Source organism: Burkholderia oklahomensis C6786 (assembly GCF_000959365.1).
GTDB classification, from domain to species: domain Bacteria; phylum Pseudomonadota; class Gammaproteobacteria; order Burkholderiales; family Burkholderiaceae; genus Burkholderia; species Burkholderia oklahomensis.
The window spans coordinates 115,343-346,028 of record NZ_CP009556.1 but is presented as its reverse complement, the minus strand read 5'-3'; the positions used below and the strand labels follow the sequence as shown (position 1 = coordinate 346,028).

The following is a 230,686-nucleotide window of genomic DNA, read 5'->3' as shown; positions in this document are numbered from 1 at the left end:
CTCCGTCCATTTTCGGGCGGATTTCGATGCGATCGCAGATTCGGTGCTGATCGCGAAAGCCGGCGGCTGGATGGCCGCCGACCCGGCCGATTTGCGCTGGACGTCGCTGGCCGACGGGATGCGCGTGAGCCCTTGCGGCGCGCCGTTCTTCGGCTGCGGCGGGCGGCGCGCGCCGCACTCGGACGAAATCACGGGAGAGATGTGGATATAGGACGAATGCATTGATGCGAGCGGCCGCGCGAGGTGCGCCAACACCCGGCGCGGCCTGACCACGGAAGAATTTCAGCGGAAGACCCCACCATGGCTGTCGGCATTGTACGGCAACGTCCATGCCTCGTCGCGCGCGCGCCGCTGCGACGAAGCTGCGCGTTGCGTTCCCTGAAGCATGCGCCCGGACGCGGTTCGCGTCCGGATGCGGCGTGCGCGCTCGCGCGGCGCACCGGCTGCGCGCATGCGGCCGGCCAGCCGCCGCGCATGCCGTCCGCGCGCCGTCCGCCGCATGCGCCGGTTATTTCGTGGTCCTGCATCGATGCCGCCGCGCCGGCCCGGCGCGCGCGTCGCTCGCCCGCTCCCCGCTCTTCCGCGCCCGGCGCCCGCCCGGTCGTCGCATCGAATCGATTGTCACGATGCGCACCGCGCGCGTCGTGCCCCACCTGCCGCCCGGTGGCCCGGTTGTCTGCGGCAGTGGCCTTGCGATCGGAACACGCTCCGGTCGCGCTTTTTATTCCCGAGGCAGCGATTGCCGCAGCCGGCTCCGCCTTCGCATGCCGTCGTCGCGTTGCGGACGCGTTCTCGTCGTCGCGTCCTCCGTTTTCAGCGAAAGAACTCCGTTCCGCACAAGGATGAGTACGATGAACTCCTTAGATACCAACCATTTCCTTAGCCCGGCGCGCGCGCCGGCGAGACCGTTGAGCGATGCCGCCGAGCGCCGCTCGCTGAAGGCGTCCCCTCGCGTGCAGCGGGTGCTCGACGAGCTCGTCACGCGGATCGTCGACGGCGAATTCACGTCGGGCCTGCTGCCGCCGCAGGACGTGCTCGCGCGCCAGCTCGGCGTGCCGCGCTCGGTGATGCGCGAAGTCACGCGCATGCTGACCGCGCGGCGGATGCTGCACGCACGGACGAAAGCGGGCACGCGTCTCACGCCGCGCAGCGAATGGCGGCTCTTCGACGATCACGTGATGCAGTGGCGGATGCGGATCGCGTCGGACACGGACTTCCTGCTCGACGTCACCGCGATGTGCGACCTGATCGAGCCGGAGGCGGCCGCGCAGGTGGCGGCGCATTCGGACGACGTGCAGCGGCGCGCGATCCGCGCCGCGCATGCGGCGCTGCGCGAGGCGGTCGAGCCCGACGCGCTGCGCCGCGCGCTCGAACTGCTGCATGCGTCGATCGTCGAGGCGAGCCGCAATCAGTTCATCCGGCAGATGGGCGAGGTCGCGCGCGCGGGCGTGATGGCGATCGACCTCGACTCGGCGACGCTGCAGGAGCGCAACGACGCGATTCGCGACGCGGCGGCCAGTCTCGTCGCGGCGATCGACGGCCGCGACGCGGACGGCGCGCGCACGGCGATGGTCGCGCTGCGCGCGGCCGTCAGCGAGACGAGCCTCGATCCGGCCTGAGCCGGCCCGGCCGGGCGTCGTGACGCGCGCCGCCGCACGCGCGGCGCGCGTGCGCGCACGACGGCGGCGTGCTTACCGCGACGGCGTTTCCGCCGGCGCGAGCGCCGCCGGCTGACGGCGATATCGCACGAAGTACAGCACGCTCAGCGCGACGAGGAACGGCACGCCGAACACGAGCGTCATGTGGAACTCGGGCGTGAAGTACGTCGTCACCATGATCGCGAGCATCAGCGCCGCGCCGGCGAGCGTCGCGAACGGGAAGCCCGGCATCCGGAAACCGGACCGCGGCATCCCGAGCGCCGCGCGCTTGCGGCGGAAAAAGTAGTGCGTGACGAAGATCATCATCCACGTGAACATCGCGCCGAACATCGAGATCGCCATCATGATCGTGAACGACGCGTCCGGGTAGACGATGCTCACGAGCGCCGCGATCGCGATGCCGACCGTCGACAGCAGCAGCGCGTTGAGCGGCACGCCGCGGCCGTTCAGCCTGCCGAGACCGCGCGGCGCGTGGCCCGCGCACGCGAGGCTGAACATCATCCGCGTCGTGATGTAGAGCTGGCTGTTCATCGCGGACAGCGCGGCGATCAGCACGACGAAATTGATGACGCCCGCCGCGCCCGGCAGATGAATCGCGATCATCACCTTGACGAACGGGCTCTCGTCGCGGCCGGCCGCGGTCCACGGGACGATCGCGAGCATCAGCGCGAGCGTGACGAGATAGAACAGCACGAGGCGGATCACCGTCGAGCGGAACGCGCGCGTGACCGCGCGCTCCGGATCCTGCGCCTCGCCCGCGGCGACCGCGATCATCTCGATGCTCAGATAGCTGAAGATCGACACGATCACCGCGACCCACATCCCCCACATGCCTTTCGGGAAGAAGCCGCCGTGCCCGAAGTAGTGGTGAAGGCCCGGCGCGCCCACGCCGCCGCTCGCGCCCGCGCCCGCGCCCGTGACGAGCGACGGATCGACGAACACCACGTAGCCGCCGATCGCGATGAACGCGACGATCGCCGCGATCTTGACGACCGAAAACCCGTATTCGACCGAGCCGAACACGTCGACGCTCAGCGCGTTGACGAGCACGAGCACGGCCGAGAAGCCGGCGATCCAGATCCAGCCCGGCACCGTGGGAAACCAGTACTTCATGTACAGCGCGATCGCGGTGACTTCGGTGCCGACCGCGAGCACGATGCACGCCCAATACGCGTAGCGCACGAGAAAGCCCGCCCACGGGCTCAGGTAATGCTCGGCGTGCGCGCCGAACGAGCCCGACGTCGGGTGCGCGACCGTCATCTCCGCAAGGCAGCCCATCAGCAGCAGCGAAATCAGCGCGCCGATCGCATAGCTGATCAGCACGCTCGGCCCCGCGAAACCGATCGCGAAGCCGCTGCCGAGAAAGAGGCCCGTGCCGATCGCGCCGCCGATCGCGATCATCGACATCTGTCGCGCGCTCAGCGTGCGCCGCAGCCCGCCTTCGCGGGCCGCGATCGCGTGAAATTGCTCTTCCGAACTCATTGAATGCTCCTCCGACTCTCGTTATGGATCGCGGGCGCGTCGCGCGCCCGCCGGACCTGCGTGAACGACCGGGACCGTCCGTCAGAACATGTGCCGCAGGCCGACCGCGACGCCCGTCTGGTCGCCGCGGCCCGGCATCTCGGTGACGGCGCCGCCCGACACCTTGTTGTAGTCGACGGTCGCGTAAAGCTGCGTCGCCTTCGACAGCGCGTACTCCGCTTCGAGCACGCCCGCGTAGCGCTTGCCGCCGTTGCCGTCGACGCCGTTCACGTTGCGGATCGCATCGTAATAGAACGCGCCCGTGAGCGTGATCGCCGGATCGATCCGGTACGCGACGCCCGCGTAGCCGATCGTGTCGTAGCGCGGGTGATCGGCGAACGAGCCGTAGGCGACCGTGCGGCCCGGGTCGTTCAGATAGTCGCGATCGATCGCGCCGGTCGCGTCCTTGCCGCCGAGATAGCCGACGAACAGCGTCGCGGGCCCGGCGACGTAGCGGCCCGCCGCGCCCCACATCTGCTGCGCGCGGCCGTCGGCGTCGCGGGTCTGCTGATACACCGCGCCGACCGTCAGCGCGCCGTGCGTGTAGGCGGAGCGCACGCCCCAATATGCGTTGCGGCTCATGCTGCCCGCGACGCCGCCGAAGCCGTAGCTCGCGCCGACCGCGAGGCCGCCGAGCGTGTTCGCATAGCTGACGACGTTGCTCGCGTAGCCCTGCGTGAGGAAGTACGGCCACATGTTCGCCGTGTAGTTGCCGATCGTCAGCGGATCGAGATCGCCGAACAGATTGAAGCCCTCGGTCGTCTGGCGGCCGAGCTCGACCGTGCCGAAGCCGCCTGACAAGCCGACGTACGCGTAGCGGCCGAACAGGCGCCCGCCGTCCGCTTGTCCCGACTGCGGCTCGAAGCCGTTCTCGAGACGGAAGATCGCCTTCAGGCCGTTGCCGAGATCCTCGGCGCCCTTCAGGCCCCAGCGGCTGTTCGTGATCGCGCCGTTCGCCATCTGCACGGCGCCGTCGTTCGCGGCGTCAGCGTGCGTCGTGTAGCGGATGCTCTGGTCGACGATCCCGTACAGCGTGACCGAGCTCTGCGCGAACGCAGGGCCCGACAGCGCGATGCCGATCGCGATCGGCCATGTCGATGCTCCAAACCTGTTCATCTTCGTTTCCTTGTCGAGGTGTCGTTGTGCCGGACGGCGGGAAGCCCTCGCCGCGCGGAACCTTGCCGCGGCGAGGCGAGCGGGCCGCCGCCGTCCGTGTTGCGACGCGCTCCGCGTGCGCCGCCGCCGGCGTCGTCGGCCGGCTGCGGTGCGTCGATCGAGTGAGGGACTTGGGTCCGTTATCCGCGTGAACAGGCGCTAGCCCGCGGCGCGGCTCGCCGGCCGCCCGAGCGCGACGTGCGCGACGAGCTCGATGCGCATGTCCGGATGCGCGAAGCCCTGCACGGCGACGCAGGCGCGGTTCGGATACGGCGCGTCGAAGAATTCGCGGTAGACGGTGTCGATGACGGGGATGTCGCGTGCGTCGGCGACGTACAGCAGCACCTGAACGACGTCCTGCATCCGCGCCTCGGCGGCGTGCACGGCCGATGCGAGGTTCGAAAGCGTGAGACGCGCCTGCTGCGCGATATCGCCGCCGACGATCGCGCCCGCCGCATCGACGGGACCGTGCGCGGTGAACATCAGGCCGTGCGCGTGCGTGGCCCACGAGAATGGCTGCGCGGGTTCGGGCAGATCGACGGGGATCAGTTCGGGCATGGGGAAACTCTTTCGGATATCTGATTGTCGGGGAGGGGCCGGGAGCGTCGCGGCGCTTGCGCGCCGCGGTTCACGCCGCCGGCTTCAGCCGATTCCTGCTTCGGCTTCGGTTCTTGTTTCGGTCTCGGTGTCGCGCGACACGCGACGCGCGTGACATGTCACGCATCACATGTCACGCCGCGACGCGCATCCGGCGCGCCTTCAGCACCGCGGCGATCGCGTTCGCGACGTAGTCGACGTTCGCGTCGCTCAGGCCCGCGACGCACGCGCGGCCGGAGCGCAGCAGATACACGCCGTTGTCCTCGCGCAGCGCGTCGACTTCGGCGGGCGCGAGGCCCGTGTAGCTGAACATCCCGCGCTGCTCGACCAGGTAGTCGAACGGCGTGCCGGGCAGCCGCGCCGCGAGCCGCTCGGCGAGCGCCGTGCGCATCCGCTTGATGCGCGCGCGCATCGCGGCGACGTCGCGATCCCACTGCTGCGCGAGCGCCGCGTCGTTCAGCACGGTCGAGATCAGCCGCGCGCCGTGGAGCGGCGGGCTCGAATAGATGCGGCGCACGCCCGCCTGGATCTGGCTCAGCACCTGCGCCGCTTCGCTTTCGTTCGCGCAGGCGATCGACAGCCCGCCGCAGCGCTCGCCGTACAGCGAGAAATTCTTCGAGAACGAGTGGCTGACGAAGACGGGCAGCCCCGCATCGGTCATCGTGCGGATCGGCCATGCGTCGTCGTCGAGGCCGTCGCCGAAGCCTTGATACGCGATGTCGAGAAACGGGATCAGCCCGCGCCGGCCACAGAGCGCGACGATTTCGCGCCACTGCTCGCGCGACAGGTCGATGCCGGTCGGGTTGTGGCAGCACGGCTGCAGCAGCACGATCGCGCGCGCGGGCAGCGTGTCGAGCGTCGCCATCATCGCGTCGAAGCGGATGCCGTTCGTCGCCGCGTCGTAATACGGATACGTGTGCACGTCGAGGCCCGCCGCGGCGAACAGCACGCGGTGGTTGTCCCAGGTCGGATCGCTGATCCAGACCGCGCTGTCGGGGAAATAGCGCTTCAGGAGATCCGCGCCGAGACGCAGCGCGCCGGAGCCGCCGACCGTCTGCACCGTCGCGATCCGTCTGTCGCGCAGCGCGGCGCTGTCGGCGCCGAACACGAGCGATTGCAGCGCGCGCCGGTAGTCGGCCAAGCCTTCCATCGGCAGATAGGTGTGCGCGTCGTGCCGCTCGCTCAGGCGCGCCGCCGCCGCGCGCACGCTGTCCAGCACCGGCACGGCGCCGCTTTCGTCGTAATAAAGGCCGATGCTCAGGTTGACCTTGCGCGGCTCGGGATCGCGCTGGAACGCCTGGAACAGCGACAGGATCGGGTCGCCGGGATATGCGTGAATGTGTTCGAACATGATGGAGGCTGTCTACGGGATGACGGGACGAGCGGCGGGGCGGCCGCGCGCCGCGTCGCCCGAAGGCCGCGCCGGCGCGCCGCGGGCGGCCGGACGGGCCGCCTCCGCTGCACGATTCATGGGGCGCATGTTATCGGCGAAAAAATGAAATGTGCTTCTGAAATCGTGCTTGATATCGATTCGTCGTGATAGAGTCTGCGAATCGTCATCGACTTTTTGCGGGATTCTGCGAAATGAGCCTGGACCGTACCGATATGCGCATCCTCCGCGAGCTGGAGCGCGACGGCCGCATCAGCAATCAGGACCTCGCGACGTCGGTCGCGCTGTCGCCGTCCGCGTGCCTGCGGCGCGTGAAGCTGATGGAAGAGCAGGGGGTGATCGAAGGCTATCGGTGCGTGATCGCGCCGAAGCGCATCGGCGTCGAATTCGAGGCGCTCGTGCACGTGGCGATGCGTCCCGATATCGACGACTGGCACGACTCGTTCGTCACCGCGATCCAGTCATGGCCGGAGGTCGTCGCCGCGCAGGTGGTCACGGGCGAATCGAATTACGTGCTGACCGTGCGCGCCCGCAGCCTCGATCACTTCTCCGATTTCGTGATGAACCGGCTGCATCGCGCGCGCGGCGTGATGTCGACGAATTCGAGCATCGTGCTCGCGACGCTCAAGCGCGACGGCTCGGTGCTGGATCTCGCGAGCAAGCCGGCGTAGGCGCAAGCGCGGCGGGGCGTCGCGCGCGCGGCCGCGGTCTTCTTCTATATAGACGGTCAACGGCATGGGGCGAGCGGCGAACGCGCTGCCGCCCGATGCGGCGAGCGGCCCGCCGTCCACGCCCCACCCGCCGCGCTTCTTTGGACGTCTTGTTTTCGGCGCGGCGGGCTGGCCGCTCTGGCGGCGCGTGTGGCACGGCGATACCGTCGGCGCCGCCGCGAGCGCCGCTCAACCTCCCGCCATCGTCGGCAGCAGCGTCCGATAGATATGAATGAACGCGGGCCCGAGCAGCACCGTCAGCAGCGCCGGAAAGATGCAGAAGATCAGCGGAAACAGCAGCTTCAGCGCGATCTTCGCCGCGCGCTCCTCCGCGCGCATCCGCCGCTGCGTGCGCAGCGTGTCCGACAGCACGCGCAGCGACGCGCCGATGCTCGTCCCGAAGCGGTCCGCCTGGATCAGCATCGCGCTGAACGCGTCGATGTCCTCGGCGCCCGTGCGCAGCGCGAGGTTGCGCAGCGCGGTCTCCTTCGAGAAGCCGGAGCGCATCTCGAGCAGCATCAGCCCGAGCTCGTCCGCGACGACGGGGCTGCGCAGCCGCAGCTCGTCGGCGACCTTCATCAGCCCCGCGTCGAGCCCGAGCCCCGCTTCGATGCACACGGTCAGCAGGTCGAGCGCGTCCGGAAAATCCTCGACGATGACGCGCTGCCTCGACGCGATGCGGCGCGACAGCACGGCGTTCGGCAGATAGAAGCCGAACGCGCCGATCGTCACGAGCATCACCGACAGTATGTACGGGCTATCCGCGAGCTCGGTGCCGATCAGGAACGGCATCGCGGCGGCGGGCAGCGCGAGCGCGAGCACGGTCTTCGCGGCGAAGTACAGGGGCGCGGCGCTCGCCGAGCGCCATCCGGCGTTGATGAGGCGCAGCCGCAGCGGCGAATTCTCCCAGCCGGATTTCGGCAGAGACAGCTTCGAGATCGGCCGCGAGATCTCGGCGAGCTTCTCGATCCAGACGGTTTGCGGCGCCGGCCCGTCGCCCGCCGCGACTGCGCCGCCGCCGATCTGCTCGAGACGCCGCGCGAAACCGCGCGGCGCGAACGCGAACCATGCGGCCATCACGCCCGCGACGACGATCGCGAACAGGCCGAACAGCAGCAGGAGTTGCGTAACGTTGAGATTTTCCATGACAGTTCCCGAATGTCGTTCAACGATTGATTGCCGGATGCGTCGAGCGCGGCTTCACACGCGAATCCGGATGATGTACCGCATCCACACGATGCCGAACGCCATCGACGTGATCGTGACCCCGACGAGCAGGACGCCGGCCGGGTCCTGCCAGAGCACCGCGATGAAGTCGGGATTCATGATCGCGAGCAGCGCCGCGGTGCCGAACGGCAGCAGCGTCAGGATCCACGCGGACAGCTTGCCTTCCGCCGACAGCACCCGAACCTTGTCGAACAGCTTGAAGCGCTCGCGGATCAGGAGCGCGATGCCGTCGAGCAGCTCGGCGAGGTTGCCGCCCGTCTCGCGCTGGATCAGCACCGCGATCACGAAGTAGCGCAGGTCGGACACCGGCACGCGCGTCGCGAGATTCAGCAGCGCTTCCTGCAGCGGCACGCCGTAGTTGATCTCGTCGAACGTGATGCGGAATTCGCCGCCCATCGGCTCCGCGAATTCGCCGCCCACCATCGAGATCGCGCTCGAGAATGCGTGGCCCGCGCGCAGCGCGCGCGCGATCATGTCGCACGCGTCCGGCAACTGCCGTTCGAGCTTGCGCAGGCGGCGCATCCGGCAGCGCCGCACGAACAGCGTCGGCAGGCACGCGGTCGTGACGGCGACCGCGGCCGAGGTCCACAGCGGCAGCGGCGCGAAGCTGAGCGCGATGAACGCGGCGAACGGCGTCGCGAGCGAGATGCACGCGAGCTTCGCGACCGACCACGTGAGTCCCGACTGCTGAATCAGCAGATCGAGCATCCGCATGCGCGGCACGCGCATCAGCAGTCGGTCGAACGGTCTCGCATCGTTGAGCATCCGCTCCTTCAGGATCGACAGCCGCTCCTTCTGCACCTGGCCGCCCGCCGACATCGCGCGGATGCGCCCCTCGATACGCCGCGCGGCCGGCCCGTGGCGGGCGTTCCACCATTGATAGACGCCTTCGAACGCCAGCACCACGGCGACGAACAGCAGGACGATGAAACCGTAGAAGATCGGATCCATGACAGGCTCCTTTACGCTACTTCGAAGCGGCGTGCGGGGTCGTACATCGCGTCCGGCAACTGGATGCCGAACGCGCTCAGACGCTCGGCGAACTTCGGCCGCACGCCCGTCGACGTGAAGTAGCCGAGCACGTTGCCGTTCGCGTCGAGACCGGTGCGCTTGAACGTGAAGATCTCCTGCATGTTGATGATCTCGCCCTCCATGCCGGTCAGTTCCTGGATGCTGACGATCTTGCGCTTGCCGTCCGTGAGGCGCGCGGTCTGCACGACGACCGACAGCGCGGAGCAGATCTGCTGGCGCATCGTCTTCGGCGGCAGCGAAAGGCCCGCGACGCCGATCATGTTTTCGAGCCGCGTGAGCGCGTCGCGCGGCGTGTTCGCGTGGATCGTCGCGAGCGAGCCTTCGTGGCCGGTGTTCATCGCGTTCAGCATGTCGAGCGCTTCGGCGCCGCGCACTTCGCCGAGGATGATGCGGTCGGGCCGCATCCGCAGCGCGTTGCGCACGAGCGTGCGCTGTGTGATCTCGCCCTTGCCTTCGATGTTCGGCGGCCGCGTTTCGAGCCGCAGCACGTGATGCTGCTGCAATTGCAGTTCCGCCGCATCCTCGATCGTCACGATCCGTTCGTCGTCCGGAATGAAGCCGGACAGGACGTTGAGCAGCGTCGTCTTGCCGCTGCCGGTGCCGCCCGACAACAGTACGTTGACCTTCGCGCACGCGAGCGCTTCGAGCAGTTGCGCCATCGGCGGCGTCAGCGACTGGTAGTTGATGAGATCGTCCATCTTCAGCGGGTTCACCGCGAAGCGGCGGATCGACATCAGCGGGCCGTCGATCGCGGACGGCGGGATGATCGCGTTCACGCGCGAGCCGTCGGGCAGGCGCGCGTCGACCATCGGGCTCGATTCGTCGATGCGCCGGCCGACGCGCGACACGATCTTCTCGATCACCTTCATCAGGTGCGCGTCGTCGTAGAACGTGACGTCGGTCAGCTCGAGCCGGCCGAAGCGTTCGACGTAGACGGAGCGCGACGTGTTGACGAGGATGTCCGACACGGTCGGATCGCGCAGCAGCGATTCGAGCGGGCCGAAGCCGAACATTTCGTCGTAGACGTCGATCGTGAGCTGGCGCCGCTCGAGATCGTTCGCGAGCAGCTTCTCCTCGTCGAAAATGCGCGTGATCAGCGTGGCGATCTCGGTGCGCACCTGCTCGGCGGGCATCCGCGACAGGCGCTCGAGCTCGACGCGCTCGAGCACGGCGCCATGGATCTGGCGGCGCAGCTTCTGATACGCTTCGCGCGCCATCGCGGTCGCCGCGCCGACGGCGTCGCCGCGGGACATGATCGGTTGCGCGCGTCGTACGGACATCTGGTCTCGCAATGACATGATGATCACCTCGAACGTTGGTATTACATCGATTTGAGTTTGGGCGTCGCGCCACGGCTGAAGAGCCGTGCGATCAGCGGTACGTCGCGCTCGCCGTCGCGGTGCGGGCGCTGTTCGCCGTCGACGAGCTGCTTCGCGAACGCCTGCAGGCTGCGCGCGACGCCGCAATTGCGCGCGAGCCGGGAGAGCGGAACGCCCTGGTCGACGGCCTCGCCGACCGCGGCGGGATCGTCGGGAATCACATGCGCCGCGCGCATGCCGAGCACTTCTTCGAGCGCCGTGCGCGCGCGCTCGGATGTGCGCGTCTGCCGGTTCAGCACGAGCTGGATGCGGTCGAGCGGGCAGCCGAGCGACACGAGCAGCTCCTTCAGGCGCCGGGCCGCGCGCACGTGCGGCATGTTCGGCTGCAGCACGACTTCGATGTGGTCGCTGCGGTCGAGCGCGACCATCGACACCGCGTTCAGGCTCACGCCGAGATCGAAGATCACGAAGTCGTAGCGCGGCGCGGCGACGCCGAGAATCCATTCGAGCGCGTCTTCGCGGAGGTCGGCGGCCTTGAGCGGATCGCCCGCGCCCGCGAGCACGTGGAACGTGTCGGTCACGCGCACGACGCTCGCGTCGAGAAACGCGCCGTCCATCCGTTCGAGCTGCCCGCAGAGCTGCGCGATCGTCGACGGCGGCGTCTGGTCGCTGACGAGGAACGCGGCGTCGGCGAACTGCTGGTTCAGATCGATCAGCAGCGTGCGGCGCTTCGAGCCTTCGGCGATCTCGTACGCGACGTTGCCCGCGACGAAGCTCGTGCCCGCGCCGCCCTTGCACGACATGAACGACACGATCCGCGTGTCGGGCGTGTCGCGCTGCGCGCACTGCGCGGCCGCGCGCTTCAGCGCGTCGTCGAGCGCGTGCGGCTCGATCGGCCAGTGCAGCACGTCGCGCACGCCGGCGCGCATCGCGTCGAGCAGCGTCTGCGACGACGCGTCGGTCGTCACGAGCACGCACGTCAGGCCCGGATGCAGGCGGCTCAGCTGCTCGATCGCGGCGAGCTCGGCCGTGTCGAGCGCGAGGCCGTCGATCATCAGGATGTCGAACGCATCGAGGCCGTCGGTGCGTTGCACGATCTGCGCGGCGCGGCCGACCGTGCGCGTGACGCGATAGCGGCCGGCGTCGCCGACGAGCCGCGCGAGATGCGCGAGCCGCGAAGCGTCTTCGGATGCTACGAGGATGTTGATCATGTTCGTTGACCTCGTGTGTGGTTCATTGACAAGCCGAGCCGCCCGTCGACGTCGCGAGACTTTCGCGGGGCAGCGTGGTGACGAAGGATGGCATCGCGAGCGTGAGCGGCACGAACGGAATCAGCGTCTTGACCGTCACGTTCGTGACCGACACGGTGACGAACGTGCAGGTGCTGCGCGCGGTCGCCGCATCGGAATCGCAGCCGGCGGGCGCGTACGACAGGCTCACGTTCGCGTTGCCGATGAGCGGCATGAACTGGCTGATGCGGGTCTTCACGACGGACGCGTCGGCGTCGCAGACGGCTGCCGTGCGCGCGCCGAGCCGGACGGCCTCGCTCGCGGTGTTCCAGTAGAACAGCACGCGGCCGAATTCGCAGATGCCGATCAGGATCGTGCAGAGGATTGCGGCGACGAGCGCGAACTCGACGGCCGCCGCGCCGCGCTGCGCGCGGCGGCGGATCAGGGAGAAGGGGCGCGCGTTCATGACACTTGCCTCATCACGGTGACGATGTTGCCGAAGGTCAAGGACGGCAGCCCCGGGAACGCGGGGATCGGCGCGTACTGATAGCCCTTGATCTTGACCTCGACGAGATTCATGCTGCCCGCGAGGGCGGCCGGATCGGGCGAGCCGTTGTTCGTGTCGTAGATCGGCACGTTCGCGAACTGCGCCGGATCGGACGAATCGCTGCAGTTCGTCGTGTGCGAGGCGTCGCAGATGACGACCATCGACGTCGTGAGGCCCGGCGCGAGCTCGCTGCCGGTCGAGCCGCAGGTCGTGCTGCCGTAGACGGCTAGACATTGCGCCTGCGCGAGCGGGTAGGCGCTGTCGGTGGACAGATAGGTCGACAGATAGCGCGTGGCGTCGCGCGTCGCCTTCGTGAGCGCTTCGTACTGGTAGATCGCGCGGCCGAACTCCGCGACGCCGGTCACGAGCAGTACGAGCGGAATCATCACGATCGCGAATTCGACCGCGACGGACCCGCGCATCCGCGAAGGACGGGGACGGAATGAGAGTCTGTTCATGATCGCCTCCGGGTTATTGGAGCAGCACGGGCACTTGCGGGCCGACCGAGCTGCCGTTGCCGGGAGTGCCTTGCGTCGCGCATGGGCTGCCGGGCGCCGTCGACGAGCCGCGGTATTCGAGATGGATCGGGCTCGCGCTGCCGCCCGTGCCCATCGGATCGAGCATCAGCACGCAGTCCCACGACAGCACGGGCGCGCTGTGGCCGCTCAGCAGTACCGAGCAGTCGACTTCGGGCGCGAGCGCGAGACGCCGGTCGGCGCCCGCCTGGTAGTAGCTCGCGCTGTACGAGCCGCCCGTGTTGATGCCGGTGATCAGGTCGCCCTGGTAGCTCGTGAACGTCCTGCGCTTGCTGACGAAGTCCGAATATGCGTTGCTCTGCGCGGGCCACGTGGTCGCGTCGTATGCATAGCCGGTGAAGTCGGGCGTGCCGTACGACGGGTCCTTGTACGGGTTGTTGTAGATGCCGAAGCGGGTGTTGTACGCGTTTGTCGTCGCCGCCTTGCTGCCCGGCGTGCCGACCTGCGAGCCGGTCGCGGGCAGCGCGCAGTAGTTGCCCGTCAGCTCGTTCGCGATCGACGATGCGCTGTTCGATCCGTCGAGCGCCGACCAGCCGAAGTTGCCCGCGCCGAACGACGGCGGCGAGCCCGTCTTCGCGCTGAGCCAGTCGCCGACGTTGTACGTCGCGCCGGCGACGGGCGGGCTCGTCTGCGTGCCGGCCTTGCAGATGAACACCGGGATCGCGCAGGTGGTCTGCGCGGCGCCGATCGTCGCGACCGCGGTCGCGGACACCGACGCGTTCGCGACGCTCACGCCCGGCACCATGTTGAGCGCCTGGATGAACCAGTTGACGATGCCGGTCATCGACGTCTTGCACTTCACGTACTTGATCGACGACGGCGACGAGATCGCGCTCTTCGGCTGGAACGGACCGCTCACCGAATCGCTGAACGTGACGCTCAGGTCGGTCTGCATCTGCACCGGGAATCCCTGGAACAGCGCGTAATTGAGGTGGCCGGAGGTGATGCCGGCCGCCTCCGGCACGGACAGATTGATGGCACCCGTCAGGTCGCGCGCCGCGGCGAGCGCGCAGGCGTCCGCGCTGTTCTGCAGCTCGCTGCGCGTCACGTAGAGCTTGCCGAGATCCAGCGCGAGGCCGACGAAGCCGATCAGCACCGCGAGCATCAGTGCAACGAGAATCGATACGACGCCGCGCTGACGGCGCCGCCCGCCGTGAAGGGCGGCGCCTGACGAAGAAGTGACGCGAGACATGACGGTCTCCCTGAGCGAGTGGTGGTTATTGGCCGCCCGTCTTGCCGCCGCCGACGCCGATCACGAAAGCGTTCGGCGTGGGCTCGATCTGCTGGAACGACTTGTCGTAGTTCTCGAGCGCGGCGGCGGCCGACTTGCCGTCGATGCCGGTCGCCGACTTCGTGTGCTCGGCGGCGTGCGGATCGATGATCTGGGCCTGCATCACGGCGCGTACCGAATCGCCGAAGCGGCTGTCCCAGACGGGCGTGCTGTTCATGCAGCCGCCGAGCGAGGCGGCGAGCGACGCGGCGAGCACGAGGCGGCGCGTCAGCGTGAAGTAATTGAGGTTCATGTGCGTCTCCTTGCGGAAGTTCAGTGGTCGACGGGTTGCTGCGCGATCGCGCCTGCGTTGGCGAGCTGTTGCGGCGGCTGTGCGGCGCCTTGGCGCTTCGCGGTCGCGCCGGCGGGAGCCGGCGCCGCGAGCGCGGCGGGCGCGGGCGGTGCGGTGGCGGCCGCCGGTGCGGCGGGCGCGGCCGGTGCGGCGGGCGCGGCCGGTGCGGCGCTCGGCACGGCGGCGTGCGCACCTTGCCGCTGCGCGATCGCGACCGCGGACGGCAATGCGGGCGGCGGCGCCTGCACGGTCGTCGATGCACGCGCAGGCGCTGGCGCGGGGGCCGGCGCGGGCGCGGCAGGCTTCGCCGGCTGCGGCGCGGGCGCGGACGTCTGCGCGGCATCCGGCTCGACGTTCGCCGGTGCGGCGGCGGTCGGCGCGGCATTCGCGGGCGCAGCGGCAGCGGCGGGCGCGGTGCTCGTCGGCGCGGCATTGACCGGCGCAGCGCTCACCGGCGCGGCGTTCGCGGGTGCGGCGGCGCCGGCGGGTGCGGCATTCGCCGGCGCGGCTCCGTGCTTGCGCAGCCCGCCACGGCCCTCCATGTTGCCCGTCGCATAGACGTCGACTTCATTGGGCTTCGTGAAGCTGTCGGTCGGCAGCGGCACGTCGGCGGTCTCGAGCGGCTTCACCAGGTGCGGCGTGATGATGAACACGAGCTCGGTGCGATCCTGCTGGAACGACGTGCTGCGGAACAGCGCGCCCAACACCGGGATCTCGCCGATGCCGGGCAGCGCCCTCAGCGTGCCTTGCGCGTTGTCCTTGATGAGGCCGCCGATCGCGAACGTCTCGCCGTCGCCCATCTGCACCGTCGTCGATGCGCGCCGCGTCGTGATGAGCGGCAGGATCGACACGCCGCTCACGTTCGTCGCGGACAGCGTGACGCCCGTCGGCGACAGCTCGGACACTTCAGGCGCGACCTTCAGGCTGATCCGGCCGTTCGACAGCACGGTCGGCGTGAACTTCAGCCCGACGCCGAATTCCTCTTCCTGCAGCGTGATCGTCGTCGTGCCGGTGCCGCTGCTCTGCGGAACCGGGATGAAGATCTTGCCGCCCGCGAGGAACGTCGCTTCCTGGCCGCTGATCGTCACGAGCCGCGGCTCGGCGAGGATCTTCACCGGCTGGTCGGTGTTCTGCGCATCGAGCGCCGCCTTGAACGGCAGCTTGTTCGACTTGCTCGCCGCGATGCCGTTGCCGACGCCCGCGAGCAGGCTCGACACGAGCATGCCTGTCCATGAGCCGAAGCCGCCCTGGATGTTGATGGCCGAGCCCATCTGGTTGATCAGCGTCTTCGACACCTCGGCGACCTTCACCTCGAGCAGCACCTGCTGCGGCGACGTGACGGTCAGCATGTTGAGCACGCCGCCGCGCGGGCCGCCCGCGCCTGCGCCGGCACCCGGGCCGACGTTCGTGCGGTCGCTGTACGCCTTCGCGATCGCGACCGCCTGCTGCGCGGCCTGCGCGTCCGACACGTTGCCCGCGAGGACGATCGTGTCGGCGGCGGTGGACACGCGGATGTCGCGCTCGGCGGGCATCAGCTGGCGCAGCGACGTCTGCAGGCCGCCCGCGTCCGCGCCGACCGCGACGTCGATGATCTGGCACGCGCCGCTCCTGCCCTGGACGATCATGTTCGTCGTGCCGACCGACAGACCGACCAGATAGAGCGTGCGCGGCGACACCATCGTCGCCTGCGCGACGGCGGGATTGCCGATCGTGCGGTTGCGCACCGGCTCGTCGAGCGGCACGAGCAGCGACTTGCCGAGCGGCACGCTGACGCTCGTCGCCTCGCGCATCTCGCCGACGCAGTTCGGACCGCGCAGCGGCGCCGCGGCCGCGGCTGCGGCGGCGGCGGGAGCGGGCGCCATGCTGATGGTCATCTGCATCGGCCCGCGGCCGATCGTCATCGGCGCCGCTGCGGCGCCCTTCATGATTGCGGCGTTTTCGACGGCATCCTGCGCGGATGCGGCGAAGACGGTGAGGAGCCCGGCGCAGCACGCGGCGGTGAGCGCCGCGCTGCGCACGACGCGCGCGCGCGTCGGCCGGGAAAGTTTCGGATTGGTGTCCATTTCGTGTGGTCCCCCAGTGCCCGGCGCGGTGCGCCGGGGTTGACTATCGAAAGCTGCCGGAACGCAAACGGGCAGCGGAAACGCTAGGCATCGTCTGTGCTTTGCCGCTTATGTCAGAAACATTCGACGCTGCCCGTCACGCCGGACAACACGCCGACGCAGTCGCGGCCGGCCGCGCCATGTGCATGCGCGACGACGACGCGCGTGCGCACGGGGCGCGGTTGCGCGGCGGGCGCCGCGATGGGCGCTGGCACGGCCGCCGGCTGGCCGAGCAGCGTGTTCTTCGTCGCGCCGCCGGTATTCAGCGCGTCCTTGTCGACCTGGTTGCGCAGCACGAGCGACAGCGTGCCGACGCTGCGCGCGAGGTCGAGTTTTTCCGCCTGGTCGGGCGTGACTTCGAGCGTGACCGCGTTGACGACCTTCGGCGCCGTGTCGTCGCGGCTCACTTGCTGCGCGACGGCGAGCACGAGGATCTTCTCGAGCACGATCTTCGAGATGCTCTGCTGCGGATCGGCCTTCGACTGTTCCTGCGTGTTGACGATCACGTCGACGTAGTTGCCCGGCAGCGCGAAGCCCGCGACGCCGACGACGTCGTTCACGCGCACGGTGATCGCGCGGTGTCCCGGGGCGATCACGGCGGACAGGCCGCCCTTCGTGCCGACGGGCGCGAGCTTCGAGCCGAGCACGGGCTCGCCGCGCGCGAGGCTCGTGCGCACGACGCGGCCTTCGAGTGACTTGACGTCGGTGAACGCGCCGGGCGGCACGCTGGCCGTCGGCCAGTTGACGACGCGGAGCTGGTTCGGGACAAGCGGCTCGCCGAGGTTCACGTCGATCGCGGCGACCGCGACCGGCGTGACGGCGCTGCTCGATGTCTGCACGAGCCATCGCGATGCGAAGGCGACGGCGGCCAGCCCCGCCAGAATGGCGATGGCGAGCATGGTGAATGCGCGACTGTTTTTCATGGCGGTACTCCTCGTTGGTCGTATCAAGAGTCAGTGGGCCGGACGCTACCAATCGCGATCCGCATCCGGCGAGGTGAACGGCGGTTCGTCAGGCGCCGAACCGAAGAAACTGCGCCACGCTTCGTGCAGCGCCTGCGGCGTGACCGTGGGCGTGTCGCCGCGATAGCGGACGGACGCAGCGACGAGCCGCAGCAGATCGCCCGGATAGCACGCGAGAAACGGCATCCGCGCGGGCGCGTGCAGGCGTTGCAGCAGGTAGTCGAACGTCGACGCGTCCGACGTCAGCGCGAGCGCCGCGCAGCTCGCGTCGTACACGGTGCGGTAGCGGTCGACGGGCAGCGGTCCGACGTGCAGCTTCGAGCCGAGCCGCCGCAGGAACGCGTCGTCGCTGAACTGCGCGGGCGTGAGGTTGCTCGAGAACACCGGCCACACGTCGAACGGCATTTCGAGCCGCACGCCGCTGTGGAACGTCAGCTGATCGACGTTGCGGTCGAGCGGCAGCAGCCAGCGGTTCAGCAGATCGCGCGGCGCGATGCGCTGGCGGCCGAGGTCGTCGACGATGTAGAGGCCCATGTTCGCCTTCACGTGCGGCGGCGCCTGGTAATAGCCCGTCGTGTCGTCGCGGCGCAGGTCGAGCTCGGCGAGCGTCAGCTCGCCGCCCGACAGCACGATGGGCCGGCGGCACAGACGCCAGCGGCGGTCGCCGTTCGCGCCGTCGTTCGCGCGCGGCGCATCGACGTGCACGAGCGGGTCGTGGATCTTGATGATCTCGCCCGACGCGTAGATCGCATACGGAATCGGCACGTAGCCGCGCAGCAGCGAGCCGAGGCGCTCGGCGAGATAGGTCTTGCCGCTGCCGGCGGGGCCGTGGATCAGCAGCGGCCGGCCGGCGTTCAGCGACGCGGCGGCCGCGTCGAGCATCGACGGGTCGATCACGATGCCGTCGAACGCCGCGTGTGCGTCGGCGCGCGCGATCGACATGTGGCGGACCGAGTGCAGGGCGACGTTCGCGAGGTACGCTTCGTGCGTGACGGGCGCCGGGCCGCAGTAGCTGTTGCGGGCCTTCTCCTCGAGCGCGAGCGCGCGGCCGAGGTCGGTCAGGCGCAGCGTCAGGTCGATGTCCGACAGACCGCGGTGCGTGACTTCGATCAGGCGCTCGCACGCGAGGAACGTCAGCACTTCGTCGAGCGCGACGGGCGGCAGGCAATGACGCGCGACGATCTCGGTCAGGCTCGAGCGCCCGTGCGCGAGCATCGATTTCAGCAGCAGCGCCGCGATGAAGGCTTCGTCCAGGCCGGTTTCCGCGAGCGAACGCGGTGCGGCCGGCAGACGCGCGGCCTGCTTCGTGCGGTACGCGCGCAGCGCCGGCGGCTCCGGCAGATGGGCGATCTGCGCGTCGTGTCGCGGTTCTGCTTGATCCAGGTTCATAGTCGCTCCAATCGTTGGGTGAGGGGTCGGCATGCGTCGCGTCAGGTCGCCGCCGTAAGCAGCACGCCGAGCGTGCCGATGGCGATCGCGACGCCGTACGGCAGCATCCCGACCGAGTCGAACTCGGGTGTGGCGCGCACCGCGGACGGATTGCGCAGCAGCGCCGCGCTCGCGAACAGGTGACGCAGGTTCGCGAGCAGCTTGCGGAATTGGCCGCGCCTCAGCACGACCGCGAGCGCCCACGCGCCGCCGACGATGAACGTCGCGAGCACGATGCGCAGCGCGAGCGACGGTCCGACCCAGGCGCCGATCGCGAGCATCAGCTTCACGTCGCCTGCGGCCATGCCGCGCAACAGATAGAAAGGCAGCAGCAGGCCGGCGCCGGTGGCCGCTCCGGCCAGCCAGGCGGCGAAGCCGTTGTGCGGGCCGGGCAGTCCGCATTGCGCGACGAGCGCGCCCGCGAGGCCGAGCGCGATCAGTCGATTGGGAATGCGCCGGCTCGACAGATCGATGCTGGCTGCGACGACTGCAAGCAAAGTCACGCAGAGCGGGATCGGTTGCGGTGGCAGGGCGGAAAGCATGAAGGGCCTCGCGTCGTATTCAATCGTTCGATGAACCGCTTCGGTGACGCCAGCCGGCATACCGGACTGGCGCACCGTGGCGGGACTGGAATCACACATCCGAAGCGACGGTGCTGAACACCGACTGCAGATTGGTGCCGACGACCTGCACCGCGCCGATGATCACGATCGCAATGAGCGATGCAATCAGCGCGTATTCGATCGCCGACACCGCAGATTCGTCGCGCAGCCAGCTCATGACGGCATGGGCGGGTCGTGCGTCGAGCCAGTGCGGACGGGTCGACTTCCGGCAAAAGGACTGGGTTCTCATGAATCGCTCCTCAGCGGCATCGAACGGAACATCGAACGGGAACGAACGACGGAAAGTGACGGACGGCGAGTTACGCGAAGCCATCCGTCGTTCCGGCGACGCACCCTACAGATCGTTGCCGATCGTCGAGAAGACGGAATTGAGATTGGTACCGACCGTCTTCACCGAACCGATGATCACAATCGCGATCAAAGCAGCGATCAGGCCGTATTCGATGGCACTGACGCCGCCTTCGTCGCGAACGAACTGCTTCACGTATTGAACGAGGCTGGACATGACTCTCTCCTTTTGAATCATTAAGAAAAACCCTTGCCATCGATGGCGCGGGACATACAACGGGAACTGCTCCAACTACAAGGTGCTACGGGTGCTACGGGTGCTACGGGTACTACGGGTACTACGGGTACTACGGGTACTACAGGCACTACAGGCACTACAGGCACTACAGGCACTACAGGCACTACAGGCACTACAGGCACGACAAGGCACTACGGGTACTGCAAGGCACTGCTGAAAGCGGACCGCCGATCAGAACAGCCGCAGCGGGACCTGCACGCGAACGCATGCGCCGGCGCGGACGGAACGATCTGCGGGATGGGGCCTGCCGGCGCGTGCGCATGAGTCGATGCGCGCCGCGCGGCGCCGCCCTGGAAAACTGCGGAAGCCACGGCCGAGCCGGCCGGCGGCCGGCTCGTGAGCGGCGGCGCAGGTGTGCGCCGTTTCGCTGCTGGAGCGGCTGAGAAGCCGCTGGGTGGTATGTGTGGACATTGCCTTTCCCCGGTATTCACAACGAGCAATCTTTTCCCGGCGCCCGGTCGTAGCCGGTGCACCGCTGGTCGAACGGCGACTGCCCTGTACACATTCGGCGCGGCACTCGCGTGCATTGCGCCGGATGAGACCCCGTGGGTGACGTCGGCGAGATTCTTGTCTGTTGATCTGGCTGCTGCGAATCTTCCGATCGTCGCGTCGTCGTTTGCCGCGCAGGACATTTCGCAAGGAGCGGGCCAGCTTTCGGAAAGTCACGGCGCGACAAGGGCGAGCGGCTCACCGGCGCAACACCGCGGGCATGACGCGGTGCAGAAGGTTTCGGATTTGATACACGCGAGCGCGCGCCGCCGCGCCGCCGCCACCCGCAAACGCCCGCCGGGCAAGGCCAAAAAAATTCTGTCGGGACTTTCCCGGATTCGAATCGCGGCGAAGAGAACCGTGCCGGGCGACGCCGGCGCAGACGCCCTGCGACTCAAAGTGTTTCAACTCCGTAACGCGGCCACGTCTGTTCGTCATTTTTCATGCGGAATTCGCTCTTTTGCGCGCCCCGCGGCGATATCGCGCGCCGCCGCGATTTGCATCAACTCGCTTTTTTTTCTAACAATGGAAGCGCGGCGACGTCATGCAAATCGAAACGTCGTCGGATCGAACCCATAAAAAATCGACGTGTTTAAACAAAGCGCTTAATCACACATCGGGGCATCATGGATCTTGCAAATCGGGGAACATGCTTCGGCATGTTGCGTTCCAGCGGATGGCTGACCAGCGATCGCGTGCTCGCATACGGCGGCGCGACGCTGATTCTCAGCATCGCGCTGCTGGGCGCGTGGGGGTGGGCGACGAACGGGTTCATCGCGAACACGACCGTTCGGCCCGGCATCGACTTCACGGTGTTCTGGAGCGGGTCGCACGTGATGCTTCACGGCGCGCCCGCGACCGTCTACGACTATCCGGCGTTCTCGCGCGTCGAAGCGGCGCAGCTCGGCGCATACGTGAATCGCAGCTTCCTGCCGTGGGTGTATCCGCCGACGCTGCTCCTGCTCGTCGCGCCGCTCGCCCTCGTGCCTTATGTGCCGTCGCTCCTGCTTTTCGTCGCGTTCAGCGTCGTCGCATACGCAAAGAGCGTCGGCGCGGTGTCGGGCCTGCGCGACTGGCTGTCCCAGCCGCGTTTCGCACCGTTCGTGATCCTGTCTTTTCCCGGCGTGCTCGTTGCCGCCGTCGCCGGGCAGAATTCGCTGCTCACTGCCGCGTGCGCGGCATTCGCGGTCCGACTGCTCGCGAAGCGTCCGGTGATCGCCGGGCTCTGCATCAGCCTGCTCGCGATCAAGCCGCACATGGCGCTGCTGTTTCCGCTGCTGCTCGTCGCGACGCGCGCATGGCGCGCGTTCTTCGCCGCCGCCGTCGGCACGCTGGTCTTCGCGGCGGCGAGCGTCGCCGTCTGCGGAACGGCGTCCGTGCACGCGTTCCTGTCCGGCGCGACGATGCTGCGCGAGCTCGTGCTCGAGCAAGGTTCTCAATACTGGCTCGCGTCGCCCGCGCCGTTTTCGGCAATGCGGCTCGCCGGCGCGTCGCTGCACGTCGCGTACGCGGTGCAGATCGGCGTCGGCGCGCTCGCGGCCGTCGCGGCGCTGAACGTCTGGCTGCGCACGAGCGACCTGCGTCTTCGCGCTGCGTCGCTCGCGATCGCGACGCTGCTCGTGACGCCCTATCTGTGGCATTACGAGCTCGCGTGGCTCGGCGTCGCGCTGTTCTGCGTGCTCGCGTGCGCGCTCGATACCGGCTGGCTGCCCGGCGAGCAGCCGGTGTTCGTCGCCGGCTGGCTGCTGCCGTTCTTCGAGTTCTTCAATCGCGCGACCCACTTTCCGCAGATCGGGCCCGTCGTGCTGCTGGCGGTGCTGCTGATCGTCGTGCGCCGCGCGCGGACGATGCCGGGAGCCGCGCGATGAAAGCCCATCCGCACCACAGCCATGCGGCCGGCCATCGCGACGTCGAATGTCCGGAGCTGCCGGCGGCCGGTCCGCGCCGTCGCCCGCACTGGCTGGGCGCGAAACGGGTGCGGACCTACGCGATCGCCGCGCTCGTCTGCTATGCGGCGTTCGGGAGCATCTACCTGTTCCGCTGGTTGTCCGGCGGACTCGGCTCGCCGCTGCCGCCGACGCTGGATTTCGTGCCGACGTGGAGCGCCGCGCGGCTCGCGGTGCACGGTCACGCGGTCGACGCGTGGCGGTTCGCGACGCTGCACGCCGTCGAGCTGCAGGCGGCGCCTTCGATGCGCGACTTGCGCGGCGTGCTGCTGTGGCTCTATCCGCCGCAGACGCTGCTGCTCGTCTCGCCGCTCGGCTGGCTGCCGTATCCGGTCGCGGCGTTCGTGTGGATCGCCGGCACGGGCGCGCTGTTCGTCGCGACGGTGCGCGCGATCGTGCCGCGCCGTCTCGCGGCGCTTTGCGCGCTTGCGTTCCCCGGCACGTTCTTCGTCGCGCTCGTCGGGCAGAACAGCTTGTTGACGGCCGCGCTCGCCGGCTTCGGCCTCGTCGCGCTGCGCCGCCGCCCGGCGCTCGCCGGATGTTGCTTCGGGCTCCTCGTCATCAAGCCGCAGCTCGCGCTGCTGTTTCCGCTCGCGCTGCTGTGCGCTTCGCAGTGGCGCGCATTGCGCGCATGGGCGGCCATGGTCGCGCTCGTCGCCGCGTCGAGCACGCTCGCGTTCGGCTTCGATGCATGGATCGCGTTCGCGCACGACGCGGCGTCCGCGCTGCAGACGATCGGCGCAGGGCAGGCGACGCTCGCGCGGATTCCGACTTTCTTCGCGATGGCGACGTACGCGGGGCTGCCGCTCGTCGTCGCGCAACTGCTGCAAGCCGGCTCGATCGCGTTCGCGGTCGTCGCGGTGATCTACGCGTGGCGCGGCGCGAGCTCGCACGCACTGCGTTCGGCCGCGCTCGTCTGCGCGAGCCTGCTCGTAAGTCCGTACCTGTACGACTACGACCTCGCCTGGTACGGAATCGTGATCGCGTGGGCCGTGCGCCACGCGCATGCGGAAGGCTGGCGGCCGCTCGAACGCGAAGGGCTCGCGCTGCTCGGGGTGATGCCGCTTGCGGGACTCGCCGTCGTCGAGCCGCTGCATTTCCAGTTCATGCCGCTCGTGACGGCGGGCGCGCTCGCCGCCATCGTGAGCCGCATCGCACGCGAACGCCGCGGCGCGCCGAGCCTGCCCGGCGACGAAGATGCGGCGGATGCGATCGATTCAATTCGTTTCATTGCGGCGCGCGGCGCATCGGTCGCCACGCGGCACACGCGGGCGGCGCTGCCGCTTGCCGGCCGCCGCCGCTACGGGGCTCAGGGAGAATCACCATGCGGGACCAAATAAACACACCGCTCGTTTCGCTCGTCGTGCCGTTCTACAACGAGGGCGACGCGGTCACGCGGTTTTTCGCGGAAGTCGTGCCGTTGATGGAGCGCATCGAATCGATCCGCTTCGAGATCGTCTGCGTGAACGACGGCAGCCGCGACGACACGCTCGACAAGCTCGTCGCAGTCGGCGCACAGGACCCGCGCGTGCGCGTGATCGACCTGACGCGCAACTTCGGCAAGGAAGCCGCGCTGACGGCGGGCCTCGACGAAGCGAACGGCGACGCGGTGATACCGATCGACGCGGACCTGCAGGATCCGCCGAGCCTGATCCCGGTGATGATCGACCATTGGCGCGAAGGCGCCGAGGTCGTCGCGGCGAAGCGCAGCAACCGCGCGTGCGACACGTTCGCGAAGCGCACCGCGGCCTCGCTCTATTACCGCGTGCACAATGCGTTGTCCGAAGTGAAGCTGCCCGTCAACGTCGGCGATTTCCGGCTGATGGACCGGCAGGTCGTCAACGCGCTGCGCAGCTTGCCGGAGCGCCGCCGCTTCATGAAGGGGCTGTTCGCGTGGGTCGGCTACCGGACCGTGATCGTCGAATATCAGCGCGAGGCGCGCTGCGCCGGCCATTCGAAGTTCTCCGGCTGGAAGCTCTGGAACTTCGCGCTCGAAGGGATCACGAGCTTCAGCACGGTGCCGCTGCGCAGCTGGACCTACATCGGGCTTTGCATCGCCGCGCTCGCGTTCCTGTACGGCGGCTTCATCGTCGCGCGCACGCTGTGGATGGGCAATCCGGTGCCGGGCTACGCATCGCTGATCTCGGTGATGCTGTTCATCGGCGGGATCGAGCTCATCGGCATCGGCGTCGTCGGCGAGTATGTCGGGCGCATCTACTACGAATCGAAGGAGCGGCCGATCTATCTCGTGCGCCGCCGCTATCAGGCGCGCACGAAGGTGACCGCGCTGCCCGTGGCGGGCGCCGCGCAGCGTGCCGCCCACGGCGCGCGGATCGATTTCGCACGGCGGCGCGCGATGCCGCGCGCCCGCGCCGAAAGCCGCTGACCGACAGGAGGACGCCATGTCACCCGAAGCTTATTTGCAGATGGCCGATACCGAGGCCACGCACTGGTGGTTCCGCGCGCGGCGCGACATCCTGCATGCGTTGCTGGCGGGGCTCGCGTTGCCGGCCGGCGCACGCATTCTCGAGATCGGTTCCGGCACGGGCGGCAATCTCGGGATGCTCGAGGAATTCGGCGCGGTGAGCGCGCTCGAAATGGACGAGACCGCGCGTGCGCTCGCGAACCGGAAGACCGGCTGGCGATTCGACATCCGCGCGGGCCGCTGCCCGGACAGCGTGCCGTTCGGCGACCAGCGCTTCGATCTGATCTGCTTCTTCGATTGTCTCGAGCACATCGAAGACGACGCGGCCGCGCTGCACCGCGTGAGCGAGCATCTCGCGCCGGGCGGCGCGATCGTCGTCACCGTGCCCGCGTACCAGTGGCTGTGGAGCGCGCACGACACGTTCCTTCATCACTATCGGCGCTACGACCGCGCGGCGCTCGAACGCTGCGCGCAGGCGGCCGGCTGCATGATCGTACGGAGTTCGTACTTCAACACGCTGCTGTTTCCGCTTGCCGTCGCCGCGCGAATGGTCGACCGGCTGCTGCATCGCGCGCGCTCGAGCGGCGACGCGCTCGGACCGCGCGCGGTCAACTCGACGCTCTATCGCATCTTCCGCGCGGAGCGAGGCTGGCTGCCGAAGCATTCGCTGCCGTTCGGCGTGTCGCTGTTCGCGGTCCTGACGAAGCGGGACGCGCCGCGATGAGCGCCGTCGCCGACCTCGGCATCGGAGCGCGGATCGTGCGCTTCGGCGTGTCCGGCGCGCTGTCCACCGTGCTGCACGCGACGATCGCCGGCACGTTGATGGGCGCGTTCGCCGCGACCGCGGTGCGGGCGAACGCGATCGCGTTCGTCGGTGCGACGGGCGCGTCGTATCTGCTGAACACGTTGTGGAGCTTTTCGGCGCCGCCGCGCTGGCGCAACGTCGTGCGATTCCTGATCGTGTCGGTCGCCGGATTGATGCTGACGATGGCGATCTCGCGCGGCGTGCAGGCGCTCGGCGTCGCGGCCGCGTGGAGCATCGCGGCCGTGGTCGTGCTCGTGCCGCCGTTCACGTTCGCGATGCATCGGATCTGGACGTATCGCTGACGTCGGCGGCGCACGTCTGCGCGCGCGGCGCTCCATGCCGCTGCTCGCGGAGCAGCGCGTCGAGCGGGTGATGCGTCTTGACGCGCGGCGTCTTGCTGACGATGTAGCTGAAATGCTTGTCGATGCCGATGCCGCGATCGATCGAGCAGCGCTTCGACGAGGCTTGGGTCATGCGCGAATCCACGGGTGACGAGCTTCAGAAGATAGTCGTGGCCGCCGCTCGCGAGATGGCGCTCGACGATCGCGTCGATGTCGCGGTTCGCGGTGACGAAGCGGTCGAAGTCTTCGCGACGGTGGTCGGCATGCGTGATTTTCATGAACACGACTTGCGCGGTGCCGAGCGTCTCGAAGCGGATCCGCGCGCCGTAACCGGCGATGCAGCCCGCCTGCCCGATCCGCTTCACGCGGATCGGGCGCGGGCTCGGCGACAGGCCGACCGCGTCGGCGAGTTCGACGTTCGCGATTCGGCCGTTTTTGGGGAGTGCTGACAGGATGCGCAAATCTATCCGATCAAGCTTGCAGTCGCGGCTCATGGTCAAACACCGGCCGGTTGTCGGGAGATGGACCGCGAGCGCGGCGCGGCGTCGCGGCGCGCGCCCGCCGGACGCGTCGGCTCGCCGGCTCGCGGGCATGCCGTCGACCGTGCGCATGCTACCCACGTCGCGCCCGGGCTGCGTCGTCAAGGTGCGCCGAAATAATCGAGCGCGCCGCGTTTCGGTCCACCCGGGCGAAATTTTGTGCTGAGCGGCTCGTCGTGCGCGCGAGCGGATCGCGTCGACTAAGCGCTTGCTGAACAAATGCGTTCGGCGGCGCGCGGTCGCCCCGTCGACGCTCGCGTTCGGCGCGAAAAGGGCCGCGTCACGCTGCACGTCACCGCGCTGCGCTGCACCGCGCTGCGCCATGCCATGCCGCACCGCACCGCACCGCACCGCACCGTGCCGCTCGCGGAAGCCCGATCGCGCGCTCGTCGCGCTGTTGTCACGGACTCCATATCAGATACGCGCCACCCGGCGCCCGAACTGCTACCGATCATCCGTGACGCGTTGACTTTCTGGCGAGCGAAAGTGGAATCGTTCGCATAGACAAAATAGTCTGCAAATCGGTGACCTATTCGTTTGCGTCGATCACACTGCACGGGGCGGGGTTGGGCGACCGCTTTAGAGCACAGTCGCGACAGCCACCCAAATTAGGTCAAGGGCAGTAGCAGGTCGGCAAGCGCCGCCCATCTCCCCGTAAATCTACGAAGCACCTATCTTCACGAGCATTCACGCCCGATCGCTCGCGGCGCGTCTGCGGACGGAACGAAGTCGTTCGACCGCATCCGCCGAAGCGGCGACGAGTTTCACGTCTTTTCCTCTATCGCAGACGCCACGTCAAGGCGCTCACGAGAATTACCTGCTCGATGTTCGCGATGGTCGGCTGATGTCGATATGGATTGCGATTTCAACGATGCGGCGTTCCGGTGGAATGCTGCGGCACCGACCGTTCCGCGCCGCCCGACAGATCGTCCGAAGCACGCCTGGATCGCGAAACGATGCGACACGATTCGGATGCGGCAAGCGCTGCGCGAACGCAAAAGATGCCTGCGTCCATGCGCATCGGCAATGCACGTTCCCGATAAGCATTTCGCAAATCGATGTTTGTTCGGCCGCGAGCGATTCCCTAAGCTTGGCGTCTGCCGCGCGATCGTGCGCGGCCGCGTCATTCGAGAGGCCGCCGCCGATGAATCGTCACGCTTTCCCGCCGTCGTTCGCCATGCGCCGCCGCGCGTTGCGATGCGTTGCTGCCGTTGCCGCCGCCGCTTCGGGCGCGGCGCTTGCCGCACGCTTCGCGCCGGCGCTGGCGGCGCAGCGAGCCGCGGCTGCGCCGACAGGCGTCGACGTGTCCGGCGTCACGCTCGTGCTCGGCGACCAGGCGGGCGGCCTGCGCGCGCTCGCCGAAGCGGCGCGCGTGCTGAACGACACGCCGTATCGATTCCGCTGGGCGAATTTCCAGGGCGCGGCGCCGCTCTTCGAAGCGCAGCGCGCGGGCGCGATCGATCTCGCGCCCGCGGGCGACCTGCCTGTGCTCACGGCCGCGCTCGGCGATCCGGCGCTGCGGATCGTCGCGACGCGCGTCGGTTCGCCGGCGTCGCTCGGCATCGTCGTGCAACCCGATTCGCCGGTGCGCGGCGTCGCCGATCTGAAAGGGCGGACGGTCGTCGTATCGTCCGCGCGCGGCAGTATTTCGCAGTACCAGCTATACGGCGCGCTCGAGGAGCGCGGGCTGTCGCGGCAGGACGTCGATGTGCGCTTCGTGCTGCCCGTCGACGCGTTCGCCGCGTTCGAAGCGAAGCGGATCGACGTCTGGGCGACGTTCGATCCTTACTATGGGCACGTCGTCAGGCGCGGCGCGCGCGTCGTGCGCGACGGCGGCGGCATCAATTCGGGCCTCGCATTCCTGACCTCGCCCGTCGGCACGCTCGAAGACCGCGCGAAGCGCGCGGCGCTCGCCGACGCGCTCGCGCGGCTCGAACGGGCGGGGCGCTGGGCGCTCGCGCATCCGGACGATTACGCGAAGGTCTACGCGTCGCTTACGCGCCTTTCGCTCGATACGGCCGCCGACATCACGCGCCGCGCGGCGCTCGCGCAGCGGGCCGTCGGCGCGGCCGACATCGCGACGCTGCAGCAGGTCGCCGATCGCGCGTTGCGCGATGCGATTCTGCCGCGTCGCGTCGACGTCGCATCGATCGCGGTGCAACGTATCGGCGCGGCCTGATCCGCGCGCGACGAGCGACGCGCGCCCGCTTAACGGCCGCCCTTGCGATACGCGTCGGCCTTGATGATCGACACGCCGCGCCAGCCCCATGCACGCGATGTCGACGGATCTTGCCGTTCTCGATCTCCTTCCTCTCGACGAACGCCATCCGCCCGCCCGTCGGCGTCACGCGCGGGTGCTTTCAGATCCGCCGCTTGCGGTCGGTGAAGTAGCCGGCACGATGGAGCGTGCGCGTCCGGCTTGCGCGGCGCCGCCTTCTCGATCAGCGGGCGAATCCGGTCGCGCCGTTCGAGAATGCCCGATTTAGCCGTTTCCTCCGAAATTTCGCACGCGACCTATCCTGTATTCGGAGGCGATTCGCGCGGCCCGAGCGCGATTCCCATGGGGCCGCATCCGGCAAGGAGACGACATGAGCGCGCAACTGAACCATACGATCGTCTGGTGCCGCGACAAGCGGCGCTCGACGCAATTCCTGACGGACATCCTCGGCTTGCCGGCGCCCGTTCCGTTCGGCCCGATGCTGGTCGTGTCGCTCGCGAACGGCGTGTCGCTCGACTTCTACGAAAGCGACGGCCCGATCTCGACGCAGCATTACGCGTTCCTCGTCGGCGACGACGAATTCGATCGCGCGTTCGCGCACATTCGCGAGCGAGGGCTCACATATTGGGCCGATCCGGCGAAGCGCCACGCGGGCGAGATCAACACGCACAGCGGCGGGCGCGGCGTGTATTTCGACGATCCGGACGGCCACTTCCTCGAACTGCTGACGCGACCCTACGATTTGGGAACGGGGGGCTGACTTTTCCGACGCTTGTCTCGCCCGGCGGGACCGCGACCGGCCGCCGCGGAAAACACCGCCAACCGCGTCTCGATCCACTTGAGCAACTCGAGCGGCGCGGGGGCGAGCGGCCGCCCCAACTTGACGAGCAGCCGCGCATGCGTGCCCTCGAACAGCGGATGGGCGATCGGAACCGTCGTCAGCTCGCCGTGCGCGATCTCCCGGTATGCAGCGAATTCTCCGATCAGCGTGATGAAGTTCTCGGCGGTGACGACGCGCTTCAACGCGGTGAGCGAATTCGTCGTCATCGTCGGTCGAATCTCGATGTTCTCGGCCAGCTCCAGCATCCTGACCACGTGACCGATGCCGAACGTCGGCGGCATCAGCGCGAGCGGGTATGCGCGAAGATCGTCGATGGTCGCCGGACGCTTGCGCCGCGCCAGCGGATGATCGCGGCGCAGCAGCAGAACGACCGGCTGCCGCGAGCTCGTACGACAGGCGATGAGCGGATGGGGCGGCGGATTGTATGCGAGCCCGATGTGCGCGCGGCTTTCCGCGACGTCCTGCAGAATGGTGTCGACCGCCAGCATGTCCAGGCCGATGTCCAGCTTCGGATATTTCGCGCAGAACGGCGCCAGCACGTCGTCGACGAGTGTATCGACGAACCCTTCGCTGACGACGATCCGGATGTGCCCTTGCTGAAGGCCCTTGAGCGCATGGAGCTGATCTTCTAACTTTTCCTGCTGAGACCGGTAGCCCCGCCAGAACTCGAGCAGATGAGCGGCCGCTTCCGTCGGCCGCACGCCGCGCGCCTGCCGCTCGAACAGTGTGGCGCCCAGCTCTTCTTCGAGCAGCCTGATCTGCCGCGTGATGACGGACGGCGACGTGTTGATGTGCTCGGCGGCGCCGCGAATGGTGCCGTGCGTCAGGACTTCATGGAAATACCGAAGGCGCTGCTGATTGATTTCTCGCATCGCGTGGCTCACGGATCGACCTGCTGTTGTTCATAGGGCAACGATATGTGAACTTTGTTGCTCTTGCTAGTCAGGCATTGCCCTGCCAACATGAACTCGACGCAGTGACCATCCGGCGAACGCAAGCGAGACGCCGCACGTCATACAGGAAAACGAAATGAACATTCTGATTGCAGGCTTCCAGCACGAGACCAATACGTTTGCGCCGACGCGAGCGTCGTATCAGAGCTTCATTCGCGGCGAGGGCTTCCCGCCGTTGACGCGCGGCGCCGACGTGCTGACGCTGCGCGACGTCAACGTGCCGATCGGCGGATTCATCAAGGCCGCACTGGCTCATGGGCATGCGCTGCTGCCCGTGATCTGGGCGGGCGCGTGTCCGTCCGCGCACGTCACGACCGACGCATTCGAACGAATTTGCGGCGAGATCGTCGAGGCGGCCGAGGCGGGCGGGTTCGACGCGATCTATCTCGACTTGCACGGCGCGATGGTCACCGAACAGTTCGACGATGGCGAAGGCGAGATCCTCGCGCGCGTGAGGCGGATCGTCGGCGACCGGATGCCGATCGTGGCGTCGCTCGATCTGCACGCGAACATCACCGCGCGGATGGTTGCGCATGCGAGTGCGCTGGTCGCATACCGCACCTATCCTCACGTCGACATGGCGGAAACCGGCGAGCGCGCCGAGCAGGTGCTCGAGCGCCTCGTATCCGAAGGCCGGCCGTTGCATTGCGCGATGCGCCGGCTGCCGTTCCTGATCCCGATCAACGGCATGTGCACGCAGATGGAACCCGCCGGCGACACGTATCGGCTGCTCGCGCGGCTCGAACGCGACGGCGTCGTATCGATGTCGTTCGCGCCGGGCTTTCCGGCCGCGGACTTCCCGGAATGCGGGCCGACCGTGTGGGCGCACGCGTTCGACAGCGAGGCCGCCGAGCGCGCCGTCGACGCGCTGTTTTCGAGACTCGTCGACGAAGAGTCGCGCTGGGACGTGACGTTCCTGACGCCCGACGAAGCGGCGGCCGAAGCGATCCGCCTGAGCCGCGCGGCGGCGAAGCCCGTCGTCATCGCCGACACGCAGGACAATCCCGGCGCGGGCGGCGACGCCGATACGATGGGCATGGTGCGGGCGCTGCTTCGCAACGGAGCGAAGGATGCGGCGGTGGGCGTGATCTGGGATGCCGATGCCGCCGCCGCGGCGCACCGGGCGGGCGTGGGCGCGCGCATCGGCCTGAGTCTCGGCGGCCGCTCGGGCGTGCGAGGCGATGCGCCGCTCGCGGCCGAGTTCGAGGTCGAGCATCTGTCGGACGGGCGTTTTCGTTTCGACGGCCCGATGTTCAACGGCATGGACGGCGATCTCGGGCCGGTGGCGTGCCTGCGGATCGAAGGCGTCAGGATCGCGGTGAGCACGATCAAGATGCAGACGTTCGAGCGCAACCTGTTCCGTGTCGCGGGAATCGAGCCCGAGCGGATGAAGATCCTCGTGAACAAGAGCTCGGTTCATTTTCGTGCGGACTTCGAAGCGATCGCCGAGGCGATTCTCGTCGCAAAAGCGCCTGGGCCGATGGCCGCCGATCCCGCGGACCTCGCGTGGGCGCGTCTCGATCCGGATATCCGCATCCGGCCGAAGGGGCAGACCTTCCGGGCGGTTCGCGCGGCGACGCTTTAGTTGTCGTTTCCATTCGATTGCATGTCGCCGGCGGCGGCGTCCGCCGGTCGTCCGGGATCGTGCCTGTCGTTCCGGCATACGGGCTGCATTGCGAGTGGAGCGACGCAGATATGTCGCCGTCGATTCGATGCGCTCGTTTCGGGTATCGGTTCGATGTATCGGCATGAAAATCAATGCTTCATTTCAGCGATGCGTCGCGCGCCGCGCGTCTCGCTGCCGCATCGAACATCGTCGATCCGTGGTGCATGAACGCCCGATCGCTATTGCGCGCGTGCCGCATGCGTCGCGGCATTTTCTGACTATTTTCAAGGAGGGCTGATCATGTCGAATTCGGTAAACGTCCGACGCCGTCGGCTGATAGGAACCACGCTTGCGGGCATCGGCTTGATGGATGTCGGTTTGGGCAGCCTCGCTCGCGCACAGCCGGCGCAACGCGCGCCGAGCACGAAGCGCGCCACGAGTGGCACGAGCGCCACGAGTGCCGCGAACGCGGCGTCGTTCGACACGATCCGTCAGATCGACGCCGGCACGCTGAACGTCGGCTACGCGGAAGCGGGGCCCAAGGACGGTCCGGTCGTCATCCTGCTGCACGGATGGCCGTACGACATTCACAGCTTCGTCGAAGTGGCGCCGCTGCTCGCGTCGGCGGGATATCGGGTGGTCGTGCCGTACTTGCGCGGTTACGGCTCGACGCGCTTCCTGTCGGCGGACACGCCGCGCAACGGTCAGCAGGCGGTGATCGCCGCCGACGTCGTTGCGTTGATGGACGCGCTGAAGATCGACCAGGCCGTGTTCGGCGGCTTCGACTGGGGCGCGCGCACGGCGGCCGTCGTCGCGGCATTGTGGCCGGAACGATGTCGCGCGCTGGTGTGCGTGAGCGGCTATCTGATCGGCAGCCAGGAGGCGAACCGGAAGCCGCTTCCGCCGAAAGCCGAACTGGCGTGGTGGTATCAGTTCTATTTCGCCACCGAGCGCGGCGCGGCCGGGTACGCGGCGAACCGCGACGACTTCAACAAGCTGATCTGGCAACTCGCATCGCCGAAGTGGCGTTTCGACGACGCGACGTTCGCGCGCTCGGCGGCATCGTTTCGGAATCCGGATCACGTGGCCGTCGTCGTCCACAACTACCGCTGGCGTCTGGGGCTCGCGCAGGGCGAGTCGCAATTCGACGGACTCGAGCAGCGTCTTGCGGCCGCGCCGGCGATTGCGGCGCCGACCATCACGCTCGAAGGCGATGCCAACGGCGCGCCGCATCCCGAGCCGGCCGCTTACGCGAAGAAGTTCACCGGCAAGTATCTGCATCGCGACATCGCGGGCGGCATCGGGCACAACCTGCCGCAGGAAGCGCCGAAGGCGTTCGCCGATGCGATCCTGCAGGTCGTGCAACTCTGATGCGGGGAGGACGATCGATGAGAAGTCTCCGAAGGTATCGCGCCGTCTTCGAAGGCGCGCTTCTGCTCCTCGTGGCGCACGGCGGGGGCGTGCTCGCGGGCGCTCCGGCGCCTGCCGCGTCGCCGATCTACGGCGTGACGATTCCCGACGGCTACCGCAAGTGGGAGATGATCGCGCCGGCCGAGGAGGCCGCGCCGCTGGACGAGTTGCGCGTGGTTCTGGGCAATCCCGCCGCCGTGAAGGCGATCGAGCGTGCGACGCTGCCGTTTCCGGACGGCGCCGTTCTCGTGAAGCTCGCGTACAAAAGGAAGCCGTCCGTCGAATTCGCACCTGCGACAGTGCCGGGGCCGGCGACGACGGTGCAGGTGATGGTCAAGGATTCGCGCCGGTATGCGTCGACGGGCGGCTGGGGCTTCGGCCGCTTCGTCAACGGCGCGCCGGCGGACGAAGCGCAGCATCGGACCTGCTTCGCTTGCCATCAGGCTCGCGTGAAAGACCGCGATTTTGTCTTTACGCGGTTCGCGCCGTAGGGCGCGGGCGCATCCCGGTTTCCATTGCCGCCGGTCATCCTATATTCTGACGAATCGGACGGTGCTCGCCCCCTCGCAAACCCCTACGCATGACTACGTAGCCCCCGTACGTAGTCATGCGCTTGTTAGGTTTGTTCCAAAGGCGAACAATATGGCCCCATCGCTACGTCCCGACGGAGCGTGACGCTTGCCGTCGTTGCGCGCGGCCGCCCGCCGCGCATATTTCGAAAAATAGACAGGAGACGCCATGAATCGGGCTTCCAGTTATCTGCTCTGGATCGCAGTCGCGCTGCTCGGCGCGTTCGCATTCGGCACGATCGCGCTTGCGCACGGCGAGCGGGTCAGCGCGCTGTGGATCGTGATCGCCGCCGTTTGCGTGTATTTGATCGCGTACCGCTTCTACAGCCGCTTCATCGCGAGCAAGGTCGTCCAGCTCGACGGCCTGCGGATGACGCCCGCCGTCAAGTTCAACGACGGCCTCGACTACGTGCCGACCAACAAGTACGTGCTGTTCGGCCACCACTTCGCCGCGATCGCCGGCGCCGGGCCGCTCGTCGGCCCCGTGCTCGCCGCGCAGATGGGCTACACGCCGGGGATGCTGTGGATTCTCGCGGGCGTCGTGTTCGCGGGCGCGGTGCAGGATTTCATCGTGCTGTTCATCTCGACGCGCCGCGACGGCCGCTCGCTCGGCGATCTCGTCAAGATGGAGCTCGGCACGGTGCCCGGCGTGATCGCGCTGTTCGGCGCGTTCCTGATCATGGTGATCATCCTCGCGGTGCTCGCGCTGATCGTCGTGAAGGCGCTGACCAATTCGCCGTGGGGCACGTTCACCGTCGCCGCGACGATTCCGATCGCGCTGTTCATGGGCGTCTACACGCGCTACATCCGGCCCGGCCGGATCGGCGAAGTGTCGATCATCGGCTTCGTGCTGCTGATGGCGTCGATCGCGTACGGCCAGCACGTGCACGATTCGCCGGCGCTCGCCGCGTGGTTCACGTTCAGCGGCACCGAGCTCACGTGGATCCTGATCGGCTACGGCTTCGTCGCGTCGGTGCTGCCGGTGTGGCTGCTGCTCGCGCCGCGCGATTACCTGTCGACGTTCCTGAAGATCGGCACGATCGTCGGTCTCGCGATCGGCATCCTGATCGTCGCGCCCGAGCTGAAAATGCCGGCGCTGACGAGGTTCGTCGACGGCACGGGCCCGGTGTGGTCGGGCAACCTGTTCCCGTTCCTGTTCATCACGATCGCGTGCGGCGCGGTGTCGGGCTTCCATTCGCTGATCGCGTCGGGCACGACGCCGAAGCTGCTCGACAACGAAACCAACGCGCGCTTCATCGGCTACGGCGCGATGCTGATGGAATCGTTCGTCGCGATCATGGCGCTCGTCGCCGCGTGCGTGATCGAGCCGGGCGTCTACTTCGCGATGAACGCGCCCGCGGCCGTGCTCGGCACGACGCCGGAAGCGGTCGCGCAGACCGTCACGCAATGGGGCTTCATGCTGACGCCCGACATGCTGACCGAAACCGCGAAGGCGGTCGGCGAGACGACGATCATCGCGCGCGCCGGCGGCGCGCCGACGCTCGCGGTCGGCATGGCGCAGATTCTGCATCAGGTGATCGGCGGCCAGGCGATGATGGCGTTCTGGTATCACTTCGCGATCCTGTTCGAAGCGCTCTTCATCCTGACCGCGGTCGACGCGGGCACGCGCGCAGGCCGCTTCATGCTGCAGGATCTGCTCGGCACGTTCCATCCAGCGTTGAAGCGCACCGAATCGCTGCCCGCGAACCTGATCGCGACCGCGCTGTGCGTCGCCGCGTGGGGCTACTTCCTGTATCAGGGCGTGGTCGATCCGCTCGGCGGCATCAACACGCTGTGGCCGCTGTTCGGCATCTCGAACCAGATGCTCGCCGCGATCGCGCTCGTGCTCGGCACCGTCGTGCTGTTCAAGATGAAGCGCGAGCGCTATGCATGGGTGACGATCGTGCCGACCGCGTGGCTGCTGATCTGCACGCTGACGGCCGGCTGGCAGAAGGTGTTCGACGCGAATCCGAAGGTCAGCTTCCTCGCGCATGCGGCGAAGCTGCAGGCGGCCGCGGCCGAAGGCAAGGTGCTCGCGCCGGCGAAGTCGCTCGCGCAGATGCAGCGGATCATCTTCAACGACTACGTCGACGCGGCGCTCGCGGGGCTCTTCATTCTCGTCGTCGTGAGCATCGCGGTGTATGGCGTGATCGCGGTCGTGCGCGCGCGGCGCGTCGAGCAGCCGACGTCGCGCGAGACGCCGTACGAGCCGATGCCGGCCGCGCAGGCGCTCGGCAGCGGGCGATAAAAGGAGGCCGCGATGTTTTCCGATCTCGGCGGCGAATTGCGCACGGCAGGCCGTTATCTGGGGCAGGCGCTGCGGCTGATGGTCGGCCTGCCCGACTACGACGGCTACGTCGCGCACATGCGCGCGACGCATCCCGATCGCCCGGTGATGTCGTACGAGGAATTTTTCCGCGAACGGCAGAACGCGCGGTACGGTTCGGGGGCGGGGAAGTGCTGCTGACGGCGTAGTTCGCGGGCGGCGGTGCTTTCGCGATTTCCTCGATAACGGAAAAGCGTCATGGCGTGAGCCGTGGCGCTTTTTTTCTTTGGCGGTTTTGTTTTGCGGAGCCGAATCGGTCGAGCCGCACGGTCGCCGCCGCTCAGCGGCGTTTCGACGGATCGCCGTAAAAATGCTCGATCAGTTCCTGCATCAAATAGCGCTGATGCGGCGACAGCGCCTCGATTTTCGACGCGAGTTCGATCGTCTCGGGCGTCGGCGCATATTTCTCGTCGCGTCGCAGCGGCCCCGACGTCTTGCCGCCGGGCGCGCCGGGCGGCGGGCCGTAATGAAGCCAGTGCAGGTCGACGCGCAGCCAGCCGGCGAGCGTGCGCAGTTTGTCCGGCGTCGGGATCGTGCGGCCCGTCAGCCATTTGTGCGCGGTCTGCGGCGAAATCGGATGCTCGCCGCGATGCCGCAGATTGAAATGCAGCGCGAGGGCGGTCGCACCGGCGATTTTTTCCGGACTGCGCTGCAGGGCGAATTTCAGGCGTTCTGCGAACGCCGCTTTTTCTTCGAGCGTCGGCATGGCCGCATTGTGCGGCTGCACATCCTCGAAGCGGACAACCAATCAAGGTATTAATATCTTATATAGGATAAATTTGGCTTGATGCTGAAAGGTTGTCCGGGTGATTTTTGGCCGCCAGATTGTTTGTTTGAATTGGTGTTTATTTTCTGTTTAGGACGTGTCGTGTTTTCGATTGTCAGGTTTTAATTAACTCATATGAGATAATCGATGTGCCGTTCAGGCGTTCGTGCAAACCGGTATCTTGTTCCATGCCGCCCCATTTTTACGGCACTTCTCGATCGCGTCGCGCGTATCGATTGCCGGCGGCGCTGCTTTCGCACGTTTCGACGCAGATTCGAAGCCGGAATCGAATTATCGATCTTGCGATAATTGCCATCCGCGAAGAGGCCGCGAAACAGTGTGGCGAATGTTTGTGGCAGCGGGTGGTTTTCGTTGCTTCGTTGCCGCGCGGCGCGATCGACGCGCGGCGACGCCATGCCGATCGGGCGATGGCCGCGCCTTTGCCGTTGTCGCGCGGGATCGAGCGATGTCGATTCGGCCGGAGCGTCGACGATTCGCGGCGGCGCGCAACGCCTGTCCGGTGCGCGTTCCGGCAACACGCACGCCCACGCCGCTCGCGTAACATCGCTCACATCCTCACGCCATCTCGCCGACGCACGCGTCGAACGCCGCGATCAGCCGATCGACGTCGTCCTTCGTCGTTGCCGGGCACGCCAGCATCATGTTGTGGAACGGCGTGATCAGCACGCCGCGGTTCAGCAGATACAGATGCACGATGTGCTCGAGTTCGCCGTCGAGCTGCGCGCCGGCGATCGTGCCGTTGCGCGGCGGCGTCGGCGCGAACTGGAACTCGGTGCGCGCGCCGATCCGCGTCACGCACCACGGCAGCCCGCGTCGCGCGATCACGCGTTCGAGGCCGGCCGCGAGCCGCTCGGCGAGATCGAACATGTGCGCGTACGCGGCGTCCGTCATCACGTCGGCGAGCGTCGCGCGGATCGCGCGCATCGCGAGCATGTTCGCGGTCAGCGTCGTGCCGATCCCGGAGTGGCCGGGCGGCGCGCTCGCCTTCGCGTGCTGCGCGCGCTCGGCGAACGACGCGCTGAAGCCGTACACCGCGCACGGCACGCCGCCGCCGATCGGCTTGCCGACGACGAGCAGATCCGGCTCCAGCCCGTGCGCAACCGCATAGCCGCCGGGGCCGCTGCTGATCGTATGGGTCTCGTCGATCGCGAGCAGCGTGCCGTAGCGGCGCGTCAGCTCGCGCGCTTCGCGCCAGAAGTCGGGATCGGGCAGCACCATGCCGATGTTCGTCATCGCCGGCTCGGCGAGCACGCACGCGACGTCGCCGTCCTCCAGCGCGGCTTCGAGCGCGGCGAGATCGTTGAATTCGACGACGCGCGTGTAGGCGAGCAGATCGTGCGCCTGGCCGAGCAGGCTGTCGCGCTGCGCCGGCTTGCCGTCGACGAGATCGACGAACACGTCGTCGACGGTGCCGTGATAGCAGCCGTTGAACACGACGATGTGCTTGCGGCCCGTCGCCGCGCGCGCCCAGCGCAGCACGAAGCGGTTCGCGTCGCTCGCGCTCAGCGCGAATTGCCAGTATGGCAGCCGGAAGCGGCGCGCGAGCTCCGCGCCGACCCACGCGGCATCCTCGCTCGGCAGCATCGTCGTGTAGCCGCGCGTCGCCTGCTCGGCGAGCGCGCGCGCGACGGGCTCGGGCGCGTGGCCGAACATCGCGCCCGTGTCGCCGAGGCAGAAGTCGACGTAGCGATGGCCGTCGACGTCGGTGAAATGCGCGCCGCGCGCGTGATCGACGTACAGCGAGAACGGCGTCGACCAGTCGCGCATCCAGTGCAGCGGCACGCCGAACAGCAGGTGTTGCGCCGCTTCGGCGGAAAGTGCGCGCGACTTCGGCATCGCCCGTTCGAAGGCGTCGCGTTCGTGTGCGAGGAGCGCGCGGGCGCGCGCCAGGTTGACTCCGTGGCGGATCTCCAAGTTTGGCTCCTTGTGCGGGGTGAAACGGAATCGCGAAACGTCGACGAAAGCTTCGCATATTCATGCGGGTTGGTCGATCCGGGCGGGATGGGTGGGGGCGGGCGGTGGGCGGGCGCGAGGGTCGGCGTTCGGGCGGATGCGCGGGGGAAGGCAGGGCGCGGCGGGAAGTGCCGGGAAGTGGCGGGAATTGGCGGCGAGTGGAAGTGAGCGGTTGATTGCGGCTCGTCAGAAGTCCGCCGAGCGTCGACGACGCGCAGCCGGCGCGCGCTCGCGCCGCCGCCGACGGCCGGGCGTCGCGACCTCCGCCCGGATCGCCGCCGCGCGCATCACGTCTGCCGCGCGTGCTTCGCGACGCCGGCCGTATCGCTGAGACGCGTGAGCCGCGCCGCGAGCGCGGTCGCCTCGTCGAGCGACGCGACGGCCTCGTGCGGAATCCCGAACGCCTTGACGGCCGTCTTCCCTTGCTCGGCGACCGCCGCGCGCCGGGCAGGATCGGGCTCGACGCTGATGAGCGCCTGGCACACCGCGCCGAGCTCGGCCTTGTTCTGCTTGAGCCAGATCGCGCGGTGCTTGCGGTCATCGTGGCTCTCGTCGGCTTCGAGCGACACGTACACGATGACGAACGGCGCGCCTTGGCGCATCAGCGCGTCGATTTCCTTTTCCCATTGCGGCGCGTAGCCGGGCGTCGCGGCGCTCGCGCGGAACACGCACATCGGAAACCGGCTGACGTCGTGCACGACGAAATCCTGCGGATCGAGATTCATGGCAAATCTCCCGGGACGGATGAAAAAAAAGCAATGAAAATGGCGATGCGGGAGGCGGCGCGCATCAACGCGCGCGCCTCTGCGGCGGGCCGTCGGCTTGCGCGACCGGCGCGTCTTGCCGCCAGCCCGCGCCGAGCGCCTTGTACAGCGCGATCACGCCTTGCACCCGCGCGAGCCGGCTCAACGCGAGCGCGTCGCGAGCGCGGTACGTCGCGCGCTGCGCGATGAGCACCGACAGGTATTCGTTCAAGCCGTTGCGGTAGAGCCGCGTCGCGCGCGACTGCGCGTCCTGGCTGCTGCCGACCGCCGCGACGAGCGCCGCTTGCCGGTCGCGCTCGGCATAGATCGCGGTCAGCGCGTCTTCGACCTCGCGGAACGCGACGCGGACGCGCTGCGCATAAGCGATTCGCGCGGCTTCGGCCGCGGCTCGCGCGGCGCTGACGCCCGCCTTCGCGCGGCCGCCGTCGTAGAGCGTCTGCGTGCCTTCGAGCGCGACGGACCACGCGACGTTCGCGCTCGTGAACAGGTCCTGCACGAGGCTCGCGGTCGTGCCGAGGCTCAACGGAATCGCGAAATGCGGGAATTGCGCGGCGCGCGCGACGCCGATCTGCGCGGTCGCGGCCGCGAAGCGCCGTTCGGCGGCGCGGACGTCCGGCCGCTCGCCGATCATGTCCGACGGCAGCGTGACGGGCAACCGCGGTGCGGCGGGCAGCGTCGCGCCGGGCGCGCTCAGTGCGTCGCGCAGTTCGCCGGGAAAGCCGCCCGTCAGCACGCCGATCGCGTGCGTGAGCCGCGCGACGTTCGCCTGCAGCGGCGGCAGCGCGGCCTGCGCGAGCTTGAGCTCGGCGCGCGCCTGCGCGACCTCGAACGACGTGCCGAGTCCGCGCCGTTCCGAGCGCTCGGTCAGCCGCCGCGTTGCGTCGAGGCTCGCGACGTTGTCGGTCGCGATCTGCAGCCGCGCCTGGCTCGCGCGCAGCTCCGCGTAATCCGAAGCAAGCTCGGCGAGCAGGCTCACGAGAATCGCGTGGCGATCCTCGTCGATCGCGTCGACCTGCGCATCCGCCGATTCGATCGCGCGCCGCGCGCCGCCGAAGAGGTCGAGCTCCCACGACGCGTCGAAGCCGAGCCGGTACGTGCGCGATTGCCCGATGCCCGGCGGCCAGTCGAGCGCGCGCGACGAGCGCAGCGCTTCGGCGGTGCCGCTCGCGGAGACGGTCGGGCCGAGCCGGCTCGCGATCTGGTCGCGCTCGGCGCGCGCCTGCAGCAGCCGCTGGCGCGCGATCGCGAGATCCTGGTTGCCTTCGATCGCCTGCGCGATCAGCTTGTCGAGCAGCGGATCGCGGAACGCGCGCCACCAGTCCTGCAATTGCGCGGGACCGGCTCGCACGGCGCCGTCGCCGCGCTCGGTCCAGTCGGACGGATGCGACGGCCGCGGCGGCCGGTAGTCGGGGCCGACCGCCGTGCACGCGGTGAGCGCGATCGCGCAGGCGCCGGCCGCGAGCGCGGCGGCGAATCGTGCCGGACGAAAAGGAGTGAGCCGCATCGCAGCCGCCTACATCAACGTGCGCAGCCAGGACGCGAGCCGGCCGCGCGGCGTCGCGCGGCGGCCGGACTCGCCGATCTCGACGCTGCAGGTCATGCCGGCCGCGAGCAGCACGCCGGCCGGCACGTGATCGAGCTCGATGCGCACCGGAATCCGCTGCGCGAGCCGCACCCAGCTGAACGTCGGATTGACGGTCGGCAGCCCGAGCTCGTCGAGGTTGCCGTTCTCGTCGGCGATGCCGCGGCCGATGCTCGTCACGTGGCCGCTCAGCAGCGGATCGAAGCCCATCAGCTTGATCTGCGCGGGCGCACCCGCGGCGATGCGGCGCAGCTTCGTCTCCTCGAAGTAGCCGGTGATCCAGAAGCTGTGCGCATCGAGCACCGAGATGTCCGGCTTGCCCGCGACCGCGTAATCGCCGTGGCGCAGGCGCAGATGCGTGACGTAGCCGTCGACCGGCGAGCGCAGCGTCGCGCGTTCGAGATCGAGCTTCGCCACTTCGCGCGCGGCGAGCGCCTTCCGATGCTCGGCCTGCGCGATCGACACCGCGCGGTTCGAACGCTGAATGTCCTCTTTCGGCACGAGATCGTCGAGGCCGGTGCGGCGGCGCGCCTCGTCGTTCTTTTGCCGCATCGCCTCGGCGGTCGCGGCGACCTGCGCCTCGGCCTGCTCGACCGCGAGCGCGAAGCGCTGCGGATCGATCCGGTACAGCACGTCGCCTTTCGACACGCGCTGATTGTCGACGACCGCGACTTCGATCACGGTCCCCGACACTTCCGGCGCGATCCGCACGACGTGCGCGCTGACGCGGCCGTCGCGGGTCCAGGGGGCGAGCACGTACGCGTGCCAGAGTGCGGCGACGAGCGCGATCGCGAGGCCGACCGCGACGAGCGTCAACAGGGAACGGGTCAAGGGTTTGAGCGACATGACGCAACTCGGTGAACTAGAGATAAAGAACCAGTGCGGCGACGAGCACGAGCGAGACCGCGAACTCGAAGAGGGCCGGGTGCCACACGCGGCGCAGCAGGCCGGCGCGGGCGAGCGCGGCCCGCACGGCCATGTAGAGCGGCACGGCCACGCACGCGTAGACGAAGAACGGCGGCAGATAGATGCCGGCCACGGCGAATTCACTGAGCACGGCGAGGCGTCTCCGGAGCGGGGGTGAAGTACGCGGCGTGCGTGTGCAGCAGCACGTACACGTCGGCGAACGCGGCCATCAGCCGTTTCAATTCGGCGTCGTGGCCGGGATGCGCCGTGACGAGCCGGGCGATCGCGCGCGCGGCGCGGCGTGCGTGCATCGCGGCGCGCGCGGGTTCGGCGGCGCGGCGAGCGAGCCGTGCGAGACCGGCGCGCGCGCAATCGAGCGCAGGCGCGGGCAGATCGTCGCGCGCGACGAAGCGGCGGATCCGCAGCAATTCCTTGCCGACGTGCAGCGCCGCGAGGCCTTCGACGGCCGCCTGCGTCATCGCGGCCGGCTGGCTCTTCAAGAGCGCGCCGAGCTGCGCGATCCGGTGCTGCTGCCGCTGCTGCCACTCGGACGCCGCCGGACGCTTGTCGGCGAGCAGCGCGAGCGCGTCGTCGCGGACCGTGCGGCGCAGCCGCGCGATGTCGGCGGCGAGATTGCGCGGCAGGATGAGCTGGAACGTGAGCAGCGTGATGAACGTTGCGAGCAGCCATGCGACCGATTGATTGAAGAACAGGCCGACGTCCGGATGGAACGGATTGGCCGCCGCGTTCAGCGTGTTGAACGCGACGAGATAGGCGAGGCCCGCGAGCGCCGTCTTCGGCACGCTCGTCGCGTAGATGCCGGGCAGCCAGAACAGCGCGAGCGTGACGGCGAGGAGCGGGAAACCCTCGATGCGCGGCAGGATGCCGAACGCGCAGACGAACGCGGCGGGCGCCGCGACGACCGTGCCCTTGATGAATTCCTTCGCGCCCGCGGCGGGATTGCCGGCCGTCGCGAGCAGCGCGCAATACGGCGCGACGACGAGCAGCATCATGTCGCCCTGATCCCAGCCGGTCGCGATCCAGATCGCGCCGGTGATCACGATCGCGCACATCGAACGCACGCCGTTCTGCACGGCCGAGCGTACGTCGCGGTGAAAGCGCACCGGCGCGGGCTTGCCGTATGGCCGCGGTCTTTGCAGCTCGGCGAGGCCGCGCAGCGCGGCGAGATAGTCGTCGATCTGTTCGAGCAGGCGCTCGCCCGCGATCAGCAGCGCGGCTTCGTCGCGCGGATCGGCGAACGCGATCTCGGCGAGCGCGGTCTGGAAGCGCGCGCGCGCCGCGCCGAGCAGCGCGACCGCGCGCGCGGTGCCGCCGGGACCGTCGGCGAGCGCATCGGCGGCGGCTTGCCATGCCGCTTCGAGCCGCGGCTGCAGGCTCGCGATCGCGCGCGCGCTCGGACTGTCGGCGGGCAGCGGCGGCGCGCCGCCCGCGAGCGCGCCGAACAGCGACGCCATGCCGTGCCGCACGGCCATCGCGCGCTGCGCGAGATCCTCGGATTCGGCCTTGCCGAGCGCGAGCAGATCGTCGATCCCATAGATGTCGGCAAGCAGCGCGAGCCGCTTGTCGTCGCCGGGCGCGGCCGCGATGCCGCCGCGCTGCGCGGCGACCGCGCGCGCGACGGCGGCGGCGAGCCGCGTCACCAGCGCTTCGAGCTTCGCGCGGACGTCGCGCGTGCTGAGCAGCATCGACACGAGGCTCAGGCACAGCACGCCGATCACGACCGTCGAGCCGCGGCCGATCACGTGCTCGAAGGTCAGCGCGGGGCGCTGCATCGCGCCGTACGTCGCGAGCCCGATCGTATAGCCGGCGACCACCGTGCCCGACGCGCGGAAGTGCCGCAACAGCGTCATGCCGGCGACGCACAGACCGAGCCAGAAGCCGAAGCCGAGAATGAACAGCAGCGGCTTCTGCGCGAACAGTCCCATCAGCACGAACGCGACGAGCATCCCGGCGATCGTGCCGACGACGCGCCACACACCCTTGCCGATCACCGCGCCTTGCACGGGATTGATCACGAGCAGCACGGTCGACGCGGCCGAGTACGGCGTTTCCAGCTCCAGCAGATACGCGACGCCGAGCGCGAGCGCGGCCGCGACGATCGAGCGTGCGATATAGGCGCCGCGCGCCGTGAACAGGTCGATGCGCGCGACGAGCGCCGCCGCCGCTCGGCTCACGCGTCCGGGCGCCGCCGCGACGGCGGCCGTCTGATCTGCTGCGTCACGCACTGCTTGCGCTCCGTGATGAATGACGAAAGCAGTCTACGGGCGTCGCTCGCGCTCAGAAAAGTGAGGTCTTTGCAATCGACGAGTGCGTAGGGCGCACGGGTCGAGCGCGCATTACGCGTGCGCCGGCTGCAACGCCGTCTGGCCGGTGCACAGCCCGCGCACGACGCGGCGCAGCCATTGGTGCGCGGGGTCGCTCTGAACGCGCGGATGCCACGCCTGCGTGATCAGCACCGTCTCGAGCGGCACCGGCAGCTCGAACGTGCGCACGCCGAGCCCCGCCTGCACCGCGCCGCGCGCGAGATGCTCGGGCAGCGGCAGGATCAGGTCCGACGCCTGCAGCGCGAAGACCGCCGCGTACGGCGTCGGCACGACGAGCGACACGTGGCGCCTCAGCCCGCGCTCGGCGAGCGCGGTGTCGACCGGCCCGGACGACTTGCCGCGCCGCGACACGCCGATGTGCGGCCAGCGCGCGAAGCGCTCGGGCGTGATGTCGTCGTCGAAGATCGGATGATCGCTGCGCGCGAGCCCGACGAACGTCGTCGTGAAGAGCGGCTGCACGCGGATTTCGGGCCCGAGGCGCCGCGACGCGCTGATGAACAGATCGATGCGGCCGCTGCGCAGCGCGTCGTCGTCGATGTCGTCTTCCTCGGGCGTGAAGCGCAGCATCGCACGCGGCATCCCGCGCTCCATCTCCTCGAGCAGCCGGCCGCTGTGCATGCCGACGAAGATATCGTTCGCGCGCACGTTGAACTGCTTGTCGAGCGTGCGCAAATCGACTTCGGCGCTCGGCGCGAGCAGTTGCGACGCGCGCTCGACCGTCTCGCGCACGACGCCGCGCAGCGCGAGTGCGCGCGGCGTCGGCACCATCTTGCGGCCGGCCTGGACGAAGATCGGATCGCCGACGGTTTCGCGAATGCGCGCGAGGGTGCGGCTCATCGCGGGCGGGCTGAGATTCATGCGGCGCGCGGCGCCGACGACGCTGCCTTCTTCGAGCAGCGCGTCGAGCGAAATCAGCAGATTCAGGTCAGGTGCCATCGGCTCCTCCGTGTCGTAGCGTGCATGCCACGCAATGGTAGTGCGAGAGCCGATCGTCTGGCGTAACTGCGGCGCACGCATCGATTGCGCGGCGCGCAACTTCGGGTGGACGCATCGGCGAGATCATCCGCCGGCTCCGGCATGCGACGGCGCGCGGGCCGCGTCGGGCGGCAGTGCGCGGACCGCGGCGAACGTGCCGTTCACGTACATCAGCGGGTTGATGTCGTCCGACATCGCGAGGCGCGTCACTTTGCCGACCAGGATCGAATGCGAGCCGACTTCGAACTGCTCGAGCGTGTCGCAGAAGAACGATGTCTGCGCGTTCTCGAGATACGGCAGGCCGGTCGCCGCGTCGATGCGCCACGCGCCGTGCGCGAAGCGCGTGTCGGAGCCGGAGACGCTGCACGCGAGCGCGAGCGGCGCATGGCAGCTCTGCAGCGCGTTCACGCAGAAGCGTCGGCGGTCCGTGATCGACGCGTGAATGCTCGCGCGCTTGTTGATGCAGACGAGCACGGTCGGCGGATCGAGCGACATCGACGTGAACGAACTCGCCGTCATCGCGCACGGCGCGCCCGCCGGGCCGTCGCCGCCCGTCGTGACGATCGTTACGGTGGCGGCAACGCCGCGCATCGCTTGTTTCAGTTGCTGCGCAATTTCCGCGGTATTCGACATGATGCGGTCCCATCGCGAGAGGCCCCGGCGCCGTGCGTCGCCGCGCGGCGCCGGGGCGAGGCGTCACATCCGATAGGCGTCGGCCCAGGTCCAGTCGTACGACTTGAAATCGGCGCGGCGCGATTTCAGCTCGGCGTCGCGCGCTTGCTGCTCGGGGCCGTCGGGCAGGTGAAACACGCCGCCGTTGCCGGCGGACGCGAGCTGGATTCGCGCGCTGCGGTCGAGCCGCAGGCGCTGGTACTCGAGCAGCGCGTCGCCGAGCGCGTCCTTCGACGCGAGGCCCGTCACGCAGCGGCCGAGCACGACCGCGTCCTCGAGCGCCTGCGCCGCGCCCTGCGACTGGTACGGCAGCATCGGGTGGCACGCGTCGCCGAGCAGGCACACGCTGTCCCACGCCCAGCGCGACAGCGGCTGGCGGTCGTGCAGCGACCAGCGGCTCAACTCCGACGCGCAGCGGATCAGGCCGACGAGCCGCGGGTCCCAGCCGTCGAGCTCCGCTTCGAGCGTCGCGCGATCGCCCTTGCTGCTCCACGATTCGCGCGTGCTGCCGTCGCCCGGCACGACCACGACGAGGTTCAGCAGCTTGCGGCCGCGCACCCAGTAGTGGATCGCGTGCCGGCCCGGCCCGAGCCAGATCGTCACCTGCGGCTCGGCAACGATCTCGAACACGTTCGAGCGCGGATCGATCGCGCGGGCATCGATCAGCGCGCGATATGCGTCGTCGCCGCTGTAGTGCGGCGCGTCGTCGCCGAGCAGCGCCTGCCGCAGCGTCGAGTGGATGCCGTCCGCCGCGACGACGAGGTCGGCGCGCCAGCGCGTGCCGTTCGCGTCGACGACGCTTGCGCCGTCGGGCCCGTGCGCATCGAGTCCGCGCACCGCGACGCCGCCTTTCACGTCGACCGGGTGCCCGGCGGCCGCCGGGTCGCGCGCGGCGTCGAGCAGCGCCGCGTGCAGATCGGCGCGATGCGCGTTCCAGTACGGCGCGTTGAACGCTTCCTCGACGCCCGCGCCGAGCGGAAAGGCGCCGAGCAGGCGGCCGTCCTGCCAGCGGCGCCGGATCGTCGCGGTCGGCGCGACGGCCGCGAGCCGCCGCTGGTCGAGCACGCCGAGCGCGCGCAGCGCGCGGCTCGCGTTCGGCACGACCTGAAGCCCCGCGCCGACTTCGCGAAACGCCTTGCTTTGCTCGAGGACGGTCACGCGATGGCCGGCGCGGCGCAGCGCGAGCGCGGCGGCAAGCCCGCCGATTCCCGCGCCGACGACGGTCGCGCTGAGTGAAGTTGTCGTTGTCATAGGCTGGTTCGCCTCTCGTTCGGAGTGGATCGAAGCGGCGTCACAGGCGCGGCAGCACGTCGCGAGCGAAGACCTCCAGGTTGTTGCGCATCAGGTCGAACGGCTGCGCGCCGTAATCAATGTGCCACAGGATCGCGTCGAGGCCGAGATCCGCCTCGAGCACGCGATTCCGCTCGCGCACGGTGTCGGGCGCGCCGAGCACCGCGGTCGCGTCGAGGTCGGCCGTGTCCATGCCGCTCATCTTGTTCTTCATTGAGGAACGCTCGCCGTCGCGAAAGGCGGCGCTTCGTCGAACGGAATCGCGGCATTCGCGACACGGCCCGCCGTGCGGTCCGGTCCGATCGTCACCTCGACCGGACCGGCTTCCGGGCCGGCTTCTCGACGCGGCACATTCACGCGGCGCATTCATGCCGCAAGCCGCGCGTCAGCCCCTCAGCGCGTCGAGATTCAGCGTGTACGAACGGCCGATCCAGACTGCGGCGTCGCGATGATCACGCAGTTCGTCGCCCGTGTTCGGATGCAGGAACACGTCGAGCGCGTCGTGATGGAGCACGAGCCACGGAACGACTTCGGCGAACTGCGACGGTTCGAACGCGATCTGATACGACCACGCCGGATGCGGCCCGACCAGGCGTTCGTGAAAGCGGCCGAGCTGCACGGTCGCGCCGAAGCGCCGTTCGATGATCTCGCGAAGCGCCCATGCCGCGTCGCGGCTCGCTGCGTCGAAATACACGTGGGCATGCCAGCCGGTGATGGCGGCGACGTTGGATGAAGTCATGGCGGTTCTCGGAGTGTCGGCGTGTGTCGCGGCGCCGGGCCCCTGGCCGGTGCGCGGCGTTTTCGATGGCGGCGCGTCTTGGGCGCCGGCTCATGGGCATCGTAACGCGGTGCGGGGAAGCGTGCTCGCCGACGACGAGCGTCTGCTCAGCCCGGCGGCGCTCGACGGCTCTCGCGGGCCACGCCGATCGACGCGACGAAAACATGCGACGAAAGCGCGTGCGGCAGAAGGGCGTGCGGCAGAAGGGCGCCCTGAACCGATACGTGAACGCTGGCGCCGGCGGCATCCGATGCGGTTCGCATCGGCGTCGTTGATCCGCGAATGTCGACCGTCGAATGCCGCGCCGAACGACGGGCCGAGAAGACGCGTCGCCGCACGCGGCGCAAACGGCGATGAGAATCCGACAAGGCGCGCCCAAAAACAAAAGGCGCGCCGGACGGAATCCGGGGCGCCCTCGTCGACGGCGGCGGACGCTGCCGCGTCCGCATCGCCTGCGGCCGTCAGGCCGCCGCGGCCGGCTTCGCCGACTTCTGCAGCTTGCCCTTGCCCGCGCGCTGGATCTCTTCGAGTTTGATCTCGACGTGGCGCGAGAACACGTACTCGGCCGGACGCTGCTTGTCGATCGGAATGTCCGGCGCGAACTTGCCTTCCGTCTTGATGCCGCTCATCGACACCTTCAGCGCCTTCAGCGGATGCGCGATGGTGTCCATCACGGCCGTCGCCTCGAAGCCGCAGTGGACCATGCAGTCCGCGCACTTCTCGTAGTTGCCGACGCCGTAATTGTCCCAGTCGGTCGTTTCCATCAGCTCCTTGAAGGTCTTCACGTAGCCTTCGCCGACCAGGTAGCACGGCTTCTGCCAGCCGAACACCGTGCGCGCCGGGTTGCCCCACGGCGTGCACTTGTAGGTCTGGTTGCCGGCGAGGAAGTCGAGGAACAGCGACGACTGGCTGAACGACCAGCGCTTGCCGCCTTCGCCGCGCTTCAGGATCTCGCGGAACAGGTTCTTCGTCTTGTCGCGGTTCAGGAAGTGCTGTTGGTCCGGCGCGCGCTCGTACGCGTAGCCCGGCGACACCGTGATGCCGTCGACGCCGATCGGCTTGAGCGTGTCGAAGAACTTCGCGACGCGCTCGGGGATCGCGTCGTTGAACAGCGTGCAGTTGATGTTCACGCGGAAGCCGCGGCGCTTCGCTTCCTTGATCGCCGCGACGGCCTTCTCGTACACGCCTTCCTGCGACACCGAGTGGTCGTGCATGTCCTGGTCGCCGTCGAGGTGGACGGACCAGACGAAGTACGGACTCGGCTGGTAGTCGTCCATCTTCTTTTCCATCAACAGCGCGTTCGTGCACAGATACACGAACTTCTTGCGCTTCATGATGCCCTTGACGATTTCCGGCATTTCCTTGTGCAGCAGCGGCTCGCCGCCCGCGATCGACACGACGGGCGCGCCGCATTCGTCCACGGCCTGCAGGCATTCTTCGATCGACAGCCGCTGGTTCAGGATCGGATCCGGATAATCGATCTTGCCGCAGCCGTTGCACGCGAGGTTGCAGCGGAACAGCGGCTCGAGCATCAGCGCGAGCGGATAGCGTTTGTTGCCGGACAGATGTTGGCGCACGATGTACGCGCCGACGCGGGCTTGCTGGAGCAGCGGAATAGACAAGAGATGTCCTCCTTAAACTTCGCGGGCGACAGCTTGCGTGAGCTTCGCCGGCAACTTGAATTCGACTTTTTCCTCGCGGCCCGACATCGTCGCGACCTCGACCGGACCGAGCGCGCGCAGTGCGGCGATCACGTCCTCGACCATTTCCTCGGGCGCCGACGCGCCGGCCGTGAGACCGACCGCGCATGCGCCGGCGAACCATTCGGCGCGGATTTCCGAGCCGTCCGCGACGAGATAGCTCGGCACGCCGCTTTCGGTGCCGATCTCGCGCAGCCGGTTCGAGTTCGAGCTGTTCGTCGCGCCGACGACGAGCAGCACGTCAACCTGTTCGCTCAGCTCGCGCACGGCCGCCTGGCGGTTCTGCGTCGCGTAGCAGATGTCGCGCGTGTCCGGGCCGACGATGTCGGTGAACCGGCGCTGCAGCGCCTCGATGATGCCGCGCGTGTCGTCGACCGACAGCGTCGTCTGCGTGACGTACGCGATGGGCGTATCGGCGGGCAGCGTCAGTGTGTCGACCTCGGCTTCGCTCTGGACGAGGATCACCTCGCCCGGAATCTGGCCGATCGTGCCTTCGACTTCCGGATGGCCGGCGTGGCCGATCAGGATCAGCCGCCGGCCGGCCGCGACGTACTGGCGCCCCTGCACGTGCACCTTCGTGACGAGCGGGCAGGTCGCGTCGAGGACGTCGAGGCCCCGGGCCTCGGCATCCATTTCGACGGTCTGGGCGACGCCGTGTGCACTGAAGATCGCGACGGCGCCGTGCGGCACTTCGTCGAGTTCCTCAACGAATCGCGCCCCTTTATTTCTCAGGTTTTCAACGACGTGCCGATTATGAACGATCTCGTGACGTACATAGACCGGCGCGCCGTGCTGTTGCAGCGCGCGCTCGACGATCTCGATCGCGCGGACAACCCCCGCACAAAAGCCGCGAGGCTGGGCAAGGATGACTCGCATATTTGGGCGAACTCCGACGACTGACGCGGGTTGCGAGCGGCCGGCAGGCCGGGCCGATCGCCCCAACTTGGATGTTATGAATGCAGGAACGGGCCCGGCACCCCGAAGTAATCGCGCATTTTAACCCTATCGGCTTTTGCGTGCTTTACCGTTCCTGACGTTGTGGCAATTGGAGCAACCCCGGAGGTCCGGCGCTTGCGCGCGTCAAACCCAGTAAACTAGGCGGTTTTCACCGATCCTTTCGGTTCGCTGACGCCGGAAGGCACTTAAAGGGCTGATTTGCATGGAAGTCGATCGTAACGAAACGGGCGCGGCGGCGCGCGGGGCCGCCTGCGCGGGCCGCGCGCCGGGCCGCCGCGGCGCACGGGCGGAGGGCCGCGCATGACGCTGATCGTCGTGTTTCTGCTGTCGTGCCTGTCGCTCGTGATCTGGCTCGTGCTGCTGTTCGGGCGCGGCGGCTTCTGGCGCGCGCGCCCCGCGCGGCGCCTGCCGCCCGACGCGCGCGGCGCGGCCGCCGACGCCGGCTGGCCCGCGGTTGCGGCCGTCGTGCCCGCCCGCGACGAGGCCGACGTGATCGGCGAGGCCGTCAAGTCGCTCGTCGAGCAGGACTACGCAGGCCCGTTCCATCTGATCGTCGTCGACGACCACAGCGCCGACGGCACCGCCGACGCCGCACGCGCGGCCGCGGCGGCGGCCGGCCGCGCCGACCGGCTGACCGTGCTGAGCGCGGAGGCGCTGCCTGCCGGCTGGTCGGGCAAGGTGTGGGCGCAGTCGCAGGGGATCGCCGCGGTGCGCTCGCTCGGGCTGCCCGCCGACTATCTGCTGCTGACGGATGCCGACATCGGCCATCCGCCGGACGCGGTCGCGCAGCTCGTCACGCGCGCGCAGGCCGAGAAGCGCGATCTCGTGTCGCTGATGGTGCGGCTGCGGTGCGATTCGTTCTGGGAAAAGGCGCTGATCCCGGCGTTCGTGTTCTTCTTCGCGAAGCTCTACCCGTTCTCGTGGGTCAACGATCCGCGCAACAAGACGGCGGGTGCGGCGGGCGGCTGCATGCTCGTGCGCCGCGACGCGCTCGAGGAGGCGGGCGGCATCGAATCGATCCGGGGCGCGCTGATCGACGACTGCAGCCTTGCCGCGCAGCTCAAGCATCGCGGCGCCGGGCATCACCCGATCCGGCTCGACCTGGCCGAGCGCAGCGTGTCGTTGCGCCCGTACGATAGCTGGCGCGACATCTGGAACATGATCGCGCGGACCGCGTTCACGCAGCTGCGCTACTCGCCGGTGCTGCTGCTGGGCACGCTCGTCGGAATGACGATCATCTATCTGGTGCCGCCCGTCGCCGCGCTCGCGTATGGCGCGCGCGCGTGGCCGGCGTGGCTCGCGTGGGCGTCGATGTGCACCGCGTATGCGCCGATGCTGAGCTATTACCGCCGCTCGCCGTGGTGGGCGCCCGCGCTGCCGCTCGTCGCGCTGTTCTACGTCGGCGCGACGGTCGCGTCGGCGGTGCGCTACTGGCGCGGCAAGGGCGGGCAGTGGAAGGCGCGCGTGCAGGCGCCGGTGCAGGATCGCTGACGCGTCGTGACGGCGGCGCGGTCGTCGCGCGCCGCGATTCGGCCGCCGCCGCTTCGCCCGGTTCGGAGCGCGCGTTGGCGCGTGAAGCAACCGTTTTCGCTATCTTTGGGCGATGCGTTGTCCCGATCGGTCCGGCTGTCTCGGGGCAATCCGGCGGCCAAAGGCATTCGCATCCAGCGATTTCCGGCTGTCACGGTCGTGCTTTTTCGGAGACTGCCGTTCGCGCCGCCGTTCCGGCCGCTCGATCGCCTCGGGCGCAGGGGCCAATCCGGGCCATGCGGCATGGACACGCCGTTCGCCGCATTCATTCCCGCGTCTTCGGGGGCGACGGTTCGCGTCGTCGTCGTCCAGTCGCTCGATCGGTCCGGACGCCCTGGTCGATGTGCGCAATGCAGCTGCCGATAGCGGTTCGGCGCGCCGGCAAGGAGCCGGCGCGCCGTCGCCGCATCACTTCTGCGTGAGCAGCATGTATAGCTGGATCACGACGTCCGGCGAGAACGTGAACGGCACCCAGCCGTAGCCGCTGTGTCGCGCGACCAGCAGGCGGTCGCCGTTCATCTGTTTCTGCACCGCCATCAGCGGATTGCGCGTCGACACGAAGCGCCAGCCGTTCGGCAGACCGGTCGGCTGCTCGATCGTCATCGATGCGCGCGCGTGAGCCAATTCCTCGATCAGTTGACTGAGCTGTTGCGGCGGCAGCGACACCGAGCGCTCGCCGAGCGCGAGCGTGATCTCGTCCTGCGACGGCCGTGCGACATGCAGCGACGGCTGGCCGTTCGTCGCTTGCATCGTCGCGACCGGCGCAGCGGCTACGACGACCGCGCGGCTCTGCTCGGCCTGCGACGCGAGCGATTCGGCCGTCGCCTTGTAGCTCGCGGCGCGCGCGGCGGCGGCTTCCGCGGCCGAGCGTTCGGTCATGGCCTGCGTGAACAGCGACTCCGCCGCCTCCTTGTCGGCCGCCGCCTGCGCGGCGGCCTGCTCGGCGGTTGCGCGGTCCGCGGCGGCTTGTGCGGCGAGTGTTTCTGCCGCGGCCTTGTCGTTCGCAGCCTGCGCGGCTGCGGCGTCGGCGGCACTGCGTTCCGTTGCCGCTTGTTCGGTCGCGCGTGCGTCGGCGGCTGCGCGCTCGGCCGCCGCCTGCGCGGCGAGCAATTCCGCTGCCGCCCTGTCGGCCGCCGCCTGCGCGGCGGCGTGCTCGGCGGTTGCGCGGTCCGCGGCCGCTTGGGCGGCGAGCGCTTCGGCTTTCGTCTTGTCGTCGGCGGCCTGCGCTGCAGCCTGTTCGGCCGCGGTGCGATCGGCTGCGGCTCGCTCGGCGATGCTCGCATCCGCCGTCGCGCGCTCGGTCGCCGCTTGGGCGGCGAGCGATTCGGCCGTGGCCTTGTCGGTCGCGGCTTGGCGTGCGGCTTGTTCGGCTGCGGCCCGGTCGGCGGCCGCTTGCGTGACCGCGTGCTCGGCGGTCGCGCGCTCCGATGCCGCCTGCGCGACGAGCGATTCGGCGGAGCTCCTGTCGGCGGCGGCTTGAGCCGCCGCGTGTTCCGCGGCTGTGCGATCCGCGGCCGCCTGCGCAGCAAGCGCTTCGGCAGCGGCCTTGTCGGCCGCGGCCTGTTCCGCTGCCGCGCGTTCGGTTGCGGCTCGTGCGACCAGCGACTCGGCGGCCGATTTGTCCGCCGCCGCTTGCGCCGCGGCGTGCTCGGCAGTTGCGCGATCCGCTGCCGCCTGGGTGGCGAGCACTTCGGCTGCGGCCTTGTCGGTGACTGCCTGCGCAGCGGCGGCTTCGGCCGCGGCCTGGACGGCGGCAGCCTGCGTCGCGAGCGACTCGGCGGCGTTCTTGTCGGCAGCCGCCTGAGCGGCGAGGGTTTCGAGCGTCGACCGTTCGACGGACATCTCGGCGGCTTCCGCGTGCTTCGCGGCGGCTTCTTCGGCGGCGGCCTGCGCGGCGGCCTTGTCTGCGGCGGCAGTGGCGGCGGCTTCCTGGGCTGCGCTCGCCACCGCACACACCGTATGGATGAGCTGATCGACGCGGCTGTCGAGCGTATCGATCTGATCGTTCATGTTCATGCGTGCATTCTCTACGTAAGACCCGCGATTTTACCCGCAGGCCCTGCGTAGGTCCGAACGTTGCATGTAACAAAATGCTGGTAATGCAATGGCGACAGCTGTTGCGACGATTGCCGGGCGTGTTGGTCTGCGTCGTTGGAGGCGGTTCGGACGATTTGCGGCGACATCGGGCGAGATGCCGATAGATGACGGCATGAAAATCGATGCGTGCAGGCTTCGCCGCGTTGGCAATCATCCGATTGCCGAGTTTCCATGTCGGCATGTGGCGGCGCGCTTCACGTCGGCGGCGACCGGACGCGCCGGCAGGCGCTGCCGGCGACGGGCTGGCGGTGTTCGTCGCTGTATCGGTCGAGATATCCACAAATAAGCGACGCGAATGCCGACGCAGATGAGGCTGCGCCGTGTTTGGCGATCCCGAATCGCGTGTACTTCCGGTGGCGCGCACGAGGTTGCAGGCGCGTCTTCCGCAACCGGATGCGCCGGTCGGCGTCGTTCGCGACGCGTTGGCATCGATCGCATCTACATCAGGCGACATGCGGGCGGATGGCGGCGCGAAGCGCGGCGATGGACGCATGACCGCATGCCGCTCGGCGTATCCCGGGCGACACGCCTTCGATCGCCGGTGCCCGCGTCAGCGCGTGGACGCCGGATTTCGCGTTTTCCGCAAGAAGACGAGGCGATGTGCCGATGTCCCGCCGCGAGCCGCGAAGGCAAAACCGGATTGCGGTAGATGCGGGCCTTGAAAAGCGCGTGCCGAATCGCCGCTCGACCGCCGTCGATCGCCTCATCGCCTCCGAAGCGGCGCAGCGATCCGCCCGCGCTCGCGCGCCGCTCAGCGCAAATAGCCCGCCTGCCGGAACCAGTCGAGCGCGTCGCGGATGCCTTCGCGATACGGCCGCGCGCGATAGCCGAGCTCGCGTTCCGCCTTCGCCGACGTGAAATACATCTTGTTCTTCGACATCCTGAGCCCGTCGACCGTCACGAACGGCTCGCGCTTCGTCACCTTCGCGACCGCCTCCGCGCCGAGCGCGATCGGATACAGCGGCCAGCGCGGCAGCGCGAGCGTCGGCGCCTTGCGGCCCGTCAATTGCGCGATGTCGGCGAGCATCGTCTGCAGCGGCAGGTTCTCGCCGCCGAGGATGTAGCGCTCGCCGATCCGCCCGCGCTCGAGCGCGAGCAGGTGGCCGAGCGCGACGTCGTCGACGTGCACGAGGTTCAGCCCCGTGTCGACGAACGCCGGGATCTTGCCGAGCGCGGCTTCGACGATGATCCGGCCGGTGGGCGTCGGTTTCACGTCGCGCGGGCCGATCGGCGTCGACGGATTGACGATCACCGCGGGCAGCTTGTCGTCGGCGATCATCCGCTCGACCGCGCGCTCCGCGAGCACCTTGCTGCGCTTGTACACGCCGATCGCCTGCTCGGCCGCGAGCGGCGACGACTCGTCGGCCGATGCGCCCGACGGCGTCACCTTCAGCGTCGCGACGCTGCTCGTGTAGACGATCCGCTCGACGCCCTCGGCGAGCGCCGCGCGCATCGTCGCGACCGCGCCTTCGAGATTCGCGCGCTCGATCTCGAGCGGGTCGGGCGCCCACAGCCGGTAATCGGCCGCGACGTGCAGCAGGTAGCGCACGCCGCGAAGTGCGGCGCGCATCGACGCCTCGTCGCGCATGTCGCCCGTCGCGATTTCGGCGTCGAGATCCGCGACGTTCGTGCGCGGGCTCGTCGGCCGCACGAGCACGCGCACCCGATAGCCTTGCTGCCGCGCGGCGCGCGCGACGGCAGAGCCGACAAAACCGGAAGCGCCGGTCACCAGAACGAGATCGCGTTGTATGTCAGTCATAGTCCTCATGGCCGCGCGGTCGTGCGGCACGGCTTGTTGTGCGTCGTGCGAGATTGTACGTGGTCGCCCCGCCTGGGCGACGCGCCGTCCGTCGAGCGCCGTTCACGGCGCGCGACTACAATGCCGGGCTTGAATCGATTGGATGACACGGGGGATGCGATGAACGGCGACGATCTGGACGAGCGGATCGAAACCTATTACGTGCGGGTGCGCGGCGTGGTGCAGGGCGTGGGCTTCCGGCACGCGACCGTGCGCGAGGCGCATGCGCTTCGTCTGCGCGGCTGGGTCGCGAATCTCGACGACGGCTCGGTCGAGGCGATGCTGCAAGGCCCGGCGCCGCAGATCGACCGGATGCTCGCGTGGCTGCGGCACGGGCCGCCCGCCGCGCGCGTGACCGAGGTGACGTTCGAGGAGCGCCGGACCGACAAGCGCTTCGAGCGCTTCCAGCAGCATTGACCGCCGCGTCCGAGTATCCGCAGGCGGGGCGCGGGATCGCGCTGTCGGTGGTGGCGTCGGCGCTGTTCGCGCTGCTGTCCGCGTACGCGAAGCTGCTCGCGCCGCTGACGGGCCTCGACATTTTCGCTTGGCGGATCGTCTGGACCGCGCCCGGGGCGATCGCGGTCGTCGCGCTGCGCGGCCGCTGGCCCGCGTTGCGCGAGCTGCTCGCGCGCGCGTTCGCGAACCGGCGGCTCGCGCTGTCGCTCGCCGCGAGTGCGGCGCTGCTCGGCCTGCAGTTGTGGTTGTTCCTGTGGGCGCCGCTGCACGGCCGGATGCTCGAGGTGTCGCTCGGCTATTTCCTGCTGCCGCTGACAATGGTGCTCGTCGGGCGCTTTCATTACCACGAGCGCTTGAGCGGGCTGCAATGGCTCGCGCTTGGCTGCGCGGCGTCGGGCGTCGCGCACGAGATCTGGGCGACGCGTGCGTTCGCGTGGCCGACGCTCGTCGTCGCGCTCGGCTATCCGCCTTACTTCGTGCTGCGACGCCGTGTGAACGCGGATTCGCTCGCGGTGTTCTCGGTCGAGATGCTCGTGCTGCTGCCCGTCGCGGCCGCGACGCTCGCGATGGACGGAACGAGCGTCGCCGGTCGGCCGCTCTTATGGGCGATGCTGCTGCCGGGCCTCGGCGCGATCAGCACGCTCGCGCTCGCAAGCTATCTGAAGGCAAGCCGCATGCTGCCGATGGCGCTCTTCGGGATCCTCGGCTATGTCGAGCCGGTGCTGCTCGTCGCGGTCGCGGTGTTCGTGCTCCGCGAGACGCTGTCGTGGCAGCAACTCGCGACGTACGCGCCGATCTGGGCGGCTGTCGCGCTGACTGCGTGGCACGGATTTCTGCTCGCGCGGAGGTAGGCGGGGATGGGTTCTGCTCGCGTGCGTTTTGTTCGCGCGACGCGCTCGGCGGACGTTTCGACGAACGTGCGGCGTGCTTAGGATACCGAACGCCGAACGCCGAACGCCGAACGCCGAACGCCGAACGCCAAACGCCAAACGCCAAACGCCAAACGCCAAACGCCAAACGCCAAACGCCAAACGCCAAACGCCAAACGCCAAACGTGCAGCGCGCCGATTACGCCGACTAATCGGCCCACCCAACCGATGAACGCGCCGCGGACGGACTGCCGCGCATATTGATTGCGCCGCGCGCCTGCCGATCGATTCCTTTCGCCGCGATTACGCATCTGCCCGCATGCGCCGCCTGTCGGCGCGCATCGATCGCGCGACACGCATGCGAATCCCGCGCATCGCCTCAGCGAGCACGCCGCATGTCCGCCTGCATTCGCGACGCGCGATCCGTCTTGTAATCCGTCTAAAGATTTCGTTTCATTTTGTTACTTAGGGCATACCCTTAGCGGCGATTAGAATTTTTCGAACGAATTCTCTCGCCTACGGGCCCGCCCATGAACGGTCATGTTTTCACGTCGCAGGGGCGCTGCTCCTTCACGTCGGCGCATCGCCGGATAATTCGCCGGTATTCGCTTCCGATCGCAGCCGAACGGCTTGCGAGCCTGATTGTTCCGCTCTCCGTCGCCGGCGCGGCGCTTGCCCCACGCGTCGACCCGGCCGCGCGATGAGTTTTCCCGCCATGTCTCCCCAAGCGGCCGCCGGACGCTCGATCGAGGTCGACTTCTTTCGCGGCCTCGTGCTGCTGACGATCGTCGTCGATCACATCGGCGCGAGCGTGCTGTCGCACGTGACGCTGCATGCGTTCGCGCTGTGCGATGCGGCCGAGGTGTTCGTGTTCCTCGGCGGCTTCGCGACCGCGAGCGCGTATCTCGCCGTCTGCGCGCGGCACGGCGCGGGCGCCGCGCGGCGGCGTTTCGTGCGGCGCGCCGCGCAGATCTATCGCGCGTTTCTCGCGACGTCGACGCTGATGCTCGTCGTGTCGGCCGTGCTCGACCATTACGGGATCGACGCGCCGAACATGGCGCTCGACGACATCAGCGTGCTGCTCGCGTCGCCGCTCACGGGGCTCGTCGAGCTGCTGACGTTCAAGCGACAGCCGTATCTCGCGTCGGTGTTGCCGATGTATGTGCTGTTCGCGCTCGCGACGCCCGTCGTCGTGCCGCTCGCGCGCGCGAAGCCGTGGTGGCTGCTGTTCGGCAGCGTGCTGTTGTGGGGCTGCGCGCGCTGGCTCGCGGCCGAGCTCCTCGATACCGACTCGTCCCGTTGGAATTTCAATCCGTTCGCGTGGCAGCTGATGTTCGTGCTCGGCGTGCTCGTGCGCTGCTGGCCGCTGCATCGCGACGTCGCGGTGCGGCCGGGCGGGGCCGCGATCACCGCGGTCGCGCTCACGGTCGTACTCGCGTGCGCGTATTACAAGCTGTTTTCCGGGCTGCCGCTGCCGGAAGGCGAGTTCAAGCGCAATCTCGCGTGGCCGCGCGTGATGAACTTCGTCGCATTCGCGTGGTTGATGGCCGAACTGGTTCGCCATGGCTGGATCGCTCGGATCGCGCGAGCGGCGTGGCCTGTCGTGGCGGTCGGACAGCGCGGGATGCTGTGCTTCGTCGTCGGCGCGGCGATATCGCTGACGCTCGATTCGGTGCTGCACGGGATGCACGGCAATGCGCGGATGCTGCAGTTCGGCGTCGGTCTCGCCGCGGATGCGTGCGCGCTCGCGCTGATGCTGACCGTCGCGAGCTCGGGGCAATTGTTCCAGCGCATTCGCAGGAATGCGCCCGCGTAACGCAAGCAGGTGATGCGCACTGCGAATCTCTTTCATGTGCGCTCGCCGTCCGCCACGTCGTACGCGCTGCACGCATCGCTCATTCCACGATGAGCAGTGCCGCCGCGACGTCGTGCTGGTCGTCGAGCCGTCACAGCCCGACGAGCGCCGCGCGCCCCTTCAGCGCTCGAGCGCGTGTCGCGGCGCTTCGCGAACGTCGCCTCGAAATCCTCGCGTCGCATCGGACGGGCGGCGAGCCGGGCAGCGCCCGTTGCGTGCCCGGGGTTCGGCGTCGACTGAGCGCGGTTCGACGCGCAGCCGCTCGTTCACGCTCGTCGCCTCGCCTTTAACCGCACCGTCATAGGCAGTTCGTATACTCGGTCCCCGCCGCGTTGCCTTGCAACGGACGAAATCGACCGAGGAAAAATCTTGCGGACTACGAAATCAATCAGAATCCTCGCGGCACGCCTGCTGCCCGTCGTCGCGCTGACGCTCACGCTCGCGAGCTGCGGCGGGGACGATCTGACGCCGGCTGCGCAGCGTTGGGCGATGCCCGCGAACGAGATGCCGCTCGGTCCGCAAGGCCTTGCGCAGGGCGTGTCGTCGCAATCCGTCGCGACGGGCGTCACTTATTACCAGATCAAGCGTGGCGCGCCGAGCGCGCCCGACTTCTGGACCGTCAACATCGGCTTTTACGCGACGCAGGCCGCGACGCAAACCGATGCGACGAACCTCGCCGCCGCCGGCTTCACGACGCGCGTCGACGCGTCGGCGGGCACCGACCTGCAGGGCAACGTGCTCGGCTACTGGCTGTCGGTCGGCCGCTACGCGGCGCAGGCCGATGCGACGGCAACCGCCGCGCAGATCGCGCAGGCGACGCGGAATCGCTACAAGCCCGGCACGCGGCATACGTCGCTCGCCGGCAATCCGACGACGGGGCCATGGATCGTCAACGTGCTCGCGATCGACCCGTCGCGGGCCGGCGCGGCGCTGTCGGTCGCGCTGCCGGGCGGCAACGATCTCGGCGCGGGCGGCGAGACGGTATCGGCGGCGCAGGCGCGCGTCAACGCGCTCGCCGGCATCAACGGCGGCTTCTTCACGAACATCAATCCGTTCGGCGCGCCGCTGCCGCCGCGCTCGCCCGTCGGCGCGACGATCGTCGACGGACGCCTTGCCGCCGCGGCGATCGGCAAGCGTCCCGGCCTGCTGCTCGCGCGCGACGCGAACGGCCGCCAGCGCGCGACGATCGTGCGCAACCTCGCGACGACGATCACGCTGACCGACGCACAGGGCAGCGCGATCGCGGTCCAGACGCTGAACCGGCCGATCCTCGGCACGGTCGTCAATTGCGGCGTGCAGGCGCAGACGCCGACGCGGGAGCCGGCGCAGGACACGGTCTGCACGAACTACGACGATCTCGTGATGTACGACGCGCTGTATCTGCGCGGCGGCGCGTCGAACACGCTCGTCGACGCCGGCTATCAGGGCGCGCGATACGAACTCGTGGTCGACGCGAACGGCGCCGTCGTCGGCGGCCACGCGACGCTCGGCGCGGCGCCGCCGCCGAACGGCTACGTGCTGCAGGGGCTCGGCGCGAGCGCCGCGTGGCTGCAGGCGCACGCGACGCCGGGCACGCGCCTCGCCGTATCGCAGCGGCTGTCGGCGAACGGTGCGGACTTGGCGCTCGCGTCGGGCACCTCGCTCGTCGAAGCGGGACCGACGCTGTCGGTGCCGAATCTCGCGCAGAGCGCCGCGCAGGAGGGATTCGCGCCGACGGTGGGCGGCGTCGACGCAGGCGAAGGCGGCGCGGCGAACGGCAACTGGTACAACGGCTGGTATGTTGCGCGCAACGGGCGCACGGCGGTCGGCGTCGCGGCCGACGGTACGATCCTGCTCGTCGAGATCGACGGCCGGCAGCCGGCGCTGAGCCTCGGCACGAGCATTCCGGAGACGGCGGCGGTGATGGCGTGGCTCGGCGCGACGTCCGCCGTCAATCTCGACGGCGGCGGCTCGAGCAACATGGTGATCGGCGGGAAGACGGTCGGACATCCGTCCGACACGACGGGCGAGCGAGGCGTCGGCGACACGCTGATGCTGTTGCCGAGCTGATGAAGAAGCCGCGCGCAAGCGGCGCGCGCGGCGTGGCGGTGTCAATGGCGCAGATCCGTCCTCGCCTGCTTCGCGCTCGCCGCGTCGTCCTGCGTCGCGTCGTCCGCGTCGGGGGGATCGTCGTCGCGCTCGGTCAGGAGCGCATCCACGTCGGCTGACGCAGCCGCCGCGCGCAACGCCGTGCAGCGTTGCGCGCGGCGGATGTCCGACAGCATCCGCCAAAGCCTCGTTGACTTGTTTTTCATCGTTCTCTCCCTGCCGATGTCGCCCGTGCCGGCGAGTTGTTTCAGTGTAGGATGCTTACGGGCGAACCGTAGGGAGAATGTGGCGCGCAAGTCACATGTCGAGGGAATTTACTAGTGCGCGGCGACCGCCTGCGCGTTGCGGCGCTCCGCTTCGCAGCGAAGATGCTCGCGCGACAGCTTGTTCATCAGCGGCAGCAGCAGCAGGCCGACCGCCATGCCGCCCGCCGCGAGCCAGCCGAGGCCCGTAAACAGCTCGATGTAGAGCGGCAGCGACGCGGTCGCGGGGAGATCGTTCGACGGCATCTGCGCGAAGTTCGCGACGACGCTGCCGAGATATTGAGATACGCCCGTCGCGACGAAGTACGCGCCCATCATGAAGCCGCCCATCCGGGCCGGCACGTAGCGCGCGATCATCGCGAGGCCGAGGCCGCTCACGAGCAGTTCGCCGAGCGAGTAGAAGCCGTAGCCCGCCACCATGAACCACGACGACACGCGGCCGTCGACCGCGAAGCGCCCGCTCATCGCGAACGCCAGGTAGCCGAGCGCGACGACGCCGAAGCCGAGCGCGTACTTCCCGGCGACGGGCAGATCGCGGCCGCGCTTCGCGAGGCCGTTGTAGATCGCGACGAGCACGGGGCTCAGCAGCATGATCCAGATCGGATTGAGCGCCTGGAACTGCGCGGCGCTCCACGTGAAGAGCGTCGTGCCGAACAGGATGAAGCGCGGATCGACGTTGCGCAGCGCGAACAGCGTGAGCGACGTCGACATCTGCACGTAGAAGACGAAGAACAGGATCACCTGCGCGATCAGCAGCAGCGCGGCGATGAGGCCCGCGCGCTCGGAGCGGTTCGACTTCACGATCATGTACGCGAAGATCGCGAGGATCGCGAATGCGGCGGTCCACACGCTCGCGACCGCGAGCTGCTTGTGGCCCAGCACGTACATCGTGACGAGGCCGAGCGCGACGCCGCCCGCCGCGACCGCGGCGAGACGCCGCCAGTGGACGGGCTCCGCGTCGGGCTGCGAGCCGATGTGCGCGAGCGTGCGATGCATCAGCACGAAATTGAGGATGCCGAGCGCCATGCCCGCGCAGCAGACGGCGAACGCCGCGTGCCAGCCCCAGTGATCCTTGATCCACGGCGTCGCGAGCATCGACGCGGTGGAGCCGATGTTGACCGCCATGTAGTAGATCGTGAACGCGCTGTCGATTCGCGCGTCGTCGCCTTCATAGATGCGGCGCACGAGGTTCGCGGCGTTCGACTTGAAGAGCCCGTTGCCGACGACGATCACGCCGAGCGACGCATACATGAACGCGAGATGATCGTTCGGAATCGAAAGCATCAGGTAGCCCGCGCACAGCACGATCGCACCGGCGATCATCGAGCGGCGCGCGCCGAGCACCTTGTCGCCGATCCAGCCGCCGATCGACGGCGACGCATAGACGAGCGCGGTGAACGCGCCCCAGGTCAGGTTTGCATGGCCGTCGGTGAAGCCGAGCTTGTCGACCATGAAGAGGACGAGCAGGGCCGCCATCCCGTAGTAGCCGAAGCGCTCCCACATTTCGATCAGAAAGACCGTGGTAAACGAGCGGGTCTGGGACACGCGAGTATTCATTGTGCACCTCCGGATTGAGCAGACGAAACGCCGCGCGCGACGGCGCGACGGATAGCGGGCGAGACGCCGGCCGCGACGCGGCGGCGGGCCGGGCCCGGCGGATCGGCGCTGGCGCGAGGGCGGTGCGGTGCGGGCGGCGAGGTGCGAAGGCGTGCGCGTGCGGCGCGCGACAAAGAGGAAAGGGATGTCATGTCGATAGGCAGGCAAGCGTCCGGATCGGGACGCAAGACGAGGCGCCGCGCGCAGCGGATAGGCCGCGCGCCGTCGCCGGTGAAAAACGGGCGGGCCGCGAGATCGTCGCGGTCCGCGAGGCGGCCGCGATTCTCGCGGCCTGTCGGATCTTCGTCACTCAGGGTAATCCCCGAAAAAGAGGGCTGTCTTCTTTGCTGCTCATGGTTGTGGGCTGATTGAAAGCCGTTTGCCGTCATCTGTGGCAACACGCGCAAACCCGCGTGGAGCTTGCCTGTGAAGACGGCGAGTCTGGCAAGATAGCGTGCTGTCTCGATCTCGGCGCCGCGGCTCGCGGCATCCGTTTCGTGCTGGCAGTGCTGCTCGAGACGACGAAGAGTAAGTCATATCTATCAAACTTCGTTATTTTCCATCAAACATTTTTTGACGATAAGATTTCGGCCTGCTATGGTTCCTTCCACTGAAAACACGCGGCCTGCCAATGCCGGCGTCGCGCTCGGTAGCAAGATTCGGGCGCTGCGGCAGCGGTTGAAGCGCACGCTCGACGAAACAGCGACTGCCGCGGGTATTTCCAAGCCGTTTTTGTCGCAGGTCGAACGCGGGCTCGCGTCGCCGTCCATCACGTCGCTGGCCGGCATCGCGCATGCGCTGGGCGTCACGGTGCAGTACTTCGTCGAGACGCCGAGCGAGGAGCGTTCGGTTTGCCGCGGCGATCAGTTGCGTTTCTTCAGCTTCGCCGATTCGGCGAACCTGTTTGCGCGGCTGACGAACGTGCCGGAAGGGCGCCAGCTCGAGGCGATTCTCGTGCGGATGCCGCCGGGGCAGAAACGGTCCGAGGTCACGACGCATGCAGGCGAGGAATTCCTGTATGTGATCGAAGGTGAAGTGTCGTTGACGCTGGAAGGCAAGACGTTCGTCCTGCACGCCGGCGATAGTGCGCATTACCAGTCGACGGTCCCGCATAGCTGGGTCAACACCGCGAAGATCGAGTCGGTGGTGGTCTGGGTCGGGACGCCGAGGTTGTTCTAAGGCGGGGCATTCCTTCGTTTCTTCGAACGGGGTGCCTGTCGAAAGCAACGTAAGGATGACTAACATGAAATACAGGCACCAGGGGCCCCCCGTTTCTTCGCAGCCTTAAGCGTTCTTCGCGCCGCGCCGCGCACGGCCTTGTGTCGCGCGTCGCTTTCCCGCTACCACTACCAATCGCACACGATGAAACACACGCATGCCTTCGCGGCCGTGCTGGCCGCGCTCGCCCTGACCACGGCGCCGTTCGCCTCGGCCGTCTCCGTTCCCTCGAATGTCGTTCTCTCCGATCAGCAGGATCTGACGCGGCAGGTGCCCGCCGAAATCGAATCGCTCGATCCCGGTCACATCGAATCGTGGACCGGCAACACGATCGGCCTCGATCTGTTCGAAGGGCTCGCGCGCATCGCCGCGGACGGAAGCGTGGTGCCGGGCGTCGCGCAGTCGTGGGAGCACAAGGCGCCGGATACGTGGATCTTCAAGCTGCGTCATGACGCGAAGTGGAGCAACGGCCAGCCGGTGACGGCCGCGAATTTCGTGTATTCGTGGCAGCGTCTCGCCGATCCGAAGACGGGCTCGAAGTACACGATCCTCGTCGAGTTCGTGAAGAACGCGTCGGCGATCATCGCGGGCAAGCAGCCGCCGACGAATCTCGGCATTCGCGCGGTCGACCCGTACACGGTCGAAGTGAAGACCGAGGTGCCGGTGTCGTACTTTCCCGAGCTGACCGCGATGGCGCCGCTCGCGCCCATCAACAAGGACACGGTGACGAAGTTCGGCGGCGCATGGACGCAGCCGAAGAACATCGTGAGCAACGGCCCGTACACGCTCGTCGACTGGCAGCCGAACAACCGGATCGTGATGGCGAAGAGCGACAAGTACTGGAATGCGCGCAACGTCGTGATCCGCAAGGTGACCTATCTGCCGATCGAGAACGACGAGACGGCGCTGCGGATGTACCAGGCGGGCCAGATCGACTACACGTACTCGATTCCCGCGGGCGGCTTCGGCCAGGTCAGCAAGCAGTTCGGCAAGGAGCTGCGGCCGGGGCTGCAGCTCGCGACGTACTACTACTACCTGAAGAACAGCGATTCGGCGCTGAAGGACAAGCGCGTGCGCGAAGCGCTCGCGATGGTGCTCGACCGCGAGATCCTGACGTCGAAGATCACGCAGGCGGGCGAAGTGCCGATGTACGGGCTGATGCCGAAGGGCGTGAAGGGCGTGCAGCGGCCGTTCACGCCGGACTGGGCGTCGTGGCCGATGGGCAAGCGCGTCGAGTATGCGAAGAGCCTGCTGAAGCAGGCGGGCTACGGCGACTCGAATCCGCTCACGTTCACGCTCACCTACAACACGAATGACCTGCACAAGAAGGTTGCGCTCTTCGCGGCGTCCGAATGGCGCACGAAGCTCGGCGTGACGGCGAAGCTCGAGAACGTCGAGTTCAAGGTGCTGATGAAGCAGCGTCATGACGGCAAGGTGCAGGTCGCGCGCGACGGCTGGTTCGCCGACTACAACGACGCGATGACCTTCTTCGATCTGATCCGCTGCGGCAGCCCGCAGAACACGGTCGGCTATTGCAATCCGAAGGTTGACGCGCTCGTCGCCGAAGCGAATCAGAAGCTCGACGACAGCTCGCGCACGGCGCTCCTCACGCAGGCGCATGACCTCGCGATGAGCGAATATCCGATGGTGTCGCTCTTCCAGTATTCGGCGGACCGTCTCGTGAAGCCGTATGTCGGCGGCTACACGCTGACGAACTACATCGACATGCGCGCTTCGCAGGACATGTATCTGACCAAGCACTGAGCGGAGCCGATCATGCTGGCCTATGCATTGCGGCGCACGCTGTGGGCGGTGCCGACGATTCTCGCCGTCATCACCGTCTGCTATCTGCTGCTGCACTTCACGCCCGGCGGGCCGTTCGACAGCGAGAAGCAGCTGTCCGCCGCGACGCTCGCGAACCTGAACGCGAAGTACCACCTCGACGAGCCGATGTGGAAGCAGTACCTGCTGTATCTCGGCTCGCTGCTGCACGGCGATCTCGGTCCGTCGTTCCGTTATACGGACTGGACCGTCAACGATCTCGTGCGCAAGGCGCTGCCCGTGAGTCTCGGCGTCGGCGGCGTGTCGATTCCGCTGTCGATCGTGCTCGGCGTGCTGCTCGGCACGATCGCCGCCGTGCGGCGCGACAGCATTGTCGATCGCGTCGTGATGCTGATCGGCAACTTCGGCAACGTGATTCCGCCGTTCGTGCTCGGCCCCGTGCTCGTGCTGATCTTCGCGATCCTGCTGAAGACGTCCGAGGGTGCCGGCTGGCTGCCCGCGGGCGGCTGGGGCGACGGCGGCTGGCGCTATCGCGTGCTGCCCGTCGCGCTGCTCACGCTGATCAACGTGTCGCTGCTCGCGCGCGTGATGCGCGGGTCGATGATCGAGACGCTGTCGAGCAACTTCATCCGCACCGCGCGCGCGAAAGGCCTGCCCGGCCGCACGATCGTGATGCGCCATGCGCTGAAGCCCGCGCTGATGCCCGTCGTGTCGCTGTTCGGCACGGTCTGCATCTCGTCGATCACCGCGGCTGTCGTGACCGAATCGGTGTTCGCGCTGCCGGGCCTCGGACAGCTCGTCGTCAACGGCGCGATCAATCGCGACTACACGCTCGTACTCGGTCTCGTCGTGCTGACGACCGTCTGCGCGGTGCTGTTCAACCTGCTGGTCGACCTCGCGTATGCGTGGCTCGATCCGCGCATCCGTTATTGAGAGGGCGACGCGATGACGCCTGTTTCCTCTTCGATCGAGCTGCCTCGGCCGGCCGATACGCCGCCGCGCTCGCGCACGCCGCTCGAGCTCGCCGCGCGGCGCTTCGTGCGCAACCGCGCGGCGCTCGCGAGCCTTGCGGTGCTCGTACTGATCGCGCTCGCGTGCTTCGTCGGGCCGCTTCTTTCTCCTAACGATCCCGCCGCGAGCGACTGGTCGTCGATCAGCCTCGCGCCGACTCTCGCGAACATGCACTGGTTCGGCACCGACGAGCTCGGCCGCGATCTGCTCGTGCGCACGCTGATCGGCGGGCGCGTGTCGCTCGAGGTCGGCTTGCTCGGCACGTTCGTGTCGGGGCTCTTCGGCGTCGCGTGGGGCGCGATCGCGGGCTTTGCCGGCGGGCGCGTCGACGCGACGATGATGCGGGTCGTCGACATGATGTATGCGATCCCGTATCTGCTGATCGCGATCCTGATGATGACGCTGTTCGGCCGCTCGTTCATCCTCGTCGTGCTGACGATCAGCGCGTTCTCGTGGCTCGACATGGCGCGCGTCGTGCGCGGCCAGACGCTGTCGCTGCGCACGCGCGAGTTCGTCGACGCGGCGCGTGCGATCGGCGTCGCGCCCGCGACGATCGTCCGGCGCCACATCGTGCCGAATCTGCTCGGCGTCGTCGTCGTCTACGCGACCGTCAGCGTGCCGACGATCGTGCTGACCGAATCGGTGCTGTCGTTCCTCGGACTCGGCGTGCAGGAGCCGATGACGAGCTGGGGCGTCCTGATCCAGGACGGCGCGCAGAAGCTCGAAGCGATGCCGTGGCTGCTCCTCGCGCCGGCGGTGATGCTGTGCGTGACGCTCTACTGCGTGAACTTCGTCGGCGACGGTCTGCGCGACGCACTCGACCCGAAGGACCGCTGAGATGGCGCTACTCGAAGTCAGGAATCTAGGCGTGCGCTTCACGCGCCGGGAAGGCGAGCCGGTTGACGCGGTGTCGGGGGTGTCGTTTTCGCTCGAAGCGGGCAAGACGCTCGGCATCGTCGGCGAATCGGGCTCCGGCAAGAGCCAGACGGTGATGGCGCTGCTGGGCCTGCTCGCGGGCAACGGCTCGACGTCCGGCGAAGCGCTGTTCGACGGCGAGAATCTGCTCGAAATGAGCATGCGGCAGTTGAACGAAGTGCGCGGCAACCGGATCGGGATGATCTTCCAGGATCCGATGACCTCGCTCAATCCGTTCCTGACGATCGAGCGGCAGATGACCGAGAGCCTGCAGCTGCATCGGAAGATGTCGCGCAAGGACGCGATCAGGCGCGCGATCGAAGCGCTCGAAGCAGTCAGGATTCCTGACGCCGCGCGCCGGATCCGGATGTACCCGCACGAGTTCTCGGGCGGCATGCGCCAGCGCGTGATGATCGCGATGGCGCTGCTGCTCGAGCCGGAGATCCTGATCGCCGACGAGCCGACGACCGCGCTCGACGTCACCGTGCAGGCGCAGATCATCGAGCTGCTGCGCGAATTGAACCGCGAGCACGGCACGTCGATCGTGCTGATCACGCATGACATGGGCGTCGTCGCGGGGCTCGCCGACGACGTGATGGTGATGTATGCGGGCCGCACGGTCGAATACGCGAGCGCCGATGCGATCTTCTCCGCGCCGTCGCATCCGTACACGATCGGCCTGCTGAACGCGCTGCCGAGACTCGACGCGCCCGACGACACGCCGCTCGTCGCGATCCCCGGCAGCCCGCCGCTGCCCGGCCAGGGCATGCTCGGCTGTGCGTTCGCGAAGCGCTGCTCGCATGCGTCCGATCGATGCGGCGCCGAGCGCCCCGAGCTGACTGCCTATTCGGACACGGGCGCCGTGCGCGCGTGTCATCGGCCCATCGCGGAAATCATGGGAGGGCTGCGATGAGCGCCGCGACCGATCTCGTTTCTTCTACTTCCTCGTTCGTTTCCGCTTCGCCGGATGCGCCGGGCGGCGTCGGAACCGCCGGTGTCGGTGCGCCCGACGCCGGCGCGCGAAGCAACGACACATCGCACGACGTCGATGCGCTGTTGTCGGTGCGCGATCTCAAGGTGCATTTCCGCGTGCCGCTCGGCGGCTACCCGTGGTCGCCGAAAGGCACGCTGCGCGCGGTCGACGGCGTGTCGTTCGACGTGAAGCGCGGCGAGACCGTCGGGCTCGTCGGCGAATCGGGCTGCGGCAAGTCGACGCTCGCACGCGCGCTGATCGGCCTCGCGCCGATCACGGCGGGCACCGTGCAATGGCGCGGCGAGCCGATCGCGAGCGGTGCGCGCCGCGACGCGCGCAAGATCCGCCGCGAGATGCAGATGATCTTTCAGGATCCGCTCGCGTCGCTCGATCCCCGGATGACGATCGAGCAGGTCGTCGCCGAACCGCTCGTCACGCATCGGCCGGGCATCGGCCGCGAAGAAGTGCGCCGCCGCGTGCTGACGATGCTCGAGCGCGTCGGTCTGAACGTCCATCATCTGCTTCGTTATCCGCACGAATTTTCCGGCGGCCAGTGCCAGCGCGTCGGCATTGCGCGCGCGTTGATCGGCGAGCCGCATCTCGTGATCTGCGACGAGCCCGTGTCCGCGCTCGACGTGTCGATCCAGGCGCAGATCGTCAACTTGCTGCGCGATCTGCAGCGCGAGCTGTCGTTGTCCTATCTGTTCGTCGCGCACGATCTCGCGGTCGTCAAGGCGATCAGCCAGCGCGTGCTCGTGATGTATCTAGGCCGCGTGATGGAATTCGGCACGCGCCGCGACGTGTACGGCGCGCCTCAGCATCCATACACGCGCGCGCTGCTCGCCGCCGCGCCGACGCCGGAGCCCGCGCGCGAGCGCGCGCGGCGGCCGCTGTTGCTCGCGAGCGAGATGCCGTCTCCGCTCGATCCGCCGTCGGGCTGCGCGTTTCGCACGCGGTGTCCGGAAGCGATCGACGCCTGCGCGCGCGAGGTGCCGCAGCCCGAGGTGCGCGGCGGATCGGCCGCGCGCGTCGCTTGCATTCGGGCCGGCGCCGCCGGCGCGCAGCGCTGAGCAGTACCGACAAAGACACAACAAGCCAACAGGGGTGTGGACGGCGCGGATGATCTTCGCGTCGCGGGAAGACGCGTCGTCACGGCGGCGCGTCGGGGTGTCGCCGGCCGCGATGCGCGGCCGGCGAGTGGGTTGTCAACATAAAAAGAGAAGCGCAATGACACAACATCAATCGATGAAGAGGGTCGCGCGAGCAGTCCTGCTCGCGTGGGGACTGCCGATGCTCGCCGGCGTGTCGATCGCAGGCGCGGCGCGTGCGGATGACGCGGCGCCGGCCGCGCCGGCGAAGGCGGCGCCCGCCGCGACGCTTGCGCAGCAGGCGACGACGCCGAACGCGATCATCAACGCCGACGCCACGCAGGAGGTCATGCCGCCGGAGCCGGTGTCGAGCCAGTCGAAATCGAAAGGCTTCATTGCCGACAGTCATTTCGACGTGCTGTTCCGCAACTACGCGGACGTGCTCGATGCGAAGGGCGGGCCGCATCGCCGCGCGTGGATCCAGGGCGTGATGGCGAACTTCGAGTCCGGCTATACGGGCGGGCTGATCGGCTTCGGCGTCGACGCGTCGATCTACGCGGCGCTGAAGCTCGACGGCGGCGCGGGCGCGGGCAACATGGTGCACATCGCGAAGGGCGGCGGCGGCTCGAACCAGCTCGCTTGGGCGTTTCCCGGCATCTATGACGTGAAGGCGCGCATTTCGAACACCGTGATCAAGTACGGTTTGCAGGCGGTCGACAATCCGTTCTTGGAGCAGCACGACAACCGCGCGCTGCCGCCGACGTTCCTCGGCGCGACGATCGTCAGCAACGAATTCAAGAACGTGATGCTCGAAGCGGGCAGCTTCACGAAGACGAACGCGCGCGGCCACACGACGCTCACGAACCTGACGACCCAATACGGCGGCACGCGCGTCGATCGCTTCACGTACCTGGGCGGCACCTGGGATTATTCGTCGACGGGCTCGGCGTCGTTCTATGCGGGCCAGGCCGACGACGTATGGCGCCAGTACTACGGCTCGGTCAAGCAGAGCTACGGCTCGCCGCAGACGGTCAAGTGGACGGGCTTCGGCAACTTCTATTCGACGCACGACACGGGCGACGCGCGCCAGGGCAAGATCGACAACAACGCGTACAGCTTGTCGCTCGCCGCGCAGCACGGTCCGCACGAACTGCTGCTCGGCTATCAGCAGGTGCTCGGCGATCAGTTCTTCGATTACCTGAACGAAACGAACGGCATCTTCCTTGTCGATTCGATGGACGTCGACTACAACGCGCCGCACGAAAAATCGCTGCAGTTGCGCTACACGTTCTACGGCAAGGAGGCGGGGCTGCCCGGCTTCAAGGCGATGGTGTGGGGCGTGACGGGCTGGGGCGCGGATGGCTCCGCGAGCGCGGCGCTCGATCCGACGCGCTCGAGCATCTACTGGAAGGACGGCGCGCCGGTGCAGGGCCGCCATCACGAGTTCGGCTTCATCCCGTCATACACGATCCAGAGCGGCAAGTTCAAGGACACGAAGATCACGTTCATCGCGATGTGGCACGTCGGCTCGACGCACTACTCGGACAGCACCAACCAGGAATACCGGCTGGTCGTGAACGTGCCTGTGAAGGTGTTCTGAGCATTCCGAAACGATTCGGGCGGCGGCGCGGGCTCGGCTGCCGCCCGACATCGACATCTCCGCGGCGGTGCGCGGCACGCGTCCGCACGCGCAAGCCGCCGCCGTTCGCCGCGCCCCGCGCGATGCGCGCGCACGCAGCCGCGCATCCGTTCGATCAGGCGGTCTTCGGCGCGGGTGCGAGCACCGCTTCGCTCGCCGCTTGCGGATCGAGCTCGATCAATTGCCGGCCCGTGTCGCGCCATGCGTCGAGGCCGCCGCGCAGCGCGAGCGCGTCGGCGAAGCCGGCCTGCTTGAGGCGCTGAGCCATCAGCGCCGCCGTCACCTCGTTCGGGCACGAGCAATAGATCACGAATTTCTGCGTCGCCGGATAGTGCGCGACGATGTCGCGCAGATCGCGTTCGTCGGCGAGTTGCGCGCCCGGGATTGCGTACGGATCGAGCTTGCGGTGTTCGGGCGAGCGCGCGTCGACGATTACCGGCGCGGGATCGGCTTGCAGCAGCTGGTCGAGTTCGTCGACGTCGATCCGCGCGTTCGCGAGCTGGCGAATCAGCGCGCGACGGCGCATCCAGCGCACGGCCGTATAGAGCGCGAGCAGCGCGACGATCACGACGAGCACCGCGCGGCCGAGCCGGTTCGCGCCGGTGAAAAGCCAATCGATCTGTTTCGCGAACGCGAACCCGACGGCGATGCCGCAGCTTGCCCACAGCAGCGCGCCGAGGCCGTCGTAGCCGACGAACGTTCGATAGCGCGTGCCGAGCGCGCCCGCCATCGGCACCGAGATCAGCGACAGACCGGGGATGAAGCGCGCGACGGCGAGCACGCGCACGCCCCAGCGGCCGAAGAAGCGTTCGGTTTTTCTCACGCAGCTGTCGCGCGACAGCGAAAGCTTGCATAAGGTTTTCAGCGCACGGCCGCCGAAATGCCGACCGGCGATGTACCACGCGGTGTCGCCGATCAGCGCCGCGAGCACCGCGAGTGCGAGCACGGGCGCGAGCTGCGCGCCGATCGCGTCCGGATGCAGCGTCGCCATTGCGCCGAACAGCACGAGCGTCGGCATGGCCGGCACGGGCAGGCCGATCGCGGCGGCGAGCACGTTGGCGAACACGATGAGCGGCCCGAAACGGGCGACGAGATCATGAAGCATGACGAAATGATGAAGGGTCGCCGCGAGAAGCGCGCGGCATGGAGCGCGTAGATGTGCCGATTATCGGCTATTTTCGGGAAGGGGATCACAGCGCGCGTCGGCGCGCGGCGCAGACGGTGAGGGCGCGGGCCGGCCGCGGCCTCACCATGACTGGGGGATCAGGACGTCGTGCTGCGGACGGGCGGAATGGTGCCGTGCGTTTCACCCGGCAGTTCCGCGCCGTGCGAACGAATCGCGGCGATCAACTCGGCGGGCGTGATTTCGTAGCGTACTTCCCGATGGATGCCGGGCTTGCGTTCGTCGATTTCGATGAGCAGTACGCTTTTGCCGTCTTCGGTGGCCGCAAGACGCAGCGAGCGATGCTCGCGACCGTCGGCCGGATCGAATTCGGTTAGCAGGGTCATGGCCCCGGAAGAACCGGTCGTGCGCATTGAACGTGTCCTCGTATCGTGAAGTAGGAAATGTTGCTTTGCGGACTGCTTGAATGCAGTTTAACCGAACCGGGCGGCGGCAATGAGAATTTCGCGAGGCGTTCGACCGGTATGGCCGGACGGCCTGCCGAAGCGTTGCCGCGCGCTGCGCGGCGGGCCCGCCGGCGCTCGCGCAAATCCGCATGTTGCGGCGGCGCGTCACGCTAAAAGTATGAGAGAAAACGGAATCGGCCCGGCGCGCCGTCGAGCGGCGGGCGCCGGGCCGATTTGTTCGCGGGCGCTTCGTCGAAGCCGGCCGGCGGCCGTCGCGAAACGGGCGCGTTGCGCCCGTCGTCAGATCATACGAGCCCCGTCAGATAATAGACGGCGATCACGAAGAACACCGCGAGCGTCTTGATGATGGTCACGGCGAAGATGTCGCGATACGACTCGCGGTGCGTGAGGCCCGTCACCGCGAGCAGCGTGATCACCGCGCCGTTGTGCGGCAGCGTGTCCATGCCGCCGCTCGCCATCGCGACGACCCGGTGCAGCACGTCCATCGGAATCTGCGCGGCCTGCGCGCCCTTGATGAAGAGATCCGACATCGCGGCGAGCGCGATGCTCATCCCGCCCGACGCCGAGCCCGTGATCCCCGCGAGCGAGCTGACCGACACGGCGGCGTTGACGAGCGGATTCGGGATGTTCTTCAACGCATCGCCGACGACGATGAAGCCCGGCAGCGCGGCGATCACGCCGCCGAAGCCGTATTCGGACGCGGTGTTCATCGCGGCGAGGAGCGCGCCGCCGACCGCCGCCTTGGTACCGGTCGCAAAGCGCTCGTGCACGCGCTTGAACGCGGTGATGACGACGAGCAGGATGCCGAGCAACAGCGCCGCTTCGACCGACCAGATCGCGACGACCGTCTTGATCGGCGTCGTGATCGGCGCGTGGACGCCCGGCAGCACGTCGGGCGGCACCGTGTACGACGCGCCGCCGTACCACACTGGAATCAGTTTCGTCAGCGTGAAGTTCGCGACGCCGACGAGCACGAGCGGCGACACCGCGAGGATCGGATGCGGCAACGACTGCGTTTCGACGCGCTCGGGCTCGTTGATGAGCGACGTGCCGTAGCCTTCGCCGCGCGCGAGCGCCGAGCGGCGGCGCCATTCGAGATACGACAGGCCGACGACGATGATGAAGACCGACCCGATCGTGCCGAGCGCGGGCGCGGCCCACGCGGTGGTCTTGAAGAACGTCGTCGGGATGATGTTCTGGATCTGCGGCGTGCCCGGCAGCGAATCCATCGTGAACGAGAACGCGCCGAGCGCGATCGCGCCCGGCATGAGCCGCTTCGGAATGTTGCTCTGACGATAGAGCTCGGCCGCGAACGGATAGACGGCGAACACGACGACGAACAGCGACACGCCGCCATAGGTAAGGAGCGCGCAGACCGCGACGATCACCGCATTCGCGCGCGAGCGGCCGATGTAGCGGATCGCGGCCGCGACGATCGCCTCGGAGAAGCCGGACAGCTCGATGACCTTGCCGAATACCGCGCCGAGCAGGAACACCGGGAAGTAGAGTTTCACGAAGCCGACCATCTTTTCCATGAAGATGCCGGAGAAGACGGGGGCGACGGCGGCGGGATCGGTCAGCAGCACCGCGCCCAGCGCGGCGACGGGCGCGAACAGGATCACGCTGTAGCCGCGGTACGCGGCGAACATCAGGAAGGCCAGCGCGGCGAGGACGATCAAGAATGACAAGAGAGTCTCCTAAATCTTGGTTGTTGTGCGGGCGGGCGCGCCAGACGGGCGGCGCGACGCTCCGGCGGCTCTTCCGCAGGATTCGTGCCATCGGCCGTGCGGCGGGCCGCAGCCGCGCCGGCAGCGGGGCGTGCTGCACCGCCGGCTGCCGGCTGCGTCCGATTCTACCGAAAACGTCTCTATGTGTAGACGAATGCGGCGCGCGCGGCGCCTCGATCGGCCCGCCAGGCTTGCGCGACGGCCTCTTGCCCTCTGTCTCCTGCGTGAGATAATCCGTCTCGCTTTGTGGACAAGAAAGAAATGGTGGAGACGAACGCACAGATTTCGGGCGGCTGGGTCGGGCTGCCCGTCGATTACGGCGACGTGCTGCGGCGCGCGGCGGAATCCCTTTTCAAGACCTTCGAGCATTCGAGCGTCGGCACGCTGATCGTCGACAAGGATGCGCGCGTCGTCTGGATCAATCAGCGCTATGCCGCGCGCTTCGGCTTTGCCGATCCGCGACAGGCGATCGGCCGCGATTGCGAAGCGGTGATTCCGCACAGCCTGATGCGCGAGGTGGTCGCGACCGGCCGCCCGATCCTGCTCGACATCATGGAGACCGGCCGCGAGCCGCTCATCGTCACGCGCCTGCCGCTCACGGACGAGGCGGGCGGGACCGTCGGCGCGATCGGCTTCGCGCTGTTCGATGAGCTGAAGACGCTGACGCCGCTCTTTTCCCGCTACATGCAGGTCCAGCAGGAGCTGATCGCGACGCAGCGCTCGCTTGCGCAGGCGCGGCGTCCGAAATACACGTTCGCTAGCTTCGTCGGCACGAGCGCGGTGAGCCTCGAAACGAAGCGGCAGGGGCGGCGCGCCGCGCAGGTCGATTCGCCCGTCTTGCTGCTCGGCGAGACGGGCACCGGCAAGGAGCTGCTCGCCCATGCGATTCACGCGGCGTCCGCGCGCGCGCTGAAGCCGCTCGTGACGGTCAACGTCGCGGCGATTCCCGACGCGCTGCTCGAAACCGAGTTCTTCGGCGCGGCGCCGGGCGCGTATACGGGCGCGGACCGCAAGGGCCGCGTCGGCAAGTTCGAGCTCGCCGACGGCGGCACGCTCTTTCTCGACGAAATCGGCGACATGCCGCTGCCGCTGCAGGGCAAGCTGCTGCGCGTGCTGCAGGACAAGGAGTTCGAGCCCGTCGGCTCGAACCGGATCGTGCGCGCGAACGTGCGGATCATCGCGGCGACGTCGGCCGAGCTGCCGGCGCTCGTCGCCGAGGGGCGCTTTCGCGCGGATCTCTATTACCGGCTGAACGTGCTGACGATCCATGCGCCGCCGCTGCGCGAGCGCGCATCGGACATCGAGGCGCTCGTCTATACGATGCTCGAGGAGCTTGCCGCGCAGCACGGACTTGCCGAGCACTGCGAACTGGCCGACGATGCGCTGCGTCTGCTGGGCGCGTATCCGTGGCCCGGCAACGTGCGCGAACTGCGCAACACGCTCGAGCGTGCGCTGATGCTGTCCGATCGCGCGCGGATCGATGCGCGCGCGCTCGCGCCGTTCATCGGGCCGGGGCGCGGGGCGGCCGCGGGAGCGGTTTCCGGTGCCGTGCCCGGTGCCGGCGCGAGTGCGGTGGCCGGTGCGAGTTCGGTCTCGGGCGCGGCATCGACGGTTGCGTCCGATGCGCGCGTCGCGTCTTCGTCCTATGCGGCCGCGTACGCCGCGTGGGAGCGCCAGTTCCTGATGGATGCCTTGGCCGCATGCAACGGCAAGGTGACGGAAGCGGCCGCGCGCATCGGCATCGGGCGCGCGACGTTCTACAAGAAGCTCGCGGCGCTCGGCATCGACACATAGCGGACCGACGCGCGGGACGCATTCGCCGCGCAGGTGTCGACGCTCGCGCGAGCGGGCGGGCGTATTCGCATGGAGGTTGTGATGAAGCGCATCGAGATCGCCGCGTCGTGCGTGGTGCTCGCGGTTGCCGCGCATGCGTTCGCGCAGAACGGCGTGTCGTCCGCCTCATCCGTATCGACTGCGACGTCGCGGATAGCGACGTCGCAGTCAGCGGCTTCGTCAGCGGCTTCGTCAGCGGCTTCGTCAGCGGCTTCGTCAGCGGCTTCGTCAGCGGCTTCGTCAGCGGCTTCGTCAGCGGCTTCGTCAGCGGCTTCGTCAGCGGCTTCGTCAGCGGCTTCGTCAGCGGCTTCGTCAGCGGCTTCGTCAGCGGCTTCGTCAGCGGTGGCGGCTGCGTCGCCCGCGTCATCGATGTCGCCCGCATCGTCGGGATCGTCTGCTTCGGTCGAGCGGCGCAATTGGTATGACGATCCTTTTTTTGCATTGTCGAATGCGATTGCCGAATGCCCGGTTCCGCTCGGTCCGTTGATGACGCGTGCGCAAATGGAGGATGATGCGCATTACCGCGTCGAGCGCGGAACGACTTGCTGGCTCGCGCATCGCTGCAGCAAACCGAATTCCTATTTATACGACAAGCCGATTGCCGAAGAACTGAAAAAGCAATTTGCCGGCGGCGATGCGGCTTTGGCCGGCACGAGCATCTGGATCACGATTCAGCGCCGCTTCATTTATGCCGAGGGATGCGCGCCCGCATCGTTCGATCGCGATGCGTTGCGACGCAGGCTCGAGGCGCTGCCCGACGTCGAGCAAGTATTCATTCGGCTTACCGACGATCCTCACGGCCGTGCTCCCTATAAGACACTCGTTGCACCCGATTGACCCTTTGTCGCGTGGCTTGGCATATACTCGCGTCGTTCAAGAAGAAAGCGGAGCGATAGGCAGATTCATGAAACAGACGGGTGCGCCGGCGCCGGGGCAATGCGGCGCGTTCTTGCGGACAATATTTTTGATTGCTTTAATAGCGGGGCTTTCAGGCTGCGGAAGCAGCGCGCCGCTGTTTACGTCCGACGGGCGTGCGACCACGATGGTCCAGTGTCCCGCCGGTGGTCCGTGGGACACCTGCATTCAAAATGCGCGCGGCATTTGCGGCGGCGATTTCGACACGATCAGCCAATCGGTCGATAACGGCGTGCGAAACCTTCTCTTCGCATGCAAGGCTAGAAATGGCTTTTGAGCATCGCTTGCGGGATATGAAAGTAATGCAAAAAATGTTCGATTGATTTGGAATTGATTCATATACTTCCATCTATAAATAACGAGACGGAGCTTCATCCATATGGCGACCTATAGGCAACTGACCGCACAACTCGAAAAACTTCAACATAAAATCGACAAGGAACGCGAAAAAGCGATCGCGGACGCCATTGCCGATATCAAGGCGAAGATCGAGGAATACGACATCACCCCGGAAGAGTTGGGATTCAGGAGTGTCAAGGCTACGGCGAAGCCGAAGCGCTCGCTGCCGCCGAAGTACCTCAATCCGAAGACGGGCGAGACCTGGAGCGGCCGCGGTCGGGCGCCGGCTTGGCTCGGCAAGAATCGCAACCGCTTCCTGATCAAGGACTAATCCCGAAAACCCTCACCTTTGGCGCCTTGAACGACGGTGCGAACGGCAAACCTGCCATTCGCACCGTTTTGTTTTTGGCACGAGATTCGTTTGTTTCACGGCGGCCGTACGAATTCGCGCCGCAGGTGGTTGTGCGTAGATTCGACGTTGAAACCAGCGGATTTAGCCAGATATTGCGTTATTTCACGTCCTACTCGAACTTGCCGATTCGGCGAAATTGTTTCACGCAGCATCGTGCAAACGGGACGCCGTGCTCGGTTTTTTCCGTTTCGATTTGCGATATTTGCGCAGCCCGGCGCGCAATCCCGAACATCCTCACCTTGGTTCCCGAAAACGCTCACCTTTGGCGACGAGGCGCGAGTCCCGTTTCCGCACCATTCGCGTTTCGCCTTGCGCTCGGATCGGGAGCCCGAAACGCGATTCGATTGCGATGCCAAGGAGGAGGCGGCGCGCCGACACGTTGATTCGTCTGTCCAATTCCGCCACGCGATAAGCGGGAATGGACAACGTATTCGAACCGTGGACCCGCGCAGACGACTTTCTTGAGACGGGTTTCTCATTCGAACGGCACTGGGCTTGATGCACATCGTAGCCGGTACGAATGGAAAACGATCGTTATCCACGGAAGAAGCGTTCTTCATTGCCTCGCGGTGCCGGTTGGCACACATTCGCGTTCGTCGTAAAGCGCGAGCGCGCGTGTATCGCGAGCGGCGCGTCGTTTGCGAGACCGCGAGCGAAGGGCCGTTCGACTGCGCGATATGCGATGCGGCGGCTGTTCTTGCACGTGGCTGCGATCGTACCGTGCGGCTGCGCCACGAATTCGACTCCACTCGTACCTCGAATCGTGTCGTTCGATTGCTCGCGTAGCGGATCTGCACAATGCACGAAGATTGTCTGCTATTCGGCAACGCCTCAATTTCGCTAGCTTGGCTTTTCCGGTTTTTCATTCGGCGCAATCGAATTTTCGAGACGGCGGTTTCAAAACGAATGCGAGTGCCTTTTAAAAACTCTAACAAAATGAGTGTTTGGGGGCTGTTAACCCGCCGCGCGTTTTGTTAACCTCTTCGTTGTTTCGCTGACGAGGAGGCCATGGCCAAACCGATACTCGATGACGAACTGTGGTCACTGATCCAACCGCTGCTGCCTCCACCGAAGCCACGCCGTACGCGATACCCGGGCCGCAAGCCGCTGGACGATCGCGCCGTGCTGACCGGCATCCTGTTCGTGCTGCAATCCGGTATTCCCTGGGAAATGCTTCCGCAGGAAATGGGCTGCGGCTCGGGCATGAGCTGCTGGCGCAGACTGCGCGACTGGCAACAGGCGGGTGTCTGGGACCGGCTGCACGAAGTATTGCTGGCCAAACTTCGTGCAGCCGATCGCATCGACTGGTCGCGTGTGGTTATCGATTCGTCCTCCATTCGTGCAGTGGGATCGGGTCAAAAACAGGACCCAATCCCACCGATCGGGCGCGACCCGGTTCAAAGCACCATCTCGTTACCGAAGCGCAGGGCATCCCGCTCGCGCTGATCCTCACGGGTGCCAATCGCAACGACGTCACCCAACTGCTGCCTCTGATCGAGGCCATTCCGCCCATTCGTGGCAAGCGCGGGAGGCCTCTGTCAAAGCCCGTCGTTGTGCAGGCCGATCGCGGTTACGACCACGACAAATATCGTAAGCCCTTGCACGCTGCCGGTATCGCCACGCAGATCGCACGCCGTGGTGAGCCCCACGGCAGCGGCCTCGGCAAGACCCGGTGGGTCGTCGAGCGCACCTTCGCGTGGCTGCACAACTTCAGACGTCTGCGCATTCGGTTCGAGCGCCTCGCCGCCATACACGAGGCGTTCATGAAAATCGCCGCCTGCATCATTTGCTGGCGACACCTCCAAAAATCATTCTGTTAGCGCTTCTTAATGCCGTGCGGCGAAGTACGGCGAGGGGCGAGACTGGACGCAGACGCGTAAGCAATTTCGAATTTCGACTGCGGGAATCGAAACCGAGGTGGATGCGATCGTTCGAGCGGACCGTGGTGGGCCGCGTTGTCGGTAGCCGTGCCGCCGGCCGAGTCGGCGGGGCAAGCGGGTCGAGCGGCGTGCGTAGCGTGCCCGTGACGGCGTGGTGGCGGTGCGAGCGGCACGCGATTTCGTCAAAGAGGCAGGGGGTTGTCGCCAGGAGTGCGGTTTGCTCGATGCATCCGTTCATCCTCGTCTTGCTCCATTTCGAAAGGCCGGTATCCCCGACCCGCGTTTTCGGCAGAGAGGGGCTTGTTCACCCCCGACGGGGCGGTGTCGGTATGGATGATGCCGATGCTTGCGCGATTCGGCGATTCGGCCGAACGGCATATAGGCGTCGCCCGGCGCTTCGCCTATCCTATGGACTCGCAGGCTCGGTCCGGCAAGGCCGCGCCTCCGATCGTCGTCGCTCAATCCTTTCAGCGGAGCTGCCGTGACCGTTCGCAATCTCGATGCGTTGTTCCAGCCGACCTCCGTCGCCGTGGTCGGCGCCTCGCCGCGTCCCGGCAGCGTCGGCGCGATGGTCTGGGCGTGCGTACTCGACGGCCGATTCGGCGGCACGATCTGGCCCGTCAATCCTAAATATGGCGAGCTGAACGGGCACAAGGTGTATCCGTACGTCGATCAGTTGCCGAGCGCGCCGTCGGTCGCGCTCGTCTGCACGCCGCCAGCGACGTGGCCCGGCATCGTGCGCAAGCTCGGCGGCCTGGGCGTCCGTGCGGCGATCATCATCGGCGAGGTCCGTTCGAGCACGGATCGGGCCGCGCTCGAACGGACGCTCGCCGCGGCGAAGCCGTACTTGCTGCGCATCGTCGGGCCGGGCAGTCTCGGTGTCGTCTCGCCCGTGCTGAACGCGCATTTCGGCGCGCCGGCGTGCATCGTCAAGGCGGGCGGGGTCGCGTGGGTGTCGCAATCGAACGCCTTGACGAACGCGGTGCTCGGCTGGGCGCATGCGCGCGGGCTCGGTTTCTCGCACGCCGTCGCGCTCGGCAGCGAGGCGGACGTCGACGCGGCCGACGTGCTTGATTACCTGGCGAGCGATGCAGCGACGCGCGCGATCCTGCTCGAGCTCGACACGGTGAAGTCGGCGCGCAAGTTCATGTCGGCCGCGCGCGCGGCGGCGCGCAACAAGCCGGTGCTCGCGCTACGCACCGGGCGCGGCGATTCGGGCGACCTGCTCTATACGGCCGCGTTTCAGCGCGCCGGGATGGTTCGCGTCGAGGCGCTCGACGATCTCCTCGACGAAATCGAAACGCTCGGCGTCGGCCGGGCGGCGGCGAGCGGTGCGGCGACGCTCGTGACGAGCGACAAGGGCGTCGCCAAGCTGGCGGTCGACGCGCTCGCGGCGGCGGGCGAGACGCTCGCGCAATGGCCGCAGGCTGCACTCGACGAGGTCGGCGGCGCGCTGCCCGCCGGAATCGTTGCCGGCAATCCGCTGCTGCTCGGCGACGACGCGCGTCCCGAATATTTCGGCGCGGCATTGAAGGCCCTCGCGCAGCACCCGCAGACGGGCACCGTGTTCGTCGTTCACGCGATGTCGCATAGCGCGCCTGCCGGCGATGTCGCACGCGTGCTGATCGAATCGCGCAAGTTCGCGCGCCGCGGCATGCTCGCGTGCTTTTTCGGCGGCGTCGACGCCGCCACGCGCGATGCATTGCACGAGCACGGCATTCCCGTGCACACGACGCCGCAGCGTCTCGCGCGCGCGCATGCGCGTCTCGTCGACTATCAACTGGGCCGCGAGTTGTTGATGCAGACGCCGGAGGGATCGCCGCCGCAACCTGCGGCGGCGATCTCGGCTGCGCAAGCGGTCGCGCGCACGGCGCTCGCGCAGGGGCGCGACGCGTTCGAAGGCGATGCGGCGCTCGACTGGCTCGCCGGCTTCGGCATCGAGCGCGCATCCGATGCGGACGTCGGCGATGCGATCGTCGACATCACGGTCGAGATGTTCGACGATCAGAACTTCGGTCCGGTATTCCGTTATTCGGTGCCGCCGGCGGATGGCGTTTCGGCGCCGTTCGTAGTCTACGGGCTGCCGCCCTTCAATACCGTGCTGGCGCGAGCGGTCGTCGCGCGGTCGCCGTATGCGCGCCGTGCGCCGCCCGAGCCGCTGCTGAATGCGCTGACCGCGCTTTCGCAAGTCGTGTGCGAGGTGCGCGAAGTCGTGCAGATGTCGCTCGTGTTGCGCGTGCGGCCCGAGCGCGTCGTCGCGGTCGCGCCGCACATCCGGCTCGCGACGGGGCGCAGCCGGCTTGCGATCGTCCCGTATCCCCGCTATCTGGAGCAGAAGATCGACTGGCGCGGCGAGCGCGTCACGGTGCGCCCGATTCGTCCCGAGGACGAGGACGCGCATCGCGAGTTGCTGAGCGCGATGACGCCGGACGATTTGCGGATGCGTTTCTTCGGCGCGATACGCAACTTCGATCATTCGCAGATCGCGCGGATGACGCAGATCGATTACGACCGCGAGATGGCGTTGATCGCGACGGTCGACGACGCCGACGGCCGCGCGCATACGCTCGGCGCTGTACGCGCGGTGACCGATCCGGACAACGAGGCAACGGAATTTGCGATCGCGGTGCGGCCCGATCAGAAGGGCAAGGGACTCGGACGGCTGCTGATGGGACGCATCATCGAATACGCGCGTTCGCGCGGAACGGGCTGGATGATCGGCGAGGCGCTGCGCGAGAACACGGCGATGATCTTGCTTGCGAAAGACAGCGGCTTCACCGTGTCGGCGACGGAAGAGCCGGGGGTGGTCGGTTTCAGGTTGAAGCTGCAGCAGTGATGCGGCCGTATGGCGTGCGTCGTCGCACGCGTGCATCCGGTGGCCGAATCGGGTTGTCGTTGTGGTATGCCGTCGGTGTAGTCGGCGCTTCTCAATCCGATGCGGCGAAGGCGGCCGACGAGCCGGATGTTGCCGAAGCCGTCGAAGCAGCCAACATCGCTGACGGTTGATTACCGCCGACCTCGCCGATGCCCAGCGCCACCAACGCGATTTCTTGGCGGTGAGATTTTACGGGATAGGAAATCGGGAGAGAGGTGAGGTTTTTCGGGAGAGGACTCGGCCGGCACGCATCGCGCGGTGCTTCTCGTCGACCGCATCGACCGCATTGGGCGCATCGACCGCATCGGGCGCGACGCGCCGGCGGCATGCACGAACTCGCATCCGCCGATCCGTCGCGCCCGAATGCGCGAGGAAAAGAATCAAGCAGCGAGCTTCGCCGCCGCCTCGTCCACCTGCGCGCGCGAGATCGCGAGCTCTTCGAGCAGCGCCTCCGCATAGACGGCGCCCGTCTCACGCTCGAGACGCGCGACCGTCAGCGCACAGCGCGCGGCGTCCTTCGGCATCGCGATGAAGCGCTTGATCGATTCGCCTGCCTTGAACGCGTCGAAGAGCGGCAGCCGCACGTCGTCCGGCAGCGTCTTCGTCCATTGATACGGCTTGCCGTTGAACGTCAGCGACGGCGGCAGCGAGCGCTCCTTCTTGCCCGCCGCAATGAGGCCGTACGTGCGCGCGGCTTCGCCGATCTGCTCGGGGGAGAAGAGCTCGTCGGGCGTGATGTCGAATTGCGCGATGTAGTCTTCGATCGCCTGCATCGCGGCCGCGCGGTCGTCGCGCTTCTGCTGCGCGCGCGCGACGATGTCGCGCAGTTCGTCCGCTTCCTCGGGCGTGATCGTGAAGCTTGCCTGCTTCTGCTGAAGTTCGGAGAAACGTTGGAATTCGAGATCGGTCAGAAGTTTGGCCATGACATCCATGAGGCGCCCGCCGTCAGTGACGACAGCAGGCGGTGTTTTGAAGGGGGCGCTATTTTAGCGTAGCGCCGCGCGCGCAGCGGATTCGCGCGCCCGATCAGCATCGGTACGCCGGTTCGTGCGCGAGCCGCGCGTCACGCCGTACGCGCGAGCAGCCGCTCCACTTCGCGCGCGATCGCGAGCAAGCGCCGGTCGTTGCCCGCCGGCCCTTCGAGCATCAGCCCGACGGGCATGCCGGTGTGCTTCGACAGCCCCGCGGGAATCGACACCGACGGCACGCCGCCGAGCGTCGCCGGCCCCGTCTGACGGATCACGCGCGCAAACAGCGCATGCGCGGCGTCGGGCGGAAGGTCGTGGCCGCTGTCGGCGACGCGCGGCGCTTCGCATTGAGCGGTCGGCAGCACGATGCAATCGACGCCCGTCCGGTGGAACGCCTGGTCGTACCAGCGCACGATGTCCTGCAGCACGCCGAGCGCCGCCGCGTACGCATCGCTCGACGGCGGCGCGTCGATCAGCATCCGGAAGATGTGACGCACGTCGTCGCTGCCGAGCCGTGCAACGAACTCCGCGAACGGCAGGCCGAGCTGCTCGGCGCTGAAGCGCCGCCAGTACGCGAGCGCCTCGAACCCGGCGATCGCGAAGCCGCACGCGTCGTCCGTTTCATACAGCGCGCGGGCCGCGAGCGGGATCAGGCGCGCGCCCGCGCCCGTCAGCGCGGCGAGCGCGCGCTCGGTCAGTTCGGCGACGGCCGGATCGAGTCCGTCGAAGTACGGCGCATCCGGCACGCCGATTTTCAATCCCGCAAGCGCGAGCGGCGCGGGTTCGGTCGCGTCGCGTGTCAGTACGGCGTCGAGCAGCAGCAGATCGTCGATGCCGTGCGCGATCGTGCCGACCGTATCGCGTGTCGGCGACAGCGCGAGCACGCCTTCCGTCGAATAGCGGCGCGGCGTCGGTCGCAGCCCGGCGACGCCGCAGAACGCCGCCGGAATCCGTACCGAGCCGCCCGTATCTGTGCCGAGACCGAACGGAATGCCCGCCGCGACCGCGGACGCCGTGCCGCCGCTCGAGCCGCCCGCGATGCGCGCCGGGTCGTGCGGGTTGCGGACCGCGCCGAAATGGCCGTTCGCGCTCGTGATGCCGAACGCGAGCTCGTGCATGTTCGCCTTGCCGAGCGGCACGGCGCCCGCGTCGAGCAACTGCTGGACGGTCGTGGCGTTGCGCGTTGCGTTGAAGCCGAGCAGTGCGGGGCTCGCGGCGTGCGTCGGCATGTCGGCGGTGAACAGGTTGTCCTTGATGACGAACGGCACGCCCGCGAGCGGCAGCTTGCGGCCGCCCGCGATCTGCGCGTCGACGTGCGCGGCGGCTCGCCGCGCGATCTCCGGTGCGACGTGCGTCATCGCATCGAGCGGCTCGATGAGCGCGAGGCGCGCGAGCGCCGCCTCGACATGCCGGACCGCGCGCGTCCGCCCGCTGTTCACGGCATCCGCGATGTCCCGAACGCCGGCGGGCTGAGCGAAGGTTTCGCGATGTGACGTCATTGGCCTGTCTCCATGTGATGTGCGCCGCCGGACGCGGCGCTCGTTATCGGCATGATCGGAACGACGAGGCCTCGATGATTTCACATTTTCGTCAGATCGATGTCAGGCGGACGTCTCCTTGAACATCGACAGATGCTGCGCGGTGTCGCGCAACTGCGCGGCGACTTCGTCGATCGGCGGCGCGACGTACGCGTCGATCCGGCGCATGTACGGGCACGTGAGCGCGGCGATCGCATGGCCGGACGGCCCGAGAACCGGATAGGCGATGTCCGTGACGCCGAACGCCTGATGGCTCTCCTGCTTGAGCCAGCCCGTCGCGCGGATCTCGCGCAACTGCGCGTCGAACTCGTGCATGTCGAGCGCGCTCTCGCCTTCGACCTTCGTATGCTCGGCGAGCATCTGCGCGCGCTGCTCGGGCGTCTGGAACGCGAGCATCACGGGGCCCGACGCGGTGTCGACGAGCCCGACGCGCGAGCCGAGCCGCACCGAGATCCCCCATGCGCCGGGTCCGTCGACCTGCGCGATCACGAGCAGGTTGCCGCGATCGAAGACGGACAGGTGGCACGACTGCTCGGCCGCCTCGGCGAAGCGCTGCATCGGCGGCAGCGCCTCGGCGATCAGCCGCTTGAGCGGCGGATGGCGATGCGCGAGCGCGTAGAGCTTCAGGCTGAGCGTGTAGCGGTCGCCGGACGGCGAGCGGATCACGTAGCGGCGCGCGACGAGCCGTTCGAGCATCCGGTAGATTTCGCTCGCGTTGCGGCCGAGCTCCTTCGTGATTTCGGTGCGCGTCAAGCCTTCCTTCTGCTCGGCGAGCAGCTCGAGAATGTCGAGCCCCTTGTCGAGCGCGGGCGCGCGATAGCGCTCGATCTCTTCGCAATCCTGCGGCTCGTCGACGACGTCGACCGGCCGGTCTTTCGTGAGTTTCATCGGTGGGTTGATCTTGTGGGACGCGATGCATCGATTGCCGGTGCCGCGCATGCTTCGCGGCCGCGCGGACGGTGTCGATGGACCGTTGATTCGTAAGTCAATTAAGCAACTGCTCCGACAACAATGATAATCAACGAATACGAAACCAATGCTAATTTTGTATGTATTTGTTGAATAAAAAACGCTGACGGAGCATCGATGCGGTCAAAGTATGCGGTCGGAGCGGCGCGCCGGCCGCCCGCCGGCAATCGGCGCGGAATGTGGAGTCGAAGCGGAGCCGACTCGGACGCGCGCGCGTCGCGCCTGTGGGCCGCGGGCCGCGGGCAGCAGGGACAGCGGGCGCGCGCGGCAGGCACGGGCGGCAGGCACGGGCGGCAGGCACGGGCGGCAGGCACGGGCGGCAGGCACGGGCGGCGAGCCGCCCGTGGCCGCGAACGCCGTCGGCCGGCCGCCGCCGAGCATGCGCGTCGCCAGCGTCTGCTCCAATAGTCGTTATCCGCGATGCAGCGTTTCTTCTCGCGCCGCGGGTGGTACAAATTCCGCAACGAGCCCACGCGCGACGCCGCCGCATCGCCTGGATTAAGCTCGCTGGGTTTTCGTCCGTCCTGAATTGAAGAGGTCGCTTGCCATGAAACTGCTCCGATACGGCCCGGTGGGCCAGGAAAAGCCCGGTCTGCTCGACGCCGACGGCCGCATCCGCGATCTGTCGTCGCTGATCGACGACGTCGCGGGCGACGCGCTGTCCGACGCGAGTCTCGCGCGGCTCGCGGGCGTCGATCCCGCGTCGCTGCCGCTCGTCGCGGGCGAGTCGCGGATCGGCGCGTGCGTCGGCCGGATCGGCAAGTTCGTCTGCATCGGCCTGAACTACGCGGACCACGCGGCGGAAGCGGGCCTCGCGGTGCCGACCGAGCCCGTCGTGTTCGGCAAGTGGACGAGCGCCGTGAGCGGCCCGCACGACGGTATCGAGATTCCGCGCGGCTCGGTGAAGACCGATTGGGAAGTCGAGCTCGGCGTCGTGATCGGCCGCGCGTGCAAGAACGTCGACGAAGCTAACGCGCTGTCGCACGTCGCCGGCTATTGCGTCGTCAACGACGTGTCCGAGCGCGAATGGCAGATCGAGCGCGGCGGCCAGTGGGACAAGGGCAAGGGCTTCGACACGTTCGGGCCGATCGGTCCGTGGCTCGTCACGCGCGACGAAGTCGCCGATCCGCAGGCGCTCGATCTGTGGCTCGAAGTGGACGGCCGGCGCTATCAGAACGGCAACACGCGCACGATGGTGTTCACGGTCGCGCAGTTGATCGCGTATCTGTCGCGCTGCATGAGCCTGCAGCCCGGCGACGTGATCTCGACCGGCACGCCGCCCGGCGTCGGAATGGGTGTGAAGCCGTCGCCCGTCTATCTGAAGCCGGGGCAGACGGTGCGCTGCGGGGTCGCGGGCCTGGGCGAGCAGCGGCAGACGACGCGCGCGTCGGCGTGACGCGGCCGCGCGCAAGCTTCATGCGTGGTGCGGCGGGCGCATGGCGGCGTGTGCGCCCGATTGTTCGCCTGTCGTTTGCCTGTGGCTTGCCTATGGTTCGCCTATGAACGTCAACGCCGAAACCCCGCGGACGTCGCGATCGAGGCCGGCGGGCGGTGCGCCGGCGCGTTCGGCGTCGCTGCCGGTCGTTGTCGCGGGCAGCGCTCGCCGTCGAGGCGAGCCGCCGCGGATTCATGCAGGCGTGCCCGGACAATCGATGCGGTCGACACGGCGGCGCGGCGATGTGTTGCGGGCGACGTTGGGCGGTTGATGGCAGCGGGCTGAATCGACGGGTTGAATCGACGAACGCCTCGCCGCTCTTCGCGCGATTCGGGCCTCCGCTCGCATGCGGCAGCGCGAATCGACATGTCGTGATCGCGCTTCGCATCTCATTTTGCCGCTCGCCGCTCGCCGCATCGCGAATCCCGAATCCCGAATCCCGAATCCCGAATCCCGAATCCCGAATCCCGAATCCCGAATCGAAGTCCGGACGCACTGCGTCGTGCGCCGGCTTTCCTCAAAAAGGCTTGACCACGACGAGCACGATCACCACGGCGGCCGCCGCGACGATGCCCGAACCGATTCCCGCATGCCGCCACACGGACGCGACGTTCGCGTCGTCGCGCGCCATGCGCCGCAGACTGCCCGCGAGGATGCCGTGCAACGCGGAGAGCGCCGTGACGAGCACGAGCTTGACCGTGAGCCACGCGTCGCCGAACCAGTGGCCGAGCAGCGCAATCGTGACGCCGCTCGCCCAGACGAGCGCGAGCGCGGGCAGCGTCGCGCGTCGGTCCCATTGCAGAACGGCGCGCTGGACGACGAGATTCGGGATGCGGATGCCGATCGACAACACCAGCAATCCGCCGACGAATACGGTGATCGACGCGACGTGCGCCGCCTTCAGCAGCAGATAGATCATTGCGCGCTCCGCTTGCGTGCGATCCATCCCGAATTGGCAAAGCCGGCGAACGGCACCAGCGCCGTCGCGACGAGGCGCCAGGCTTGCGCGGCGCGCCAGAGCCCGCTCGACGTCGTGGCGACGACCGCCCACAGATACAGCACGAACACGACGCCGTGCAGCGGCCCCATGATCGACACCGCAACCGGATAGCCGACCAGATGCTTGAGCGGCACCGCGATGCAGACGAGCGCGACGAGCGTCGTCGCCTCGAGAACCGAAAGAATCTGTAATGCGCGCAGCGATTTGTCGTCGTCCATCGTCATGTCGATCTCCATCGAAGAGCGCGTATTGTCGCGAGTGGAGGCGATCGGAACCACTGGCTAGAATGCCATCTTTCAACGGATTTCGGCCAGCGAGGGAATCGTCATGCATAGCGTCTGCGTGCTTGTGCTGAACGGCGTCGTGCCGTTCGATCTCGGCGTCGCGTGCGATACCTTCGCGCGCGTGCGCGTGCCGAACGTCGACGCGCCGTATCGCGTGCGGGTGTGCGGCGAGCGGCGGCGCGCCCGCGGCGATCTGTTCGACGTACGGACCGCGTTCGGTCTCGACGGGCTGCGGGAAGCCGATACGATCGTCGTGCCCGGCGTCGCCGATCCGCTCGCGCCGGTTTCGCCGCGCGTCGTCGCGGCGCTGCGCGACGTCGCCGCACGCGGCTGCCGGATCGCGTCGATTTGCAGCGGCGCGTTCGTGCTCGCGGAAGCGGGGCTGCTCGACGGCCTGCGCGCGACCACGCACTGGCTGGGCGCGGCCGAGCTCGCGCGTCGCTATCCGAGCGTGTCGGTCGATGCGAACGTGCTGTTCGTCGACAACGGGCAAGTGCTGACGTCGGCCGGCGCGTCCGCCGGGCTCGATCTGTGTCTGCACATGATTCGGTGCGACTATGGCGCGGCGGTGGCGGCCGACGCCGCGCGGCTCGCGGTGACGCCGCTCGTGCGAGACGGCGGGCAGGCGCAGTTCATCGCGGGCGAGCCGCCGCGGCGCACATCGACGCTGCACGCATTGATGGAATGGTTGCAATGCAATTTGCGCGAGCCGTTGACGCTCGACGCGATCGCGCGGCAGGGCGCGATGAGCGTTCGCACGCTGACGCGCCGCTTCCAGGAGCAGGCCGGCACGTCGCCGTTGCAGTGGCTTCAGACCGCGCGCGTGAGGCGTGCGCAGCAATTGCTGGAGACGACGGCGCTGTCCGTCGAGCAGATCGCGACCGAGGCGGGGTTCGGCTCGGCGACCGCATTTCGCGAGCGTTTCGTGCGGATCGTCGGCACGACGCCGAAGCGGTATCGGCAGGCGTTCAGGGCGCAGGCCGCCTGACGGCGGCTCGAAAGCGGGACTTCAAGGCGAGACCCAAAGGCGAGACCCAAAGGCGAGACCCAAAGGCGAGACCCAAAGGCAGGCCTCCCCGGCGTCGGCTTCGAGTGCGGAAACGGCCTCGCGCCGGCGGTTCGCGGCGTGAGGGCCTCGTGCCTCGCTTCACATGATGCGGGACGCACGACGCGTGTTCGGCGATGCGGTGCACGCGAACACGGCGCGAAGCGCGCCCCGCGATGTGAGGCGGCGGCCTCGCGGCACCGCACCGCACCGCGATCGAACGCGCGAACGTCCGATCGCGACGCCGTTCAGACCTTCGCCAGCGCCTGATCGAGATCGGCGAGCAGATCGTCGATGTGCTCGATGCCGATCGACAGCCGCACCGTCTCTTCCTTCACGCCCGCCTTCGCGAGCTCTTCCGGCGATAGCTGGCGGTGCGTCGTCGACGCGGGATGCGTCGCGAGCGATTTCGCGTCGCCGATGTTGACGAGCCGCGTGAAGAGCTTCAGCGCATCCTGGAACGCGGCGCCGCCCGCGCGCCCGCCGTTCACGCCGAACGTGAGGATGCCCGGCGCGCGGCCCGACAGATAGCGGTCGACGAGCGCGTGATCCGGATGATTCGGCAGTCCGGAGTAATCGACCCATTCGACCTTCTCGTGCCCCGCGAGATGCTGCGCGATCTTCAGCGCGTTCTCGCTGATGCGGTCGATGCGCAGCGCGAGCGTCTCGATCCCTTGCAGGATCTGGAACGCGTTGAACGGCGAGATCGCCGCGCCGGTGTTGCGCAGCGGGACGACGCGCGCGCGGCCGATATACGCGGCGTCGCCGAACGCTTCGGTATAGACGACGCCGTGATAGCTGACGTCCGGCTCGTTCAGCCGCTTGAAGCGGTCGGCGTGCTTCGCCCACGGGAACTTGCCCGAATCGACGATCGCGCCGCCGAGGCTCGTGCCGTGTCCGCCGAGATATTTCGTCAGCGAATGGACGACGATGTCCGCGCCGTGCTCGAACGGACGCAGCAGATACGGCGTCGGCACCGTGTTGTCGACGATGAGCGGCAGGCCGTGGCGATGCGCGACGTCGGCGAGCGCGGCGATGTCGGTGATGTTGCCGAGCGGATTGCCGACCGACTCCGCGAAGATCGCTTTCGTGCGCGAATCGATCAGCGCTTCGAATGCCGCCGGGTTGCGCGGATCGGCGAAGCGCGTCGTGATCCCGTACTGCGGCAGCGTATGCGCGAAGAGGTTGTAGGTGCCGCCGTACAGCGTGCTCGACGAGACGATGTTGTCGCCCGCCTCGGCGATCGTCAGGATCGAATAGGTGACGGCCGCCTGGCCCGATGCGAGCGCCAGCGCGCCGACGCCGCCTTCGAGCGCCGCGACGCGCTGTTCGAGCACGTCGTTGGTCGGATTCATGATCCGCGAATAGATGTTGCCCTGGACCTTCAGGTCGAACAGGTCGGCGCCGTGCTGCGTGTCGTCGAACGCGAACGCGACCGTCTGATAGATCGGCACCGCGGCGGCGCGCGTCGTCGGATCGGGGCGATAGCCGCCGTGCACGGCGATGGTTTCGAGGCGCCAGTCGGCGGATGCGGATTCGGTCATGGTGGGTCTCCGATCGGTGTGCTTTTGTGAAGGTGTCGGCCGATTATAGGAGCCGCGGTCGCGCGCTTTTAGCTTGTTTGGTGACAAGCTTATTCACGGACAAGACAAATGCCGGGGCGCTGCGCGGAGGCGTGCGGTCGATGGACGACCGGCCTGACGCGAATGCGTCGTGCGCGCGCTTTTGTCGCTCGTTTGCCTGCTCTTGCGCGAGCGTCAGCCGTCGGCGTCCGCCATGAAATTCAATTCGACGCCGTTTCCCGCCGGATCGTCGAAGAACAACTGATGCTGACGCGTCAGCGGCACGTCGGCGCTCGTGTACCGGATGTCGAATTGCTGCAGACGGACGATCGTTCCCGGCAGATCGCTGCAGGAGAACGCGACGTGGTCGAACGTGTTCGTTACATGCGGCGCACGCGATTCGCCGGGCCCGGCTTCCGACAGATGCAGCACCGCTCGCGCGCCGGCATACAGCCAATAGCCGTGGCTCCGGAACGGCGGGCGATCGCCGAGCCGCAATCCGACCACGTTCACGTAGAAATCGCGGAGCGTGTCGAGGAGCGGACGAGGCGCACGGAGGTTGTAGTGATCGAGGCCGATGACGGGCATGGCGGGCGGACAATTGAAGGTTGGACCCGGAGCGGTCATTCTAGCGCGTGTCGAAGGCGATGCGATGGGGCGCGTCGAATGGCCGGCGCGGTGTTTCGACGGTTGATTCGCCGCATGCAACAGAGACGAGGCTAATTGCTCGGGACGTGCGAGCAGGTCCGCGGATTCGCCCGGCGATGGGCGTCCGTCCATCGCCCGCCGCGATGTTCGGATCGTTCGCCGCGGAGGCCGTGTGATGCGCCGGTTGCGGAACGATGTCGAGCTTCGTCGAGGGGCGCAGGCGCATCATTGCGACGCGCGATTCGTCCCGAGGGCCGCGGCGGATGGCCGCATCGCCCGCATCCGGGCGGGCGATTGTCCGAACAGCTTCGACGGCGGACGTTGCTTGCTCCCGAATGCCGGCGTCGCGATGCCGATGCGTGCGAAGCCGCTCGCGCAAGTCTCCGGCGCTGCGCGACTGCCGCGCTTGCCGGCCGCGTCATCGACTGGTTCCGACCAATCGCACGGTGCGGTATCGTGTCGTGCAGCGCGGTTTCATGGATGCTTCCGCCACGCCACGCGGCACCACGGCTTCCGCGCCTAGCCGCCCGCCTGCCCCTGCAAATGACGCGCGACCGAAGCGAGCTTTTCGCAAGTCTCCGTCCATTCGCGATCGGGCGTCGACAGCGGAACGAGCCCCGCACCGGCCTGCAGCCAGCAGCGTTCGCCGTCTCGATACACGGAGCGCAGCACGAGCGCGGCATCCATCGCGCCTTCGCTGTCGACGACGAATACGCAGCCGCTGTACAAGCCGCGCAAGCGCTGCTCGTGGCGTCGAATGCTGTCGAGCGCCTCGCGCTTAGGAATGCCCGAAGCGGTGACGGCGGGGAACAGCTTTTCGAATGCATGCCATGCGTGGCGGCCCGCCGCGAGTCGCCCGCGCACGCGCGACGCGAGATGCTGGACGGTGCCGCGCCGATAGACGCTCATGAATTCGCTGACGCCGAGCGTATCGGCGTCGCAGACCGACGACATTTCGTCCATCGCCAATTGCACCGACACCGCGTGTTCGGCGATTTCCTTCGCATCCCGCAGCAGTTCGCGCCGCAAACGCGCGTCTTCGGCGTCGTCGCCCGTCAATGCGCGCGTGCCGGCGAGCGGTTGCGTGCTGACGAAGCCGTCGGCGCTCACTTCGACCACGGTTTCGGGGCTGAAACCATATGCTTCGAAGTCGCCGTCGCGGAGCAGGAACGAGCGGGCCGGCGTGTTCGTCCGCCGGCCCGCGACGTAGCTCGACACCGTGTCGAGTGACGCCGGAACCTCGACCGCGCGCGACAGGATCACTTTCTGATACGCGTCGGCCTGCATTTCGCGCACCGCGGACGCGACCTGTTCCTTGTACGCGCGCGCGTCGCGGTCGCCGTCGATCGTTTCGAGACGCGCGCCGGGCTCGGCCTGCTGCGCGGCGTCTTGCGCGTCGACCAACTCGGCTAGCATCGCGAGCGCGCCGGGCTCCAGGCTGCGGATCAGCGCGCGGCCGCTCGACACGCGAATCTCGCTTTGCGGAATCGCGAGCCGCAGCAGCGGTTCGTCGCCGCGCGCGCCGTCGATGCCGTATGTCAGATGAGAAAACTCGAAATGGGCACGCCCGTATGCGCGCCACGCGTCGATCTGCACGTCCGCGAGCGCGTGTGCGATCCCGTCGCACGGCCGCGCGTCGCGCCAGCTTGCGCCGTCGCTGCGGCGCACCGTTCCGTCCGGCTCGACGATCACGCTCAGCGCCGAATCGATGCCGATGCTCCATTCGCTGCCGCGCTCGTAGAGCATGCAGTGCCGGCTCGGCAATGCGCGCATGATGCGCGATGCCAGATCCAGCGGGTCGCTTCGCACGCTCAGATGGCGTTCGACGTAGCGTCGCGCCGGGGCGGCATCGCGCGCCTTGGCGATCGCGATCAATCGTTGCTTGTCGATCTTGCCGACCGACGTCAACGGCCAATGCGCGGCGATTTCGATCTGATCCGGCAGCTTGAATTCGCTGAGCCCGCGTGCGCGCAGCGCCTGCTTGAGCGCCGCCGCATCGAGCGTGTCGCGTTGCGGACGCACGAATGCGCAGATGCGCTCGCCGAGCAGCGCGTCGGGAACCGCGACGACGGCCGAGTCCTGCACATCCGGCAACGCGTCGATCAGCAGCTCGATTTCCGCGGAGGAGATCTTTTCGCCGCTGCGATTGATCTGCTCTTTGATGCGCCCTTCGACGATCAGATTGCCGGCCGCGTCGCGGCGCACGAGATCGCCCGTGCGGTAGTAGCCGTCGTCCGTGAAGCTGCGCGCATTATGCTCCGGCGCGCGGTAGTAGCCGCGGATCGTATACGGCCCGCGAGTCAGCAGCTCGCCGACATCGCCGGCGGCGACGTCGCGGCCGTGCGCGTCGACGATGCGCACTTCGTCGCGCGGCGACAGCGGCCGCCCCTGCGTATGCGCGATCGTGTCGGGCGGATCGTCGAGCCGCGTGTAGCACAGCAGTCCTTCAGCCATCCCGAATACCTGTTGCAGACGGCAGCCGAGCACGTCGGGCAGGCGGCGCGCGAGCGCCGGGTCCAGCCGCGCGCCGCCGACCTGGACGAGCCGCAGGCTCGACAGGTCGCTGCGTTCCCATTCGCGCGCTTGCGCCCAGAGCTGTGCGAGCGGCGGCACGAGCGCGACGTGAGTGATCCGCTCGCGCGCGATCAGCGGCATCGCTTCGTCGCAGCTCGCCGTGTCGGACAGCACGACCGTGCCGCCGCTCGCGAGCGTGCCGAGTATGCCGGGGCATGCGAGCGTGAAGTTGTGCGCGGCCGGCAGCACCGCCAGATAGACGCTCGTATCGTCGAGCCCGCAGAGCGCGGCCGACGCGCTGAAGTTGTATGCGTAGTCGGCGTGCGTGCGCGGAATCAGCTTCGGCGTGCCGGTCGTGCCGCCCGACAGGAGCAGCAGCGCGACGTCATTCGGCGCCGGCGGCGTCAGTGCGCGCGGCGGCGCGTCGAGCGACGCGAGCGGCACGACGCGCTCGTCGGCATCGTCATCGTCGCGCCGGCCGGGCTCGCCGTCGATGACGATCCGGCGCAGCGACGGATGCGCGTCGAGCATGTCGACGGCGAGCGACCGGGCGTCGAGGCCGTCCATCCCGTCCGCGATGAAATAAGCGGTGGGCTCCGCGATGCGGCAGAGCGCGTCGATGTCGCGCGAGCGTTGGGTCGGCATCGCGAGTACGGGCACCACGCCGAGACGGAATAGCGCGAAGCAGACGGTGACGAACGCGATGCCGTTCGGCAACTGCACCATCGCACGGTCGCCGGGACGCAGGCCCAGCTCGTGCAGTGCGGCCGCGAGCCGATCGACCCGGCGATCGAGCGCGACGAACGGCACGCGTTCGCCGCCGGCGACGAGCGCGGTGCGCGTCGCATGGTCGGCCGCCCAGCGGCGCAAATGTTCGCCGAGCGGCAGCGCGTCGGACGAGATGTCGGGTTCGGTGGCCACGGCGTCGGCCGTTTCGTTCGGATTCGGATGAAGAAGAGTTTCCATGAGCATCTCTGAGGGTCATACACACGCGGAGGTCGACTCGAGCCGGCGCAGGAGCTGTTGCAGAAAGGCGCGCGGTCTGCGGGTCACGTAGAAGTGGTCGCCGGGCATCGCGATCGGTTCGTCCGCGCGACGCAGCCAGTCGCGCCACGCGGCGACTTCTTCCCGCGACGCTTCGATGTCGCGGCTGCCGTGGACGAGCAGCGTCGGCGTGTCGATGCGGCGCCGGTCGGCGCGCGGCATGCGGCGATAGGCTTCGGTGATCCGGAAGTCGGCGCGCAGCATCGGCAGGAAGATCGCGAGCAGCGACGGATCGGACAGCAGGGTGGCGTCGCTGCCGCCGATCTCGACGAGCTGATCGACGAACGCGCGGTCGTCGAGATGGCTGAGGAGGCGACGTCCTTTCAGGTGCGGCGCGTGGCAGCCGGACAGCACGAGCGCGAACGGCGGCGCGCCGCGCCGCTCGAGACGCTCGCAGGTCTCGAACGCCACTTGCGCGCCCATGCTGTGCCCGGCGAGGATCAGCTTGCCGGGCGACGCCTTCGCATCGGCCAGTTCGTCGGCGAGCTGATCGGCGAGCCGGCCGATGTCGTCCGCGCCCGGCTCGCGCATCCGGTGGTCGCGGCCCGGATAGATCGCGAGCGAGACGTCGATGCCGAAGTCGTCGACGTTGCGCCAATCGCGGAATGCGCTGCTGCTGCCGCCCGCGAACGGGCACATGACGAGCCGCCACGCGGCCGGCTCCGGCGACATGATCCACGGACGCAGCATCCGCCGCTCGTTCATGCCGCCACCTGTTCGTCGGGCGCGGCGTCGACGAGCGTGCGCGGGTCGATCGCCGGCGGCGGCGCGACGCGGCGCTCGCGCGCGGGGCCCGCGCATTGCAGTGTCTTTTGCCAGACGCGGGCGAGCGCGAGCTGATAGGCGGGATCGAACGCGGTGGGCGCCGCCGCGCCGTCGAGATGCCGGCGCAGCGCGTGCAGCACGTGCGCGACGCCCGCGGGGCCGTCGACTTCGAGCGCGTCGCGCCAGCTTGCCGGCGCGGGATGCAGCGGCAGGGCGGGCGGCCGATCGAGATGCGCGCTTTCGGCGCCCGTCGTCCGGTACGCGCTGCGATTGCCGTCGCGATGCCGCGGGTCGTATAGCGCGGCGGTCCAGACGACCGGGCCGTAGCTCGCGTCGAGCGACAGATAGCCGGAAGGCCAGCCGAGCGTGAGCTGATGCATCGCGAGGCTGTGCAGATCGGGATCGTCGGGATCGAGATAGGTCTGCAGACGCAGCGTCGCGCGGCAGCCGGGCAGACCGACTCGCAGCGCGTGGAACGCGGGATCGTCGTCGCCCGCGGCGTCGACCGTCGCGTCGACGGCGCCGCTCGCCTGCAGCAGCATATCGAGCGACGAGTAGAGCAACTGTCGGCTCGTCGCGAGATGCGCGAAGTGCGCGTGATCGCCGCCGAGCGCGCGCCGCACGCGCCGAGCGCGATCGATCCAGCAGCGGCCGGCCGGCGTGTGCGCATAGAAGCTGTTGACCCAATAGGCGCGCTCGCGTTGCGTGGCGAGCTGCTGCAGGCGGGCGACGTCGTCCGGATGCAGCGGATGCTCCTGCACGACGTGCGCGCCGCGTTCGAGGAATGCCTGCGCGAGCGACGTGCCGGCGCCGCCGACGACCGTCGAGCGGACGACCACGCATGCGATGTCGATGTCGCCGGGCACGTCGTCGATCGACGTGTAGAGCGGAATGCCGAACGCGTGAGCCAGTTGCCGCGCGCGCGGGCTGCCGTTCGCGAGGAGTCCCGCGAGCTCGAGCCCCGGCTGCGGCGCGAGGAACGCATTCAGATAGATTTCGCCGAATTTTGCGCCGGCGACGAGTACGCGCCTGTTGCGCGTGTTGAGAGGTTTCATGCGACTTTCTCCTGCGGGCGGCGATGGTTGTCGCGCCACTGCCGGAACAGGGCGGCGACGTTCTGTGCTCGTGCGTCGTCCATCACGAGCGTCCAATGGTCTGCGTCGAGCGTGTGGCGTTCCGCGTGCGCGTCCCAGCCCTGCCAGTCGAGTTCGGCCGGTTGCCAGCGGGACGGGCGGTGCGCGGCGGCGATCCACAGGCAGCGGATCGGCAGCGGGGCGGGCGCGTGGTGGCGCGCGAGCAGGCCGAGCAGGTCGCCGATGCGCGTCAGCCAGCGCTGCGCATCGGCGGCGCTCGTGCGCTCCGGCAGCAGCCCGGCCGTTTGCGCGGCGCGGGCGAAGCACGCGGTCTGCTCGTCGGCGTCGAGCTGTTCGAGGTCGTCGGGCAGCGGCACGACGGCGCGTCCTTGTGCAAGCAGACGCAGCAGCGACGCGCGATCGGCATGATCGAAATCGACGCGGCAGACGGGATCGAGCAGTGCGAGTTCGACCGTCTCGCCGCGCTCGTGCAGCAAGCGCGCGGCCTCGGCGGCGACGGATGCGCCATAGGACCACCCGATCAACGTATACGGCCCATGCGGCTGCAACGTGCGGATGGCTTGCACGTAGCGATCGGCGAGCGCGCCGAGATCGTCGGGCAGCGTCGCGTCCGTCACGCGCAAGCCGTGAACGCGGCAGTCCAGATGCCGCGCGAGCGGCACGTATGCGGCGAGCTCGCCGTCGGACGCGTGGAACATGAACACACGCGCCGGATCGCACCCTTCGGCGAGCGCCACCAGGCAGTCGCCCGCATCGGCTGCCGCTTCGGACGCGGGCGGCGCGTTCAGCGTCGCGCAGAACGCGCCGAGCGTCGGTTCGGCGAAGAGCGCCTGCAGACTCGCGCCGCGCATGCCGTCGCGATTGAGCTGCGCGATCATTCGCGTCGCGATCAGACTGTCGCCGCCGCATTGGAAGAAATCGCTGTCGCGATGAACCGGGCACTTCAGCAGCGCCTGCCACACCGCGCCGATGCGGCCTTCGAGCGCGGCTTGTGCTTCCGGATCGCGCGGCGGCGCAACGGGCGCGACAGGCCCAATCGACGAGTGCGACGCGCGAGCCGCGCGGCTCGACGCGCCTTCGTTCGATTCGTCGCGCTGCGCCACGTGGCGGTCCGCATGTCGATCGATGCGCTCGCATTGCCGGATGCGCACCGGCGGCAGCGCATCGCCGTAGCGTGCGTGCAGGCCGCGTTCGAGCACCCCGAGATCGAGCCGGCCGACGTGCGCCGCGCGTGCGAGCACCAGGTGTTGACGCAGCGGGCTGCACTTCTGCTCCGGCCACGCGAGTTCGACCGCGAAGCCCGCCTGCCCGAGCGCGTCGCGCCACGTCGGCAGATCGAGCATCGGCTTGTCGTCGGCCGTGCGGAAATCGTCGTAGCCGTTCAGGCCTTCGATGAAGCCGATGCTCGCCATCTGCAGCGCGCTGTCGCGCTCGGTCGCCTCGATCATCAACAGGCGGCCGCCCGGTCTCAGCAATTGCCCGAGGCGGCGCAGCGATCGCACGACGTCGCTCGCGTCGTGCAGTACGTTGACCGCGACGACGACGTCGTAGCCTGCTTCCGGATGCGTATCGAAATCGACGGGCGCGTTGATGTCGAAGCGCGCGTAGTCGAGCTTCGCGTGGCCGGCAAAGCGTTCGCGGGCGGCGTCGAGGAACAGCGTCGACACATCGGTGAAGCGGTAGCTGTGCAGCCGACCGTCGAGCGCCGGCACGAGGTGGCGCGTCGTCGCGGCGGTGCCGGCGCCGACTTCGAGCACACGCAGCCCGCCCGAACGCTCGCCGAGCGCGCGCGCGATCTGCGCGGCGCTGCGATTCAGGCAGTCGATCGCCGGATTGTCGCTGTACAGCGCGCGGGTGACCGCATCGTCGTCGTCGAACAGCAGCGCGAGCGGCGCTTGCGTGCCGTCGAACAGCGCATCGTGACGCGCGATGCACGTGTCCAGATAGGCACCGAGCGTGCGGCTCCAGCCGGCTTGCGGTAGCGCCTCGGCCGGATCGGGAACCGTATCGAGCGCACGTTCGCCGACGAACGCGTCGCCTTCGCGGCGTAGCCAGCCGCGCTCGGCCAGCGCGAGCAGCCATTGCCGCGCGAGCCGGCGATACTGCGGCCGCGCGCGCAGGCGCGACTGCACTTCGTCGAGATCGTGGCGTTGCCCGGCCTGCGCGAACAGGCCGTGGCGATGCAGCGTCCGGGCGATGCCGCGCAGCGCGCGTGCTTCGAGCCAGTGCCATGTCGCATCGATTTCCGTGAGCTGCGACGCGTCGAGCATCGGCAGCGGAGACGTCAGGGTCAGCGGCGCGTCGATCTCGGGCGGCGGCGCGACCCGCGCCCCGGCAGCCGACACGACGATGTCGAGCGCGCGACCGTCTTCGGCGAGCGTCGCGTCGGCATCGGATACGCCGTCCTGCGCGCGCAGCAGGTCTTCGATGTCGCGCAGATCCATGCACGCATCGTCGGCACGCAGCGGCCAGCGACGACGCGCGAAATCCGCCCATGCGCCGTCGTCGCGCAGCTTCGCGAGCCCGGGCTGCATCATCCGTTCCGGTTGCGCGGCGATTCCGCGCAGCAGGCATCGATAATCGTCGAACATCGCCTGCGCGGCGCCGTGTGCGAGCACGTCGTCCATGCAGTACCAACTGAACACGAGATCGCCGTCGACTTCCATCACCTGATGATCGAGCCAGACCTGCGGCGTCTGAGTGAACACGTGGACCGGCTCGCCGAACAGGCTCGTCATCGCCTGATCGATGCTCAGGCCGTCGAGCGACATCCCCAGCATGCTCGTGAACACGACCGGCATCAGCGGCCGGCGAGGATCGTGCGCGCGGCCGCGCGACAGCTCGCGCATCAGCTCGACGCCGTTGACCTGGCTGTGCGCGAGGCGCTGCCAGAGCCGTTCCTGCGTGCGCTCGATCGTGTCGCGCAGCGTCGGTGCGCCGTTCAGCGCGAAGTCGATCAGCAGCACCGACGTGAAATCGCCGATCAGTTGCGAGACCTGCGGATGATCGGGACGCCGATTGAAGAACGTCAGGTTCAGCGTGAAATCCGGATGCCGGCTCCAGCGTTCGAGCGTGTGGGCGAAGAGCGCGAGCAGCGCGGCCGACGGCGTCGCGCCCCAGCGCTGCCATTCGCGTTTGAGCTTGTCCCAGTCCGCGCGTTCGAGGCGCGCCTGATATGTGGTGAAGCGGGGCCGCGCGCGGCCGGCGCGTTCGGGGTCGAGCGGCAGCAAGGGCGCGGGCGGTAACTGGGGGAGCGTGCGTTGCCAGTAGCGCCACGATGCCTGCCAGTCGGGCGCGTCGCGGCGCGCCTGATCGGCGAGCACGTAGTCGCGGAACGTGATCTGCAGCGGTTCGAGCGCCGCGCCGCGATAGGCGCGCGCGAGGTCGTCCATCATCACCTTGAAGCTCTGCACGTCGAACAGCAGCAGGTCGAGGTTCATGTGGAGCCGGTAGCGCGCATCGTCGAGATCGGTCACGACGAGCTCGAACAGCGGCCAGCGGTCGGCGGGAAGCACACGGTACGACAGTTCGTCGCGGGTGTGTTCGAGCGCGCGCGCCTGTTCGTCGGCGGCGAGGCGCTTCAGATCGTGCCGCCGCGGCCGGTAGGCGGGCACGTCGCGCAGGATGCGCTGGCGGCCGTCTGAATCGACGATCATCCGCAGCATGTCGTGACGCGCGACGAGCGCGTTCCAGGCGGCCTCGAAGCGTGCGAGGTCGAACGTGTCGTGCCGCATGTCCCATTCGAACAGCACGTGACACGCGACGCCGCCGTAGGCGATCAGATCGGTGCGGCCGAGCCAGTACGCGTGCTGGATCGGCGTCAACGGGAACGGCTCGAAGCGGTTCGCGGGATCGTGGATGAGCGCGCCGGCGTCCGAAGCGGGCGCGCCGGCGTCGGCGGGCGCGGATTCGACAATCAGCCGGCCGATTCCGGCGACCGTCATGTCGCGATACGCGCGCTCGGCGTCGAGCTTGACGCCGAGCTGCGATTCGACCGCGCTCCGCAATTCGAGGAACAGCAGCGAATCGAGGCCGAGCTTCAGCAGATCGCGTTTCGGCGTGAGTTGAGCGAGATCGTCGAGCTTCAACTGCGCGGCGATGCGAGCCGTCAACCATTGGCAGACGGCATCGGCATCGCGCGGATCGGGGCGCGCGGCGGGGGGGGCCGCAGCGGTGGCCGCCGACGCCGAAGCGGCGGAGGAGGCCGCCGCCGGCGAGCGCACGAGCCGCGCGGATGGCGTATCGGCGCCAGCGTCGAATAGCGCGCGGCGGCCGGTGTCGAGGCGCTCGCGCTGCACGCGCATCGCGAGCCGGTATGGCGCGCCGCGCATCACGGCCTGTTCCAGATGCCACAGGCCTTCCGCGCTCGACAGCACGCCCATCCCGCTTTCCGCGAGCTTGTGTTGCAATGCGGGCTCGGCCGCGCGTCCGGCTTCGCCCCATGCGCCCCACGCGATGGAGATCACCGCCGGCGCTTCGCCGCTTGCGTGCGCTTCGGCGAGCCCGTCGAGATAGGCGCTCGCGAACGCGTGCGCGCCTTGTCCCGGCGCGCCGAGCGCGGCGGCCGCCGACGAATAGAAAAGCAGATAGCGCGCGTCGTGCGCGCCGAGCCAGTCGCGCAGCACGCGCGCCGCGTCGGCCTTCAGCGCAAGCACGGGCGCGATGCGTTCGGCGTCGAGCGTGGCGAGCGGCGCGTCGTCGAGGACGCCGGCCGCATGGATCGCGCCCGCGACGCCGCCATCCGCGTGCAGCGCTTGCAGCGCCGCTGTCAACTGCGCGGGCTCGGCGACGTCGCAACGCACCCAGCGCAATTCGCATGCATGATGCGCTTCGACTTCATGCTGGAACGCGGACCAGCCGTCATGAGCGCGAGGCGCGACGAGCGCGATGCGGCGCGCGCCGTGGCGCGCGAGCCAGCGCACGCTCAGTCGGCCGAGGCCGCCGAACGCGCCGGTGACGACGTGCCAGCGTTCGCTGGCGAGCGCGCCGGCGGGCAGCGCGGGCGCGACGTATGGTTCCGCCGCGAGCGATGGCGCATGCGCGCGGCCGTCGCGGACCGCGAGCCAGCGAGCGCCGCTGCCGAGCGTATCGAGCGCCGGCAGCAGATCGCGCCACGCAGCGGCCGGATGCAGGTCGATCGCGGCGAGCACGCGGTCCGGCCGTTCGGCGGCCGCGACGCGCAGCAGCCCCCAGGCGGCGCGATGCGCGGGGTCGACGAGATCGTCGGCGTGGACCTTCCATGCGCCGCGGGTCACCACGACGAGCGGCGCGCGGCTTGCATCGGACAGCGCGGCGAGCAACGCCGACGCGATCGCCTGTAGCGGCTTTTCATCCGGATCGAGCACGAACAATCGGCGATCCGCGTGCGGCGCGATCGGCACGCCCGCGTCGCGCAGCGCGTCGGCGAACGACGCCGACTCGGCGTGCAACGCGATGCCGTTCGCATTAGGCGACGCATCGGACACGGGCCGCCACTGCCAGCCGTAATGCGTATCGCGCGCAGGCAGCGGCGCGGGCAGGCCGCCTTCGGTGGAATCGGCGTCGAGCGGCCGCCACGCGCCGGTTTTGTCGCGCGCGTCGAGCGCGATCCGCGCCGCGTCGAACGGACTGGCGCACCAGCGCAGGCGCACGAGCGTCAGCCACGCAGGCGCGCGCTCGGGCGCGCGAATCGTCGGCGCCGTCCGGCCGCCGCCGTGGCGGCTCGCCAGTTCCGCGCCGCTGCGCGCGAGCCGTTGCTGCCAAGCCTCGCGCTGGCCCGCGCAATCGGACCAGTCGGCGAGATACACGCCATCGTCGGTGAGCGGCTGACCGAGCAGCGGATCGGCGTCGTCGGCGAGCCACGGCGCGACGCCCGACGAGCGGCCCGGCGCGGACGCGAGCACGATGTGCTCGCTGATGCCCGACGTCGGCGCGCCGTCGTCCGGCAGCCAGTCGATGCGCTCGAAGCCCGCCGCGATGCATTGTTCCTTCCAGCGCGCGGTCGACAGGAACAGCTCGCCGCCGCGCGCATCCTCGTCGTGCAGCGGCAGCACGAGCGGGCCGAATACGAAATCGAAGAGGCGCATCGGCCGCGTGATCTCGCGCATCAGCAGACGGCCGCCCGGCTTCAGCAGCGGCGCGAGGTTCGCGAGCGTGCGGCCGACGTGCTGCGTCGCATGGATCACGTTAGCCGCGACGATCAGGTCGTATGCGCCCGCTTCGAAGCCTTGCGCTTGCGCGTCTTTTTGCAGATCGAACACGCGATAATCGACGCATTCGTGAGCGGCGAATTTCTGCTCGGCGCGCCGCGTGAAGATCGGCGAGATGTCGGTGAAGTCGTAGCGGACGTTCGGCTCGCCGCCGAGTTCCGGCAGCAGCCACGCGGTCGTGCCGCCGGTGCCGCCGCCGACTTCGAGAATCCGGAACGGGCGGTGCCGGCGACGGTTCGTCTGCCGCTCGCGGACGAGCCCCGCGACGACGCCCGCGGCGATCTGGTTGAAATAGCGCCCGAAGCTGAATTCCTGATACAGCACTTCGACACCGCTCGACGCGCTGTCCGGGAAGATCACCGCGACCGGTTCGATGTCGCCGCTCATCATCGCGTGCAGGCTGTCTCCCGCGCGCGCGACGGTGTCGGCGATCACGTCGAAGCCTTCGCAGCAGTCGCGCAGGATGTGCAGCAGCGCGTCGCGTTCCGCGTGGGGCACCGCGAGCGCGGGCGCGTAGCGGTCGTCGTCGCGGCGGTAGTAGCCGTCTTCGACGCACGCATTCAAGAGCCGCACGAGCAACTGGCGATGGCGCGGCAGCAGACGGCCCGCGCGCAGGATGTCGAGCGCGGTCGCGCCCTCGTCGAAGCGCTCGCCGATGCAGCGGCGCACGAGTCGATCGACGTAGATCGCATGCAACTGCGTGACACAGTCGTAGAGTCGTTGCAGGCGCGGCAGATCGAGCGATGCGGCGGCAGCGGCCGCGACCCGGCGGCCTTCGGCGAGCGCCGGGTCGATATCGCCGCCGTGCGCCGCGGGCGGTGTGACGGCCGCCGGCCGCACATCGCGCCAATAGCGTTCGGCATCGAACGGATAGCGCGGCGCGTGCAGCTTGCGGCCGGACGAAGGCAGCACGTTCGCCCACGGCAGCGCGACACCCGCCGCATAGAGTTCGAGCGTCGCTTGCCGCGTTTGAGCGAGCGCGGGCTGCTGTCGGCGCGCGCTCGCGATCCAGCGCGCGCGTTGAGGCGACTCGCGCAGGCCGATCCCCGTCAGCTGCGCATCGGGCCCGAGTTCGAGAAACACGCCCGCGCCTTGTGCGATGGCGAGACGGACCGCGTCGGCGTAACGGACCGGTTCGCGCATGTGCCGGCGCCAATAGCCGTGCGCGTTGAGCCCATCCGCGTCGATCGGCTCGCCGAGCAGCGTCGACACGAGCTGCACGCGGCCGGGCGCCGCATGCAGCTGCGCGGCCGCGCGTTCGAACGCGTCGAGCACCGGATCGAGCAACGCCGAATGCGCGGCGCCCGGGACCGTGAGCCGCGCGTGGCGAATGTCTTTCGCGGCGAGCGCGGCGGCGAGCGCGTCGACTGCATCGCGACGGCCGGAGAACACGAGATGACGCCCGCCGTTATGCGCGGCGACGTCGACGCCGGCTTGCCCGGCGAGCGGCAGCAATTCGTCGGCGCATGCGAACGCGGCGAGCATCGCGCCCTCCGCGCAGCGCTGCATCAGCGCGCCGCGCAGCCGGACGAGCGGCATCGCCTGCTCGATCTCGTAGTGTCCGGCGACGACCGCGGCCGCGTATTCGCCGACCGAATGACCGATGACGATTTGCGGCTCGAGACCGAGTGCGTGCCAGTGCGCGGCCATCGCGAGTTCGAACGCGACGATCGCGGGTTGCGCGTAGTCCATCCGTTCGAGCAGATCGCCGCGCTCGCCGAACATCGCGTCGCGCAGCGGGACGTCGAGCTCGCCGTCGCAGGCCGCGAAGCAGCGGTCGAGGCACGCGGCGAACGCGGGCGATTGCCGATAGAGCGCCTGTCCCATGCCGGGCCAGTGCGAGCCCTGGCCCGTGAAAAGCCAGACCATTTGCCCGGCTTCGCCGCTGCCGCGATGGACGAGCGCATCGTCTTCGCCCAGCGCGAATGCGTCGAGCGCCGCGACGGTCTCTTCGCAGAACGGCACCGCGAGCCGGTGCGGCAGGTCGAGCTGCCGCCCGCGCAGCGCGGTGTGGAGCAAGTCGCGCGCGCTCGCATGCCGCAGCGCGTCCGCGTAGCCGCGCGCGAGGCGTTGCAGCGCCGGCTCGCTCGCCGCGCTCAGCAGTAGCGCCGCGCCCGCGTCCGGCTGCGCACGGTCGTCGCCGCCGGCCGCCGCGCGCAACGCGTCCGGCAGCGACGCGACGACCACATGGCAGTTCGTGCCGCCGATGCCGAACGACGACACGCCCGCGACGCGCGATGCGTCGTCCCAGGGCTGCGCTTCGGTGGGCACGTAAAACGGGCTGTCGTCGAGGCCGAGCGCCGGATTCGGCTTGCGGAAGTGCAGGCTCGGCGGAATCGCGCGCCGCTCGACGGCGAGCACGGCTTTCAGGAGGCTCGCGATGCCGGCCGCCGTATCGAGATGCCCGATGTTGCTCTTGACCGAGCCGAGCGCGCAGCGCGGCCCTTCGCCCGCCCGATGAAAGACGCCGCGTAGCGCTTCGAGCTCGATCGGATCGCCGAGCGGCGTGCCGGTGCCGTGCGCCTCGACGAGGCCGATCTGCGTGCTGTCGACGCCCGCGAGCATCAGCGCGTCGCGGATCGCATCGCGCTGTCCGGCCGCCGACGGCGCGGTGTAGCCGACTTTGCGGTCGCCGTCGTTGTTGATCGCGCTGCCGAGCAGCACCGCGATGACGGGATCGCCGTCGCGCAGCGCGTCGCCGAGCCGCCGCAGCACGACCGCGCCGACGCCGTTGCCGGCGAACGTGCCTTGCGCGTCGGCGTCGAACGGCCGGCAGCGGCCGTCCGGCGAGAAGATCATGCCCGGCTGATGCAGATAGCCTGCGTGCTGCGGAAACGATACGGCCGCACCGCCCGCGACGGCCATGTCGCATTCGCCGGCGCGCAGGCTTTCGCAAGCCAGGTGCGCCGCGACGAGCGAGCTCGAGCACGCGGTCTGCACGGCGAGCGCTGGTCCGCGCAGGTTCAGCTTGTACGCGACGCGCGTCGCGACATAGTCCTTGTCGTTGCCCATCAGCGATTGCAGGCCCTTGACCTGCGCGACTTCGGCGATCCGCAGCGGCTCCCTGCCCGGATACGTGCTGATGCGCGCGGACCCGAACACGCCGGTGCGGTGCGGGACGTCGCGCGGCGCGTAGCCCGCGTGCTCGAGCGCGTGCCAGACGATCTGCAGGAAGAGGCGCTGCTGCGGGTCGATCGATTCGGCTTCCTGACGGGAATAGCCGAACAGCGCGGCATCGAACGCGTCGGCGTCGCGCACGACGGTGCCGACGTTGACGAAGTTCGGCGCGTCGATCGTCGCGGCGTCGAGACCCGCGTCGAGCAACGCCTGCCGCGTGAAGCGGCGGCTGCATTCGGTGCCGGCGAGCAGGTTGTGCCAGAACGCGTCGCTGTCGTCCGCTTCCGGGAAGCGGCATGCGTGGCCGATCACGGCGATCGGCTCGCCGTTCGGGTAATGCGTCGCGAGCAGCGCGTCGAGGTTCGCGGCCGGGCGAGCGGACGAAGTGGCTTTATCCATGACTGGTTTCGAGAGAGGGTTCGCGGGCGGCGGGAGAAAGCGCGGGCGTGGCCGGCCGCGCGAGCCGGCGACACAGCCGGATCGCGGGCCACAGGCTGGCGACGGCCAGCGCGGCGAGCAAAGCGAGCACCGGGCGATAGCCGACGGCGTGGCTGATGCGCAGGACGGCCATCGACATCAGCATGGCGACGGCCATGTCGGTCGACTGGAACAGCGCGTAGTCGGATGCCGGCTGGTGAGGGCGGGTGAGTCCCATCAGCACGTTGTAGAGCGTGACGAAGCCGATCGCCGCCGCGACGTTGACGAAGCCGAACGCGAGCGTCCATTCGCGTATGCCGAAGCGGGGATAGCCGATGGCGAGCACGCCCGCGAGCAGCGGGAACGACAGCATGACGGGCAGCACGCACCGCCACGCGCCGAAACGGCGCATGGCCCAGCCGCCGAGCGCGATGCCGACGCCGCTCGCGGCCGTGCTGTAGATCGTGACGACTTCGCCGAGCGCGCTCAGGCCGAGCCCCGCATCGACGAGCAGCACGGTCTGCAGCGCCATCAGCCCGCGCATCGCGACGAGGTAGATCGCGGTCAGCGCGAGCGCGGGCCCGATCCCGCGCAGATCGCGCCAGCGCAGGCGCGGACGCGCCGAGCCGACGGGTGCGGCCTGCATCGGCTGCCGGATCAGCAGCGACGGAATCAGCAGCAGCAGCGACAGCGCGGCGATGCCCGCGAAGCCGTAGCGCCAGCCGGCGCGCTCGGCGATCGCGAGGAACACGAACGAACCGAGCGGAATCCCCAGATAGCTGCCGCCGACTTGCGCGACGTTCGCGAACGGGCGGCTGCGGGCGTCGGTCGTGCAGATCGCGATGCCGTTCGCGTAGATGCCGTGGCTCGCGGACAGCAGCGACAGCAGCGTCAGCGACACGACGATCGTGCCCGCCGCGTGCGTCGGCGGCAGCAAGCCGATGCACGCGATGAGAGCCGCCATGCCGAGTTGCAGCAGCACGAGACTGCCCTGATAGCGGTTGCCGCGCAGCGGCAACGCGTGACGCTCGCACCACGGCGCCCACAGGAATTTGCCGACCCAGGGCAGCATCGCGAGCGACAGCCAGCTCAGTTGAGCGAGGTCGGCGCCCGCGTGCCGGAAGTAGCCGACGACGCCCTGCATCGTCAGCGCGCTGACCATGCCCTGGTGCGCGTAGTACGACCAGTACGGCAGATAGCGCTTCATGCGGTGGCTCCTCGCCGACGCTGCAACTTTGCTCTGCGCTGGTCGAGGAGCGCGCGCCGGTTCGCATCGTCGGCCTGGGCCGGCGCGTGCGCGCCGCCGAGATGCGCGGCGAGCGCGTGCGGCGACGCATGCGTGAAGAGATCCGTCACCGCGAGCGACGCATAGCCTGCGTGCCGAAGCTCGACGTGCCATTGAACGAGTTCGAGCGACGACGCGCCGGCTTCGAAGAAGCTCTGTCGCGCGGCGATCGGCAGGCCGAGCGTCTGTTCGAAATGCTGGCGCAGCCGGCCGACGAGCGCGGCATCGACCGGCTGCGCGTCGTCGCGAAGCGCGGTGATCGGCGCCGCGGGCGCGGCGGTGGCGGAGCCGACCGCGCGCTCGTCGCGCATCGTCCGCGCGCCGGCCTGGCCGACACGCGGCACGAGGACGTCAAGCGGTAGCCGCCACGCCGATGCGTCGGTCGCGAGCCGCTGCAGCAGCGCGACGTACTGATCGAACATCGCGCGCAACCGATCGGGCTCGAACAGCGCTTCGACCGCATCCCAGTTGAAGCGCAGCTCGCCTTCCGATTCGTAGACCTGGTGATCGAGCCATACCTGCGGCGTCTGCGAGATGCCCGAGCGCGGTTCGAGCCACGACGCGTCGGCGAGGAAGCGGTCGTGATCGAAGCCGAGCGCGCTCGTGAACACGACCGGCATCTCGGCGGCGGCCCGGCCGTGCCGTTGCGCGAGCTGACGCATCACCCAGAGCGCCGACACGTCGCGGTGCGCGAGGTCTTGCCACAGCCGCTGCTGCAGCCGCTGCGCGCTCGCGAGCCAGTCATTCGCGGGCTGCCACGCGAGCAACAGCAGCGACGTGAAGTCGCCGAGCACCCGCTCGATCTGCGGATGCACCGGCTGCCGATCGAACAGCGTCAGGTTCACGCACAGCTCGCGCTGCGCGCTCCACGCGGACAGCACGGCCGAATATGCGGCGAGCAGCAGGGCCGACGGCGTCAGGCTCGCCGCGCCGGCGTGCGCTTTCAACGCGTGCCATTGCGCACGCGGCAGGCGCGCCGACAGCCGCACGAAGCGCGGCGTCCCGATTTCCGCGGGCGTGCGGCGAAGCGGCAGTTGCGGCGCGGAGGGCAGGCCGTCGAGCCGGCGCTGCCAGTAGGCGAGCGACGCTTCGCTGGCGCGCCGGCCGGCGACGTGCGTCACGTAATCGCGAAAGCCGATGTCGAGCGGTGGCAGCGCGCGATCGGGCGTGACATACAACTGCTCGAGCTCGGCGAGCAGGATCTGCATGCTGAGACCGTCGAGCATCAGATTGTCGAGACACACGTAGAGCCGGCTGCGCTCGCCGCCGTCTTCGGCCGCTTGCACGTCGAACACGGGCCAGCGCGCGGGATCGAGGACCTGATGCGCGAGCCGCTCGCGCAGCGCGGTGGCGTCGGGACCGTCGAGGCTCGCGACGCGATGGCGCGTCAACGCGAACGGCGGCACTTCGGCGAGCACCTGCTGCCGGCCGTCGCGGATGACCGCGCGCAGCATGTCATGCCGCCCGATCAGGCGGTTCCACGCCGCTTCGAAATGCAGGACGTCGAGCCGCTCGACTTCGAATTCGACGAAGAAGTGCGAGCCGACGCCGCCCAGCGCGAAGCCGGCCTGGCGGCCGACCAGATACGCCTGCTGGACGTCGGTGAGCGGGAACGGCTGGAAGCGCGACGCGGCGTCGGGCCGCAGCGTGTCCGCTGCCGGCTCGATGCGCGGGCGCAGCGTCGCGGCGAAGGCGGCGAGCGTCGGGTAGTCGAACAGATCGCCGAGCCGCGCCGTGTAGCCCGCCCGATCGAGTTCGCCGATCAGGCGCGTCGCGAGCAGGCTGTCGCCGCCGAGCTGCAGGAAGTGGCTGTGCCGATGCACCGCATCGACTTGCAGCAGGCGTTGCCACAGCACGGCGACGGCCGTTTCGGCGTCGCCCTGCGGCGCTTGCCGCGCGGCGTCGGTGTCGGCATCGGCGACAGCGGCGGCGGCGGCGGGCGCGCAGCGGGCCAGCAGCGCCTTGTGGTCGATCTTGCCGTTCGCGGTGAGCGGCAGGGCGTCGATGAAGTAGAGCCGCTGCGGCAGCATGTAAGACGGCAGGTGCGCAGCGAGCGCCGCGCTCAGCTTTCGCGGATCGGGCGTGCGCACGATGGCGGGCGCGCGCAGCACGAAGCGCCGGTGCGCGCCGACGTCGTCCGACTGCTCGCACGCGAGCGCGCGATCGTCGAATGCGCGTCGCCAGTCTTCCGCGCGACGCAGGCTGTGCTGCGCGGCAGCGCCGCCCGCGAGCAGGTCGGCGCTGACGAGCGCGAGCGCCGACGCATCGCGCAGCTCGGTCACATAGACGAGCGCCGACGGCGCGGCCAGCTCGACGAGTGCGTCGAGCGCCGCATCGTCGAGGCGGTGCAGCGCGTTGTTGGCCCAGACCACGTCGGCGCCGTGCGCGAGATCGTTCAGCGACGCGGGGTCCGCGCGCCGCGCTTGCGCATGCGGGAACGCGGCGATGCGCGCCTGCGCGCGCAGCACCATGTCCTGCGACGCGTCGACGGCCGTGTAGGCCAGCCGTTGCGCGTCGAGGCGGCGCAGCAGCGCTTCGCCGAACAGGCCGCTGCGCGCGCCGATCTCGACGAGCCGTGCGGGCCGCCCGAGCGAGCGGGATAGCGCCGCGACCGCGGTGGCGAGCGCATCGATCGCTTGCCCGGCGCCATCGCTGCGCAGCAGCAGCGATTCCGGCGACCAGAACGGATGGTCGAGCAGCGTGTGCGCCGGGCGCAGCCCGCGCAGGATCGCGCCGAGCGCGTCGTGGTGAGCGAGCAGCGCGTCGGCGGTCGTGAAGAGCGGATCGTCGGCGCGCGGCCGGCGGCGCGCGTGGTCGTAGCGCGGGCCGCGGCGATACGTGCCGTCCCGTTCGGCGAGGCGGCCGTGCGCGGCCAGCAGCGCGAGCCAGCGCGCGAACAGCGCACGCCACGCCGGCTGCGCGCGATAGCACGCGAGCGCAGCGTCGACGTCGAGCGGCGCGTCGAAGGTCACGCCTTCGCGTTGCAGATGGTCGTGCAGGAAATCGGCGACGAGACGTTCGATGGCCGCGTCGGACTTCGCGATGGCGTCGGCGTCGGCGTCGCGGCTGGCGTCCGCGATTGCGCTCGCGTTGCCGATGGCGTCGATGGCGCGGCCGGCGTGCGCATCCACGTCCGTGTCCGGATCGGCTTCCCGAGCGGCGCCGCATCCGTCCGTGGGCGCGACCAGCGCGCGAAAGTCGGACGGCCATGCCGGATCCGCCCGCCGTTCGTCGAACAGCGCGTCGCACGACGGCACGACGAACGCCACAAGCGATTTGTCGCGTTCGCCGACCGCGAGCGCGATGCCGGTCTTGACGCCGTCGATGCGATTGAGCGCCGCGTCGATCTCGCCGAGCTCGATCCGGTAGCCGCCGATCTTCACCTGCTTGTCGCGCCGGCCGAGAAACTCGAGTGTGCCGTCGGGCCAGTAGCAGCCGTGATCGCCCGTCCGATACCAGCGGCCGCTCGCGTCGTCGACGAATTGCCGCGCGGTGCGTTCGGCGTCGTTGAAGTAGCCGAGCGCGATGCCTTCGCCGCCGATCCACAGCTCGCCCGGCACCCAGTCCGGGCAATCGCGGCCGCGCTCGTCGACGACGCGATAGCGCTGGTTCGCGAGCGGATAGCCATAAGGGATCGAGCGCCATGGCGGCGGCACGTCGCCGACGTCGTAAGCGTTCGACCAGATCGACGCCTCGGTCGCGCCGCCCATGGCGACGAGCTCGCCGTCCGCGCGAAACGCGCGGTAGCGCGCAGGCAGATCCAGACCGATCCAGTCGCCGGACAACATCGCGACGCGCAGCGTCGACGGCGCGCAAAGCTCGAAGCCTTCGGCGTACGTGACGAGCATGTCGAACAGCGCGGGCACGCTGTTCCATACGGTCACGCGATGGCGGTCGAGCAGTTCGCACCAGACGGCCGGATCGCGCCGCTGCGCTTCGTCGACCAGCACGAGCGCGCCGCCCGCCGCGAGCACGCCGAAGATGTCGTAGACCGACAGATCGAAGTGCAGCGCCGACAGCGCGAGCACGCGATCGTCGGGGCCGACGCGGTAGCGCCGATTCAGCTCCGCGCACGTGTTGAGCGCGCCGCGATGCGAGATCACGACGCCCTTCGGCGTGCCGGTCGAGCCGGACGTGTAGATCACGTACGCCGGGGTGCGCGGATCGACCGCGACGGGATCGCGCAGCGCGTCGGCCGCGACGGCGTCCTGCCACGCGAGATAGCGTGCCGGATCGTCCGACGCCGCGATCGCCGCCGGATCGTCGCGGCAGACGAGCACCCGCTTCACGCGAGCGTCGTCGTAGATCTTGCGGCGGCGTTCTTCCGGCTGGTCGAGCGGCACGGGGACGTAGACCGCGCCCGCGTGCAACACGCCGAGCACCGCGACGATCTGCCCGATGCCCTTCGACATGCTGACGGCGACCGTGTCGCCCGCTCCCACGCCGCGCGCCGCGAGCGCGCCCGCGCAGCGGCGCGCCTGTTCGGCGAGCGTCGCGTAGCTGATCCGCGCGTCGCGATGGATCAGCGCGACGGCGTCGGGCGTGCGCCCGGCCACGTGGAAGAAGCCGTCGTGCAGGCAACCGTCCGGCACCGGCCGCGCGGTGTCGTTGACGCGCGCGCGGACCGTGCGCTGTGCGTCGGGCATCGGATCGGGCAGCGGCTTGCGCCAGGCGCTGGCGTCACGCACGAGATGCCGCACGAGCGCGACGTACGCATCGAACAGCGCATCGACGAGGCTTGCCGGAAAGAGCGCGTCGACGCTGTCCCACTGCAGCCATACCGACGCGTCGTGTTCGAACGCGAGATGGTCGATCCATACTTGCGGCGTTTGCGAGATGCCCCACGCGGGCTCGCCGAGCGCGGCGGCGGTGTCGCGGCCGTACAGCGGGCGGCCGAGATTGCTCGTGAACACGACGGGCACGCCGTGCGGATGACGTTGTTCCTTGCGCAGCTCGCGCAGCAGCTCGACGCCCGACCAGTGGCGATGCTCGTATGCGTCGGCGAACGTTGCCTGGTTCGCGCGCGCGAGCGCGTCGAACGGCGCGCCTTCGGCGGCGAGGTCGATTAGCAGGATGTTCGTGAAGTCGGCGATCATCCGCTCGACGGCCGGATCGAGCGGCTGTCGATCGAACAGCGTCAGGTTCAGCAGCAGGCGCGGCTCGCCGCTCCAGCGCGCGAGCACCGCGCCGAAGCACGTCGCGAGCGCCATCGTCGGCGTGACGCCGCACGCGCTCGCCTGCGCCTTGAACGCGCGCCAGTCGGCCTCGCCGAGCGCCGCGCGGCGGCGGCTGAAGCGCACCGGCGCGACGCGCTCGGGCTCCTGGGCGAGCGGCAGACGCGGCGCGGCCGGCAGTTCGGGCAGCTTCGCGCGCCAGTAACGCTGCGCCGTTTCGCGCGCGGCCGCGCTGTCGTGCTGCAGATGCGCGACGTAGCTGCGAAAGTCGTAATTGCTGCCGATGTCCGGCAACGCGCGGCCGCCGACGAGCGCCGCGAGTTCGTCGAACACCAGCGTGAAGCTCGCCGCGTCAAGCACGAGCAGATCGAGGTCGACGTGCAGGCGATGCCGCCCGCCGGGAAGCAGCGACAACTGGAAGTCGAACGTCTCGCCGTGCTCGACGTCGAGCACGCGATGGCCGAGGCGTTCGCGCAATGCGGCGAGCGCCTGCTCGCGCTCCGCGTCGCCGCAGGCGCGCAAATCGTGCACGGCGACGCCGGGCCAGCTCGAACCCGCACGCCATTGCTGGCGGCCGTCCGCGCGGAACGCGACGCTCAGCATCGGATGGCGCGCGATCAGCGCGCGGACGGCGGATTCCAGCCTGTCCGGCGTGAGCCCCGCGCCGTCGAACTCCTGATACAGATGGCAGCCGATGCCGCCGAGCGGCTGCTGCGCGGAGCGGCCGACGAGATACGCGTGCTGGACGGGCGTGAGCGCGAACGCTTCGCCGTCGCGCATCGTCGGCCATGCCTGCGGCGCGGCGGGCCGCTCGGCGACGCGCGCGGGGCTGCGCCGCATCAGCGCGAGCCAGCCGGCGAGCGTCGGCTCGCGGTACAGCTCGCGCAGCGTCAGCGTATGGCCGCGCGAGCGCAGCCGGTTCAGCCACGCCATCAGGCGCATCGAGTCGAGACCCAGTTGCAGCAGGTTGGCGTCGGCGTCGAGTCGTTCGGGATCGACGGACAGATCGGCGGCAAGCTCGCCGCGCAGCGATGCGCCGTCGAGCGCGATGCAGTCGGCTTCGACGGCTGGATCGGGGGCGAGGCTCGTATGAAGGTCGGACATGAATGTAGATCTCGAGTCGGTTGTGATGCGAAACCCAGAACGCAAAGACACCCCGTCGACGCGCGCGCCCCGCCCGCTTGCGGGCGATGGCGCGATGCGTCGTGCGGTCGTCGGTCATCGGATGAGTGGCGGCGGCATGCGCACGCGACGCTGAGCGACGGCGGCCCCGGCGTGTGCGATGCGCGATGCCGCGTGCCGGTTCGATCGGCGCGGCGCTTTCGCGCGCGTCGCTAAGGACTTCGGCGCGCGTCGCGCGGCGCGGACGACATGCGTGCGCGGCCGTTGCGCTGCTCGAGCCAGGCTCGCGCCTGCGCGCGCGCTTCGATGTGCGTCGCGGCAATGCGGAACGGATAGGGCGCGTGCTCAGCGCGATCCCACGCGCGGGCTTTCTCTTCATAGACGCATCGCCGCGCGAGGTCCGCCTCGATGCGGATCGCGCCGGCGCAAAGCCGCTGCTGCGCGACGTTGTCGCGACTCCATTGAACGTAGGCGGATACGAAGCGCGGCGAATGACGCGGCAATTCCTCGCCGTCCATCAGCAGCACGAACGGCTCGGCGCGCGTGTACAGCGCCTTGAACTGCGCGAGCCGCGCGTCCGCTTCCGTATCGGGAACCTGCGCAGGCATGTGCAGGTACACGAGCGGCCAGGAGCGGGTGTCGATGAAGTCGTTCATGAGTCCCTCGTCGGTAACGCCACGCAAGCGACAAGACTCGGGACAGACGATGCGTCGGACGGTTTTCGGGCGAGACGCGCAATCGATTCGCGGTTGCCTGAAAGAACCGTTGACGGATCTGCGATCCGTCATCTGCCTGCCCCGAGTGCAACGGCGCTGTGCGACGCGCGCTGCCTCGATTTGCGGTGCCTCTTATGACTGTGAACGATAAGCATTATTGTTTAGAAGCTCTACCCGAAACGGGTTTATTTCCGCTCGCATCGGTATCTTGCCGCCGCCCCAATAGGGCTCGCCCGGCACGGATGGCGATGCATCCGCGCCGGGCGAGCAAGGCGGGCAAGGGTGGCGAAAGAGAACGTCGCGAAAGCCTGCGTCGTGAAAAGCCCGAACGCCGCCGAACCGATCGTCAGCGACGCTGCTTGAACGCCGAGGGATTGACGCCGAACTGCTTCTGGAACGCCGCCGTGAAGTGGCTCGCGTTCGCGTAGCCCATATCGGCCGCGACGGTCATCACCGGCATGTCGGCGCTCGACAGCCGGCGGCGCGCTTCGTGCATTCGCTCTTGCTGGAAGAGCCCGTAGACGCTGTGATCGAACAGTTGCCGGAACCCGCGCTTGAGCTTGAGCACGCTGAGCCCCGTTTCCTTCGCGAGCATCGCGATCGTTGGCGCGCGGCTCAGATCCGCGAGCAGAAGATCCCGCGCGCGCAGCAGCTTCTGCCGCTCCGCCGCCGGTAGCGGCCATGCATGCGGCGCGGCGTCGCCATGCGCCTCGATCACGAGGCTCGCGAGCGCGAGGCTCTGTCCGAGCAGCCACATCGACGGGCGGCCCGCGCGGCCGTGCGCGTACCGATGCCTGTCCTGCAGCGCATGGCTCAACGATTGCGCGGTCGCGCGCATTTCCGCGTCACACCGGCACGGCGCGCAGCAGCGCGCCGAATCGAGCTTGCGTTCGAGCGCCGCGTCCAGGTTGGGTGCGAGCTCGCGCACGAGATCCGGCCGGATCGACACGGTCACGCTTTCGATCTGGCCCGAATGCGTTGCGCGGCCGCTACAATCCGGCGTGTAGCTGATGCATCCCGTGCCCGCCGACAGCACGTGCTCGGTTTCGCGGCTGCCGGCGTCGATCGAGAAGCGCGAGCGCCCCTGCAGCGCGCAGCAAAAATGAACGCGGCCCCAATCGTCGCGGACGTTCATCGAGATCGGCTGCCGCAGCGCGCCCTGCCAGACGAGCACGTCGATGCCGTCTTGCAGCGCGACTCTGAGCAGCCGGCAATCGGGCGCGGATTCGGCGGGCGGCGTCGGATCGGCGAGCAGCGTCGATATCGCGACTTCGGGTTTCGCAAGCGTAGAACTGGAAGAAGGCATCGGTGATCGTCTCCGCACGACATACCGATTGGGGTAGAAGTCGACCCGATCGGGGTGGAAATGTAAATGAGAATTGTTATCATTATTGCAATTCCAGTCGCCGCCGTCGAGACAATCTGCTCGTTTTGGAGAGTCAGTCTGCCTCGGCGGCTTCTCTCGCCCTTCGGGCGCGTGACGGTCTCGTCTCGCCATGGCGCGCGCCCACGGCGAGACAGGATTCCACGTGACGCACGATCGCACGATGAGTCCGGCCGTCCTTCGAGATCAACAAGGAGTGTGTTTCATGCGGTATCAGCGAGCCTGGCGGGGCAGGCTCCCGGCGTCGAACGCCTTTGCGATGGCAGTCGCGATTTCTCTCATTCCTTTGTCGGGCGTCGCTCATGCAAGCACTGCCGGCACGCCGTCGGCGAAGCAGTCGGACAGCGGTCCGGCCGGCGGGGCCGGCGCGGCGTCCGGCGTGACGGCGGCCGGTGAGCTGTCCGCCGTGACCATCACCGCGAGCAAACGCGATCAGTCGCTCGCGACGCTCAACGGCGCGGCGGTCGTCGTCGAACAGCCGGCGCTCGACGACGCGCAGGTCGCGAACACATTCGATCTCGCGCGCGTGCTGCCCGGCGTGCAGATCACGAGCGGCGGCTCGATGCTGTTTCCGATGATCGGCCTGCGCGGCATCTCGTCTGCGCAGGATTTCTACAACCCGGCGTTGACCGTGTATGTCGACGGCGTGCCGCAATTGCCGACGTTTTCGTCGCAGACGCTCCTCAGCGTCGATCGCGTCGAGTTGCTCAAGGGGCCGCAAGGCACGCTGTACGGCAAGAGCGCGGAAGGCGGCGTGCTGAACATCGTCACGCTGCCGCCCGACAACACGCCGCGCGTGCATCTGCGGGCGGGTGTCTCGAGCCGCGGCGGCAACGTCGAGCAGGCGGAGGTTGCGGGGCCGCTCGTCAAGGACTTGCTGTACGGCGCGGTGTCGCTCGCGCACGTCGATGCGCCCGGCGATTTGCGCAATCCGGTCAGCGGTGCGAATCATCAGGGCGGATCGCGCTCGTTCGCCGGCAGCGCGAAGCTGCGCCTCGCGCCCTCCGGCGCACCGTGGGAAGTGAACGTGTCGGTCGGGCGCGATTGCGCGAAGGCGACGCAGGACATCTATGTGCCCTTCGACGACATCGGCAGCCGCGCCGCGAACATCGATCCGCGGCTGCCTGCGCAATATGCGGAATCGTACATGCGCCGCTGCGGGAACAGCTATGCGCTGTCCGGGCGCTACGATTTCGGCCAGTGGCGTCTGTCCGCGATTTCCGCCTGGCAGACGGTCGACATCGAGCGGCGCTTCCCGTTTCTCCAGTATTTCACGCAGCAGCCGGAGGACTGGCGGCAGAACGTCCAGGAACTGCGGCTCGCGACGCACGCGCCCGGCCGGCGCTGGGACGCGGTGTTCGGCCTCTATCGGCACGACGTGCATCAGTCGCGCACGTACGTCAACGACATGGTGATTCCGTCGGTCGTCAATCTGTCGACAACCGCGTCGAGCAACGAGAGCAAGTCGCTCGCCGCGTACGGCGATGTCACCTGGCACGTGACGGACGCGCTCGATCTGTCGGCCGGCCTGCGGGCGTCGCGCGATCAGGCGTGGACGCAGTTCGCCGGCACCGCGATGGCGTCCGCGTCGACGTACGTGCCTTTCGCCGGCGTGAACGGCGCGGCCGGCAACCGGATTCTCGGAAAGGTGTCCGCCGGCTATCAGATCGATCCGGCGTGGCGCGTCTATGCGAACGTGTCGCAAGGCTATAAGCCGGGCGGCTTCAATCTCGCGCCGTCTAGTCTCGCGGATGCGCAAGGCTACGGTCCGGAGCGCGCGGTCAGCTACGAGCTCGGCGCGCGCTACACAGGGCGGTCGCTGCGCGGCAGCGTCGCGCTCTATCGGATCGACATCCGCAACGCCCAGCTCTACGGCAGCGATCCGCTCGGTTATCAGTCGCTGCGCAACGTTGGCGACACGCGCTCGACGGGCGTCGAGCTCGGCGTCGAATGGGGCATCGCGCGCGGCTGGACGGCGGGGCTCGACGGCTTCGTCAATCACGCGACGTTCCGCAGCTATGCCGATCCGTTCGGCTGCGCCACGTGCGCCGGTAACGACGTGCCGTTCGCGCCGCGCTATGGCTTCACGCTGAACGTCGGCGGTGAAGTGCCGACGCTGGTCGGCACGGTCCGGCCGCGTGTCGCGGTGCGCTGGCTCGGCGCACAGTACTTCGACGTCGCGAACAAGTTGCGCCAGGGCGGTTATGCGCTGGTCGACGCGTCGCTCGGCTGGCGTCCGCGCCGCGACGTCGAGTTCACGCTCTATGCGCAGAACCTGACGAACCGCGACTACCGCGCGTATGCGTTCCGTGCGCCGACAGGCAATCTCGCGCAGGTCGGACTCGGACGCACGGTCGGCGTGACGGTTGCGTTCGATTACTGACCGTGTGCGACGCGACGCGGCCGGCCGTATGGCTCGCCGCGTCGCGCGCGATGAGCGCGGCCGCGTGCCGTGCGTGGCGCGTTTCGTCGACGCAGGCCGTGTGCGTCGCGCGTGTTGTCGTGGCGTGCCGTGCGTTGACGCGCGGTCATCGCGTGCCGTCGCGCATCGCCGTGCGTCGGTGTTCGTCATCGTGCGGCACGGCGCCTATCGCCGTGCGTCGTCGCATGCCGTTGCAAATCGTCGCGCGCGAACGTGGGCGCGCCGTTTCGATCTCATTTAGCTCCGCCCGCTGCCGGGCTCACGAGGAATCGCCATGTCCGAACCACCGACCGAAGCCGTCCACTCAGATCGCCGAAGACGCGCGGATGCCCGCCCAAATCCGTGGAGCATCATGCGCCCGGTGCGTGCGCAAGTCCGTTTCGCGATGGTCGTCTCGTCGCTCGCGACGCTACTGAACATCGCATTCCTGCTGTCGCTTGCATGGACGGTCCGGCAGCTCGTCGAGCGGCCGCATGTCTGGCCGGCGTGGCCGGTCGCGGGTGCCATCCTGTGCCTCGTCGGCAGCTATTTTCTGCGGCTGGGCGCGTTCAGCCAATCGCACTACGCGGCATTCCGCCTCGAAAAGATCCTGCGCAGCGATTTGGCGGATCGCCTGACGCGCGTGTCGCTCGGCACGCTGCAGCAGGTCGGTGCGGGCGCGCTGTCGAAGGTCATCCACGACGACGTGAAGGCGCTCCACATTTTCGTCGCCGACAGCACGCCGCTCTATGCGCGCGCGTTCGCCGGGCCGGCGTGCACGCTCGTCGTGCTGCTGTGGCTCGACTGGCGGCTCGCCGCCGGAGCGGCTGCGGTGATGGCAATCGGATTCGGCGTGCTGACGCTCGCGATGCGCAACGCCGTCGAGATGAGCCGGCTGTACAACGACGCGCGCGAGCGAGTGAGCGCGGCCGTCATCGAGTTCGTGCAGGCGATGCCTGTCGTGCGCACGTTCGACGCCGGCTATTCGACGTTCGGCCGTTTTCAGCACGCACTCGATGCATATCTCGACGTGCTGACACGCTGGTATCGGCAGGCGGGTTTCTCCGCGCGTTTCTCGTTCGCGATGCTCAATCCGCTGCCGACGCTGCTCGTGCTGCTGTGGCTCGGCGTGTGGCTGATCGCGCGCGATGCATCGGATTTCGGCGTGTGGATCGCGGTGCTGCTCGTCGGCACCGGGATGGCGGAAGCGATGATGCCGATGATGATGCTCAATCACATGGTCGACAAGGCGAAGCTGAGCGTCGCGCGGATTCAGCAGACGTTGGCGCTGCCGACGCTGCCGATGCCCGTCGATGGGCGCGCGCCGGTCGATGCGAGTGTTACGTTCGAGGACGTCGGCTTCGGCTATGGCGCGCCCGCGGATGCGGAGCCGGGAACCGTGCCCGCCCGCCGCCATGCCGGCTATGACGATGAAGTGGAGGGCGACGGCAACGGCAACGGCAACGGCAACGGCAACGGCAACGCGCGCGTGCTGCGCAACGTGAGCTTCCACGTCCCGCAGGGCTCGACGATCGCGCTCGTCGGCCCGTCGGGCGCGGGCAAGACGACCGTTGCGCGGCTGATTCCGCGCTTCTGGGATGTCGATGCGGGGCGCGTGCTCGTCGGCGGCGTCGACGTGCGCGCCATGACGGCCGACGTGCTGATGTCGCAGCTCGCGTTCGTGTTCCAGGACACGTTCCTGTTTGCCGACACGATCGCGAACAACATCCGCCTCGGCTCGCCGAACCGCACGATGGACGACGTGATCGCGGCAGCGAAGACCGCGCAGGCGCACGACTTCATCATGTGCTTGCCGAACGGGTACGACACGCTCGCGGGCGAGCGCGGCGCATTCCTGTCGGGCGGGCAGCGGCAGCGCATCACGATCGCGCGCGCAATTCTGCAGAACCGTCCAATCCTCGTGCTCGACGAGGCGACCGCGTTTTCCGATCCGGAGAACGAGGCCGAGCTGATGCGCGCGCTGTCCGCGCTGATGCGCGGCAAGACGGTGATCATGGTCGCGCATCGCCTGTCGACGATTCGTCATGCCGATCAGATTCTCGTGTTCGATCGGGGCGCGCTCGTCGAAGCGGGTCGCCACGACGCGCTGTTGTCGATGCGAGGCGTTTATGCGCGGCTGTGGGACAGCCATGAACGCGCGCAGCGCTGGGCGTTGCGCGGCGGCGCGCAAGAGAATCGGACCGGCATCGAACTGGAGCGCACGCGATGAAACACGAATCGACCGAATCCCGGCGCCCTGCATCGTGGCGCCTGACGTATCGACGACTGACGAGCGTCGCGGGTCCGAATGCGGGCGCGCTGCGCGCGAGCATCGTCGGCCTGTGCATCGCCGCAGCCGCGCAGGGACTCGCGCTTGCCTGCCTGTTTCCGCTGATCGCCGCGATCGTCGACAAGCGGTCGACCGCGTCGGCGCTCGGCTGGCTGATCGCGATGACGCTGATCGCGGCGTTCGCGACGTGCGCGCGCTGGCGCGCGCAAGGCTTCGAATACAACGGGCGAATGGCATACACGACGCACGCGCTGCGCATGCGGCTCGGCGAGCAACTGCGCCGCATGCCGCTCGGCCTGCTGCAGGACAAGCGCTCGGGCGAGATGAACGCGCTGCTGCTCGGCAACGTCGACGAGAATCTCAACTACACGCTCGCGATCGTCAATATGATCGCGCTCGCGACCGTTACGCCTTGCGTCGTCGCGCTCGCCACGCTGTTCGTCGACTGGCGCGTGGGCCTGATCCTGCTGCTCGTGTTCCCCGCGATCGTGCCGCTTTACCGCTGGCGCCGGCCGGCGCTCGGGCGTGGGATGCGCGCGCTCGCGGACGCGCACAGTCGATTGAGCGCCGACATCGTCGAATTCACGCAAGGGCTGCCGGTGCTGCGCGCGGCATGCAGCGACGCGGCGAAAGCGTCGACGCTCGCCGACGGCTGCGCGAAACTGCTCGATATGCAGACGGCCGCGCATCGCAGGAGCGCGAAGCCGAATCTCATCGTCGCGAGCGTCGTCGAGCTCGGCCTGCAACTCGTCGTCGCGGCGGCCGTCACGTGGGTGGTGATGGGCACGCTCGAACTGTCGGTCGTCGCGGCCGTGATGGTGATCGTCGTGCGTTTCTCAGAGCCGATGGCGACGTTGATCGGCTATACGGCGGTCGTCGAGATGATCGAAGCCGCGCTGGAACGCATCGAAGCGTTGCTCGCGATCGAGCCGTTGCCGTCGCGGCAGCCGCCGTGCGTGCCGACCCGCTTCGAGCTGCGTTTCGACGACGTGTCGTTCCGTTACGCGCGCGCGACGGGCGACGCGCTCGGCGGTTTCAGCGCAACGCTGCCGGCGAACGGGATGACCGCGCTCGTCGGTCCGTCGGGTTCAGGCAAGTCGACGATCGCGCGCTTGCTGCTGCGTCATGCCGATCCGCAGCGCGGCTCGATCGAGATCGGCGGCGTCGACATCCGGCAGATTCCGGAAACGGCGCTGAATGCGCTGATTTCAGTCGTGTTTCAGGACGTCTATCTGTTCGACGACACGGTGCTCGCGAACATCCGCATGGCGCGACCGGATGCGACCGACGAGGAAGTCGAAGCCGCGGCCCGCGCCGCGCAGTGCCACGAATTCATCGAACGCCTGCCGCAGCGCTGGCAGACGCGGCTCGGCGAGATCGGCGGCAGGCTGTCGGGCGGCGAACGCCAGCGCATCTCGATCGCGCGCGCATTGCTGAAGGACGCGCCGATTGTGATTCTCGACGAGCCGACCGCGGCGCTCGACGTCGAAAGCGAACTGGCGGTGCAGCGTGCGATCGATGCGCTCGTGCGGGACAAGACTGTCGTCGTGATCGCGCATCGCCTGTCGACGGTCGTCGGCGCGGACCGGATTCTCGTGATCGACGGCGGGCGGCTCGTGCAGCAGGGGCGGCACGACGAGCTGATCGCGGTCGATGGTCGCTATCGGGCCATGTGGGAGGCGCAGTATCGCGCGAAGGCGGCGTTCGACGGGTTCGGCGCCGGGCCGGGCGATTGTCGCGCACCGTCGCCGGCGACGACGGATGGCGCGGTGGCGCCAAGCCGCTGACAAAGACAAGGGGGCGATTGACATGCACGCGGCTTCGCTCGTTCGGGCGAAATCGCGTGTGATCCGATTGCTGCGATTCGGCGTGACGGCGCGCGTGCCCGTGCTCGTGCCCGGCCGCGAGTGGCCGCGTCAATCCGCGGTGTCGCCGCCCTTCGGCACTTTCGCATGCGCCTTCCTGCCCGGCGCGGGCGACCATGCGGGACGCGTCTTGCGCGCCGAATCGACGACGACGAGATAGCGGCCCGCCCAAGGCGTGATTTGCCGATGCGCGCGCAGCACCCACGGCGCTTCGCCGCCGGCGGCGCGCGCTTCGTACTCGGCGTCGAGGATGCCGTGCTGATCGACGAAGACATTCAGCGACGCCGGAATCCGCACGCATCCCTTCGAGTGGCGAATGCCGAGCAGCGGCTCGAGAAATTCCGGGTCCGTCGCATGCATCTGGAAGCGCATCTGCGACACGCCGTCCTTGCCCCAGCCGCGCTCCGCGTCCGCCCAGCCGAAATCGTAGATGCGCATGTCGTGCTGGCCGTAGCCGCGAATGCCGTTGTCGTTCATCGTGCCTTCCGCGCGGAAATCCATGTTCGACGGCGTGTGCTCGAACACGCCGAGCGGCGTCACGAAATGGTCGTACTGGCCGGGCAGCCCGGTTGCGACGGGCGACGCGCCGATCATCTGCCATGCGTTGTTCCGCGTCGTGCGGAAGTAGATGAACGCTGCCTGCACGTTCCGGGCGCGATCGACGAGCACGACATATTCACGAGCCAGTTCGCCCAAACCGTTCGCGTCGAGCGTTTGCTGCAGGCGCTCGCCATACGCGCGCTGCTCGGCGAGCGGCACTTTCAGGCGTCGCGTGACTTCCTGCGCGAACGCGGTGCGCAGCGCGAGCGCGCGGCGCGTCACGTCCACGGACTCGGCTTCGGACAGCGGCGGCACGGGTGGGACGGTGAGCGTTCGAGGCTGTGCGGACTGCGCGCCCGATCCTTGCGCGGGCGCGGATGCGGCGGGCGTTTCGGATGTGGCCGACGCGTTCGACGCAGCCGACGCAGCCGATGCGCCGGACGATTCGGATGCCCTTGATGCGCTCGCACGAGCGTGAGGCGTCGATGAAGGAGAGGATAAAGACGAAGAAGACGCGGCGGATGCGCCATGGGCCGATTGCGCGGCCCCGGCGGGTTGCATGACGGACGCCGCGATGCCCGCGAGCGCGACGCATACGATCGCGCAAAGCGTACGCACACGTTCAAACGAGCGTTGCCGTGTGTCGCCAGGCTGATTCATCAAAGCAGTGCCCCGGGTCGTTCCAACCAGTGAGACATCGGTTCGGCGCGAGTCGGTATCGTGGGTCGCAAGCGTCGAGTTCTTTTATCTACTTGGTTCGCATTTTCGATGCCGAAGTTCCGGCGTTTTTCCGCTCGCGCAATGAATGCGAACGGCCCACGCAACGACGATCAATATCGTTTCGGTGCTTATTTTACGTATCCCGGTGAACGGTTTTCTGATCGAGATCTGAATTCGAGCATTCAATGTTCAGACATGAAAGGCGGCGGCATCTCGTTTTAGGCGCGGCCTGGCCGCGCCGGCGCCGCTAGGCGCAGCGTCACATCTCCCGCACGAACCACGCCCGTTTCGCCGACGCAAGCATGCCGCGATAGACGATCCACGAGACGGCGAACGTCGCCGGCGCGGACAGCGTTTGCACGAAGCCCGACGCCGTCGTCAGCATCATCCCGACGAACACGCCGGCGAACCACGCGGTCAGCCCGCCGGGATTGAACGCGGGCACGTGCGTGTCGCGGCATTCGATGTCGCCGCCGAGCAGTTCTTCGTAGCGCGTCGACCGGATGTGCGCGAGCGCGACGCCGACCCACGCGACGATGAACACGCCTTGCCAGGCGAGCGCCTGCAGCAGCTTCGAGAAGATGTCGGCCATCATCAGCGCGTAGACGACCGCGCCGACGACGAGCGCCCACACGTATTTCGGCGCGCGCAGCCCGGCGACTTTCTGGAAGAACGCCTGCATGTTGACGGTTGCGAGATAGTAGTTCGCGGTGTTGATCCGCGATTGCGTGACCCAGACGAACAGCAGCCCCCAGACGCCCATCAGCTTGAGCAGCGCGGTGACGACCGATACTTCGGACAGCGTGCCGAGCCCCGGAATCGTGCTGACGAGATAGATGCCGGCCGCGCCGTTGACGACGAACGTGACGAGATAGAACGGCATCCCGAAGTTCCAGCGGCCGTGGTAGGCCGCGTCCTCCCGGCGGCCGAAGCGCGCGTAGTCGAACGTGAACATCATCAGCACCCACACGCCCATGTAATAGACGAAGCAATTCCACCAGCCGTCGGCGGGCACGCTGCCCTTGGGGCCGAAATCGAGCCACGCGGCGTTGTAGCCGTAGCGGTGCGTCGCGAGCACGACGGCCGCGAGCAGTCCGAACAGATAGAACGGCAGCAGCACGCCGTTGAACTTGTCGAGCCAGTGCTGCACGCTGCCGAAGATCAGCGGCACGCTGTAGCAGACGACGATCAGCGCCGCCCATTTGTAGTCGAGCGCCGGCATCAGGCTGTGCGCGGCGACCGCGATCACCGAGCCTTCGAACACCGCGTAGTAGATCGCGGTCGCGAAAAAGATCAGCGTCGCGAGCGCGGCGCCCGCGCTGCCGAACAGCACGCGCGAGAACAACGCGACCGACAGGCCGGTGCGAATCGCATAGCGGCTCATCACCGCGTTGATCAAGCCGTATGAGACGACCGACAACACCATCCCGATCAGCGCGTTGCGCGCGCCGTAGTCGAGCGCGAGCGTCGCGCCGACGACGATGTAGAACACCGCGCTGCATACCGCCCACCACGCCATCGTCAGCGGAAATGCCGGCATTCGCGCGCCGTCCGGTATCGCGACCGTCGAAAGATCCAGCTCGCCTTCGGCGGCTGCCTGAGTGGTATTGGCCATGATCCTGCTCCGTTGGCACTTGCATTCGGGAAATGCGCCGCGCCCGCCGCGACGTGCGGCGGCGACGCGGCGCACGCGTCACAACGTCAAGGCATCCCAAACAAAGGACGCAGGCCCTCGCACGCGGCGCGATGCGCCGCGCGATTCGTTATCGATATCGACGGGAAAAAGCGGAGCGGCGGCCGTCAGCCGCCGTGCGGCCACAACGCGTCGCGCAGACGCGCGAGCCGGCGCTGCGCGTCTCGCCGGGCGGCGAGCGCATCGGCCATCGTCACCGCGACGAAGCGCGCCTGATGGTTCGGCTGCATCTGGCCGATCAGATCCATGTCGGCGCTGATGACCGTGCCGATCGTCGCGTAGCCGCCGCCCGACACCGCGTCGCGATGCAGGATGATCGGCTCGAGGCCGGCCGGCACCTGGATCGAGCCGATCGGATAGCACGCGTCGACGATGTTCGACGGATCGGCGCCCGCGCCGAACGGCTGCTCGCGCTCGCGAAAGCGCAGCGCGCGGCCTTGCCGGTAGCGATAGCCGATGCGGTCCGCCTCCGGCGCGACGACCCACGTGTCCTCGAAGAACGTGCGCGCCGATTCGTCGGTCAGCCGGTGGTGGTAGAGGCCCGGCAGCACGCGCAATTCGACTTCGCGCGCGAGCGGCGCGCGCAGCGTGTCGGACAGCGTCGCGCCTTCGCGGCCGGCGCGCTTCGCTGCGCCGATCGGCAGCGTGTCGCCTTTTTGCAGACGCCGCCCTTCGTGTCCGCCGATCGCGCCGAGCGTGTACGTCGAGCGGCTGCCGAGCACGACCGGCACGTCGACGCCGCCCGCGACCGCGAGATACGCGCGCGCGCCCTGCTTCACGTAGTCGAACGTCAGCGTGCTGCCCGCGCGGATGCGCAGCGCGACGTTGCACGGCTGCGCGGCGCCGTCGATTCGCGGCGCCATCTCGGCGCCCGTCACCGCGATCAGCGCGTCGCGATGAAACCGCAGCTGCGGGCCGAGCAGCGTGCATTCGAGCACTGCGGCGTCTTCGTCGTTGCCGACGAGCAGGTTCGCCGCGCGCAGCGAGAATTGATCGAGCGCGCCGGACGGCGGAATGCCGACGTGGTAGTAGCCCTGTCGGCCGGCGTCCTGCACCGACGTCGCGAGACCCGGCTTCACGACCTCGATCACGTTGAACGAATCAGTTGGCATCCAGCACCTCGACGAGAGAACGGTTGTACGCGCACGGATCGCGCAGGAACGCATCGAGCGCGAACTTCACCGGCTTCACGCGCAACGAGAACGTGCCCGCCTCGACCTCGGCGATCGCCGCGTCGTATGCGGTGCGATCGATCGGCTTGAACTTCACGATGTCGCCGGGGCGGAAGAACACCATGAAGTCGCGCAGATAATCGAGCCGCTGCGCCGGATCGAAGATCGGCGCGGGCGTCACGCCGAACATCTGATAGCCGCCCGCGCCGCGCACCGAGTAGATGCAGCCGAAGCAGCCGCCGTGGCCGACGGTGAGTTTCGGCGTGTCGGTGCGCGGCCGCAGATATTTCGGCACCTGAAGCTGCCGTTCGCGTTCGACCATCTGGTACATGAACGGCAGGCCCGCGACGAAGCCGACCATCGACACGAACCACGGCGAGCCGGAATGCGCGGCGACGAATTCGTCGACGTCCTGCTTGCCGTTGATTCGCGCCGCGTATTCGAGGTCGGTCGAGTCCGGATCCTGATGCCGTTCGCGAAAGCGCATCAACGTCTCGTGCGTCCACGGATCGTTGTAGAGCACGGGCACCTCGACGATCCGCGTATCGATGTTCAATTCCGCCTCGCCGACGTCGGCTTCGATGTCTTTCAACAGCGCGAGCAGCGCGTCGGGCGCGATCACGTCGGGATCGTAACGAACCTGATAGGACGCATTCGCCGGGCAGATCTCGCTCACGCCCGGCACCTTGCGGCGCTGCAGCTCGCGCGTGATCGCGGTGCCTTTGAAGAACGCGTCGAGCGACATCGATTCGCTGATCTCGACGAAGATGAATTCGTCGCCGCCGAACGTGTATCGGATCGTCATGCTGCTTCTCCCAGCCTCGGCGATGCGCCCGCATCGGCGTTAAGCCGCGCGCGCCATGCGTTCATCCAGGCTTCCAGGTAGTTCGTGTGATAGCGGCCCGCGCGCACGCCGTCGTCTTCGAGCAGCGCGCGATGCAGCGGCGCCGTCGTCTTCACGCCGCCGATGCGCAGCTCGCGCAGCGCGCGTGCGAGTCGCGCCAGCGCGGCCGCACGGCTCTCGTCGTGCACGATCAGCTTCGCGAGCAGCGAATCGTAGAACGGCGGCACCGTGTAGCCCGGATAGAGCAGCGAATCGATCCGCACGCCGGGGCCGGCGGGCCACACGAGCTCGTCGATGCGGCCGGGATTCGGCCGGAAATCGTGGACCGGGTCTTCCGCGTTGATCCGGCATTCGAGCGCGGCGCCGCGCAGCACGATGTCGTCCTGCGCGAAGCGCAGCGGCTCGCCGTCCGCGATGCGCAGCATCTCGCGCACGAGATCGACGCCCGTGATCGCCTCCGTCACCGGATGCTCGACCTGGATCCGCGTGTTCATCTCGATGAAGTGGAACTCGCCGCGCGCTTCGTCGAACAGATACTCGAGCGTGCCCGCGCTGCGATAGCCGACTTGCCGCGCAAGACGCGTCGCCGATGCGCACAGCGCGTCGCGCAGCGCGGGCGTCAGCGAAGGCGACGGCGCCTCTTCGAGGATCTTCTGGCGCCGCCGCTGCAGCGAGCATTCGCGCTCGAACAGATGAACCGCGTTCGTTCCGTCGCCGAGCACCTGCACTTCGATGTGCCGCGCGTGCGCGATGAAGCGTTCGAGATAGACGCCGCCGTCGCCGAACGCGGCCTGCGCTTCGCGCTGCGCGAGCGGCAGCTCGGCGTCGAGCTGCGCGGCGTCGTGCGCGACGCGGATGCCGCGCCCGCCGCCGCCCGCGGCCGCCTTGATCATCACCGGGTAGCCGATGCGCTCCGCCACCGCGCGCGCTTCGTCGAGCGATGTCACGACGCCGTCGCTGCCCGGCACCGTCGGCACGTTCGCGCGCCGCGCGGTCTCGCGTGCGCGGGCCTTGTCGCCCATCGTCGCGATCACGTGCGCCGACGGACCGACGAAAATCAAACCCGCCGCCTCGACCTGCGCGGCGAAGCCCGCGTTTTCCGACAGAAAGCCGTAGCCGGGATGAATCGCGTCGGCGCCGCATTGCCGCGCGGCGGCGAGGATCGCGGCCGGATTCAGATAGCTCTTCGCCGCATGCGACGGGCCGATGTGCACCGCCTCGTCGGCCATCCGCGCGGCGAGGCTGTCGCGATCCGCGTCGCTGACGGCCGCGACCGCGCGCATGCCGAGTTCCTGCGCGGCGCGAATCACGCGCACCGCGATCTCGCCGCGATTCGCGACGAGCACCGTCCTGATCCGCGACGGGCGGTAGAACGAAGCGTGCGTCGAATTCATGTCGTTCATCGCGTTCACGCCTCGACTCGCATCAGCACCTGCCCGGCGTCGACGGGCTCGCCGTCTTCGACGAGCACGTCCACGATGCGGCCCGCCGCCGCCGTTTCGATCTCGGTGAACTGCTTCATCACTTCGACGAGCCCGACGACCACGCCGAGCCCGACCGTCGAGCCGACTTCGACGTAATGGTTCGCGTCGGGCGACGGACGCCGGTAGAACGTCCCGGGCAGGGGACTGACGATATCGTGTTGTGCCATCTCGGTGTGCTCCTCAAGCCTGATCGATGCGGATTGCGGCCGCGGCGGGCGCGGCGATGCGGATGTCGTGCGCGACGAGCGCGTCGCGGGTCGCCCGGACGAGTTGCAGCGCGCCCGGCGTATCGCTGTGAATGCAGATCGAATCGAAATCGATGTCGATGTCTTCGCCGTCGACGGTCGAGACGCGGCCGTCGACGCATGCGCGCAGCACTTTGTCCGCGACCTGTCGCGGATCGAGCTTGCCGGCGCGGCGCGTGAACACGATCGAGCCGCTGCGGCCGTAGTCGCGGTCCGCGTAGAACTCGCGTACGACCGGCTGGCCGAGCTCGCGCGCGATCCGGTGCGTGACCGACGCTTCCATGCAATACAGCAGCAGCGTCGGATCGAGCTGCTGCAGCGTCTCGACGAGGAGCCGCGACAGCGCCTCGTCGCGTGCGGCGCGCATGTAGAGCGCGCCGTGCGGCTTCACGTGCTGGACGCTCACGCCGTGAAAGCGTGCGAACTCGCGCAGCGCGCCGAGCTGATACAGGATGTCGTTGACGAGCGCTTGCGGCGCTTCGTTGACGTCGCGGCGGCCGAAGCCCACGAGATCGCGAAAGCCGGGATGCGCGCCGATGCCGACGCCCGCGTTCTTCGCGAGCTGCACGGTGCGCGCCATGATGTTCGGGTCGCCCGCATGAAAGCCCGTCGCGATGTTCGCCGAGCTGATGAGCGGCATGATCTCGTCGTCGACCCCGTCGCCGATCTTCCACGGACCGAAGCCTTCGCCCATGTCGGAGTTCAGGTCGACGCTGTGTTTTCGCATGCTGAATGCCTCCTTCGCCAACGGCCCGCGCACCGGAAAGGGCGCCTCGACCGCGTTCGAAGCTAGGTTAGTCGGGCGGCGCACGCCAAAATAGTTCTATTTTTATATGTCTCGATATCGATTTTTTCGATATCGGCCGATGTGCATGGATTCGTCCGATCGTTGCCGGTCGCGTGCCGGCGGCATTTTTGGCGAATGCGCGCGCGATGAAGATCGACTGATAAGATACCGCCGGCTACGTTATCGATTTTTCAGGTGATCGCCATGGCGTTAACCCTCAGGCAACTGAAGTATTTCGTTGCGACCGCGGAGCTCGGACAGATCTCGCAGGCGGCGATCCAGTTGACGATCTCGCAATCGGCCGTCACGAGCGCGATCCGCGAGCTCGAAGACAGCCTCGGCACGCAACTCTTCATGCGCACGGCGACGGGCGTCACGCTGACCCACACCGGCCGGCGATTCCTGAATCAGGCGTATACGATCCTGTCGTCGGTCGACGAGGCGATGCGCATCCCGAACCTCGAAAGCACGCTGACCGGCACGCTCGCGATCGCCGCGAGCTACACGGTGCTCGGCTATTTCCTGCCGCATCATCTGCTGCGCCTGAACACGCAGTATCCGCGGCTGACGATCCAGCTGCACGAGCTGAATCGCGAATCGATCGAAGAAGGCCTGATCGCCGGGCGCTACGACATGGCGGTGCTGCTGACGTCGAACGTGTCGAATCCCGAGCTCGTGCTCGAACCCGTCATTCACTCGGCGCGCCGGCTGTGGGTGGGCGCGCATCATCCGTTGCTCAAGCGCGAGAGCGTGACGTTCGCCGACGTCGCGCCGGAACCGTTCGTGATGCTGACGGTCGATGAGGCCGCGTACACCGCGTTGCGCTACTGGAACGAGACGCCGTACCGGCCGAACGTGATCCTGCGGACGTCGTCGGTCGAGGCGGTGCGCAGCATGGTCGCGAACGGCAGCGGCGTCGCGATTCTGTCGGACATGGTCTATCGGCCGTGGTCGCTCGAAGGGCGGCGGATCGAGACGGTGCAGTTGCGCGATCCGGTGCCGCCGATGAGCGTCGGGCTCGCGTGGCGTAGGAACGCCGAGTTCAGCCCGGCGATGCACGCGGTGCGCGAGTATTTCCGGCATACGTTCATGGAGCCGCGCGCGGGCGGCGGCGCTTGACGCGCACGGACGGCGATCGCGTGTGCGCGCCTGATTGAAATCCACGGCACCGGAAAGGAACGCGTCGATTCTCCATTCGCTTCGACCGTTCCGCCGTATCGCCCTTCGATTCTTCATGCCTCGCGTCGTCCGGCGGGTAGTGAGCGTCGGGATCGGTCTCGCGCAGCGGCGTGATATCGTTGACTCGCCTCGGGCTTGAGTCGGCATGCATGTCGTTCGCCATGGCGATGTCGTGACGGGCGATGCGCCGGCGCTCGTGGCTCGCGCGCATCGTGTCGTTCGCGCGCGACGCACCGCATCGTGCCGCCGAGCGCGTCGGGCGGCGGACGCGGCGCGCGACGCGCGCCGGCCGATCGGGACGTCCCCCTGCTCGTGCCGCCGAGCGATCGCGAAGGAGGCGCGGGCATGTCGCCGTCGCCGTCGCGTGATTTGCCGGATTCCAACGAAGGAGAACGCCATGTCGAATCGCCACGCGACGCGCAGCGTCGCCCTCTGCGCGACGCTCGCGCTGATCCTGACGCTGGGCTGCACGGCCGGCAGGCAGGCGGCCTCCGCCGCCGATGCCGCGCGTCCGGCCGCGAGCGGCGCCGTCGTCGCGAGCGGCATTGCGGGCCTGCGCGAGCCGGTGCGCATCGTCAGGGACAGCGTCGGCGTTTCGCACATCTACGCGCGGAACACGCATGACTTGTTCTTCGCGCAGGGCTACAACGCCGCGCGCGACCGGCTCTGGCAACTCGATCTGTGGCGCAGGCAAGGCGAGGGAAAGATGGCCGAGCAGTTCGGCCCGCGCTTCGCCGCACAGGACCGCGCCGCGCGGCTCTTTCTCTATCGCGGCGATCTCGACGCCGAGTATGCGAGTTACCACCCCGAAGCAAAGCAGATCCTGCAGGCGTTCGCCGACGGCATCAACGAATACGTTCGCGAGGCGAAGGCCGATCCCGCGAAGATGCCCGCCGAGTTTCGCCTGACGGGCACCGAGCCCGGCGAATGGCGGCCGGAGTCGTCGCTGATCCGGATCTACGGGATCACGCGCAATGTGACGGGCGAGGTCGCGTTCGCGCGGCAGGTCGCCGCGGTCGGGCTGCAGAAGGCGATCGCGCTGAACGTGTTCGAGCCGCCCGTGCGGCAGCGGACCATCCCGGCCGGGCTCGACGTCGGGCTGATCGACAAGCGGATCCTGTCCGACTACCTGCTCGCGCGCAACGGGCAGCCGTTCCGCGCGGACGACTTCCCGCGCAGCCCGCTCGGCGCGGCGGGCCGCGAAGCGCTCGCCGCGCGTCTGAGCGCGATGCGCCCGACGCTCGCGGACGACTCGGCGAATCCCTACGCGCCGCGCTACGAAAGCAACAACTGGGTGGTCGCGGGCACGCGCACGGCGAGCGGCAAGCCGCTCCTCGCCAACGATCCGCATCGACGCATCGGCATGCCGTCGCTGCGCTACATGGTGCATCTGCACGCGCCGGGCTGGAACGTGATCGGCGCAGGCGAGCCGTCGCTGCCGGGCGTGTCGCTCGGACACAACGACCGCGTCGCGTTCGGCCTGACGATCTTCGCGTTCGGCGACGAGGAGGATCTGTACGTCTACGACACGCGGCCCGGCCATCCGGACGAGTACCGTTATCGCGGCGCGTGGGAGAAGATGCGAACCGTCGACGAGACCATCGGCGTGCGCGGGCAGGCGAGCCGCGTCGAGCGGCTGGCGTTCACGCGGCACGGGCCGGTGCTGTACGAGGACGTCGCGCATCACAAGGCCTATGCGCTGCGCGCCGCGTACCTCGAATATCCGGGCACGGCCGCTTATCTCGCGAGCCTGAGGCTCGACCAGGCGCGCGACTGGCCGAGCTTCGTCGCGGGCATGAACCGGCATTACGTGCCGGGCGAGAACATGGTCTACGCGGACGTCGACGGCAACATCGGCTGGTTCGGCGGCGCGCTCGCGCCGATCCGTCGCGAGGCCGACTGGTCCGGCGTGCTGCCGGTGCCGGGCGACGGCCGCTACGAATGGGCGGGGCTGACGGAGGGCGACGCGCTGCCGCGCTCGCTGAATCCGGCCGCCGGCTATATCGCGACCGCGAACGCATACGATTTGCCGGACGGCTATCGCTACGTCGGGCGGTCCGCGCACGTGTGGGCCGAGCCGTTTCGGCAGATGCGCATCGACGAGGCGCTGCGGGGCGCGAGCGGGCTGACGGTGGCGGACATGGAGCGGCTGCAGTACGACGAGCGGTCGCTGCCCGCAGCGGCGATGCTCGCGCTCGCATCGCGACTGAAGCCGGACGGGCCGCAGACGCGCGACGCGCTCGCGCGCCTCGGCCGCTGGAACGGCGAGATGGCGGCGGACTCGGTCCCGGCGACGATCTACGAATTCTGGATGCGGGAAGTGATGCGTCGCGTCCGTGACGTCGAGGTGCCGGCTGCCGCGCGCGACGCGTTCCCGAAACTCGAGGTGCGGCAGGTGCTGCGCTCTCTGCGGCAGCCGGACCGCGCGTTCGGCGCGGACCCCGCCGCGGGCCGCGACGCGCTGCTGCTCGACGCGCTGCGCGACGGGCTCGCGAACGCGCGCGCACGGCTGGGCGACGAGGTCGACGACTGGCGATGGGGCCGGCTGCATCACGCGCAGTTCGATCACATGCTGGCCGGCGTGGCGCCCGGTTTCGACGCGTTCGGCACCGAACGCTATCCGGTCGGCGGCGACGACGACACCGTGCATCGCGGCACCTATCGGCCGTCCGATTTCCGGCAGACGAGCGGCGCGTCGTATCGCGAGGTGATCGATCTGGCGGACTGGGACCGCTCGCGGCTCCAGAACACGCCGGGGCAATCGGGGGACCCGCGCAGCCCGTTTTACGCGAACCTGCTGCAAGGCTGGGCGAGCGGCCAATATTGGCCGATGGCGTTCAGCGAACGCGCTGTCGGCGCGCTCACGCACGACACCCTGATACTGGAGCCGGCCGCCGCTCGTTGAGCGGCATCAGGAGGGATCAAGCGGCCCCGTGCGGCATCATGCGGCCTCGCGCAGCGTGCCGGCGCATCCGACCCGATCGGCGTCGGGCCGGCGAGCGTGGCGACAGGTCAGGCATCGATCGAGCGGCCGCGCGCCGATGCCCGGCGGCGCCGCATCGCGCGCGGCCGCGCGTCAGCCCTGCGACTCGGCCGCCTGCGCGTCCTGATCGCGCCACTGCCGGCGTTGCTCGACGAGCTTGCCGATCGTTGTGCACGCAACCTTCCACCAGGCGAACGGACGCGGATCGGCGAGCATGCCGAGCGCGCGTAGTCGAGCGTGAGCCCGGACGTCCACGCCATCGTCACCGCGCGCTTGCGGATCTGCGCGGCGCTTCGCGGCAGCGCGGCTAACGCGACGGGGCCGGCGCGATGCGCGCGCCGCAAGCCGGAAGGCGCGATGCGCAGCCCGCGATCGGGAATCGGTCGAGGGCGGCTTGGCTCGGGCGTGGTCGTGGCCATGGGCCGGTCGTCCGGATGCTTGCATGCGCGAAGCGACGAGGGTCGGCGCGCGATACGACAGTGTGCGAATACGGTCTGCGGCAGCGACGACCGGGAAAAATTCGGTATCCGGCACAATCGGCGCGCGGGCTTTTTCGCCAAATATGCGTCGGCGCGCGACTCTCGGTGAGGCGAAGTAAGTATGGGACGCTTTCGTTGACATTCCAGATGCCATGCGTTTCGGCGTCCAGAACGCGCGCGCATCGTCGAGACGCCTGATGAAGCGCGCGCCGGTCGATGCCGCGCCGGAATCACAGCGGCTCGTAGCCGGGCTTCTTGTAGAGCGTGTCCCGCTTGCGCCGAATGTCCGGCGTATGGACTTTCTCGGTCCAGTCGTGCGGCTCGATTTCTTCGAACGCGACCGAAACCGATTCTTCGCCGTACTTCGGCACGCGCATCACGTCCTGCGCGATCGCATCGGCCGCTGCTTTTGCAGCGCCGATTTCCCGGGCCGCAATTTCCCGATCACGTGAGGCATCGTTCACGCTCCTCGATGATCCGACATCGCCCGACGCCCGACGCCCGACGCCCGACGCCCGACGCCCGACACGCCGGCGCGGCTCATTGCCCATGCGACGCATCCCGATACTGTTCGTCGCCGACCGAGGCGGGCGAGCGCCTGCTGTCGACGGTCGGGGTCTGCTACGAGCGCATCGAGGCCGAGCTCGATGCGTTGAGCGAGCTTCGCGAAAAGCCTGCCGGCACGATCCGTATCACCGCGCACGATCATGTGGTCGACACGATCCTGTGGCCGAAGCTCGCGGCGTTCATGCACGACTACCCGGACGTCAACGTCGAGATCAACGTCGACTACGGGCTGATCGACATCGTCGCCGAGCGTTACGACGCGGGCGTGCGAAGCGGCGATCAAGTCGCGAAGGACATGATCGCGGTGCGCATCGGGCCCGACATGCGGATGGCGGTCGTCGGGTCTCCTGCCTATCTTTCGACGTGGCCGCGTCCGCAAGCGCCGCGGGATCTGGCCGAGCACGCGTGCGTCAATCTGCGGCTGCCCACCTACGGCGGCCTCTATGCGTGGGAATTCGTGAAGGGCGATCAGGACGTGCCGATGCGCGTGCATGGCCAGTTCACGTTCAATACGACCCCGCACATGCTGAAGGCGGCGCTCGACGGATACGGCCTCGCATACGTTCCGGAGGACCTCGTGATCGAGCATGTCGCGCAGGGCCGCCTCGAGCGCGTGCTCGAAGACTGGTGTCCGCGGATTCCGGGCTATCACCTCTACTATCCGAGCCGCCGGCAGCCTTCGGCGGCGTTTGCGCTGCTGGTCGATGCGCTGCGCCACGGCGGGTAGCGCGAGCGCGGACGAATGACGGCCGGCCGCCTCCGAGGCCGGCGGCCGCGCCGTTTTTCCGGCGACTCGGCATAATGAAGCGTTGCTTTCGACGTCGAGCCGAACCGGAGCCGTCGGCGGACGGCGCGCGCGTGTGCGCGGGCTGTCCGCGCCCGATCGCTCCGGTCGTTTTCTTCCATTTATCCGGAGCGTATCTTGTATCCACCGATCGAACCCTATGCACAAGGCTTCCTCGACACCGGCGACGGCCATCGCGTGTACTGGGAGCTTTGCGGCAATCCCGACGGCAAGCCGGCCGTCTTCCTGCACGGCGGCCCGGGCGGCGGCTGCAACGCCGATCACCGCCGCCTTTTCGATCCCGCGCGCTACAACGTGCTGCTGTTCGACCAGCGCGGCTGCGGCCGCTCGACGCCGCACGCAAGCCTCGACAACAACACGACATGGCATCTCGTCGACGACATCGAGCGGCTGCGCGAGATGGCCGGCGTCGAGCGCTGGCTCGTGTTCGGCGGCTCGTGGGGCAGCACGCTCGCGCTCGCCTATGCGGAGACGCATCCGGCGCGCGTCAGCGAGCTCGTCGTGCGCGGCGTCTTCACCGTGCGCCGGTCGGAACTGCTCTGGTATTACCAGGAAGGCGCGTCGTGGCTGTTCCCGGACCTCTGGGAAGCATTCGTCGCGCCCATTCCGCTTGCCGAGCGCTCGGACCTGATGGCCGCCTATCGCCGCCGCCTGACGGGCGACGACGAAGCGGCGAAGCTCGACGCCGCGCGCGCGTGGAGCGTCTGGGAAGGCCGGACGATCACGCTGCTGCCGAATCCCGCGCACGAAGCGCATTTCGGCGACGCGCATTACGCGCTCGCGTTCGCCCGCATCGAAAATCACTATTTCGTTCATCAAGGTTTCATCGAAGAAGGGCAGTTGCTGCGCGACGCGCATCATCTCGCGGACATTCCGGGCGCGATCGTGCAGGGGCGCTACGACGTCGCCACGCCCGCCCGCACCGCGTGGGAGCTGGCGAAGGCGTGGCCGAGGGCGTCGTTCGAGATCGTGCCCGATGCGGGCCACGCGTACGACGAGCCGGGCATCCTGCGTGCGCTGATCGCGGCCACCGATCGCTTTGCGCGCACGCGCTGATTCGCGGTCCGGCGCAGGCGCGCGATAGGCGTCGTCGCCGAATCGCAAGGCGGCGCGTTCGATGCGCGCCGCTTCGAAGCTTCCTTCGAAATCTCCCCCAATGTAAGCCGCAGTACAGAGACGCGACCGCGCCGGTCACGATACTCGAAGTGAGTTCAACGAAGTGCGGCGATTCGCCGGGGCCGTCGGCGAAGAGGGGGAGTCGTGGACGAAGGGTTCGTGCAGGACCGCATCAATCAGGCTGTCTGGCGCAGCCGCAGCGCGCTTCGCGGGTACGGGAGCGCGACCGGCTGGACCGATCCGGGCGAGGCGGCGGCGCTTGCGTGGATCGCCGAGCGCGTGCGCGACGAGCCGATTCTCGACGTCGGCGTCGGCGGCGGACGCACCGTGCCGATGCTGAAGGCGATCAGCGCCGATTACACGGCCGTCGATTACACGCCCGAGCTCGTCGAGATCTGCCGGCGCAATCATCCGGGCACGCGCGTCCATCGAATGGATGCGCGCGACATGCCGGCGTTCGCGGACGAGAGCTTCTCGCTCGTCGTGTTCAGCTACAACGGCATCGACGCCGTCGATCACGACGGCCGGCTGTCGATCCTGAAGGAATTCTCGCGCGTGCTGAGGCCGGGCGGCTTCGTGCTGTTCTCGACGCACAATCTCGCGGGGCCGAGCTATCGTGAAGGGCCGTCGCGGCTCGTTCGCCTGCCGCGGCGCTCGGCGAATCCGCTCGCGATCGCGCTCGACGCGGCGCGCATGGCGTATTCGCTGCCGGTCGGCGTGTTCAACTATTTCCGCCATTCGCGTTTCAACCGAGCGTTCGACGGCTATGCGATGCGCGTGTGCGCCGCGCACAAGTTCGGGATACTCATCATGTATACCGATTTCGCGACGCAGCAGCGGCAGCTCGCCGACGCCGGCCTGCGGCTGCGCGCGGCGTTCGGCGGTTCGACCGGCAAGCCTTTGCGGAGCGATCAGGATCTCGGCGACGAAGCGTGGTTTCACTTCATCGCGAGCAAGCCGTGCATGTAGCGTCGGGGCGATACGCGGGGGCGGCGCGCCGGCGAACGCCGCGTCGGATTCGAAGCATCGGCGTGCGTTGCATGCGCGAACGCCGACGCAATGACAGCGCGCGCATGTGCGCACGCATCGGCGCCGAATCGCGGCCGCCGGCGCGCGCATCGCTCGGCGGCCGATGGAGCGGCAGCCCATGACGCTTTACCGAAGCCCCTCCCGCTGAGTCGCGGCGGCGCGCGACCGCTTCGTCGCGCGCGATCGGTCGGATCGCGTCTAACCGGCGCTTTGCCGCTCCGATCGCTCAGCGTTCAAGCGAATGCGTCCGCCGGCCGCAGATCGCGCTCGGCGAGCTGCCGCGTATCGCGCGTATCGTGCGCGTTGCGCGCCTCGTCGCGCTCGGCGGCGCCGTCGCCATGCAGCTTGAACACCGCCACCGCGCCGTGCAGCGCGCGCGCCTGTTCGGCGAGCGCATGCGCGGCCGCGGATGCCTCTTCGACGAGCGCCGCGTTCTGCTGCGTCACGTTGTCCATTTGCGCGACCGCGTGGTTGACCTGCTCGATGCCGACGCTCTGCTCGTTCGACGCCGACGCGATCTCGCTGACGATGTCCGTCACCTGCCGCACCGAGCCGACGATCTCGCCGATGATCCGTCCCGCGTCGCCGACGAGCGCGGAGCCCGCGCCGACGCGCTCGGTCGACTGCTCGATCAGCGTCTTGATTTCGCGCGCGGCCGTCGCGCTGCGCTGCGCGAGCGTGCGCACTTCGCCCGCGACGACCGCGAAGCCGCGCCCTTGCTCGCCCGCGCGCGCGGCTTCGACGGCCGCGTTCAGCGCGAGGATGTTGGTCTGGAACGCGATGCCGTCGATCACCGCGATGATTTCGGCGACCTTGCTCGAGCTGTCCGCGATCCCATGCATCGTGTCGACGACTTGCCGCATCACGTCGCCGCCGCGCGTCGCGGTCGTCGACGCGGCGCCCGCGACCGCGCACGCATGCTGTGCATGCTCGGCATTGCGGCGCACGGTCGACGTGAGCTCGTCCATGCTCGCGGCCGTTTCTTCGAGCGACGCCGCCTGCTCCTCGGTGCGCGACGACAGATCGAGATTGCCTGACGCGATCTGCGCGCTCGCGGTCGCGACGCCGTCGGCGTTGTGCCGCACGTCGCGGACGACGTGCGACAGACTCGCCTGCATGTCCTTCAGCGCGGCGAGCAGCTCGGCGATCTCGTCGTCGCCGTGCGCGTCGATCGGCGTCGACAGATCGCCCGTCGCGATCCGGCGCACGCACGCGAGCGCGCGTGCTAGCGGACGCGCGACGGTGCCGCTGAACCAGACGCCGCCGCCGAGTGCGAGCGCGAACACGACGAGCGTCGCGACGATGCTGAACGTCGTCGCGCGCGCGGCGTCGCTTGCGGCATCGGCCGATACGCGCGCGCTGTCGGCGGCGATGTCCTGCGTGGCCTTTTCGAGCAGCGCGGCGGGCGCGCGATCGACGCCCGCGACGGCCTGATCGCCGGCGGACGGATCGAAGCCCGATGCCTTGAATGCTTCGAAGCCCTTACGATAGCCTTGCCCCATTTCCGCGTGCGCCGACGCGAACTGCTCGATCAGCCTGCGGCTCTCGCCGTCGGGCAGCTTCGACTTCAGTTCGGCGGCGAGCGCATCGACGGTCTGTTCGCGCTGCCGGAACGCGCTCCAGTACTTGTCGAGTTTCGCCGGGTCCTTGCCGCGCAGCAGCGTGTCTTTCCATTCCTGAACTTGCAGCTTGAATGCGATGAGCGTCGCGGACACCATCCGCTCGTTCGCGACGTTCTGCCGGACCGTCGTGCCGTACGCGTCGAGCGAGCGATTGAGCGCGTGGATGCCGTAGAACGCGCCGGCGGACGTCAGGACGAGCGCTGCCGTGAAGGCAAGGGGGATTTTGCGGCGGAGCTTCATCTGACCTCTGGAATAGCTGGGGAATGCGATGTCGCCGGTCGGCGATGGCTGGTTATCGGCGCGACCGCGCGTTCCTTAAATCAGATGAATCGCGGGCGCCGGAAAGGCCGGAACGTACGTTCCATCGCGCGATGCGTGCGCGCGTCGCCGCCCGCGTTCCGCACATCGCGCGGCGCGCAGCGTACGTCGTGAACGGCGAATCGTGAGTGGAAATCTGCACGACTCAAATACCGAGGAGAAAGAACCGGAATCGCGCCACGAGCTCGCGACTCGCGAGCGTCACGCGCCGCCGCCGTGTTTTCCGCCGCCGCGAACGTCGCGCGCTTTCCCTTCGTCCGCGGCGAGCTTGCGCCACAGCGTCGTCTTGCTGATGCCGAGCATCGCGCACGCTCGATCGCGATCGCCGCCGCATGCGTCGAGCGCGGCGCGGATTTCGTCCGCCTCCGCGCGCCTTCGACGCTGCACGAGCGTCTGGCCTTGCACGGCGCCATCGCCGTCGCCGTCGCCGACAACGGCATCGCCGTCGCCGCGCGTAGCGAACGCATCGGCCGCAAGCACTTCGGGCGCGATCGCGCGCAGCGTGTCGACGCTCACGGCCGCATTGCCGCGCTCGTGCGCATCGGCGAGCTCCACCGCGATCCGCTCGATCACGTTCTGCAATTCGCGCACGTTGCCGGGCCATCGATAGCGCATCAGCGCCGCGTTCGCCGCTTCGAGCGCACGCGCCGCGTCGCGCGCGTCGCGCAATCGCTCGGCGAGCCGCGGCTCGCGCCGCGCGGCCTGCGCGAGCAGCGTCGCGGCGAGCGCGGGAATGTCGGCCGCGCGCTTGCGCAGCGGCGGCAGCCCGATGTTCAGGATGTTCAGCCGGTAATACAGATCCGCACGAAACGTGCCTGCTTCGACGGCCGCAAGGAGCGGCCGGTGCGTCGCCGCGACGACGCGGATGTCGACCGGAATCGGCTCGGTCGAGCCGACGCGCACGACTTCGCGTTCCTGCAGCACGCGCAGCAGCCGGCTCTGCAGCGACGGCGGCATCTCGCCGATCTCGTCGAGGAACAGCGTGCCGCGGTGCGCGGCTTCGAAGAGCCCCGCCTTGCCGCCGCGCCGCGCGCCGGTGAACGCGCCTTCCTCGTAGCCGAACAGCTCGCTCTCGAGCAGCGCTTCCGGAAACGCGCCGCAGTTCACCGCGACGAACGGATATTTGCGGCGCGCGGACAGCGCATGCAGGCTCTGCGCGATCATCTCCTTGCCGGTGCCGCTCTCGCCGAGGATCAGCACGGTCGCGTCCGATTTCGCGTAGCGCCGCGCGAGATCGCGCGCGTGCGCGATCGCGGGCGACGCGCCGACGACGTCGTCGAGCCGGTAGCGCGCGGTGAACTGCTGCGCGTGCTGGTGAGAGCGCAGCGTGCGGTCGAGCCGCTCGACCGCGCGCGATTCCTGGAACGTCAGCACGCTGCCCGGCGCGCCTGCGCCCGCGGCGAGCGGGCCGCGATGGACGACGTAGCGTACGCCGCGCACGGTCGCGAGCGTGTCGCCGTCGGCCGCGCGCAACGTGCGCAGCTCGGGCGTCAGGTCGCGCAGCGCGCGGCCGACCGCGGCCGACGGCTCGACGCCGAGCGCGAGCGCGAGCCGCTCGTTGATCGCCTCGACGCGGCCCTCGCCGTCGAGCGCGACGACGCCGTCGCGCAGATGCTGCAGCAGATTGTCGAGGCGCTCGCGGCGCAGCGCCTCGCCGTGCGTCGCGTGCGCGACTTCGAGCGCGGTGTTGACGGCCGCGCGCACCGACGCGTGCGAGTAGACGAACACCGCGCCCATTCCGATGTTCGCGGCGAGATCGGTGACGAGCCCCGGCCCGACGACGGTCTCGATGCCGCGGTCGCGCATCTCCAGCACGCGCGTCTCCGCTTCCTGCGCGCTCTGGTACGACGCGAACGCGACGTCGAGCCCGTACGCGGCCGCGAAGCTGCGCACTTCGGGCGGCGTCTCGCCGTAGCTGACGAGCGCGATCCGCGTCGCGTCGCGCCGCGCGCGGGCGAGCGCGTGCATCACGTCGAAGCCGGTCGGATTGACGAGCACGACGGGCACGCGCACGCGCGCCTTCAGGTAGGTGCCGTTCGAGCCGGCGGCGACGATCGCGTCGGGGCGCTCGGCGCCCGCCGTCGCGAGCGCGGTGATCGCCTCTTCGTAGCCGCGCGCGACGATCCGCAGATCGGCGCGCTCTTCGTATTCGTCGGCGATGTCGCGAAACAACGCGCGCAGCCGGCTGATGCCGACCGCCCAGACGCGCGGCCGCGCGCCGGTTTCGGGTAGGGTGCTCATGCTGAGGGCTGAACGAGCGTCGCGCTCGGACGGATGGGTGACGATCCGCATTATCGCGCTTGAATTTCAAATATGGAATTTCAATTTCGATATTGCAATCATCCGATGTGAGCGCCGAGCATGAAATGCGCGCAGAATCAGCAAGTTAGCGGCCGGCGAACGGCTTGGCCCGGACCTTGCTATTTACGAGCATCTTTCAGGAGGAGTCGATGGGCAACCCACAACTGATCAGCGCCGGCGCGAAATTCCGCGCGGCGGTCGCGGCCGAGCAGCCGCTGCAGGTGGTCGGCGCGATCACCGCGTACGCCGCGAAGATGGCCGAGGCGGTCGGCTTCAAGGCGGTCTATCTGTCGGGCGGCGGCGTCGCCGCGAACTCGCTCGGCATCCCCGATCTCGGCATCAGCACGATGGACGACGTGCTCGTCGACGCGAACCGCATCACCAACGCGACGAACCTGCCGCTGCTCGTCGACATCGATACCGGCTGGGGCGGCGCGTTCAACATCGCGCGCACGGTCCGCTCGTTCATCAAGGCGGGCGTCGGCGCCGTGCACCTCGAAGACCAGGTCGGCCAGAAGCGCTGCGGCCACCGTCCCGGCAAGGAATGCGTGCCGAAGGGCGAGATGGTCGACCGGATCAAGGCGGCCGTCGATGCGCGCACCGACGAGACCTTCGTGATCATGGCGCGCACCGACGCCGCGGCGGCCGAGGGCATCGATTCGGCGATCGAGCGCGCGATCGCGTACGTCGAGGCGGGCGCGGACATGATCTTCCCCGAGGCGATGAAGACGCTCGACGACTACCGCCGCTTCAAGGAAGCGGTGAAGGTGCCGATCCTCGCGAACCTGACCGAGTTCGGCTCGACGCCACTCTTCACGATCGACGAGCTGAAGAGCGCGAACGTCGACATCGCGCTGTATTGCTGCGGCGCATATCGTGCGATGAACAAGGCCGCGCTGAACTTCTACGAGACGGTGCGCCGCGACGGCACGCAGAAGGCCGCCGTGCCGACGATGCAGACGCGCGCGGAGCTGTACGAATATCTCGGCTATTACGCCTACGAAGAGAAGCTGGACCAGCTCTTCAGCCAAGGCCGGGACTGAAGCGCGGATTCAAGATTCAAGGATTCAAGGATTCAAGGATTCGAACCCCAGGAGAGTGTAAGGATGAGCGAGACAAAGGAAGCAGCAGCAACGAGCACCGCGGGCGGTTTCAAGCCGAAGAAGTCGGTCGCGCTGTCGGGCGTCGCGGCGGGCAACACGGCGCTGTGCACGGTCGGCAAGACCGGCAACGATCTGCATTACCGCGGCTACGACATTCTCGATATCGCCGGCTCGAGCGAATTCGAGGAGATCGCGCACCTGCTCGTGCACGAGACGCTGCCGAACGTCACCGAGCTGGCCGCGTACAAGACGAAGCTGCGCGCGATGCGCGGGCTGCCCGCGAACGTGAAGGCGGCGCTCGAATGGGTGCCGGCGTCCGCGCATCCGATGGACGTGATGCGCACGGGCGTGTCGTTGCTCGGCACCGTGCTGCCCGAGAAGGACGACCACAACCTGCCGGGCGCGCGCGACATCGCGGACCGGCTGATGGCGTCGCTCGGCTCGATGCTGCTGTACTGGTATCACTATTCGCACAACGGCAAGCGGATCGAGACCGAAACCGACGACGACTCGATCGGCGGCCATTTCCTGCATCTGCTGCACGGCAAGACGCCGTCGAAGTCGTGGGTCGACGCGATGCACACGTCGCTGATCCTGTACGCGGAGCACGAGTTCAACGCGTCGACATTCGCGGGCCGCGTGATCGCCGGCACGGGCTCCGACATCTACTCGTCGATCACGGGCGCGATCGGCGCGCTGCGCGGGCCGAAGCACGGCGGCGCGAACGAAGTCGCGTACGAGATCCAGAACCGCTACCGCACGCCTGACGAAGCGGAAGCCGACATCCGCCGCCGCGTCGAGAACAAGGAAGTGGTGATCGGCTTCGGCCACCCGGTCTACACGATCTCCGATCCGCGCAACAAGGTGATCAAGGAAGTCGCGCGCAAGCTGTCGAAGGAAGCGGGCGACCTGAAGCTCTTCAACATCGCCGAGCGGCTCGAATCGGTGATGTGGGAGATCAAGAAGATGTTCCCGAACCTCGACTGGTTCAGCGCGGTGTCGTATCACATGATGGGCGTGCCGACCGCGATGTTCACGCCGCTCTTCGTGATCGCGCGCACGTCCGGCTGGAGCGCGCACATCATCGAGCAGCGGATCGACAACAAGATCATCCGCCCGAGCGCGAACTACACCGGCCCGGAAGACCTGAAGTTCGTGCCGATCGAGAAGCGCTGATCGGCGGCATGCGGCGGCCGGGCTCGACGCCCGGCCGTTTCGCGACGATCGTTACCCAGTCTGTCCCCACGCAATGAACACTGCCAACCGCAAACCCCTGCCCGGCACGTCGCTCGATTTCTTCGACGCGCGCGCCGCCGTCGACGCGATCAGCCCGGGCGCGTACGACACCCTGCCGTACACGTCGCGCGTGCTCGCCGAGAACCTCGTGCGCCGCTGCGATCCGGCGATCCTCGCCGATTCCCTGAAACAGATCGTCGAGCGCAAGCGCGAACGCGATTTCCCGTGGTTCCCGGCGCGCGTCGTGTGCCACGACATCCTCGGCCAGACCGCGCTCGTCGATCTCGCGGGCCTGCGCGACGCGATCGCGGAGCGCGGCGGCGATCCGGCGAAGGTGAATCCGGTCGTGCCGGTGCAACTGATCGTCGATCACTCGCTTGCCGTCGAATGCGGCGGCTTCGATCCGGACGCGTTCAAGAAGAACCGCGCGATCGAGGATCGCCGCAACGAGGACCGCTTTCACTTCATCGAATGGACGAAGAAGGCGTTCGAGAACGTCGACGTGATCCCGCCCGGCAACGGCATCATGCACCAGATCAACCTGGAGAAGATGTCGCCCGTGATCCAGGCGCAGGACGGCGTCGCGTACCCGGACACCTGCGTCGGCACCGACAGCCACACGCCGCACGTCGACGCGCTCGGCGTGATCGCGATCGGCGTGGGCGGCCTGGAGGCGGAGAACGTGATGCTCGGCCGCGCGTCGTGGATGCGGCTGCCCGACATCGTCGGCGTCGAGCTGACCGGCAAGCGCCAGCCCGGCATCACCGCGACCGACGTCGTGCTCGCGCTCACGGAATTCCTGCGCAAGGAGAAGGTCGTCGGCGCGTATCTCGAATTCCGGGGCGTCGGCGCGAAGAGCCTGACGCTCGGCGATCGCGCGACGATCTCGAACATGGCGCCCGAGTACGGCGCGACGGCCGCGATGTTCTTCATCGACGAGCAGACGATCGACTACCTGCGCCTGACGGGCCGCAGCGACGAGCAGGTGAAGCTCGTCGAGACGTACGCGAAGGCGGCCGGCCTGTGGGCGGACAGCCTGACGCACGCGCAATACGAGCGCACGCTGACGTTCGATCTGTCGAGCGTCGTGCGCAACATGGCCGGCCCGTCGAACCCGCACAAACGGCTGCCGACCTCCGATCTCGCCGCGCGCGGGATCGCCGGCCAGTGGGAAGAGAAGCCGGGCGAGATGCCCGACGGCGCGGTGATCATCGCCGCGATCACGAGCTGCACGAACACGAGCAACCCGCGCAACGTGATCGCCGCGGCGCTGCTCGCGCGCAACGCGAACGCGCGCGGCCTCGTGCGCAAGCCGTGGGTGAAGAGCTCGCTCGCGCCCGGCTCGAAGGCGGTCGAGCTCTATCTGAAGGAAGCGAACCTGCTGCCCGATCTCGAGAAGCTCGGCTTCGGCATCGTCGCGTTCGCGTGCACGACCTGCAACGGCATGTCGGGCGCGCTCGATCCGAAGATCCAGCAGGAGATCGTCGATCGCGACCTGTACGCGACCGCCGTGCTGTCCGGTAACCGCAACTTCGACGGCCGCATCCACCCGTATGCGAAGCAGGCGTTCCTCGCGTCGCCGCCGCTCGTCGTCGCGTACGCGATCGCCGGCACGATCCGCTTCGACATCGAGAAGGACGCGCTCGGCCACGACCAGGACGGCAAGCCGGTCACGCTGAAGGACATCTGGCCGACCGACGAGGAGATCGACGCGATCGTCGCGTCGAGCGTGAAGCCCGCGCAGTTCCGCGCGGTCTACGAGCCGATGTTCGCGCGTGCGGCCGACGCCGGCGAGCGCGCCGCGCCGCTGTACGACTGGCGGCCGCAAAGCACGTACATCCGCCGTCCGCCGTACTGGGAAGGCGCGCTCGCGGGCGAGCGCACGCTGCAACGCATGCGGCCGCTCGCCGTGCTCGGCGACAACATCACGACCGACCACCTGTCGCCGTCGAACGCGATCATGGCCAACAGCGCCGCGGGCGAATATCTCGCGAAGATGGGCCTGCCCGAAGAGGACTTCAACTCGTACGCGACGCACCGCGGCGACCACCTGACCGCGCAGCGCGCGACGTTCGCGAACCCGACGCTCGTCAACGAGATGGCGGTCGTCGACGGCGCTGTGAAGAAGGGCTCGCTCGCGCGCGTCGAGCCGGACGGCAAGGTGACGCGGATGTGGGAAGCGATCGAGACCTACATGAACCGCAAGCAGCCGCTGATCGTGATCGCGGGCGCGGACTACGGCCAGGGCTCGTCGCGCGACTGGGCGGCGAAGGGCGTGCGGCTCGCGGGCGTCGAGGCGATCGCCGCCGAAGGGTTCGAGCGCATCCACCGCACCAACCTGATCGGGATGGGCGTGTTGCCGCTCGAGTTCAAGCCGGGCACGAACCGGACGACGCTCGGCATCGACGGCACCGAGACGTTCGACGTGATCGGTGAGCGCACGCCGCGCGCGGATCTCACGCTCGTGATCCATCGGAAGAACGGTGAGCGCGTCGAGGTGCCGGTCACGTGCCGGCTCGATACGGCCGAGGAAGTGTCGATCTACGACGCGGGCGGCGTGCTGCAGCGCTTCGCGCAGGATTTCCTCGAATCGTCGCAGGCGGCGTGACGGCGCGGTGACGCGCAAGCGCGTCGCCTGGCGGGGCCGCGTGCCGAAGCGGCAAGCGGATCGAAGAGGCTGTTCTCGCGGCGACGCTCAAACGTTGCCTGGGGGAACAGGCCCGAGTTGCTTTGCTTGGCGTGGGATCGGAGTGCGAAGCGTGGGGCTGGGGTAAGGGTTGGAGCGCTAACTTTGGTCGACTTCCTAAAGGGTGGGACTGGGTTAGCGCTAAAGCGCTAACTCCGGTCGACTTCCTAAAGGGTGGGGCTGGGTGAGCGCTAAAGCGCTAACTCCGGTCGACACCCTAAAGGGTGGGACTGGGTAAGCGCTAAAGCGCTAACTCCGGTCGACACCCTAAAGGGTGGGACTGGGTAAGCGCTAAAGCGCTAACTCCGGTCGACACCCTAAAGGGTGGGACCGGAGTAAGCGCTGAAGCGCTAACTCCGGTCGACACAGGACAACAAAACATGGATCACATCCCTCAAATCAAAATTCCCGCAACCTACCTGCGCGGCGGCACCAGCAAAGGCGTCTTCTTCCGCCTGCAGGACCTGCCCGAAACCGCGCAACAACCAGGCGCCGCCCGCGACGCGCTGCTCTCGCGCGTGATCGGCAGCCCGGACCCCTACGGCAAGCAGATCGACGGAATGGGCGGTGCAACGTCGAGCACCAGCAAAACAGTAATCGTCGCGAAGAGCGCACGGCCCGAGCACGACGTCGATTACCTGTTCGGCCAGGTTTCGATCGACAAGCCGTTCGTCGACTGGAGCGGCAATTGCGGCAACCTGTCAGCAGCGGTCGGCCCGTTCGCGATCTCGGGCGGCCTGATCGATCCGGCGCGCGTGCCGGAGAACGGCGTCGCGACCGTGCGGATCTGGCAGGCGAACATCGGCAAAACGATCGTCGCGCACGTGCCGATCACGAACGGCGCAGTGCAGGAGACGGGCGACTTCGAGCTCGACGGCGTCACGTTCCCCGCGGCCGAAGTGCAGCTGGAATTCATGGATCCGGCCGCCGACGAGGACGGCGCGGGCGGCACGATGTTCCCGACAGGGAACCTCGTCGACGATCTCGACGTGCCAGGCGTCGGCACGCTGAAGGCGACGATGATCAACGCAGGGATTCCGACGATCTTCGTCGAGGCCGAAGCGGTCGGCTACAACGGCACCGAGCTGCAAGACGCGATCAACGGCGACGCAAAGGCGCTCGCGATGTTCGAGACGATCCGCGCGCACGGCGCGCTGCGCATGGGACTCATCCAGTCGCTCGACGAGATCGCGACGCGCCAGCACACGCCAAAGGTCGCGTTCGTCGCCAAGCCGGCCGATTATGTCGCGTCGAGCGGCAAGCGCGTCGCGGCCGCCGACGTCGACCTCCTCGTGCGCGCGCTGTCGATGGGCAAGCTGCATCACGCGATGATGGGCACGGCAGCCGTCGCGATCGGCACCGCGGCCGCGATTCCGGGCACGCTCGTGAATCTCGCGGCGGGCGGCGGCGCGCGCAACGCAGTGCGCTTCGGCCATCCGTCGGGCACGCTGCGCGTCGGCGCTCACGCAAAGCAGGAAGGCGGCGAGTGGGTCGTCACGAAGGCGATCATGAGCCGCAGCGCGCGCGTGCTGATGGAAGGCTGGGTGCGCGTGCCGGGCGACGCGTTCTGACGTTTCGGCGCTCGGGCAATGCGATGATCGGGTATTTCGGTGGTCCGGCGTTCCGGCGCTCGAATGGTCGGGGGCTTCGGCATTCTGGGGGCCGGGCGCTTCGGTGATCGGGTATTTCGATGGCCCGGCATTCCGGTGACCGGCATTCGGAGGTCCGGCATTCCGAAGGTCCGGTAGTCCCGCATTCCGGAGATCCCGCCCCCCGCTATCCCGATGTCCGTCGCAACCGATCGCGGCGGCAGCGTCGCAGCCGCATCGCGAGCACCGCCCGCGCCGCGGCCTCGCGCTGCCGACGCGCGCCGCCCGCTTTTCCGCAAACGCCGCGCGACGCTACGCCTTCTCTTCGACGGCGCCCGTCTCGCGCCCGTCTCCGACCCGGTTGATCGTGCCCTGCGCGACCGCGACGAGCCGTTCGTGATCGCCGTCGATCACGAATACGTGGCACTGGCAGGTCGCCTGATTCCGTCCCGCATAAACCAGCTTCGCGCGCGCGATCAGCGTGCCGACGACGGCCGGGCGCAGGTAATTGATCTTGTATTCGGCCGTGACGACGCGCGGCCCGAGCGCGAGCGCGCCGGCGAACGTCAGTGCGTTGTCGGCGAGATAGCTGATGACGCCGCCGTGGACGAAGCCGTACTGCTGCCTGAGTTCGTCGCGGATCGGCAGGCGCAGCGACGCCTCGTCGCCTCCGATGTGCACGAGCTCGGTGCCGAGCAGCATGCTGAAGGGTTGCGCGCGCAGGGCGCCGCGCGCGTGATCCACGATGTCGGTCATCGACGTTCCTTCGCTATCGATTGAATTGATACGTTGAACAATGCGGCGCGATGCGCGCGCCGCCGATGCAATCCGGCTCTTTGCGCTCCACTCTAGGAAGGGGGCGCGCGATACGCAAGGAAATTCGTCGTGCCGGCGCACTAGCGGAGGGGTTTGTTCGCCGAATTGCGTCGAAGCCCGGTTGCGGAGGCGGCGCGGACGCGCGTTCGATTTCGGCGGCGCCGCACGATGCCGCCGCGGCACATCAGGCGCGGCGCGCCGGCGAATCGTCGAGCGGGCGTCGATCGTGCGCCACCCGCGAGCCGATCGCGAGCCGTCGTGAGCCATCCGCGCGCCGACCGTGAGCCAATCGTGGCGCAGCGTTTCGCGAACGACGCATCGTCGCCGCCCGGCGCGCCGATTGCGCGGGCCGGCGGGCGGACCACTACCAGTTTTGGTAGATAGCGAAAGCGCGCAGGCGACCTAACCTTAACAGGCAGACCATTCGACTCTTGGTAGAAGCGCCCTGCCGAACCGGCGGACGCGCGGAGACGACCGCGTTACCGCCGTAGAACAACGACGCGCCGGTTCAAAAGGATAACTAATGGCACATCAGGGGCGGCAAGCGGCACGGTGCGCGACACCGTGTCGCCGCATCGCGGGGAACGCGTCATCCATCGACGAAATTCCCGATCCTGCAGATCTACGACAGCCAGACGCACATCGCCGTTGCAGGAAAGATCACGGGGCTGTCGGCCGTCGTTCTTTTTCAGGAGGAACAACATGAATCAAGCATCCGGTCATCCGATCACGCCCTACGGCGTCGCGATCCACCAGGCGATCGCCGGCGGCGATCTCGCGCAGATGAAGACGCTGCGCGCACAGGCACAGGCGCTGCTGAGCCAGCAGGGCAACCTGTCCACCGCGCTCGAGTTGCTCGAGGTCGAGATCGCCAGGCTCGAACAGAAGAAGTAGCCGCGAGTCCGCCGCCGCCGTTCGTCGCTTCGTCATGGCGGCGTTTCAGCGTTTCGTCGTCGTTCAACCACTCGCATCTAGGAGACTCACATGTCCGAAGATCTTCGCGTCGGTCTTTTCCCGGTTCGCTACAACGTCGGCACCGGGCTCCCCGGCGCGCCGCAGCTCGCGCTCAACCTGGTGGTCGATACGACGGAGCGCAGCGTTGTCGGCACCGCGACCATCTCGCAGGCCGTGAGCCCGCCGCTCAACTTCCGCGCCGAAGTCTGGGGTACCTACGTATTCCGGCTCGGCCCGCCGCCGCGCCACGACGGCCGCGGCGCGATCGTGCAGATTTCGCTGCAGGGCGGCCAGATCGGCCAGGCCGGCCAGGGCACACCGTTCATCACGTTCTACGCCGAGCTGCTGTTGCGCGGCGACGGCAAGTCGGGCGTCGCGTCGTATCGCTACTACTCGAACGGCACCTGGCACGAAGTCGAGAACGTGCCGGTCAAGGCCGATCCGGAAGTCGTGCCGCTCGAGCCCGGCCCGGTCATCCTCGAAGCGGCGCGAAGCGCGTACGGGCCGATGCCGATGTATGCGGCGACGATCCAGTATGCGGCCGTGTCCGGCGATCTCGCGCACATGAAGACGCTCGCTTCCTATGCGCGGCAGCAACTGGAAAGCCGCGACGACATCGCGGCCGCGCTGAAGACGCTCAAGGCGGAAATCGCCAAGCTCGAAAGCCGGCAGTGAGCGGCGCAGTCTTGCATCGACATCGTTCGTTCATCTTCGTGGAGCTAACGTCATGGCTACTACCGGTCTCTTTCCTGTCCAACTCCGTGTCTCGACGCCCAATCTCGGCGCGCCGGTCCTCTGGCTGTATCTGCTCGTCAATGCGGTCGAGAAGACCGTCTCGGGCTTCGCACGCATCACCCAGTCGATCTATCCGCCGCCGCATTTCCGCGCGCGCGTCACCGGACAGTTCCATCAAGTGAGGCTGGATCCGCAGTCGCCGCCGTCGATCGCGCTGAGCATCACGGGCAGCCCGACGGGGCCCGTCGCGCCGCAGGTGGTGATACTGGAATTCAACGGCCTGCTGAACGACGACTGGCAATCGGGAACGGCGAACTACCGGTACCTGGACGACGGTCGCTGGCATTCGATCGAGCACGCGATCGTGACGAAGGACAACTCGCTGATCCCGCTCGAGCCGTCGCACGAGCACGTGGTGCCGCTGTACGGCGTCGGTCTGCAGGAAGCGCGGGCGTCCGGCGACCTGAGCCGGATGAAGGCGCTCGTGCGGCAGGCGGAGCAGCAGCTCGCCGATCACGACGCGATCGCCGCCGAGCTGTCGAAGCTCGAAGCGGAAATCGCGCGTCTGGAACCGCGCCGCTGAGCCGAAACGGCCGGCGCCGCACGCGTGGGCACGCCCGCGCGTGCGGCGCCCCGGCCGCGCCACGAGGAGACATCGCCATGAGCACAACGGACGCGCGCCCGGCCCGCTACCTGAGCGACAGCGACTATCAACGCTTCGTCCCGGTTCATGCCGTTTGGGAAATCACGCTGGCCTGCGATCTCAAATGCCTGCATTGCGGCTCGCGGGCCGGCCATCGGCGCACGAACGAACTGAGCACCGCCGAATGCCTCGAAGTCATCGAGTCGCTCGCGCGGCTCGGCACGCGCGAGGTCTCGCTGATCGGCGGCGAAGCGTATCTGCGCAAGGACTGGACGCAGCTGATCCGCGCGATCCGCTCGCACGGCATGTATTGCGCGATCCAGACGGGCGGCCGCAACCTGACGCCGAAGCGCCTCGCGGAAGCGGTCGACGCCGGCCTGAACGGCGTCGGCGTGTCGCTCGACGGGCTCGCGCCGCTGCACGACAAGGTGCGCAACGTGCCGGGCGCGTTCGACCGGGCCGTCGACACGCTGCGGCGCGCGCACGACGCGGGCCTCGCGGTGAGCGTCAACACGCAGATCGGCGCGGCGACGATGGCGGATCTGCCCGCGCTGATGGACACGATCATCGAGCTCGGCGCGACGCATTGGCAGATCCAGCTGACGGTCGCGATGGGCAATGCGGTCGACAACGACGAATTGCTGCTGCAGCCGTATCGGCTGACCGAGCTGATGCCGCTGCTCGCGAAGCTGTATACGGACGGCCTGAGCCGCGGCCTGCTGATGAACGTCGGCAACAACATCGGCTATTACGGTCCCTACGAGCATCTGTGGCGCGGCTTCGGCGACGAGCGGGTGCACTGGGCGGGCTGTGCGGCGGGCCAGACCGTGATCGCGCTCGAAGCGGACGGCACCGTGAAGGGATGCCCGTCGCTCGCGACGGTCGGCTTTTCGGGCGGCAACGTGCGCGACCTGTCGCTCGAGGACATCTGGCGCACGAGCGATGGAATCCATTTCGGCCGGCTGCGGTCGGTCGACGATCTGTGGGGCTTCTGCCGGAGCTGCTACTACGCGGACGTGTGCCGCGGCGGCTGCACGTGGACGTCGCACTCGCTGCTCGGCAAGCCGGGCAACAATCCGTACTGCCATTACCGCGTGCTCGAGCTGCAGAAGCAGGGCCTGCGCGAGCGGATCGCGAAGGTCGAGGAGGCCGGCCCCGCATCGTTCGCGGTGGGCCGCTTCGATCTCGTGACCGAGCGCATCGCGGACGGCGAGCCGGTGTCGAGCATCGTCCGCTCGGGGCAGGTGATCGAGCTTGCGTGGAAGAACAAGGGCAAGCGTTCGCCGGACGTCGGACGCGTGCCGCCGAAGCTGAAGCTCTGCCGCAACTGCGACGGCTACGTGCACGCGAGCGAGCTGACCTGTCCGCACTGCGGCGGCGATATCGAAGCGTCGGCGCGCACGCACGAGCAAGAGACGAAACGCCGGCACGCATTGATGAGCGATCTCGAGCGCCTGCTGGGCCTGCCGGCGTCGACGTTCGACGGCGCATGACGCGGGCCGGCGCGCCCGGTTTCGCTGGTCGGCGGGCCGCGAACGAACGGAGAGTCCACACGCCGCATGCGTGATCGCTCAAGTCCGCCGCCGAAATGCCGCTAAAGCCAAGGCAGTACTTCTTCTTGGCTCTAACGGAAATTCATGTTCAGCAAAATCAAGCTCGCATCCGGCCTGCTCGGCGTGCTCGTCGTGTTCTGCCTGTTTCTGATCGCGGTCGAGGGGCTCGGCTTCTGGTCGTTGTCCGAGTCGCGCGGCAACGTCGACGATCTGTCCAACGTCGCGATCAAGCAGACCGATGCCGCCTCCGTCGCGACCCAGCACATGCTCGACGCCCGCACCAACCTGTCCCGCGCCAGCACGCGGATGGTGAAGGGCGATCCGATGCCCACCGAGACGCTCCGGCACGTGCGCGACCAGCTCGTGCTCGCCGATCGCGCATACGCCGGCTTCACGGCCGCGCCGACGATCAGCGCCGAGAACACCGAGCGCGCGGCCGCGCTCACCGATCGCTACCGCAAGTACCACGCGGCGCTCGTCGATCTCGTGCAGTTCCTCGAATCCAACAACATGCAGGCGTTTCTCGATCAGCCGACGCAGGAAATCCAGGACGCCTATCTCGGCGAACTGCGCACGTTCTCGGAATTCAGCAATAAGACGAGCCAGCACGCGCTCGGCATGATCGACACCGGGATGCGGTGGTTCGAGACGGTCGGCGCCGTGCTGCTCGTGCTGATGCTCGCGTCCATCGTGGGGATCTACGTTCTCGCGCGGCGCGCGATCGTCGCGCCGCTCGCGCAGGCGGGCGTGCACTTCGAACGGATGGCGCAAGGCCGCCTCGACGAGAAGGTGACGCCGCACGGCGTCCACGAAATCGAGCGCCTGCTGCGCGGGCTCGCCGAGATGCAGGCGAGCGTCGCGGGAACCGTGCACACCGTGCGCAACGCGTCGAACGCGATCCACCTCGGCGCGGCGGAGATCGCGAGCGGCAACGCGGACCTGTCCGCGCGCACGTCGAGCCAGGCCGCGTCGCTCGAAGAGACGGCGGCGAGCATGGAGGAGCTGACGGCGACCGTGCGGCAGAACAGCGACGGCGCGCGCGCGGCGAGCACGCTCGCCGACGAGGCGCTGCTCGCGACGAAGAACGGCGGCGCGATCGTCGACGACGTGATCGACAAGATGCACGGGATCGCGCGCAGCTCGGGCCGGATCGCGGAGATCATCGCGGTGATCGACGGGATCGCGTTCCAGACCAACATCCTCGCGTTGAACGCGGCCGTCGAGGCGGCGCGCGCGGGCGAGGAAGGGCGCGGCTTCGCGGTCGTCGCGGGCGAAGTCCGCGCGCTCGCGCAGCGCAGCGCGCAATCGGCGAAGGAGATCAAGGCGCTGATCGAGGAATCGGTCGCGCAGATCGACGGCGGCTCCGAGCTCGTCGAGCGTGCGGGCGAGGCGATGCGCTCGGTGTCGGCGTCGATCGAGCGGGTCGCGCAGACGATGACCGAGATCACGGCCGCGTCGATCGAGCAGAGCGCGGGGATCGAGCAGGTCAACCAGGCCGTCACGCAGATGGAGCAGCTGACGCAGCAGAACGCGGCGCTCGTCGAGGAAGTCGCGGCGGCGGCCGGATCGCTCAACGAACAGACCGAGCAATTGCAGCGGTCGGTCTCGGTGTTCGAGCTCGGCGACGCGCGCGAGCGCCGGCCAGCCGGCGGCGCGGTGCCCGGCGGCGCGGCCGCGCCGCAGCTCGCGCGCGCGTAGCCTCGCATGCGCCGGGCGCGCGGCATCGGCGGAATGGGAATGGGCCGCGCGTCATCCGTCGTCCCGCGCTCGCCGCGGCGCGGCCGCGCTCACGCGGCCCGCTTCGACGCTGCGCCGACGAGCAGCCGCACCGCGACGGCCGCGACGAGCGCGAACGCGCCGCTCACGCACAGCGCGACCGAAAAGCCGCTTGCGAGGCCCGCCGGCGCGAGCCGCGCGAGCGCCGCGCCGATCTGCGGCGGATGGCCGCGCGTTGCCTGCGCGAGGTCGCCCGCGAGCAGGCTCGACATGAAGTGCGCGTCGAGCGCGCCGAGCAGGTCCGGCGCGTCCGCGACGCGCCGCACGAGCGCCGCATGGGTCCGCGCGGCGAGCACGGCGCCGAGCACGCCGACCGACGTCACGATCGCGGAGAAGCGCGTCGTCGTGCTGATCCCGGACGCCATCCCGGTTCGCTCCGGCGGCACGCACGCCATGATCGCCTTCTGCGTGTCGCCGTTCAGGATGCCCGCGCCGCATCCGGTGATCAGCATCCCGAGCGCGACGAGTCCGTAATGCGACGCGCCCGCGAGCGCCGCGGTCGCGAAATTCCCGATACCGATCAGCGCGAGCCCGCATCCGAGCACCGTCGCGGCCGGCGCGCGCGCCGACAGCGCCGCGCCGAGCGACGGCCCGACGATCATCGCGAGCGCGAACGGCAGCATGCCGAGCCCCGCGCCGATCGCCGACATGCCGAAGCCGATCTGCAGATAGAGCGGCAGAAACGTCATCATCACCTGCGCGCACGCCGCGTAGCCGAACATCGCGAGCAGCGCGCCGACGAAGCGCGGCTCGCGGAACAGCGCGAGGTCGATCATCGGCCGCCGCTGCCAGCGCTCGACGCCGACGAACGCGACGAAAAGCGCCGCACTGGCCGCGAAGCGCGCGAGCGCGCCGGGCGCCGACCAGCCGTGCGACGGCGCGTCGATCAGCGCCCAGATGCCGACCGCGAGCGCCGAGCCGAACAGCGCGCTGCCCGGCGCGTCGATGCGCTTCGCGTGCGGATCGCGCGATTCGTCGATCGTCGCGCAGACGGCTGCCGCGAGTGCGATGCACACCGGCAGGTTCAGCAGAAAGATCCAGCGCCAGCCGACCCATTGCGCGATCGCGCCGCCGACGAGCGGCGCGATCGTCGTCGCGATCCCCATGCACATCCCCCAGACCGCCCATGCGCGCGCGCGGTCGGGGCCGTCGGGGAAGCGGTTCGCGATCACGGCGAGCGCCGACGTCAGCAGCATCGCGGCGCCGACGCCCTTGACCGCGCGCGCGACGTTGAGGAACACGGCCGTCGGCGCGAGCCCGCAGCCGAGCGAAGCGACGAAGAACACCGCGAGCCCGATGAGCAGCACGCGCTTGCGGCCGACGCGGTCGGCGAGCCCGCCCGCCGGCAGCAGGCACGCGGCGAACGCGGTCATGTACGCGCTCACGACCCACTCGATGTCCGCGAAGCTCGCATGGAACGTGCGGGCGATCGACGGCAGCGACACCGCGACGACGTTGGTGTCGAGCACGATCAGCGAGCAGGTCGCGGACGCGGTCGCGAGCGCGCGCCATGGGGTGCCGCGGTGGGGCCGCGCGGGCTCCGCTGCGACAGCGTTCGATACGCGAAGGCCGGGCTCGAGGGGAGCGGAGCGAGGGGAAGAGTCGTGCATGCCGGACGCCGTGATGCGAGGGGGAGAGCGGCATGTTAGGCTGAGCGGCTATTGCTCGTCATTGACACAGAAATTCATCTTTATTGCATCAAGGGGCAATAAATGGATCGCCTCGAACTACGCCATGTCCGCGCGTTTCTCTGCGTCGCCAGGCATCTGCACTTCGCCCGCGCGGCGGACGAGCTCGACATCGCGCCGCCCGCGCTGACGCGGCTGATCCAGGACGCGGAGCGGCTGCTCGGCGTGCGGCTCTTTCATCGCACGCGGCGCTCCGTCGCGTTGAGCGCGGCGGGCGCCGTCTATGTCGGCGAGGCCGAGGCGGCGCTCGCGCATCTCGCGCGCGGCCGGGAATTGGCGGCGCTCGCCGAGCGCGGCGAAATCGGGCGGATCGAGGTCGGGTACGTGTCGTCGGCGGCGTACTCGGGTGTGCTGCAACGCACGGTCGGGACGTTTCGCGACGCGCATCCGCGCATCGGCGTCAACGTGCGCGAGGTGCCGATGGACGACGTCGCCGCGCAGCTCGACGCCGGCACGCTCGACGTTGCCTACGTGCGCCCGCCATTGCCGCTGCCGGACGGCGTGCTGGCGTATACCGTGCATCGCGACGTGTTCGTGGCGGCGGTGCCCGAGCATTTGCCGCTCGCGAAGTGCGCATCGATCCCGCCGGCCGCGCTCGCGGACGCGCGCTTCGTCGTGCCCGAGCAGGCGTTCGGTACGCACGAAGTCGCGCGCCGCGGGCATTTCGAGCCGATCGTCGGCGCGCGGCCGGGCGGGCTCGTCGCGGTGCTCGCGTACGTGTCGGTCAGCGGATTCGTCGCGATCGTGCCGCAGGCGCTCGTCGGCTGCGTTGCGCTGCCGGGCGTCGCGTATCGGCCGATCGAAGGCAAGCCGATTCCGTCGGAAGTGGCGCTCGCGTATCGCAAGCACGAGAAGGCGCCCGCCGTGCGCGCGTTCGTGCGGTACGTGCGGCAGGTCGCGCTTTAGATGGCGGCCGGGTCGCTTGCGTGACGCGTGGCACGCGGCATGCTGTTGCGGCGCGCGCGCGGGGCTCGGGATGAAGGATGCGCGGGCGGTAGCGTGTGAATGTCACGGCGCGGACATGGAGGAAGCCATGACCGCATGGGGACGAACGGGCGGGCGCGGCCGGCGACGCATCCGCAAGCGTGAGCGGCGGCGCGTGGCCGGCCGCGCACGCATCGCGCGTCACGCGCCCGCCGGCAGCGACGCGTACGCGGTCGCGAGGTGATACGGCGTCGTCGACGGCATATCCGCGCGCGCCACGTCGCCCTGCGCGGTCTTGCATTCGTACCAGCCGCGCGGATGCAGGAACCGTTCGCCGAAGCGCGCGATCTGACGGGCGAGCGCGTCCGGCTCGCCGCCGTGCGTCGCGAGCGCGCGCAGATACTCGGTTTGCGCCCAGATCCGCTGCGTGCCGTCGATGCAAGCGCCGTGCTCGTCGGTCGCCGCGCAGACGCCGCCCGTGTCCGGATCGACGCCATGCCGCTGCGCGAACGCGTATGCGCGCGCGAGCGCGTCGGGCAGGCCCGTCGCCGCGAGCCGCGCGCCCGCCGCGCTGACGAGATAGAACCACTCGAACTGATGGCCCGGCTCGAGGCGGTTGTCGGCGCTGCCGAGCGGCAGCTCCGCGACGCAGCCGGTGCGCGTATCGACGAACGTGCGCTCGACCGCCTGTGCGGTGCGCAGCAGCGCGTCGTCGAACGCGGCGTCGCCGAACGCGCGGCTCGCCGCGAGCCAGCCTTCCGTCAGGTGCATCAGCGGATTCTGCAGCGGGCCGCCGGCCGTCGCGGCGAAGTCCTCGCTGCGCGCCGAGTCGAGGAGCGCGTTTCCGGGCTGCGGCGCGAAGCGCTCGCCGGTCAGCGCCGCCGTGCGCTGCGCGACGTCGCGCGCGTCGCGATTGCCGAACGCCGCGAAATATTCTGCGCACGCGAACACGACGAACGCGTGCGTATACAGATCCTTCGTGCGGTCGAGCGGCGCGCCCTGCGCGTCGACGCTGTAAAACCAGCCGTCGTGGCGAGGATCGCGGAAGTGGCGGCACAATGCGGCAAAGAGCGCGTGCGCGTGCTCGGCGTCGCCCGCCTGCGAGAACACGAATAGCTGGCGCGCGCACGCCATCGCGCGATAGCGGGTGACGGGCAGCGGCGCGTGCGTGTCCGGCGCGACGGCCTCGAACGGCAGTTGCAGCGCCTGGTTGAAGCCGGGTCCGCGCCAGAGCGGCAAGACGATTTGCGCGAAATGGCGGCGCAATTGAGCGGCCTGGTCGGAAACGGAGACGGGAGCGGACATGACGAATGACGACGCGGTTGACATTGAAAAAAACGCGGCACCGGACGCGCGGGCCGAGCGGCAAGGATAAAGCATGCGGCCCGCCGCCGTCGAAAAAAGGAGAGCACGGATGCTGAACAACGTCGAACTCATCATGCGGCTGATTCTCGCGGCGGCGCTCGGCAGCGTCATCGGCGTCGAGCGCGAGCGCCTGTCGTGGGCGGCGGGCCTGCGCACGCACATGCTCGTGTGCGTCGGCTCGGCGCTCATCATGATCGTGTCGGCGTTCGGCTTCGCGGACGTGCTCGGCCAGGCGCACGTCGATCTCGATCCGTCGCGGATGGCCGCGCAGGTCGTGTCGGGAATCGGCTTTCTCGGCGCGGGGTCGATCCTGCTGCGCGGCGAGATCGTCCGCGGGCTGACGACGGCGGCGAGCCTGTGGTCGGTCGCGGCGGTCGGGCTCGCGGTGGGCGGCGGGCTATACGTGGCGGCGATCGCGGCGACGATCATCATCCTCGTCATCCTCGCCGGCATCAAGCCGCTCGAGCGCCGCTACCTGACCGTGCGCCAGCGCCGCCATCTCGTGCTGCTGGTCGAGCGCGGCACGCTGACGTTCGATTCGGCGCACGCGGCGCTCGGCGTCGACAGCGCGCGGATCAAGCGCTTCATCGTCCAGCAGAGCGAGGACGCGGAAGACAGCGACGAAGTGACGATCGCGCTCGGCCGCGTGTCGGACGTCGAATACGAGAGCATTTGCGCTCGGCTGCGGCAATTGCCGGGCGTGAAGGGCTTCACCGAGCAGAAGAGCGGCTTGCCCGACGATTAAGCTACGGGATCGCGCAGCGGGCATGAGACAATGCGGCCTTCCCGAAATTGTTCGCAGCATTGTCCGGCGCGCGTGCGGCGCGCCGCTGCACGACCTATGACCGATTCCGCAGCATTCCCACGTACTCGTTCCTCCCGATCGTCCGCGTCCAAGCGGCGGCCGCGCGCCGCGGCGGCGGGCGGCCTTGTGCAGTCGCGCGTCGCGGCCCGGTCCGGCCGCGCCGCGGCGGCGAGCGAAGCGCTCCGCGACGAGCACACGCTCGATCTGTTCGGCGGCGCCGCCGCGAGAGAAGCGAAGCCGACCGCCAAGGCCGAAAACGCGCGCAGCGCGCGTGCGACGGCGCGCGGCGGCGAACGCGCGGGCGAACAGGCCGATCTGCTGAGCGGATTCGCGGAAGATTCGGCCGCGCACGCGCAACGCGAGGCCGACGGGCGTTCTGCTGCCGACGCGGCGGGCACGCGCACGCAAGATGCGGCTTCGGCGGGCGAATCCGTGAGCGTGCCGGCGAACTCCGTCGAGTCCGCATCGGCCGATGCGGGTTCGGGGCGGCGCGATACGCCCGCCGTTCAGGTCTTCGAGCCGGCGACGGCGCAGGCCGGCATCGACGACGCGCCGGCAGCCGGCCGGACCGATTCGCGCCGTTCGTCTTCGCGTCGCGCGAACAGCAAGAAGCAGGCGGCCCAACGCGGAGCGCATCGAGGCTCGGCATCTCAGGGCGATGCAAAGCGGGACGAGACGGCCCGAGGTCAAACCGCCCAGGTCCAGGGCGAAGCGGCTCACGATCCAACGCCCGAGCACCCGACACGTCAAAGCGCCGCCGACGAAGCTCGATCGACCGAAGCTCCAGCGGCCCCGGATACGGCGAATATCGAGCCAACGGACTCGACTCGAGCCGATCCGAATCAAGCGAATCCGGAGCCGCCATCGCCGGTCGCGACTCGCGCAGCGGCCGTCCCGGAGCGCCGCGACACCGGCGCGTCGGCCGACACGCCGGCGCTCGCGAAAACGCCGCGCACGAGCGGCAACGCGACGCCGGCCGCGGCCTTGTCCTCGGCGCCCAGCGGCACCGGCGGCGGTAACGTCGCCGGCGTGCCGACTCAGTCGACCCCATCCGCCGCGTCTCCGACGTCGTTCCCGGCGTCGGCGTCCCCCGCCCGCGAGCGCCAGACGGCGGCACCGCAGACGGCTTCGGCGCCGTCGAACGCGCCTGCCGCGCTGGTCGAACTCGACGCCCACCTGCGTCCGCTTGCCGACCGAATCCGCGCGCTGCAATCCGAAACGGTCGATCTGCGCCGCGCGGCCGATGCGGAAATGCGCCGCGTCAACCGCTTGCTGCTCGCGCTTGGGGTGGTCGCGCTCATTGCGATCGTCGCGCTGGTCGCGCAGGCGGTGCAGTTGTCGCGGCAGCGAGACGAATCTGCTGCGCTGCAGCGGCGCATCGACCGGCTCGCCGCCGCCCAGGCGACCCAGGAGGCGACCATCGTGACGCTGTCTCAGCGCCAGGACGAACTTGGCGCGCAGGTGGATCGCTTGACGAGCCGCCTGTCCGGCGCCGCGACGCCGGTCAAACGGTCGCGCAGAGGCCGCGGGTACTGAGAAAAAGGGACGGTTGGCGGCCGCGGCGAGATGTCGCGTATGTGTTGCCGGGTTGCAACGAGCCGGGTTCATTCGCGCGTGAAAAGCCCGGTCCGCGAAGATTTTGTTGCGACGCACTAGCCGTGTCTAGGGGAAACCCTTAGAATGCTTTCTAAGGGAAAACCCTAGACATTCGCTGACAGGAGTCGCAAATGAGCCTCATCTTCGCGCTGCTTCAAAAGATCGAAGACCTCTTCACGTCGCCGCATCTGCCGCTCGACGCCGATTATTCGTACAAAGCCCGCCACGCCGAAGCAGAGCGAGTGCGCAAGTCGCACGTCGCGCAGGTCGGCCTGATCCGTCGCTGATTCGTGCCGCCCGGCGCGGGTGCGCCGGGAAAGTCGCGGTTCCGTTCGTCTGCCGGCGGATGGGTAGCCGTATCTGACGGAATGACGGACCGCCGCTGCAGGTTCGACGAGCGCGGCCAGTTGCAACCAATTCGAAAAACCGCCAATAGACCGAGCGCCGTCGACCCCGCGCGCTATGGATTGCACCGGCCGATTGCACCGGCCGGCATCGAGAGCGTCTGTCGCCGCGGCCGTTGCCGATCGCGCGTTGCGCCGTCGCGCGACCGGTGATCGAGCGACCGTGCGGCTGTGACTGCCGCCGAAGTGCAAAGGCGGTAGCGGCCCGTTTCGTCGCGCGCCGCTTCGTCACTCGCAGCATGGGTGGAGCGCCGCTTCGCTGCGATAGACGTGGATCGCCATGCCGCACGCGACGCGGCCGACGGCGAACATGTCCGGCGTATCGGCGAATTTCGCGATTACGCCGGCGAGCAGGGCCGCCAGGCCGATCGCGATGTCGAAGCATGCATCGTAAGCCGATCGCCATGCCGAACTTGTGGCGCGGAATGCCGCGAATCGCGGCGAGCGCGGGCAGCGGATAGATCGCCGACACGCCAAAGCCGCTCAGCGCGGCGCCGAGAATCGACATCGACGGACGCGTCGACTGCCGGATCAGCAGGTGCCCGACTGCTTCGATCGACAACATCCCACCGCCATCGCCGACGAGCTGTTCCCGTCCGTGCTCGGGCCGAGCAGCAGGCGCGCGCTTACGAAGCCGACCCCGAATGCGGACAACGCATATTCCGCGCCCGACCAGCCTTTTTCCATATATGCGAGCGCCACGAAGACGCGACGGTCATGTATCCGGCGGTCGCGAGCCCGAATGCCCGGCCGGGCCGCCGGATCTTCCTGATCGTCGCCAGCGCGCTGCCCTCGCAAGCGCATTCCGATTCGCGCAATCGCGCGCCGCCCACTACACTGGGTGATATCCAGGCTGCTTCGAACAGGTGCGGCATGCTACAGATGCGTCCGATGACCCAGACGGAATTCCGCGAATATCGCGCGCACGCCGCGCGCGGCTATGCGCGCGATCTGATCGAGTCCGGCCAGAGCGAGCCGGACGAAGCCGACGAGCGCGCGCTCGCCTGCATCGACACGCTGCTGCCCGACGGGCTGCTCACCGACGATCAGGTGCTGCTGACGCTGAGCGAATCCGGCGACGGCGTCGTGCTCGGCCATCTCTGGTACGGCGTCGTCACGGAAGGACCGCATCGGACGCTCTTCATCTACGACCTCGAAATCGAGCCCGCCTTTCGCCGCCAGGGCTGGGCGACGCGCGTGCTGCAAGCCCTCGAGGACGACGCGCGGCAACTGCACGTGAGCGAGATCGGCTTGTCGGTGTTCAATCACAACGCGGCCGCGCTCGCGCTGTATGGCGAGCTGGGCTTCGCCGCCGCGACGACGACGTTCGTCAAGTCGATCGAGCCGCTTTGATCTTGCGATCTTGCGGTCGTGCCGCCGCCGCGCGCACGGCGGCGACGGGCGGACTTCAATCGATGCGGATATGCGTATCGTTTCGACGCGCGCAGCGGCGATACATGATGCCGCGAGCGTTCAAGCCTGTCCGTTATCCCCGTTTATTCCGGCTCTTTGAGCCGCTTGTCGCGCCGGCATCTCGATAGCGGGAGCTGTTTCGCTTTCAGCACCTTCACGATCCGCCGTTCCTGCTTGTCGGTGATCACGGTGAGGCACGCGCATCCGTAACCGTGCGGGCCGTTGGTTTCGACATATTGCTTGCCCGACATGTCGGGAATCAGGTCCATCCCGTCGGCTTCGGGGCCGCCCATCGTGGCGAGCGTCCATGAGCCGGTGCGGTCGGTGAGCCGCCAGTTCGCGGGCGTCGGGTTCTCGAGCCAGCCGCATCGGATTTCGGCCGCATGCGCGTGCTGGAGCCCGAATGCGAGGGCGAGCGCGGCGAGCAGATAGCTTCCGCTGCGGCGTGAGGGCGAAGTCGTTGCGCTCGCTTGCGCGTGCTTGGCGTGGCGGCGAGTCAGGGATAGGGTCATGCTGCGTGATGGGCGGCGCGTTCGGCCGTTGCTGTCGTCCTGTCGATGCGCGAAGTCTAACGCAGTCGAGCACGCGCGCGTGTCGCGATTTGTCGCGCGCCGTCGTCGCGAACGGCGCGCGGCGCGTGATGCGCACGCGAGCCGCGGGCCGCTTGCTTCATGCGCCGCGCCGGCCGTCGCGACCGGTCTTCGTGCTGCTCAGCGCGCTTCGCCCTTCCAGCGCCGCAGCAGCAACGCGTTGGTCACGACGCTCACGCTCGAGAACGCCATCGCCGCGCCCGCGATCATCGGATTCAGCCAGCCGAGCGCGGCGAGCGGAATCCCGACCAGGTTGTACACGAACGCCCAGAACAGGTTCTGCTGGATCTTCCGATACGTGCGGCGCGAGATGTCGACCGCGTCCGCGACGAGCGCAGGGTCGCCGCGCATCAGCGTGATGCCGGCCGTGTGCATCGCGACGTCGGTGCCCGTCGCCATCGCAATGCCGACGTCGGCGGCGGCGAGCGCGGGCGCGTCGTTGATGCCGTCGCCGACCATCGCGACGATGCCGTCGCCCGCCGTCCGCTTCATCTGTGCGACGACGCGCGCCTTGTCGTCCGGCAGCACCTGCGCGTGAACCTCGTCGATGCCGAGCGACGCGGCGACGGCCGCCGCGCTGCCGCGATTGTCGCCCGTCACGAGCGCGCTCCTGATGCCGCGCGCCGTGAGCCGTTCGATCGCGCGCCGCGCGTGCGGCTTCACGGTATCGCCGAACGCGACGAGCGCGAGCGCTTCGCGCGGCGCGTCGGCGCGCATCAGCCACGACACCGTGTTGCCCGCCGCTTCCAGTTCCGTCGCGCGGCGCGCGATGCCGGGCGGCACGGCGATGCCGAGCTCGTCGCGCCAGCGCGTGCTGCCGAGCGCGAGCAGGCGGCCGCCGACGTGCGCCTCGACGCCGCGGCCCGCGACCGCGCGCGGCGTGTCGGCGCGCGCGGCGGCGAACGGCGCGTGGCGCGCGTCGGCATCGGCGTCGAACGCGGCGACGACCGCGCGTGCGAGCGGATGCGCGCTGTCGCGCTGAACGGCGGCCGCGAGCGCGAGCGCGTCGGCGCGCGGAATGCCGATCGCGTCGAACGCGGTGACGGTCGGCTTGCCTTGCGTCAGCGTGCCGGTCTTGTCGAACGCGACGATGCTCGCGCGCTGCGCGAGCTCGAGCGCCTGCGCGTCCTTGATCAGCACGCCGTGCCGCGCGGCGACGCCCGTGCCCGCCATGATCGCGGCGGGCGTCGCGAGGCCGAGCGCGCACGGGCACGCGATCACGAGCACCGCGACCGCGTTGAGGATCGCCGTCTCGACGCCCGCGCCCGCGACGAGCCAGCCGGCGAACGTGACGAACGCGATCGCGATGATCGCGGGCACGAACACGGCGCTCACGCGATCGACGAGACGCTGGATCGGCGCTTTCTCAGCCTGGGCGGATTCGACGAGGCGGATGATGCGCGCGAGCGTCGTCTCGGCGCCGATCGCGCTCGTCGCGACGGTCAGCGCGCCTTCGCCGTTGATCGAGCCGGCGGTCACGCGGTCGCCCGGTTCCTTCGGCACGGGCAGGCTCTCGCCGGTGATCAGCGATTCGTCGACGTGCGTGACGCCCGCCTCGATCCGGCCGTCGACGGGCACGCGCTCGCCCGGCAGCACGCGCACGACCGTGCCGACGCGCACCTGCGCGAGCGGGACATCGCGCTCGGCGCCGTGCTCGACGATGCGCGCGCGATCGGGGCGCAGCGCGTTGAGCGCGCGGATCGCGTCGGTGGTCTGCCGCTTCGCGCGCGCTTCGAGCCATTTGCCGAAGCGCACGAGCGTGACGATCACGGCGGACGCCTCGAAGTACAGATGCGCGGTGTGGCCGGGGTCGCGCAGCATCAGCCAGATGCTGAGGCCGTATGCGGCCGACGTGCCGAGCGCGACGAGCAGGTCCATGTTGCCGGCGCGCGCCTTGAGCGCGTGCCACGCGGCGCGGTAGAAGCGTGCGCCGAAGCCGAACTGCACGATCGACGCGAGCACGAGCTGGAGCCATGCGGGCAGCGCGGCGTCGATGCCGAACGGCGCGGCGAACATCGGCAGCGCGAGCGGGACGGTCAGCGCGGCGGATGCGACCACGAGCCGGCGTTCGCGGCGGGCTTCGGCGAGCTTGCGGTCTTCGGCGGTGGGCGGCGCCGGGGTGGCCGGTACGGTTGCGGCGGAGGCTGCGGAAGCCATGGAAGCTGTGCTTGCCGGTGAGGCGCGGTAGCCGGCTTGCTTCACCGCTTCGACGAGACGGACGGCGTCGAGGCTCGCGTCGGCTTCGACAGCCGCTTTTTCGGTCGCGAGGTTGACCGTCGCGCGAACGACGCCTGGGATGTGCGACAGCGCCTTTTCCACGCGGCCGGCGCACGATGCGCAGGTCATGCCGTCGATGTCGAGTTCGAGCGTTGCGTGGGCGGGCGCGGAGACAGTTTCTTGCGGTGCGAATGCAGTGGCCGGATCGCTCACCGGTGAGGCGCGGTAGCCGGCACGCTTCACCGCTTCGACGAGACGGACGGCGTCGAGGCTCGCGTCGGCTTCGACAGCCGCTTTTTCGGTCGCGAGGTTGACCGTCGCGCGAGCAACGCCGGGGACGTGCGACAGCGCCTTTTCCACGCGGCCGGCGCACGACGCGCAGGTCATGCCGTCAATGTCGAGTTCGAGCGTCTTCGTCGCCGCGGCGTGCATTGGCGACGCAACAGTCGTTTCGTTTGCCGCAGGCGCCGTCGGCGGCACACGCGACTGCGCCGCGACGTCGAGCGCGCACGCATCGGGCGTCGGGGACGCGTCGACGCGCGCGTCGCGCACCACGTCGGCTCGGTAACCGGCCTGCTTCGCGGCCGCGACGAGCGTCCGCGCATCGACATCGCGCTCGACGTCGACCGCCGCGCGCGCTGTCGCGAGATCGACCTTCGCGTCCGTCACGCCGGGCACTTTCGCGAGCGCCTGCTCGACGCGTCGCGCGCAGCCGCCGCAGGTCATCCCGCCGACGGCCAGCGTGACGGTCGCCGCACGCGTCACGACGGCATTGCCTTCGCCGTTTGCTTTTGCTTCATCGGCGCCGGCGTGCCGTGCATCGGCATCCCGGTGCGCGGCGGGCTCCGCCGCGACCGTCGCGCGGTATCCGGCGGTGCCGAGCGCGTCGACGAGGCGGGCCGCGTCGACGGCGGGCGTCGCGTCGACGGTCGCGGTGCCGGCGGCGAGATCCACGGTCGCGCCGGTCACGCCCGGCACCTGGGCGAGCGCTTTCTCGACGCGCGCCGTGCAGCCGCCGCAATGCATGCCTTCGACGAACAGCGTCGTCGTGACCGATGCGGCAGGAACGAACAGGTTTGTCATCTGCAATCCGATTCGATGAGGCGGGCGATGCCGCCGACAACCGCAAGTATCAACTTTCCCATCATGGGAAGGTCAAGCGGACGATGCGGCACCGATGCCGATCGTCGGGACGCGGGCAGGGCGGGGCTGCCGCGGTCGCGGGCCGCCGCGCAAGGCTTCGTCGGGCGTTCGGGCGGCGGTCGCCGCGCCAGGCGCATGCGTACGGCGCGGCGTTTGGTCGCGCGCCGGCGGCGGGTTCGTCATAATTCTGACCGCTGTCGCTGTCGCTGTCGCTGTCGCTGTCGCTGTCGCTGTCGCTGTCGCTGTCGCTGTCGCTGTCGCAATCTCCCCGTCATTTTCACCGCCCAACGCAACCCATCCACCACCGCGCCCGCCCGCACCGCGCGAACGTTTGCCTTTCCTTCGAATCGAAGCACCGCAAGGAGGAATCATGCCGACGACGACATTACGACTGATGGCCGCGGCGCTCGGCGCCGCGTTGACGTTCGGCGCGCCGTTCGTGCGCGCCGCGAGCTTCGACTGCGCGCGGGCGGCGAGCGCCGCCGAGCGCGCGGTCTGCAACACGCCCGCGCTTGGCGAACTGGACGTCCGAATGGCCGCGTACTACGAGATCCTGCAGCACGCGCATCCGGCCGAGGAGGGGATGGCGTACCGCGAGTTTCGCGACGCGCTGCGCGACGAGCAGCAGAACTGGCGGCAGCGCGTGCGCGACGCCTGCGGCGCGCGGACCGATTGCCTGACGAGCGCGTATACCGCGCGCATCGCCGCGCTGCGCGGCGTCGCCGACGCGCGGCTCACATTGCGGATGTCGGGCGCTGGCGCGTCGTCGCCCGGCGCCGCCGACGCGACATACGTGATCGACGGCGAGCCGGTGAAGCTGACGAACGGCGAATCGGTGCAGGCGGCCGCGCCCGGCTCGGCGACGAAACGCGTGACGACGCTCGTCGCGCAGAGCGGTGCGGCGACGGTCGCCGGCCGGCCGGTGACGGCCGTCCTGCTGAGCGACGATCCGGGCGGCAGCGGCCGGTTCCTGTACGTCGCGACGGCGCAGCCGGACGGCGGCGCGCCGGCCGTGCTGCTCGGCGACCGGCTGAAGCCGGTTTCGGTGTCGATCGAACGCGCGGCGACGGGCGGTGCGACCGTCGTCGTCGAATATCTGGATCGCCCGGCGGGCGCGCCGTTCGCGCAGGCGCCGACGGTCAAGGTCGTGCGGCGCTTCGCGCTCGAGCGCGGCCGGCTCGTCGAGCAGCGCGGTTAGCCGGCCGACGAACCGATCGAGTGCCGGCGCGATGCGTCGCGCCTGCCCGGCCGGTCCGACAAATGATGAGCGGAAGGGCGGCTCGTGCGCACTTGGGTTGGGCGCTGCGATTCCGGCGCGCTCCTGCTTGCCGACGAATCGTTCGACGGCGCGCGCCATATGGCCGAACGAGCGGGCCGAACGAGCGGCGCGTGCATCGGGGGCGGGAGCTGGCGCGTGCGTGGCTCGTCCGCGTGGATCAAGGCGTGCACACGGCTCGGCCATTCAAGCTGCGACGCGTATGCGGCCGGTTTCACACGAATCGCGGGCGGCGGTCGCAGCAGGCGTCCGTCGCAGTGCGCCGCCGTCCGTCCGCTTATCGTGTTCGCCATCCCAAATATTGACGACACGCCGGCACGCCAAGGCGCCGCGTTCCGACTCGAATCGCTTTTTCACATGATCGGGCATTGTTTTTGCCGGGGCGACGAGAGTACGATACTGCCGATCCAAAAATAAAGATCTGATCAAGCAACAGCCGGCCGGCACGCACGCTACGAGGAAGACCCCGCGCCATACGCGCCGGCCGCCGATCAACGCGCGCGGCCCTGCCGCGCGTTCGCCGTGCCACCGAATGACAAAAAACCAACGAGAATCCATTGTTTCGCCGCGGCGCGCGTGCGCGTCGCTTGCCGCGCTGGCGCTGCTTGCGGCCTGCACGTCGACGCCCGAGGCGATCCAGCGCAAGACCGGCTGGATGCGCAGCGAGGTCGCGGATTCCTATATCTACGCTTATCCGCTCGTGCTGATGGACGCCGCGAAGGAGGCCGCGACGGCCGACGGCGCGCCGGGCGGCGCGCCCGTCAACACGCTGCGCCACGCGCAGGCGCTGCCCGCGCCGGGCACGGCGAATCCGCCGCTCGCGAGCGTCGACATGCTCGATTCGACCGGCTGGCTCGACGTCGCCGACGAGCCGGTCGTCGTCGTGCTGCCCGATGCGCGCGGCCGCTATCTCGATGCCCGCGCGCTCGACATGTGGACCAACGTGCTGTGGTCGACCGGCTCGTCCGCGAATCTGCGTTCGGGCCTGAGCCGGGCGCGCGCGGTCGCGTTCGTCGGCGCGGGCTGGGAAGGCCCGTTGCCCGAAGGCGTCGCGCGCGTCGACGTGCCCGCGCGCAACGTGTGGCTCGATGTGCGGATCCAGACGAGCGGCGGGCGCGACCTCACCGCCGTGAAGAAGCTGCAGCGCGCGATCCGCGTCGTGCCGCTGTCCGTCTACACGGGCGACGCGCGCGGCGTGTCGCGCGCGGTGCACGCGGGCGCGACGTCCGCCGATCCGGCGTCGGAGGCCGCCGCGCCCGTCGCGCAGGTCGCGGCGCTCGACCCGCCCGGATTCTTCTCGCGGTTCGCGCGCGCGTTGCAGGACAATCCGCCGCCCGCCGCCGACGCGCACGCGCAGGAGATCCTCGCCGACATTGGTGTGACCGCGGGCGCGCCGGTGCAATGGAAGGACGACAAGCTGATCGCCGCCGAGAACGGCGCCGCCGAGGCGCGCGCGCGGCTCGCCGCGCTGCCGCCGAACGTGCTGACCGCGAACGGCTGGAGCTGGCTCGGCGACAGCGCCGGCAGCTACGGCCAGGACTACGCGCTGCGCGCGTACGCGGCGTCGACGCAATTCGGCGCGGCGACGCGCGACGACGAGACCGTCGCCGTCGTCAAGACCGACAGCGCGGGCCGGCCGCTGAACGGCGCGTACCGCTACGTGATCCGCTTCGCGCCGAACGCGCAGCCGCCCGCTCGCGCGTTCTGGTCGCTCGCGCCGTACACGCCGGACGGCGCGCTGCCCGACCTGGGCCGCGCGCGCCGCTCGATCGGCGAGCGCGACCGGCTGCACCGCAACCGCGACGGCTCGCTTGAGATCGTCGTGTCCGCAACGCCGCCCGGCAAGGGCTACGCGTCGAACTGGCTGCCCGCGCCGCGCGCCGACTTCGCGCTCGCGCTGCGGCTCTATGCGCCGAAGCGGCAAGCCGCCGACGGCACCTGGCAGCCTCCCGCCGTCATCCGCAAGTGAACGTTTGCGCGCGCCGCCCGGTCATAAGGCCGGGCGCGGCGCGCCGACGCCCGCATCCCCGCTGCGTCGCGACAGGCGCAGCGCCTATACTGGCGAAAGCCGGACCCGCCCGTCCCGATTTACTCGCTGCCGTTCCGACGGCGATTCAGTAATGGCATTCAACAAAGAAACCGTCCAATCGACCTTGCAAAAGCTCGGCGTCGCCGCCCGGTCGCGCCGCGCGAAGCGCACCGGCATCGGTGTCCTGATCTTCCTTGCGGTGTTCGGACTGCTTGGCTTTTTCGCGGCGCCGCCGCTGATCCGGCACGTCGCCGAGCAGCAATTGAGCCAGCAGCTCGACCGGCCCGCGACGATCTCGCGGATCGCATTCAATCCTTACACGCTGCGGCTCGAGGCCGACGGCGTCCACGTCGGCGAACGCGGCGGACAGGGCGATTTCGTCGACATCGGCAAGCTCGTCGTGCGCGCGTCGTGGACGTCGCTCGCGCGCTTCGCGCCGATCGTCGACGAAGTGCGGCTCGATCAGCCGCGCTTCCATATCGTCCGCTACGACGCGCAGCGCTTCAATTTCACCGACCTGGTCGACAAGTTCTCCAAGCCGTCGCCGCAGCCTTCGACGAAGCCGGCGCGCTTCTCGGTGTCGAACATCCAGGTCAACGACGGCCGCATCGAGTTCGACGACCGGCTGCTGAACGCGAAGCACGTCGTCGACCAATGGTCGATCGGCATTCCGTTCATCGCGACGCTGCCGTCGAAGTCCGACATCTTCGTCACGCCGAAGCTGCGCGCGCGCCTCGACGGCAGCCCGATCGCGCTCGACGGCAAGACGAAGCCGTTCGCGCAGTCGCGCGAGTCGTCGATCGACCTGAAGTTCGACGGCCTCGACGTGCCGCGCCTCCTGTCCTACGCGCCGACGAAGCTGCCCGTCGAGGTGCGCTCGGGCAAGCTGTCGAGCGACCTCAACGTGAATTTCGCGATGTCGGGCGATACGCCCGCACTGCGCGTGTCCGGCACCGTCGACCTGAACGACGCGCAGGTGACCAGCCCGGCGAACGAGCCGCTCTTCGCCGCGCGCGCAGTGCACGTCGCGGCCGCGCAGCTCGAGCCGCTCCTCAACGTGCTGCATTTCGACGACATCCGGATCGATCAGCCGGTCGTGTCGCTCGCGCGCGACAAGGCAGGCGTACTGAACGTCATGAAGCTGGCGGGCGGGGCGGCGGGGGCGCCGGCTGCGGCAAAGGCCGCCGCTTCAACGCCGGCGTCGGCAAAATCCGCTGCCGCTTCGGGCGACCCGGCCGTCGCGGCAGCGTCCGCGTCCGGGGCGGCCGAGTCGTCGCCGGCCAGCGGCGCGTCGGCTGCGGCCGCGGCCGGCGCAGCGGCGAGCGCCGAGAAGGAGAAGACCCAGCCGCTCGACCTGACGATCAAGCGTTTCGCGATCCACGACGGCACGCTCGACATGAACGATGCGTCGTTCGCGACGCCCGCCGCGATCTCGCTCAAGCACGTCGCGACGACGCTCGCCGATTTCACGCTGACAGGCAAGACGCCCGCGCGCTATACGCTCGCGACCGACGTCGCGAGCGGCGGCTCGCTGAAGGCCGAAGGCGCGTTCAACCTCGCGGCGCGGCAGGCGGACACGAAGCTCGTCGTCGACGCGCTCGCGCTGCCCGTCGTGCAGCCGTATCTCGCCGGCGCGACGTCCGCGCGGGTGCTCGACGGCGCGCTCAGCACGTCGGTCAACGCGAAGGCGGACTGGTCGAAGACGCCGCTCGACGCGCAGGTGAGCGACAGCGAGCTCGGCCTGAAATCGCTGAAGATCGCGCTGCCGAACGCGAAAACGCCGGCGGTTGCGCTGCCCGACGCGCGCGTGAAGGTGACGAAGATCGATTTGGCCGCGCGCACCGCCGAGATCGCGAGCGTCGATGCGACGGGCCTCGCGCTCGACGTCGCGCGCTTGCAGAACGGCCAGATCGATCTCGCGTCGCTCGCGGGCGGCGGCAAGGCGGCGCCCGCGCGCCCGGCCGCTGCGCGCGGCGCGCAGCCCGCCGCACCCGCCTGGCGCTACAAGATCGACGAACTGAACGTGAAGGACGCGAAGGCGAACTTCACCGACCGCTCGACGCCGCTTCCGGTGAAGCTCGCGTTCGCGCCGCTGCAACTGAACGTCAAGCAGATCAGCGAGGACCTGTCGAAGCCGCTGCCCATCAAGCTGACGACGACGCTGAACCGCAAGGGCTCGCTCGACGTGTCGGGCAACGTGACGGCGACGCCGCTCAAGGTCGGCCTGAAGCTGAACGGCAACCGGCTCGACGCGGCCGCGTTCGAGCCGTACTTCGGCAGCATGCTGAACGCGACGATCGCGAGCGCGCTGCTGAACGCGAAGGGCGATCTCGATTTCGAGCAGGCGAAGCAGTCGATGAAGGCGTCGTATCGCGGCGACGCGGCGCTCGTCGACGTGCGGATGCTCGACAAGGCGACGTCCGATCCGTTCGCCGGCTGGCGCTCGCTCGCGCTCACGAACCTGAAGGCGAACTACGACAACGTGCGCGGCACCGACGTCGACGCGTCGCGCGTGACGTTCTCGAACTTCTACGGCCGCGTGCTGCTCGACGCGCAAGGGCGGCTGAACCTGCGCGAGGTCGTCGCGAAGGAAAGCGGTCCCGCGCAGTCGTTGACGCGCGATGCGAGCGGCAAGGAGCCGGTGCCGCTGACGCCGCAGGCGGCGTCGCAAGCGAAGGCGGCCGCTGTGGCATCGACCGCGGCGGCATCGGCGGTCGAGCCGGCGTCGGCGTCCGCGGCGTCGGCGTCGGCCGTATCCACGTCGGCCGCATCCGCGCCGGCCGCATCCACGTCGGTCGCATCCGGCGCCGCCGTCGTGCGCGCGGCCGCGCCGCCGCGGCATCCGGTGCGGCTGCACTTCGGCCAACTGCTGCTGCAAAGCGGCCGCGTCACGTACACCGACAACTTCATCAAGCCGAACTACACGGCGAACCTCGTCGCGATCAACGGCACGGTCGGCGCGTTCGGCACCGACTCGACGACGCCCGCGCCCGTCGACGTCGGCGCGAAGCTCGCGGCGAACGGCCCGATCACGATCAAGGGGACGGTGAACCCGCTGATCGAGAAGCCGGCGCTCGACCTGACCGCGGCCGCGCACGACATCGAGCTGACGAACCTGACGCCGTACTCGGCGAAGTACGCGGGCTATCCGATCACGAAGGGCAAGCTCAACGTCGATCTGCACTACAAGCTCGACAACGATCAACTGAGCGCGAACAACCACATCTTCATCGATCAACTGACGTTCGGCGACCACGTCGAGAACGACACCGCGACGAAGCTGCCGGTGCGGCTCGCGATCGCGCTGCTGAAGAACTCGCGCGGCGAGATCGACGTGAATCTTCCGGTGTCCGGATCATTGTCGAATCCGGAGTTCAGCGTCGGCGGCCTGATCTGGCGCGCGGTGCTGAACCTGATCGCGAAGGCGGTCACGTCGCCGTTCACGCTGCTCGCGCACGCGTTCGGCGGCGACGGCGAGGAGCTCGGCTATGTCGAGTTCGATCCGGGCCTCGCGAAGCTGTCCGACGCGTCGGAGAAGAAGCTCGACACGATCTCGAAGATGCTCGCGGAGAAGCCGGCGATCCGCCTCGACCTGATCGGCCGCGTCGATCCGGTCAAGGACCTGCCGGGCCTGCGCGACGCGTACGTCGACCGGCTCGTCCGGCTGCAGAAGCTGAAGGACGTGGTCGGCCAGGGCGAGAGCGTCGATCCGATGACGGTGAAGGTCGATTCCGCCGAATACACGAAGTATCTGACGAAGGCGTACAAGGCCGCCGACTTCAAGAAGCCGCGCAACGTGATCGGCTTGACGAAGACGCTGCCCGACGACGACATGAAGCAGGCGCTCGCCGATCATGCGCCCGTCGACGATTCGAGCCTGCGCGCACTCGCGCAGAACCGCGCGCAGGCGGTCCGCCAGTATCTGGAGGGCAAGGTCGACCCGAGCCGGATGTTCATCGTCGCGCCGAAGCTCGACGCGAAGGGCATCGCGGACAAGGGGGCGACGACGCGCGTCGATTTCGGCCTGAAGTGACGCCGCGCGACGTCGCATGACGTCGGCTCGACGAAGGCGGCGCGGCGCGGTCCGCGCCGCCTTCTTTGTTTCCGCGCCCGCGCGCGGCCCGCGTGCGCGGCGCGCCGCGTCAGCGGGCCGCGACGACCGGGTCGCGCTTCTCGAGCTCCTTGCGCGCGGCGAGCGGAATGCGCGGATCGTCCCACGCGGTCAGCCATTCGACTTCCTTCGCGGTGAACACCTGGCCGTAGTTGCGCAGCGCGTATTGCAGCGAATCGATGATGTGATGACGGATGATCTCGGGCGTGCGCGCGTCGTCGAGCACGCATCGGAAGGCTTCCAGCGTGGCCATCGTGATGCTCCGGATAAGGACAATCCCCTTATCGCATGACAATAGTCTTTCGCCAACCTTGAAAAAAAATCGCCCGGCGGGCCGGACGTGCGGGCGTCGCGGCATGCGCCGGGCGGCAAGTCGCCGCAGTGGGCGGGCGGCGAACGCGCCGATGTGCGCGGCGCGCGATCTGGTTTAGACGGACCGGATGGTTCGGATCGGTCCGGATCGGGTGGAAGCGCCGGCCGCCGCCGATAGGCAGGGGCAGCCGGCGCTTCGCATGCTTCTTCAGCGGTCGAGACCGAGGCCCGGCAGCACGCGCGTGCCTTCGAGCGCGACGGCGTGCAGCAGGCGCGGCTCGACGCCGAGCGAGCGCAGGATCGTCGGCGCGACTTGCGTCGTCAAGACCGGCGCGTCGATCGTGCGGCCCTGATGGAAGCCCGCGTACGACACGACGAGGCCGAGGTGGCTGTCGTCCGGCGCGTTGCCGCCGTGCTCTTCGTCCTTCTTCTTGCTCGACGTGTAGATCACGCCCGGATTCGGCTGCACGACGATGTCGGGCGTGCGGCCGAGCGCCGGACTGCCGAAGCGCTCGGCGACGCTCGGGCCGGACAGGATGTAGGCTTGCGGGCCGTCCGCGCAGATGCCGGGCGCGTTGCAGCCGAGGTTCGCCTTCAGCTTCGCGACGACCGCGTTCACCTGGCTCTGGTCGCGCAGCCAGACGAGGCCGACGTCGTCGGTCTGCACGAAGCCCGTGCCGACGAGGCCCGTGCCGTCGTTCATGTTGCCCGACGCCGTGTTGTTCTGGCCGAAGTTGCCGTTCGGGTCGAGGAAGTTGTTCGCTTCGAGGAGCGCCGTCAGCGTGTCGCCGTTCTTCACGAGCTTCGTGTGATCGGTCGGCGACTGGCCGTGCTTCGCGGTCACGATCACGACGGTCGAGTCGTACAGGCCGCGCTGCTTGAGCTCGGCGACGATGCGGCCGAGCGCGCCGTCGACGTACGCGATCGCGTTCGCGACTTCCGGCCCCGGCGTGAAGCTCGCGTCGAGATAGCCGCCGCCCGACGCGACGGTCGCCTTCTGCGCGACGGAGAGCGTCTGGAAGTTCGTGCCGAACACGGTCGGCACGGGCGCGGCCGCGGCGCCCGTCGAGTTCTTGCCGTCGATCTGATTGACGATCGCCTGCACGTGATAGTTGTCGAACTTCTCGGTGTGCGTGTAGATGTCGGTATAGTCGCTGTTCGTCGCCGGATCGATCGAGTTGATCTCGGTGCGCGCAAGGTCGTCCACGCCCTTGCCCGACGGGCCGTTCACCCAGTCGTAGCCCCATGCGTGCTTGTCCGCCCACGCGGTGTGCGAGCCGCGGATGTGCTCCTTGACGACTTCGAACAGTGTGTTCGTCTTCACGTAGTCGTGCGGATAGACGCTCACGCACTGGCCGTTCACGCGCGCGTGCGGGATCGCCTGCGGGTTGAACGCGCCGCCGCCGTCGAGATGCGTGAGCGCGCCGCCGTTCTGCGCGTCGATGCCGGTCGTTTCGTCGAACACGACGTTCCAGCCTTGCTTGCCCGAGCACGTCGTATCCGACGGCGCATACAGCGTGCGGTCGTACGACACGTCATAGAAGAGGCCCGCGCTCTTCGGCGAGCCGCCCGTCACGAGCGCGGCGAGGCCCGGGAACGAGTCCGACAGGCCCGGCGTGTGCGCGTTCGTGTACGTGACGCCCGACTTCGCGAGCAGCGCGAGGTTCGGACACGTGTTTGCGCCGACGCAGCGCGCGACGTCCTGCTCGTGCAGACCGTCGACGCTGATCAGAAGCACGTGCTTCGCATCGACGGGGCGGCGATCGTGATCCTGCGCGGTGGCGGCCGAAGCCACGCTCGCGAATGCGAGCGCGCCGGCGCCGAGCCATGCACCGATTTCGAACTGCTTACTGTTGCGTTTCATCGTTGACCTCGTCGTTTGGACTGACATACCCACACCCGGGGCTGCAATCTGCACGTGGATTGAGAACGTGTCGTGACGTGCCGCTTTCGTTTGTCTGTCGATGCGCGGAGCGGCGCGCGACGCAAGCGCGGTGGGCGGTGCGGCGAAGTTGTGAGAATTTGTATCGCGGCGGGGCGGCGGGAGGGCGGCGGACGTGAGAGGGGCGGGATCGATCGTAATGCACGGGTCACGGCGCGAGCGACCGCGAGGCGTCGACGCGCTCGGCAAGGCGGAGTGACGGGCCGCTCGATTTTCGTGGCGCGCGGGCCGTCGCCCTGTGTGGAACGGCGACCGACGCGTCGGGGGGCGCGTGCGATGACGCGAGTGGCCGATTGCGAAGGATGTACGATGACGCACTTGAATCCGGGCGTTGCAACTCGTTGTCGGCACGCCGTCCGTCAACGCGATTTCGCAGTGCTCGATCGTGAATGCGAACGCATTGCATCGAGGCGGCGCGCAGCCGGCGTGTCTCGATCGAGCGGCGAACGCCGGAGCGCCGGCTGCTATGGAGGCGATGGATGCGCGCGCAACGATTGCGTGCCGTGCGTCGCATGCCGATGCCGTGTCGCACGATGCATCGCATGTCGCGCGACGCTTTCGCCGCGCGCAAGCGCTAGTGCAAGCGCGATCGAGATCGAGATCGAGATCGAGATCGCGCGCAGGCGCTCAACTCGGCTGCGCGTTCTGCAGGACGATCCGATAGCCGTCCGGGTCTTCGAACGTCACGCCCTGGCGATCCCAGTACGGATTCTCCGAACGGTGCGGCACGGCGCCGTAAGCGCGCATGCGCTCGACGGCCTCGGTCCACGCGCCGCGGTCCGGCAGATAGAACACGAGCAGGTGCTCGGCGGTCGGCGCGCGCGCGACCGTCACGCCGTGCTGGTGCGTGAATTCGATTTGCCACGGATAGCCGGCGTGGCCGACGATCGCGCCGTCGAAACCTTCGTGATTCTCGAAGCGGGCGACGATGTCGAAGCCCAGCGCCTCCGTATAGAAGCCGATGAGCGCATCGATGTCGTTGGTCGGGCGGGCGACACGCAGGACGGGTGGATTCATCACGTCACTCCTGTTTTCGAAGAGTCGATGAGAGGGGGGATGCGGAACTCCGTTTTCAGCATAGGCCGAAAATGCGGCATGGACCCTGCATGACCTCACCCGGCGCGCCGTGCGGCGCTCGCAGCGTTTACTCGGCGGTTTCGTCGAGGCCGCGCTGCAACAGTTCGGTCAACAATCCGGTCATCCCGTCGGGGTGCGACGCCGCCCGTTCGTTCAGGCGCGCGACGAGCTCGATGTTGAGCTTGCACGCGAACGGCACGAGGCCCTGCGCCTGCTCGAGCTTGCGCCGCTCGCGGCGATCGGGCGCCGTGTCTTCGGCGCTCTTGCCGAAGCGGGCGGACGTCGTTTGCTTCATCGCGTGCGTCAGCTTCAACGCCTTGTTCTTCTCGAGATCGGTTTTCTTCATGGCCATCGCGTTCACCTCGTGCGGGAAAGGATGCGATTGTACGCATTGCGGCGCGGCGCGGATATCGATCGCTGCATGGTCCGACGCCGCGCGCGGTTCGACGGCGCTTGCCGGAGGCGTGCGCCGCCCACAATCGCCCGGCGGCCCCCGCGCGTTTGCCGATACAATGCGGCAGCAAATCGTATGACCGACCTGATCCGATCCATGGGCAATCCCTCCCGGGCCTTTCTGCTGGGCCCCCTGCTGAAGGGCGTCTCACGTTCCTTCTATCTGACGCTGCGCGTGCTTCCCGAAGGGATGCGCGACCCGATCGGCCTCGCGTATCTGCTCGCGCGCGCGGCCGACACGATCGCGGACACGTCGCTGATCCCGCCCGCGCAGCGGCTCGAGCTGCTGCTGTCGTTGCGCGCGCAGGTCAACGGCGCGCCCGAGCCCGACGCGCTCGCGCGGATCGCGGGCGAAGTCGCGGGGCGGCAGATGGTGTCGGACGAGAAGACGCTGCTCGAATCGCTCGGCCCCGCGCTCGCGATGCTGTCGCAACTGAGCGCGGCCGATCGCGACGCCGTGCGCGACGTCGTGACGACGCTCACCGAAGGGATGGAATTCGATCTGCTCACGTTCCCCGACGAATCTTCTGGCCGGATCGCTGCGCTGCGCGAATGGCCGGAGCTCGATCGCTACACGTACCTCGTCGCGGGTTGCGTCGGCGAGTTCTGGACGAGGATGACGTGCGCGCATCTGCCCGGCCTGCTGACCGAGCATCCGGACGCGATGGCCGAGCGCGGGATTCGCTTCGGCAAGGCGCTGCAAATGACCAACGTGCTGCGCGATTGCGGGAAGGATCTGCGGATCGGACGCTGCTATCTGCCGCAGGCGATGCTCGACGAGTACGGCCTGCGCGCCGACGATCTGCTGCGGCCGGACGCGTCGCTGCGCGCGCGGCCGCTGCTGCATGCGCTCGTGCGCAAGACGCTCGAGCATTTTCGCGCGGGCATCGACTACACGTTCGCGATTCCGCGCCGCGCGCCGCGCTTGCGGCTCGCGTGCGTATGGCCGATCGTGATCGGCCTGAAGACGCTCGCGCTGCTCGCATCGAACGGCGCGTGGCTCGATCCGGCGCGCGCGTCGAAGGTGCGGCGCGGCGACGTGTATCGGATCATCGCGTATTCGTTGCCGCTCGCGATGTCGAACGGCGCGCTGCGTGCATGGTTCGATCGCTTGATCGCGGACGTCGAGGCGCGGCTCGACGCTTGAGGCGCGGCGCTTGCCCGCTCGCGCGTCGCGTCGTGGAATGGGAAGCCGGAACGCGCTTGCCCGTTTTTAAGGACCGTTTAATTTCAGGTCTGCTATAACGATCGCGTGGCCGGCCGGCGCGCCAGCCGACGCGCGAACGTTCAAATGTTCGAATGTTCGACGCCCTGCCGCGCGCGCCGCTTGAAATCCGGCAACGAGCCGCCATCTGTGCGCCGATCGACTCCGATCATCGGCAATCCGACAAAGAGGAAATCACGATGCGTCTTCTGCTCGCCTTGCTGCTGCCCTGGCTGCAGTTCTTTACGATCGGCCGCCCGTTCGCGGGCATCATCTGCCTGATCCTGCAAATCACGCTGATCGGCTGGCTGCCCGCCGCGATCTGGTCGGTGTACGCGCTCAGCCAATACAACACCGACAGGAAGATCGACGAGGCGCTCGGCCGGCGTTCGTAATCAAGCGCTTTCGCGCGGCGCCGTCGCCGTATCGCGTCGCGGCTCGAAGAGGCGCCGCTTCCTGCACGACGCCGCGTCGCGCGGCGTCGTCCCGTCCCGATTCGCGTTTACTTCACGGCGAACAGCGTCGCGTACATGAACAGCTTGAACGCGTAGCCGAGCGTCACGGCTCCCGCGACGCCGCCCATCCACAGCAGTCCGAACCAGGCCCAGCCCGGCAGCCGCGCGCCGCGCGCGACGGCGCGCGGCTCAGTGGTGGTAGTAATGCTGGTCTTCATGACGCACCTTTCCACGGAACACCCAATAGCCCAACGTCGTGTACGCGAGAATGATCGGGATGATGACGGCCGCGCCGATCAGCGTGAAGGTCTGGCTCGAACGCGGCGCGGCGGCTTCCCACAGCGTCACGCTTTGCGGAATCGCGTACGGCCACAGGCTCACGAGCAGCCCGACGTAGCCGAGGAACACGAGCGCGAGCGCGAGCACGAACGGCATGGTGTCGTGGCGGCCGCGCACCGCGCGGCGCATCAGCACCGCGCACGCGGCGACGAGGAACGGCACCGGCAGCAGGCGCCAGAAGAGTCCCGACGCGAACCAGCGCTGCGCGATGTTCGGATCCTGCAACGGCGTCCACAGGCTCACGATCGCGATGAAGCCGAGCAGCACGACGGTGAGCGGCCATACGACGCGATGCAGGCGGCGCTGCAGATCGCCTTCCGTCTTCGCGACGAGCCAGCAGCAGCCGAGCAGCGCGTAGGTCGCGACGAGGCCGAGGCCCGTCAGCAGGCTGAACGGTGTGAGCCAGCCGAACGCGTCGCCGGCGAAGCGGCCGTTGTCGACCGGGATGCCTTGCAGGAACGCGCCGAGCGCCACGCCCTGGAAAAACGTCGCGCCCGTCGAGCCGCCGATGAACGCGAGATCCCACAGGTGCTTAGTGCGACGCGACTTCGCGCGGATCTCGAACGACACGCCGCGGAAGATCAGGCACACGAGCATGAAGACGAGCGGCAGGTACAGCGCCGACAGCACGGTCGAGTAGACGATCGGAAACACCGCGAACAGCCCCGCGCCGCCGAGCACGAGCCACGTCTCGTTGCCGTCCCACACGGGCGCGACGGTGTTCATCATCAGGTCCCGCTCCTTCTCGGCGGGGAAGAACGGAAACATGATGCCGATGCCCAGATCGAAGCCGTCGAGCACGACGTACATGAAGAGGCCGAGTGCGATGATCGCGGCCCAGACTACGGTGACATCCATTTGCTAACCTCGCTTGGCTTGTTGGCTCGCCGGCTTCACGCGGCGTCGATCAACTGGTTCGCGGCCGACAGCGGGCGGCGGGCGGTGCGGTCGGGGCGCGCGTCGTGCGCATCGTCGGGCGTGTCGCCCGGCAGCGCGGGGCCTTTCCTCATCAGCTTCAGCATGTAATAGGCGCCTGTGCCGAACACGAGGAAGTAGACGACCACGAACGTCATCAGCGATACGCTGACCTGCTGCATCGACAGCGGCGACGCCGCGTTCGCCGTGCGCATCACGCCGTAGACGACCCACGGCTGGCGGCCCACTTCGGTCGTCACCCAGCCGGTGAGCAGCGAGATGAAGCCCGTCGGACCCATCGCCAGCGCGAACCTGTGGAACCACTTCGCTTCGTAGAGGCGCCCGCGCCGGCGCAGCAGCCATGCGATGGCGGCGAGGCCGATCATCGCGAAGCCGAGCGCGACCATCACGCGGAAGCTCCAGAACACGATGGTCGAGTTCGGGCGGTCCTCCGGCGGGAACGACTTCAGGCCGCGAATTTCGCCGTCCCAGCTATGCGTGAGGATCAGGCTGCCGAGATGCGGAATCGACACCGCGTAGCGCGTGGTTTCCGCTTTCATGTCGGGGATGCCGAACAGGTTGAGCGCGGTGCCGCCTTGCTCGGTTTCCCACAAGCCTTCGATCGCGGCGATCTTCGCGGGCTGATGCTCGAGCGTGTTGAGGCCGTGCTGGTCGCCGATCACCGCTTGCAGCGGCGCGAGCACGAGCAGGAGCCACAGCGACATCGAGAACATCTTCTTCACGGCCTTGTCGCGGCGGCCCTTCAGCAGGTGCCACGCGGCGGTCGCGGCGACGACGAGCGCGGCGACGATGAACGCGGCGATCGCCATGTGCGCGAGCCGGTACGGGAACGACGGATTGAAGATGATCTCGAACCAGTCGGTCGGCACGACCTGGCCGTCGACGATCTCGAAGCCCTGCGGCGTCTGCATCCAGCTGTTCGACGCGAGAATCCAGAACGTCGAGATCAGCGTGCCGATCGCGACCATCAGCGTCGCGCCGAAGTGCGCGCGCGGGCTCACGCGATTCCAGCCGAACAGCATGATGCCGAGGAAGCCCGCTTCGAGGAAGAACGCGGTCATCACTTCGTACATCAGCAGCGGGCCGGTGACGGAGCCGGCGAAGCTCGAGAAGCCGGACCAGTTCGTGCCGAACTGATAGGCCATCACGACGCCGGACACGACGCCCATGCCGAACGCGACGGCGAAGATCTTCGACCAGAAGAGACAGAGGCTCTTGTAGTACGCCTTGCCGGTCTTGAGCCAGCGGTATTCGAGCACGGCGATGAAGCTCGCGAGCCCGATGCTCAGCGCGGGAAAGACGATATGGAAGGAGACTGTGAATGCGAACTGCACGCGAGCCAGATCGAGGGCCGAAATAGCGGTTTCCATGCGAGTAGACCGAAGCTGACGACACCCGCCGGCGGGCTGCCGGCGGCCCCTGCGCCGCGTGTGCAAGGCCGCGGCTGAAGAGTCGGTTCGGAGTATGGGCCGCCGTGTTGCGGTGCGAAATGTGCCAACTCGTCGCAGATGTCCAGCGCGCAGGCGCGGTTTGTCGATCTAAATCGTTGATTGGTATCAAGTTTGGCGCGCTTTTGTGTGGTAGCGCCGGGCGCGGCGGGTTGACGCGCCTGCGGCAATTCACCGCGCTGCGGCGGAGTTGCCGGCGCAGCGCCGCGATCGGGCCGATCCGACGGGCGATTCGACGCCGATCTTGCATCGAATGTGCGTGCGGCGCATCGGATGCGCGATCGCGTCGGCCGCGCCCTGCGGCGCGCGGCCGAATTGCGTACACTCGGAGGTTGCGCTTCGCCGCGCGCGAGCGCGCCGGCGCATCTTCGACGAGACTCCGACGGGAACCCAGATGATCGATTTACGCAGCGATACCGTGACGCGCCCGAGCGCGCCGATGCTGGCCGCGATGACGGCCGCCGAAGTGGGCGACGACGTATGGGGCGACGATCCCACCGTCGCGCGCCTGCAGGCCGTGGTCGCCGAGCGCGCGGGCAAGGAGGCGGCGCTGTTCTTTCCGAGCGGCACGCAGAGCAATCTCGCCGCGCTGATGTCGCATTGCGAGCGCGGCGACGAATACATCGTCGGCCAGGCCGCGCACACGTACAAGTACGAAGGCGGCGGCGCGGCCGTGCTCGGCAGCATCCAGCCTCAGCCGATCGAGAACGCCGCGGACGGCACGCTGCCGCTCGACAAGATCGCGGCCGCGATCAAGCCGGTCGACGATCACTTCGCGCGCTCGCGCCTCCTCGCGCTCGAGAACACGATCGGCGGCAAGGTGCTGCCCGAAGGCTACGTCGACGAAGCGGTCGCCCTCGCGCGCGGCCGCGGGCTCGCGACGCATCTCGACGGCGCGCGCGTGTGCAACGCGGCGGTCGCGTCGGGCCGCACGATCGCCGAGCTGTGCGCGCCGTTCGATTCGATCTCGATCTGTTTTTCGAAGGGGCTCGGCGCGCCGGTCGGCTCGGTGCTCGTCGGCAGCCGCGCGCTGATCGACCGCGCGCACCGCTGGCGCAAGGTGCTGGGCGGCGGGATGCGGCAGGCGGGCGTGCTCGCGGCGGCGTGCCTGTACGCGCTCGAGCACAACGTCGAGCGCCTGGCCGACGATCACGCGAACGCCGAGCGCCTCGCCCGAGGGCTCGCGCAGATCGAGCCGGTGAAGGTGCTGTCGCAGGCGACGAACATGGTGTTCGCGCAGATTCCCGAAGCCGATTGCGCGCCGCTCGAAGCGTGGCTCGAGGCGCGCGGGATTCTCACGCAGATGCTGTATTCGACGCGCTTCGTCACGCATTGCGACGTGTCGCGCGACGATGTCGATACGTTCGTCGACGCGATGAAGGCGTACTTCGCGTAGCGGGCCGGGGCCGCTCGACGAAGCGGGAGCGCCCAGGGGGGACGGCGGCCCGCTGTCGACAGGCGCGGCCGATAGCGCGTCGCGCCCCGCCGATTGTCGGTAAGCCGACGCCGAGGCCGACGCTAACGCCGACGCCGACGCCAACGCCCGGACCCGGCGCGCACGTGCCGGCCACGACGTTCACCGCGACGCCCCCGACACGCCCGCATGCGTCGCGATGCCGCCAGCCGACCGCCGGCCTGCGAGCGCTCGACATCGGCCGGGGCGAAGCTTCCGAAACCCGTTCCCGCACGTTCGCGCAGTCAAGCCGACGGCGCGCGTGCGGTCGCGTCAGCCACGCGCGCACGCTCAAGCGGATCGCAGCAGATCGCGCGCGGCGTCGACGACGCGCGCCGACAGCGACTGCATGCTCGGCGACTGCACTTTCCACGCGTGCCAGTAGAGCGCGACGTCCTGCGGATGCGCCGGCGCGAGGTCGACCAGACCCTGCTGGTCGAGCGGCCCGCCGCCGGCGAGCAGCTCGGGCACCATCGCGTAGCCGAGCCCGTGCCGCACGGCGGCGAAGTGCGCATGCGTGCCCGGCACGTAGTGGCACGGAAACGCGCCTTCCGGCAGGCCGAGCTTGTCCTTCAGGAATGAGATCTGAAGCGCGTCGCGCCGGCTGTGCGCGACGACGGGCGCCTGCCGGGCACTCGTGCGCGTGAGGCCGCGCGGAAACCAGCGCGCGGCGAATTCCTTCGACGCGAGCAGGCGATAGCGCATCGTGCCGAGCGGTGCGACGACGCAGCCGCGCATCGGCTTGCTCTCGGTCGTCACGCAGCCGATCACCATCCCGTTTTCGAGCAGCGCGAACGTGTGATCCTGATCCTCGACGAGCAGCTCGAACAGCATGCGCTCGCCCGCGAGCACCGATGTCAGCGCCGGCAGGAACCACGAGCCGAGGCTGTCCGAATTGAGCGCGATCGCGACCGCGATCGCCGAGCCGTGCTCGTCGGCGAGATCGGCTTGCAGATCCGCTTGCAGGAGCGCCATGCGGCGCAGGTGCTGCAGCACGCGCTGGCCGGCGGCGGTCGGCCGGCACGGCCGGGTGCGCAGCAGGAGCGGCGCGCCGAGGCTCGTCTCGAGCGCGCGAACCCGCTGCGTGACGGCCGAAGCGGTCACGTGCAGCCGCGACGCCGCCTGCTCGAAGCTGCCGGTATCGGCGACGGCCAGCAGCGCCGCCGCTTGTTTCGGATCGATCGTCATCTGTTGCTCGCATCGTGCCGCCGGGAGAAGCGGCTTCCTAAATAAAATTTAGCGTAATCAACTTAGGCTAAATATTGTACCGACATCGGGATCCTCCCCGGACAATGCGCGCGTGCGCTTCGTGCACTGCAACATTCGCGCGATGCGCGCATGCCGCATCTGCAAAGGAAGGATTTCGAAATGACCGATCACACGCCGAATTCAACGCCGGAGACCACGCCGACGCCACCGCAAGGGCCCGTGCCGCGGCGGCGCCGCTATTTCCGCACGCTGGCGGGCCTGCTGGTCGGCGCGGCGATCGCGGGCGGCGCGGTCGGCACGTGGACGCTGCAGCGCATCTGGACGCAGTTGCCGTCCGTCGAGCCGCTCGCCGTCTACCGGCCGGCGCTGCCGCTGCGGATCTTCTCGCGCGACGGCGAGCTGCTCGCCGAATACGGCGTCGAGCGTCGCGAGTTCGTGCCGCTCGAACGCATTCCGCCGCTCGTCCGGCACGCGCTGCTCGCCGCCGAGGATGCGCAGTTCTATACGCATGGCGCGGTCGACGTCGGCGGGCTCGCGCGCGCGACGTTCGCGAACGTCGTCACCGGCCAGCCGGGTCAGGGCGGCAGCACGATCACGATGCAGGTCGCGCGCAACTTCTTCCTCACGCGCGACAAGGTGCTGAGCCGCAAGCTCGCCGAGATCCTGATGTCGTACAAGCTCGAACGCGCGTACAGCAAGGACAAGCTGCTCGAGCTGTACATGAACGAGATCTATCTCGGCGAGCGCGCGTACGGTTTTGCGGCCGCCGCGTCCGTCTACTTCGGCAAGCCGCTCGACGCGCTGACGCCGGGCGAGGCGGCGGTGCTCGCCGGCCTGCCGAAGGCGCCGTCCGCGTTCAATCCGGTCGTCAACCCGGCGCGCGCGACCACGCGCCGCAATTACGTGCTCGGCCGCATGCGCGCGCTCGGCTATCTCGATGAAGCCGCGTACCGGCAGGCCGTCGGCGCGCCGATCGCGCTCGCGACCACGCCGCCGCCCGGCATCGTCGCCGCGCCGTACGTCGCCGAGCGCGCGCGCCGGATGATGGTCGAGCGCTTCCACGACGACGCCTACACGCTCGGCCTCGACGTGACGACGACGATCGCGATGCGCGATCAGCGCGCGGCCGAGGCGTCGCTGCAGCGAGCGTTGGCGCGCGGCGGCCGGCGCGACGCGAAGGACGGGCTCGAGGGCGCGCTCGTGTCGATCGACGCGGCGACGGGCGACATCCTCGCGCTCGCGGGCGGCGCGGATTTCGCGCGCAATTCGTTCGACCATGCGCTGCAGGCGTATCGGCAGCCCGGCTCGAGCTTCAAGCCGTTCGTCTATTCGGCCGCGCTGGAGAAAGGCATGTTCCCCGGCGTGCTCGTCGACGATACGCAGCGCACGCTGTCGCGCGACGAGACCGGCGCGAATCCGTGGCGGCCGCGCAACTTCGGCAACAACTACGAAGGCTTCATTCCGGTGCGGCGCGGGCTGATGCGCTCGAAGAACCTCGTCGCGGTCAGTCTGATGCAGGCCGCGCAGCCGGATTTCGTCCAGCAGCACGTGGTGCGCTTCGGCTTCGAGCCGCAGCGCAATCCCGCGTCGCTGCCGCTCGCGCTCGGCGCGGGCGCGGCGACGCCGCTTCAGGTCGCGAGCGCGTACGCGGTGTTCGCGAACCAGGGCGTGCGGATGGAGCCGCGTCTCGTCGAATCGGTCCGGCAGCGGCACGGCGGCGTGCTGTTCGACGCGCAGCCGGCGGCGGGCGTGCGCGTCGTGTCCGAGCGCAACGCGTTCGTGATGGACAGCATGCTGCGCGACGTCGTGCGTCACGGCACGGCGCGCCGCGCGCTCGCGCTGAATCGTTCCGACGCCGCGGGCAAGACCGGCACGTCGAACGGCTCGAAGGACGTCTGGTTCGCCGGCTACTCGTCCGGCGTCGCATCGGTCGTCTGGATGGGCTACGACGCGCCGCGCAGCCTCGGACGCGCGACGGGCGCGTCGCTCGCGCTGCCCCTGTGGGTCGACTACATGAAGACGGCGATCGACGGCCGCAAGGCAGTCGATCGCACGCCTCCCGCGGACGTCGCGCTCGTCGACGGCGATTACGTCTACGCCGAATACGCGAGCGGCAAGTGCACGCCCGCGCTGCCGCCGTTCGTGCGCAGCCCGTTCGCATGCGGCGCGGCGGGACGCGCGTCGGCCGACGGCGACGCACCGGCCGGCGTGGCGGCGGGCGCGCCGGCGCCGCCCGCCGTCGACGCGGCCGAGCGTGCGCGCGTGCTCGAACTGTTCCGTACGGAAGATTGAGCGAGGACACGCATGCACACGCTCTACTTGATCGCGATCGTCGCGGAAGCGATGTCGGGCGCGCTGATGGGCATGCAGCGCGGGATGGACCGGTTCGGCCTCGCGCTCGTCGGCGCGGTGACCGCGCTGGGCGGCGGCACCGTGCGCGACGTGCTGCTCGGCCGCTATCCGCTGACCTGGGTCGCGCACCCCGAATACCTGCTGCTGACGCTCGCCGCCGCGACGTTCGCGTCGATGACGGCGACGCACGTCGCGCGGCTGAAGTCACTGTTCACGACCGTCGACGCGCTCGGGCTCGCGGCATTCTCGATCATCGGCTGCGACGTCGCGGCGACGGTGAACGACAGCCCGACCGTGATCGTGCTCGCGGGCGCGATCACCGGCGTCTGCGGCGGGATGCTGCGCGACCTGCTTTGCAACGAGATGCCGCTCGTGCTGCGGCGGGAGCTGTACGCGAGCATCGCGTTGCTGACGGGCGCACTGTATGTCGGGCTGAAAGCGCTCGGCGCGGCGGGCGGCATCGCGACCGTCGTCGCGCTGGTCGTGGGATTCGCGGTCCGGATGCTTGCCGTGCGGCGCGGCTGGCGCTTGAAGGCGTTCCATACGGCCGACGCCGGCTGACGCCGGCGCCGCATGCGCGGCGGCCGCTCATGCGGGCACGATGACGGGCGCCGCGCCGTCGCCCGCGTCGACGAGCCGCACGCGAAATCCGTAGCAGCGTTCGATCAGATCCGGGCGCAGCACGTCGGCGGGCGCGCCGTCGGCGACGATCGCACCGTCCGCGAGCATCGCGATGCGATCCGCGTGACGTGCGGCGAGATTCGGATCGTGGACGATCGTCAGCACGCCGATTCCCCAATCGCGCGACAGGCGCCGGACCGTGTCGAGCAATTGATGCTGATGCGCGAGATCGAGCGCGGCGGTGGGCTCGTCGAGCAGCAGGTAGCGGGGCGCGCTCGCCGATTCGTCGGATTCGTCGGACGGCCAGAGTTGCGCGAGCACGCGTGCGAACTGCACGCGCGCGAGCTCGCCGCCCGACAATGTCGTGACGTCGCGCGTGTCGAGCGCCGATGCGCCGGCGAGCGCCAGTGCTTGCGACGCGATCTCGCGGTCTTCGCGCGCGAGCGCGCCGGTGCGGCGCGTGTGCGGATAGCGGCCGAGCAGCACGATTTCGAGCGCGCCGAACGGAAACGCGGGCTGCGACGCTTGAGGAAGCACCGCGCGCAAACGCGCGAGGCGCGGCGCGTCGATCCGGTGGAGCGGCTCGCCGTTCAGCGTGACGTCGCCGCGGACCGTCGCGCCGCGCGCCGCGCCGCCGATCCGCAAGTCGCCCGCGAGCACCTTGAGCAGCGTGCTCTTGCCCGCGCCGTTGCGTCCGAGCAGCGCGGTGACGCAGCCGGGCGCGATCCGGATCGCCAGGTCGCGAAGGACGACGCCGCCATCGCGTGCGACGTGAAGACGATCGGCAATCAGCATGGCATTCGATTCGGTGTTGGTGCGCTGCTCGGCATGGCCGTTCGCGAAGCGGCGTGCGCGCTCGCACCCGCGATCGAGATCGTGTCGGCGCGGCCGGACGAGCGGCGTATGCGCAGGCCGGCGAAGTTTCGACGATGAGATCCGGCTCGCAACGTCACGCTCCCAGTGCGCCGCGCCGTTTCCACAGCAGTGCGAGAAAGAACGGTGCGCCGATCAGCGCGGTCAGGATGCCGAGCGGAATCTCGGCCGGCGCGGCGAGCGTTCTTGCGGCGAGATCGGCGGCGACCGCGAGGAGCGCGCCGAGCAGCGCCGCGCCCGGCATCACGATCCGCTGATCGGGGCCGGCCGCGAGCCGCACGCAATGCGGCGCGACGAGCCCGATGAAGCCGATCGCGCCGGTGCACGACACGATCGCGCCGACGCACATCGCCGTTCCGACGAGCACGCGCCGCTTCACGCGCTGCACCGGCACGCCGAGATGCAGCGCCTCCGTTTCGCCGAGCTGCAGCGCGTTCAGCGCGTGCCGCTCGCACGCGAGCAGCGCGCAGCCGGCGAGCGCGAACGGCGCGACGGCGGCGATCATGCGCCACTGTGCGCCGCCGACGCTGCCGAGGCTCCAGAACGTCAGCGACCGCAACTGCGCATCGTCGGCGACATAAGTGAGGAGTCCGATCGCCGCGCCGGCGAGCGCATTGATCGCGATGCCGGCGAGCAGCAGCAGCGGCAGCGCGAGCCGGCCGCGCGTGATGGCGAGCCGATAGACGAGCGCCGCGACCGCGAGCGCGCCGCCGAACGCGGCGGCCGGCAGGAAGCCGAGCGCGACCGGAGCGGCGGCGACGAGCGGACCGAGCACGATCAGCGCCGATGCGCCGAGCGCCGCGCCGCTCGACACGCCGATCAGGCCCGGATCGGCGAGCGGATTGCGAAAGAGCGCCTGCATCGCGGCGCCCGCCGCGCCGAAGCCGGCGCCGACGAAGAGCGCGAGCACGACGCGCGGCGCGCGAATGTCCAGCAGCACTGCGCGCGCCTGGCGCAGCGCGGGATCGCTCGCGAGCCGTGCATCGGGCGCGGCGAGCGCGTCGAGCAACTGCGCGGGCGCGAGGCGGAATGCGCCGATGCAGAGCGCGGCGACCGACGCGACGGCGAGTGCGGCGATCAGGGCTGCAAGCGTCCACACGGCGCGCCGTCGGCGGAAGGCGGCGGCGATCGATGGCGCGAGCGCCGGGCGGCGCGCGGCAGGCGTCGGATCGACCGACGGAGAACGGGCGGCGATGCTCATCGTGAAGGTTCGAATGGGATAGGCTGCGATTCCGTCGACGCACGCGCGAAGTGGCCGATATGTGCCGCGCGCCGTACGGCGGCGGCCGTTTCGCGCGATGCGAAGCGGCGCGAACCGATTGCGGCGGATCGGACGTCGGCATGCGTGACGACGACTTCAGGAAACCGAACGATCGCGAGCGATCGATGCGCGATGCGGTTCGTCGCGACGAATCGATGCGGACATGGCCGATCTCGCATGCTCAGGCCAGCACGCTGTTCAACCGGCGCTGCAACGCAGTGACCGCCTGCGGCAGACGCGGTCCGAAGCCGAGCAGGAACAGCGCGTCGAGCGACACGACGCGGCGTGCGCGTCCGGCCGGCGTCGCGGCGAAGCCGGGCGTCGCGACGAGCGCGTCGCGTCCGCCGACCGCCTGCAAGCCCTCGTCCGAGATCAGCACGACGTCGGGTGCCGCCGCGACGAGCGCTTCCGCGGTCAGCGGCTTGTAGCGATCGAATCCCTGCATCGCGTTGTGCGCGCCCGCGTAACGGATCATCGCGTCGGCGGCCGTCTGCTGGCCGGCGACGAGCGCCTGGTTGCCGGTATGGTTGAGCACGAACAGCACGCGCGCGGGCGTGCGCTGCGACGCGCGCGGCGGGGCGGCGTCGACCGCCGCGCACGCCGCGAGCCAGTCGCGATCGAAGCGCGCGAGCAGCATGTCGCCCGTGCTTTGCAGCGAAAGCGCCTGCGCGATTCCGCGAATCTTGCGGCGCACCGATTCGACGTCGTGCGCCTCGTCGAATGTCGTGACGGTCACGCCGGCGTTCTTCAGTTGCGAGAGCGCGGCGGGCGGCCCGGCCTCCGCCGACGCGAGCACGAGATCGGGCCGAAGCGACAGCAATCCCTCCGCGGACAACGTGCGTTGATAGCCGATCTTCGGCAAGCGCCGCGCGGCGTCCGGGTACGTGCACGTGGTGTCGGTGCCGACGAGCTCGTAGCGCGTGGTTCGCGCGCCGCCCAGCGCGTAGATCGTCTCGGCGAGCGCGCCGCCGATCGCGACCACGCGCTTCGGCGGCGCGCTCGCCGGCGCGCGCGCGAACGCGCCCGGATGCGCGGCCGCGAACACGAGCGCGCCCGTGCCCGCGAGCCATGCGCGCCGGCGTGCATCGATGCGCGACGGCTTGCTCATCGCGCGGCCTCGGTATCGGTCATGCCGGAGGCGTCCGCCGAGTCCGCCGCGCTCGCGGCCTCGATCGCCGGCAGCGCGCGCACCAGCTCGCGCCAGCCTGCCAGCTCCGGTTGTCCCGGCTTGCGCGCGCCGAACAGCATCGCGATGTTGTCGCCCGCCGCATCGAACAGCTCGACCGACGTGACGATGCCGTCGCTCGTCGGCTTTCTCACGGCCCACGCGGACGCGACGAGATCCTCGCGCAGATGCAGGTTGAAATCCTCGTCGAGCACGTTGATCCAGGCGCCCATCCGGCGGATGTTCGTGACGGGGCCGGTATGGATCTGGATCATCCCGCGATTGCCGACGAACACCATGATCGGCAGCCGCGATTGCGCGGCGCGCTCGAGCACGCGCCGCGTCGCGTCGGTCGCGACGCGATGCGCGCGCGCCGTGCCGGCGAGCCGCAGCGCCTGCGTGCGCGCGACGCCGAAGCGGCGCACGACGCCATGGAACTGGTGCGTGTCGGTCATCGCGTCCCATGCGTCGCGCAGGCCCGCCGCGTCGATTTCGCCGTCGGGCCGCTCGACGAACGCGGGCGGCGCGGGCTCGACCGCGAACGCGGGCGACTGCACCGGCATCCGCCAGCGCGACACGAACGCGTCGAACGCGTCATGATCGCTGTGCTTGCGCAGATAGACCTTGTGCACCGCGTCGCCTTGCGCGTCGAAAAACTGCAGGCTCTTCATCACGCCGTGCGCGGTCGGCTCGTAGACGGCGAAGCCCGCCGCCCAGTTGCGGTAGAAGATCCGCAGATCGATCGCGCCGAGCGCGAGCCCGACCGGGCCGTCATGGCTCATCTGCTCGAACGTGCCGTCCTTCTCGTGCACGGCGGCCGCGTTGCGCGTGAGCGCCATCACGCCGCCCAGCCGCGGCATCTCTTCGAACAACTCGACGAAGCTCGGCTCGAGCCGCACGACGCGATCGCCCGCGAACGCCGCGAGCGCCTCGCCTTCGCTGATGCCGAGCAATTGCGCGACGTCGCGATTGCGCAGCTTGCGGGTTTCTTTCAGATGCAGGAACGCGTCGCGCAGTTCGTCCGGCGCGAGCGCGCGGTTCGACGAAGAGGCGGGAGCGGCGGTGTTCATCATGTCGGAGATCCTCGATTGCCGGATTGGCCGTAAGAGAGAAAAGCGTGCGGGCCGCATCAGAAATCCACCTTCATGCTGACCGCGACGCTGCGGCCCGGAGCGGTGTATGCGTCGAGCACGTTCGAATCGGCGGCGATGCCGCGCACGTCCGACCAGTTCCAGTACTTGCGATCGAACAGGTTGTGAATGCCGAGATAGGCGCTCACATGCTTGTTGAAGCGATAGCCGCCGCGCAGGTCGACGACGAACGACGACGGCGGCGTGAAGCAGCTCTTTTCCCGGCATGCGTCCGACGACACGTCGCGGCCGCGCTTGCCCGCCTGGAACAGCAGGTCGGCCTGGGCGAACCAGCGCTCGCCCGGCTCGTAGCGCACGCCGAACACCGCGGAGAACGGATTGACCGTGTCGAGCGGTTCGCTCGCCGCGCCGTTGTCCTGCGTCGTGCCCTTCGTGAACGCCATCGCGGTTTTCAGCGTGAAGCCGCTCGGCATCACCCACTCCGCGCGTCCCTCGAAGCCGTGAATGCGCGCGTTCGCGAAGTTCACGTACTGGAACACGAGCGGATCGTTCGGCCGGCGGCTGCCGCCGATCGTGCGCTGCGAGATGAAGTTGCGATAGCGGCCGGCGAACGCGGCGACGCTGTAGCGCACCGGCCCATAGCCCGTGCCGAGCGTGCCGCGCAGGCCCGCTTCGAGCGTGTCGCTCGTCTCGGGCTTCAAGTTCGGATTCCCGATCGACGTGTAGCCGTACAGCGGATTCGAGAAGCTGTTGTTGACCTGATCGGGCGTCGGCGTGCGGAAGCCGTGCGCGTACTGCACGTACGGGATCAGCGCGGGCGTCACCTGGTACAGCACCGACACGCGCGGCGACAGCTCATGGTCGCTCGAGCTGACCGTCTTGCCGGCGAAGAGCGGATCGCCCGTCGTCGGACTCAGCCGATAAGCGTCGAAGCGCAGGCCCGGCGTGACGAGCAGCTTGCCGAAGCCGATCTGATCCTGCACGAACGCGCCGAGCAGCGTGTAGTCGGTGTCCGGGAACGCCTTGTTCGGGAACGATTCGCCGGGGCTCGCGACGGCGCCGTCGCGCAGGCTCTTGATGCGATCGATGCTGCCGTCGACGCCATACAGCAGCTTGTGCGCGAGCGGTCCGGTCGAGAAGCCGCTCTCGGCGAACGCGGAGCCGCCGAACGCGCGCTCGCTGTAGTGGTTCGAGCGCGAACGCGACTGCAGGCGGCCGCCGCGCGTCTCGAACGAGTCCTGATCCTGTTTCGACTCCTGATAGTAGAACTGCACGTGCGCGGTCTGGAACCAGTGCGCGGCGTCGTCGCGGAAGTCGTAATCGATGCTGAAGCGGTTGCGCTCGAGCTTGTCGTTCGCGGCGAGGCCGAGCGTCGTCGGCGGGTTGATCGCCGACAGCACGTTCGTGTCGATCCGGCGCTGCACCGTCTCGGCGGTGAACTTGAACGTGTCGCGCGACGTCGGCGTGATCGTCAGCTTGCCGAGCAGCGATTCCGTGTAGACGTCCTGAGGATTCGCGGTCGTGCGTTTCGTGCTCGCGGCGTTGTCGTCGCCGTGCGTGTCGACCTCGTGGCCGCGGCGGCCCGACGCGATCAGCATTCCCTGCACGCGATCGTTGCCGGCGGCGGCCGACACGGTCGCGCCGACGCTGCGGTCGACCGAGTCATAGCTCGGCCGCAACGAGAAGTAGGTCTTCTTGCGATAGATCGACAGCAGGTCGGACGGATCTTTCGTGATGAAGTTGACGGCGCCCGTCAGGCCGTCGCTGCCGTACAGCGACGACGCCGGGCCGCGCAGGATCTCGATGCGCTTCAGCGTATCGAGATCGGCGTAGTCGCCGCGGCCCGCTTCGAGCGGACCGAACGAGAACGCGCTCGGCAGCCGGATGCCGTCTTCCATCAGCAGCACGCGGTTGCCTTCGAGGCCGCGAATGTTGATGCTCGAATCGCCGTCGCGGCCGCCGCCGAGCGCGGCGTTCGCCGGGCGGTACGCGGTGCGGCGCACGGTGACGCCCGGCTCGTAGCGCAGCGCGTCCTTGATGTTGTCGGCTTGCTGTTCTTCGAGGTCCGAATCGGTGATCACCGACACGCTCGCCGCGGTGCGGCTCGCCGCCGACGCGGTGCGCGTCGCGGTGACGGTGATCGGGTCGAGCGCTTGCGTGCCGGTGCGCGCGGCCGCGATCGTCGCATGCGGCGCGGATGCGGCGGACGGCGGTGCGGCGGCGGCAGGTTCGGAAGCGGCGCCTGCGGCGCGCGCGGCTGCCGCATAGATGCCGAAAGCGCCGAACAGCGCGGCGCGAAGCGGCCGCCGCGCCAACAGAGGTTGATGCACGGTTTGGTCTCCCAGTGACGAATTAGCCCGGAGGCTGGCTGGGTGACGCGTGCACCTGGCTGGCGCCCGCGCGCCGTTCACGGCGCGGGCAGGATGAAAGGAACGGTTCGTTGAAACGAATGGAGAGTGTAATTGAGAATCATTCGCAATTCAATTGGAGAAAGCGGCTTGCGCATCGTGCGGGAAATCGGCGAATCCGGCGTGCGTGGCCGCGCCGCCCGGGATCGGCGGCGGCGTTGTTTGCAACTAACGGTCTGCCTCGGCCGACGCCTTCGAAGATGAGCGCGCGCGAGGCCGCATGCAGCGCGGGCCCGAACGGCGCCCGCCTGCGGCGTGCGAACAAGGATCGCGATGCGGCTATCTGCGCTATCCCGCGTGATTGCGCGCCGATGGCAGGCGGGTCAAGCTCCGACGATCGGCACGCTTGCGGCCGTCATCCGCGTGCATCGCGACGACGCGCGACGGTGCGGCCGGCGCGCGCTTTCGCGTGTCACGCCATCGACTCGAGCCGAATCAGCAGCTTGCGCACGTGCGTCAGAAACGCCTCGTGCGCTTCCCGATCGCGGGGAGCGTCGAGGTGCGACGTCTCCGCGAGCTGGATCTGCCGGTCGAATTCGTCGGCGAGCGCTTGGCGCGTCTCGAGCGGAAGCGCGCGAATCAGCGAGACGAGCAGCAATTCCTGAGCGTGAAGCATGCCGGACAGCGCCTGGACGTTCATGCCGATCTCCGTCGAAGAAGGGAAAGCGGCGCCGCGGGATCGCGGGCCGCCCATCTCTTCATACTAGGTCCGTCGCGTGCAAAAGCCGAGTCCCGCGCGCATTCGTCGCGTTCGGGCGTTCGCGGGCTCAAGGGCGATCATGCGCGCGTCAAGCGCGCCCGCACTCGCTCAGCATCCACGCGCGCAGACGCCGCAGCGAGTCGCTCGCGTCCAGCCGTTCCGGCGCGCAGCACAGATAGTGGCCTTGTTCGTCGACGTCGACTGGCGCGTCGAGCGGCTGCGCGAGCGTGCCGGATGCAAGCTGATCGCGAATCAGGAACGCCGGGACGAGCGCGATCCCGAGCCCTGCGTGCGCCGCCTGGATCAGCACCGAGTATTGCTCGAAGCGCGGGCCGGCGAGCGCGTTCATGTGCGCGACGCGATGCCGGTCCATCCACGCGATCCACGCGCATTCTGCTTGCTCGTGCACGAGCCGCGGCGCGGCCGCGACGTCCGCAGGCGCGCGCAGCGCGTAGCGCTCGGCGAATTCCGGCGCGCACACCGGCACGAACGTGCGGCCGTCGAGATAGTCGCACTGGACGCCTTCCCAGCGGCCGTCGCCATAGCGGATCGCCGCGTCGAGACCGAACGGGAACGGGTCGCCCGGCGCGAGATGGCGGCGAAAGCTCAGCGTGACGTCGGGCGCGGTCTCGAGAAAGCGCGGCAGGCGCGGCACGAGCCATTTCGTCGTGAACGTCGGCACGCTCGCGATCGTCAGCAGATCGCTGTCCTCGCGCGCGCTCAGCAATTCGAGCGACGCGTTGCCGATCTCGCGCAGCGGCCCGCCGACGCGCGCCTGATAGACCTGGCCCGCGCGCGTGAGCGCGAGGTTGCGGCCTTCGCGGACGAACAGCTTCACGCCGAGCAGCGCCTCGAGGCTCGCGATCTGCCGGCTGACCGCGCTCGGCGTCAAGCCGAGCTCGCGCGCCGCGTACGAAAAGTTCAGATGTTTGGCAGAACTGGCGAATGCATGCAGCTCGGCGACGTTCGGATACAGGTGCTTCATCGCGAAGTGTTCCGTCGATGCAAAGAGTGATGCGGAGTTTGTACGTTTTTTTCATGACGATGCCATGTCGCGCGGACAAACTGGCGGCCGTCACAACGATGCGCGAAACGCCTGCTCCGACGGGCTTTTCGCGCGCCGCAACCCTTCGTCGCCAACGGGACCAGTCATGCGCTCACCCACCGCCCCGGTGCTCGCCGGCGGTATTCCGATACGTCGCAGCAAAAAAGGCCGTCCGTCGTTCGGCGCCGTCGTCGTCAACGGCATCGTCGCGCTGTTCGCGCTGTATCTGCTGATGCCGATCGCGCTGCTGCTGACCGGCTCGGTCGGGCAGAGCTGGACGAATACGCTGCTGCCAGTCGGCTTCACGTGGCGCTGGTTCGCCGAGCTGGCCGCCGATTCGAGCTTTCGACGCGCGTTCGGCGTGAGCTTCGTCGTCGCGCTCGCGTGCTGCGGGCTCAATGCGATCGTCGGCGTGCCGCTCGCCTACGCGCTGCATCACAGCGCACAGGCGGGACGCGGCATCGCCGCGCGCGTCGTGATGCTGATGCCGATCGGCGTGCCGGCGCTCACGCTCGGCTTCGGCTACATCGTGATCTTCGGCGGCGACGCGCTGCCGTGGCTCGGCACGCTGCCGCTGATGATCGCCGCGCACGCGGTGCTGACGCTGCCGTATCTGCTGCAGACGCTGCTGAGCGACCTGCGCCATCTCGATCTCGCGAAGCTCGAAGCCTGTGCGGCGACGCTCGGCGCGCCGCCGCTGCGGCAGTTCTTCACGATCGTGGTGCCGAATCTGCGGCAGAGCCTGTTTTCCGGGCTCGTGATGGTCGCCGCGCTGTCGATCGGCGAATTCCAGGTATCGAACCTGATCGCGGGCTTTCGCTATCGCAATTTTCCCGTCGTGCTGCTGCAGGCGTTCTACGGCGCGTCCGGCATCGCCTGCGCGGCGACCGTCGTGCTGCTCCTGCTCGCCGTGCTCGCGACGCTCGCATCGATCCACACCGTGCAACGACTGAAGTGAAGCCATGAGTCTCGAATTCGACAACGTCAGTTTCAGCTATCCCGGCGCGGCGCACGGCATCGACGCCGTCACGCTGCACGCGCAGCCCGGCGAACTGCTCGCCGTGATCGGGCGCAGCGGCTCCGGCAAATCGACGCTGCTGCGCCTGAGCGCGGGACTGCTGAACGGCTACAGCGGCCGCATCGTGATCGGCGGCGCCGACGTGGCCGGCGTGCCGGTGTGGCGACGCGAAGTCGGCATGGTGTTTCAGCAGTACGCATTGTTTCCGCATCTGTCCGTCGTCGACAACGTCGCGTACGGCCTGCGCATGCGCGGCGTCGCGGCCGCCGAGCGCAGGCGGCGCGCGCTCGAGATGCTCGAGCGCGTGGGCCTGGCCGCGCATGCGGCGCGCAGCACGATGCAACTGTCGGGCGGCCAGCAGCAGCGCGTCGCGCTCGCGCGCGCACTCGTGATCGAGCCCGCCGTGCTGCTGCTCGACGAGCCGCTCGCCGCGCTCGATGCCGGCATCCGGCATCAGCTTCGCGATGAGATCCGCGCATTGCAGCGCGCGTGCCGCGCGACGACGCTGTTCGTCACGCACGATCAGGACGAGGCGCTCAGCATGGCGGATCGCGTCGCGATCGTCGACGGCGGGCGCGTGCTGCAGGTCGGCACGCCGCGCAGCCTGTACGAGCGTCCGGTATCGACGCAGGTCGCGCGCTTCATCGGCCACTCGACGATCCTGCGCGGCCGCGTGCGCTCGAGCGGCACGGTCGACGTGCGCTTCGCAATGCTGTGCGCGGACACGGGCGCGCATCGGCCGGGCGCCGAGGTCGACGTGCTCGTGCGTCCCGAGCACGTGGAGCCCGATCCGCCCGAGCACTGCGTGAACCGCATCGGCGGCGCGCTCGGCGAGGTCCGCTACTTCGGCGCGACGCATCGCTACGACTTCGTGCCGCACGGCGCGGCCGAGCCGCTCTTGTGCGAAGGCCGCGTGCTCGCCGCGCGCGGCATCGCGATCGAGCCGCGCCATCTGCTCGTACTGCCCGCGGCGACGGCCGCGCAATGATTGATTCGTTCAACGGAGATTCATGATGTTTGCAGGTCGACAATTCCTGACGGCGATGCGCCGCATCGCGCTCACGCTTTGCGCTTGCGCGACGCTCGCCGCGAACGGCGCGCATGCCGCGCCGCTCTATGCGGGCGAAGACGCGCTCTATGCGAAGGCCGCCGACGAAGGGCTCGTCGTGTCGTTCGACACCGGGCCCGAATGGGCGAACTGGAAGGCGCTGTTCGCGGAGTTCCGCAAGCGCTACCCGAAGGTCGAGCTCACGTACAACGACATCGGCTCGGCCGCGACCGTCGTCGCGCTCGACAAGTCGCGCCGCCGTCCGCAGGCGGACACCGCGTACTACTTCGCGGCGTCGGCGCTCGAAGCGGCGGGCAAGGACGTCGTCGCGCCGTTCAAGCCGATCAACTTCGATCGGCTGCCACCCGTGTTTCGCGACGCCGACGGCCGCTGGTTCACCGTGCATTCGCTGAACGTCGCGTTTCTCGTCAACCGGAAGCTCGTGAAGAACGTGCCGCAGCGCTGGTCCGATCTGCTGAAGCCCGAGTACAGGAATGCGGTCGTCTATCTCGATCCGCGCTCGACGGGGCAGGGGCAGGTCGTCGTATTCGCGGCGGCGTCCGCGTTCGGCGGCGGCGTCGACAATCCGAAGCCCGGCGCCGATTTCTTCGGCAAGCTGAAGAACGCGGGCAACGTGCTGCGCGTCGAAGGCACGACGCCCTACGCGAAGTTCGTCAAGGGCGAGATTCCGATCCTGATCGGCTACGAGAACGACGGCCTGAAGGCGAAGTACGCGGACGGCATGGGCGATGCGGTCGACGTCGTGATTCCGCAGGACGGCAGCGTATCCGCGCCGTACGCGATGAGCCTCGTGAAGAACGGCCCGAACCCCGCGGCCGCGCAGCTATGGCTCAACTTCGTGATGAGCGAGGCTGGCCAGGCGCTCTTCGCGCGCGGCTACGTGCGGCCCGCGGTGTCGGGCGTCGCGCTTGCGCCGGACGTCGCGGCGAAGATGCCGAACGCGCCGCAGGTGCGCCCGCTCGACGTCGCGAAGGCCGCCGCGCGCAAGGCCGAAGTCGACAGACTGTGGTCGCAAGCGACGCTCGGACAGTAAGGAGCGCGACGTGCAACGATCGTCTCTCGACCGCGGCTTGTTGCGCCGCTTCGGCGCGGCGCCGGCGGGCGGGCTGCTCGCGCTGTTCTTCGCGCTGCCGCTCGCCGCGCTCGTGAGCGCGGCGTTCGCGGAAGGCGGCCGTGCGTTCGCCGCGGTGCTGCGCGATCCGCTCGTCGCCGACGCGATCGGCCGCTCGCTTGCGCTCGCGGTGGGCACGGGCACGCTGTCGACGTGCGTCGGCGTGCCGCTCGCGCTGTCGCTCGCCGACCAGACGCCCGCGCGGCGCCGCTGGTCGCTCGCGCTGCTCGGCGTGCCGCTAGCGTTCTCCGGGCTCGTGATCGCATACGGCTTCATTCTGACGTTCGGCCGCGCGGGCTTCGTGACGACGCTGCTCGCCGGCCTCGGCGCGGATGCGGCGAAGGTCGGCGGCGTGATCTACACGACGTTCGGCCTCGTCGTCGCGTACGCGTACTACCTGATTCCGCGCGTCGCGCTGATGCTGTTTCCCGCGTTCGCGAATCTCGACCGGCGTCCGCTCGAAGCGGCGATGACGCTCGGGGCGAAGCCGTGGCGCGCGTGGCTCGACGTCGCGTGGCGCGAGCTGTGGCCGTCGATGGCCGCCGCGTGGTGCCTCGTGACCGCGATCGCGCTCGGCACCTACGGGACCGCGCTCGCGCTCGCCGGCACGCAGATCAACATCCTGCCGCTCCTGATGTACCTGAAGCTGTCCGACGGACAGACCGATTTCTCGCAGGCCGCCGTGCTGTCGATCGTGCTGACGGCGCTGTGCACCTGCGTGCTCGCGATGGGGGAATACGTTGCGCGACGACATCATTGAACGCCCGTCGGACGCGATGGACGCGCTCGCGCGCGTCGCGCTGCGCCAGCAGGGGGCGCGGCGTCATCTGATGCCGGTCGGCCTGATCGGTCCGCGCGTCGCGACCGACGAGCAAATGCGCGTCGCCGAATCGATCGCGCACGCGCTCGCCGCGACGGGCATCGCGATCGTCGGCGGCGGCAAGTGCGGCGTGATGGAAGCGGCCGCGCGCGGCGCGCGCCGCGCGAACGGCTTCGTGATCGGCCTGCTGCCCGAGGACGACGCCGAAGGTGCGAATCCGCATCTGAGCGTCGCGTTGCCGACGGGGCTCGGCATTACGCGCAATGCGCTGATCGCGCGCGCGTCGTTGTGTCTGATCGCGGTCGGCGGCGGGCTCGGCACGCTGTCCGAGATCGCGCTCGGCTTGCAGTGGGGCAAGCCGGTTTTCACGATTTGCGATGCGCCGCAAGTGGCCGGCGTCGAGAACTTCGACGCGCCGGATCCACTGCTCGCGCGCGTCGCGCAATGGCTCGTCGATTCGGCCTAGCCGCGTCGAGGGTTTGGAGATGAAGCGCGTCATTCGTTTTGATTCAATCTGGCAGGAATCCTATCCATGAAAAAAGCGGCAGTGGCATTGTTGGTGACGGGGAGCGTGTGCGTCGGCGCGCATGCGCAGGGCACGGTGACGCTCTACGGGATCGTCGACGCGGGGCTCGGCTATACGAGCGACCAGCGTATCGCGCAGAGCAAGGGCGCACTCGGCTCGCCCGTCAGCTACCGGAACGAGTCGAGCTACAGCTTCGCGAGCGGCACCTGGTCGGGCAGCCGTTGGGGGCTGAAGGGCAAGGAGGATCTGGGCGGCGGCCTCGCGGCGGTGTTCCAGCTCGAGAACGGCTTCAACATCGGCACGGGACAGGCCGGGCAGGGCGGGCGGATGTTCGGGCGGCAGGCGTGGATGGGGTTGTCGAGCGCGCGCTACGGGACGCTCACGATGGGCCGCCAGTACGATCCGATCGTCGACTTCGTCGGCACGATCAGCGCGGGCACGTTCCTGACCGGCATGGGCGCGCATCCGGGCGATCTCGACAACATCGACAACCAGTCGCGCGAGAACAACTCGATCAAGTACGTGAGCCCGAAGTTCGGCGGCCTCACGCTGGGCGCGCTGTACGGCTTCGGCAATCAGGCCGGCAGCGTGAAGAACCAGAATACGTGGAGCGTCGGCGGACAGTACGTGAACGGGCCGTTCTCGATCGGCGCCGCGTACCTGTATGCGACGAACGCGTACGGCGCGAACGGCGGCGCATGGACGGGCTCGTACGACGGCACGTTCGGTTCGTCGATCAACGAGGGCTTCGCATCGTCGAAGAGCATGCAGATCGTCGCGGCGGCGAGCACCTATCAGATCGGCGCGGTGACGCTCGGGCTGTCGTACAGCAACACGCAGTACAAGTCCGGCTCGTTCTCGACGTTCAACGGCACCGCGACGTACAACTCGATTGGCGGCACCGTGTCGTGGCAGGCGACGCCCGAGCTGCGCGTCGCGACGGGCTACGACTTCACGCGCGGCAGCTCGATCGACGGGCAGTCCGCGCCGAAATATCATCAGGTGAACTTCGCGTCGTACTATTACCTGTCGAAGCGCACCGCGCTGTATGGCCTCGTCGGCTATCAGAAGGCGAGCGGCAAGACGCTCGACCCGTACGGCAACGTCGTGAGCGCGACGGCGTCGGTCGGCGACGTCGGCAACGGCATCTCGTCGGCGGGCGACACGCAGACGCTCGTGCGCATCGGCATGCGTCACACGTTCTGACGCGCGGCGCGTTCACGCGCCGGCCGCCGGGCGCGGGCGGCCGGCGCGATGCGTGTCCGCGCATCGCGTTCAGTGCGTCACGTTCACCCGCATCTCGTTCAGCAGGTTGTCTGCGCGATCGAGATGGTGCATCGCCCACAGCATGTACCGGACGTCGACGTGGATCGAGCGATTCATATCCGGCATGTAGTGCCAGCCCGAGCTCACGCCTTCCCAGGTGCCGTCGAACGCGAGACCGACGAGCCGGCCATTCCTGTCGAGCGTGGGCGACCCCGAATTGCCGCCCGTGATGTCGAGATTCGCGAGAAAGTCGACGGGCAGCGTGCCGAGCGTCGGCGACGCGAAGCCGTCGAACGCGCGCGCGCGGATCGCGGCGAGTTGCGCGGCGCTCGCGTTGAACGGCTCGACGCCCGTCTGCTTCTGGACGATGCCCTCCACGGTCGTGAACGGCGCATAGCGGACCCCGTCGCGCGGCGCATAGCCCTGGACCGTGCCGAACGTCACGCGCAGCGAGCTGTTCGCGTCGTGATAGACGGGGTGGCCGCGCGACTGCTCGAATGCGATCAGCGCGGTCATGTAGCGGGCCCGCAGCCGCGAATCGTCGGCGGCGATCGCCTTCTGTTCGCGCTCGTATGCGAGCAGGTCCGGCATCAGCGCGTGCATCAGCATGAGCCAGCTGTCGTCGCTCGCGGCGATTTGCGCGGGCGTCGCGTCGAGCCAGCGCATCCGCGTGGCGGTGTCGGCGAGCTTCGTGCCGCGATAGAGATCGGCGACCTTGCGCGCGAGCGCCGCGTCGTCCGCCGCGCCCGCGAGCCAGCGGTCGAGCGCGGCGAGCCGCTGGCCGGCCGGCAGCTTCACGTAGCGCTCGAGCGCGTAGACGAAGATCTGCTGATCGACGTCCGGATCCATCGTGCGATCGAGCCGCTGTTCCTCGCCGGCGATGCGAATCTCGTCGCGCTTCTGATAGCCCGTTTCGCGTTCGATGTCGTCGGCTTTTTGCTTTTCGTCGGCGAGCCGGACGATCTTGTAGGATGCCTGATAAAGCCCGGCATTCGACAGGAGTTCGCCGACGAAATTGCGCTCGCGCAGCCGCTTCTGCCGTTCGACGAGCTGCCGAAGCGCATCGAAATCGGCCTTCAGGCCCGCGCCGTCGAGTTGGCCGTCCGCCGGCCGCGCGGCGAGCCAGCGATCGAGCGCGGCCTCGTCGGCGCGCTTGTCCGCGAGCGCGGAGCTGTGCGCGAGCCCGTCGAGATTGCCCTCGAAGTTCTTCATCATGTTGTCGAGCACGGCGACGCGGTTTGCGTAGCGCACGCCGATCGCCGGGTCTTTCCTGCTCGCCGCGTCGATGATCGCGAGTTGATCCTTTGCCATCCGGATTTCGGTCGGATAGCGCCAGTCGATCGCGTTCTGCAACTCATTGGCGAGCCGATAGCGCTCGGTGCGCCCCGGATAGCCGGCCACCATCACGAAATCGCCCGCGTTCACGCCGCCCGGATTGACCGTCAGCCAATGCACGGGACGATACGGCACGTTGCCCTTCGAATACGATGCGGCGCTGCCGTCCTTCGCGACGTACGCGCGCAGGAAGCTGAAGTCGCCGGTATGGCGCGGCCACATCCAGTTGTCGATCTCGCCGCCGAACTTGCCGATCGACAGCGGCGGCGCGTAGACGAGCCGCACGTCGCGGATTTCGCGCTGCCGGACCAACTGATAGCTGTGGCCGCCGCTGAACGTGTGGACGTCGCAGCGATAGCCGGGCTGTTCGCAGTCCCGAACGAGGCGTTTCTTCGCGGCGTCGATGGCGGCGTAGCGCGCGTAGCCCGTGACGCCGGGCGCGAGCGCCGCATCGATCTTGTCGGTGACGTCGCGGATCTGCTCGGTCACGTACACGCGCTGCGTCGGATCGGCAGGCAGCTCTTCGCCGCGCTGCCGCGCGAGAAAGCCGTTTTCGATCAGGTTGTTCTGCGGCGTCGAGTTGTATTGCAGCGCGCCGTAGCCGCAATGGTGGTTCGTGACGATCAGCCCGTCCGGCGACACGAACGACGCGGTGCAAAAGCCCAGGCTGACGACGGCGTCCATCGGCCACGCGGTCAGCGTCGACAGCTTGCGTGGGTCGAGCGTGAGGCCGCGTTGTTCGAGCGTGTTGGCGAGACCGGGCAGTTGGGGCGGCTGCCACATGCCTTCGTCGGCATGGGCGGCGCTCGTGGCGAGCGCACAGGCGAACAGCAGGGCGCGTGCGGCGGACGATGCGGGTGACGCGGGTGATCGCATGTATTCCTCGGATTGTTCTTGGCATGCGGGCGCCGGCGCACGGGTGAGCGCGCCGGCGGACGGCGCCGTGCGGATGGGTACGCCGCAACGGCGGAAGCTGATGAAGCGATAGCAGGGTGAAGCGCGCGGCGAGGCGCCGCGCGACAGTGTAGCGGCTGTGGCGGCGTTCTCAATTTTCGCTCGTCGATCGATCGAGCGACGCGCCGCCGCGGCCGTGCTTTCAGGCGAGCCAGGCGGTTGCGCCTGTCGGCCGGGGTGCGGCGACGCGACTTGCTTATTCCGCCGTCGCCGTCTCGGTCGCCTGCGCGAGGCTCAGCACCGTCTGCGCGATCGACTGCGTCGTCGCCAGCGTGTTGATCACGCCGGCGCGCAGCGCGCCGAGGATGCCCGTCGCCTTCGTCGGCTCGCTCGCCGTCGCGATCACGTTGGGAATCCGCTTCAGGTCTTCGAGCGTGAGCCCGATCACGCGGCCGCGCAGCATCGTCGTCGCCGGGCGGCCGTGGATGTCGATGAAGTCGTAGCCCATGATGTCGCCGACCGCGCCCGCGCGCTTCGCCTCCGCCATCTCCTCGGGCGTGAACCAGCCCATCCGGACCATGTTGCTGTCCTCGAGAATGTCGCCGATCCCGACGAGCGCGATCGACGCGCGGCGCGCCTTGTCGAGCGACTGGCGCACGACGTCGTTCTCGAGCAGCGCGGTGAAGAGCTGCGGATCGTTGACGAGCGCGGGCGCATACAGCGTCTCGCTCTCGCCGCCGAAGCGCGCGGCGAGGCGCCGGCAGATGTGGTCGGCGTTCATCGTCTCGCCGCCGCGATACGAGCCGCCGATCGCGGACACGAACGAGCAGTTGCGCTGCGTCGTCGACACCGCGTGCCGCGACACCGCGCTCACGTTGCGGCCCATGCCGACCGCGACGATCGCGCCGTCGGCGAGCACGCGGTCGAGATAGCTCGCGACGAGGCCCGCGAGCAGTTCGCGCTGGCTGTCCTGATCCTTGTGATCGACCGAGATGATCGCGCGCTGGATCCCGAAGCGCGCGACCAGTTCCTGCTCGAGATCCTGCACCGCGCGCGGATGATGGCGCACGCGGATCTCGACGATGCCCTCTTCGATCGCGCGCTTCAGCAGCCGGCCCACCTTCGGGCGCGAGATCGCGAACTTCTGCGCGAGTTCCTCCTGGGTCAACCCGTCGACGTAATAGCACTTCGCGAGTTGCGTGAGTTCTTCGTTCGTCATGTCGTAGTGGAATGGAGCGGCGCGCCGCGCGGCGTCATGAGCCGCAGTGCGCGTCGTTCGGACCGGCCTGGGTGAGGCCCGTCCGGCGTTCGTAATCGGCGATCCGCTGCACCTTCGGCTGCGAGCGGCCGCCGTCGAATTCTGCCCTAAGCCACGCGTCGACGATGCTGTTCGCGAGCTCGGTGCCGATCACGCGCGCGCCCATCGTGAGGATCTGCGCATCGTTGCTGCGCCGCGCGCGCTCGGCCGAATAGGTGTCGTGACACTGCGCGGCGCGGATGCCCGGCACCTTGTTCGCGGAGATCGCGACGCCGATGCCCGTGCCGCACAGCAGGATCGCGCGCGGGAACTCGCCCGCCGCGACCCGCTGCGCGACCTCGATCGCGATGTCGGGATACAGCACCGCCTCGTCCGCGCTGTGCGTGCCGAAGTCGAGCAGTTCGACCTCGGGATGCGTCGCGCGCAGGTGCCGCTTGATCGACTCCTTGAGCGCGTAGGCCGCTTCGTCGCAGCCGATCGCCACTTTCATGGTGGACCTCCGGAGGGCAGGTTGAATGCACAAATGTGCGGTGTTGAGCAATTATAACGACCTGTCTGAACATTTGGCAAAGGGTGAAATTTTGCTCAAGTGCCTGTTCTGATCAATAAATTCTTTGAAAATCAAATAATTAGTGATGATATTGTGATGGTGGTCAGCGTTTACCAGTAATTGACACTCCAAAAAACCGATGATTACCATGCGGTCAAGCTGTATCAAATCATCGTGAATGATCAAAAGTTCATTCACCCTCCGGGATACGACAGTGACTCCTGTTCTGCTCGAAGCAAGCCAGGTAGCGAAGCGGTTCAACGGCGTGAGCGCGTTGCGCGACGGACGCTTGAGCCTCACGGCCGGACGCGTGCACGCGCTGTGCGGCGGCAACGGCACCGGAAAATCCACGTTCCTGAACATCCTGATGGGGCTCCTGCGCCGCGACGAAGGCACGATCCGGCTGAACGGCCGCGACGTCGACTTCGCGTCGCCCGCCGAAGCGCTCGCGAACCGGATGGCGATCATCACGCAGGAGCTGTCGCCGGTGCCCGGGATGACGGTCGCCGAGAACCTGTATCTCGGCCGCGAGCCGACCCGCGCGCGCGTCGTCGTCGATTTCCGGACGCTGAAGCGCCGCGCGCAGGACCTGCTCGACCGCCTCGGCTTCGCGATCGACGCGGGCGCGCCGATGCATCGGCTGAGCCTCGCGCAGACGCAGCTCGTCGAGATCGCGAAGGCGTTCAGCCACGACTGCGAGGTGATGATCATGGACGAGCCGACGTCCGCGATCGGCGAGCGCGAGACCGAGACGCTGTTTGCCGCGATCCGCAACGTCACCGCGCACGGCGCCGGGATCATCTACGTGTCGCATCGCCTGAGCGAGCTGTTCGAGATCGCCGACGACTACACGGTGTTTCGCGACGGCGCGTACGTCGAGAGCGGCCGGATGGCCGACATCGATCGCGCGCATCTCGTGCGCGCGATCGTCGGCCGCGAGATGCCCGTCGTCGACAAGGCGCGCCGGCCCGCGCACGGCGAGCCGTGCCTCGCGGTCGACGGGCTCACGCGCGACGACGAGTTCGAAGCGGTGAGTCTCGAGGTGCGGCGCGGCGAGATTCTCGGCATCTACGGACTGATGGGCTCGGGCCGCAGCGAATTCCTCAATTGCGTGTACGGCCTCACGCGGCCCGACGCGGGCACCGCGACGCTCGGCGGCGAGCCGCTGCCGCAAGGCGATCCCGCGCAGGCGATCCGCGCCGGCATCGCGCTCGTCACCGAAGACCGCAAGGATTCGGGCCTCGTGCTGTCCGGCAGCGTGCAGGAGAACATCGCGATGGCCGCGTACCGGCGCCTGTCGCGCGGCGGCGTGATCCGGCGCGCGCTCGTGCGCCGCCTCGCGCAATCGATGGTCGAGCGGCTGCGGATCAAGGCCGCGTCGCTGCGGATGCCGGTGGCCGCGATGAGCGGCGGCAACCAGCAGAAGGTCGTGCTCGCGAAATGCCTGTCGACGGAGCCCGTGCTGCTGTTGTGCGACGAGCCGACGCGCGGGATCGACGAAGGCGCGAAACAGGAAATCTATCGGCTGCTCGACACGTTCGCGCGCAACGGCGGCGCGGTGATCGTCGTGTCGTCGGAGGCGCCCGAGCTGCTGTATCTGAGCGACCGCATCGCCGTGTTCAAGGGCGGCCGCGTCGCCGCCGTCTGCCCGGGCGACGGCGCCACCCAGGAATCCCTGCTCCACCTCGCTTCATGAACAAGACCATGAACACTCAGACCCTGACCCGCCTCGAAGCGGCGCCGAAGCGCGTGAACGTCGCGGAGCTCGCGAGCCGCTTCGGCATCCCGATCATTTTCGTCGTGCTGTGCATCGTGCTCGCATTCGCGAGCCCGTACTTCCTCACGTGGCGCAACTGGAGCGACATCCTGCGGCAGACGTCGATCAACGGGATTCTCGCGATCGGCATGACGTACGTGATCCTGACGAAAGGCATCGACCTGTCGGTCGGCTCGGTGCTCGCGCTCGCGGGAATCGTGAGCGGCCTCGCCGGCGCGGCGGGGCACGGGCTCGCGGCGTCGCTCGCGGTCGGCGTCGCGTGCGGCGCGGCGCTCGGCGCGATCAACGGCGTGACGATCGCGCGCTTCAACGTCCCGCCGTTCGTCGCGACGCTCGGCATGTTGAGCATCGCGCGCGGCGTCACGTACATCGTCAACGACGGCAGCCCGGTCGCGAATCTGCCCGACGATTATCTTTCGCTCGGCATCGGCAAGCTCGGCCCGCTCGGAATGCCGGTGCTGATCTTCGCGGCGGTCGCGCTCGCGTGCTGGTGGGTGCTGCGCTACACGACGTACGGCCGCTATCTGTATGCGGTCGGCGGCAACGAGAAGAGCGCGCGGACGTCCGGCATCGGCGTGCGCAAGGTCGTGTTCTCGGTGTACGTCGTGTCGGGCGCGCTCGCCGGTCTCGCCGGAATGATTCTCGCCGCGCGCACGACGTCCGCGCTGCCGCAGGCGGGCGTGTCGTACGAGCTCGATGCGATCGCGGCGGTCGTGATCGGCGGCACGAGCCTGTCGGGCGGGCAGGGCGGGGTGGTCGGCACGCTGTTCGGCGCGCTTTTGATCGGCGTGATCAACAACGGGTTGAATCTGCTCGGCGTGTCGTCGTATTACCAGCAGATCGCCAAGGGACTCATCATCGTGCTGGCCGTGCTCATCGACGTGGCCCGCAAACAGCAGCGCTGACGCAGCGCATTCCCATCCGGAGGAGACGACAATGCAAACACGAAAGACCTGGCTCGGCCGCTTGGCGGCCGCAACCGTGCTCGGCGCGACGCTTGCGATCACGGCGGCGGGCGGCGCGGCGCACGCGGCGAGCGCGCCGTACCGCGTCGGCGCGGCGGTGTACGGCATGAAAGGCCAGTTCATGCAGAACTGGGTGCGCGAGATCAAGGCGCATCCGGCCGTGAAGAGCGGCGCCGTGCAGCTCACGGTGTTCGACGGCAACTACGACGCGCTCACGCAGAACAACCAGATCGAGACGATGCTCACGCAGCAGTACAGCGGAATCCTGTTCGTGCCGATCGACACGAAGGCGGGCATCGGCGTCGCGACGCGCGCGGCCGCATCCGACACGCCGCTCATCGCGTCGAACACGATGCTCGCGACGCCGAAGGTGCCGTACATCGGCAACGACGACGTCGAGGGCGGCCGTCTGCAGGCCGAAGCGCTCGCGAAGCAGCTCGGCGGCAAGGGCAGCATCGTCATCATCCAGGGGCCGATCGGCCAGTCCGCGCAGATCGATCGCGAGAAGGGCGAGATGGAGGTGCTCGCGAAATACCCGGGCATCAAGGTGATCGAGAAGAAGACCGCGAACTGGTCGCGCGCGGAAGCGATGAATCTGATGGAGGACTGGCTCAACGCGCATCCGAAGCAGATCAACGGCGTGATCGCGCAGAACGACGACATGGCGCTCGGCGCGCTGCAGGCGATCAAGAACCGCGGGCTCACGCCGAAGGACATTCCGATCACGTCGATCGACGGGATGCCCGACGCGATCCAGGCCGCGAAGCGCGGCGAGATCACGACGTTCCTGCAGGATGCGCAGGCGCAGTCGCAAGGCGCGCTCGACCTGGTGCTGCGGCAGCTCGTCGGCGCGAGCTACAAGCCGCAGTCGGTGATCTGGCAGCGCTACGCGAAGGATCTGAAGTGGGACGGCGGCACCGCGAAGCGCTACATCCTGCCGTGGGTGCCCGTCACGCCGGCGAATGCCGATCAGCTCTACAAGCAGGTCACGGGCGGTTGAGCGGGGCGGCCATGACGAATCTCTGGGACAGGGCGTTCGATCTGACGGGCCGGGTCGCGCTCGTGACGGGCGGCGCGGCGGGCATCGGGCACGCGTGCGCGCAACTGCTCGCGCAACGCGGCGCGAGCGTCGCGCTCGTCGATCGGCATCCCGAAACGATGCGGATCGCCGCGACGCTGGCAGGCGGCGCCGCGCGCCACGTCGGCATGTCGCTCGACCTGCGCGACTGCTCGGCCGCGCAGGCGGCGGTCGAGCTCGTCGCGTCGCGCTTCGGCGGCGTCGACATGCTCGTCAACAGCGCCGGCGTCGCGCTGCTCGACAAGGCGCTCGACGTCGGCGAGGCCGCGTGGGACGCGACGATGGCGATCAACGTGAAAGCGTCGTTCTTCGTCGCGCAGGCGGTCGCGCGGCAAATGATCGCGGGCGGCGGAGGCGGGCGGATCGTCAATCTCGCGTCGCAGGCGAGCGTGGTCGGCCTCGATCGGCACGTCGCGTACTGCGCGAGCAAGGCCGCGATCGTCGGGATGACGAAGGTGCTCGCGCTCGAATGGGCGCCGCACGGCATCACCGTCAACGCGGTGTCGCCGACGATCGTCGAAACCGAGCTCGGCAAGAAGGCGTGGGCGGGCGAAGCCGGCGAGCGCGCGAAGCGCGAGATTCCGGCCGGCCGCTTCGCGCAGCCGGACGAGATCGCCGCGCTCGTGCTCTATCTGCTGAGCGACGCAGCCGCGATGATGACGGGCGAGAACGTCGTGATCGACGGCGGCTACACCGTGCGTTGAAGCGGCGGCGGGCCGCGCGCGGCCTCGCCGTCATCGTCGGGACAACCGACCGAAGAAAACACTGGAGACTTTGCATGTCGTCGATAGCCGAAGCGCCGCCGCAACGCGCGGCCGCACACAGCGACGCGGGCGCGCTGCCCGCCACGATGCGCGCCGTGGTCTGCCACGGTCCGGAGGACTACCGCCTCGAACAGGTGCCGGTGCCGAAGCCGGGGCCTGACGAGATCCTGACCGAAGTGGAGCTCGTCGGCATCTGCATGGGCGACATCAAGACGTTCCGCGGCGCGCCGTCGTTCTGGGGCAGCGCGGTGCAGCCGCGCTACGTGAAGCCGCCGATGATCCCGGGCCACGAGTTCGTGTGCCGCGTCGTCGCGCTCGGGCCGGGCGCCGAGCGGCGCGGCGTGAAGGTCGGCGATCGCGTGATCTCCGAGCAGATCGTCCCGTGCTGGGGCTGCCGCTTCTGCGGCCATGGCCAGTACTGGATGTGCCAGAAGCACGATCTGTACGGATTCCAGAAGAACGTGCACGGCGCGATGGCCGAGTACATGATCTTCACGAAGGAGGCGATCGTCCACACGGTGCCCGATTCGATTCCGTCCGATGAGGCGATCCTGATCGAGCCGCTGTCGTGCTCGCTGCATGCGGCCGATCGCGCGAACGTCGGCTTCGACGACGTGGTCGTCGTCGCGGGCGCGGGCACGCTCGGGCTCGGCATCATCGGCGCGGTGCGGCTGCGCCATCCGAAGAGGCTGATCGTGCTCGACATGAAGCCGGAGCGCGCGGCGCTCGCGCTCAGGATGGGCGCGGACGAAGTGTGGAATCCGGGCGAAGAGAACGTGATCGAGAAGATTCGGTCGATCACGGACGGCTATGGCTGCGACATCTATATCGAGGCGACCGGCCATCATCGCGCGGTCGGCCAGGGGCTCGCGATGCTGCGCAAGCTCGGCCGCTTCGTCGAATTCAGCGTGTTCAACGACGACGCGACCGTCGACTGGTCGATCATCGGCGACCGCAAGGAGCTCGACGTGCTCGGCTCGCACCTCGGCCCATACATGTATCCGCGCGCGATCGACTTCATCGGATCGCGCAAGATCGACGTGCGCGGCATCGTCACGCACACGTTTCCGCTGTCGCGCTTCGCGGAGGCGTTCGCGGTGATGGAGCGCGGCGAGCAATCGTTGAAGGTCGTACTGGATCCGCGAGGTTAATTGCATGAATCGTGTCATCAATCATCCCGACTACGTCGTCGAGGACATGCTGCGCGGCATCGTCGCCGCGCATCCGGCGCTCACGCTCGACGCGGACAATCCGCGCGTGATCGGCGTCGCGCAGCCGGCGCCGGGCAAGGTCGGCGTCGTCACGGGCGGCGGCTCGGGCCACGAGCCGGCGTTTCTCGGCTATACGGGGCCGGGACTCGTCGACGCGGTCGCGGTCGGCGAGATCTTTTCGTCGCCGACCGCGAAGAGCTTCCTCGACGCGTTCAAGCGCGCCGATCGCGGCGCGGGCGTCGCGTGCCTGTACGGCAACTACGCGGGCGACAACATGAACGTGAAGATGGCCGTCAAGATGGCGGCCGCGCAGGGCATCGACGTGAAGACCGTCGTCGCGAACGACGACGTCGCGTCGGCTTCGCGCGACGAACGCGCGAAGCGTCGCGGCGTCGCGGGCGAGATCCTGATGTGGAAGGCGGGCGGCGCGCGCGCGGCGGCGGGCGGCAGTCTCGACGCGGTGATCGCGAGCGCGCAGAAGGCGATCGACAACACGCGCTCGGTCGGCATCGGCCTGTCCGCGTGCACGATTCCGGCGAACGGCAAGGCGAACTTCCACATCGCCGACGGCGAGATGGAGGTCGGCATCGGCCATCACGGCGAGCACGGCGTGCGCGTGATGCGCACGGTGAGCGCGAAGGACATGGCGGAGATGATGCTCGACATCGTGCTGCCGGATTTTCCGCTCGAACGCGGCGAGGAAGTCGCGGTGCTCGTGTCGGGGCTCGGCGCGACACCGCTGATGGAGCAATATATTCTGTATGCCGAAGTAGCGGAGCGGCTCGCGGCGGCCGGATTGAAGATCGGCTTTCGTCTCGTCGGCAATCTGTTCACGTCGCTCGAGATGATGGGCGTCACGCTGACGATCACCCGGCTCGACGACGAACTGAAGCAATTGTTCGCCGCGCCGTGCAGCAGCATCGGCCTTACCGTGGGAGAACGCGCATGAACACCGCCGCCATTCAGCGCCTGCTGCTCGCCGACGCCGGTTTCGTCGTGCGCGAGCTCGTCGACGTGATCCAGCGCAACCGCGATCATCTGTCGGAGATCGACGCGGCGATCGGCGACGGCGATCACGGCATCAACATGAGCAAGGGCTTCGGCCAGTGCGGCGCGCGGCTCGACGCGCGCGGCGCGACGAGCCTGCCGGATGCGCTCGACGTATTGTCGACGTCGCTGATGGAAGGAATCGGCGGATCGATGGGGCCGCTTTACGGCAGCTTCTTCATGGATTTCGCGGCGGCGCTGAAGGGGCGCGACATGCTCGATGCGGCGCTGTTCGGCGAAGCGCTGTCGGCGGGGCTGGCGGGATTGCGGGCGATCAGCGATGCGACGGTCGGCGACAAGACGTTGATCGACACGCTCGCGCCCGCCGACGCCGCGTTTCACGAAGCGCTGCGCGCCGGCGACGATTTTCGGCACGCGCTCGCGGCGATGAGCGCGGCCGCCGAGCGCGGCAAGGAATCGACGCGCTGGCTGCAGGCGAAGATCGGACGGGCGTCGCGGCTCGGCGAGCGGTCGGTCGGCACGCTCGATGCGGGGGCGGTGTCGTGCTGCCTGATTCTGTGCAGCATCGCGAGTTCGATCGGCGCGCGGCTGAACTGACCGGATAGGCCGCTGCGACGGATCGGCGGCGGGCGAGTCGAGCGTAAGCGGCAACCGGCAACCGGCAACCGGCAACCGGATCGGCGATCGACAGTCGGCGGCATCGCGCAAGCGGGCTGCGCCGCGCGGCGCGAGAGCGTTGGCGCTTGGCTCGTCGCGATTCGGGCGCGGCGTTCGACAGGCGGGATGCGACTCGCAGCCCGACGTCTGCAATCCGCGTCGCGATGCGTGTCGCGATGCGCGCGCCCGCCGTCGCGTCAGCGCGCGAGCGTCTTCCGAAAGAAAACAACCCGCTCGGTTTCGTCGAAGCCGAGTGCGCGATGCAGCGCGTGCGACACGGCGTTGCCGAGCGGCGCGTCGGATGCGAATTCGGCGCAGCCGCGTGTCGCGCCCCAGGCAGCGGCGGCCGAGCACAGCGCGCGGGCGGCGCCGCGGCGGCGCGCAGCCGGATCGACGAAGATGCCTTCGAGAAACAGCACGGGCGACGCGTCGCAGCCGTTCACGTAGTCGTGCCGCACGGCGACCTCGGCGAAGCCGAGCGGCGCGTCGTCCGGCGTCCACGCAATGAAGCACGCGTGTCGGTTCGGCGCGTCGAGTTGCTGCGCGACGTCGCGCGCGTGCTCGGCGTCGTCCGCATGCGGCCACAGCGCGCGCCGAAGCTGCCGCCACACGGCGGCATCGGACGCCGCGGCGGCGCGGATCGTGAAGAGAGAAGCGGGGTGCGTCAAGTCGCCGCGCTCGCCGAGCGGGCTGCGTTCACCGCGTGCGCGACGCGCTCGACGAATTCGCGGTCGACGCTCATGATCGCCTCGCGCTTGCCGTCCGGCATGTCGACGATGAGCCGATGCGTGACGTCCTGCGTGGTCCATGCGAGGTAGCCGACGACGATGAGCATCACGCCCGCAACGAGCAATGCGCTTGTGCCGAGCGTGCCGCCCGCGATCGCGGCGGCGACGCCGATGAGCGAGATCGACCACGGAACGATCTTGTTTTTCCTGACGGCGAGAACTTCGACACCGCGGATCTCTCGCAGCGCGAAGATTTGCCCTGCGGCGGACAGACTGTTGCGCGTGACCATGACGCCGCGTTCGTTGAAGGCGTTTTCCATCAAAGGGGTGCGAATCGGAAAACGCGCAGCGTAGCAGATTTGACCGGAGCGTCAACGAGGTCCGATGACGCACGGCGTCGAAATCGGGGAAGACCGACACCGGTGAACGGCAGGGAAAAATCGGTAAGGACTGCCGGTTACGGCGGCCGGACCGGACGATCGGGGGCGGGATGGCCCGCGAAGGCGGCCGCGGAACGCGGCTTGCGAGCGCGGCCGGCGACTCCGGCCAATCGGTGAAAGAGAACGGAGAAAACGGACAAAAACGGACAAAAACGGCAGGAACGATCGGAAGCGGCCCATCCGGCGCGGGAATGCATCGCCGCGCCGCGCCGCGCGTGCGCGAGCGTCGCCGGGCGTGGCGGCGAATCGCGCCGGAACGCGCGTCAGAACAGCGCGGCGCCGCCTTCGTACAGGCGCCCGGGCACGTGCGACGCGACCGCCTCGGCGATTTCCGCCTCGGTGCTCTCGGCCGGCACGATCCGACGGCGCGCCGGCGCGTCGAGATGCATCGTCCATTCGACGAGCCGGTACGGGCGCCCCCACGGGCGCTGCATCGCGATCGACACGCGGCAGCTTTGCACCGGGAACGCGTGTTCGTGCGTAAGTAACGTGCGCAGGCCGCTGAAAACGGTATCTTCGACCATCGTTTCCTCCGATCCTGTCTTGCGTTGGACGGTCTGCGCCGCCGCAATCGGGATAAAAAAATGCCGCCGATGCTCAGGCGGCCAACAGGGGGGGTGTGAGCATCCTCTCAACCCAGAATTAAGCGAAACTTAAAAGCAGCAAAAAAAGCGCCCCGCACGAGGCGGGGCGCTTTTGCCGTAGTGTGCCGCGAGTTGTCGAGCGAATGCTCAGAACTTGTGGCGGATACCGACGCGCGCGGCGAACTGGTTCTTCGAACCCGTGCCCGACGTGTTGAAGTAGCTCGTGCTCGAACCGATCTGCGCCTGCAGGTTGTTGCCCGACGCTTCCTGATAGATCGCGAGCAGGTACACGTCGGTGCGCTTGCTGAGCGCGTAGTCGAGCGCGCCGTTCACCTGGTTCCAGTGGCCCGAGCTCGCACCCGACACGCGCGAGTACGTGTAGCCGACGCCCGCCGACAGCGCCGTCGTGAACGCGTACTTGCCGCCCGCTTCGTACGCGTTGTACGTCGTGCTGCCGCCCGTGACCGGCTCGAGGCGCGTGTTCGTCCACAGCGCCCAGAGGGTCGCCGGGCCCCAGATGTAGCGGCCGCCGACGCCGAAGCTGCGCAGGTCGCGGACGTTGTTGATCGTCAGGTTCGCGATGTTGGTCGAGAACGCCGGCGTCGACTGGCCCGGATAGCGGATGTCGGTGTACGCGGCGCCGAGGCCGATCGGGCCGTTCGCGTAGTTCAGGCCGAAGCTGTACGCGCGCGACGAGCCGGGCGTCGTCGTCGTGCCCGTCGTCGTCGCCGGTGCGCCCGCGAACGACGTCGAGTTCGAGAAGCCGTACAACGCGCCGAACGTGAAGCCCGAGTAGTTCGCGCTCTGGAACTTCACCGCGTTGTTGATGCGGCTCGACGTGAGCTGGTCGATGTCGTTCACGTGGTACGCGTAGTTGCCCGCGACCGTGTTGCCGCCCGTCGAGTAGTTCGAGCCGAGGATGTCGGTCGAGAACGAGTATTGACGGCCGAACGTCAGCGTGCCGGCGTCCTTGTGCGACAGGCCGACATAAGCCTGGCGGCCGAAGATCGCGCCGCCCTGGCCGATCGTGCCGTTGCCGCTGTTGAAGCCGTTTTCGAGCACGAAGATCGCCTTCAGGCCGCCGCCGAGGTCTTCGGCGCCGCGCAGGCCCCAACGGCTGCCCTGGGCCACGCCGTCGTCGTACTTGAAGAGCTTGCTGCTGCCGCTGGCGCTCTTGCTATGGTTCACATAGCTGACGCCGGCGTCGATGAGGCCGTACAACGTGACGCTGCTTTGTGCATGAGCAGCGCTCGCGGTTGCGGCGAGGATAGCGGTGGTCAACAGTTTCTTGTTCAAGGCAAATCTCCGAGCAGTAAGAATGTTTGCAGTTCCGCTGCGCTCTTTAAGGCGTTTGGAAGGGGAACGGAAGCGCACTGTATCGACGGGGCGCTTAATGAATATGACAATTGCTGTCATGTTCACATCTGTAGCGCCCACGCCACACGTGATGATGGCTGCTTGCATTCGTCGCGTTATACCGATTCCGCCGGATGATTGACCGGGCGCAGGAATATATGTATGAAAATTGCTTGGTTTGTCCGTTTGCCGCCACATGCGACGATTCGCGCTTTCATAAAAGCGGGATGCGAGGACAAGCCATGCAACGATTTGCTTCGATCTTTCGCCGGGCGGCCGGCGGCGCGGCGTTCGCGATCGCGGCGACGCTCGCGCACGCGGGCGGCCCGGCGCTGAAGATCGGCACGATGAGCGGCCCGGACGCGCAGATCTGGGCCGAGGTGACGAAGGTCGCCGCGCGCGACGGGCTCGCGATCAAGGTGATCGAATTCAACGACTACGTGCAGCCGAACGCGGCGCTCGACGCGGGCGACCTCGACGCGAACGGCTTCCAGCACCAGCCGTTCCTCGACAGCCAGATCAAGCAGCGCGGCTACAGGATCGTGAACGTCGGGCTCACGTATACGTCGCCGATGGGCTTCTATTCGAAGAAGCTCAAGTCGCTGAAGGATCTGCCCGTCGGCGCGAAAGTCGGGATTCAGAACGATCCGTCGAACGGCAATCGCGCGCTCCTGCTGCTGCAGAAGTACGGAGTCGTCAAGCTGAAGCCGGGCGCCGGCACGAACGGCGTGAACGCGACGCCGCTCGACGTCGCCGAGAATCCGAAGAGGATCAAGCTCGTCGAGCTCGACGCCGCGCAGTTGCCGCGCGCGCTGCCGGACCTCGACGCGGGGTCGATCAACACCGACTACGCGGTGAAGGCGGGGCTGTCGCCGGTGAAGGACGCGATCGCGATCGAGGATCTGAAGGGCCCGTACGCGAACCTGATCGCGGTGCGCGCGCAGGACAAGGACAAGCCGTGGGTGAGGAAGCTCGTCGCCGCGTATGAATCGGACGATGTGCGCAAGTTCATCGAAACGAAATTCAACGGCGCGATCATTCCGGCGTTCTGACGAAGCCGACAGGGGTGGGCGGGCGCGCTGCGCGTGCGCCCGGACGCATCGCCGAGCGCGATGCACATGCGAGTCGGGACAGCGACTCGCCCGCCTCGAGCGGGCGAGCGTCTTTTCGGGACGGTCCGGCCGTACGGCGGCGGCGGGCCGGTGCGCGGGGCGCGCGTCGAAGACACGGCGGACAGGCTCGACGCCGTCCATTCCGGCGCACTTGGGTTTGCCGGTCGCGGCGCGGTCGCGCAGCCTCTGCCTCGCTCCGCGGCGGCGGACGATATCGCGCGGCCGAGGGCGGCGGCGCGGGCCGCGACGAAAAATCGCCGCGGCCCGCCGCGTCGGGCGCGCCCGCTCAGGCCGTCAGCAGCGACCCGGTGCGGATCGGCTTCTCGCCGGCGATCCGCGCGACTTCCATTCCGGCCGTCGCGAAGCGCGCGATCTGGCGCGCGTACAGCACGCCGGACACGCTGCTCTTCAACGTGACGACGCGGTCGGTCAGCGGATCGACGATGTCGGCCACTTCGTCGCCCGCCTCGATCCACACGCCGACGGGCGTCCGGAACACGATCACGCCCGATACCGGCGCGACGAGCGGATCGGTGCCCGCGAGCGGCGTCGCCGCGAATTCGAGCGGCGGCTGCGGCGCGGGCGTGCCTTCGATCGCGCCGCGCAGCGTCAGGTATTCGATCAGCGCCTGCGCGTCGTGCTCGGCGAATTCGTACGACACGTCGCGCTCGCTGCGCAGCTCGACCGTCACCGAAATCGAGCCGTTCGGGATCGGATGGCGTTCGCCGAAGCGGTTGCGCAGCTCGGACCAGCAGAAGCTGTGAATCTCGTCGAACGGGTTGCCGACCGAGTTCAGCGCGAGCAGCGACGCCTTCGCGCCCAGGTAGCGCGCGAGCGGCTCGACGTCGCCCCACAGATCCGGATTCGTGTAGACGTGCATCACCGCGTCGCAGTCGCAGTGCAGGTCGAGCACGATGTCGGCGTCGAACGACAGCCGCTGCAGCGCGAGCCGCTGCGATTCGAGCTCGGTGCGCGGCTTCTGCTCGCCGAGCGCCTCGCGCATCGCGTCGCGGACGATGGCGAGGTTCGCGGCCGCGTCTTTCGTGAGGCGGCCTTCGATGCGCGGGATCACGAGCGCGGCGAGGTCGTGGAAGTTTCGGTTGAAGTTCTGCATCGACCCGAGCTCGAAGCGGCCGAGATGATCGCCGAACACGTGCTGCGAGAGGCCGATCGGATTCGCGACCGGCACGACGACGATCTCGTCGCGCAGCTTGCCCGCCGTCTCGAGCGCCGCGAGCTTGCGGCGCAGCAGCGTCGCGACCAGCATGCCGGGCAGCTCGTCCGCATGCAGCGATGCCTGGATGTAGATTTTCTTCCCGCTGCGCGGGCCGTAGTGGAAGCTCGTGATGTGGCGCGCCGTGCCGACGGCCGGCGAGATCAGCGGATGGGTCTGCGTTTGCATGATGGGAATGAGCGGCGCAACCGCCGCGCGCCTTCTGTCGATGTCGGTGAGACAACGATTGTACGTGGATCGTCATCGACGCACCAAACCTGTGCCGGAGGTTCGCCGTTTTTCTGTCCGATCAATGACTTGCGTCGAACGCAGCGTCGTCGCCGAATCAAAATCATGACGATTTTTTAATCGATACACTGTCTGCCGCAGCGCGGGCGGGGCGTCGATTTTTTTATCGTGCGAATGCGGGCGGCGAAGGCTCGGCCAAGGATCGATCCTATGACAGTGAGCGAGATGCGGTTGACGGGCAGCCGGACCGGCGAGCCTAGGGCACGCGAGAAAACCGCATACCTCCCGTACATCGACGGCCTGCGGGCGTGGGCGGTGCTGTCCGTCATGCTGTATCACATGGATGCGCGCTGGCTTCCGGGCGGTTTTTCCGGCGTCGACATTTTTTTCGTGATTTCCGGCTTCGTCGTGAGTTCGTCCGTCGCGAACCTCGGGCCGATATCGTTCGGGCAATTTCTTTTGTTTTTCTATGCTCGGCGCATGCGGCGGATTCTGCCGGCGCTGGTCGTGGCCCTGCTCGTGACCGGCTTGATCTCGACGCTCTTCATTCCGGCGTCCTACCTGAGCGACAGAAATCAGAAAACCGGACTGCTCGCGTTTTTTGGCTTGAGCAATGTCATCCTCGGCGCCACGGGCAGCGATTATTTTTCTCCGAAGGCGGAGTTCAATCCGTACACGCACACGTGGTCGCTCGGCGTCGAGGAACAGTTCTATTTGATCTTTCCGTTTCTGTTCTGGGCGTGGCTCGCTCGCAAGAACCGGAAATATCTGTCGACGGCGCTGATTGCCGTCGGGCTGTGCGCGTCGTTGTCGTGGGATGGGTGGGTGGGGCCGGCGAAGCACACGCAGGCGTTCTATTTCATCGTCGGTCGATTCTGGGAGCTTGCCGCGGGTGTGCTGCTCTATCAGTGCGTCGCGCTGTCCGGATTTTCGGCGGCCGAGCCGGCGCGGTCTTCCGCCGCCGTCGGAATCAAGGCGGGCGCATGGGCGTGCGCGTCGGCGGTGCTGGCCGGTTTCGTCATGTCGAAGCCGGATCTCTATCCTTTCCCCGGCGCGATCGTTCCTGTCGCCGGCACGCTGGGGCTGCTCGGCTTCCTGTACGGGCGCGGGCATGCGGGGTTGATTTCCACGATTCTGGAGAGCCGGGCTTTTCGATTCGTGGGCAGGATTTCCTATTCGCTCTATTTGTGGCATTGGCCGATCTTCGTCGTGTTTCGCTGGACGGTCGGGCTCGACTCGGCGAGCAGCCGAGCCTGCGCGCTGGCGCTCGCGTTCGCGCTTTCGGCCGCGTCACACCGTTTTGTCGAGACGCCGTTTCGTCGCGGCTCGTCGGCGCGCCGGGTGCCTCGCTTCGTCGTGGTCGCATGCGGGTTGGGCTTGATGGCGGGCGGCGCCGGGCTCTCGTCGATGCTGGCCGTCGCCCAACCGACGCTGTCGCTCAGCACGGTCGCGCGAAACCGGCTGGATTGGTATCCGTACGGCGCCGACACGAACCCCGCCTATCCGGGCTGTCTTGCGGACGTCGAAAATCGGGATGTCCACGGGGGGCGGTTGTGGATCTATTCGCGCAAGCATTGCGATCTGCCGCCGGCAAGCCGGCATCGTGTCTTCGTGATCGGCGATTCGCACGCGATGGCCTATGCCGGCATGTTCAAGCAATTCGTCGTTCGGACGGGCATCACGGTCTATTCCTATAACAATGCGGGGTGTCCGTTCGTCAGCCTTCAGCCGTGGCGCGAGGGCGGCGACCCCGGATGCCGTCGATACGGCGACGCGGCGCTGACGGACATGCTGTCGAAGCTCGAGCCGGGAGACGTCGTTTTCCTTCCGTCTCTGCGCCTGCCGCGCATGATCACCCAGTGGGCGTTCGTGGGCGACGAGGCCGCGCGGCGGTTGCTGTTCGGCGGCGAAGCGGTCGAACAGCGAAACCGGGCCGTCGCCGATGCCGTTCCGGTGTTGCAGGACATCGAGCGGAGAGGGGCCAGGATCGTGCTGGAAGCGCCGACACCGATATTCAGAATGGTCCCGTATCGCTGCTCGGACTGGTTCAATCGACACAACGCGATTTGCGAACGCGGCCCGCTGGTCAGCCGGCGCGAGATCGACGAACTGAGGGCGCCGGTTCTGGAATCGTATGCGCGGATCGCGGCCCAGGTGCCGGACGTTCATACGTGGGATCCGCTGCCGCTCCTGTGTCCGGAGAAAACGTGCTCGGCGTACGACGGCGAGAGGCCGTTGTTTTTCGACGGCGACCACATCAGCGGTTATGGAAATTCGCGGGTCCTGCCCGGCTTCGAGGCGTTCGTACGCAAGTTGATCGGCGTCGCGTAGCGCCGTTTTGCCGGCGCCGGGCGGCAACCGGCGAAGGCGACAGCCGAACGGAGGAAGCGGGCGCGCATGCATGTTCGGCGTGCGCCGCGTGAGCCTGTCGTCCGGTTGCGCGCGCCGATGTCGGGCGAAAAAAACGGGCTTCGCTGAAGAGCGAAGCCCGTTTTTCGTCGCGCGGGGCGGCGCGTCCTGGGGCGGTCGCGCCGTCCGCAGGCCGGCTTACTTGCCGTACACGTCGAAGTCGAAGTACTTCTTCGCGATCTTGTCGTACGTGCCGTCCTTGCGCATGTCGGCGATCGCCTTGTCGATCTTCGCCTTCAGATCGGTGTCTTCCTTGCGCAGGCCGATGCCCGCGCCTTCGCCGAGCGTCTTCGGATCGTCGAGATCCGAGCCGGCGAACGCGAAATCCTTGCCGCGCGGCGTCTTCAGGAAGCCGATGTCGGCCTGCACCGCGTCTTGCAGCGCGGCGTCGAGGCGGCCGGCGAGCAAGTCGGCGTAGACCTGGTCCTGGTTCTGGTACGGCTGGACCTTCACGCCCTTCGGCGCCCAGTAGGTCTTCGCATACGTTTCCTGGATCGTGCCCTGCTCGACGCCGACCGTCTTGCCCTTCAGCGAGTCGGCCGTCGGCATCAGATTCGCGCCCTTCTTCGTGACGAGGCGCGTCGGCGTGTTGAACAGCTTCGACGAGAACGCGATCTGCTCTTCGCGCTGCGGCGTCATCGACATCGACGACAGCACGCCGTCGAACTTGCGCGCCTTCAGCGCGGGAATCATGCCGTCGAAGTCGTTCTCGATCCACACGCACTTTGCTTTCACACGCTTGCAGATCTCGTTGCCGAGATCGACGTCGAAGCCGACCACCTTGCCGTCCGGGCCTTTCGATTCGAAAGGCGGATAGCTCGCATCGACGCCGAAACGGATCGTCGACCAATCCTTCGCATAGGCGCCGCCTGCCGACACTGCCAGCAGGGCCACGGTCAAAGCCGCCAAGAATTTTTTCACTGTTATTCCTCGTGTAGTTCGATGATTGCGCGCGGTTGTGCCGCAAGTGCGCTTCGGCCCGGCGCGGCTGCCGGCCGGGCTGACTGGTGCCCTCGTCCGGTGCAGGACGAACGGTGCGCCAAGATTACCAAGACAAAATAGCGCGAGGCTGCCTAGTGGAAGCCCCGATAGCGGTTCGGCGCGCGCCGAGGCGGCTTGTGCGGCGCGGCGCGGCGTTGCTCGTGCGGGAATGATCTATGTCAGCGTTTCGTCGGCAGCGTGCCGGAGACAGGCGATGAATTGCGTGACGGCGGGCGTCGGCAGCAAGTCGCGGCGCGACAGGATCGACAGGTCGTAGCTCGGCAGCGTGTCGTCGAGCCGCGCCGCGCGGATGCCGAGCGGCGCGACCATCGCCGCGAGCGGCTTTGTGAAGCAGCCGATCACGTCCGAGCGCGCGACGAGGCCGAGCGTCACCGCGAACGACGACGGCGCGCGCAGCAGCCGCTGCGGCAGCGGCAGCCCATGCGCGTTGAACATCGACATCATCACGCTGTGTGGGAAATGATCGGCGCCGACCGTGACGATCCATTCGGCGTCGAGCAGTTCGGACAGCCGCCGCGCGCCGGCGAGCGGATGGCCTTCGCGCATCGCGACGACGAATTCCGTCGAGCACAGCGGCAATTGCGCGAAGTCGCGCTCGAGCGCGGGGATGTGGTGGATCGCCGCGATGTCGAGCTCGCCGTTGCGCAGCCGCGCGAGTGCGTCGGGCACCGTCACTTCCTCGAGCGACAGGCTCACGCGCGGCATCGTCGCGCGGAACTTCATCACCGCGCGCGGCAGCGCCGTCAGCGCGATCGACGGCATCGTGCCGACCGCGATGCGCCCGGACATCTCGCCCCTGACCTGCTCGACCGCCTCGACGGTGCGGCGCATGTCGCCGAGCAACTGCTCGGCGCGCGGCAAGAGCGCGTGGCCGCACGCGGTCAGCTCGACGCCGCGCACGCTGCGCACGAGCAGTTCCGCGTTGAGCGCGCTCTCGAGCTCGCGGATCGTGTGCGTGATCGCGGGCTGCGTGACGCCGAGCTCGCGCGCGGCGGCGCGCAGGCTCTTGTGATGGGCGGCGGAGACGAACGCCTGCAGTTGCTGGAGCTTCATGGTGGCGAAAGGGTGATAAACGCAGTTTATCGCGGTGAAAAAAACAGCATCTTATTGAATCGTTGTGGCGTCGCTATAGTGGCCCGCTTCTGCGCGTCCGATTGCACGGACGCCGCCGTCACGGAGCCTTCGATGAACGACGCACGCCTCACCGAGGTCGACGACCTCGCCCCTCTCGCCGACGAGCTGCGCGAGATCCGCCATCGCATCCACCGCCATCCGGAGCTCGCGTACGAAGAGATCGAGACGGCCGCGCTCGTGGCCGACAAGCTCGACGCATGGGGCTGGCAGGTGACGCGCGGCGTCGGCGAGACGGGCGTCGTCGGCACGCTGCACGCGGGCGACGGCGCGCGCAGCGTCGGCGTGCGCGCGGACATGGACGCGCTGCCGATCGTCGAGGCGACCGGGCTGCCGTACGCGAGCGCCGTGCCCGGCAAGATGCACGCGTGCGGCCACGACGGCCACACGACGATGCTGCTCGGCGCCGCGTGGCGGCTCGCGCGGACGCGCAATTTCTCCGGCACCGTCCATCTGTATTTCCAGCCGGCGGAGGAGCACGGCGTCGACAGCGGCGCGAAGAAGATGATCGACGACGGTCTCTTCGAGCGCTTCCCGTGCGACGCCGTGTTCGGGATGCACAATCATCCGGGCGTCGAGCCGGGCGTGTTCCTGATGCGGCGCGGGCCGTTCATGTCGGCGGGCGACAAGGCGGCGATCGAGATCCACGGCGTCGGCGGCCACGCGGCGCGGCCGCATCTCGCGGTCGATCCGATCGTCGTCGCGGCGAGCATCGTGATGGCGCTGCAGACGATCGTCGCGCGCAACGTCGATCCCGCGCAGCCCGCCGTCGTCACGGTCGGTTCGCTGCACGCGGGCACAGCGAACAACATCATTCCGAACCGCGCGCGGCTCGAGCTCTCCGTGCGCTCGTTCGATCCGGCGGTGCGCGCGCTGCTCAAGCGCCGCATCGCGGAGCTCGTCGAATCGCAGGCGGCGAGCTACGGCGCGAAGGCGAGCGTCGAATACATCGAAGGCTATCCGGTCGTCGTCAATTCGGACGCCGAAACCGATTTCGCCGCGCAGGTCGCGAAGGAACTGGTCGGCGAGCGGAACGTCGTCGAGCAGGCCGACATCCTGATGGGCAGCGAGGACTTCGCGTTCATGCTGCAACGGCGGCCGGGCGCGTTCGTGCGGCTCGGCAACGGCGCGGGCGCGGACGACGGCTGCATGCTGCACAACCCCGATTACGACTTCAACGACCGCAATCTGGCGATCGGCGCGGCGTTCTGGGCACGGCTCGTCGAGCGGTATCTCGGCCGGTAGGCGGGGGGCTGGCGCTGCGATGGGCGCCGCGGTTAGCGGCGGGGCGGCGGCGCGCGAGCCTCGTTCTGTCGCATACCGACGTTGTCCGCCTGGCGCCGGGCAAGCGCAGGCGGTAGCGTTGGCGCGGGGCGCGGGGCGCGGGGCGTCGGGCGCGGAGCGGCAAGCAGTTCGGATAGCGAAACGGGAAGCTGCCAAGCGACAGGCGACAGGCGCAAAATTCCGCGCCATCCGCCCCGCCCGCCGCCTACGCCCGCCCCTGCGCCCCCGGCGAACGCGCGCCGCAAGCGCGCAAAATCAGCCGCACGACTTCTTCCGTCGTCTCGTCGAACGCCTTCGCCGACAGCGCACGCTTGCCGGACAGCGCGACGATCTGCGCGTCGAAGTCCGCGTAATGCTGGGTCGTCGCCCAGATCATGTAGAGCAGCGTCTTCGGCTCGACCGGCTCGACGAGCCCGCGCGCGATCCAGCGCTCGATCAGCGCGATCCGCGTATCCAACCACGGCTTCACGCGCTCGAGCATCAGATCCTGCATATGCTTCGCGCCGCTGATGATCTCGTTCGCCCACACCTTCGAGCCGAGCGGCCGCTTGCGCGACAGCGCCATCTTCGCGCGCACGTATCCGCCGAGCGCGGCAACCGGATCGTCGCCGACGTCGAAGCTGTCCGCGGCGCTGTGCCAGTCCTCGAGCAGGTCGTCGAGCACGCGCCGGTACAGCGCGAGCTTCGTCGGGAAGTAATAGTGCAGGTTCGCCTTCGGCAGCCCGGCGCGCTCGGCGATCAGCGCGGTGCTCGCGCCCTCGAAGCCGCGCTCGGCGAACACGGCCTCCGCGCACGCGAGCAGATGCGCTTCGTTCAGCTCGCGGATGTGCGCCTTGCGCGCGCGGCTTGGCGTGCGCGCCGCCCTCGTCCGGGCGCGCGGCGCGGGCGCGTCGGGGGGCGGCGTGGGCGTCGTCGGATCGTCGTGTTGCATGGCGTGCTCGGTGGATGGCGGCAACCGGAGGCGGTCATTGTAGACGCCGCGGCGGCCGGCCGACCCATCGTGGACCGCTGTCGGCCGTTCCGCCGCGCAAAAGCGACATGTTTTTTTAATCCATTGAATTCACGGCGCTAATGCGCTATAACCTGACCATTCGGACAGGATTCGATTGGCGAGCGGCGCTGCTTGATAAAGCAAAACAAAGATAGGGCCGTGCAGGCGCCGCCGTGCCGTTCTGGCCGAAGATGACGTCGGAGAGCGCGCGCTTGGGGGCTGGGGCGGCCCCCAAGCGCGCCATGTCATCCGCGTCGCGCGACGAGTTGCGACACGGTCTGTGCGGCTTCCAGCAGCGGATCGAGGAACGTCTTCACCATCTGTTTCGCGGAGTGCCGCTGCGCGTTGCCGCTGATGTTCATCGCGGCGATCACGTGCCCGCGCCGGTTGCGAATCGGCGCCGACAGCGAAATCAACCCGGCTTCCAGCTCCTGGTCGACGATCGCCCAGCCCTGGCCGCGCACCTGCGCGATCGCGTCCTTCAACGCGGCAGGATCGGTGAGCGTGCGAGGCGTATACGCGCGCAGCGTGCTCTGCGCGAGCGTGTCGTCGAGCGCGGCGTCGTCGAGCGACGCCAGCAGCACGCGGCCCATCGACGTGCAGTACGCGGGCAGCCGGCTGCCGATCGACAGATTGATCGTCATGATCTTGTGCGTCGGCACGCGCAGCACGTAGACGATCTCGGTGCGGTCGAGCACGGCCGCCGAGCAGCTTTCGTGGATGCGCGCGGAAAGCTGCTCCATCACCGGTTCCGCGAGATTCCAGAACGGCATCGACGTCAGATACGCGAATCCGAGGTCGAGGATCTTCGGCGTGAGGCGGAACAGGCGGCCGTCGGCTTCGACGTAGCCGAGCGTCTGCAGCGTCAGCAGGATGCGCCGCGCACCCGCACGGGTCAGGCCGGTCGCGGCCGCGACCTCGGTGAGCGTCTGCTCGGGATGTTCCGCGTCGAATGCGCGAATGACTGCGAGACCCCGCGCGAACGACTGAACGTAGGAGTCGCCGGGTTTTGCCTGAAGTTCTGTGCTCATGGCCGCTTGGAATAATGTGCAGCGGAGAAGATTA

The 230,686-nt window shown here is 68.5% G+C and carries 185 protein-coding genes and 3 pseudogenes (1 of these 188 only partly in view); 87 read left to right on the top strand and 101 right to left on the bottom strand.

Annotated features, from left to right (window positions below; genetic code table 11):
• Together BG90_RS19620 and BG90_RS19610 are read left to right on the top strand one after the other, a co-directional pair.
• A protein-coding gene (locus BG90_RS19620; protein WP_025990404.1) for a M81 family metallopeptidase crosses the window boundary here: on the top strand, positions 1-211 show its 3' portion. 1,322 nt of this gene lie to the left of the window's left edge; the window shows 211 of its 1,533 coding nt (coding positions 1,323-1,533); the start codon falls outside the window, past its left edge; it ends in the stop codon at positions 209-211.
• 640 nt (positions 212-851) lie between these two features.
• Positions 852-1,619, top strand: a complete 768-nt coding sequence (locus BG90_RS19610; RefSeq protein WP_052712374.1) for a FadR/GntR family transcriptional regulator — start codon at positions 852-854, stop codon at positions 1,617-1,619.
• A 72-nt stretch (positions 1,620-1,691) separates the two neighbouring features.
• On the opposite strand, the gene BG90_RS19605 is transcribed toward BG90_RS19610, so the two are convergent.
• From BG90_RS19605 to BG90_RS19590, 4 genes are all read right to left on the bottom strand, one after another.
• Positions 1,692-3,140, bottom strand: coding sequence for an amino acid permease (locus tag BG90_RS19605; protein ID WP_010120867.1), 1,449 nt, complete (start codon positions 3,138-3,140; stop codon positions 1,692-1,694).
• An 81-nt stretch (positions 3,141-3,221) separates the two neighbouring features.
• Positions 3,222-4,295 carry a porin gene (locus tag BG90_RS19600; RefSeq protein ID WP_010120865.1) on the bottom strand — a complete coding sequence of 358 codons (1,074 nt, stop codon included), beginning with the start codon at positions 4,293-4,295 and terminating at the stop codon, positions 3,222-3,224.
• Between the two features lie 198 nt (positions 4,296-4,493).
• On the bottom strand, positions 4,494-4,892 hold the full coding sequence (locus tag BG90_RS19595) for a RidA family protein (RefSeq protein ID WP_010120863.1): 399 nt from the start codon (positions 4,890-4,892) through the stop codon (positions 4,494-4,496).
• A 172-nt stretch (positions 4,893-5,064) separates the two neighbouring features.
• Entirely contained in the window at positions 5,065-6,282 is a 1,218-nt protein-coding gene (locus BG90_RS19590; protein WP_010120861.1) for an amino acid aminotransferase, read from the bottom strand.
• 233 nt (positions 6,283-6,515) lie between these two features.
• On the opposite strand from BG90_RS19590, the gene BG90_RS19585 reads away from it, so the two are divergent.
• Positions 6,516-6,992, top strand: a complete 477-nt coding sequence (locus BG90_RS19585; protein ID WP_010110710.1) for an Lrp/AsnC family transcriptional regulator — start codon at positions 6,516-6,518, stop codon at positions 6,990-6,992.
• A 228-nt stretch (positions 6,993-7,220) separates the two neighbouring features.
• On the opposite strand, the gene BG90_RS19580 is transcribed toward BG90_RS19585, so the two are convergent.
• From BG90_RS19580 to BG90_RS19515, 14 genes are all read right to left on the bottom strand, one after another.
• On the bottom strand, positions 7,221-8,177 hold the full coding sequence (locus BG90_RS19580; RefSeq protein WP_010110709.1) for a type II secretion system F family protein: 957 nt from the start codon (positions 8,175-8,177) through the stop codon (positions 7,221-7,223).
• 54 nt (positions 8,178-8,231) lie between these two features.
• Positions 8,232-9,209, bottom strand: a complete 978-nt coding sequence (locus BG90_RS19575; RefSeq protein ID WP_010110708.1) for a type II secretion system F family protein — start codon at positions 9,207-9,209, stop codon at positions 8,232-8,234.
• Positions 9,210-9,220: 11 nt separating this feature from the next.
• Entirely contained in the window at positions 9,221-10,588 is a 1,368-nt protein-coding gene (locus tag BG90_RS19570; protein WP_010110706.1) for a TadA family conjugal transfer-associated ATPase, read from the bottom strand.
• Between the two features lie 23 nt (positions 10,589-10,611).
• Complete coding sequence (locus BG90_RS19565) at positions 10,612-11,820, bottom strand: CpaE/TadZ family protein (protein WP_010120852.1); 1,209 nt, start codon at positions 11,818-11,820, stop codon at positions 10,612-10,614.
• Between the two features lie 22 nt (positions 11,821-11,842).
• Positions 11,843-12,304: a TadE family protein gene (locus BG90_RS19560; RefSeq protein ID WP_010110704.1), complete on the bottom strand. Its 462-nt coding sequence runs from the start codon at positions 12,302-12,304 to the stop codon at positions 11,843-11,845.
• The gene (locus BG90_RS19555; protein ID WP_010120850.1) at positions 12,301-12,807 is read right to left on the bottom strand and encodes a TadE/TadG family type IV pilus assembly protein; all 507 of its coding nucleotides are present in this window, start codon (positions 12,805-12,807) and stop codon (positions 12,301-12,303) included. Before BG90_RS19555 ends, BG90_RS19560 begins: the two co-directional genes overlap by 4 nt.
• Before the next feature lie 49 nt (positions 12,808-12,856).
• Positions 12,857-14,113 (bottom strand): pilus assembly protein TadG-related protein, encoded by a 1,257-nt coding sequence (locus tag BG90_RS19550; RefSeq protein WP_045568362.1) that lies wholly within the window; start codon positions 14,111-14,113, stop codon positions 12,857-12,859.
• 25 nt (positions 14,114-14,138) lie between these two features.
• A complete protein-coding gene (locus BG90_RS19545; RefSeq protein ID WP_010110701.1) occupies positions 14,139-14,444 on the bottom strand; it encodes a hypothetical protein in 306 nt (101 codons plus the stop codon).
• A gap of 20 nt (positions 14,445-14,464) precedes the next feature.
• Entirely contained in the window at positions 14,465-16,546 is a 2,082-nt protein-coding gene (locus BG90_RS19540) for a type II and III secretion system protein family protein (RefSeq protein ID WP_045568361.1), read from the bottom strand.
• Positions 16,547-16,659: 113 nt separating this feature from the next.
• The gene (gene cpaB, locus BG90_RS19535; protein WP_010120839.1) at positions 16,660-17,508 is read right to left on the bottom strand and encodes a Flp pilus assembly protein CpaB; all 849 of its coding nucleotides are present in this window, start codon (positions 17,506-17,508) and stop codon (positions 16,660-16,662) included.
• 45 nt (positions 17,509-17,553) lie between these two features.
• Positions 17,554-18,936 carry an ATPase gene (locus BG90_RS19530; RefSeq protein WP_010120838.1) on the bottom strand — a complete coding sequence of 461 codons (1,383 nt, stop codon included), beginning with the start codon at positions 18,934-18,936 and terminating at the stop codon, positions 17,554-17,556.
• Positions 18,937-18,977: 41 nt separating this feature from the next.
• Positions 18,978-19,517, bottom strand: a complete 540-nt coding sequence (locus tag BG90_RS19525; RefSeq protein WP_025990403.1) for an A24 family peptidase — start codon at positions 19,515-19,517, stop codon at positions 18,978-18,980.
• A gap of 91 nt (positions 19,518-19,608) precedes the next feature.
• Complete coding sequence (locus tag BG90_RS19520; protein ID WP_010110692.1) at positions 19,609-19,755, bottom strand: Flp family type IVb pilin; 147 nt, start codon at positions 19,753-19,755, stop codon at positions 19,609-19,611.
• A gap of 177 nt (positions 19,756-19,932) precedes the next feature.
• Positions 19,933-20,103 (bottom strand): Flp family type IVb pilin, encoded by a 171-nt coding sequence (locus BG90_RS19515; RefSeq protein ID WP_010110691.1) that lies wholly within the window; start codon positions 20,101-20,103, stop codon positions 19,933-19,935.
• A 648-nt stretch (positions 20,104-20,751) separates the two neighbouring features.
• Between BG90_RS19515 and BG90_RS33300 the strand changes: the two genes are divergently transcribed.
• The 6 genes from BG90_RS33300 to BG90_RS19490 all read left to right on the top strand — a co-directional run bounded on the left by BG90_RS33300 (position 20,752) and on the right by BG90_RS19490 (position 26,151).
• Positions 20,752-21,252 (top strand): hypothetical protein, encoded by a 501-nt coding sequence (locus tag BG90_RS33300; RefSeq protein ID WP_232355243.1) that lies wholly within the window; start codon positions 20,752-20,754, stop codon positions 21,250-21,252.
• Between the two features lie 80 nt (positions 21,253-21,332).
• Positions 21,333-22,541, top strand: coding sequence for a glycosyltransferase family 87 protein (locus tag BG90_RS19510; protein WP_010120836.1), 1,209 nt, complete (start codon positions 21,333-21,335; stop codon positions 22,539-22,541).
• The gene (locus BG90_RS19505; protein ID WP_010120835.1) at positions 22,538-23,959 is read left to right on the top strand and encodes a glycosyltransferase family 87 protein; all 1,422 of its coding nucleotides are present in this window, start codon (positions 22,538-22,540) and stop codon (positions 23,957-23,959) included. Before BG90_RS19510 ends, BG90_RS19505 begins: the two co-directional genes overlap by 4 nt.
• The gene (locus BG90_RS19500; protein ID WP_025990402.1) at positions 23,944-25,005 is read left to right on the top strand and encodes a glycosyltransferase family 2 protein; all 1,062 of its coding nucleotides are present in this window, start codon (positions 23,944-23,946) and stop codon (positions 25,003-25,005) included. Before BG90_RS19505 ends, BG90_RS19500 begins: the two co-directional genes overlap by 16 nt.
• A gap of 16 nt (positions 25,006-25,021) precedes the next feature.
• Complete coding sequence (locus BG90_RS19495; protein ID WP_010120832.1) at positions 25,022-25,768, top strand: class I SAM-dependent methyltransferase; 747 nt, start codon at positions 25,022-25,024, stop codon at positions 25,766-25,768.
• On the top strand, positions 25,765-26,151 hold the full coding sequence (locus BG90_RS19490) for a GtrA family protein (RefSeq protein ID WP_010110685.1): 387 nt from the start codon (positions 25,765-25,767) through the stop codon (positions 26,149-26,151). The genes BG90_RS19495 and BG90_RS19490 overlap by 4 nt, the downstream gene beginning before the upstream one ends.
• 37 nt (positions 26,152-26,188) lie before the next feature.
• Here the strand turns inward: BG90_RS19490 and BG90_RS19485 are convergent.
• A pseudogene (locus BG90_RS19485) lies at positions 26,189-26,684 on the bottom strand (AsnC family transcriptional regulator); the annotation flags it as partial.
• A 1,189-nt stretch (positions 26,685-27,873) separates the two neighbouring features.
• Between BG90_RS19485 and BG90_RS19480 the strand changes: the two are divergent.
• Both BG90_RS19480 and BG90_RS19475 read left to right on the top strand, forming a co-directional pair.
• On the top strand, positions 27,874-28,908 hold the full coding sequence (locus tag BG90_RS19480) for an ABC transporter substrate-binding protein (RefSeq protein WP_045568530.1): 1,035 nt from the start codon (positions 27,874-27,876) through the stop codon (positions 28,906-28,908).
• Positions 28,909-29,317: 409 nt separating this feature from the next.
• A complete protein-coding gene (locus tag BG90_RS19475; RefSeq protein ID WP_010110681.1) occupies positions 29,318-29,707 on the top strand; it encodes a VOC family protein in 390 nt (129 codons plus the stop codon).
• Here BG90_RS19475 and BG90_RS19470 read toward each other — a convergent pair.
• Positions 29,683-30,660, bottom strand: a complete 978-nt coding sequence (locus BG90_RS19470; RefSeq protein ID WP_010120818.1) for a LysR family transcriptional regulator — start codon at positions 30,658-30,660, stop codon at positions 29,683-29,685. The genes BG90_RS19475 and BG90_RS19470 overlap by 25 nt on opposite strands.
• 157 nt (positions 30,661-30,817) lie before the next feature.
• Between BG90_RS19470 and BG90_RS19465 the strand changes: the two genes are divergently transcribed.
• The 6 genes from BG90_RS19465 (at position 30,818) to BG90_RS19445 (ending at position 36,793) form a co-directional block, all read left to right on the top strand.
• Positions 30,818-32,326: a M81 family metallopeptidase gene (locus BG90_RS19465; protein WP_010110679.1), complete on the top strand. Its 1,509-nt coding sequence runs from the start codon at positions 30,818-30,820 to the stop codon at positions 32,324-32,326.
• A 163-nt stretch (positions 32,327-32,489) separates the two neighbouring features.
• Positions 32,490-32,645, top strand: coding sequence for a hypothetical protein (locus BG90_RS36190; protein WP_157135670.1), 156 nt, complete (start codon positions 32,490-32,492; stop codon positions 32,643-32,645).
• A gap of 2 nt (positions 32,646-32,647) precedes the next feature.
• Positions 32,648-33,718 carry an alpha/beta fold hydrolase gene (locus BG90_RS19460; RefSeq protein ID WP_025990400.1) on the top strand — a complete coding sequence of 357 codons (1,071 nt, stop codon included), beginning with the start codon at positions 32,648-32,650 and terminating at the stop codon, positions 33,716-33,718.
• Positions 33,719-33,735: 17 nt separating this feature from the next.
• On the top strand, positions 33,736-34,248 hold the full coding sequence (locus BG90_RS19455; RefSeq protein ID WP_010120814.1) for a cytochrome P460 family protein: 513 nt from the start codon (positions 33,736-33,738) through the stop codon (positions 34,246-34,248).
• A gap of 247 nt (positions 34,249-34,495) precedes the next feature.
• The gene (locus BG90_RS19450) at positions 34,496-36,574 is read left to right on the top strand and encodes a carbon starvation CstA family protein (protein ID WP_010110674.1); all 2,079 of its coding nucleotides are present in this window, start codon (positions 34,496-34,498) and stop codon (positions 36,572-36,574) included.
• 12 nt (positions 36,575-36,586) lie between these two features.
• Positions 36,587-36,793, top strand: a complete 207-nt coding sequence (locus tag BG90_RS19445; RefSeq protein ID WP_010110673.1) for a YbdD/YjiX family protein — start codon at positions 36,587-36,589, stop codon at positions 36,791-36,793.
• Positions 36,794-36,932: 139 nt separating this feature from the next.
• On the opposite strand, the gene BG90_RS19440 is transcribed toward BG90_RS19445, so the two are convergent.
• The 15 genes from BG90_RS19440 to ispH form a co-directional block, all read right to left on the bottom strand.
• Positions 36,933-37,358, bottom strand: a complete 426-nt coding sequence (locus BG90_RS19440) for a transcriptional regulator (RefSeq protein WP_010110672.1) — start codon at positions 37,356-37,358, stop codon at positions 36,933-36,935.
• A 191-nt stretch (positions 37,359-37,549) separates the two neighbouring features.
• Positions 37,550-37,990, bottom strand: coding sequence for a hypothetical protein (locus BG90_RS35355; protein ID WP_144411698.1), 441 nt, complete (start codon positions 37,988-37,990; stop codon positions 37,550-37,552).
• Between the two features lie 4 nt (positions 37,991-37,994).
• A complete protein-coding gene (locus BG90_RS19435; protein ID WP_010120809.1) occupies positions 37,995-39,353 on the bottom strand; it encodes an aspartate aminotransferase family protein in 1,359 nt (452 codons plus the stop codon).
• Positions 39,354-39,679: 326 nt separating this feature from the next.
• Complete coding sequence (locus BG90_RS19430) at positions 39,680-40,117, bottom strand: hypothetical protein (RefSeq protein ID WP_010110670.1); 438 nt, start codon at positions 40,115-40,117, stop codon at positions 39,680-39,682.
• A gap of 64 nt (positions 40,118-40,181) precedes the next feature.
• On the bottom strand, positions 40,182-41,660 hold the full coding sequence (locus BG90_RS19425; RefSeq protein ID WP_010120807.1) for an efflux transporter outer membrane subunit: 1,479 nt from the start codon (positions 41,658-41,660) through the stop codon (positions 40,182-40,184).
• A gap of 9 nt (positions 41,661-41,669) precedes the next feature.
• A complete protein-coding gene (locus tag BG90_RS19420; protein WP_025990399.1) occupies positions 41,670-42,584 on the bottom strand; it encodes an HlyD family secretion protein in 915 nt (304 codons plus the stop codon).
• A gap of 16 nt (positions 42,585-42,600) precedes the next feature.
• Positions 42,601-42,795, bottom strand: coding sequence for a DUF1656 domain-containing protein (locus BG90_RS33295; protein ID WP_025990398.1), 195 nt, complete (start codon positions 42,793-42,795; stop codon positions 42,601-42,603).
• Positions 42,785-44,890 (bottom strand): FUSC family protein, encoded by a 2,106-nt coding sequence (locus tag BG90_RS19415; RefSeq protein WP_052712373.1) that lies wholly within the window; start codon positions 44,888-44,890, stop codon positions 42,785-42,787. Before BG90_RS19415 ends, BG90_RS33295 begins: the two co-directional genes overlap by 11 nt.
• A 111-nt stretch (positions 44,891-45,001) precedes the next feature.
• Entirely contained in the window at positions 45,002-45,925 is a 924-nt protein-coding gene (locus tag BG90_RS19410) for a LysR family transcriptional regulator (protein WP_010111335.1), read from the bottom strand.
• 123 nt (positions 45,926-46,048) lie between these two features.
• Positions 46,049-46,597 carry a flavin reductase family protein gene (locus BG90_RS19405; RefSeq protein ID WP_010121771.1) on the bottom strand — a complete coding sequence of 183 codons (549 nt, stop codon included), beginning with the start codon at positions 46,595-46,597 and terminating at the stop codon, positions 46,049-46,051.
• A gap of 63 nt (positions 46,598-46,660) precedes the next feature.
• Entirely contained in the window at positions 46,661-47,887 is a 1,227-nt protein-coding gene (locus tag BG90_RS19400; protein ID WP_010121768.1) for an FAD-dependent monooxygenase, read from the bottom strand.
• Between the two features lie 40 nt (positions 47,888-47,927).
• A complete protein-coding gene (locus BG90_RS19395) occupies positions 47,928-48,140 on the bottom strand; it encodes an oxidoreductase (protein ID WP_010111343.1) in 213 nt (70 codons plus the stop codon).
• A gap of 171 nt (positions 48,141-48,311) precedes the next feature.
• The gene (locus BG90_RS19390; RefSeq protein ID WP_010121764.1) at positions 48,312-48,665 is read right to left on the bottom strand and encodes a DOPA 4,5-dioxygenase family protein; all 354 of its coding nucleotides are present in this window, start codon (positions 48,663-48,665) and stop codon (positions 48,312-48,314) included.
• Positions 48,666-49,165: 500 nt separating this feature from the next.
• Positions 49,166-50,326, bottom strand: a complete 1,161-nt coding sequence (gene hpnH / locus BG90_RS19385; protein ID WP_010111350.1) for an adenosyl-hopene transferase HpnH — start codon at positions 50,324-50,326, stop codon at positions 49,166-49,168.
• 12 nt (positions 50,327-50,338) lie between these two features.
• Complete coding sequence (ispH, locus tag BG90_RS19380) at positions 50,339-51,280, bottom strand: 4-hydroxy-3-methylbut-2-enyl diphosphate reductase (protein ID WP_010111352.1); 942 nt, start codon at positions 51,278-51,280, stop codon at positions 50,339-50,341.
• Between the two features lie 381 nt (positions 51,281-51,661).
• Between ispH and BG90_RS19375 the strand changes: the two genes are divergently transcribed.
• Positions 51,662-52,852, top strand: a complete 1,191-nt coding sequence (locus BG90_RS19375) for a glycosyltransferase (RefSeq protein ID WP_045568360.1) — start codon at positions 51,662-51,664, stop codon at positions 52,850-52,852.
• 447 nt (positions 52,853-53,299) lie between these two features.
• Here the strand turns inward: BG90_RS19375 and BG90_RS19370 are convergent, their stop codons facing one another.
• Together BG90_RS19370 and hpnA are read right to left on the bottom strand one after the other, a co-directional pair.
• Positions 53,300-54,907: a hypothetical protein gene (locus BG90_RS19370; RefSeq protein ID WP_045568359.1), complete on the bottom strand. Its 1,608-nt coding sequence runs from the start codon at positions 54,905-54,907 to the stop codon at positions 53,300-53,302.
• A gap of 832 nt (positions 54,908-55,739) precedes the next feature.
• On the bottom strand, positions 55,740-56,747 hold the full coding sequence (hpnA, locus tag BG90_RS19365) for a hopanoid-associated sugar epimerase (RefSeq protein WP_010120788.1): 1,008 nt from the start codon (positions 56,745-56,747) through the stop codon (positions 55,740-55,742).
• Positions 56,748-56,906: 159 nt separating this feature from the next.
• Between hpnA and BG90_RS19360 the strand changes: the two genes are divergently transcribed.
• From BG90_RS19360 to BG90_RS19345, 4 genes are all read left to right on the top strand, one after another.
• Positions 56,907-57,203 carry an acylphosphatase gene (locus BG90_RS19360; RefSeq protein ID WP_010110663.1) on the top strand — a complete coding sequence of 99 codons (297 nt, stop codon included), beginning with the start codon at positions 56,907-56,909 and terminating at the stop codon, positions 57,201-57,203.
• Positions 57,200-58,093 (top strand): EamA family transporter RarD, encoded by an 894-nt coding sequence (rarD, locus tag BG90_RS19355; RefSeq protein WP_010120787.1) that lies wholly within the window; start codon positions 57,200-57,202, stop codon positions 58,091-58,093. The genes BG90_RS19360 and rarD overlap by 4 nt, the downstream gene beginning before the upstream one ends.
• Before the next feature lie 718 nt (positions 58,094-58,811).
• Positions 58,812-59,927, top strand: a complete 1,116-nt coding sequence (locus BG90_RS19350) for an OpgC domain-containing protein (protein ID WP_025990397.1) — start codon at positions 58,812-58,814, stop codon at positions 59,925-59,927.
• Between the two features lie 408 nt (positions 59,928-60,335).
• The gene (locus BG90_RS19345) at positions 60,336-62,015 is read left to right on the top strand and encodes a phosphodiester glycosidase family protein (protein ID WP_010120786.1); all 1,680 of its coding nucleotides are present in this window, start codon (positions 60,336-60,338) and stop codon (positions 62,013-62,015) included.
• Positions 62,016-62,056: 41 nt separating this feature from the next.
• Here the strand turns inward: BG90_RS19345 and BG90_RS19340 are convergent, their stop codons facing one another.
• Both BG90_RS19340 and BG90_RS19335 read right to left on the bottom strand, forming a co-directional pair.
• On the bottom strand, positions 62,057-62,260 hold the full coding sequence (locus BG90_RS19340) for a hypothetical protein (RefSeq protein WP_025990396.1): 204 nt from the start codon (positions 62,258-62,260) through the stop codon (positions 62,057-62,059).
• Positions 62,261-62,371: 111 nt separating this feature from the next.
• Positions 62,372-63,874: a peptide MFS transporter gene (locus BG90_RS19335; RefSeq protein WP_010120785.1), complete on the bottom strand. Its 1,503-nt coding sequence runs from the start codon at positions 63,872-63,874 to the stop codon at positions 62,372-62,374.
• A 407-nt stretch (positions 63,875-64,281) separates the two neighbouring features.
• On the opposite strand from BG90_RS19335, the gene BG90_RS37885 reads away from it, so the two are divergent.
• The 8 genes from BG90_RS37885 to BG90_RS19300 all read left to right on the top strand — a co-directional run bounded on the left by BG90_RS37885 (position 64,282) and on the right by BG90_RS19300 (position 72,500).
• The gene (locus BG90_RS37885; RefSeq protein WP_010110656.1) at positions 64,282-64,527 is read left to right on the top strand and encodes a hypothetical protein; all 246 of its coding nucleotides are present in this window, start codon (positions 64,282-64,284) and stop codon (positions 64,525-64,527) included.
• Positions 64,511-65,092, top strand: coding sequence for a cupin domain-containing protein (locus tag BG90_RS19330; RefSeq protein WP_025990395.1), 582 nt, complete (start codon positions 64,511-64,513; stop codon positions 65,090-65,092). Before BG90_RS37885 ends, BG90_RS19330 begins: the two co-directional genes overlap by 17 nt.
• 183 nt (positions 65,093-65,275) lie before the next feature.
• Positions 65,276-66,895, top strand: coding sequence for a peptide ABC transporter substrate-binding protein (locus BG90_RS19325; RefSeq protein WP_038802117.1), 1,620 nt, complete (start codon positions 65,276-65,278; stop codon positions 66,893-66,895).
• A 12-nt stretch (positions 66,896-66,907) separates the two neighbouring features.
• Positions 66,908-67,846: an ABC transporter permease subunit gene (locus tag BG90_RS19320; protein WP_010120777.1), complete on the top strand. Its 939-nt coding sequence runs from the start codon at positions 66,908-66,910 to the stop codon at positions 67,844-67,846.
• Positions 67,847-67,858: 12 nt separating this feature from the next.
• The gene (locus BG90_RS19315; protein ID WP_010120775.1) at positions 67,859-68,761 is read left to right on the top strand and encodes an ABC transporter permease; all 903 of its coding nucleotides are present in this window, start codon (positions 67,859-67,861) and stop codon (positions 68,759-68,761) included.
• Position 68,762: 1 nt separating this feature from the next.
• Positions 68,763-69,752 (top strand): ABC transporter ATP-binding protein, encoded by a 990-nt coding sequence (locus BG90_RS19310; RefSeq protein ID WP_010120773.1) that lies wholly within the window; start codon positions 68,763-68,765, stop codon positions 69,750-69,752.
• Positions 69,749-70,882, top strand: a complete 1,134-nt coding sequence (locus BG90_RS19305; protein WP_010120771.1) for an ABC transporter ATP-binding protein — start codon at positions 69,749-69,751, stop codon at positions 70,880-70,882. The genes BG90_RS19310 and BG90_RS19305 overlap by 4 nt, the downstream gene beginning before the upstream one ends.
• A gap of 157 nt (positions 70,883-71,039) precedes the next feature.
• Positions 71,040-72,500: an OprD family porin gene (locus tag BG90_RS19300; protein WP_038801648.1), complete on the top strand. Its 1,461-nt coding sequence runs from the start codon at positions 71,040-71,042 to the stop codon at positions 72,498-72,500.
• 154 nt (positions 72,501-72,654) lie between these two features.
• Here BG90_RS19300 and BG90_RS19295 read toward each other — a convergent pair whose 3' ends face one another.
• The 3 genes from BG90_RS19295 to BG90_RS19285 form a co-directional block, all read right to left on the bottom strand.
• Positions 72,655-73,644: a DedA family protein/thiosulfate sulfurtransferase GlpE gene (locus tag BG90_RS19295; protein ID WP_010120769.1), complete on the bottom strand. Its 990-nt coding sequence runs from the start codon at positions 73,642-73,644 to the stop codon at positions 72,655-72,657.
• A 158-nt stretch (positions 73,645-73,802) separates the two neighbouring features.
• Positions 73,803-74,075 (bottom strand): hypothetical protein, encoded by a 273-nt coding sequence (locus BG90_RS36480; protein ID WP_010110645.1) that lies wholly within the window; start codon positions 74,073-74,075, stop codon positions 73,803-73,805.
• A 338-nt stretch (positions 74,076-74,413) separates the two neighbouring features.
• The gene (locus tag BG90_RS19285) at positions 74,414-75,817 is read right to left on the bottom strand and encodes a GntP family permease (protein ID WP_010110643.1); all 1,404 of its coding nucleotides are present in this window, start codon (positions 75,815-75,817) and stop codon (positions 74,414-74,416) included.
• A 285-nt stretch (positions 75,818-76,102) separates the two neighbouring features.
• On the opposite strand from BG90_RS19285, the gene BG90_RS19280 reads away from it, so the two are divergent.
• The 7 genes from BG90_RS19280 (at position 76,103) to BG90_RS19255 (ending at position 84,071) form a co-directional block, all read left to right on the top strand.
• Entirely contained in the window at positions 76,103-77,650 is a 1,548-nt protein-coding gene (locus BG90_RS19280) for a sigma-54 interaction domain-containing protein (protein ID WP_025990394.1), read from the top strand.
• A complete protein-coding gene (locus BG90_RS37410; protein ID WP_235363853.1) occupies positions 77,557-78,114 on the top strand; it encodes a hypothetical protein in 558 nt (185 codons plus the stop codon). Before BG90_RS19280 ends, BG90_RS37410 begins: the two co-directional genes overlap by 94 nt.
• Positions 78,059-78,526, top strand: coding sequence for a BON domain-containing protein (locus BG90_RS37405; RefSeq protein WP_232355246.1), 468 nt, complete (start codon positions 78,059-78,061; stop codon positions 78,524-78,526). The genes BG90_RS37410 and BG90_RS37405 overlap by 56 nt, the downstream gene beginning before the upstream one ends.
• Before the next feature lie 55 nt (positions 78,527-78,581).
• On the top strand, positions 78,582-78,881 hold the full coding sequence (locus BG90_RS37400; protein WP_232239195.1) for a lipoprotein: 300 nt from the start codon (positions 78,582-78,584) through the stop codon (positions 78,879-78,881).
• A gap of 102 nt (positions 78,882-78,983) precedes the next feature.
• Positions 78,984-79,274, top strand: a complete 291-nt coding sequence (locus BG90_RS19265) for an H-NS histone family protein (protein ID WP_010110637.1) — start codon at positions 78,984-78,986, stop codon at positions 79,272-79,274.
• 1,089 nt (positions 79,275-80,363) lie between these two features.
• A protein-coding gene (locus BG90_RS33260) for an IS5 family transposase (protein WP_181911577.1) occupies positions 80,364-81,175 on the top strand; the annotation gives its coding sequence in 2 pieces (ribosomal slippage) (positions 80,364-80,712 and positions 80,712-81,175; 813 coding nt in all).
• Between the two features lie 541 nt (positions 81,176-81,716).
• On the top strand, positions 81,717-84,071 hold the full coding sequence (locus BG90_RS19255; RefSeq protein WP_045568358.1) for a bifunctional acetate--CoA ligase family protein/GNAT family N-acetyltransferase: 2,355 nt from the start codon (positions 81,717-81,719) through the stop codon (positions 84,069-84,071).
• A gap of 419 nt (positions 84,072-84,490) precedes the next feature.
• On the opposite strand, the gene BG90_RS19250 is transcribed toward BG90_RS19255, so the two are convergent.
• The 3 genes from BG90_RS19250 to BG90_RS19240 form a co-directional block, all read right to left on the bottom strand.
• A complete protein-coding gene (locus BG90_RS19250; RefSeq protein ID WP_025990393.1) occupies positions 84,491-85,042 on the bottom strand; it encodes a hypothetical protein in 552 nt (183 codons plus the stop codon).
• 131 nt (positions 85,043-85,173) lie between these two features.
• Entirely contained in the window at positions 85,174-86,577 is a 1,404-nt protein-coding gene (iaaH, locus tag BG90_RS19245; RefSeq protein WP_010120748.1) for an indoleacetamide hydrolase, read from the bottom strand.
• Between the two features lie 102 nt (positions 86,578-86,679).
• Complete coding sequence (locus BG90_RS19240; RefSeq protein ID WP_010110632.1) at positions 86,680-87,504, bottom strand: IclR family transcriptional regulator; 825 nt, start codon at positions 87,502-87,504, stop codon at positions 86,680-86,682.
• A 628-nt stretch (positions 87,505-88,132) separates the two neighbouring features.
• Between BG90_RS19240 and BG90_RS19235 the strand changes: the two genes are divergently transcribed.
• Positions 88,133-88,981 (top strand): ureidoglycolate lyase, encoded by an 849-nt coding sequence (locus tag BG90_RS19235; protein WP_010117767.1) that lies wholly within the window; start codon positions 88,133-88,135, stop codon positions 88,979-88,981.
• 556 nt (positions 88,982-89,537) lie between these two features.
• Here the strand turns inward: BG90_RS19235 and BG90_RS19230 are convergent.
• Together BG90_RS19230 and BG90_RS19225 are read right to left on the bottom strand one after the other, a co-directional pair.
• Positions 89,538-89,939, bottom strand: a complete 402-nt coding sequence (locus tag BG90_RS19230) for a CopD family protein (RefSeq protein ID WP_025990106.1) — start codon at positions 89,937-89,939, stop codon at positions 89,538-89,540.
• The gene (locus BG90_RS19225) at positions 89,936-90,244 is read right to left on the bottom strand and encodes a DUF3817 domain-containing protein (protein WP_025990107.1); all 309 of its coding nucleotides are present in this window, start codon (positions 90,242-90,244) and stop codon (positions 89,936-89,938) included. Before BG90_RS19225 ends, BG90_RS19230 begins: the two co-directional genes overlap by 4 nt.
• Before the next feature lie 103 nt (positions 90,245-90,347).
• On the opposite strand from BG90_RS19225, the gene BG90_RS19220 reads away from it, so the two are divergent.
• Positions 90,348-91,292, top strand: coding sequence for a GlxA family transcriptional regulator (locus BG90_RS19220; protein WP_010117771.1), 945 nt, complete (start codon positions 90,348-90,350; stop codon positions 91,290-91,292).
• Between the two features lie 305 nt (positions 91,293-91,597).
• Here BG90_RS19220 and BG90_RS19215 read toward each other — a convergent pair whose 3' ends face one another.
• The 10 genes from BG90_RS19215 to BG90_RS19170 all read right to left on the bottom strand — a co-directional run bounded on the left by BG90_RS19215 (position 91,598) and on the right by BG90_RS19170 (position 118,301).
• Positions 91,598-92,893, bottom strand: a complete 1,296-nt coding sequence (locus tag BG90_RS19215; protein WP_010117772.1) for an O-acetylhomoserine aminocarboxypropyltransferase/cysteine synthase family protein — start codon at positions 92,891-92,893, stop codon at positions 91,598-91,600.
• Positions 92,894-93,106: 213 nt separating this feature from the next.
• Complete coding sequence (locus BG90_RS19210) at positions 93,107-93,499, bottom strand: VOC family protein (RefSeq protein ID WP_010112296.1); 393 nt, start codon at positions 93,497-93,499, stop codon at positions 93,107-93,109.
• 579 nt (positions 93,500-94,078) lie between these two features.
• Positions 94,079-97,039, bottom strand: a complete 2,961-nt coding sequence (locus BG90_RS19205) for a salicylate synthase (protein ID WP_010117774.1) — start codon at positions 97,037-97,039, stop codon at positions 94,079-94,081.
• A 15-nt stretch (positions 97,040-97,054) separates the two neighbouring features.
• Positions 97,055-97,822, bottom strand: a complete 768-nt coding sequence (locus BG90_RS19200) for a thioesterase II family protein (protein WP_010112298.1) — start codon at positions 97,820-97,822, stop codon at positions 97,055-97,057.
• Positions 97,819-98,937 (bottom strand): thiazolinyl imide reductase, encoded by a 1,119-nt coding sequence (locus BG90_RS19195; RefSeq protein WP_010112299.1) that lies wholly within the window; start codon positions 98,935-98,937, stop codon positions 97,819-97,821. The genes BG90_RS19200 and BG90_RS19195 overlap by 4 nt, the downstream gene beginning before the upstream one ends.
• The gene (locus BG90_RS19190; RefSeq protein ID WP_045568357.1) at positions 98,934-108,680 is read right to left on the bottom strand and encodes a type I polyketide synthase; all 9,747 of its coding nucleotides are present in this window, start codon (positions 108,678-108,680) and stop codon (positions 98,934-98,936) included. The genes BG90_RS19195 and BG90_RS19190 overlap by 4 nt, the downstream gene beginning before the upstream one ends.
• Positions 108,673-109,905: an MFS transporter gene (locus tag BG90_RS19185; protein WP_010117776.1), complete on the bottom strand. Its 1,233-nt coding sequence runs from the start codon at positions 109,903-109,905 to the stop codon at positions 108,673-108,675. The genes BG90_RS19190 and BG90_RS19185 overlap by 8 nt, the downstream gene beginning before the upstream one ends.
• On the bottom strand, positions 109,902-116,261 hold the full coding sequence (locus BG90_RS19180) for a non-ribosomal peptide synthetase (protein WP_010117778.1): 6,360 nt from the start codon (positions 116,259-116,261) through the stop codon (positions 109,902-109,904). Before BG90_RS19180 ends, BG90_RS19185 begins: the two co-directional genes overlap by 4 nt.
• 230 nt (positions 116,262-116,491) lie before the next feature.
• The gene (locus tag BG90_RS19175) at positions 116,492-117,067 is read right to left on the bottom strand and encodes a hypothetical protein (RefSeq protein ID WP_234419679.1); all 576 of its coding nucleotides are present in this window, start codon (positions 117,065-117,067) and stop codon (positions 116,492-116,494) included.
• A gap of 274 nt (positions 117,068-117,341) precedes the next feature.
• A complete protein-coding gene (locus BG90_RS19170) occupies positions 117,342-118,301 on the bottom strand; it encodes a helix-turn-helix transcriptional regulator (protein ID WP_010111375.1) in 960 nt (319 codons plus the stop codon).
• Positions 118,302-118,638: 337 nt separating this feature from the next.
• On the opposite strand from BG90_RS19170, the gene BG90_RS19165 reads away from it, so the two are divergent.
• The 3 genes from BG90_RS19165 (at position 118,639) to BG90_RS19150 (ending at position 124,857) form a co-directional block, all read left to right on the top strand.
• Entirely contained in the window at positions 118,639-120,762 is a 2,124-nt protein-coding gene (locus BG90_RS19165) for a TonB-dependent receptor (protein WP_010117782.1), read from the top strand.
• A 391-nt stretch (positions 120,763-121,153) separates the two neighbouring features.
• Positions 121,154-123,010: an ABC transporter ATP-binding protein gene (locus BG90_RS19155; protein ID WP_010117784.1), complete on the top strand. Its 1,857-nt coding sequence runs from the start codon at positions 121,154-121,156 to the stop codon at positions 123,008-123,010.
• Entirely contained in the window at positions 123,007-124,857 is a 1,851-nt protein-coding gene (locus tag BG90_RS19150; RefSeq protein WP_010111379.1) for an ABC transporter ATP-binding protein, read from the top strand. The genes BG90_RS19155 and BG90_RS19150 overlap by 4 nt, the downstream gene beginning before the upstream one ends.
• A gap of 129 nt (positions 124,858-124,986) precedes the next feature.
• Here the strand turns inward: BG90_RS19150 and BG90_RS19145 are convergent, their stop codons facing one another.
• The 7 genes from BG90_RS19145 to BG90_RS19110 form a co-directional block, all read right to left on the bottom strand.
• Positions 124,987-126,135, bottom strand: a complete 1,149-nt coding sequence (locus tag BG90_RS19145) for a hypothetical protein (RefSeq protein WP_081469886.1) — start codon at positions 126,133-126,135, stop codon at positions 124,987-124,989.
• A 319-nt stretch (positions 126,136-126,454) separates the two neighbouring features.
• Entirely contained in the window at positions 126,455-127,810 is a 1,356-nt protein-coding gene (locus tag BG90_RS19135; RefSeq protein WP_010117789.1) for a purine-cytosine permease family protein, read from the bottom strand.
• 185 nt (positions 127,811-127,995) lie between these two features.
• Positions 127,996-129,000, bottom strand: coding sequence for a 5-oxoprolinase subunit C family protein (locus BG90_RS19130; RefSeq protein WP_010117790.1), 1,005 nt, complete (start codon positions 128,998-129,000; stop codon positions 127,996-127,998).
• Complete coding sequence (locus tag BG90_RS19125) at positions 128,990-129,865, bottom strand: 5-oxoprolinase subunit B family protein (protein WP_010111384.1); 876 nt, start codon at positions 129,863-129,865, stop codon at positions 128,990-128,992. Before BG90_RS19125 ends, BG90_RS19130 begins: the two co-directional genes overlap by 11 nt.
• Positions 129,862-131,307 (bottom strand): acetyl-CoA carboxylase biotin carboxylase subunit, encoded by a 1,446-nt coding sequence (locus tag BG90_RS19120; RefSeq protein ID WP_010117791.1) that lies wholly within the window; start codon positions 131,305-131,307, stop codon positions 129,862-129,864. Before BG90_RS19120 ends, BG90_RS19125 begins: the two co-directional genes overlap by 4 nt.
• A gap of 5 nt (positions 131,308-131,312) precedes the next feature.
• Positions 131,313-131,555, bottom strand: a complete 243-nt coding sequence (locus tag BG90_RS19115) for an acetyl-CoA carboxylase (RefSeq protein WP_010117793.1) — start codon at positions 131,553-131,555, stop codon at positions 131,313-131,315.
• A 13-nt stretch (positions 131,556-131,568) separates the two neighbouring features.
• Positions 131,569-132,360 carry a 5-oxoprolinase subunit PxpA gene (locus BG90_RS19110; RefSeq protein ID WP_025990108.1) on the bottom strand — a complete coding sequence of 264 codons (792 nt, stop codon included), beginning with the start codon at positions 132,358-132,360 and terminating at the stop codon, positions 131,569-131,571.
• A gap of 264 nt (positions 132,361-132,624) precedes the next feature.
• On the opposite strand from BG90_RS19110, the gene BG90_RS19105 reads away from it, so the two are divergent.
• Together BG90_RS19105 and BG90_RS19095 are read left to right on the top strand one after the other, a co-directional pair.
• Positions 132,625-133,539 carry a LysR family transcriptional regulator gene (locus tag BG90_RS19105; protein WP_010107472.1) on the top strand — a complete coding sequence of 305 codons (915 nt, stop codon included), beginning with the start codon at positions 132,625-132,627 and terminating at the stop codon, positions 133,537-133,539.
• Positions 133,540-133,996: 457 nt separating this feature from the next.
• Positions 133,997-136,504, top strand: a complete 2,508-nt coding sequence (locus BG90_RS19095; protein ID WP_010117798.1) for a penicillin acylase family protein — start codon at positions 133,997-133,999, stop codon at positions 136,502-136,504.
• Between the two features lie 171 nt (positions 136,505-136,675).
• Here the strand turns inward: BG90_RS19095 and BG90_RS37030 are convergent.
• Positions 136,676-136,872 (bottom strand): annotated as a pseudogene (locus BG90_RS37030) (DUF308 domain-containing protein); the annotation flags it as partial.
• Positions 136,873-137,291: 419 nt separating this feature from the next.
• Positions 137,292-137,612: a tautomerase family protein gene (locus BG90_RS19090; protein WP_167344694.1), complete on the bottom strand. Its 321-nt coding sequence runs from the start codon at positions 137,610-137,612 to the stop codon at positions 137,292-137,294.
• On the opposite strand from BG90_RS19090, the gene BG90_RS19085 reads away from it, so the two are divergent.
• The 3 genes from BG90_RS19085 (at position 137,534) to BG90_RS19075 (ending at position 140,518) form a co-directional block, all read left to right on the top strand.
• On the top strand, positions 137,534-138,355 hold the full coding sequence (locus BG90_RS19085) for a LysR substrate-binding domain-containing protein (protein WP_010117805.1): 822 nt from the start codon (positions 137,534-137,536) through the stop codon (positions 138,353-138,355). The genes BG90_RS19090 and BG90_RS19085 overlap by 79 nt on opposite strands.
• 195 nt (positions 138,356-138,550) lie before the next feature.
• The gene (gene pip / locus BG90_RS19080) at positions 138,551-139,489 is read left to right on the top strand and encodes a prolyl aminopeptidase (protein WP_010117806.1); all 939 of its coding nucleotides are present in this window, start codon (positions 138,551-138,553) and stop codon (positions 139,487-139,489) included.
• Positions 139,490-139,693: 204 nt separating this feature from the next.
• The gene (locus BG90_RS19075) at positions 139,694-140,518 is read left to right on the top strand and encodes a class I SAM-dependent methyltransferase (protein WP_010107482.1); all 825 of its coding nucleotides are present in this window, start codon (positions 139,694-139,696) and stop codon (positions 140,516-140,518) included.
• Positions 140,519-140,811: 293 nt separating this feature from the next.
• Here the strand turns inward: BG90_RS19075 and BG90_RS19070 are convergent, their stop codons facing one another.
• Positions 140,812-142,440, bottom strand: coding sequence for a methyl-accepting chemotaxis protein (locus BG90_RS19070; RefSeq protein ID WP_010117808.1), 1,629 nt, complete (start codon positions 142,438-142,440; stop codon positions 140,812-140,814).
• Between the two features lie 279 nt (positions 142,441-142,719).
• Entirely contained in the window at positions 142,720-144,759 is a 2,040-nt protein-coding gene (gene prpR / locus BG90_RS19065; RefSeq protein WP_010117812.1) for a propionate catabolism operon regulatory protein PrpR, read from the bottom strand.
• A 209-nt stretch (positions 144,760-144,968) separates the two neighbouring features.
• On the opposite strand from prpR, the gene prpB reads away from it, so the two are divergent.
• The 4 genes from prpB to prpF all read left to right on the top strand — a co-directional run bounded on the left by prpB (position 144,969) and on the right by prpF (position 151,415).
• Positions 144,969-145,862: a methylisocitrate lyase gene (gene prpB, locus BG90_RS19060; protein WP_010107488.1), complete on the top strand. Its 894-nt coding sequence runs from the start codon at positions 144,969-144,971 to the stop codon at positions 145,860-145,862.
• A gap of 63 nt (positions 145,863-145,925) precedes the next feature.
• On the top strand, positions 145,926-147,098 hold the full coding sequence (gene prpC / locus BG90_RS19055; RefSeq protein WP_010107490.1) for a bifunctional 2-methylcitrate synthase/citrate synthase: 1,173 nt from the start codon (positions 145,926-145,928) through the stop codon (positions 147,096-147,098).
• A 73-nt stretch (positions 147,099-147,171) separates the two neighbouring features.
• Entirely contained in the window at positions 147,172-149,766 is a 2,595-nt protein-coding gene (acnD, locus tag BG90_RS19050; RefSeq protein ID WP_010117813.1) for a Fe/S-dependent 2-methylisocitrate dehydratase AcnD, read from the top strand.
• A gap of 458 nt (positions 149,767-150,224) precedes the next feature.
• Positions 150,225-151,415 carry a 2-methylaconitate cis-trans isomerase PrpF gene (gene prpF, locus BG90_RS19045; RefSeq protein WP_010117814.1) on the top strand — a complete coding sequence of 397 codons (1,191 nt, stop codon included), beginning with the start codon at positions 150,225-150,227 and terminating at the stop codon, positions 151,413-151,415.
• 330 nt (positions 151,416-151,745) lie between these two features.
• Here the strand turns inward: prpF and BG90_RS19040 are convergent, their stop codons facing one another.
• Positions 151,746-152,189: a PaaI family thioesterase gene (locus BG90_RS19040; RefSeq protein ID WP_010107493.1), complete on the bottom strand. Its 444-nt coding sequence runs from the start codon at positions 152,187-152,189 to the stop codon at positions 151,746-151,748.
• Between the two features lie 762 nt (positions 152,190-152,951).
• On the opposite strand from BG90_RS19040, the gene BG90_RS19035 reads away from it, so the two are divergent.
• From BG90_RS19035 to BG90_RS19015, 5 genes are all read left to right on the top strand, one after another.
• Entirely contained in the window at positions 152,952-153,143 is a 192-nt protein-coding gene (locus BG90_RS19035; RefSeq protein ID WP_010117815.1) for a DUF1843 domain-containing protein, read from the top strand.
• A 90-nt stretch (positions 153,144-153,233) separates the two neighbouring features.
• Positions 153,234-153,878, top strand: coding sequence for a DUF1842 domain-containing protein (locus BG90_RS19030; RefSeq protein WP_010117817.1), 645 nt, complete (start codon positions 153,234-153,236; stop codon positions 153,876-153,878).
• A gap of 52 nt (positions 153,879-153,930) precedes the next feature.
• Positions 153,931-154,521, top strand: a complete 591-nt coding sequence (locus tag BG90_RS19025) for a DUF1842 domain-containing protein (protein WP_010117819.1) — start codon at positions 153,931-153,933, stop codon at positions 154,519-154,521.
• Between the two features lie 77 nt (positions 154,522-154,598).
• Positions 154,599-156,074, top strand: a complete 1,476-nt coding sequence (locus tag BG90_RS19020) for a GDL motif peptide-associated radical SAM/SPASM maturase (RefSeq protein ID WP_010117820.1) — start codon at positions 154,599-154,601, stop codon at positions 156,072-156,074.
• A gap of 144 nt (positions 156,075-156,218) precedes the next feature.
• Positions 156,219-157,832, top strand: coding sequence for a methyl-accepting chemotaxis protein (locus BG90_RS19015; protein ID WP_045568356.1), 1,614 nt, complete (start codon positions 156,219-156,221; stop codon positions 157,830-157,832).
• An 89-nt stretch (positions 157,833-157,921) separates the two neighbouring features.
• On the opposite strand, the gene BG90_RS19010 is transcribed toward BG90_RS19015, so the two are convergent.
• Entirely contained in the window at positions 157,922-159,520 is a 1,599-nt protein-coding gene (locus tag BG90_RS19010) for an MFS transporter (protein WP_045568355.1), read from the bottom strand.
• 102 nt (positions 159,521-159,622) lie between these two features.
• Between BG90_RS19010 and BG90_RS19005 the strand changes: the two genes are divergently transcribed.
• Entirely contained in the window at positions 159,623-160,504 is an 882-nt protein-coding gene (locus BG90_RS19005; protein ID WP_010117826.1) for a LysR family transcriptional regulator, read from the top strand.
• 219 nt (positions 160,505-160,723) lie between these two features.
• Here BG90_RS19005 and BG90_RS19000 read toward each other — a convergent pair whose 3' ends face one another.
• The gene (locus BG90_RS19000) at positions 160,724-161,827 is read right to left on the bottom strand and encodes an AGE family epimerase/isomerase (RefSeq protein ID WP_045568354.1); all 1,104 of its coding nucleotides are present in this window, start codon (positions 161,825-161,827) and stop codon (positions 160,724-160,726) included.
• A gap of 109 nt (positions 161,828-161,936) precedes the next feature.
• Between BG90_RS19000 and BG90_RS18995 the strand changes: the two genes are divergently transcribed.
• From BG90_RS18995 to BG90_RS18985, 4 genes are all read left to right on the top strand, one after another.
• A complete protein-coding gene (locus BG90_RS18995) occupies positions 161,937-162,632 on the top strand; it encodes an MgtC/SapB family protein (RefSeq protein ID WP_010117834.1) in 696 nt (231 codons plus the stop codon).
• Positions 162,633-162,728: 96 nt separating this feature from the next.
• On the top strand, positions 162,729-164,228 hold the full coding sequence (locus tag BG90_RS35335; protein ID WP_158335904.1) for a hypothetical protein: 1,500 nt from the start codon (positions 162,729-162,731) through the stop codon (positions 164,226-164,228).
• A 191-nt stretch (positions 164,229-164,419) separates the two neighbouring features.
• A complete protein-coding gene (locus BG90_RS36805; protein ID WP_010117836.1) occupies positions 164,420-164,575 on the top strand; it encodes a hypothetical protein in 156 nt (51 codons plus the stop codon).
• A 990-nt stretch (positions 164,576-165,565) separates the two neighbouring features.
• A complete protein-coding gene (locus tag BG90_RS18985) occupies positions 165,566-166,045 on the top strand; it encodes a GNAT family N-acetyltransferase (RefSeq protein ID WP_010112001.1) in 480 nt (159 codons plus the stop codon).
• Positions 166,046-166,188: 143 nt separating this feature from the next.
• Here BG90_RS18985 and BG90_RS18980 read toward each other — a convergent pair whose 3' ends face one another.
• Positions 166,189-166,617 carry a DUF4087 domain-containing protein gene (locus BG90_RS18980; RefSeq protein WP_010112000.1) on the bottom strand — a complete coding sequence of 143 codons (429 nt, stop codon included), beginning with the start codon at positions 166,615-166,617 and terminating at the stop codon, positions 166,189-166,191.
• A gap of 198 nt (positions 166,618-166,815) precedes the next feature.
• Positions 166,816-169,995, bottom strand: coding sequence for a heavy metal translocating P-type ATPase (locus BG90_RS18975; protein WP_082094632.1), 3,180 nt, complete (start codon positions 169,993-169,995; stop codon positions 166,816-166,818).
• Between the two features lie 430 nt (positions 169,996-170,425).
• Here BG90_RS18975 and BG90_RS18970 point away from each other — a divergent pair, with 430 nt between their 5' ends.
• The 4 genes from BG90_RS18970 (at position 170,426) to BG90_RS18960 (ending at position 177,393) form a co-directional block, all read left to right on the top strand.
• A complete protein-coding gene (locus BG90_RS18970; RefSeq protein WP_025990114.1) occupies positions 170,426-171,253 on the top strand; it encodes a lysozyme inhibitor LprI family protein in 828 nt (275 codons plus the stop codon).
• Between the two features lie 610 nt (positions 171,254-171,863).
• A complete protein-coding gene (locus BG90_RS18965) occupies positions 171,864-173,300 on the top strand; it encodes a DUF1254 domain-containing protein (RefSeq protein WP_010117850.1) in 1,437 nt (478 codons plus the stop codon).
• A complete protein-coding gene (locus BG90_RS37875) occupies positions 173,297-173,452 on the top strand; it encodes a transcriptional regulator (RefSeq protein ID WP_309545080.1) in 156 nt (51 codons plus the stop codon). The genes BG90_RS18965 and BG90_RS37875 overlap by 4 nt, the downstream gene beginning before the upstream one ends.
• Positions 173,452-177,393 (top strand): DUF748 domain-containing protein, encoded by a 3,942-nt coding sequence (locus BG90_RS18960; RefSeq protein WP_045568353.1) that lies wholly within the window; start codon positions 173,452-173,454, stop codon positions 177,391-177,393. Before BG90_RS37875 ends, BG90_RS18960 begins: the two co-directional genes overlap by 1 nt.
• A gap of 109 nt (positions 177,394-177,502) precedes the next feature.
• Here BG90_RS18960 and BG90_RS18955 read toward each other — a convergent pair whose 3' ends face one another.
• The 4 genes from BG90_RS18955 to BG90_RS18935 form a co-directional block, all read right to left on the bottom strand.
• Positions 177,503-177,724, bottom strand: a complete 222-nt coding sequence (locus tag BG90_RS18955; RefSeq protein ID WP_010107533.1) for a hypothetical protein — start codon at positions 177,722-177,724, stop codon at positions 177,503-177,505.
• A 267-nt stretch (positions 177,725-177,991) separates the two neighbouring features.
• Positions 177,992-179,647, bottom strand: a complete 1,656-nt coding sequence (locus tag BG90_RS18950; protein ID WP_010117858.1) for an alkaline phosphatase family protein — start codon at positions 179,645-179,647, stop codon at positions 177,992-177,994.
• A gap of 705 nt (positions 179,648-180,352) precedes the next feature.
• Positions 180,353-180,742, bottom strand: coding sequence for a VOC family protein (locus BG90_RS18940; RefSeq protein WP_010107538.1), 390 nt, complete (start codon positions 180,740-180,742; stop codon positions 180,353-180,355).
• Between the two features lie 127 nt (positions 180,743-180,869).
• A complete protein-coding gene (locus tag BG90_RS18935) occupies positions 180,870-181,163 on the bottom strand; it encodes a hypothetical protein (RefSeq protein ID WP_010107540.1) in 294 nt (97 codons plus the stop codon).
• 189 nt (positions 181,164-181,352) lie between these two features.
• Here BG90_RS18935 and BG90_RS18930 point away from each other — a divergent pair, with 189 nt between their 5' ends.
• On the top strand, positions 181,353-182,402 hold the full coding sequence (locus tag BG90_RS18930) for a phytoene/squalene synthase family protein (protein WP_010117862.1): 1,050 nt from the start codon (positions 181,353-181,355) through the stop codon (positions 182,400-182,402).
• Positions 182,403-182,659: 257 nt separating this feature from the next.
• Positions 182,660-182,854, top strand: a complete 195-nt coding sequence (locus tag BG90_RS18925) for a YqaE/Pmp3 family membrane protein (RefSeq protein ID WP_025990115.1) — start codon at positions 182,660-182,662, stop codon at positions 182,852-182,854.
• A 107-nt stretch (positions 182,855-182,961) separates the two neighbouring features.
• Here the strand turns inward: BG90_RS18925 and BG90_RS36800 are convergent, their stop codons facing one another.
• From BG90_RS36800 to BG90_RS18915, 3 genes are read right to left on the bottom strand one after another with little or no spacing between them, the layout of a single operon-like run.
• Entirely contained in the window at positions 182,962-183,132 is a 171-nt protein-coding gene (locus tag BG90_RS36800) for a hypothetical protein (protein ID WP_164466510.1), read from the bottom strand.
• Positions 183,104-184,111, bottom strand: coding sequence for a cytochrome d ubiquinol oxidase subunit II (cydB, locus tag BG90_RS18920; RefSeq protein ID WP_010107546.1), 1,008 nt, complete (start codon positions 184,109-184,111; stop codon positions 183,104-183,106). Before cydB ends, BG90_RS36800 begins: the two co-directional genes overlap by 29 nt.
• 35 nt (positions 184,112-184,146) lie before the next feature.
• The gene (locus BG90_RS18915) at positions 184,147-185,559 is read right to left on the bottom strand and encodes a cytochrome ubiquinol oxidase subunit I (protein ID WP_010107547.1); all 1,413 of its coding nucleotides are present in this window, start codon (positions 185,557-185,559) and stop codon (positions 184,147-184,149) included.
• A gap of 472 nt (positions 185,560-186,031) precedes the next feature.
• Between BG90_RS18915 and ltaE the strand changes: the two genes are divergently transcribed.
• Positions 186,032-187,033, top strand: coding sequence for a low-specificity L-threonine aldolase (gene ltaE, locus BG90_RS18905; protein ID WP_010107548.1), 1,002 nt, complete (start codon positions 186,032-186,034; stop codon positions 187,031-187,033).
• Between the two features lie 348 nt (positions 187,034-187,381).
• Here the strand turns inward: ltaE and BG90_RS18900 are convergent, their stop codons facing one another.
• Positions 187,382-188,278, bottom strand: coding sequence for an HTH-type transcriptional regulator ArgP (locus BG90_RS18900; protein WP_010107549.1), 897 nt, complete (start codon positions 188,276-188,278; stop codon positions 187,382-187,384).
• A pseudogene (locus BG90_RS38060) lies at positions 188,275-188,470 on the bottom strand (hypothetical protein). The gene BG90_RS18900 and the pseudogene BG90_RS38060 overlap by 4 nt, the downstream one beginning before the upstream one ends.
• Between BG90_RS38060 and BG90_RS18895 the strand changes: the two are divergent.
• Together BG90_RS18895 and BG90_RS18890 are read left to right on the top strand one after the other, a co-directional pair.
• Positions 188,459-190,591, top strand: a complete 2,133-nt coding sequence (locus BG90_RS18895; protein WP_045568525.1) for a penicillin-binding protein 1A — start codon at positions 188,459-188,461, stop codon at positions 190,589-190,591. The pseudogene BG90_RS38060 and the gene BG90_RS18895 overlap by 12 nt on opposite strands.
• 12 nt (positions 190,592-190,603) lie before the next feature.
• The gene (locus BG90_RS18890; RefSeq protein WP_010107559.1) at positions 190,604-191,212 is read left to right on the top strand and encodes a trimeric intracellular cation channel family protein; all 609 of its coding nucleotides are present in this window, start codon (positions 190,604-190,606) and stop codon (positions 191,210-191,212) included.
• Positions 191,213-191,239: 27 nt separating this feature from the next.
• Here BG90_RS18890 and BG90_RS18885 read toward each other — a convergent pair whose 3' ends face one another.
• Complete coding sequence (locus tag BG90_RS18885) at positions 191,240-192,067, bottom strand: heme ABC transporter ATP-binding protein (RefSeq protein WP_010107560.1); 828 nt, start codon at positions 192,065-192,067, stop codon at positions 191,240-191,242.
• Between BG90_RS18885 and BG90_RS36185 the strand changes: the two genes are divergently transcribed.
• A complete protein-coding gene (locus tag BG90_RS36185) occupies positions 192,044-192,205 on the top strand; it encodes a hypothetical protein (protein WP_157135641.1) in 162 nt (53 codons plus the stop codon). The two genes, BG90_RS18885 and BG90_RS36185, sit on opposite strands and share 24 nt — an antisense overlap.
• Positions 192,206-192,221: 16 nt before the next feature.
• Here BG90_RS36185 and BG90_RS18880 read toward each other — a convergent pair whose 3' ends face one another.
• The 6 genes from BG90_RS18880 to BG90_RS18850 form a co-directional block, all read right to left on the bottom strand.
• Entirely contained in the window at positions 192,222-193,346 is a 1,125-nt protein-coding gene (locus tag BG90_RS18880; protein WP_010117870.1) for a FecCD family ABC transporter permease, read from the bottom strand.
• Between the two features lie 241 nt (positions 193,347-193,587).
• A complete protein-coding gene (locus BG90_RS18870) occupies positions 193,588-194,514 on the bottom strand; it encodes a heme/hemin ABC transporter substrate-binding protein (protein ID WP_041281874.1) in 927 nt (308 codons plus the stop codon).
• Complete coding sequence (locus tag BG90_RS18865) at positions 194,511-195,644, bottom strand: hemin-degrading factor (protein ID WP_010117872.1); 1,134 nt, start codon at positions 195,642-195,644, stop codon at positions 194,511-194,513. Before BG90_RS18865 ends, BG90_RS18870 begins: the two co-directional genes overlap by 4 nt.
• A 56-nt stretch (positions 195,645-195,700) precedes the next feature.
• On the bottom strand, positions 195,701-197,977 hold the full coding sequence (locus BG90_RS18860) for a TonB-dependent hemoglobin/transferrin/lactoferrin family receptor (protein ID WP_010117873.1): 2,277 nt from the start codon (positions 197,975-197,977) through the stop codon (positions 195,701-195,703).
• A gap of 505 nt (positions 197,978-198,482) precedes the next feature.
• A complete protein-coding gene (locus tag BG90_RS18855; protein WP_010107581.1) occupies positions 198,483-198,710 on the bottom strand; it encodes a hypothetical protein in 228 nt (75 codons plus the stop codon).
• A 148-nt stretch (positions 198,711-198,858) separates the two neighbouring features.
• Positions 198,859-199,755 carry a LysR substrate-binding domain-containing protein gene (locus BG90_RS18850; protein WP_010117875.1) on the bottom strand — a complete coding sequence of 299 codons (897 nt, stop codon included), beginning with the start codon at positions 199,753-199,755 and terminating at the stop codon, positions 198,859-198,861.
• A gap of 166 nt (positions 199,756-199,921) precedes the next feature.
• On the opposite strand from BG90_RS18850, the gene BG90_RS18845 reads away from it, so the two are divergent.
• The 6 genes from BG90_RS18845 (at position 199,922) to BG90_RS18820 (ending at position 205,565) form a co-directional block, all read left to right on the top strand.
• A complete protein-coding gene (locus BG90_RS18845) occupies positions 199,922-200,773 on the top strand; it encodes an ABC transporter permease (protein ID WP_025990117.1) in 852 nt (283 codons plus the stop codon).
• A gap of 4 nt (positions 200,774-200,777) precedes the next feature.
• Positions 200,778-201,821, top strand: coding sequence for an ABC transporter ATP-binding protein (locus tag BG90_RS18840; protein WP_010117877.1), 1,044 nt, complete (start codon positions 200,778-200,780; stop codon positions 201,819-201,821).
• Between the two features lie 25 nt (positions 201,822-201,846).
• Positions 201,847-202,935, top strand: a complete 1,089-nt coding sequence (locus BG90_RS18835) for an extracellular solute-binding protein (RefSeq protein WP_025990118.1) — start codon at positions 201,847-201,849, stop codon at positions 202,933-202,935.
• A gap of 10 nt (positions 202,936-202,945) precedes the next feature.
• Positions 202,946-203,773 (top strand): ABC transporter permease, encoded by an 828-nt coding sequence (locus tag BG90_RS18830; RefSeq protein WP_025990119.1) that lies wholly within the window; start codon positions 202,946-202,948, stop codon positions 203,771-203,773.
• Complete coding sequence (locus BG90_RS18825; protein WP_010117880.1) at positions 203,754-204,299, top strand: SLOG cluster 4 domain-containing protein; 546 nt, start codon at positions 203,754-203,756, stop codon at positions 204,297-204,299. The genes BG90_RS18830 and BG90_RS18825 overlap by 20 nt, the downstream gene beginning before the upstream one ends.
• 66 nt (positions 204,300-204,365) lie before the next feature.
• Positions 204,366-205,565 (top strand): porin, encoded by a 1,200-nt coding sequence (locus BG90_RS18820; protein WP_025990120.1) that lies wholly within the window; start codon positions 204,366-204,368, stop codon positions 205,563-205,565.
• Between the two features lie 69 nt (positions 205,566-205,634).
• On the opposite strand, the gene BG90_RS18815 is transcribed toward BG90_RS18820, so the two are convergent.
• From BG90_RS18815 to rpiB, 3 genes are all read right to left on the bottom strand, one after another.
• Complete coding sequence (locus BG90_RS18815) at positions 205,635-207,836, bottom strand: S46 family peptidase (RefSeq protein WP_025990121.1); 2,202 nt, start codon at positions 207,834-207,836, stop codon at positions 205,635-205,637.
• Positions 207,837-208,110: 274 nt separating this feature from the next.
• On the bottom strand, positions 208,111-209,073 hold the full coding sequence (locus BG90_RS18810; RefSeq protein ID WP_010107606.1) for a sugar-binding transcriptional regulator: 963 nt from the start codon (positions 209,071-209,073) through the stop codon (positions 208,111-208,113).
• A 34-nt stretch (positions 209,074-209,107) separates the two neighbouring features.
• Positions 209,108-209,602 (bottom strand): ribose 5-phosphate isomerase B, encoded by a 495-nt coding sequence (gene rpiB, locus BG90_RS18805; RefSeq protein ID WP_010107608.1) that lies wholly within the window; start codon positions 209,600-209,602, stop codon positions 209,108-209,110.
• A 238-nt stretch (positions 209,603-209,840) separates the two neighbouring features.
• Here rpiB and BG90_RS18800 point away from each other — a divergent pair, with 238 nt between their 5' ends.
• The 7 genes from BG90_RS18800 (at position 209,841) to dhaL (ending at position 217,062) form a co-directional block, all read left to right on the top strand.
• Complete coding sequence (locus BG90_RS18800; RefSeq protein WP_045568352.1) at positions 209,841-211,358, top strand: sugar ABC transporter ATP-binding protein; 1,518 nt, start codon at positions 209,841-209,843, stop codon at positions 211,356-211,358.
• The gene (locus tag BG90_RS18795; RefSeq protein WP_010117888.1) at positions 211,355-212,344 is read left to right on the top strand and encodes an ABC transporter permease; all 990 of its coding nucleotides are present in this window, start codon (positions 211,355-211,357) and stop codon (positions 212,342-212,344) included. Before BG90_RS18800 ends, BG90_RS18795 begins: the two co-directional genes overlap by 4 nt.
• A gap of 31 nt (positions 212,345-212,375) precedes the next feature.
• Positions 212,376-213,404, top strand: coding sequence for a substrate-binding domain-containing protein (locus BG90_RS18790; protein ID WP_025990122.1), 1,029 nt, complete (start codon positions 212,376-212,378; stop codon positions 213,402-213,404).
• An 11-nt stretch (positions 213,405-213,415) separates the two neighbouring features.
• Positions 213,416-214,186 carry an SDR family oxidoreductase gene (locus BG90_RS18785; RefSeq protein ID WP_010117890.1) on the top strand — a complete coding sequence of 257 codons (771 nt, stop codon included), beginning with the start codon at positions 213,416-213,418 and terminating at the stop codon, positions 214,184-214,186.
• A gap of 74 nt (positions 214,187-214,260) precedes the next feature.
• A complete protein-coding gene (locus BG90_RS18780) occupies positions 214,261-215,397 on the top strand; it encodes an erythritol/L-threitol dehydrogenase (protein WP_010117891.1) in 1,137 nt (378 codons plus the stop codon).
• 4 nt (positions 215,398-215,401) lie between these two features.
• Positions 215,402-216,406 (top strand): dihydroxyacetone kinase subunit DhaK, encoded by a 1,005-nt coding sequence (locus tag BG90_RS18775; protein ID WP_010107620.1) that lies wholly within the window; start codon positions 215,402-215,404, stop codon positions 216,404-216,406.
• A complete protein-coding gene (dhaL, locus tag BG90_RS18770) occupies positions 216,403-217,062 on the top strand; it encodes a dihydroxyacetone kinase subunit DhaL (protein WP_010107621.1) in 660 nt (219 codons plus the stop codon). Before BG90_RS18775 ends, dhaL begins: the two co-directional genes overlap by 4 nt.
• Before the next feature lie 257 nt (positions 217,063-217,319).
• Here the strand turns inward: dhaL and aac(6')-III are convergent, their stop codons facing one another.
• The 4 genes from aac(6')-III to BG90_RS18750 all read right to left on the bottom strand — a co-directional run bounded on the left by aac(6')-III (position 217,320) and on the right by BG90_RS18750 (position 220,170).
• The gene (aac(6')-III, locus tag BG90_RS18765; RefSeq protein WP_010117892.1) at positions 217,320-217,790 is read right to left on the bottom strand and encodes a tobramycin N-acetyltransferase AAC(6')-III; all 471 of its coding nucleotides are present in this window, start codon (positions 217,788-217,790) and stop codon (positions 217,320-217,322) included.
• Positions 217,787-218,170, bottom strand: a complete 384-nt coding sequence (locus BG90_RS18760; protein WP_010117893.1) for a DUF6232 family protein — start codon at positions 218,168-218,170, stop codon at positions 217,787-217,789. The genes aac(6')-III and BG90_RS18760 overlap by 4 nt, the downstream gene beginning before the upstream one ends.
• A gap of 383 nt (positions 218,171-218,553) precedes the next feature.
• Positions 218,554-218,814, bottom strand: coding sequence for a DUF2866 domain-containing protein (locus BG90_RS18755; protein WP_010107627.1), 261 nt, complete (start codon positions 218,812-218,814; stop codon positions 218,554-218,556).
• Positions 218,815-219,021: 207 nt separating this feature from the next.
• Positions 219,022-220,170, bottom strand: a complete 1,149-nt coding sequence (locus tag BG90_RS18750; protein ID WP_010117894.1) for a porin — start codon at positions 220,168-220,170, stop codon at positions 219,022-219,024.
• A 302-nt stretch (positions 220,171-220,472) separates the two neighbouring features.
• Between BG90_RS18750 and BG90_RS18745 the strand changes: the two genes are divergently transcribed.
• Entirely contained in the window at positions 220,473-221,282 is an 810-nt protein-coding gene (locus BG90_RS18745) for a MetQ/NlpA family ABC transporter substrate-binding protein (RefSeq protein WP_010107629.1), read from the top strand.
• A 346-nt stretch (positions 221,283-221,628) separates the two neighbouring features.
• On the opposite strand, the gene BG90_RS18740 is transcribed toward BG90_RS18745, so the two are convergent.
• Positions 221,629-222,744, bottom strand: a complete 1,116-nt coding sequence (locus BG90_RS18740) for a succinylglutamate desuccinylase/aspartoacylase family protein (RefSeq protein ID WP_010107630.1) — start codon at positions 222,742-222,744, stop codon at positions 221,629-221,631.
• Between the two features lie 270 nt (positions 222,745-223,014).
• Between BG90_RS18740 and BG90_RS18735 the strand changes: the two genes are divergently transcribed.
• On the top strand, positions 223,015-225,135 hold the full coding sequence (locus BG90_RS18735) for an acyltransferase family protein (protein ID WP_082094631.1): 2,121 nt from the start codon (positions 223,015-223,017) through the stop codon (positions 225,133-225,135).
• 216 nt (positions 225,136-225,351) lie between these two features.
• Here the strand turns inward: BG90_RS18735 and BG90_RS18730 are convergent, their stop codons facing one another.
• Both BG90_RS18730 and BG90_RS18725 read right to left on the bottom strand, forming a co-directional pair.
• Positions 225,352-226,134 (bottom strand): ABC transporter substrate-binding protein, encoded by a 783-nt coding sequence (locus BG90_RS18730; RefSeq protein WP_010107632.1) that lies wholly within the window; start codon positions 226,132-226,134, stop codon positions 225,352-225,354.
• A gap of 234 nt (positions 226,135-226,368) precedes the next feature.
• Positions 226,369-227,268, bottom strand: a complete 900-nt coding sequence (locus BG90_RS18725) for a LysR family transcriptional regulator (RefSeq protein WP_010117897.1) — start codon at positions 227,266-227,268, stop codon at positions 226,369-226,371.
• 132 nt (positions 227,269-227,400) lie between these two features.
• Here BG90_RS18725 and BG90_RS18720 point away from each other — a divergent pair, with 132 nt between their 5' ends.
• Complete coding sequence (locus BG90_RS18720; RefSeq protein ID WP_010117898.1) at positions 227,401-228,591, top strand: M20 aminoacylase family protein; 1,191 nt, start codon at positions 227,401-227,403, stop codon at positions 228,589-228,591.
• 244 nt (positions 228,592-228,835) lie between these two features.
• Here BG90_RS18720 and BG90_RS18715 read toward each other — a convergent pair whose 3' ends face one another.
• Both BG90_RS18715 and BG90_RS18710 read right to left on the bottom strand, forming a co-directional pair.
• On the bottom strand, positions 228,836-229,561 hold the full coding sequence (locus BG90_RS18715) for a TetR/AcrR family transcriptional regulator (protein WP_010117899.1): 726 nt from the start codon (positions 229,559-229,561) through the stop codon (positions 228,836-228,838).
• 305 nt (positions 229,562-229,866) lie between these two features.
• A complete protein-coding gene (locus BG90_RS18710; RefSeq protein ID WP_010107642.1) occupies positions 229,867-230,652 on the bottom strand; it encodes an IclR family transcriptional regulator in 786 nt (261 codons plus the stop codon).
• Positions 230,653-230,686: the final 34 nt, after the last annotated feature.

Bases quoted from the DNA above. Each gene is read 5' to 3' on its own strand.
- BG90_RS19125 (WP_010111384.1), bottom strand. From the start codon at position 129,865: ATGACGATCCGATACACGTTCGGCGGCGACGAATTCATCTTCGTCGAG.
- BG90_RS19310 (WP_010120773.1), top strand. From the start codon at position 68,763: ATGGCGCTACTCGAAGTCAGGAATCTAGGCGTGCGCTTCACGCGCCGG.
- BG90_RS19070 (WP_010117808.1), bottom strand. From the start codon at position 142,440: ATGAAGCTCCGCCGCAAAATCCCCCTTGCCTTCACGGCAGCGCTCGTC.
- BG90_RS19130 (WP_010117790.1), bottom strand. From the start codon at position 129,000: ATGCCAACTGATTCGTTCAACGTGATCGAGGTCGTGAAGCCGGGTCTC.
- BG90_RS37410 (WP_235363853.1), top strand. From the start codon at position 77,557: ATGCAACGGCAAGGTGACGGAAGCGGCCGCGCGCATCGGCATCGGGCG.
- BG90_RS18720 (WP_010117898.1), top strand. From the start codon at position 227,401: ATGAACGACGCACGCCTCACCGAGGTCGACGACCTCGCCCCTCTCGCC.
- BG90_RS19175 (WP_234419679.1), bottom strand. From the start codon at position 117,067: ATGACGGATCGCAGATCCGTCAACGGTTCTTTCAGGCAACCGCGAATC.
- BG90_RS18775 (WP_010107620.1), top strand. From the start codon at position 215,402: ATGAATCGTGTCATCAATCATCCCGACTACGTCGTCGAGGACATGCTG.
- BG90_RS19475 (WP_010110681.1), top strand. From the start codon at position 29,318: ATGAGCGCGCAACTGAACCATACGATCGTCTGGTGCCGCGACAAGCGG.
- BG90_RS19425 (WP_010120807.1), bottom strand. From the start codon at position 41,660: ATGCGGCTCACTCCTTTTCGTCCGGCACGATTCGCCGCCGCGCTCGCG.
- BG90_RS19000 (WP_045568354.1), bottom strand. From the start codon at position 161,827: ATGTCCGCTCCCGTCTCCGTTTCCGACCAGGCCGCTCAATTGCGCCGC.
- BG90_RS19595 (WP_010120863.1), bottom strand. From the start codon at position 4,892: ATGCCCGAACTGATCCCCGTCGATCTGCCCGAACCCGCGCAGCCATTC.
- BG90_RS18810 (WP_010107606.1), bottom strand. From the start codon at position 209,073: ATGACGAACGAAGAACTCACGCAACTCGCGAAGTGCTATTACGTCGAC.
- BG90_RS18715 (WP_010117899.1), bottom strand. From the start codon at position 229,561: ATGCAACACGACGATCCGACGACGCCCACGCCGCCCCCCGACGCGCCC.
- BG90_RS19340 (WP_025990396.1), bottom strand. From the start codon at position 62,260: ATGAAAAACAAGTCAACGAGGCTTTGGCGGATGCTGTCGGACATCCGC.
- BG90_RS19360 (WP_010110663.1), top strand. From the start codon at position 56,907: ATGAACGGCGACGATCTGGACGAGCGGATCGAAACCTATTACGTGCGG.
- BG90_RS19010 (WP_045568355.1), bottom strand. From the start codon at position 159,520: ATGCACGACTCTTCCCCTCGCTCCGCTCCCCTCGAGCCCGGCCTTCGC.
- BG90_RS19330 (WP_025990395.1), top strand. From the start codon at position 64,511: ATGGTTCCTTCCACTGAAAACACGCGGCCTGCCAATGCCGGCGTCGCG.
- BG90_RS18980 (WP_010112000.1), bottom strand. From the start codon at position 166,617: ATGACCCTATCCCTGACTCGCCGCCACGCCAAGCACGCGCAAGCGAGC.
- BG90_RS18960 (WP_045568353.1), top strand. From the start codon at position 173,452: ATGGCATTCAACAAAGAAACCGTCCAATCGACCTTGCAAAAGCTCGGC.
- BG90_RS19190 (WP_045568357.1), bottom strand. From the start codon at position 108,680: ATGGATAAAGCCACTTCGTCCGCTCGCCCGGCCGCGAACCTCGACGCG.
- BG90_RS19015 (WP_045568356.1), top strand. From the start codon at position 156,219: ATGTTCAGCAAAATCAAGCTCGCATCCGGCCTGCTCGGCGTGCTCGTC.
- BG90_RS18735 (WP_082094631.1), top strand. From the start codon at position 223,015: ATGACAGTGAGCGAGATGCGGTTGACGGGCAGCCGGACCGGCGAGCCT.
- cpaB (WP_010120839.1), bottom strand. From the start codon at position 17,508: ATGAAAAACAGTCGCGCATTCACCATGCTCGCCATCGCCATTCTGGCG.
- BG90_RS19315 (WP_010120775.1), top strand. From the start codon at position 67,859: ATGACGCCTGTTTCCTCTTCGATCGAGCTGCCTCGGCCGGCCGATACG.
- BG90_RS19370 (WP_045568359.1), bottom strand. From the start codon at position 54,907: ATGAACATGAACGATCAGATCGATACGCTCGACAGCCGCGTCGATCAG.
- BG90_RS19445 (WP_010110673.1), top strand. From the start codon at position 36,587: ATGTTTTCCGATCTCGGCGGCGAATTGCGCACGGCAGGCCGTTATCTG.
- BG90_RS19180 (WP_010117778.1), bottom strand. From the start codon at position 116,261: ATGTCCGACCTTCATACGAGCCTCGCCCCCGATCCAGCCGTCGAAGCC.
- BG90_RS19155 (WP_010117784.1), top strand. From the start codon at position 121,154: ATGCGCCCGGTGCGTGCGCAAGTCCGTTTCGCGATGGTCGTCTCGTCG.
- BG90_RS18745 (WP_010107629.1), top strand. From the start codon at position 220,473: ATGCAACGATTTGCTTCGATCTTTCGCCGGGCGGCCGGCGGCGCGGCG.
- BG90_RS18845 (WP_025990117.1), top strand. From the start codon at position 199,922: ATGCGCTCACCCACCGCCCCGGTGCTCGCCGGCGGTATTCCGATACGT.
- BG90_RS18740 (WP_010107630.1), bottom strand. From the start codon at position 222,744: ATGCAAACGCAGACCCATCCGCTGATCTCGCCGGCCGTCGGCACGGCG.
- rpiB (WP_010107608.1), bottom strand. From the start codon at position 209,602: ATGAAAGTGGCGATCGGCTGCGACGAAGCGGCCTACGCGCTCAAGGAG.
- BG90_RS19265 (WP_010110637.1), top strand. From the start codon at position 78,984: ATGGCGACCTATAGGCAACTGACCGCACAACTCGAAAAACTTCAACAT.
- BG90_RS18710 (WP_010107642.1), bottom strand. From the start codon at position 230,652: ATGAGCACAGAACTTCAGGCAAAACCCGGCGACTCCTACGTTCAGTCG.
- BG90_RS37405 (WP_232355246.1), top strand. From the start codon at position 78,059: ATGTCGCCCGCATCGTCGGGATCGTCTGCTTCGGTCGAGCGGCGCAAT.
- BG90_RS19250 (WP_025990393.1), bottom strand. From the start codon at position 85,042: ATGGATGTCATGGCCAAACTTCTGACCGATCTCGAATTCCAACGTTTC.
- BG90_RS19520 (WP_010110692.1), bottom strand. From the start codon at position 19,755: ATGAGCTGGCTGCGCGACGAATCTGCGGTGTCGGCGATCGAATACGCG.
- BG90_RS19550 (WP_045568362.1), bottom strand. From the start codon at position 14,113: ATGTCTCGCGTCACTTCTTCGTCAGGCGCCGCCCTTCACGGCGGGCGG.
- BG90_RS19490 (WP_010110685.1), top strand. From the start codon at position 25,765: ATGAGCGCCGTCGCCGACCTCGGCATCGGAGCGCGGATCGTGCGCTTC.
- prpR (WP_010117812.1), bottom strand. From the start codon at position 144,759: ATGAGCACCCTACCCGAAACCGGCGCGCGGCCGCGCGTCTGGGCGGTC.
- BG90_RS18880 (WP_010117870.1), bottom strand. From the start codon at position 193,346: ATGAGCATCGCCGCCCGTTCTCCGTCGGTCGATCCGACGCCTGCCGCG.
- BG90_RS19165 (WP_010117782.1), top strand. From the start codon at position 118,639: ATGGCAGTCGCGATTTCTCTCATTCCTTTGTCGGGCGTCGCTCATGCA.
- BG90_RS19575 (WP_010110708.1), bottom strand. From the start codon at position 9,209: ATGGATCCGATCTTCTACGGTTTCATCGTCCTGCTGTTCGTCGCCGTG.
- BG90_RS18915 (WP_010107547.1), bottom strand. From the start codon at position 185,559: ATGGAAACCGCTATTTCGGCCCTCGATCTGGCTCGCGTGCAGTTCGCA.
- BG90_RS18940 (WP_010107538.1), bottom strand. From the start codon at position 180,742: ATGAATCCACCCGTCCTGCGTGTCGCCCGCCCGACCAACGACATCGAT.
- BG90_RS19110 (WP_025990108.1), bottom strand. From the start codon at position 132,360: ATGCGAAAACACAGCGTCGACCTGAACTCCGACATGGGCGAAGGCTTC.
- BG90_RS19085 (WP_010117805.1), top strand. From the start codon at position 137,534: ATGATCCGACATCGCCCGACGCCCGACGCCCGACGCCCGACGCCCGAC.
- BG90_RS19605 (WP_010120867.1), bottom strand. From the start codon at position 3,140: ATGAGTTCGGAAGAGCAATTTCACGCGATCGCGGCCCGCGAAGGCGGG.
- BG90_RS36480 (WP_010110645.1), bottom strand. From the start codon at position 74,075: ATGCGCACGACCGGTTCTTCCGGGGCCATGACCCTGCTAACCGAATTC.
- BG90_RS19335 (WP_010120785.1), bottom strand. From the start codon at position 63,874: ATGAATACTCGCGTGTCCCAGACCCGCTCGTTTACCACGGTCTTTCTG.
- BG90_RS19395 (WP_010111343.1), bottom strand. From the start codon at position 48,140: ATGAAGAACAAGATGAGCGGCATGGACACGGCCGACCTCGACGCGACC.
- BG90_RS19035 (WP_010117815.1), top strand. From the start codon at position 152,952: ATGAATCAAGCATCCGGTCATCCGATCACGCCCTACGGCGTCGCGATC.
- BG90_RS18995 (WP_010117834.1), top strand. From the start codon at position 161,937: ATGCTGAACAACGTCGAACTCATCATGCGGCTGATTCTCGCGGCGGCG.
- BG90_RS19195 (WP_010112299.1), bottom strand. From the start codon at position 98,937: ATGAAACCTCTCAACACGCGCAACAGGCGCGTACTCGTCGCCGGCGCA.
- BG90_RS18885 (WP_010107560.1), bottom strand. From the start codon at position 192,067: ATGCTGATTGCCGATCGTCTTCACGTCGCACGCGATGGCGGCGTCGTC.
- BG90_RS18895 (WP_045568525.1), top strand. From the start codon at position 188,459: ATGACCGATCACACGCCGAATTCAACGCCGGAGACCACGCCGACGCCA.
- BG90_RS19095 (WP_010117798.1), top strand. From the start codon at position 133,997: ATGTCGAATCGCCACGCGACGCGCAGCGTCGCCCTCTGCGCGACGCTC.
- BG90_RS19105 (WP_010107472.1), top strand. From the start codon at position 132,625: ATGGCGTTAACCCTCAGGCAACTGAAGTATTTCGTTGCGACCGCGGAG.
- dhaL (WP_010107621.1), top strand. From the start codon at position 216,403: ATGAACACCGCCGCCATTCAGCGCCTGCTGCTCGCCGACGCCGGTTTC.
- BG90_RS19545 (WP_010110701.1), bottom strand. From the start codon at position 14,444: ATGAACCTCAATTACTTCACGCTGACGCGCCGCCTCGTGCTCGCCGCG.
- BG90_RS19480 (WP_045568530.1), top strand. From the start codon at position 27,874: ATGAATCGTCACGCTTTCCCGCCGTCGTTCGCCATGCGCCGCCGCGCG.
- BG90_RS19470 (WP_010120818.1), bottom strand. From the start codon at position 30,660: ATGCGAGAAATCAATCAGCAGCGCCTTCGGTATTTCCATGAAGTCCTG.
- BG90_RS19460 (WP_025990400.1), top strand. From the start codon at position 32,648: ATGTCGAATTCGGTAAACGTCCGACGCCGTCGGCTGATAGGAACCACG.
- BG90_RS19600 (WP_010120865.1), bottom strand. From the start codon at position 4,295: ATGAACAGGTTTGGAGCATCGACATGGCCGATCGCGATCGGCATCGCG.
- BG90_RS19405 (WP_010121771.1), bottom strand. From the start codon at position 46,597: ATGTCGAATACCGCGGAAATTGCGCAGCAACTGAAACAAGCGATGCGC.
- BG90_RS18925 (WP_025990115.1), top strand. From the start codon at position 182,660: ATGCGTCTTCTGCTCGCCTTGCTGCTGCCCTGGCTGCAGTTCTTTACG.
- iaaH (WP_010120748.1), bottom strand. From the start codon at position 86,577: ATGACGTCACATCGCGAAACCTTCGCTCAGCCCGCCGGCGTTCGGGAC.
- BG90_RS18815 (WP_025990121.1), bottom strand. From the start codon at position 207,836: ATGCGATCACCCGCGTCACCCGCATCGTCCGCCGCACGCGCCCTGCTG.
- BG90_RS19040 (WP_010107493.1), bottom strand. From the start codon at position 152,189: ATGACCGACATCGTGGATCACGCGCGCGGCGCCCTGCGCGCGCAACCC.
- BG90_RS19200 (WP_010112298.1), bottom strand. From the start codon at position 97,822: ATGAACGAGCGGCGGATGCTGCGTCCGTGGATCATGTCGCCGGAGCCG.
- BG90_RS19515 (WP_010110691.1), bottom strand. From the start codon at position 20,103: ATGTCCAGCCTCGTTCAATACGTGAAGCAGTTCGTTCGCGACGAAGGC.
- BG90_RS19580 (WP_010110709.1), bottom strand. From the start codon at position 8,177: ATGGAAAATCTCAACGTTACGCAACTCCTGCTGCTGTTCGGCCTGTTC.
- BG90_RS19350 (WP_025990397.1), top strand. From the start codon at position 58,812: ATGAGTTTTCCCGCCATGTCTCCCCAAGCGGCCGCCGGACGCTCGATC.
- BG90_RS19185 (WP_010117776.1), bottom strand. From the start codon at position 109,905: ATGAAGCGCTATCTGCCGTACTGGTCGTACTACGCGCACCAGGGCATG.
- BG90_RS19410 (WP_010111335.1), bottom strand. From the start codon at position 45,925: ATGGCACCTGACCTGAATCTGCTGATTTCGCTCGACGCGCTGCTCGAA.
- BG90_RS19230 (WP_025990106.1), bottom strand. From the start codon at position 89,939: ATGATCTATCTGCTGCTGAAGGCGGCGCACGTCGCGTCGATCACCGTA.
- BG90_RS19590 (WP_010120861.1), bottom strand. From the start codon at position 6,282: ATGTTCGAACACATTCACGCATATCCCGGCGACCCGATCCTGTCGCTG.
- BG90_RS19210 (WP_010112296.1), bottom strand. From the start codon at position 93,499: ATGCCCGTCATCGGCCTCGATCACTACAACCTCCGTGCGCCTCGTCCG.
- BG90_RS19115 (WP_010117793.1), bottom strand. From the start codon at position 131,555: ATGGCACAACACGATATCGTCAGTCCCCTGCCCGGGACGTTCTACCGG.
- BG90_RS19240 (WP_010110632.1), bottom strand. From the start codon at position 87,504: ATGAAACTCACGAAAGACCGGCCGGTCGACGTCGTCGACGAGCCGCAG.
- BG90_RS19020 (WP_010117820.1), top strand. From the start codon at position 154,599: ATGAGCACAACGGACGCGCGCCCGGCCCGCTACCTGAGCGACAGCGAC.
- BG90_RS19135 (WP_010117789.1), bottom strand. From the start codon at position 127,810: ATGGCCAATACCACTCAGGCAGCCGCCGAAGGCGAGCTGGATCTTTCG.
- BG90_RS18790 (WP_025990122.1), top strand. From the start codon at position 212,376: ATGCAAACACGAAAGACCTGGCTCGGCCGCTTGGCGGCCGCAACCGTG.
- BG90_RS18970 (WP_025990114.1), top strand. From the start codon at position 170,426: ATGCCGACGACGACATTACGACTGATGGCCGCGGCGCTCGGCGCCGCG.
- hpnA (WP_010120788.1), bottom strand. From the start codon at position 56,747: ATGACTGACATACAACGCGATCTCGTTCTGGTGACCGGCGCTTCCGGT.
- BG90_RS19465 (WP_010110679.1), top strand. From the start codon at position 30,818: ATGAACATTCTGATTGCAGGCTTCCAGCACGAGACCAATACGTTTGCG.
- BG90_RS19530 (WP_010120838.1), bottom strand. From the start codon at position 18,936: ATGAACCTGGATCAAGCAGAACCGCGACACGACGCGCAGATCGCCCAT.
- BG90_RS19430 (WP_010110670.1), bottom strand. From the start codon at position 40,117: ATGAATCTCGATCCGCAGGATTTCGTCGTGCACGACGTCAGCCGGTTT.
- BG90_RS36800 (WP_164466510.1), bottom strand. From the start codon at position 183,132: ATGAAGACCAGCATTACTACCACCACTGAGCCGCGCGCCGTCGCGCGC.
- BG90_RS19375 (WP_045568360.1), top strand. From the start codon at position 51,662: ATGACGCTGATCGTCGTGTTTCTGCTGTCGTGCCTGTCGCTCGTGATC.
- BG90_RS19585 (WP_010110710.1), top strand. From the start codon at position 6,516: ATGAGCCTGGACCGTACCGATATGCGCATCCTCCGCGAGCTGGAGCGC.
- acnD (WP_010117813.1), top strand. From the start codon at position 147,172: ATGAACACTGCCAACCGCAAACCCCTGCCCGGCACGTCGCTCGATTTC.
- BG90_RS19120 (WP_010117791.1), bottom strand. From the start codon at position 131,307: ATGAACGACATGAATTCGACGCACGCTTCGTTCTACCGCCCGTCGCGG.
- BG90_RS18965 (WP_010117850.1), top strand. From the start codon at position 171,864: ATGACAAAAAACCAACGAGAATCCATTGTTTCGCCGCGGCGCGCGTGC.
- BG90_RS18975 (WP_082094632.1), bottom strand. From the start codon at position 169,995: ATGACAAACCTGTTCGTTCCTGCCGCATCGGTCACGACGACGCTGTTC.
- BG90_RS19170 (WP_010111375.1), bottom strand. From the start codon at position 118,301: ATGCCTTCTTCCAGTTCTACGCTTGCGAAACCCGAAGTCGCGATATCG.
- ispH (WP_010111352.1), bottom strand. From the start codon at position 51,280: ATGCGAGTCATCCTTGCCCAGCCTCGCGGCTTTTGTGCGGGGGTTGTC.
- cydB (WP_010107546.1), bottom strand. From the start codon at position 184,111: ATGGATGTCACCGTAGTCTGGGCCGCGATCATCGCACTCGGCCTCTTC.
- BG90_RS19505 (WP_010120835.1), top strand. From the start codon at position 22,538: ATGAAAGCCCATCCGCACCACAGCCATGCGGCCGGCCATCGCGACGTC.
- BG90_RS19440 (WP_010110672.1), bottom strand. From the start codon at position 37,358: ATGCCGACGCTCGAAGAAAAAGCGGCGTTCGCAGAACGCCTGAAATTC.
- BG90_RS19005 (WP_010117826.1), top strand. From the start codon at position 159,623: ATGGATCGCCTCGAACTACGCCATGTCCGCGCGTTTCTCTGCGTCGCC.
- BG90_RS19150 (WP_010111379.1), top strand. From the start codon at position 123,007: ATGAAACACGAATCGACCGAATCCCGGCGCCCTGCATCGTGGCGCCTG.
- BG90_RS19295 (WP_010120769.1), bottom strand. From the start codon at position 73,644: ATGCTTCATGATCTCGTCGCCCGTTTCGGGCCGCTCATCGTGTTCGCC.
- BG90_RS19495 (WP_010120832.1), top strand. From the start codon at position 25,022: ATGTCACCCGAAGCTTATTTGCAGATGGCCGATACCGAGGCCACGCAC.
- BG90_RS19500 (WP_025990402.1), top strand. From the start codon at position 23,944: ATGCGGGACCAAATAAACACACCGCTCGTTTCGCTCGTCGTGCCGTTC.
- BG90_RS19320 (WP_010120777.1), top strand. From the start codon at position 66,908: ATGCTGGCCTATGCATTGCGGCGCACGCTGTGGGCGGTGCCGACGATT.
- BG90_RS19525 (WP_025990403.1), bottom strand. From the start codon at position 19,517: ATGCTTTCCGCCCTGCCACCGCAACCGATCCCGCTCTGCGTGACTTTG.
- BG90_RS19510 (WP_010120836.1), top strand. From the start codon at position 21,333: ATGTTGCGTTCCAGCGGATGGCTGACCAGCGATCGCGTGCTCGCATAC.
- prpF (WP_010117814.1), top strand. From the start codon at position 150,225: ATGGATCACATCCCTCAAATCAAAATTCCCGCAACCTACCTGCGCGGC.
- BG90_RS18900 (WP_010107549.1), bottom strand. From the start codon at position 188,278: ATGACGATCGATCCGAAACAAGCGGCGGCGCTGCTGGCCGTCGCCGAT.
- BG90_RS36805 (WP_010117836.1), top strand. From the start codon at position 164,420: ATGAGCCTCATCTTCGCGCTGCTTCAAAAGATCGAAGACCTCTTCACG.
- BG90_RS18725 (WP_010117897.1), bottom strand. From the start codon at position 227,268: ATGAAGCTCCAGCAACTGCAGGCGTTCGTCTCCGCCGCCCATCACAAG.
- BG90_RS19030 (WP_010117817.1), top strand. From the start codon at position 153,234: ATGTCCGAAGATCTTCGCGTCGGTCTTTTCCCGGTTCGCTACAACGTC.
- prpB (WP_010107488.1), top strand. From the start codon at position 144,969: ATGGGCAACCCACAACTGATCAGCGCCGGCGCGAAATTCCGCGCGGCG.
- BG90_RS18795 (WP_010117888.1), top strand. From the start codon at position 211,355: ATGAACAAGACCATGAACACTCAGACCCTGACCCGCCTCGAAGCGGCG.
- BG90_RS18835 (WP_025990118.1), top strand. From the start codon at position 201,847: ATGTTTGCAGGTCGACAATTCCTGACGGCGATGCGCCGCATCGCGCTC.
- BG90_RS19145 (WP_081469886.1), bottom strand. From the start codon at position 126,135: ATGAATCAGCCTGGCGACACACGGCAACGCTCGTTTGAACGTGTGCGT.
- BG90_RS19560 (WP_010110704.1), bottom strand. From the start codon at position 12,304: ATGAACGCGCGCCCCTTCTCCCTGATCCGCCGCCGCGCGCAGCGCGGC.
- BG90_RS18800 (WP_045568352.1), top strand. From the start codon at position 209,841: ATGATCAAAAGTTCATTCACCCTCCGGGATACGACAGTGACTCCTGTT.
- BG90_RS18780 (WP_010117891.1), top strand. From the start codon at position 214,261: ATGTCGTCGATAGCCGAAGCGCCGCCGCAACGCGCGGCCGCACACAGC.
- BG90_RS19540 (WP_045568361.1), bottom strand. From the start codon at position 16,546: ATGGACACCAATCCGAAACTTTCCCGGCCGACGCGCGCGCGCGTCGTG.
- BG90_RS19235 (WP_010117767.1), top strand. From the start codon at position 88,133: ATGAAACTGCTCCGATACGGCCCGGTGGGCCAGGAAAAGCCCGGTCTG.
- BG90_RS19420 (WP_025990399.1), bottom strand. From the start codon at position 42,584: ATGTCGCTCAAACCCTTGACCCGTTCCCTGTTGACGCTCGTCGCGGTC.
- BG90_RS18950 (WP_010117858.1), bottom strand. From the start codon at position 179,647: ATGAAACGCAACAGTAAGCAGTTCGAAATCGGTGCATGGCTCGGCGCC.
- BG90_RS19215 (WP_010117772.1), bottom strand. From the start codon at position 92,893: ATGACCGAATCCGCATCCGCCGACTGGCGCCTCGAAACCATCGCCGTG.
- BG90_RS19300 (WP_038801648.1), top strand. From the start codon at position 71,040: ATGACACAACATCAATCGATGAAGAGGGTCGCGCGAGCAGTCCTGCTC.
- BG90_RS18870 (WP_041281874.1), bottom strand. From the start codon at position 194,514: ATGAGCAAGCCGTCGCGCATCGATGCACGCCGGCGCGCATGGCTCGCG.
- prpC (WP_010107490.1), top strand. From the start codon at position 145,926: ATGAGCGAGACAAAGGAAGCAGCAGCAACGAGCACCGCGGGCGGTTTC.
- BG90_RS19610 (WP_052712374.1), top strand. From the start codon at position 852: ATGAACTCCTTAGATACCAACCATTTCCTTAGCCCGGCGCGCGCGCCG.
- BG90_RS19090 (WP_167344694.1), bottom strand. From the start codon at position 137,612: ATGGGCAATGAGCCGCGCCGGCGTGTCGGGCGTCGGGCGTCGGGCGTC.
- BG90_RS19390 (WP_010121764.1), bottom strand. From the start codon at position 48,665: ATGACTTCATCCAACGTCGCCGCCATCACCGGCTGGCATGCCCACGTG.
- BG90_RS19205 (WP_010117774.1), bottom strand. From the start codon at position 97,039: ATGGAAACTCTTCTTCATCCGAATCCGAACGAAACGGCCGACGCCGTG.
- BG90_RS18985 (WP_010112001.1), top strand. From the start codon at position 165,566: ATGCTACAGATGCGTCCGATGACCCAGACGGAATTCCGCGAATATCGC.
- BG90_RS19555 (WP_010120850.1), bottom strand. From the start codon at position 12,807: ATGCGCGGGTCCGTCGCGGTCGAATTCGCGATCGTGATGATTCCGCTC.
- BG90_RS18890 (WP_010107559.1), top strand. From the start codon at position 190,604: ATGCACACGCTCTACTTGATCGCGATCGTCGCGGAAGCGATGTCGGGC.
- BG90_RS19025 (WP_010117819.1), top strand. From the start codon at position 153,931: ATGGCTACTACCGGTCTCTTTCCTGTCCAACTCCGTGTCTCGACGCCC.
- BG90_RS19225 (WP_025990107.1), bottom strand. From the start codon at position 90,244: ATGACGATGGACGACGACAAATCGCTGCGCGCATTACAGATTCTTTCG.
- BG90_RS19565 (WP_010120852.1), bottom strand. From the start codon at position 11,820: ATGATCAACATCCTCGTAGCATCCGAAGACGCTTCGCGGCTCGCGCAT.
- BG90_RS18855 (WP_010107581.1), bottom strand. From the start codon at position 198,710: ATGAACGTCCAGGCGCTGTCCGGCATGCTTCACGCTCAGGAATTGCTG.
- BG90_RS18760 (WP_010117893.1), bottom strand. From the start codon at position 218,170: ATGGAAAACGCCTTCAACGAACGCGGCGTCATGGTCACGCGCAACAGT.
- BG90_RS35335 (WP_158335904.1), top strand. From the start codon at position 162,729: ATGACCGATTCCGCAGCATTCCCACGTACTCGTTCCTCCCGATCGTCC.
- BG90_RS19570 (WP_010110706.1), bottom strand. From the start codon at position 10,588: ATGTCATTGCGAGACCAGATGTCCGTACGACGCGCGCAACCGATCATG.
- BG90_RS18865 (WP_010117872.1), bottom strand. From the start codon at position 195,644: ATGATGAACACCGCCGCTCCCGCCTCTTCGTCGAACCGCGCGCTCGCG.
- BG90_RS36190 (WP_157135670.1), top strand. From the start codon at position 32,490: ATGAAAATCAATGCTTCATTTCAGCGATGCGTCGCGCGCCGCGCGTCT.
- BG90_RS18820 (WP_025990120.1), top strand. From the start codon at position 204,366: ATGAAAAAAGCGGCAGTGGCATTGTTGGTGACGGGGAGCGTGTGCGTC.
- BG90_RS19455 (WP_010120814.1), top strand. From the start codon at position 33,736: ATGAGAAGTCTCCGAAGGTATCGCGCCGTCTTCGAAGGCGCGCTTCTG.
- BG90_RS18930 (WP_010117862.1), top strand. From the start codon at position 181,353: ATGGGCAATCCCTCCCGGGCCTTTCTGCTGGGCCCCCTGCTGAAGGGC.
- BG90_RS18955 (WP_010107533.1), bottom strand. From the start codon at position 177,724: ATGGCCACGCTGGAAGCCTTCCGATGCGTGCTCGACGACGCGCGCACG.
- BG90_RS18785 (WP_010117890.1), top strand. From the start codon at position 213,416: ATGACGAATCTCTGGGACAGGGCGTTCGATCTGACGGGCCGGGTCGCG.
- BG90_RS19305 (WP_010120771.1), top strand. From the start codon at position 69,749: ATGAGCGCCGCGACCGATCTCGTTTCTTCTACTTCCTCGTTCGTTTCC.
- BG90_RS18850 (WP_010117875.1), bottom strand. From the start codon at position 199,755: ATGAAGCACCTGTATCCGAACGTCGCCGAGCTGCATGCATTCGCCAGT.
- BG90_RS19450 (WP_010110674.1), top strand. From the start codon at position 34,496: ATGAATCGGGCTTCCAGTTATCTGCTCTGGATCGCAGTCGCGCTGCTC.
- BG90_RS18840 (WP_010117877.1), top strand. From the start codon at position 200,778: ATGAGTCTCGAATTCGACAACGTCAGTTTCAGCTATCCCGGCGCGGCG.
- ltaE (WP_010107548.1), top strand. From the start codon at position 186,032: ATGATCGATTTACGCAGCGATACCGTGACGCGCCCGAGCGCGCCGATG.
- BG90_RS19400 (WP_010121768.1), bottom strand. From the start codon at position 47,887: ATGACAACGACAACTTCACTCAGCGCGACCGTCGTCGGCGCGGGAATC.
- BG90_RS19325 (WP_038802117.1), top strand. From the start codon at position 65,276: ATGAAACACACGCATGCCTTCGCGGCCGTGCTGGCCGCGCTCGCCCTG.
- BG90_RS19220 (WP_010117771.1), top strand. From the start codon at position 90,348: ATGCATAGCGTCTGCGTGCTTGTGCTGAACGGCGTCGTGCCGTTCGAT.
- BG90_RS18755 (WP_010107627.1), bottom strand. From the start codon at position 218,814: ATGGTCGAAGATACCGTTTTCAGCGGCCTGCGCACGTTACTTACGCAC.